Source organism: Paenibacillus jepli, assembly GCF_047238105.1.
In the GTDB taxonomy this organism is placed as follows: domain Bacteria; phylum Bacillota; class Bacilli; order Paenibacillales; family Paenibacillaceae; genus Paenibacillus_D.
Genome location: NZ_JBDFMD010000001.1, coordinates 4,187,402 through 4,418,087, shown reverse-complemented (window position 1 = coordinate 4,418,087; position 230,686 = coordinate 4,187,402). Strand labels below are relative to the sequence as shown.

The window sequence follows — 230,686 nt, the reverse complement described above, 5'->3', positions numbered from 1 at the left end:
GATGCCGTCCGAAGCGGTATCCCGGTAACGCCGTTCCAGGTTATGGACGATGCCTTCGAATGGCACGTAGGCCTCTTTGGTATGGCCAAAATCATTTTGATAACGGAACTTGACCCGCTCGCCGCCGGTTCCGTAGAGCAGCTTCTTGAGCTGCTCTGCGCTCAGCTCACGGACAGGCACATCCATCGCAATACCGTAATGCTTGCACACCGATGCGAGAAATTGCGGATAATAGTTGGATGTACTGCCTGCCCACGCCTCAAAGGCACCCTGCTCGATCGACTTGTCGGTGTCGGGGACGAGCAGATCCGGATCGACGATCATCTTGGAGCCGAGTCCGTCGCAGTCGGGACAGGCGCCGAACGGGCTGTTGAAGGAAAACATCCGTGGCGACAGCTCGTCGATGCTGAAGCCGCACTCCGGGCAGGCCAGGCTGGAGCTGAACAGCAGCTCTTCCTGTCCCATCACGTCTACCAGCACCTTGCCCTCGGCGATCTTGAGCGCCGTCTCCAGCGAGTCCGCCAGGCGGGTCTGGACATCGTCCTTGACGACGATCCGGTCGACGACCAGCTCGATCGTATGCTTCTTGTTCTTCTCCAGCGTGATCTCTTCACTGAGATCACGCAGTTCGCCGTCGACCCGCACCCTCACGAAGCCCTGCTTCTGCACATCGGCGAGCAGCTTGGTGTGCTCGCCCTTGCGTCCGGTAATAAGCGGCGCCAGAATCTGCAGACGGGTCCGCTCCGGATACTCCATGATCCGGTCGACCATCTGCTCGACAGTCTGAGAGGTTATCTCGATGCCGTGAGTCGGACAATGCGGCTTGCCGATGCGCGCATACAGCAGCCGCAGGTAATCGTAGATCTCTGTCACGGTACCTACAGTGGAGCGCGGATTGCGGCTGGTTGTCTTCTGGTCGATGGAGATCGCAGGCGAGAGCCCTTCGATCGAATCGACATCCGGCTTCTCCATCTGCCCGAGAAACTGCCGGGCATAGGCGGACAGCGATTCCACATAACGGCGCTGCCCTTCGGCATAGATCGTGTCGAAGGCAAGCGAAGATTTGCCGGAGCCGCTCAGTCCCGTCAGGACGACAAACTTGTCCCGGGGGATAACGACATCTACATTTTTAAGGTTATGAGCGCGGGCGCCCTTGATTTCTATACGGTCGATAGCCAAACGAATTCCCTCCCTGTTCCTGTCCAGCCCTGTGCAGCCCTACTGGCTTAACAACTTGAGAGAGCCGCGTCCGCTCAGGCGGACCGGCTCTTTCTCCCTTCTGAATCATGCTTCGGCTTTGAGTTCCAGCAGCGCATCCCGCAGCTCTGCGGCACGCTCGAACTGCAGATTCTTGGCCGCTGTCTTCATCTCGTCCTCCAGACGCTGGATCACCGCCTGGCGGTCCCGCTTGGACAGCTTGCCGACCTTGTCGCCGGTCAGATACTCGGCCTTCTGCTCGGCTACCTTGGTCGCTTCGATCACCTCGGCGACCCGCTTGCGGATCGTCGTCGGCGTAATGCCGTGCTCCTCGTTGTAGGCAATCTGGATGGCACGGCGCCGTTCCGTCTCTGAGATGGCCTTATCCATCGAGTCGGTCACCTTGTCGCCGTAGAGGATGACCCGGCCGTCACTGTTGCGGGCGGCCCGGCCGATCGTCTGGATGAGCGAGCGCTCCGAGCGCAAGAACCCTTCCTTATCGGCATCGAGGATCGCCACCAGCGATACTTCCGGCAAGTCGAGGCCTTCCCGCAGCAGGTTGATGCCGACCAGCACATGGAAGGTGCCGAGCCTCAGATCCCTCAGGATCGCCATCCGCTCCAGCGTCTTGATGTCCGAGTGCAGATAGCGGACCTTGATGCCGACTTCCTTGAGATAGTCCGTCAGATCCTCGGCCATCTTCTTCGTCAGCGTCGTCACGAGTACCCGCTCGTCCTTGGCGATCCGGTCGCGGATCTCGCCCAGCAGGTCGTCGATCTGTCCCTTCGTCGGACGCAGCTCGATGACCGGATCCAGCAGGCCGGTCGGCCGGATGATCTGCTGCACCATCTCCGGGCTGTGCTCCAGCTCATAAGGTCCAGGCGTCGCCGAGACATAGATCAGCTGCTTGCTCTTCTGCTCGAACTCTTCGAATCGCAGCGGCCGGTTGTCCATCGCCGACGGCAGACGAAAGCCGTGGTCGACCAGGACCTCCTTGCGGGCCCGGTCGCCATTGTACATCGCCCGGATCTGAGGCAGCGTGACATGCGACTCGTCGACGACGATCAGCATGTCGTCCGGGAAGAAATCCATCAGCGTATATGGCGTCGCGCCGCGCTCGCGGAAGGTGAGCGGTCCGGAGTAGTTCTCGATCCCCGAGCAGAAGCCCATCTCCTGCATCATCTCGATGTCGTAGCGCGTCCGCTGCTCCAGCCGCTGCGCCTCGAGCAGCTTGTTCTGCCCGCGCAGCTCCTCCAGCCGCTCCTCCAGCTCGCGCTCGATATTGACGATCGCCCGCTTCATCGTCTCCTCCTGGGTGACGAAGTGAGAAGCCGGGAAGATGGCGACATGGTCGCGCGTCCCGATGATCTCGCCGGTCAGCACGTCGATCTCCGTGATCCGCTCGATCTCGTCGCCGAACAGCTCGACCCGGATCGCCCGCTCGTTGTTGGCGACAGGGAAGATCTCGATGACATCGCCTCGTACCCGGAAGGTGCCGCGGACGAAGTTGATGTCATTGCGCTGGTACTGGATATCCACCAGCTTGTGGAGGATGTCGTTGCGCGAGCGCTCCATCCCGACCCGCAGCGAGAGGACGAGGTTCTTGTACTCCAGCGGCGAACCGAGACCGTAGATGCAGGACACGCTGGCCACGACGATGACGTCGCGACGCTCGAACAGCGAGCTCGTCGCCGAGTGGCGGAGCTTGTCGATCTCGTCGTTGATGCTGGAGTCTTTCTCGATGTAGGTATCCGAGGACGGGATGTAGGCTTCCGGTTGATAATAATCATAATAACTGACAAAGTAGGATACGGCGTTGTTGGGGAAAAACTGCTGGAATTCGCTGCACAGCTGAGCCGCCAGCGTCTTGTTGTGGGCGATGACGAGCGTCGGCCGGTTCAACTGGGCGATCGTGTTGGCGATGGTATAGGTCTTGCCGGTGCCCGTGGCACCCAGCAGCGTCTGATGCCGTTTGCCGGCATGGATGCCCTCGACGAGCTGGCGGATCGCCTCGGGCTGATCGCCCTGGGGCGTATAGTCAGACAGCAGCTCGAACCGTTTGCTTTGGGTCTCCAATGGACTCATAGCGCTCTCCTCTCAGATTCTCTCGAATATAGCATCTATCTGTAGTGTACCCCCGACTTCCAAACGTCAGACGGTAGATGATAAATTTTAAGAATGTGTGTTCCCATAGTATTATACATGGTTTAGAAACAGCTGGCAATCATTGCAGGTCGCCTAATACTGGTGGGAAGACAAAATACTGGCTTAACAAGCACCGCTGCGCGATACTACACTCTACCCGGCAGCAGGCCGGTTTAATCGGAAGCGGGCAGCCGCTGCGATCACTGGAGTCACTAGCGGACTTGCCGCATGCAAAAACGTCCTCGTTTGCCGCAGGACGGCAAACGAGGACGTTTCAATAAAGAAAAGCTTGATGCATACTTTTTGGAAGATATGCTGAAAGGTAATGAAAGCTAATGCCTGCGGTGCACGCCAGCTGCCTCCAAAGCGTTGCCGATAATCGTAAACGGTACATCGGCAGTCTTGACCACGCCATTGGCATATTCTACAGTGAAGCGTACTCGGTGAGGCCCCTTGGTCAGCCCTGAGGCGAGAGAGCCCCAACGCTCGTCGTACATCTCCGCCGCATATCGAGGGTGGACAGACGGCGAGAGCGGGACCGAAGTGAGCAGCCGGCCGCCGTCCATGCCTCTGCTGTCCAGCACCGCCGTTACGGAGCGCACTGGCGCGGCCGATGTCGTGGCACGCAGGACGAGGGTTTCTCCAGCATAGAAATCCTTGGGCGCAGATTCCGTCTCATGACCCGCTTCCCGATGCCGCTCCAGCCACAAAGGCGTATGATGGATCTCTGCTGCGATATCCAGCGGCAGCACCGTGATCACTTTGCTTGTAGAGGCGCTTTCCTTGCCGTCGGATACCGTGAGCGTGACGCGGTACTCGCCCGGCGCGACACCGGTCAACTCCGGTCTAGGCAGTGTCGAGGATGACGATGAGCCGTTCGGCCGCCGAATCTGCCACTGATGGGTCAGCGGATCGCCATCGGGATCCGAGGAGCGGTCGATCAACTGCAGCCGGTCCCCTTCATACACCGGCTTGGGCGACCAGTCGAAGTCCGCTGTCGGCGGCCGGTTGGTAATAATGCGGAAGAACTTGGGCGAGCTCCATTCTCCCCATACATTTCCATCATGCGCTCGCACTTCCACATACATATCTACTCGTTCTGGCAAATCGCCGGTTGCTACATGATTTTTAGCGCTGCTGCTAATTTCATTTGTAATTTGTTGCACGAGTCCCCCATATCGAGATACGCGCAGCTGATACCTTGTTTGCGGATCATCATCTACATCATGATAATTCCAAGTAAAGTTCGGTCGCAGCTCAGTAAGGATCGTCGGGCTATTTTGATTCGTACTTGAAGGATTCGTTATATTCGTCGTTGGCGGCGCATTAACGATATTAACAGTCCTTTGATGCGTTGCCCGAAGTCCTCCAGAATCTTCTACCACTTGCCGGACGTAGAAGCGACCTAGTGTGCTGAAGGTCTTGGTCCAGGTAGTTCGAGAGTTGCTTGAGAGCACCTCTACCGCGCCAGTCTGATCGTTCTGGATATAGTACCAGTGCTTCAGATTTTCCCTTGGACCGTCTTCAGCATCATAAGCCGTCGATTCAAAGGTGAGCTCCACACCCCGGAAGGTGTTCGTATGGCTCTGCGTGAATCCTGGGACTGGCGGTGTATTCGGCGGATCAGCATCCAGGAAAAGCTCCTGCTCGTACCAATCTGACCACGCGCCGTACTCGTCCCTTACACTCAAGCGCAGCGTGTACAATCCGGCATAGCTTGGGCGCCGCAGCTGTCCGTCGAACTTCTCTCCCTTCGGATCGATATACTCATACGTATAGCTTGTAATTCCCCGCGTCTGGCAATAGTTGATGCCCGTATCCTCCGTCGAACACCTACCATCAGGAAGATACCTGTCAGGATCGTAGCTTGTATCGGTGTAGGTCACCAGATAATCTGCCGCTTGCCTCACCGTAAACTTGGCGATCGGACGCCGGTGTATAGTAACAAACTGGGTATACTCATCTGCCTGTTGCACATACTCCGCAAAGGTCGGATCCGGATGCTCGTACCCTTCCGGCGTTGGATCGTCCTTTGCCGAGTAAGAGATGGAATAAACACCAACGCGATCCAGGCTTTCACGCGGGCTCGCATACGTCTTCTCATGATGTCTGGACATTCCAGACAGCCCATCCCCACTATCCAGGAATTTGTCAGGATCGGTATGGAGATACGTCCATTGATCCTCGCCCTCGATTCGTTCATCCTTCTCCAAATCATCGAAGGTAGTGGTATAGTTCAACTTTTCACCGACAAGTCCAACATTGTCCAATTCATTGCCTGTCTCTAGCGGCACACCAACGATCAGATTCCGGAAATTCGAACCATAGGCATTCATAAAGAATCCGTATGTCCCTTCATCAAAGGTACTGTCGGTCACTTCAAAGACAGGCATGCCTTTGTATCGGACCCGGATCTTATTGCCGCGAGCAGACACCTTTACCGTACTGAATTCTTCACTATTCAGTGTTATGGCTGCTGAACCGAGCTGCGTCCGCTGCCCGTTTTCGATTTTGGACACAGCCATCAACTTATCCGAAATCTCCAACCGGTACATATTTCTATGATCCTGCGCCCGGAAATTCAGCCCCGATGGATTACTCGCTGACGGATTCACCATCGTTTGTCTAACATCAAAGGTGAAATCGGCATTTTTTAAACGCGTATCTTTTTTAAGCACTTGTCCGATCTCGTTCGACCCGTAGGGCCGAGGAGGCATGCTTTTTTGGATCGTAAAGGTAATCGTATCGGAGTATGCTCCGGTAGTATCCCATCTCAACCCATTGATCGGATGAATATCCGGTCTCCATATATAATTATTTTCAACGAAAGAAACGACCAGTTTACCATCGCTCTCAAAGCCTACATCACGTATCCCATAACTTTTCTCAGTTGTATATCCGCTATTGCAATTATTTATGGACCTCGGCGTTTTGTTTAGTGTGGGAATCTCTTGCAGCTTCGTTCCATATTTGTCGAGCACATGAATCTTATTTAAGGATTCTACTGCATATACGACTCCATCATTGGACACGGCGTATAATACAGAAGTGTTGTCATATTCACTTCTCGTAGATCCGCCGTCCCACGGACTGCAATTATTCCCACTATATGATGTATAGGACTGTCTGTTTGTGTAAATGGGATATTGCTTCTCTTCGCCTGTTTGTTTATTTACAAACGAAAGGTGATAATCCAATGCCGTGTAATAGGAGCTGTACATCCACGCATCCGGTGGCTGGACGCTCTTATGAAAGGAGCGTATTTTCACGTCTTCATCTTCAAATAAAAGATTGATTTGGGTGTAGGGCACACTCATTGTCGGTTGCACCCAGGGCCGAATCACGCGATCTGCAGGAACGGGCTCCAGGGTCTCGATATCAAACCATTTGATCGAGTTTGAATAGCCCGGACGAGGATCCCACCGTTCACTAAAACCAATTTGTAAACCGTCTTCACTGATGAGAACGGGCTCAGACCCATTTTGATGCCTTCTGACTGTATACGGATTTTCGCGAGTCGTGCCTACAAATTTGTCTGTTAGGCTTTTATGTGTCCAGCTAACTTCTCCAAACTGATCGGTTCTGGTAACCTCACAGTTATAGTAATACTCGGAGTCTCCGTAATTATCACTCGTCCAGGATCCGGTGATACATCTATAGGCGTAGGATCCCCCTTTAATATCGTGTGCAAGATATGGACGTCTGCCGCTATCTTGTTCACTGGCTAACGTTACATCTCTCCAATATGCTCCTGCTCTTGGAACCATCCCCGATGCACCCCTTTGGCCGTAAATTTCTTGATAAGGAGCTGTTCCAACTATGAAGGGTGGGTTCTCCGTTCCAAATCGGCCTTCACGTAAGTACGCCGGGTTAGGATTAAAATATTTATTGCCCTCTTCCCGCACCGTATTTACACGCACAACCGCGTCTACTGAAGGGGCGATAAATGGATTGCGTCCCACGCCTGCGGTGAAGGATTGACGGAATGTGTTATAGGTCAGATTCAAATTTTTAAAGAGATCCAGGTTGGGCGAGGACAACGTAGATCCTTCCCAACTATCCCCAAGTACCATAAGCAGGGTGCTTTCATTGGTTATATCAAACTGAGGAGGCTCTGGATTCTCGCCCTTCAGAGAAAACCCAACTTCAGGCGCTTCATTGACGACTTCGAGATAGTAGGTCGTGCTGTGCTTCAGTCCCCAGTCTTCTTCAACCTCAATGTCAAAGCGATATTTCCCTACTTTAAGGGGTTTGAATATCCGTGTTTCGCCTACAGGTAAAACGAACGGTAATGCTGTCTCATTCGTAAAGCTGCCGTCATTATTGGCGTCGTAACGGTAGCGAAGGGTAGCTCGGATAATCTCATCCCCGTCTGGACTGTGTGAACTGTTCGTCATTTCGAAGCCTTCCCTGAAGGCTCGCTCGGGCAACTCCAATTGGGCAACGGGCGGCAAGTCGGGCATGACGTTTATATGTTTGATCGCCTTCATCTCTGGCAGGTTTCGCACCCCGTGGTTGTCTGTAACCTCCAACTCCACTTGTTCGACACCCACATTAGGATAAGAGTCTCGTTTATTCGTCCAGTGATAATCACGAACGGTTCTTCCAGGAGCAGCAAAACTCAGATCGCCGTTTATTCCATTTTCAGGAATCGGACGATTTTGAACGACCCGTGCTGGCACGGTTATGAGCGGCGTTGGTTCAGGCGACACCACATTCAATACAGCAGTCCGCGTTGCACTTGCCCCTCTGCTGTCTACAGCCATCGCCGTAATGGTATGGCTTCCGATCTCGGTCGTTAGCAAATTGGTGAAGCCCATTTGGTTCGGATCGAGCCCATATTCACCCGGTAAACCTTTAATCCATTCGCTCGGACTTTCCCCGAAATTCCAGTAGTAACTGATATCATCTCCGTCAGGATCGTATGGTGTCCCCCCGCCAAGTTCACGCGGCAGCGGATTAACGATGACGCGCAGATTCACCCGTTCGCCTCGTAACACGATAGATGCGTCAGGTTCCCAGCCGTACAGATTGCCTTGTTTAAACCAGCCTATATTGAAAATAGGTGGACGGTTTGTCGGATCACTGATGACTTGAACCGTTTTGGTGACTTTGCCACTTTGCCCGCAGGTATTACTTGCCTCCAATGTCACCACAATCGTGCCCAATCCCATGCCGTCATATGGAGGCGTCAGATAAAAGGGCTGTCTCATTCCGGGTTCCGGTCCATACGTTTTTGTGATGGTGCCTTGGCTGAATGTCCAATAATGATGTTGATACCGACATCCCGCACCAGAAACGCCTATGACTGGAGTAACCTTATTGCTGTCTCCAAAATACATCATTGGTTTTTCAATTTCAAAATCAACGGATAACCCTGGTGGGCCGGTATCCTCTTTGTCATAGAAGAAGGTGACATAGGCGGTTTGATTACTGGGAGCTGAAAGAGCGATTGGGAAATTTGATGCATTAGGTGTAAACGCGTTTTTGTTGTGTTCCTTGTAAGAATAGTTCCCCCCTCGCAAGCTGCCGTGCGTCAGCTTAGCCTGGACTTGCCTAGTCCCTGGCAGCGTGGCTACGAAGAAAGTCTCCTCTTCGACCAATACACTGCCTGAGCTTGGAGAGGTCCGCACCATGTGGTGGACAATGACTTTCCCTTGCCCGCTTCCAGGTCCGGGTGGCTTGCGGTCATAGAAGAAAGTGGCCCGATAATGATGGTTGCCATTAAAGGTAAATCGCGGGGGATCTGCCCCTGGAACAAAATTTGAATCATTTACAGCAGGTTCTACATTCGTAGAGTTTTTAGAGTGGCCATAGTATGTATAGTCCGGGTGGGATTGCCGCGTAAAGCTGTAGGATTGACCTTGTACCAATGCACTTGGCGGCGGATCTGGCATTTCCGGAATAACTTTACCATCTCTCGTTCTGTGCTTAATTGTTGCTGTGAATTGGTTTGGTACGGCAGCTTCGTAGTAGTAATTAACGAGATACTTTTCCATTTGACCGCTATACGTGAAGGTTTGTGCTGACCCAGGTGTTAGCGGTTGTGCCTGTAGCACATTGTAGTCTCCACTATCCGTTTTTTTGTGACCAACATACTTATAGTTAGCATTGGTTGGCGGTGCAGAGGGGTAACTTTGGCCTCTCACCATTTCATTGACGGAATTACCGAACACGGAATTCAGCGATTGGCCGTTAGTAGTCCAGTGTCCGATTTCGATTTTTGCGTCCAGTTCGAATTCGAAGAGTACTGGAAAGAAGTAGCGATAGCCTTCAACTAGGTTTCCACAGGTTCCACAATCTCCATTTCTTTTCCTAAGATCATAGGGTATACCAGAAACTGATCTTAATGTACCAGTAAGCTTAACATCGAGTTTAACGGTGGAGGTCCCTTGACCAATCACATTCTCTTTTGAAGGGGAACTGGCGTTCGTGCCTATTACACCTCTATAGTTATTAAAAGATTGATCTCCTATTCTAGACTTTTCGAAATAGTATTGATGTATAGGATTGTCTGGATTAAACATTCTTACCTGAACATCTTTAACTACCCTGCCTGGAAATGAGAACGTGTAAGGGTTTTTTATTTCTACTCCCGACTCGTTTGGGGAGTGGGTCGACCACGTTCCTAATGAATTACTCCAGATATCTATATAGGAGAAGCCAACCGCATATCTCTTCGTTGATTTCTCGTTTGGAGCGTAAGGATCTCTTGAATTACCGGTAGGCTTTGCTTCACGTGTCGGCTGAACACTGGCATTCCCCAAAACAGAGGCCTTTGCATCATTTTCTTCCCACCAGAAGAAGGTACTAATTGAACTGAATAATATCGCAGCAATTAGTACACATGACATCCCCTTGTTATAACGCTTCATGCAATTATGACCTCCACTTGTTTTTGAATAGAACTGCCCCTTCTATATCTTCAGGAATACTGAAATAATCTGTTTTGTTTAGATCAACCTTTGTTTTTCTATCATTAAGTGATACATATCTAATCCGCACTTTATTCTCCAAAGATTCAAGAAGGTACGAGGCTTCTTGTTGTACTTTAAATTCCCCCTTCTTCAAAAAGGGAACTGTTAGACCGAGTGAACCTGTTAAGGTTGTTGAAAATCTAATATATGAATCCCCTTTACTATCAAAAGCCTTGTCAATTCGATATATATAATAACTTCTAATTTTGATAGGCAAATCACTATCCTTCACAAGATGAACCTTGGTTCTCGTCTTACCATAGTTATTTTCCGAAAAAAATTCAAACCCCTTATAATAAGGCAAATAAGGCTCAAAATCCTCCGCTGGCACTGCATCATGAATGTCCGGAATGTCTTTATGCCCAATCCAAACAAACTGGTTCACACCATCCCACTCCACGGCCGTTCCTAGTCCTTCGCTCACTGCACGCAACGGTACCAGGGTACGGCCGTTCTCAACCATGGCCGGCTGAGCCAGCGTCACTGCCTTGCCATTAAACGAAGCGGATCTGGAGTTCATGGTCAGTTTCAGTGTCCGGTCGCCTTTGACGATCGTAATCTCTTTTCCATTCACCGCCAGCTGGCCGCCAAGCTTATCCGACACAAACCGGATTGGCACCAGAACACTGCCGCTGACCATTTTCGGCTTCACGTCAAATACGATTTTCCTCGCATCATACAAGACCTCAATAGGCATATCCGAACGGACTATTTTTGTTGCAGCTTCAACTTTAGCGGCGGACACACCAGCAGCTAGAAAGGTAACGGCAAGCACTGTCGCAATCCACTTTTTCATCATTGTTTAACCCCCATAATAATCAGTAAATTTATCTTCATGTACAGATCAGCTAACTAACAACCATCCTTATGTTCCTCCACGTCCCCCCGCCTTTGCACTAAGCGTTAACCGTATTCCCGATCTCTTCATACACCCCCAATACGTAAAAAAAGCACCCTGAACAGCAATTTCCGCTGCAGAAGGGTGCTTCCCGTCCATGTCGAACCATTTGTTAACAGTATAAACATTTATGGAAGAGATATCAAGAAGATTTTTGCGCTATGCCTGCCAACCAGAAAAAAGCCCCCAACCCGAAGGTTAGGAGCTTTGTGGGAACGGTTATTACAGTTTTACAACGTTCTCGGCTTGTGGACCACGGTTGCCTTGAACAACGTTGAACTCAACGCGTTGGCCTTCGTCGAGGGTTTTGAAACCTTCGCCAGTGATAGCGGAGAAGTGAACGAATACGTCGCTGCCGCCTTCAACTTCGATGAAACCAAAGCCTTTCTCTGCGTTGAACCATTTAACTGTACCTTGTTGCATAGTTATTACCTCCAAAATGTTTATTAACATGTTCATTTTTTGCCGATACAACAAAAATTCACATATTGAAAAAGGTATCATCGTAAAATGTTAACCCTTTTCAATATGCGAATCGGTGTTACACTTTTATCAACTGACCCTATATTACCACATTCGAATGTGAATTGCAAACATGGTTTTTTGAATTTTTTTGAAGCTGCCATACGCTTCATCGTAAGCCGCATCAACCACCATCTTCCTACCAGCTTGTCGAACTCTCTACCTTATATTAACCACTTTCGCCGGATCTAATCACCTTAGCCAAAAATTTTTTTCGCAGCGAGCGGCGGGTTTGGGAGCGCCCCCAAACCCATACCTCATCGCGCTAAAAGTGCTTTGCCTGAAGCCTACTCGCCCGAGGCCGTGCCCCGTGTCGCATGATGATACAAGTCGGCGTAATAGCCGTTGTTCTTCAGCAGCTCACCGTGAGACCCCTCTTCGACGATGCCGCCGCTGCGCATCACGATGATCCGATCGGCCTGCTGTACCGTCGACAGACGGTGGGCAATGACCAGCGTCGTCCTGCCGACGGACACGACACTCAGCGCCTGCTGGATCAGCCGCTCGGTATGCGAGTCGAGGTTGGCCGTCGCTTCGTCCAGGATCAGAATCCGCGGCTGGTAGACCAGGATGCGGGCAAAGGAGATCAGCTGCCGCTCACCGGCCGACAAGCCGCTGCCACGCTCCGTCAGCACCGTATCGTAGCCCTTCTTGAGCCGTTTGATCATCTGCTCGGCGCCGACCATGCGGCAAGCCTCGATGACCGCCTCGCGGCTGATCGTTTCATCGAACAGGCGGACATTATCGATGATCGAGCCCGAGTACAGATACGGCTCCTGCTGGACGAGCCCGACGATGCGGTGAAGCGACTCCAGCTTGAGCTGCCGGATATCGACGCCGTCGATTTTGACGCTGCCCTTGTTGACGTCATAGAAGCGCGCCAGCAGGTTGACCAGCGAGCTTTTGCCTGCTCCCGTCGTACCGACGATGCCGACGAATTCGCCCGGCTTGATATGCAGCTCCAGATCGCGCAGCACATCGCGGTCATCCGAGTATGCGAAGCGGATCCGGTTGAAATCGACCTGCCCCCGCACCCGCTCCATACCGAGCTCCCGGGTCTGCTCGGGCTGCGGATTGCGGACCTCGGGCTCGACCGAGAAGATGCGCCACAGCCGTTCGACGGACACCAGTGTCGACTGCAGCGTATTCCATTGCTGCGTGATCTGGTTGATCGGTTGGAAGAACTGCCGGATGTAGCTGATGAAGGCATACAATACGCCGAACTCCAGCGCACTATTGAACACAGCCATGCCGCCCAGATAGACGACGAAAGCGATCGACACATTGCCCAGAATATCAAACGAACGGTTGAAGATAACCGTTGCTCTGACCTCGCGCAGACTCTCCTTCAAATACTTGCGGTTGCGATCCGAGAATCGGGATACCTGCTCTTTCTCCTGATGGAAGCTCTGGATCAGACTCATCCCCGACAGATTCTCAGCCAGGAAGGCGATCAGCCGCGACAGCTGCGTCCGCGCCCGCTGGTACGAATTGCGGAGCATCGTCCGGAAGGCAACGGCAATCACCGCGATCAGCGGCAGCAGGATCAAGCAATACAGCGCCAACTGGACGTCGAGGAAAAACATCATGCCGATGATCATGATGAGCGACAGGCCGTCACGGACGATGCTCAGAAGCACCTGGGTGAAGAACTGGTTGATCGTCTCTGTATCGCTCGACTCATTGGTGACCAGCGATCCGATCGCATGACGGTCAAAAAACGACATCGACTGCTTGGCAATATGATGGAACAAATCCTTGCGCAGCGCCGCGACGATGCTCTGTCCGGCTCTTTGCAGCAAGTTGGCCTGCAGGTAGGTAAAGATCATACTGAGAATCGCCAGCAAGAAATAGAACAGACCGAGACCGATGATGCGGCCCGCTCCCTCTTCACTCCCCAGAAGATTGTCGTCGATGACGATCTTGACCAGATACGGCTGCAGCAGGTCCGCCGAGATCGCCAGCATCGCGCAGAAGAAGACGCCCAGGAAGACGAGCCGCTGCGGCTTCGCGTAGGCCAGCATCGCCCGGAACGCCTTGCGCCTGGTAAGCGCGTCCGTCTGATAGTTCGGATTAATCTCCTCTTCGTGATTGCCTGTATCGGGCTTAGCCATGAGACACACCTTCTTCCTGGATCGCATACAGGGCGGCGTAATGCCCCCGCAGGCGGATCAGCTCCTGATGGGTGCCCCGCTCGACGACCCGGCCCTCATCCATGACGACGATCTCGTCGGCATGCTTGACCGCACTGATCCGGTGAGCGATGATGATCGTCGTCTTGTCCTTGCGCACCGACCTGAGATTCGTCAGGATGGCCGTCTCCGTCAGGGCATCCACTGCACTGACACTGTCGTCGAGGATGAGGATCGGCGCATCCTTGATGATACCGCGCGCCAGGCTGGTGCGCTGCCGCTGGCCGCCGGAGAGCGTCAGACCGCGTTCGCCCAGCTTGGTCTCGAAGCGCATCTCGAAGCCCGCTATGTTGTCATACACTTCCGCCAGCTTGGCGGCCTGCTCGACATTGGCATCGCCGATATCCCGCTTGAAGAAGGCGATGTTGTCGCGGATCGTCGTGCTGAACAAGAAACCATCCTGCGGTACGTAAGCGATCTGGGTACGCAGACTCTCGAGCGTCAGCCGGCTGATATCCTCGCCCCCGATGAATACGCTTCCTTCGGGCGGGTCGTAGACCCTCAGCAGCAGCTTGACCAGGGTTGTCTTCCCGCTGCCGGTCTTGCCTATGATGCCCAGCGTATGTCCTTGCGGCACCTGAATATTGATGTCGCTCAGCGAAGGCTGACCGCTGTCAGGATAAGCAAAGGAAAGATGGCGGACCTGTACGTCGCCCGCCCCCGGAGCCAGCGGCTTGGCCTGCTCGTTCTCCTGGATGTCGGGCTTGATGGCCAGCAGCTTGTTCAGCCGCTCCAGCGACGCCCTTGCCCGCTGCATCGTATTGATGACATTGCCGATCTGCTGCAGCGGGTTCATGATCATCCGCAGATAGAACGTCAACTCGACGAAATGCCCGATCGTCAGCGCGCCGCCGATCGTCATATAGCCGCCATACGTGATGGCCACGACAAGCGACAATGCCCCCGCGAACGGGATGATCGCCTGGAACATCGAGGCCATCCGCACCAGCTTGAGCTGGTTTTCGCGGATCTGCTCGACCGTGCCGCCGAACCGTTTCTCCGCGATATCCTCGACCGCGAAGGTTTTGGTCACCCGGATGCCGCCGAACTGCTCCTCCGCCGACTCGGTCATCTCTGCCAGCGACTCCTGCACCCGTCTGGAACGGTCGCGGATCCGCGGGCCGAAGTAGACGACCAGGAAAGGGATCGAGAGGAGCGGCAGCACGCACACAAAAACAAGCTGAAGCGGCAGGCCGCTCAGCGACATCATGACGACAACCGAGACCAGCAGCACAGATGCATTGGTCAATTGGTTGGCGCCGTTGGCGATCGATTCCCTGACACTGGTCACGTCATTCATGACGTAACTGAGCAGCTTGCCGGTGCCGTTCTTGGAATAATACTGCTCACTCAGCCGAGTAAAGTGCCGGAACATCTGCTGCCTGGAGTTGAATTCGAAGCGTCTGCCCATCCGATGATTCAGATACTGGCCGAGGCCAAACAGCACCCCGTAAGCAATGCCGATAAAGAGAAGAATCAAGCTGTACCGCAAAATCGACTGCTGCGTCAGTCCATTCGCCTCATACTCGTTGGCGAACTGCCCCAGCACACTGGGGAAATAAGCAAAAATCACGTTGGCCGAAGCCAGTAACACAAAAGCGCCTGCATACACCCATCCGTACCTTCTGAAATGCGTTAACAGTAATCGTCGTCCGTCCAAGAGCCTTCTCACCCCGCATCATTATAGTCGAGCATGGTAGAAATCTCGTTCCTTACGTATGTTAATCCAATTCGTCAGATGTTTCAAGGGGGCGAACCACGCTTATATTTATGCAAAACCCCGTTTCGCCATCACTTAAAACCGGGTAATATTGAGTTAGGCTTAAATAATGGAGGGGGATTTGCAATGAACTTAACATCCCGAATCAACCAGTCAGGACGCACAGCTCTTGTCCTTTTCGTAATCGTTTCCATGCTTGCGTTGCCGCTCTATGCCAGCGCCCAGACCAGTACAGGCGAGCTGCAGACGCGGTTTGCGATTGACGGCGCACTTTATACCAGCCCACCTGGCGAACCCGCCCCGTATCTTAATGAAGATGGACGGACGATGGTGCCGGCCAGCTTCTTCGCAGCCGCGCTTGGCGTGCCCCCGCAGGGAATCCAATGGGATGCGGACACCAAGACAGCCACGATCAGCCATGAGGGGCAAGTGCTGCAACTGACACTGGGGCAGCCCTACCTGCTGGTGAACGGAGCGCAGCAGCCGATCGACACGACGATCGCGATCCGCGACGGCCGTATCTTCATCCCGGTTCGCTTCATCGCTGAGGGACTCGGCGTGCAGACCGCGTGGGACACCCACAGTCGTATCGTCCATCTGAGCACGGACGGCCCGGCGCTTAGTCCGGCCGAAGCCCGGGATGTAATCGCAGATCAGGCCGACGAGGTGATGCAATTGATCTCTGAGCTGGATCTGGACGGTCTCGCAGACCATGTGCACCCGGAGCGAGGCCTGCGCTTCTCTCCTTACTCCTATGTCGATGTGGAAGAACATGTCGTCCTGTATGCCGATGAGCTGGCCTCCAATCTGATCAACCCCGAGCTGCGGGAGTGGGGCTTCTTTGACGGCAGCGGCGAGACGATCCTGCTGGACTTCGAAGACTACTGGCTGCGGTTTGTGTACTCCCACGACTTCCGTCAGGCGCCCGAGGTAAGCTACAACGAACAGCTGTTCAGCGGCAATATGATCAACAATGCCCCGACCGTTTACGGGGGCTCGATTATCGTCGAATATCATTTCGATGGCATCGATGAACAATACGCGGGCATGGACTGGCGCAGCCTGCGGCTCGTCTTCCAGCCGTATGGCGAAGAGTGGCGGCTGACCGGCATCATCAACGACGAGTGGACGACGTAAGGAGCGCTTTTGATCACGAAGTAATTCAGAGAAGCGGTTTGGGCGGTGCTGAAAAGCGCTTAAGATCACGAAGTAAAAACACCTTCCACCCTCCGGTCGTGGCCGGAGGGTGGAGGTTTTTGTGTGGTCAGGAATAATAAATACGGGCTAAGCGCTCGCCCCGGAGCCTACCTCGCTGCTCTGCAGCTGGTACATCCGGTAGTAACGGCCTTCGCGGGCCATCAGTTCGTCGTGGCTGCCGCGCTCCACAATCTCGCCCCGGTGCAGGACGAGGATCGTGTCTGCTTCCTTGATCGTCGAGAGCCGGTGGGCGATGATAAACGTCGTCCGTCCTTCGCGGACGACATCCAGCGCCCGCTGGATGAGCGATTCCGTCTCGCTGTCGATGCTGGCCGTCGCTTCATCTAGGATCAGGATCGCAGGATCGTAGACGAGCGCCCGGGCAAATGAGATCAGCTGCCGCTCCCCGGCGGACAACGTGCCGCCGCGCTCCAGCACCGGCTCGTCCATGCCTTGCGGCAGCCGGCTCACGAAGCGGTCGGCCCCCACCTCCTGCAGCGCCTTCCAGATCTGCTCGTCGGTCAACCCCTCGTGATGCAGTGCGACATTGGATCGGATATCGCCGGAGAACAGGTACGGGTCCTGCAGGACGATACCCATATGCTTGCGCAAATTCTGCTTGGACATCGTCCGCACATCCTGACCGTCGATGCGGATCTCCCCTGCCGCCGGCTCATAGAAGCCCAGCAGCAGGTTCATGATCGAGCTTTTGCCCGAGCCGGTATGGCCTACCAATGCGATCGTCTCGCCACGCCTGGCGCTGAACGAGATGTTCTTCAATACGTAGCTGTCCGGCTGATAGCCGAAGCTGACGTCGTCGAACTCGACATGCCCCTGAGGCCGTTCTGCTGACGGAGCCGTGTCGACTTCCTGTCCTTCCTTGTCCATCAGCTCAAACACCCGCTCCGCCGAGACGACCGCCCGCTGGGCGTTCATCATCTGATCGAAGATGCCGATGATCGGCTCGAAGATCCGGCCCAGGTAATCGATGAAGAGATAGAACACCCCGAACGAGATGGCGCCCGTCAGCGACTGGCTGCCGAAGTACCAGATGATCATCGCCGTGAACAGGCGGCCTACGAAGTAGACGGCATTGCGGCCGGAGAAGGCAAAGATCCGGAACTGCATCAGCTGGTTGCGGTACCGGTCTTCATTGAGCACCTCGAATTCCTCGCGCGTCCGCTCCTCTCGCCGGAAGGCTTGCAGGATCGGCATCGTATGGATCGTCTCGTTCAAGGTCGCATTCATCTCCGCCAGTCTCGCCCGGATCGCCGCTACATAGCGGCGCGAGAACTTCAGATGCAGGATGATGATGAGCGTATAGATCGGCAGCAGGATCGCGCAGACGAGCGCCATCCGCCAGTCCAGGAACAACAGGGCTGCGAATACGCCCAGGATATTGAGCCCGCTGACGACGAAGGTGGCCATGAAGCTCATGTAGAGCTCTTTGATATTCTCCGTGTCGTTGGCAATCCTCGAGACGATCTGGCCGACCGGCGTATTGTCAAAGTAACGGATCGGGATCCGGTGCATGTTGCGGAAGACGTCCATCCGGATACGCTGGACGATCCGCTGCGCCGCAGTCTGCAGCATCAGGCTCTGGACGAAGTTGAGCACACTCGCCACGACGCCCAGCAGGATGATCGCCCCTACCAGCAAGAGGACGGGCTGCATGTCGTGCTGGTAGAAGTCCGTGACCTCGCCTGCAGTCAGCGGCACGCTGCCGTAAGTCGGACTCTCCAAGTACATGGTAAGTCCATCCTGGCTGATCCTGGCGGTTCCGGCATCCTGCGGCAGCTGGCCGGACTCGGCCCAGTCGCTGCGGACGTAAGCCATCTCGCGGTAAGGCACCGAGCGGACCTGCTCCGGCACAGCCGCCTGCGGCAGCTCCGTCCACGCCCACGTAATCGCCTGGATATGCTCGTCGATGATCTGTTTGGCCAGCAGCGGCCCCGCCAGCTGGGCCGCCAGCGCGATGATCAGGATGAGGATAGCGATGGCGACCTTGCGTTTGAACAGCAGCACATAACGGAATAAACGCTTAGCCGTACCGCCCCGGGAAGAGACGTCTTCACGACGGTTGTCTTGATCTGCAGTCTGACTCATTGTCCCCGCTCCTCCTTGTCGCTCTCCAGCAGGCTCTGCTCCAGCTGTTGCCGGTCATACTGCTGACGGTACCAGCCCTGCTGGGCCATCAGCTCGTCATGGGTGCCCCGCTCGGCAATCTCGCCATAGGCCATGACGATGATCTGCTGCGCATGCGTGACCGCAGTCAGACGGTGGGTGGCGATGAAGGTCGTCCGCCCCTGGCGGTCGCGGCGGATCGCATCCAGGATCGCGTGCTCCGTGCGGGCGTCGACCGCAGAGAGCGCATCGTCGAGGATCAGAATCTCCGGATCCAGGAGCAGCGCCCGGGCGATGCCTACCCGCTGCTTCTGCCCGCCGGAGAGCATGACGCCGTTCTCGCCGACGAGCGTGTCCAGCCCGTCGGGCATGGCGGCGATATCCCTGGCCAGATAAGCCATCTCCAGCGCCCGCTTGATCTCTTGATCTGTCGCCTCTGGCTTGCCCAGTGCGATATTGTCCCGCAGCGTCTTGGAGAGGAGCAGATGCTCCTGCGGCACATAGCCGATCCAGGACTTCAGCCGCTGCAGGGAGATCGTCTCGATCGGCACCCCGCTGACCGATAGCCGCTCCGGCTCGATCGGATACTGCCGCAGCAGCTGCTTCAGGAGCGTGCTCTTGCCGCTGCCGGTGCGGCCGACGATGCCGATCGTCGCGCCCCGCTCGACCTCGAGCCGGATCTCGCGCAGACTGTCGCTGCCCGCGCCCGGATAACGGAAGGTCAGCCCCTGGAAGCTGATCCGCTCAGGCACTGCCACCTCTACCGGCTGCTGCGGCTCCGTGACCTCCTCCCGCTGCTCCAGATTATCCTGGATACGGTTAACCGAGGCATTGCCGCGCTGCAGGATGTTGATGAACTCACCGAAGGCGATCATCGGCCAGATCAGCAGACCGAGGTAGATATTGAAGGTCACCAGCTCGCCCAGCGTGATCTCGTTCTGGAAGACGAGATAGGCGCCATAGCCGATGCCGATGGCAAAGCTGACGCCGACGATGAGCGAGACCGCAGGCTGGAACAGCGCATGGATGTATGCGACCCGGATATTTTTGTCCATCACATCTGTAGTGACCCGCTCAAAAGCCGCCACATCCTGCTCCTCCTGGACATACGAACGAAGCACGCGCATCCCCGAGATCGACTCCAGCACATGGTCGTTCATATGGCCAAACGATTGCTGGGCATCGAGGAAGCGGGATCGCATCGCCCGGCCCAGCCGGTTGATCGCCAGCGCCAGCAGCGGCAGCGGCAGGAGCGCGGCGACCATCAGCTTGAAGCTGACGAACACGATCATCGAGATGACGACGACTGTCGTGATGACAATCGTATTGACCAATGTCAGCACCCCGAAGCCGGCGGTATTGCTCACGGCCTGAATATCATTGGAGGCCAGCGCCATCAGCTCGCCGGAGCGGTTGCGCTGGAAGAAGGACGGCGTCATCCGCGTCCAGTGGCGGAACAGCCGTTCACGCAGCTGTTTGTCCAGCAGCACCGCGCTGCCGAACAGCAGGTTATTCCATATGTAGATGAAGATGTACATCGTCAGCGCGATGCCTAGCAGCAGCCAGACCGTCTGACGCAGCGTATCCCAGGTCAAGATGCCGTCACGGATCTGATCAACCGTATTGCCCACCAGCCGGGGGGCTACGCTGTTCAGATAACTTGTGCATGCCATCAGCAGTACGGTCAGCACATAGAATACCCATCGCTTTTTGAAAAACCAGCTCAGCTGGGTGACAAACTGCATGCCTCAAGCCTCCATTTCAAAATCCGTATTTTCCCATTGTACAATCTTGGACGGCCATTGAATACCCTTTCTTTTATAGCTGCTTCAGATTAGAAAAAAGCCGACATTTGACACCGCCCCGGGGGAACGGTATGTTTGCATTACAATGGTTAATCGACGCTGGCGAGCCCCCCTCTGCCAATCTGAAATGGAGGTTATTCACCCATGACCACACCTGCTCCGGATGCTGCCCTGCAGCAGCTCATCGCAGCGCTGCCCAAGGTCGATCTGCATCTGCATCTCGACGGCTGCATCCTGCCCCAGACCCTGCTGGAACTCGCCCGGGCCGAGCAGCACCCGCTGCCAGCGGATGACGCTGCCGCTCTGCTCCCCTACATGCAAGTAGACGGGGCGTGCGACAGCCTGAAGCAATACCTGGAGCGCTTCGATCTCGTGCTGCCGCTGCTGCAGACCGGCGAAGCGCTGGAGCGCGCCGCCTACGAGACCCTGCAGCAGAGCGCGGCTCATAACTGCATCTATATCGAAGTCCGGTTCGCCCCGCAGCTGCACACCGGGCGCGGCCTCAGTCCCGCTCAAGCGATCGGCCATGTGCTGGCGGGACTCCGCCGGGGCGAGCAGGACTTCGGCGTCCAGGCCCAGGCCATCGCCATCTGCATGCGCCACCATCCCGAGTCTCTCAACCGCGAGGTCATCGAAGCGGCGGCCGGCTATATGGGGCAAGGACTGGCCGCAGTCGACCTCGCCGGCGATGAAGCCGGCTATCCGCCGGAGCTGTTCCGCAGCGTATTCGGGCTGGCGGCAGAGCGCGGCTTGCCGGCGACGATCCATGCCGGAGAAGCGGGCGGCCCCGCCAATATCCGCGAAGCGATCCACGGCTTGGGCGCCGTTCGGATCGGCCATGGCGTACGGCTGCGCGAGGATCCGGAGCTGCTCGACGAGATCCGCAGACTTCAGGTGCCGCTGGAGTTGTGTCCGGTCAGCAACATCCAGACCAGGGCGGTGGCGGACTGGGCCGATTACCCGATCCGGGAGTATGTCGAGCAAGGCTTGTTCGTCACGGTCAACACCGACAACCCGACCGTCTCCGGCACCTCCATGACGCGGGAGTACGGCGAGCTGGCGGCCCGCTTCGGCTTCACCGCGCCAGAGATCGCCACGCTGATCCTCAGCAGCATCGAAGCCGCCTGGTTGGATCCCGCAGGCAAAGAAGCGCTGCGCCGGCAGCTGCTCTGCAGCTGTGCCGGTCTCGGCATCAGGCTGCATGGACATGCCTGAACATAGAGCAAAGCAGCACAATAATGAGAGTGAGTGATTGTCGTTGAATACCCTGCTAACCTTGCTGGGCGACCTGTGCTATCGATTCCGCAAGGTTGTCCTGGCCATCTGGATTATTGTCGTAATCGGGCTCTCCTTCTTTGCCTACCAGCTCCCTTCCCTTCTGAAGGGCAGCGGTTTTGTCATGGAAGGCTCCTTCGCCGAGGCCAACGTTATCCTCCGTGAAGACTTCGGCATCTATGAATCGACGCTGATGCTCGTCTTCGAGCAGCCTGGCGGCGTCACAGACGAGCAGTTTCAGCAGACTGTCACCGCTTCAGTGTCGCGTCTGCAGGCGCTGCCGCTCGAGTCGCTCGCCGATACGGCTTCGCCCTATCCTGCCGAAGGCGTCCGGGCCGACCCCGGGATGCTGCGGGAAGGCGTCGCCTATGCTTCCTTGAGCTTCGACATGCTGACGGTAGATATGGCGGACAACATCGCCCTCGTCCGCGAAGCTGTCGCTGAGCTGCAGGAAGAGAGCGTCCCGGTCGGGCTGACCGGGGCGCCGATCATCGAAGAGGATCTGAACAGAGCGAGTCAGGAGGACCTGACCCGTGCCGAGATGATCGGTCTGCCGGTGGCGATGCTTGTCCTGCTGTTTGCCTTTGGCGGGCTGGTCGCCGCTGCGTTGCCGCTCATCATCGGACTGATCAGCGTCGTCAGCACCCTCGGCGTGCTGTACTTCTTCGGCCTGCAGATGGAGCTATCGATCTTCCTGCTCAATGTCGTCGTCATGCTCGGGCTTGCGCTCGGCATCGACTTTGCACTGCTCTTCGTCAACCGGTTCCGGATGGAGCTGAAGCAGCATTCTGTCCACGAATCGGTGCGCATCTCCGTTCGCACGGCGGGCGAATCGATCATTTTCTCCGGCTTGTGCGTCTTCATCGGCTTGGCGGGGATGCTGTTCATCCAGATTGACCTCTTCAAAATTATCGCCCTGGGCGGGATGACGGTCGTCTTCTTCTCCATCCTCTCGGCCTTGACGCTGCTGCCTGCGCTGCTCTCGCTGCTGGGACCGCGGATCAACCGGCTCATGCTGCTCAAGGAGCGCCCGGAGAAGCGCAGCGCCTGGCTGAGCTTTGCGTCGTTTGTGATGCGCAGACCGGTCGTCATGGCGCTGGCAGCCTTCCTCGTGCTGCTCGCCAGCTCGATCCCGATCAAGGATATGGTGCTGCGCGTCCCTGCTGCGGATGCGCTGCCGGATGGCTACGAATCCAAAGCGGCCTATGATCTATATGAAGCAACGTTCCGCGACGGGCAGGTCTCCGAGGTCGTCATCCTGGCAGAGACGGCAGCCGAGGCGACCGATCCGGCTTCGCTGCAGGAGCTGCATATGCTGACGCAGCGGCTGAAGGCAGATCCGCAGGTCAATGCCGTGCAATCGTTGTTCTCGCTGGCCGGTGGTCTGGACGGGGAGCAGATGACAGCAATGCTTGCCAATCCCGAGGCATCCGCCCAGCTTGCACCGCTCGTGGATCAGTTCACTGCCGGCAACCGCATGCTGTTGCAGGTAGAGCTGGCGGGCGAGCCTTACTCGGATACGACGCAGGATTGGGTGCGGGACTGGGACCGCGTCGATAACGGCATTTCGCTGCTCGTCAGCGGCTACGCCAAGTTTAACCAGGAGATCTTCGACGAAATCTCGACCAAGATTGTTTATACGCTCTTATTTATTCTTAGCGCCACATATCTGATCCTGTTCATTGCCTTCCGCTCGGTACTGATCCCGCTCAAGGCGATTGTTATGAACGCACTCAGCTTATGCGCCACCTTCGGCATTATCGTCTGGATCTTCCAGAATGGCATGTTCGGGCTGACGGCGACGGATATCGCCCTCTTCATCCCGATCTTCATCTTCAGCATCGTGTTCGGGCTGAGTACGGACTATGAGGTGTTCCTCATCTCGCGTATCCAGGAGATCTACCGGGAGACGGGCAATAATAATGAGGCGACGCTGCAGGGTCTGGCGCTGACGAGCAAGATCATCACCTCGGCGGCAGCGATTATGATCGTCATCACCGGCGCCTTTGCCTTCACCGGCGTCATGCCCGTCAAGCAGCTCGGTGTCGGGATCGCCCTGGCCATCTTCATCGATGCGACGATCGTCCGGATGATCCTCGTGCCGTCGATGATGAAGCTGATGGGACGCTGGAACTGGTGGGCGCCGCGTTTCTTCCGGAGCCGCCGGGATCAGACGGATACCGGATAAGCATAGCGTCCCGGCCTCCCTTCCCGCGTCTTGCAGTTGCAGTTCGCGCCGGAGGGGAGCGCTGTGCTTGGTTCCATTTTCAGGGCGATGTCGTAATTTCGAAGTTTTTATTGCACAATGTCGGAATATGATCCGCGCCTGCATTATGGTACATTGAGAGGGACGTGTCAGTTGGAGAAACCGGCTGCCTAGCGGCGGTTCTGGAGGGCACATTTATCCGCCTCTGGTTCCGCAGTCTCATCCAATGCTTGACACCCTGCAGGCGCAAGCTTTACCTTTAAATTGCATCTGTAAACGTGTTCAACCCTATATTCCAGGAGGTATCTTTAATGAGCCAAGTATTGAAAGTCGCACTGATCGGCTGTGGCGGTATTGCTAACGGCAAGCATCTGCCAGCTCTGAGCCGCAACCAAAATGTCGTGCTGGTCGCTTTTTGCGATATTGTTGAAGACAGAGCCGTTCAAGCGGCTGAAAAATATGGCGTACCCGGCGCTAAAACGTACACCGACTACCGTGAGCTGTTGAAGGATCAGGAGATCGATGTCGTCCACGTTCTGACGCCAAACGACTCCCACGCTGAGATCTCGATCGCCGCGATGGAAGCGGACAAGCATGTTATGTGTGAGAAGCCGATGGCCAAAACGGCTGCCGAAGCGCGCGAGATGGTCGCTGCAGCTAAGCGCACCGGCAAAAAACTGTCGATCGGCTACAACAACCGTTTCCGCCCAGACAGCCAGTATCTGAAAAAAGTATGCGAGGAAGGCGAGCTTGGCGAGATCTACTATGCACGCGCTCATGCTGTTCGCAGACGTGCCGTACCGACATGGGGCGTGTTCCTCGACGAAGAGAAGCAAGGCGGCGGCCCGCTCATCGATATCGGCACGCATGCGCTTGACCTGACGCTCTGGATGATGGACAACTACAAGCCAGTGTCCGTTACCGGCTCGGTCTTCCACAAGCTCGGACAGAAGGAAAATGCAGCGAATGCTTGGGGACCATGGGATCCGGCCAAGTTCACTGTTGAAGACTCCGCAGTAGGCTTCATCAAGATGGAGAACGGCGCGACGATCACGCTGGAAGCGAGCTGGGCGCTGAATACGCTGGAAGTCGACGAAGCTAAATGTACCCTCTCCGGTACAGAAGGCGGCGCGGACATGAAAGGCGGCCTCCGCATCAACGGCGAGGAGAAAAGCCGTCTGTACGTGAAAGAGATCGACCTCAAAGGCGGCGGCGTAGCCTTCTACGAAGGCAGCGGCGGCGACAAGGACATCGATGTGGAGGCAGCAGCCTGGATCAACTCGATCCTGAGCGACACCGACCCCGTTGTCCTGCCGGAGCAGGCGCTCGTCGTGACCGAGATCCTCGAAGCGATCTACGAGTCCGCTCGTACTGGCAAGACCGTCTACCTGAACAGCTAGATAAGTGTAAGATAAGGGCGTCCCTCAGTCATCGCAGATGACTGAGGGACGCCCTTTTTCATTATTCAACGCTCCATTTTGTGGCCCTCCTCATCTACCTTCTTGACCGTAGCTCGACCTATCTGTTATACTACAAATATAACAGATAGCATAGGTGGTGAAGCAAATGATGATAAGGATCAATCTGGAATCCGACGTACCGCTCTACACCCAGTTGACGAATCAGATTATCGAAGGCATTGCCAGCGGAGCGCTCGCGCCGGGCGAGCCCTTGCCGTCAGTACGCTCACTGTCCTCCGATCTGGGGATCAATATGCATACCGTCAATAAAGCCTATGCCGCGTTGAAGCAGGATGGCTATGTCGAGATCCACCGTCAGAAGGGGGTCGTGGTTCAGAAAGATCTGCCTGAGGCGGATGATGCCTACTTCCGGGCATTGGAAGAGAAGCTCCGTCCGCTCATCAGCGAATCGATCTGCCGCAAGGTCAGCGAGGATGAACTGCTCCATCTCTGCCGCTCCATCTTCAGGCAGATCCGCTCCTAGACGCCTCTCTGGCTGAGCGACGACCATTCATATGTTAAAGGGGGTCTACACCATGGAAAATTGGACGGTTTGGCTGCTTCTGGCTACAATTTTGCTCCCGGTCAGCTTCATGCTGATTGCCGTTCCCTATCTTACCCGGCGTACCGAAAGCTTCGGCATTTCCATCACCGAAGAAGTGTACCGGCATCCTGATGTCCGGCAGATGAGAAGGCACTATGCGATCATCCTGATCACCATCAACCTCTTGATGGCTGCAGCGATTGTATTTTTCTTTCAGCTTGGCGATGCAGAGGAAATGACGACCGGATTGGCCGTTTACCTCGTCGGCATGTTTGCAGCGGGCTTCGCAGTGTACCTGCGCTACCATTACCTGATGAAGCGTATGAAACAGGAGCGCAACTGGGGAAGTCCCACGATACAGACCGCTGTCATCCACACTTCGTTCAGGCAGCAAAAGCTCGCAGCATCCAACTACTGGTTCATTCCGCATCTGCTGTTAACCTTGGCAACCTTGGCTGTAGTACTGCTGTTCTATGACCGCTTTCCTGATACGCTGGTTATGCAGTACGGCTTTGACGGTGAGGTGACGCGATCTGCGGCCAAATCCTACTCTGCCCTGCTCTGGCCGGTGGGCATACAGATGATGATGATTGCCTTGTTCATGCTGATCAACTTCAGCATCGTCATCAGCAAGCAGCAGATCGACGCTGCAGATCCGGAAGGCTCGATGAAGCGCAATATTATTTTCCGCCGCAGTTGGTCGGTATTCCTGGTTATCACTTCGTTTCTCATTATATTAATGCTCTCGTGGATGTCGATTTCCAACCTGCTCCGTATCGGTCCCAACACAACGCTCGTTGTCGTGGTACTGATGGTTGCCTCCATCATTGGGGGTTCGATCTGGCTGTCGGTGCGTCTGGGACAGGGCGGGAGCCGCATCCGCCAGCCAGCCGGCGGGCCGGGGGGTGTCGGCAGCGGACCCTCGGACAATGATAAGCACTGGAAGCTTGGCGTTATTTACTTCAACCCGTCCGATCCGGCGCTCTTCCTGGAGAAGCGCTTTGGCGTCGGCTGGACCATCAATATGGGCAGGCCGCTAGCCTGGCTGATTGCCGCCATTCCGATTGTGATCGTCATCCTCTCCCTCTGGTACGCTTAAGCTTGACCTATATCCATTAAGGAGGAACACCTTTCCATGAAAAAAATCACCGCATCCGCACTTGTTCTCGTGATGCTCTTGTCCGCTCTCCCTGCATCCGCCGCTGACGGCGGCATCAAGCTGATGATTGACGGGCAGCCCGTTGTCACGCAAGGGGGGGATCCGTATACCAACGGCAACGAAGTGATGCTGCCGCTGCGCAGCATCGCTGTTGAGCTGGGGCTCAAGGTGGATTATGAGCAAGCCGCCCAAACGGTCCGTCTGAGCGGTCCGCTCCTGGATACAAGCATCGTCATTGGCGGCCATACGGCTGTCATGGGGGAGCAGGAGATGAGCTTCGGCAGCGCCTCTGAGCTGCGCAATAACCGTGTTTATGTACCCTTGTCCTACTTCACCCAAATCCTGCGGTTAGCCGCCGATTACGATTCGGCAGCAGGAACGGTATCCATAGCCGCCCGGCAGGTGGCACCGGAGTTGCTGTCTGAGCACATTGTCCATCTGCTTGCCTCGGGCGATTATGGACAGCTCTGGCAGGATTACTTTGATCCGCAGGTCCAGCAAGCCGTCCCGCTCGCTGCACTCGGCTCGCTATGGCAACAGCTGGAGCAAGCCAGCGGCGCATTCACAGCGATCCGTACCATCGAAGCCGAGCAGAGCTCGCAAGGGGTTGATGTTACAGTCGTCCTTGCCTTCGAGCTGACGGATATGAAGCTGTCCCTGCAGGTCAACCCGGACAACCGGATCAGCGGCATCCTGTTCCAGCCGATATCCACAGTCATCGAGGCCCCGGAGGGCCTCATCGAGGAGCAGATTACGGTAGGCGCCGGTACGGATTACCCGCTGGAGGGTCTGCTGACACTGCCCGCGCAAGCCGATGGCCCGCTGCCTGCCGTCGTGCTGGTCCATGGCTCGGGTCCGAGCGACCGCAATGAAGCGGCCTTCGCCTATGCGCCGTTCCGCGATCTGGCATGGGGCCTTGCCGAGCAGGGCATCGCGGTGCTGCGTTATGACAAGCGGACTTACGTCCACGGACAAAGCTTTACGCCTGAGGAAGCAGCTCTGCTGACCGTAAAGGAAGAGACCGTTGACGATGCGATCGCCGCTGCCGAGCTGCTCAAGCAAGACCAGCGCATCGACGCTTCACAGGTGTATGTCATCGGGCACAGCCTTGGCGGCATGCTGGCTCCCCGGATCGATGCCGAGGGCGGCGATTTCGCCGGCTTGATCCTGCTCGCGGGCTCACCAAGACCGCTGTGGGAGATTATCTACGACCAGAATGCCGATCACATCTCCTCGCTCAGTGACAGCGACCCGGCCAAGGCAGCCAATGAAGCTTGGCTGGCAGCCGAGCTGCTGAGAGCGCAATCGATTGCCGAGATGTCGATGGAGGAAGCCCAAGCTGCGATCGTATTCGGCATGCCGGCCCACTATTTCAAGGAGATGGATCAACATAGTGCGGTACAGTATGTCGCCGAATTGACCAAGCCGGTATTGGTGCTGCAGGGGGAGGATGACTTCCAGGTGAAGCGAGACACGGATTACGAAGCTTGGAAAACCCTATTCGAGGGGAAAGCGAATGCTGCGTTCAAGCTGTATCCTGGTCTTAACCACTTCTTCATCGCTTACGACGGTCCCGCCAAAGGCACGCCGGAGGAATATAAAGTGCCGGGCAACGTCTCGGAGACCGTACTGGACGATATCGCGGAATGGATTCTGGATCTGCAATAACCCCCTGGACACCCAACAAGCAGCGGCTGTCGCCTTCTCTGAAGGCACAGTCGCTGCTTTTGTGACAGCTCGGTTTGGTGCCCCATCGGCGTCTGCAATGCTACTTCTTAGATCTACAGCTCCGTTTGGCGGCTGTCCTCGGCACCTCTCCGCCTCAGCACCAGCCCCCATTCCATCCCACAGCAAAAAAACACGCCCGCCGCAGAGTCATCCACCCACTCTGCGCGCAAGCGCGTCACTACGATCTTTATTGGCTTTTCTCCGCGTACTCTGTCACCCAGGCTGCGGTCAGGCCCTGCTGCTGCTCCGCACGGCCGATCGCATCGCTGACCTGGCCGCGGGCGGTGCCGCCATAGACGTCGCGGGCATCGACAACGGCTTCCGGCTGCAGAATCTCGAAGATCCGTTCGTCGAACAGCTCGGAGAATTGCTTGAACTCCTCCAGTGTCAGATCTAGCAAATACTTGTTCTGCTCGATGCAGTAGAGCACCGTCTTGCCGATGACTTCATGCGCCTGTCGGAACGGCAGCCCTTGGCCGACCAGGAAGTCCGCGATGTCCGTCGCGTTGGAGAAGTCCTGGTTGACCGCTTGGCGCATCCGCTCCTTGTTGACCTTCATCGTCGCGATCATCGGTGCGAACAGCTGCAGCGCACCTTGCATCGTACGTACCGTGTCGAACATGCCTTCCTTGTCTTCCTGCATATCCTTGTTGTACGCCAGCGGCAGCGACTTCAGCACCGTCAGCAGTCCCATCAGATTGCCGTAGACGCGTCCGGTCTTGCCGCGTACGAGCTCCGGCACGTCCGGGTTTTTCTTCTGCGGCATGATGCTGCTGCCCGTGCAGAACGCGTCGTCCAGCTCGACGAAGCGGAATTCTGTGCTCGACCACATGACCAGCTCCTCGCTCAGACGCGACAGATGCATCATGATGATCGAGGCGTCGGCGAGAAATTCCAGGATGAAGTCGCGGTCGCTGACGGCATCCAGGCTATTCTCATACAGGCGCTCAAAATTAAGCTGCGATGCGACGAAGTGACGGTCGATCGGGAACGTCGTCCCGGCCAGCGCCCCTGCGCCAAGCGGCAAGGTATTGATGCGTTTGTAGCTGTCCTGCAGTCGCTCGATATCCCGGCCGAACATCGACACATAAGCCATCATATGATGGGCGAACAAAATCGGCTGCGCGCGCTGCAGATGCGTGTAGCCGGGCACGATGGTGTCCAGATTGGCTTTGGCCTGCTCGGTCAGCGCCACCTGCAGCTTGTGCAGCAGCTCGACGAACTCCACGACCCGCTTGCGCAGATACAGATGCATATCGGTCGCCACCTGATCGTTGCGGCTCCGTCCGGTATGCAGCTTGCCGCCGACCCGGCCGATATCGTCGATCAGCGTCTTCTCGATATTCATATGGATGTCTTCGTCGCTGACGGAGAACTCGATGTCGCCCCGTTTCAGGCGCTGCAGCACCCGGTGCAGTCCGTCCTTGATCGTCTCCACGTCCTCATCCGGCAGGATGCCCTGCTTGCCCAGCATCGTCACATGGGCGAGACTGCCCTGGATGTCTTCCTCGGCCAGCTCCTTGTCGAAGTTGATCGAAGCGGTGTATTCCTCCACCAGCTTGTCCGTCTGCTTCGTAAAGCGGCCGCCCCACAATTTGCTCACTGCTCTTCACTCCCTTTATCGAATCCAAGCGACTTCAAGCGCACCGCGCCAGGGCGGGCCTTGAAGCCGATTGTCTTGTCGCCATCCTGTCAACTTCCCGCCAAGCGTGTCGTCTTGCATCGCTTCGCCGGAGCTGTCGATCATTACACCTGCATACTACCCGAAAAGACGGGCGCCCGGCGCCCGCCCCTTCTTATTTTCGGCTCTGCTCAACGCCTGAGGATACTTTGAGCCGCAGCGCTTGCAGACGGATGAAGCCAGTAGCGTCGCCTTGATCGTAGGCCTGTGATGGATCGGCCTCCATCGTCGCGATATCCGGATTGTACAGGCTGACCGGGCTCTGTACGCCGGCGCCGATGACATTGCCTTTGTACAGTCTGAGGCGGACGACGCCGTCGACGTTTTTCTGGCTCTCGGTGACCAGCGCCTGCATCGCGAGACGCTCCGGCGCGAACCAGAAGCCGTTGTATACAGTCGTGCTGTACTTGGCGATCAGCGAATCCCGCAGATGCATCACCTCGCGGTCCATCGTCAGCGATTCGATCTTGCGGTGCGCCGTGAACAGGATCGTGCCGCCCGGTGTCTCATAGACGCCGCGGCTCTTCATGCCGACGAACCGGTTCTCCACCATGTCGACCCGGCCGATGCCATGCTTGCCGCCCAGCTCATTGAGCTTATCCATAACGCCCAGCGGGCTCAGCTGCTCGCCATTGACGGCCACACAGTTGCCGGCCTGGAAGGTCAGCTCGACGAGCTCGGCCTCATCCGGTGCATCCTCTGGCGAGACGCTCAGTACGTACATGTCCTTGTTCTCCGGTGCGCTTGGATCGAACCACGGATCCTCCAGCATGCCGCTCTCGAAGCTGATATGCAGCAGGTTGCGGTCCATCGAATACGGCTTGGCAGCCGAAGCCTGAACCGGGATGTCATGCTGCTCCGCATAAGCGATCATCTCGGCACGGCCGGGGAATTGCTCGCGGAAGCTCTCCAGACGCCAGGGTGCGATACAAGCCAGATCCGGCGCCAGGGCAGCGGCGGTCAGCTCGAAGCGGATCTGGTCGTTGCCCTTGCCGGTAGCACCGTGCGCGATCGCCGTTGCGCCTTCGGCGCGGGCGATGTCGACCATCCGCTTGGCGATCAGCGGACGGGCGATCGATGTCCCGAGCAGGTATTGGCCTTCGTAGAGGGCGCCTGCCTGGAACATCGGATAGATGAAGTCCTTGGCAAACTCCTCGCGCAGATCGTCGATGTAGACCTTGGACGCGCCGGTCGCGAGCGCTTTTTCCTCCAGTCCGTCGAGCTCATCCTTCTGGCCGATATCCGCAGTAAATGCGATAATCTCGGCGTCGTAGGTTTCCTTCAGCCATTTCAGGATAACGGATGTATCCAGCCCGCCGGAATAGGCGAGTACGATTTTTTGCTTAGCCATGCGTATCGATTCGCTCCTTTATGATTGAGAGTGTTACTTTCTTTAAAGCGCTTCAGTTGCTCGCTGGGAAGCCGAACCGGCTCGTTCGCACGCTGTAACGCACTTTTCTTCCCTTACAGCAGCCGATCCGGCTCATACGCGTACTGTAACGCACTTTTCTTCCCTTACAGCGGCCGACTCGGCTCGTTCGCACGCTGTAACGCACTTTTCTTCCCTTACAGCGGCCGACTCGGCTCGTTCGCACGCTGTAACGCACTTTTGTTCCCTTACAGCGGCCGACCCGGCTCGTACGCACGCTGTAACGCACTTTTGTTCCCTTGCAGCAGCCGAACCGGGTCGTTCGCGTACTGCAACGCACTTTTGTTCCCTTGCAGCAGCCGAATCGGCTCGTTCGCGTACTGTAACGCACTTTTCTTCCCTTACAGCGGCCGACCCGGCTCGTACGCACGCTGTAACGCACTTTTCTTCCCTTACAGCGGCTCAGCCTCTGCAGTTCGCCGGATCTGCGCCTCGGCAGCTCAGCCGTCCGGCGGGTCGCCGGAGTATTGGGCTCGGCTGTCCAGTTACGCGCCCCGCCGCGACGCACTGCGCGCGTGCGCCGAGCGCGCGCCCTAACGCACGCAGCAACGTTGGCTGGACGCTACATGATAGCGGCCATGATGGCTTTTTGGGCATGCAGCCGATTCTCCGCCTGGTCGAAGACGATCGAGTGCTTGCCGTCGATGACGCCTTCGCTTACTTCCTCGCCGCGATGGGCAGGCAGACAGTGCAGGAACAGATAATCGCTCTTGGCATGCGCCACCAGTTTCTCGTCGACCTGGTAGTCGGCAAACGCCAGCTCCCGGTCCTTCTGCTCCGCCTCGAAGCCCATGCTGGCCCAGACGTCGGTATAGATGATATCCGCATCCTCCACCGCTTCCCGGGGGTCGCGGCAGATGTGCAGGCGCGAGCCGGTCTCGGCGGCATGCTCCTTCGTCTGGCGGACGACGTCCTCATCCGGCTCGTAGCCCTCGGGAGAGGCCACCGACATATGCATGCCGACCTTGGCGGCTCCCATCATGAGGGAATGAACCATATTGTTGCCGTCGCCGACGTAGGCAATCTTCAGACCTTCGAGCCGCCCCTTGTGCTCCAGGATCGTCTGATAATCCGCCAGCGCCTGGCACGGATGCGACAGATCGGTCAGACCATTGATGACAGGGATCGTCGCTCCCCGCGCCAGCTCGATCACCGTCCGGTGCGCGTAGGTACGGATCATGATGCCGTCCAGGTAACGCGACATCGTCTGCGCCGTATCCCAGATCGTCTCGCCACGGCCGATCTGCAGATCGTTGCGGCTGAGGAACAACGCATGGCCGCCCAATTGGTACATCCCCACCTCAAAAGATACGCGCGTACGCGTCGAAGACTTCTCGAAGATCATCCCGAGCGTCTTGCCCTTCAGCGGCTGATAGACCTCGCCGGCCTTCTGCTTCGCTTTGAGCTCGATCGCCAGATCGATCAGATATCGGACTTCCTCCGGCGTATAATCCACCAGCGCCAGGAAATCTCGGCCTTTCAAGCTTGACGCCATCTCTTCTTTTACTTGTGTCACGCGTTGCTCCCCCTTGTCGATACCGTCTGTTCAGCCAGCAGGCCGGCCAGGATGTCCACGGCCTGGTCAATCTCGGCACGGCTGACCAGCAGGTTCGGCAGCAGCCGGATGACCTGCGGTCCGGCCGTCACCACCAGCAGCCCGCGCGATCTCGCGGCTGTGATCAGGTCGCCCACCGCACCGTCGCACTCGATGCCGACGATGAGGCCGCGGCCTCTGATCTCCCGCACGAACGGATTGTCCGCCAGCTTCTCCTGCAGGCGTCCCAGCAGGTACTTGCCCGCATCCGCCGCCTGCTCCACCACACCCTCCGAGACATACGTCTCAAGCGTAGCCTTGACGACTGCGGCGGCGATCGGCGTGCCGCCGAAGGTCGAGCCGTGGCTGCCGGGTCCGAAGGCCTCGCGCAGCGGCGCCTTGGCGAGCATGGCGCCTACCGGGAAGCCGCTGCCGAGTCCTTTGGCCAGCGTGAAGATATCCGGCTCGATGCCGTAATGCTCATAAGAGAACAGCTTGCCCGTGCGTCCCATGCCGGTCTGGATCTCATCGACGATAAGCAGCAGGCCGTGCTCCTCGCACAGCTTGGCGACCCGGTGCATGAAGGCAGGCTCCACGAGATGGACGCCGCCCTCCGCCTGTACCGTCTCGATCATGATCGCTGCCGTCTGCTCGCCGATCGCAGCCTCCAGAGCGGCCACATCGTGCAGCGGCACCGTCTTGAACCCGGCAGGCAGCGGGTGGAAGCCTTCCTTGACCTTCTCCTGACCGGTCGCGGTCAGCGTCGCCAGCGTCCGTCCATGGAACGACTGGCTGAAGGTGATGATCTCGTAGCGGCCGTTCTGCAGCACCTGCTGGTGATACCGGCGGGCCAGCTTGATCGCAGCTTCGTTGGCCTCGGCGCCGGAGTTGCAGAAGAACACAGCGTCAGCACAGCTGCGATCCGTGAGCAGCTTGGCCGCTGCCTCCTGATCCGGGATATGGAACAGGTTGGACACATGCCACAGCTCATCCAGCTGTCGCACCAGCGCCTGCTTGACTTGCTCGGGCGCATGACCAAGGTTGGTCACCGCCAGCCCGCACATGAAATCCAGATATTTGTTGCCTTGGTCATCCCACAACCAGCTGCCTTCGCCTTTGACCAGCGCAAGCGGGAATCTCGCATAGGTAGGGAACAGAGAACTAGTTACTGTGCCATGTTCGCTCATACTGCCGCCGCCTCTCTTCATTTAAGATTGGATAATACGTGTGCCGATGCCGCCTTCCTTGACGACCCGGCTCAGCACCTGCGGCTCCTCGCCGCTGACGATCACAACCTCGCGCACCCGGCCCTGGATGCACTGCACCGCCGCCCTGACCTTGGGGATCATGCCGCCGTAGATCTCGCCGCTGGCGATCATCTCGTCGATCTCCGCCACCGTCACAGAAGACAGCACGCGCTTCTCCCCGTCCACGGTGCGCATGATGCCGGGCACGTCGGTGACGACGATCATCCGCTCCACGCCGAGCTTGGAAGCGACCGCCCCCGCCGCCGTATCCGCGTTGATATTGTAACGCTGCGCCGCCGCATCGATGCCGATCGGCGCGATGACCGGGATGTAGCCCATCCCCATGATACCCTCGATGATTTCGGCTTTGACATCGGTCACTTCGCCGACAAAGCCGATCTGGTCGCTGTTCGCCACCGGCCTGGTCTCCAGCAGCTGCCCGTCGACGCCGGACAGTCCGAGCGCACGGGCGCCGCTCGCCCCGATCTTGCGGACGATCTCCTTGTTGATCCGGCCGGCCAGCACCATCTCGACGACATCCAGCACCGCCTCCGTCGTGACGCGCAAGCCGTCGACAAAGCCGGTCTCGATGCCCAGCTTGCCCAGTGTCTCCGAGATTGCCGGACCGCCGCCATGGACGATCACCGGCCGCACGCCCTCCTCCTGCAGCGACCGCAGGTCGGAAAAGAAAGCCTCCGGCAGCGCCGCCAGCGTGCTGCCGCCGCATTTCATAACAAATCGTTGGTCGTTCTCGATCATGACTCGCTTACTCCCTTTCCTCTACGTCCGGTAAGCCGCATTGATCCGTACATAGTCGTACGTAAGGTCGCAGCCCCAGCCGACAGCCTCGCCTTCCCCATGGTGCAGGTCGATATGGATGACGATCGTGTCGCCCTTCAGATACTCCAGCGCCACCTCTTCATCGAAGAGGACGGGAGCCGACTGCTCCAGCGTCACGATATCGCCGAGTCGGATATCTACCGTATCCGGATTGACCGGTTCTCCAGCGCGCCCGACTGCGGCGATAATCCGCCCCCAGTTGGCGTCAGCGCCAAACACGGCCGATTTCACCAGTGACGAACCGATGACCGTCTTGACGATGCGCTGGGCGGAGGCGTCCGTGACCGCGCCTTTGACCTGCACCTCGACCAGCTTGGTCGCGCCTTCGCCGTCGCGGGCGATCGCCTGGGCGAGCACCTCGCAGACGTAGCGCAGCGCTTCGACGAAGGCCGCGTAGTCGGCGTGCTTGCGGCTGAGCGGATCATTGCCCGCCAGACCGCTGGCCATGGCGACGAGCATATCATTGGTGCTCGTATCGCCGTCCACCGTGATCATATTGAACGTCAGATCCGTCACCTCGCGCAGCGCCTGCTGCAGCGTCTCGCTGTCGATAGCTGCATCCGTCGTGACGAAGCCGAGCATCGTCGCCATGTTGGGATGGATCATCCCCGAGCCTTTGGCGGAGCCGGCCACATGCACGGTCTTACCGTCAATCTCTAGCGACACGCAGACCATCTTTTGCACCAGATCCGTCGTCAGGATCGCCTGGCAGAAATCATCGGCCCCGCGGCCCGTTGGCGTCAGACGCGACGGCAGCTCGCTGATCCCCTGGTGGACGCGGTCCATCTTGAGCAGCTCGCCGATCACGCCGGTGGACGCTACAGCTACATCTTCCTTGCCCACCCCGATCGCCTCGGCAAAAGCCGACCGCATCGCGTAGGCGTCCTCTTCCCCTTGCTGCCCTGTACAGGCATTGGCATTGCCGCTGTTCACCAGCACAGCGCGCAGCGTGCCGCCTGCTGCCACGCTCTCGCGCGTCACCTTGAGCGGCGCCGCCTGGAATACGTTCGTCGTATAGACGCCTGCCGCAGCGGCCGGCACCTCGCAGACGATCGCACCCAGGTCGTGGCGGGTCGTCTTCTTCAAGCCGCAATGCAGGCCTCCGGCCGTGAAGCCGCGGGGCGTCGTAATCGAGCCCTCAGGCTCGACCCGGTATGCAGCTGTCTTCGTCTCCTGTCCCATCACTTACTCGTCTCCTTTATCCCAGGTACTGTTACGGATAGACAGGGACGAAGTTCAATCCCAGTCCTTCATCCCAGCCCATCATCAGATTCAAGTTCTGGATCGCCTGTCCGGCGGCGCCCTTTACCAGGTTGTCGATGACCGACACGATCGTCACGCGGCCCGTGCGCTCATCGACGGCAAAGCCAATGTCGCAATAGTTGGAGCCGGAGACCTCCTTGGTCGCCGGCCAGCTGCCGGACGGGCGCACGCGTACGAAACGGCGTCCTTCATAGTACTTTTTGTAAAGATCGATGAAGTCCTGCTGACTGTGGCCCCCCGCAATCCGGGCATACATCGTGCTCATAATACCGCGTGTCATCGGCACCAGATGGGTCGTGAACGTCGTCACAACCGGACGACCCGCTACCCGTGTGAGCACCTGCTCGATCTCCGGGATATGCTGATGCTGATTGACCTTGTATGCCTTGAAATTCTCATTGAGCTCCGAATAATGCGTGCCGAGGCTTGCTCCGCGCCCCGCGCCCGAGACGCCGCTCTTGGCATCGATGATGATCGAATCCGGGTCGATCCAACCCTCGGCTACCGCCGGGATCAAGCCAAGCAGCGTCGCGGTCGGGTAACAGCCGGGATTGGAGAGTAGCTCCACCCCGCGCACTTCCTCCCCGAATACCTCGCATAGGCCATAGACCGCCTGCTCCAGATAGGCCTCCGGGGCGGCGGGCTTGTTGTACCACTGCTCATATACCGCTGCCGACTTCAACCGGTGATCGCCCGAGATGTCGACCACGCGCAGTCCCTGCTCCAGCAGCTCCGGCGTCAGCTTCGAGGCGATGCCCGCCGGCGTCGCCAGGAAGACGACCTCCGCCTTTGCCCGGATCTCTGCCGCGTCGATGCCGTCCAGCAGCTCTGTGCGGATCTCCGTCAGATGCGGGTATCCTTCTGCGATCGGCGACCCGGCGCTTGATGATGAGATGACGGACGTCACCTCCACCTGCGGATGCATCGCCAGCAATCTGATCAATTCCACACCGCCATATCCGGTCGATCCGATGATCGCCGCCCGTACCTTTGCCGTCATGTCCACTCGCTCCCATCCATGTTGATTCTAACTATATATTGTACACCAAAACGTCTGCAAATGGCCAAGCTATTCCAATCCATCTCAACAATATTGTATTATTATACATTCTGATTAATATAAATACAATCCTGTTTTCATGACATTTTCACGGGCTCATCCTCCCCTATTAAGATATCGAATTACCATCTCAAGCTCCTTCAACACGGACACAACAGACTCTATTCCATACATTAGTCTCCATACAGCTCTCTTTCGGACAGATGATCCGTTATTTGATGCAAAACAAAGGATTCAGACCACTTTTTCCGCGGATAGCGGATCGTCTGTCCGTTCTGCCTCTTTAACTCGCTCTTTTGCAAAAAAAGGCGCTATTGTGTCCGCTGGCAAGCTGCAATTTGGTAAGCTGGCCAGCCGGCAACGTAACCAAAAAGCCCCGGCAAACGCAAACGCCGGGGCTCCCTTAATGTGTTATATCGTTTAGATACATAATAGTACACTCCATTAACTCACCCAATCAAGCTGTACCTTCAACTCCTCCCCCTACCGCCTGAACCCTTCCCCCAGCACCTCTGCCGTATCGCTGATAATGACAAAGGCCCCAGCGTCCACCGATTGCACCAGCAGCTTGAGCCGCGTCACTTCATTTTGCCCGACGACGACCATCAGCACAGTCCGCGCTTCGCCAGTGTAGCCGCCAAGCGCCGACAGCTTCGTCAGACCCCGGTCGAGCTCGTGCAGGATCGCTTCGCTGATCGCCTCCGTCTTGCCCGAGATGATGAACGCCACCTTGGAGACGAGCAGCCCCGTCTGCACGATGTCGATCGTCTTGCTGGTGACGAACAGGCCGATCAGCGCATAGAGCGCATTCTCCGGCGAGATGATAAAGCCCGCAGCCGCGATCACCAGGCCGTCGAGACACGCGACTGCCAGCCCCAGCGGCAGTCCGGTGTAGCGGTGCAGCAGCTGGGCGGCCAGATCGAGGCCGCCGGTCGAGCTGCGGGCGCGGAACACCAGCCCCAGCCCGATACCGACGCCGATCCCGCCGTAGATCGCGGCGAGCAGCGGGTTGTTCGTCGGCGGCGGCCACTGCGCCGTGAGCAGCACGAAGAGCGGCAGCACCAGCGAGCCGAGGATCGTCTTCACTGCGAAGCGTCGTCCCAGCAGCCACAGCCCCAGCAGGAAGAGCGGGATATTGAGCGCCCACTGGGTGACCGCCGGCGTCAGCCCCAGCAGCCGCTCCACCAGGATGGAGACGCCGGTTACACCGCCGGAAGCGATGCCGCTCGGCAGCAGGAACAGATTGAAGCTGACGGCGATCGTAAACGCCCCGAGCAGCAGCAGCAGCATCGTCTGCACGTACGCCGACTGCCCGCCGTCACCGGATGCCCTCCGGTGACGGCGACGCTGGCGTCGGCCCGCCCCGGCTGCCCCTCTCCCCGCTGACGCTGCTGCGGATGCCTCTGCTCCCCGCTTCAACTCTGTGCTCGCGCTGCCCCCTTGCTCCATGCTCATCCCGCCCATCTGAATCTACTCCTCCCAGTATGAGCATATTCGGGCCGAGGCATACGAGTGACAACCGGGCGGCTGCCGGTCGCAGCCAGCCAGGATGACCGGCCTGACTGGGGCGAGAAAATTGAGGTTGAACGACAAAGCTGCCTCCAAAAAGGAGACAGCTCGCACAGGTATCGCGATTATTGGCGTGCAGCGGCGCGGCAGCCGAAGCTCGCCAGGACTATACCGCGTATCCCGTCTCCGACGGCGCCTTGGCGCCGCAGAAGGCGAGGACGTAGTCGCGTACATTCGTTACTGTCTCGTACTCGTACGTCAGTCTCGGCAACGTCGTCGTATTCTTCAGGTGCCGGTCGTCGCTGAAGGCGGCCAGCAGCCGTTCCTTGATTGCCGCCGCAAGCTCGGGATGGGCGCGGGCGATCCGGACCATCGCCATCGCGGCATGCGAGATGAGCTGGAAGTACAGCTCATTGAAGTTTTTGCTCGAATTCAGCTTGTAGCTGGGCTCTGTAATCTCATGATACAGTCCCTTCTCGATCTCCCGCTCGTCGCACAGAATATCTGTCAACAGCTGCACACTGTCCCGATCCGCCAGCTTGCCGAGCAAGTAGATCGCGATGGCGCTGCGGAACTGGTTGGTACGGCGGCAGTCTTTGAAGTACAGTGCATCCCGCCGCCGGACGATGTCCCGCAGCACCGGGGCAGCCGCTGCATCTCCTGTAATGCCGAGTGCGATGGCCGCGCCATAACGCAGCATCTCGTCGGACTCGCTCAGCCACGCCCTCAGCTCGGGGGCGATCCGGCTGCCCAGCAGCTTGCAGGAGTAGATCGCGACACCGGGCATCTCGGTGGCGAGCGCCGCACGGATCTCCGCCGGCTCTGTCATCCAGCGGATCGGCTCGCGGCGGAACGAGTCGTCGAACATGATGCCCCGGTCATGCTCTTCGGTCAGACAACCGCTGGCCGTCAGGATATCCCGCACCTCGCCATACGGCACCTCCGCCGCATCCACGCCATGCCGCGCTGCCAAGGCAGCCACGACGCCGGCACTCTCGCCGCATTTCTGCATATCCCGCTGCATCCGCAGCAGGCTCGAGACATCGTGATCCATGCCGATATGCCTGCCCGCAGCCAGCAGCCCCTTGATCCCCTTGGGGGTCATCGAGCGCAGCGTCACCGGCACCGCAAAACAGACGGTACTGAGATTGGCCGCCACGTACAGATCCTGCAGCTCTTCGCTCTCCAGCACGTTGTCCTTGCCGTGCTTGTCGAAGTCGCTGTATCCGTAGAACAGCGTCTCCGCCTCCCGCTTGCCTGCGACGACCTCTGCCATCGTAATCGTGTGCTCCGCTTCGATGAGACGCCCCTCGCGGATCCCGATGAACGGTGCGAAGAACAGCACCCGCTTGGCCTCGTCGCTGAACTCCTCCAGCGCTTGGCTGGCATGGGCTTGCAGGATCCCTTGCGACAACGCGAGCGGGTCATACTGATCGACATACCCGCTGTCGTGATTGGTCCGAGTGATCGTACCGCCCTTGGCCAGCCACACCTTCACGCTCGTGAACGGCCGCGTCTTGCCGTCGGAGCCCCGGCCGATATGCGTCTCACACCCGGCAAGCGCCGAGACGATCGCATCGGCAGTCGCATCGATCAGCGTATGGCAAGCGACATTCCACTGCCGGCCTAGCGAGAACAGCGCGACGCCCCGGACCGTGCTGCCTTCCATGAAGACGCCGGTAATCGTCGTCGCCAGCGACAAGCGGGCCCCATGCGCGGTGATGCGGTTCTCGAGGATGTATTTCTTGGGCTCCACCCGATCCAGGAAATGCTCCCGTCCCATCTGCTGCGCCTCTTCGTCGATCTCGACATGCAACCCTCCGGGCAGCCCGTAATAATAGCCGGACACATACCCCATCGTCCCCATGCCGCCGATCCCCGGCAGCCGATCGACGCCGAGCACGCTCGCCCCCTGGGCGGATGCGGCGACCACTGCGATCGCGCCGGCCGAGCCGACGCCCGCCACCAGCACATCGACCTGCTCCTCAAACTGTACCTGACCGGCATCCTGCCTGGCGACTTGACCATCTACCATCCGATGCAGCTTCATCATGATATCAGACTCCTTCCCAATTCGGCTCCCGCCGCGATACTCTCCTCCGGCCTGCTGAAGGAAGCAGCCGGCAGTACGGCGTAATGGCTGCCCTTCATTTGCCCCTCAGCAGATGTTCGCTCATCAAAACAGAACGCGATGGCCGCCATCCGCCAGCTCTGCAGCGTCTCCGGCCGCGAGAGCCATGCCTCGACGAGCCGGTGTCTCGCTTCGGCAACACGCCAGTCCGGCTCGCATTCGAACTTCAGGATTGCCGTCGTATACGCATGATCATGCGTCTCCGCTATCAGCTGCATGTCGGGCCACTCCAGCGCAGGCAGCGGCTCGCCCTGCTGCTGGATGACGACCGCGTTGAGCGTTTTGCCGCTCAGTCCCGCCTCCCGCTCCAGCGTCGTATCGACCAGCCGCGCCGCCTTCACCGTCCAGAAGCCATTCGGACCCAACAGCTCCAGCGTATAGCCGTCATCCTGTCCCCCTGCGACCGATACGACCTCTGTCCCCAGCAGCACATCGGCCTTCAGCTCACGGAACTGCTGGTTGTACGCTGCCCCCTGCGTGTACAGCCCTGGCTGCTTGTAGCTGTTGACGAAGTCATAGGCCACCATCTCTGTTGCGTTCACGATCAGCGTCTTCAGGCGGGATTGCACGGCCTGCGCCAACCCAAGGGCTGTCGTCGTTGCGCCGACGATGATCAGATCATAGCTCATTTGCTTCATATCCGGTTCCTCCCTTTCAAGGTTGCTCTACATTTGGCATGGTATGCTTTTTTGCAACCTGCTATAGTGTAGTTATGACTTCATCATAAGCAAGATCACAGGGTTACGCTTCTTCTCTTTTGTCGCAAGTATCTGCTTTTTTGCTATTGGGAGGTGCACACTCGGATGATAGACGTCAATCAGCCGGTTCGAATCTACCGCCACAGCTTTTATCCCGGGAGGATCAGCAAGCCTTTTGTCTCGCATCGCTTCAAGGTCGCATGGATCCGCAAGGGCTGGGGCGACTGGAACATGGGAGGTCAGGTGGAAGCGGTCGGTCCTCAGGATATTGTGCTGCTGAAAAACGGGGAAAAACGACACTTCGCCAGAATAGACGATCAGGCCGGTCTGGAGCTGCTCGCGCTGGAGCTGGAGCCGCGCTTCCTCTATGACACCGCCCTGCTGCACCTGTTCACCGGCCCGGAGAACACCACGCGCGTCCTCCATGCCGACAGCCACCTTGCCGGACTGCTCGCGCAGGTCGACCGGGAGGACAGCGATCCCGACGGCTACAGCCGGGTCGTCGTCGCCGCCTGCGCCGCCCAGATCCTGGCTGCCATCGCCCGTCGCCTCGGCCTGCCTGCCGGGCCGCGTCCCGTAATCCCGCCGATGATGACGGCCGTATTGTCCCATATCGACGAGCATTACGGCAGGCGGATCACACTTGACGAGCTGGCGGCCATCGCCCATATGAGCCCGACGGCGTTCTCCAAGGCGTTCACCAAGACGAACGGCATCGGACCGGCGCAGTACATCAAGCGCAGACGGATCGGCCAGGCGATCCGTCTGCTGGAGGAGACGGACCGGACCGTTATCGACATCGCGCTCGACTGCGGCTTTACCAACATCTCCAACTTCTACAAAGCCTTCCACAGCCTGACCGGCCAGGCGCCGGGCGATTACCGGGGCGGCCATGTGTAATCTGGTTTGCTACAGCCACGCCCTTGCAGCAGAAGGCTGGCTATGGCTCACGGAACGCTGACTTGGGGCCAGGCACATGACCGCTTAGCCAAAACCATTGCGCAGCGGGTGTAGATGCTGGCATAACAAAATAGCCCAAGCGTGTCCGGGTCTACCGGGCCGCTTGGGCTATTTTACATATGAAGCGATCAGCTCTCCGTATTAATCTGACTACGCAGATAGCCGTCGATGAAGGCGTCGAGATCGCCGTCCATGACCGCGCCGACGTTGCCGGTCTCGACCTGCGTCCGGTGATCCTTGATCATACTGTACGGATGGAACACATACGAGCGAATCTGACTGCCCCAGGCATTGTCCGCCACTTCGCCGCGGATCTCGGCCAGCTCCTTCTGCTGTTCCTCGATCTTGCGCTCGTAGAGCTTGGAGCGGAGCATCTTCATCGCCTGCTCGCGGTTCTTGATCTGCGAGCGCTGCGTCTGACAGGAGACGACGATGCCGGACGGCATATGCGTGATCCGGATCGCCGACTCCGTCTTGTTGATATGCTGGCCGCCGGCGCCGCTGGCGCGGTACGTATCGACCTTCAGATCCTCCGAACGGATCTCGATCTCGATATCGTCGTCGATCTCCGGCATCACGTCGCAGGAGGCAAATGACGTATGCCGCCGCCCCGAAGCGTCGAACGGCGAGATCCGCACCAGCCGGTGCACGCCTTTCTCCGCTTTCAGATAGCCGTACGCGTTGTACCCTTTGATGAGCATCGTCACACTCTTGATGCCCGCCTCGTCGCCATCCAGATAGTCCAGCACCTCGACCTTGAAGCCGCGCTTCTCCGCCCACCGGGTATACATCCGGTACAGCATCTCGCCCCAATCCTGGGACTCCGTGCCGCCCGCGCCGGGATGCAGCTCGACGATCGCATTCAGACGGTCGTACGGCTGATTAAGCAGCAGCTGCAGCTCAAAATCCTCGACCGCTTTGACCAGCGCTGTCGTGCTCTCGGCCAGCTCGCCCGCCATATCCTCGTCGTTCTCCGCCTCCACCAGCTCCAGCATCATCTGCAGGTCGTCATGATCGGCCTGGAGCTTCTCATACTTCTCCACGACCGACTTGACGCCATTCAGCTCGGCGATGAGGGCTTGCGCCTTCTCATTGTCATCCCAGAAGTCCGGGGCCGTCATCTTTTCTTCGTAGTTGTCGATCTGCTCGCGTTTGAGATCTAAGTCAAAGAGACCCCCTAAGGTTTTGGAGTTTCTTGGCCATCTCGCGCAGATCCTGCTTTATGGAACTATCGATCATCGTATCTTCCACCTCATCCGGAATATCTTATGCCCCGTGGCACTGTTTGTATTTCTTGCCGCTGCCGCATGGGCACGGATCGTTGCGGCCGACGCGCTCCTCGCGCTTCACCGGGCGCTTGGCGGCCGGCTCGGCCTTGTTGTCCACCGCTTGTCCCTCGGCGACGGCCTTGCGCTCGACCTTGCTCTCGACATGGGCCTTCATGATGTACTTGGTGACTTCTTCCTGGATGCTGTTGACCATCTCCTTGAACATCTCGAAGCCCTCAAACTGGTACTCGCGCAGCGGGTCCGTACCGCCGTATGCCCGCAGATGGATACCTTGACGGAGCTGGTCCATCGCGTCGATGTGGTCCATCCATTTGCTGTCGACCGCACGCAGCACGACGACCTTCTCGAACTCGCGCATCGTCTCGGCGCCCATCTCTTCCTCGCGCTGACTGTAGTGGGCATTCACCTTCTCCATGATGAACGTCCGCATCTCTTCCTGCTCTTTGCCCCATAGATCGTCCTTGGTCAGGGAGCCCTCAGGCAGCAGCGTGGCGTGCGCATAATCGACGACCGCCTGCAGATCCCAATCCTCCGGCACTTCCTCTGCCGGGCAGTGAGCAGCGACGATACGCTCGACGACCGGCTCGATCATCTCCTGCACGATCTGACGGATATCCTCGGCATTGAGCACCTCGCGGCGCTGCTTGTAGATGACCTCGCGCTGCTGGTTCATGACGTCGTCATACTGCAGGACGACCTTCCGCAGGTCGAAGTTGTTGCCCTCGACGCGCTTCTGCGCGGACTCGATGGCGCGGCTGATAAGGCGGCTCTCGATCGGCTGATCCTCTTCGAAGCCGATGCGCTCCATCATGCCCATGATATTCTCGGCGCCGAAGCGGCGCATCAGCTCATCCTCCAGCGAGAGGTAGAACTGCGAGGAGCCCGGGTCGCCCTGACGGCCGGCACGACCGCGCAGCTGGTTGTCGATCCGGCGGGACTCATGCCGCTCCGTACCGATGATGTGCAATCCGCCCAGATCGGCGACGCCGTCGCCAAGCAGGATATCCGTACCCCGGCCCGCCATATTGGTCGCGATCGTCACAGCGCCGCTCTGACCGGCACGGGAGATGATCTCCGCCTCTTCGGCATGGTATTTCGCATTGAGGACCTTGTGCGCGACGCCCTTCTTCTTGAGCAGCTCGGATAGGCGCTCCGAATTCTCGATCGAGACGGTACCGACCAGCACAGGCTGGCTCTTCTGGTGCCGGCTGACGATCTCCTCGACGACAGCCTTGAACTTGCTGGCTTCGGTCTTGTAGACGACATCGGCGATGTCGTTGCGGATCATCGTCCGGTTGGTCGGGATCTGGACGACGTCAAGGCCGTAGATCTTGCTGAACTCCTCCTGCTCCGTCTTCGCCGTACCGGTCATGCCGGCCAGCTTGCGGTACATCCGGAAGTAGTTCTGGAATGTGATCGTCGCCAGCGTCATGCTCTCGTTCTGGACCTTGATCTGCTCCTTGGCTTCGATCGCCTGGTGCAGCCCGTCGCTGTAGCGGCGGCCGGACATGAGACGTCCCGTGAATTCGTCGACGATGACGACTTCATCATCCTGGACGACGTAATCGACGTCGCGCTTCATGATGACATGCGCCTTGAGCGCCTGCTGGATATGGTGGTTGAGCAGCACGTTGGCATGGTCGAACAGGTTCTCGATGCCAAAGGCTTTCTCGGCTTTCTCAACACCACTCTCCGTCAGGGCGACCGTGCGGAGCTTCACGTCAACCGTGTAGTCCTCTTCGCTATTGAGCTTGCTCATGAAGCGGTCTGCCGAATGATACATCTCGGTCGACTTGGCCGCCTGGCCCGAGATGATCAGCGGTGTCCGCGCCTCATCGATCAGGATGGAGTCCACTTCGTCGATGATGGCAAAATAGAGCGGTCGCTGAACCATCTGTTCCTTGTACAGCACCATGTTGTCGCGCAGATAGTCGAAGCCGAACTCATTGTTCGTCCCGTACGTGATATCGCAAGCGTACGCCTGCTGCTTTTGCTCATGGCTGAGGCCGTGCAGGTTGCAGCCGACCGTCAAGCCGAGGAATTCATACAGCTGGCCCATCAGCTGACTATCGCGCTGAGCCAGATAATCATTGACCGTGATGACGTGTACGCCTTTGCCCAGGAGGGCATTGAGATAGACGGCCAGCGTCGCCACCAGCGTCTTACCTTCACCGGTCTTCATCTCCGAGATCTTGCCTTCGTGCAGCACCATGCCGCCCATCAGCTGAACGTCAAAATGCCGCATGCCGAGCGTCCGCTTGGACGCTTCGCGTGCGGTGGCAAATGCCTCGGGGAGGATCTTCTCCACCGTCTCGCCCTTCTCGATCCGAGCTTTGAACTCCTCGGTCTTGGCTCGCAGCTGTTCATCCGAGAGGCCGGTAAACTGCGGTTCCAGGCTGTTGATCTGTTCTACCGTACGCGTGAGCCGTTTGATCTCACGGTCATTGGCGTCTCCGAATAATTTCTTCACCAGTCCGAGCATTGTCTATGTTAAGCCCCTTTCGTGTTTCGACTCTATCAACTTACGCCGAGAGGTCTCCCACTTCCCCAAATGACGAGGTGAATCGGAGACTTCTTGCCTAACCCACAAAATGTTCTTTCCTTTTTTCCATTGCGACGGTATAATAAAAAAAGAACAAACGTTCTCATTTCGAAAGGAGGTTGGTGACCTCATGTCCGTGCCAACAGTTGAATATCGAACCTTTCAAGTGTGGATCAAGCCCGGGCATCGGTTATTTCCCTACCTCGATGAAACTTGCCGGCATGCTAATAATTTGTATAATACCGCTAACTTTTATATCCGGCAAGTGTTTACCTCCATGAGGCTTCCTGGGGCGTGCCAGCCGTTGCAACGGCAAGTAATGGACACGATCTGCGCGCATATGGATGCGATGAATGAACGTCGAAGCGCAAAGAATCCTTGCCATCCTTTTGTACTGCCTACCCCTGAACAACCCTTTGTATCCTATGCCTTCCTGGATGCCTTGTTCAAAGTGATGAACCAGCCAGATTACCGCGCGCTTCCTGCACAGAGCAGCCAGGGCGTCCTCAAGGTGGTGTTCCAGAACTGGGCCTCTTTTTTCGCCAGTATGAAGGCGTACCGTCAACATCCGGAGCGATTCACCGGTAAGCCAAAAATTCCAGGCTACGCTCGGAACAAGGTGAAGGAAGTGGTGTTCTCCAATCAGGAATGCGTCATCAAAGAGGGGAAGTTCCTCAAGTTTCCCCGAACCAAGATGCAACTGAACATCGGCAAGCTGGGTTGTAAGAACGGCAAGCTGATGCAGGTGCGTGGCGTACCTCGTTATGGGAACTATGTGGTCGAACTGATCTTCGCTTGTCCGCTGGAAGTGCCAAAACAGGTACCGGTCGCCGCTCCATCTGCATTACTCATGGCAATTGATTTGGGCGTGGACAATCTCGCAACCCTCGTTACGACAACCGGTGCGCAGCCGATGATCGTGAAGGGCGGGATCGTCAAATCGATCAATCAATACTACAATAAGTTGAAAGCACACTATACCGGTATTCTCCGCCAGGGCAAAAAATCTCAAGAAGGCCAGCATACGTCCAAACGATTGGAACGCCTGCACCTGCGTCGTCATCACCGAATCAAAGACCTGTTTCACAAAGCCAGTCATCACATCGTCAGGCTGGCCGTGGCGGCGCGCATCGGCACCATCGTGATCGGTCATAACGCAGGATGGAAGCAAGGACCCGGCATGGGACGGCGAAATAATCAGTCATTCTGTCACCTTCCCCACGGGCAACTCATTTCGATGATTCAGTACAAGGCAGCAGCGCAGAGGATCATGGTGATTGTAACCGAAGAAGCTTATACGTCAAAAGCTAGCTTCCTGGATTACGATCCGTTGCCCTGCTTGGGTGAGGCGGTCACCTGTACATTCTCCGGCAAGCGAATCCACCGTGGACTGTATGTGAGCCCGATTGGCATAATTCATGCCGATGTGAACGGAGCAGCTAATATCCTGCGCAAAGTATTCCCAAACGTACGAGCCAAACGCGCGGATGGGATAGAGGGGTTGGATGGTAACCAATCCGTCAACGTGTCAACCCCACAGGTGTTAAGCATCCTGAGGAAACCAGGCTGATACATCTGAAACCCCCACTTCAGCCGAGCGACAGCATCGGTAAGTGGCGGGAGTATTCATCCCTAAATTGTAACAGTTTGTCCAGTCTCCCGCAATCTAAGCGTGCCGATTTCCAACAATATAGACGTTCCGGGAAGGCCAACTGTTGCATCTTTGACACCAGTCAGGCAAACATGTGCGAAGCGCGAACCTTCAAAGGAGCCGTTCATATACAGAAAACCGGACCCCAAAGGTCCGGTTCCTCAGCGCTGATCTGGAGATCAGCCTTGTTCGATCAGTCCGTACTTGCCGTCGCCGCGTTTGTACACGACATTGACTTCCTGGGTGTCCACATTGGCGAACATGAAGAAGGTGTGTCCGACCAGGTTCATCTGGAGTATCGCCTCTTCAACATCCATGGGCTTGAGCGTGAATTTCTTGGTCCGGACAACTTCCAGCTCTTCGTCTTCCTCCAAAGCCACAGACACCGTACCGCTCTCCGCCTCATCCTTGAACAGCGACTTGATGCTGCCCTCCTGACGGAACTTCCGGTTCAGCTTGGTCTTGTGCTTGCGGATCTGGCGTTCCAGCTTGTCCACAACAAGGTCAACCGCCGCATACATATCGTCATTCTTGTCCTCAGCCCGGAGCATCAGCCCCGTCAGCGGGATCGTGACCTCGACGCTCTGCCGGTTGCGTGTCACCGATAAGGTCACAGTGGCTTCGGCGTTCAGCGGCTCCTCGAAGTAGCGGTCCAGCTTGCTCAGCTTCTTCTCCACATGATCGCGAAGGGCGTCAGTAACAGGAATGTTTTTGCCACGAATGTTGTACTGCATGGGCACTCCTCCTTTGATATTTACAATTGTAACACATTCCGACCCTTGCTTCAAAAGAAGAAAGTCACACCGGAATGTGTCTAAAAGCTGAGCGGAAGGCTCAGCTGTTATTGGTGTCTTTCAGACTGTTGAAAAATAAAGCCTCAAGGTAACGGATCGTTCTTCCGATCGCTGTTGTTCCCAGATTTCTTGAATTTTGGACCCCTTTTAAGGGGGGAAATCCGGGAACAAAGGCGAACGCTGCGCTTCTCCAGAATCGATTCCGCACCCATCGGCGCTTTTTCAACAAGCTGGTCTTTGTCATTAACCTCTCATCCGGGCAAATAATCATATCTGAGCAATTCTTCGCGAAATGCCGGTTTGCGGGGGTAAGCCTCCAACAGCCGCTGCACCATCTGTTGTGCCGCCAACGGCTCGCCCAGACCTCTCAACGTGATGATCAGACCTGCCACCTCCGCATAATCTCTACGTTTGGATGCACGGGCGGCCGCTCGTTCGATATAAGCCCCCATTAATCCAATCGTATCGGCTCTCGCATACCCGATGAGATGCCGGCAATAGCTCATGATCTGATCCGGGAATTGCTTCACGTGATCCAGCAATTCTCCCCATTGCGCCTCGTCCACAAGCAGTCTTGTATACACCCCGTATCTGCCATTCTTCGCCTGGGCCAACAGTCCCGGGACGACCCGCTTCCATTCATCGGCGAGATACGTCTGTTTCAATCCTTCATAGTAAGGAGAATAATGTCCGGCCAGCAACAGCCGCTCACCGATCTTCCGCTGCTTCGCCAGATCTTCCATGAGATAATAAACTTGATATTGCTGTTCCAGCCAGTGCGTCACTCGACCGGCAAAGCCCTCCTCCTCAGCCTGCCGCTCGCCTTCCTGCGCATAACGCAGCGCAGCTTCCAGGTCGCCTGCTTGGAGTGCCCGTTCAATGGCCATCTCGCGAAACTCTGTCAGATGAAGTCGGCTCTGAATGAAGCTAGCCTCGTCCTCCCCGTGCCCGCTGAGCGGCAACAACCGGAGCCGCAGCTGCTCCACAGCACTATGCCAATAGGTGCCGCTCCACATGCTTGTCGTCTTAGCTTCTCCCAACTTTTGCAAGAGTGCTTCAACCGCTTCTGCCTCCTGCGGAGTCCTGACCATCTCGACGATACTCTCCAGAAGGACCAGCTGCCATTCCGTCCAATCGTCATAGCCATCCTTGATGACCTCTTCCATGCAAAAGGCGAGGATTGTCTTGCGGTCATCTCCGCCATGGGGCGAATCATCAACCGACTCGGCAATTAAGACGATCTCTGCCAACGCTTCCTCTACCGGCCCGCCGACAACCCCATTGGAATCGTCTACATATTCCATCATGTCGATCGCTTCCTCAATACACAGCAGATCAAGCTTTGCCGCCCGCGTAAGCTCCCAATCCATCCGAAGCTCCCTGGCTTGACCCAACACTTCCTGGATCCCACTGATGGCATGCCCGGCTTGCCGCCAATCCACGTACCCGCGACGATCCTGCACATGCCGGACCGAGGAGCGGATGAGATTGCGTGCGATCTCCAGCTCTTGCGCATCCTCTGAACGTGCGAGCCGCAGCCGGATCACTTCACGGGTCTGTACGGATTCCTGAGCGAGGTACAGCAACAGCTCCTCCAGCTTCTCCTTGCTTTGCTGCCGCAGCAACTCCGCCAGGGTGTTTTTCGCTCCGTCATTCGATCGGTGGACAGGGCCTTCAAGGGCGGCTTGTCGCTCCTGCAGTTTGATGAGGACGGCTACGATATGCTTGCAGATGGGGCCGTAATCATAGGGACAATCGCAATAGGCATCTCTCACCTGACCGTTTTCCTTCAATTCGACAGTGACGTCATACCAATCGGTCCCCGCCACCTCTGCCTCATAATATCCATCCTCCACCCTCTCGATGGATGTCACAGCTCCTCCGGCTGCCAGATCCCTCCCCCGGGCTATCACCGCCGGATCAGCACCAGCCCAAAATCCTTCGATCATTAGTTTCATAGCGTATCCCCTCTAAGCTTCAAAAAGTGGCCTGCCTCCCTGGACTCGACCCTACTGCTGCCATAATACAAAAAAACCCCCGGGGTCGCCCCGAGGGTGTCATGTCCAGCAATTAGAACTCGCTAATGCCAGCTATTCTTGCAGCTTCTCAGCCGGAAGATTATGATTTGACTACGTTAGCAGCTTGTGGGCCACGAGCGCCTTCGACGATGTCAAATTCTACGGATTGACCTTCTTCGAGGGTTTTGAAACCTTCGGATTGGATCGCGGAGAAATGAACAAATACGTCGCCGCCCTCTTCAGTTTCGATAAAGCCATAGCCCTTCTCTGCGTTAAACCATTTTACTTTACCTTGCATTCAGAACATTCCCTTCATCTTCAAATAGCTGTGAGAGTTCATTTTATGAAGCCCACAAACAAAATATACCCCATCGACACAGGATTGTCAATTCTTATCTGAAAGCGTTTTATACCATAGTGTGTAAGGGTTCGCGGGTTCTGGGTTGAAGCCTTGGGGACTTTTGGAGGTTTTTGTCGCTTGACGTCGGAATGATGTATAAGAAAAGAAAATTCCCATCCTCTTCAGCGTGCGAGAGAATGGGGAAAACTCAGCGTTTCGTATCGAAGAAAAAGCTTTCCTGGTCCGCTGCGTAACTGTCTTCGTAAGTGCTTTTCGCAGTGCGGCCATTCGAGAGTTTATCCATCTCGGCTTGGGCTTCGCTCCGCAACACATGCATACGGGTGACGATTAATGCGTCCATCGCCAAAATCTGCTCTACTGCGGGACGCAGCTCCGCGGCTTCTGCCGGAGTCGGACGCATCTGCTGCAACTGGACGAAGATGGCGTCCCGCTCGCGCATATAATCTGTCATCTCATCCATCCCCACCGACGCCAGGCGGCTGACCAGGTTAGACGACAGTTGTGTGAGTAGAAGGATTGTAGCTTCCATACTGTGCTCCTGCCGGCGCTCCCTGCGCCTGATTGATAGCCTTGGCGGCCTGGATCCAGGTTTCTTTCATTTCGACTAGGTAACCCAGTACCTCTTCCGCTGGTTCGGCGGTTTTGGTTATGTTGGCCTCGGTAAGACGGGTCTTAAAATAATCATACAGCTGCATCAGGCTTGGTGCCATCGGCGAAGATTGGTCAAGAGTAATGATGAACTCATCGATAATGGCTTGGACTTTTTGCAGATGCGTGTTCGTCTCGGCGATTTGTCCAGCCCCAATCGCAGCTATTGCTGCACGGCAAGAGCGGATCGCTCCGTCATAGAGCATGATCAAGAGCTGAGCCGGGCTTGCGGTTTGTACCGTCGTCTCCAAATATTTGTTCCGTTGCTGTAGCTGCATCGTCAGTTACCCTCCTGTTGAAAATTGCTGTGCCAGCCACGCGCTCTGCGCGTTCATCCGGTTCAAATAGGTCTCCATTGCTGCAAATTGTTTATAATAGCGGGCTTCCAGATCTTCCAACCGGCGGGTCAAGCGGTCGATCCGTTCATCGTGGCGATTCATTTCCTTGCCCATCATGAATTGATCATTGACCATACCGGTTGCTCCAGCTTTGGCAGTTATATTGTCGAGAAGATTGCTAACCTGCTTATGAAGCTTAATAGCGATTCCGTCGTTTCCACCGGATTCCGAGTCTTCACCAGTATTACGGAACAACTGCAGTACTTCCTCAGGACGTTCTGTAAGTGCTTGTTTCAGCTTGGTCTCATCAATGTAAAGCTTGCCTTTATCAAGATAACTTCCTGATACCGATTTGCCTTGAACAATCGTGCTGGAAATACCAATCTGGGAGAGACTGTTCAATTGACCATCCATCAGTCCCGAGACTGTGCTGTACATAATTGCTCGAAGGTCACTAATCCCCTTTGAGAGTAGTGAATCGCTAGCCAGCATGCCACTCTTGGCACGCTCTTCCCAACGTTTTATATCGTCTTCGCTCATCTCTTTTCGCTGTTCATCGGTAAGTGGTGGAAAGTCACGATATTTCCGTTCCGAGATTTTACCATTAACTTCATCGATCATTTCGTTATACTTATCCACGAACGCTTTGATGTTGTTAAAAGCCGCTTCTACGTCGTGAGTGACAATGATGTCAATTGGTCCGGTATTCTCCTGTTTGGCAGTAAAGTTCATCCCTAAGATGGTGAATGTGTTGGACTCATATTCGGAGGGAATCCCATTGAACTTCACTTCAGCATTAGCTCCTCTGATGGATAGGGTAGAAGCCGTATCCGCCACCGGTATTGGAGTTGCATCCAATCCAAGCTTTTCCAAAACGCCATCGACCGGGAAGCTGCTAAAGTTTATATCCTTTCCTTGGGCATTATACATAACAAGCTTGCCATCTACCAGATCAGCCGAGATCCCTTCTTTGGACAGGGAAGCATTCACGGAGTTAATAAAATCACCAATTGTGGTGTTTTTAGTAATACCGAAATCATAGACTTTACTTGGCGAACCAACGGAGATAGAAAGCTTGTCCACTGAGTTTATAGTACTGTCGATAAGAGCAGTTTTTGAATCAAAATCAACATCGCCTTGCAAAATTTGTGCGTTACTACCTGTGGTATCAAATTTAAAAACTGAGGCTAGAAGGTCAGCTGTACTATCTGGGTCCGTACTTTCCATACGCAGCGTCACATTCGAATTCTGGCCGGTCTGGCTAGAAGTAAAGAACAATCTGTCCATATTCTCATCATAAGAAACTTTTACCCCGTTTTTAACCGATTCATTGTTAACCTGTCCAATCAGCTGTGCAATCGTCATATTAGGGGTAACAGTAATCTCGCTTGTTCCCTTGGCGCCGCCAATTTTAAGCTTAGCATCCTTTACCAGCCCTATGTCGATCAAGCGGGTATTCAGTCCTTGCTGTGCTCCCAATGGGTCATCCGAAGAGATGGAAGCCGCTGTTGCCAGTTTATTGATTTCGATTTGATATCGTCCGTCATTTGCCGTACCCGTACCCGTTACAGAAACGGCTGCCTCATTGGAGCTTGAAGCTTTCTTGACCATGTGGCTGCCCTCAAGACGCATGTTAAATGCCGCATCGCGAAACGCCATCAGCTTCACATTCAGATTCCGATAATCGTCACGCTTCCACTCCAGCAATTGCTTCTGCTGCTTCAGCTTGTCCATCGGTATACGACTTGCGCTCATCAGCTTGGCTACGATTTCATCCGTGTTCATGCCGGACGCAAGTCCGCTAATTCTCATTCCCACTTGCCATAACTCCTTTCGTGAAGCATACTATCGTTTCTCATCTACGAACAGTCCAGCCATCTCCCATAGATTGGCCACAAAATCAAGGATCTTCTCCGGTGGAATCTCACGAATCGTATCCCCGGTTTCCGCGTCCTTCACCTTGACATTGATCGCTTTTGTCTTCTCATGGATAGAAAACTCCAAGTTGGTCGCTTTGCCTTGCATCGCCTTGATCGCTCGCTCGATCCCTTTGACAATCTGCTCATCGCTTACTGTATACCGTTCTCCACGGAGCTCCGCACGTTTGAGGTCTGACATGTTGTTAATGGAGGATGGAATCGTGGCAATCGTATGGTCCGTGATGGACGGTTGCGATTTGGATTTTCCAATCAATTCGGCGGAACCATCAGTGATGATGGAATTGCCGCTGCCCGGCACCGACATATGACTACTCATTGAACACTCGCCCCTCTAACCGACATTTTTGACTACTCTTTATATCGGTCTCCCCTACAAAATTTGTTAGTCGGAAGCAAAAAAAGAGGTTCGTCACCTAAGGAACGACCTCTGCAAGAATAGTATAGTCTAAAATTTAAGTTACATTTGAAAATCACACCTTGATATCTATGCTAGAACCTAGATGAGGCTGTACAGACTGGGCCATTGCCTGCATCTGATTAAGCATATCTATTGTACCTTCTGCGTTGACATTGGCTGTATTCATCGCCATCTTCATCGTCGCTATCGTTGCGAACTGCTTGATGCTGGATTGATTCATTGCAATTGACAATGCTGCTATGTCCAACGTGAATTCACCTTCCTTTACATATGCGTTTTGTTGAGAAGAAAAAAGACTCTGGAAAACCCAGAGTCTTTTTTGTAAGCCATGCTTCCGGTATTAACGGAGCAATTGCAGTACGCCTTGCGGCTGTTGGTTCGCTTGAGCCAGCATCGCTTGCGCAGCTTGAGTAAGGATGTTGTTCTTGGTGAACTCCATCATTTCTTTCGCCATGTCAACGTCGCGGATCCGGGACTCAGCAGCAGTCAGGTTCTCGGAGGAAGTTCCCAGGTTGTTGATTGTGTGCTCCAGACGGTTTTGAACAGCACCCAGCTTGGAACGCTCGCTCGATACTTGACTGATTGCATTGTCAAATACCTGGATTGCATTAGCGGCACCAGCAGCAGTTGTGATATCAAGAGCAGCTTCTTTGACAGTGTTGTTAGTTCCATCTGTAACATTATTGGCTGCAGAGAAACCGGCTTGGCCAGCTGTTCCAGTGATACCCAGTGCATTAGCACGAACATCTTCGATACCAAGAGACATCGTTTGATTTTGGTTAGCGCCAATTTGGAACGTCAGAGACTGGTCAACAGTTGGTTGAGTAGTGACTGATTCTGTTTCCAGGGTGATAGGATTCAGAGTAAAATCATCCGCAGCATCATATGAAGCATTAATTTCAAACGAAATTCCATGCTCGTTATACTTAGTACCTGCTGCAATATCTTTAATGGTGTCTGTCGACAAAGCATTTCCGTCAGCATCTTTGATGACTACAGTAAGCTCAGCACCGGATACCGAAATTTCAACGGAGGCAGCACCTTCCAAAGCTTCGGCACCTGTGATCTTGAAGTTGTCAAATACGTTTGCCTTGTTAGTCAATGTAGTTACAGTATAGTCACTTTGAAGGCTAATAGCACCAGAAGTCGGCAGCGTCTCATCAGCAAGCTCTTTCAAGTTTACTTCAATATTGCTATCGTCTGCCATAGCATTAAAGTCTTCTTCAGAAATTTTAAAGCTCAGGCCGTGGGAATTGTATTCAAAGAAACCGTCTGTAAATGTTGGAGCAACTACATCTGCAGAATTAAGTTCATTAGTCCCATCAGTAACACCAGCAATAGTTACTGTGAGGTTGCCGTCCGAATCCTTGCCGATTGTAATTGTACCATCAGTAGCATCAGACCACTTGATTGGCGAGCCATCAACGTCTGTAAGATTGATTTGTCCAGCAGTCTCGCCGTTGTAAAGTACAGGAGCAGCTCCGGCACCATCAGTAGATGTAACACCTACTGCATAGTTAGGAGTAATATCAGCGTCTTTAACAGTTACTGTTGTAGTGGCTGCGCCACTTGCAACTGCAGAGGAAAGGTCGCCGTTAAGCAACTTTTTGGTATTGAACTCTGTAGTGTTACCAACGCGGTTGATCTCGGAAGTCAACTGGTTGATTTCTTTTTGGAGCTCTTGACGGTCGCTCAGCGTGTTCGTGTCGTTAGACGACTGAACAGCCAGCTCACGCATACGCTGCAGGATGCTGTGAACTTCGTTCATTGCACCTTCAGCAGTTTGGATCAGGGAGATGCTGTCTTGCGCGTTCTTTTGAGCCATGTCCAGACCGCGGATCTGGGCGCGCATTTTCTCGGAAATCGCGAGGCCAGCGGCGTCGTCACCTGCACGGTTGATACGAAGACCAGAAGACAGTTTCTCCAGCGCTTTGCTGGATTGAGCAGTGTTGTGCGACAATTGACGATGAGTATTCAGTGCCGCAATGTTGTGATTAATACGCATGATTAATTTCCTCCTTGAAATGGTCGAGTTCCCGCATCCTTGCGGAAGCTTATGAAAAATAGGTCGGCCGCCCTATTTCCCAAGCTACTATATTTATCGTCATTCCATTTAGAAAGTGAATAGCTCGATCAAAAATTTTTTTGTGAATTTTCTCTCTTCTATATGCCGTCAGTGACCGATATTAAGTAATAGAGTCTTTAGGTCTGAGAGGAGATTGCATCCATGAAACGCCGAAGTACCCCAATCACCCTTGTCCCTCATTACATGCAGCAATTTGCTTGCATCGGTTCTTCCTGTGAAGATAGCTGTTGTGTGGGCTGGAAAGTAACCATCGACGAAGATACGTACAAGAAATATAGACAGGTTCGCGATGCCGAGATGACATTTCAGCTGCAAAAACGGGTGACGCGTAACCGTTCAACACCCTCGCAACAAAATTTTGCCAAAATCAAAATGGAGAAAGACGGCAGTTGTCCAATGTTAAACGAAGAGAAGCTGTGCAGCATCCAGCTCAAGCTCGGTGAGGAATACCTTTCTAATACTTGCGCCACCTATCCCCGTACGACACAGAATGTCAATGGCGTATTGGAGCGCGCCGCTACCGTCTCCTGCCCGGAAATTGCAAGATTGGCTTTGCTTAATCCGAACGGCATCGATTTTGATGAGATTGTCGAGCCGTCGGGTACACGATATGGTAGAATTCCCTCGCTGGATACATCCGATAAGAGCTTGGATGCTTCGGCAAAGAAATATTTGTGGGAGCTTCGTATCTTCACGATTCAAGTGCTGCAAAACCGAAACTACAGTTTGAGCGACCGACTAATCCTGCTCGGTATGTTTTATCAAAAAGCAAGCAGTTTAGAGGAATCTAAGGCAGTGGATCAAATTCCCGGTATGATTACTTCTTATAGCAATATCATTGAAGAAGGTACGCTCCGTGATGATCTAGCGGCCGTTCCCGCCAAACAAACGATGCAGTTGGAGCTATTAAAAGAGATTGTAGACGCGAGGTTCAAAATCGGCATTTCAAACAAACGTTTCTTAGAAAGTTATGCAGAAATGATGAAAGGCCTCGGATATGTTACCGGTGAGGAGCTTTCAGGAGTACCAGAAAAATATAATGAAGCTTACAAAGCATACTTCAAGCCTTTTAACGAGGAACATGAGTATATCTTTGAAAATTATTTAGTTAATTACGTATTCAAAAATTTGTTTCCATTCGTGACTCCGACCAGTCTATATGATAACTATGTCATGATGGTCGTCCACTACTCCCTGATCAAACTCTTGCTCATTGGAGTAGGTGCCTTCCATAAGGAACTGACCACCGACCATGCTGTGAAAGTAATTCAGTCTTACTCCAAAATGTTTGAGCATAATCCATTGGTGCTGCGTCGCCTGCTCAGCTTGCTGAAGGACAGCGGCTACACCTCCACCCCATACATGGCCATCCTCATCAAAAACTAAAACAAGCGCTCTCCCCTTTGACGGGGGTGAGCGCTTATTTCTTTACTCTTTTGGAGATGAATCTCCCAACATTCCCTTCAATTGCTGCAATGTGATAGTCGCTGAAGCCGCTTCGCGGTTAGAGGCCTGAATCGTATCGTAGATTTCCTTGCGATAGATTTCCACGTCCCTCGGCGCCCGGATGCCCAGCTTGACCGTATCGCCCTCTGTCCCCAACACGATCAGCTCGATTTTGTTGCCAATCATGATCGACTCATTTAACTTGCGGGATAACACCAACATTCGCTTCGCCTCCTATTCTGCCGCGGCTTCGGCGGGCATCAGCGGTTGACGAGACGTGTAGTTGCCCTCCTGCAGGATATGCTGCTTGCCCAGTCGCTTCGACTGATTGATAAGGACCGGGGCCAACAGATTAATCGTCGAGTGCTTCAACTCTGACGCAACAGTAACAATCGACCAGACCTGCAGATCCGAGCTGCTCTCCAGTTCCAACTCCTCCTGCGCCGACGCCGGCAACGTCCATTCATAACTCTGATAGAATACAAATGGATCGCACACATAGAACGAAATATCCTTGTCCTCCAGCGATTGCATCAGCTTGAACGGCACGCCTTCACCGATATCGAGAAAAGCAAAGGTGTGAAGTTCTTCAAACCCGGGAATCCCTTGGGGAAAACAAACGGTGGCTTCTTCGGGAATTTCAACTTCTCCGATTTTTGATGTGGTTACTTTCACTTTGTGTACACCCTCTATCCTTCCGTGGTAGAAAAAGAAAAGCTATAGACCGGTATACTAATAGGTATACACCATCAGTCTATAGCTTGCAAGAATACCCATTATCCATGACTACAACTGAGCTTCAATTACAGGCGGCGTGATCTGCACGCTGCCGTATTGCTCCATATAAAGGTTCACTCGTCCGCGCTCATAGTTGTGCACCGGCGGATTGACACTGACCTTCAGATCAACCCGGCCATCTTGCACATCAATGGAGAAGTGGCCCGGTCGAAACACCATATCTACGTTCAGGACGGAAGCTTCACCGCGAAAATCAAACTCTGGAAACGTGCGCCGCCAATCCATAGCCAGCTCGGCAATAGCATTGCCGCCTCGGTGAATCGCAGCCATCTGGTTGCCCTTCTCTACGATTCTTGCCAAGCCCTGCATCGCCATGTTCGACGCCATGCCATAGATCTTGTTCATTGTCTGCAGGTTGTTGCCCAAAGCCAGCGCATCCCACGCCCGCTCCTGGTCGATCTCGAAATATCCCATCCGAGTCTGAATACTCAGCTCCGGACGAATCTGCTCCATCTCCATCGTTGCACGCGGCTGCTGCAGATCCTGTCTGCCTGGCTCAATGTCCATACCCAGCTTGGCGGGAATCTGTTGAATTTGGACTTGCGGGATGTTCATCGGTCAGCCCCTCTTTATCTCAGGAAGTCTACCAGGCTTGGCGTGATGAGCTTGGCGCCCGCTGACAGAGAAGCTTGGTATACATTCTCTTCCATCTTCAAGTTAGTAATAACCATGGCCAGATCCGCATCCTCGGTCTTGGACTTGATGGAAGTCAGGTTGACGCTGATATCCTCCAGACGGCCCTCTACCAGGGAGACGCGATTGCTGCGGGCGCCGATCTCGGCACGCTGCTCCAACAGCGTATTGATCCGACTGTCCATCTTGCCCAATAGCGATGATACTTCACTGGCATCCCCGCTGCCCAGAGCCTCCGAGACTTGCCGGAGTACATGGAACATGTTATCGCTCTCGGTGTCAGGTCCCGCGCTCTCATCGACAGGCAATCCGAAGACGTCATTACCCGTAATATTCACAGCCAATACCATGCCAGGGGCCAATTCGTATTTGATCTGTTGGTTATCGGTCGCGACCTGATAAGCCTTGACAGCATCTGGATCCGAGTTGCCCAGTGTCGTCGTCGGATACGGCGCAGTCTCGGTCTGCTCGCCGTTGAACACATACTTGCCATTGAACTTGCTGTTGCCGATCTCGACTAGCTGGTTGTACAACTCGTCGATCTCCAGCTTGATCGCATCGTATCCTGTCTGCGGCAACGAACCGTCGGCACCTTTAACCATCAACTCCCTGACGCGATGCAGCACGTCCCCTACCTGAGACAATGCCATATCCGTATAATTCAGACTCGACTTGGCGGAGTCGACGTTGCGGATGTACTGGTCGTTGGCCGAGATCTCGCTGCGGTAGCGCATGGCGAAGGTCAGACCGACCGGATCGTCCGACGGCGCGTTGATCCGCTTGCCGGTGGAGAGCTGGTTCTGCAGGGTATTCATACGGCCGAGGTTGTTGGAGACGTTGCGCAGGAGCTGCGCGCTCATCATCGATTGGGTTACGCGTAAGGACATTTATGATTCACTCCCCTAATGACTAACGACCTACAATACCCATGCCGTTAATAACTTTGTTTAACGTTTCATCGATCATCGTCATGTTCCGTGCAGCGGCATTGTACGCATGCTGGAATTTGATCAGATTGGCCATCTCTTCGTCGAGCGATACGCCGCTCACTGACTGCCTGCGAGAATCGACCTGGTCAACCAATGTCTTGGAGTTGGCCAGCTGACGATTGGCCTCTTGGGCCTGCACCCCGAGTTGGCCGACGACGGAGCGGAAATAAGAATCCACGGTCGCCAGATCCGGATCAGCCTCTGTACCGAAGTTGATCCGGGAGTCACGCGCCTGGGAAAAAAGCAACGCCAGGGAATTGTTTCCCCGCACTACCGTCTCCTCCCCATCCTGATCGACAATCCGCATCGACGTTGCAATCTTGGTCGGGTTATCCGATAGCTCACGGTTCAAAGTAATAGAGATCGCAGTGATATTCTCCGTACTGCCGTCGGCATTGGTGAAGAATGGCAAGCCTCCTGGCTCTGAAGAGAAGTTATAGCCCAGCTGATGCAGACCGTTAAGCCCCTTCACGGTGACTGTTGTGTCCTCAGCTAGGGTACGTGCCGCGCCTGCATAGACAACTCCATTCAGCGTCGTACCCTCAGGAAGGACAGAGCCTGCAGGAAGTGTGACTTCCATGTCGCCGTTAGCCAGCTTGTCCACAAGTGTGTTCAGATCATCAATATAGCCCTGGACATAATGATCACGCGAGTGAATCATCCCGTACACTTCGCCGCTATTCAGGTCACCAGATGCAAAGAATGCCTCCATCGCTGCCGGATCCAGCTCCTGCACAGCCTGACCGTTCACCAGCTCGACGCCGCCCATCATAATTTGATAGCCGTCCGCTCCCTCAGTAACCCGTACATTGATCATCTGCGACAGCTCATCTGTAATGAGGTCGCGTTGGTCACGCAGGTCATTAGCATTGTCGCCAAGCCCTTCAATCCGTTGGATTTCACCGTTGAGCTGGGCGACATTACGCAGGATCGAGTTGATCTGCTGCGTCTTAATGTTAACGTTCTCCGTCAGGTCGTCTTTCAGATCCTGCAGCGACTTGGCCGTATGATTAAACGCATCCGTCAGCGCAAGCGCCTGCTCTCGGACGATCTTGCGGCCATCGGCATTCTCTGGCGCCTTGCTAAGATCAGACCAGGAGTTGAAAAACGCTTCAATAACGGTGCGGATACCTGTATCCGAAGGCTCATTCACAATCTTCTCCAGCTTCTCCAGCGTATCCTGCTGGATTGCATAGTTGCCGAACGATTTGTTCTCGTTGCGGAACTGATCGTCGAGGAACTTCTCGCGGATCCGCGTGATCGAACTGAACTCGACGCCCATCCCGGTCTGGCCCGGGATCGTCGTCCGGTTCATCCCGAACGCTTCGATTGGCTTGGCGGCAACCATGTTCACCACTTGGCGGGTATAGCCGCGTGTGTTGGCATTGGCAATATTGTGCCCGGTCGTATTCAATGCAGCCTGCTGTGTAAACAGCGAGCGCTTGGCGACTTCAAGTCCATGGAAGGTAGATCTCACTTGTGCTGCACCTCTTCTCTATGCTCTTGTATCAAACTGACTGAACCGCTTGAAGCCCTCGGCCTGCAAGGAGCGATGGTAGGTCGCATCCTCCTCGGGCGGCCCGGCGATCAGGTCGATGGAATAGGAGACGTACTCCAGATTCAGCCGGATCATCTGCTGGTTGAACTCGTTGATCTCCTGAAGCTCGAGCAGCGCTTCATTCAGCTGAACGCAAGCCTCCCGGAGCGCTTGCTTCTCCTCCGCCTTGTACACCATCTGGATGAGCTGCTCCATCCGGAACGATCCCGTCGGCGCATAGCCTTGACGGGCGACATATTGACCAACCGCCAGCAGACGCTGCTTGTCCAGCTCCGTGATCTGCAGCAGCAGCCGGCTCTCGCGGCTGGCGACTGCGGCAACCGTGTCCGTATCCCCGCTGCCGAGCGCCTCGCGCTTGGTCTTGCCGAGCTCGGACAGCTGGCGGTGCAGACCGGTCAACTGTTGAAGCGTATCCATGACGACTTGGAGCGGTTCATTCATCGTGTTCTCTCTCCTCTGGGGGGCTTACTTCAGGTAAGGAAGCAGCTTCTCGGCGATCTTGCCGGCCTCGACATGATAAGTGCCAGAGGAGACGGCTTGCTTCAACTGACTCAGTTGCTCGGCCCGACCTGCCTGATTGATCCGATTCGATTCCAACAGCTCCTTCGCCTCCGAAGAAATGGTGACTTGATCCTTGCGCTTGACAGCTTCCGTCTGTTCCGTACGCTGTCCCCTGTTCGAGTTGTATTGTTGAAGCCCGGCGATGCGGTTAGGCTCATTGACTTTCATCGTACTTCACCTCTAATCCTATGACGTGGCCCGGCGGCCCAATTATTATGCCTATAAATAAACAGGGCCGATGATTACTATAGCAGTCCGAGTTCAAAAATGTCGAATCCGCTTCTTTGAATCACTTCGTGATCAAAAGCAGACTTTTTGAACAACCTCTATAAGTAATATCGGCAACCCTTGTGAGAAAGTTTATAGCTATGCCGCTTGGCAGACTATTCCTTGCGCGTCTTGTCGCTGATCTTGTAGGCGGCCTGATGTCTCTGCTGCTCGGCAGCCGATGCCGCAGCCTCACTGGCGGAGCCGAAATCTTTTATGAGCTTGGCGCGGCAATCGTTGCACATATGCCCCTCGCGGATGAAGCTGCCGCACATCTCGCAAGGATAAGCCAGGTTAGGCGCATCGATAAGCGAGATCCGTCCCTCGCGGATGAACTTGGTGATCTGCCGATAAGACACGCCGGTCTCTTCGGAGAGCTCCTGGATCCCGCAGCCGCGGTTCTCCCTCAAATAGCTCGCACAGCTTTCATACTCCTTGTCGATCTCTTTGATGCAGCTAGGGCAGACTTCACGAAAATTAACGGCATACAGTCTGCCGCAGCGAGGACAATTACCCAGATTCATGGCGCGATCTCCTTCCAGTCTCATCCAATCTTACCTACTAGTTTACCGGAAAGAGCGAGATTTTTCATCCATTTTTTCGGGGTAGTCACTCCACCTCGCCGGTACGCACCAGCAGCTTGCCGGTATTGCTGCCCTCGAACAGGCCGAGGAACGCCTGCGGCAGCTTCTCGAAGCCCTCCAGCACCGTCTCCGTGTAGCTGAGCTTGTCCGCTTGCAGCCAGCGGGCGAGCTGGACGACCGCCTCGGGGAACTGCTCGGCATAGTCGCCGACGATGAAGCCCTGGATAAGCGCCCGCTTCGTCAGCAGCTGCGGCTGGATGCGCGGCCCCTCATCAGGCTTCTCCAGATTGTACAGCGAGATCTGGCCGCAGAGCGGGATGCGGGCGCCCTTATTGAGCAGCGCGATAACCGCATCCGATACAGAACCGCCGACGTTGTCGAAGTAGACATCGACGCCATCCGGGCAAGCCTGCTTCAGCTCGGAGTCGAAGGCGTCCGACTTGTAGTTGACTACCGCATCGAAGCCCAGCTCATCCTTCAGATAGGCCAGCTTGTCCTGGCTTCCGGCGATCCCGACGACGCGGCAGCCTTTGAGCTTGGCGATCTGGCCGACGACCGAACCGACCGCGCCCGCTGCGCCAGAGACGACGACAGTCTCGCCGGGCTCCGGTCTGCCGATATCCAGAAGTCCAAAGTACGCCGTCAGACCAGGCATCCCCAGGATGCCCAGGGCGGTCGAGACCGGCGCCTGATCCGGATCAATCCGCTGCACATGCTCTGCAGATACGGCAGCGTATTCCTGCCACCCCCACATGCCGCTGACGATGTCGCCTTCGCGGAGTTTGCTGCTTCGCGAGGAGACCACTTGCCCGACGGCGCCGCCGCTGATGACACTGCCCACCTCGAAGGCAGCGGTATAAGACGGCCCCTCATTCATCCGGCCGCGCATATACGGATCAACCGAGATATACAGACTGCGGACGACGATTTCTTCTTCGGCGGCTGCCGGGATCGGTTCTTCGACGATGCGGAACTGTTCCTCCGTAGGCATGCCGTGCGGCCTGCTGGTCAGGATAAATTTTCGGTTCATGGTTGCAGACATATGTAATCGCTCCTTCTATTAGGGGATGGATCCGCTGCGGTTAGGCAGGCAGGAGAGACGCGAGCACCGATTGGTAAAAGAAACACATTAGTACTCTTACCCGCTTAAAGCTCGTTTCACACAGGTTACTCATGCAAAAAAAGTGTTGGAGCGTGCGGCATGGGCGGCCGGGGCGCTGTAAGGGAATAAAGGTTCGTTGGAGAAAAAACAGGCGCCCCGGTGATCCCCAGAACATACTGGAACCTACGGAACGCCTCGCTTACTCGCTCGTTCTAAAGCTGAACTACATTATACCCCTGCTCGCGCAGCAGCGGGACAATCCCGTCTGGACCGAGCATGTGAGCGGCACCCACGACGATAAAGTACGTGTTGCCGTCTTCGTCAGCCAGGTATTCTTTGATCTTGTCGACCATGCCGATATTGCGGTCCGTCAGCATCGCCTTGTTGTACTCTTCGCTATAGTTGAAGCCTTCTGTCAGTTCGCCCAGCAGCTCCTGATCACCATCGATCCACATCTGGATCATATGGTCGATCATGAACTGTGCATTCTCATCCGGGCCTTGGTTGTGAGCAGCGATCGCACCCTCCAGCAGGGCAAGCTGCAGCTCATCGGAGAAGTCGTTGAACATGTTCAGCTGCAGGGCGGCGCTCTCCAACTCAAGGATCGGCATGCCGTTCGCTTTGGCCTGGTTCAAGAAATACATATCGATGCCCATATCGCCATCATATCCGGCTTCGCCAATCTGCAGATATTCGATCGTCGTCGCGACCATCCAAGGCTTGAACATGTCGAACGCATCAGCCGGCAGACCTTGCTCCTCAAGGATCTCGCCAAGTGCGGCATACGTCTCGGCAGAGATATGATCCTTCAGCGTCGAACCGTCCGAGTACATGGCCAATTCCATGGTCAGCTGCTCCATCTCTTCGCTGTCCTCCATCGCGATATCCAGCTCCACACCCAGGAAGTCGGAAGCGGCGAACGCCTCTTCGATCTCGGAGCGCAGCGGATACATCGATTCATTGGCGACATGGATGGAACCCAGCAGGTAGACTGTGCTGTCAGTGTCCTCTACCTTCCAGAGGAAGCCTTGGCTGCCTTCGCCGGCTTCCGGTTCTTCCTCAGGCACAGGCGTCGGGGCCGGCTCGGAGCCGTCCAGGAGCTGGATCGTCCGCTGCTCCGCATTCCACAGGACACGATAACCGACAGCTTCGCCCAGTGCCCGCACCGGTACATACGTCACATTGTTCAGGCTGGTTGCCGCAACGGGCAGATTCACTGCAGCTCCGTTAACAGTTGCTTGGGCAGCCCCAAGCTGCAGGGAGATCGATACTGTGTCGCTTGCGCCAGAGACCGTCTTGGTGGCGGCATCCCAGGCCAGCTCCAGGTCCATTTGTTCGAAAAGCGCCTTGACAGGCACCAGAGTCGTGCCGTCTTGGATAACCGGCTGGCTCTCTCCCAGCTCAACCTGGGTCTCGCCATACCAGAGCGAGATCGGCCGCTCCTGCGCAGCTACCGCCCCCACCATCGAGAGTAGTAATACAAGGGACAAACATAGCAAAGTAAGTTTTTTCATGAATGCAGCAGTCTCCTTTACAACAGATGTATTTGTGAAGACATCCAGGCCTGAAAAGCACCGGGGTGCCGGTCAACCAAAACGGATACGGCTCACGTATTATGCACGGGGGTGGCTATACACAGGTAGGCTGTGAACGGCTATGTATGGGCGGCTAAATCTCCACGGTAAATTGGCGATCCTATCCTGACTTTCCATTCGGTACACTATTAACCGGGAGCGGACTTGCAGAATCAACATCTTGACCGATAGCAGACCATGACGCCAACTTCAGGAGCGGGCCCACGTCAGGGAAGCGATCTGCAGCGGCACCTCAGCGCAGCCGTGCAGTGCCGCCGCGCAGGCATGCATCGTACTGCCGGTCGTATAGATGTCATCCACCAGCAGGATCCGTACCGATGGTTTGCCGCCGGAAGCATGCAGATGCTGCAAGTAGCCTGCACAGCCTGCAACTGGTGCAAACAGGCCAGCCATCGCTTGCATGCGCGCTTGCCGATCCTTTTGGCTCTGCCTGCCGGAGTCTCGCGTCCGCACCAGCAGGGAAGCAAGCGGCAGCCGATACCGGCCCGCCAGACCGGCGGCCAGCCGCTGGGCTTGGTTGAAGCCGCGCTCTTCGAGCCGGGCCGCGCTTAGCGGCACATACGTCACGACGTCCCACGGGCTTGCAGCTGTGTTGCCGCGCTGCGCCTCCTGTGCAGCCAACAGCTCATACAGCGGCCAGAGCATGCTCTGCAGCAGCGGTTCCACCGTCTCCACTCCGCGATATTTGTAAGCGGCCAACCACTCCCGCATCACGGGCGTATACCGGACCGCGCTGCGGTTCCAGACGATCTGGCCATGCCGCCGCCCGGGACAATCCAGGCAGTGCTCCGCCCGGCCGCAAGCATGACAGCAGATCTCCTGCGGCTGGATCCATGCAGCTGCACGCAGGCAGCCCTGGCAGAGCTGTTCGCTCACCGGTCCCCGCACAGCAAGCGGTCCGTCAGCCCCGGCGGCGCCTGATCCCTTGTCTGCAGCCGGGAGCACCGGCCGGCCGCACGCCAGACAAGCGGGGTACTGCGGCGCCAGCAGCGACATCAGCTGTCTGAGTCCGCCGACTGCACGCTGGTGCAGACTTTTATGCCATAGCGACATTATATAACACTCCTCTCTACTACGAACAACAGCCTGCGCAGGTTGCACAATCAATCGCTGTCTCCCTCAGACAGCAGGTAGCCGCGGCGGCGCGCCGTCCGGTTCATATACCGGATCTGGCGGATGGCCGAGCCCTGGGCCCGGTTGCGGGCAGGACTGCAAAAGACGATGCGGCCGCGCGGATCGTCGCCCGATCGCCCCGCCCTTCCGGCCATCTGGATGAGCGAGGCATCGTCGAACAGCTTGCCGTCGGCATCGAGGATGATCACATCGCTGCGGGGCACCGTGACGCCGCGCTCGAGGATCGTCGTCGTGACGAGCAGCCGGATCGCGCAGCTGCGAAACCGCATCACCCGCTCCGTACGGTCGGGGTCCTTGGAGGAGGTGCCCTCGATCACCGTGCCGGGAAATGCCTGCCGGAGCAGCTCAACAAGCGGCTCGATATGCTGGATCTGCTGGACGAACACGAACAGCTGCGCGCCCCGGGTCAGCGAGCCGTTCATCGCCCGGAGCAGCACCACAGGAAGCTGCCGGCGCTTGATCAGCTCGGCCACGGATGGGACCCGCAGCAGCTGCGGCACCGGCAGCGGATGCCGGTGGTAACGGACCGGGACAGCGGCATGCGCCAGCTTGCCGCGTCTGGCCGCACGGCGGATCGGGGCAGGCGGGGTGGCGGACAGCAGCACCTGCACGCCCTGCGGCGCCCTCACCTTAGATGCTGCGTAGTAGAGCATCTCGTCTCCGTGGAAAGGAAACGCATCAATCTCGTCGATCACCACCAGGTCAAACGCTTCCGCGAACCGCATCAGCTGGTGTGTCGTCGCCAGCGTGATCTGCCCCTGCTCCCAGCGCTGCTCGCTGCCGCCGTACAGCGTCACCACCGACGCCTCCGGGAAGGCCCGGCGGATCCGGGGATCGAGCTCCAGCACGACATCGCGGCGCGGTGTCGCCACCAGCGCCCGGCCGCCCCGCTCCAGCACCGAATCGATCAGCGGGAAGATCATCTCGGTCTTGCCCGCGCCGGTCACCGCCCAGAGCAGGAAATTGCGCTCTGCAGCATGCGGCGAAGCCGGCGGCGGCTGCTCGATGTAGCGCAGCGCCTGCGTCGCCGCCGCCTGCTGCGCCGGGCTGAGCCCCCAGCGCTGCAGCCTCGCCGCAAGCGGCGCCTGCCATGCGGCGCCGCCACCCCGCTGCATCGGCGCGTGACCCCCGCGCACGAGCAGCTCGCACTCGCGTGCCTTCCCCATGGTCAGGCACGCTTCGCAGTACGCGCACATGCGGCCGCAGCTGCCGCATGGCGTGCGGCGCAGCCGCGCCTCCCCGCTGCCACAGCGCTGGCAGCGGGGCCGGCGCCGCAGGCGCCCCAGCGCCCACAGCCGCCGCGGGACGGTGTCCGCGGCGACGGCGCTGGAGAGGCGCAGCCGGCCCAGCAGGGCCGCCAGCTGGAGCGGCGCGCTCCAGCTGGCGGCCTCGGGCGAGGCCGCGCCTGCGCCTGCGAGCAGGTCGTGCGCTTCGCGGCGCAGCAGCGCACGACCCTGCAAGGCCCGTGCGGCGGCGCCAGCGGCCGCCGCGAGGGCATGGCCTTGCGCGCGCGCAGCTGCCGCCGCGCGCGGGGCGAGGGGGCGGACGCGCGTAAGCAGCGGCCCACTCTGCTCGCTGTCTCGCCCTCCTTTCCCGCTGCTCCGCCCCCATTTCTCGCTGTCTCGCCCTCCTCTCTCGCTGCTCCGCCCCCGTTTCTCGCTGTCTCGCCCTCCCCTCCCGATGCTCAGCGCCCTCTGCTCACCAGATTGTCCTGCTTGACCGCTCTCCCACGCTCCCCAACCGCTAGCTCGCTCCCTGTGCTCAGGACCTCGCACTCCCGTTCCACTATTGCCACTGGGCGGATCTCCCGCTCTGCCATCCCATAACCCTAGTCCACCCGCTACGGCTCCCGACTTGCCAGTCCCCACTTCTCCGGGATCACCTTCATATCTCCACAGATCCACCTCCCCGCCCGGAGCTTTCTTCTCCGTTCTCCCAATCACTCGCCGGACGCATGCGATCAGCCGTTGTCCCGCCTGCCGCTCATCCCCCTGCCACCCCTGATGGCTCCCGGCAAGTCGCCTCCTGCCTCCTTGCTGCCACTGCATTGCAGCTTCGAAGGCCTGACCTAGCGGCAGCGCAGCAGTCCAATACAGCAGGACATCAGCCGCCTCCTGCAGCACCCCCTCCCCCGCATCGGACACCCCTTCACGGAACCCGCCATCCAGCCAATAGCGGATATCGACCTCGATCTCGATACTTGCCTTGGCCTGCCAGCCCTGCGCTGATCGTATGATGTAGACCCATCCCTTCATCCATTGATCTCCCTTCGCCAAATTCGCATTCCCCGCCAGAACGACAAAAAAGCACACCCCGGCGCGACGAAACGCCGATCGGGTGTGCTTCACTCCGTCTTGATCTAGCTTTATCATAATTCATTGCTCAGCGGCGCGCAAGACGAACTGTCGTTGCAGGGCATCACGAAATGCCGTCCTCGCTCAAATCCTGCGCCGCAACCCCATCCGTCACCTTTCATACGAAGGCGCTTCAGCCCCGGCGCAGATCGATCAGAACCGTCCGCTCCTCAGGCTGTGCGACGCCGTGCGAGTGCAGGACCTCAAGGTAGCTCTCCGCATCGGCCTGACGGCCGCCCCACAGCAGCGGCCCCTCCTGTAAGCGCCCCCAATCTCCGGGAGGGGCTTCGCGCCCCGCCTGCTCCGGACTGTCCCCGTTGCTCTCTGCAGCTGGTCCCCGGCCCTCTCCCAAGCTGCCGGCCGTTTCACACCTCAGCACCCGCCACTCTCCCGTTGCAGCAACGCAGACGATCTGATCGTCCTGGCGGAGCAGCTTGCTCGCGATCAGACTGCTATGGCTGGCATCATCCTCATCGATGACCGTCATCCGCGCAGGGATGCCCGACCAGAACGAGCGCCAGCGAATGCGCCGGATCTGCCACTCCAGTCCTTGTTCCTCATGATTGCCGATCAGGATATAATGCTCTATCGTCAAAGCGCGCTTGCTCCGGAACCGTCCGTGAAGGTGGACCGCCAGCATCGCCGCCAGGTAGCAGGAAATTACCCAAATGAAAATAGCTGTCATCAGAGCCGCCTCCCTTGTTGAGACACTATATGCTCTGATGGGCGCAGCGGTGACATACGTCCATGTACGCACACACGTACCCGGGCAACCTCCAGCCGTCCGACTCCTGATGGATTAATTCCATTGCACGTCTTATGTTTCCAATATAAAAAAGGAGAGTGCGGCTAACACTCTCACGCATGGAAGTTTGGGCGGTTCATTCCTCCGGACTTGCTTATGAGAGGAAATGACCCGGGCCCTGGCCTCAACCTGGACGGGTCATTGCTTGTTCCTAAACGTCATTATTGCTATGACAAGCATCCCCCTTTCAGGAGGAAGCCGCCGCCCAAATTGTTCCATGCATTACTTCGATTTCAATACTCACCTTACGGCATCATCCAACTTGCTTCTCCACATCAGCCACCTTCCCATTCAACACGAATTTTCGAATTCATTTTACCGAGTTGTACCATTTCAACTTATCCAATATGAATTTTCGTACTCGTTGTGCTATTTCCATTGATTTTAGGCAAACGAATTTGAAAAATCACATTCGCAGCGCGCACATCCTGTTCATTACAATTAAATACAAAGGGACTGCACAAGCAGCCCCCAACATCACTAAAATATGTCGGTTTCCGTACTCACTCTTCTGCATCCTCAAACCCCGCTGCGCCGTGCACCTCCCAGCATCAGCTTCAACCCGCCGCCGAACAGCAGCAGCGTAATGACGCCGATCTGGACATAACGCTGCATCTCGCGCACCCAGAACTGGTTGCTGCCGAATAGATCGACCAGCCAGTGGTAGATGAATTGGTTAAACACGATATAACCGGCCAGCAGGATCATCCCTGCGCCCAGCCAGCGACGGCTGCCCGAGAGACCGGAGACGATCGGCACGTCCTCGATAAACCCTTCCATCCGCTCATAGCGGGCGCCGAGCTGCAGCGCGTCGAAGAACGCGAAGCACCAGATAACCGGCACCAGGAACATGAAGAATGTCAGATACAGCACATCCAGCAAGTAAAACGAGAGCAGGAACGCCCCCATCAGTTGGAGTCCGCGCTGTTGGGCGCCGAGATACATGTGGCCCGCACCCGGGATGACAGCGAGCAGCGTCGTCAGCAGCCGGCTGCGTCTGCCGCCCGCCCGCTGCGCATCCCAGTCCTCCAGGATCGACCGGTCCTGCAGCGGCTCTCCCAGCTGCTTGCGCTCCAGCTGCCGCACCGCATCGAACAGCCCGTACAGCCAGATGATCGGCAGCACGACCAGGAAGAGGATGAACCGCTCGCTCGCCATCGCGCTCATGAACAAGATGACGCTCGCGAGCCCGAAGAAGCCGAGCAGTAGCGTCAAGCCGCGCTGCATCAGTCCGAGCTGGAAATGCGCCAGTCCCGGCACAGCCGACAGCAGGATCGTGTAGAAGCGCTCGCTGGCATTGCGGCGGTTCGGATCGTATCCAGGAGCATAGGGCACGCTGCCGCCATAAGCCGCGCCTTCATAACCGCCTGCCGGACCATGGGCAGGGCCGTAAGCGGGACCGCTCTCCCGGTACATCCCGCCGCCAGGATGGGGGGGCACAGCTGCACCAGGGGACGGCCTGACCAACAGGTACCACATCATATCCAATATATTGATTGCCCAAATGCCAAACGCCACCAGGCCCATGAACAGGAACGGCTCACCGCTGCCCATCATGATCGACAGGACAAAGCCGATCCCCAGCCCCCCGATGACCAGAAACGGATACAAAAACGCCCGCACCCGCCGCTGAATCATATAATGTCCAAGCCCCGGTATGAGGGACATCAGCAATAACGCAATTCCGCTTAACTGCACACTTTTCACTCCTCCGCGCCGGCTGACGCTGCAGCCCCGCCTGATTTCTCCAACCGCTAACCTGTTAACTAATGAACTTACTGATGCATCCAACGCCTCGCGACTCGAGCCGCTGCAAACCTACTGCCATATAGCAGTTATTTCGGCGCTCCACCATACTTTGGGGCTCATTCGACTGCCATACGGCAGTTATTTCGGCGCTCCGCCCCGCTGCGGACTCATCCGACTTGCCCTTCGGCAGATATTTCGGCGCATTACCCGGCTACCGGGCACCTCAGCCCTCCGACCCCGGCTCCCTGGAGGCCATCCACTCATCCAATATCCTTGTCGTCCGCTCCATCAGGCGCTCCGTGATCGTCGGCTGCTTCTCGCCCGCCAGCTGTTCCTCGCCCCGTGGCGCCGTATCTGCCAGATAGTCCTGCAAAACCCCGCTCGAGAAGAAAAACAGTGTCAAACTGGCTGCGATCACATAGTGGATCAGGGCGCTCCTGCGCTCTCGGCTGGTCGACCGCCGTCTCCGGCGTCTGCCTGCCCACTGCACCTCTTGGTGCTCCCGCACCCTGATGAGCAGCGCTGTTGCCCCTTGCTCACTCAGGTCCGCTACAGCTTCCGCTTCCTCCAACACGCGCATGTACTGCGCCAAACAGTCCTCACAGCTGTACAGATGGTTCTCTGCCTCTTCCCGCTCTTGCGGCGACAGCTCCGAGGAAAAGGCATACTGCCGCCAAAACGCTTCACTCTGATGCTTCATTCCTGCTCCTCCCCTCGCTTCCAACGTTCCCGCATCCATTGTCTGGCACGGTACAGCCGTGACTCGATCGTCTTGGCGGCCACCCGCTCGCCTTTGGCGATCTCCTGCTGATTTTTGCCCTGCCAGTAAAACGCCTCGATCACCCGCCTGTAGCCTTCCGGCATCGTGCCGATGAAACGGCTCATCGTCTCCCGGCGTTCGGCCTCAAGCAGCCGCTCGGCCACCCGCCCATCTGCCTCATCTCCCTGTGGCGGCGGCTCCGCCCGCTCCGGCTGATCGGTCAGCACCGAACGCTGCCGCAGCCGCTGCTGCCTGCGCTTGTGGTCGATAGCCTTGTTGACGGCGATACGCGTCATCCAGGTTTTGAGTCCTTGCTGTCGATAGCCGGGAAGGGAGAGGTAGATCGCGACGAAGGTGTCCTGCAGCGCGTCTTCGGCATCTTTGGCGTGACGCAGCACGGCGTAGATGGCGGCGTACAGGTCTTGACGATACTTGCGAATCAACTGCTCGAAGGCTACTTCATCGCCCTCAAGCATTCGGGTTACCCACTCTTCATCACTGATTATCTCTCCTCCTCCCGCTTCGTTTTCACTCCTAATATCTAATTAGACGACGTTCAACCGCCTAACCCCTGCAAAGTGGACAAAAAAAAATTGCTCCGCCAAGCAGCAGTTCGAGCAGCTTACAGGTATGCCCAGCACCAAAAAACTCCGGAGCCGCACGGCTCCGGAGTTTTTATAACCCTCTTATGTTAGCTTACAACGTCACCCAGCCGTTTTTGATCGAGTTGATCACCGCTTGCGTGCGGTCGTCGACCTCCATTTTCTGGAGGATGCTGCTGACATGGTTTTTGACCGTCTTTTCACTGATATATAGGAACTCGCCGATATTTTTGTTGCTCTTGCCCTCGGCCATCAGACGCAGGACCTCCGCCTCCCGGCGGGTGAGCGGATTGTTCTCCCCGGCGACAAATTTCACGCCTGTCTCCTCGGAAGCCGCGGCGCCAGAACCCGCGCCGATCTCGTCAAGATATGTCATCCGGCGCAGCTGGTTGATCAGCTTGCCCGTCACTTTGGGATGGATGTAGGCATGACCGTTAACAACGGACCGGATCGCATTGACGAGCGCCTCCGCCTCCATGTCCTTCAGCAGGTAGCCCGTTGCGCCCTTGCGCAGCGTCTCAAACACATAGCTCTCGTCATCGTGGATCGAGAGGATGATGACTTTGACATCGGGGAAGATGTCGCGCAGCCGCTCAGTAGCGATGACCCCATTCTCGATGGGCATATTGATGTCCATCAGGACGACCTCGGGCTTTTGCCGGTTGCAGAACTCCAGGACCTGAATCCCGTTGCCGCACTCTCCGATCACTTCGAGGTCGTCTTCCATATTCAAGATGCGCTTCAGCCCCTCGCGAAACAGCTGGTGGTCATCCGCTATAAGTACTTTGATCGTCCGGTTCCCCGGTGCTTTCACGTCCATCGTCAATTACTCCTTCCTAGGCTCCGCATTAATGGGAATGTGTATTGTAATCTTGGTTCCCTGATTGATTGCTGACTCGATTTCCATCCTCCCCTCGAGCAGCTCGACTCTCTCGCGCATGCCGATCAGTCCGAAGCTGGAATTGTCCTTGGCCTTGGCCTCGGTCAGGTCAACGTGGAACCCGGTTCCATTGTCCTGAATGACAATCTTGACTATGTGCGCCTGATAGGTGATTCCGAGCGAAACGATGGAGGGACTGGCGTGCTTGAGCGCATTCGTATAGGCTTCCTGAACCAATCGATAGATCGCCGCTTCCATCGCGGAAGGCAATCTGATCTCCCGCCCGACTGTCTCAAACGTCGTCCTTATTCTCGCTTTTTCTTCAAAATCCTGCACATATTTCCGCAAGGTAGGTACTAAGCCCAAGTCATCCAAAGCCATCGGTCGCAGATTGAAAATAATTTTCCGGATTTCTTCAATACCCAGACGTACCTGACCCTTCAAATCTACTAATTCGTCCTGTACTAATCCAAATTCCTTCTTTTGCAGCATTCTTTCTGCAATTTCCGTCCTAAGGACTAGATGTGCCAATGATTGAGCGGGACCATCATGGATTTCTCTGGCAATCCGCTTACGTTCTTCCTCTTGCGCCAGGATGATTTTGAGACCAATGGCCTGCCTGTTCTTGGCTGACTCCAGGATTCTGGTCACCTGGTTTAGGTCTCCCGAGAGGTACTCCAGTACTACATTTACTTGTGAGCTGATCGTCTCAGCCCTTTCGATCGATTGTTCGACATTTTTTACGCGCTTCTGCAGGTCGTCTCTTCGCGCCTTCAGATAGGCTTCCTTCTCCCGGTACACCATTAGATCCAGCTGGATCTGCGTCGCTTTCTCATAAGCGGACTTGATGTCGGCCTCTTTGTACCTCACAAAATCCCGGCTGACCTCGGTCAGCCGGATCCGGGAACGGCGATAGTCCAGCTCGAGCCGATCGACCTTATCGATCGTCTCCGCTGTTTCCTTGAACACCGTCTCAAGCTCCTGCGTCATCAGCAGGAGCTCTTGGCGGGCAGATTCGCAGATCTCGAAGATCTGATATTTGCTGTCTTCCATCACATGGATGGCGTTTTTGATCACGCGGTCGATGTCATTGATTCGATAATTCAAGTGCGCCTCGGCTCGCTTTCTCATTGGAGGATGCTTCTACCATCATACCATATTCCGATGAAACAAGACCTATCTTATTGAATGGTAATAATCTTCTGGACTGCATCATAGTGGACCTTAAGTCCAAGCTGCTCGGAGACGAGCCTCACCGGGACCAGCGTCCTGTTGTTGCGGATGATTGGCGCCGCCAATGCTTCCTGCCGTTTGCCGTTGATCACATACGACTTCTGGTCCAGCCACAGCTCCAACAGCTTGTCGCCGCGCAGGAAGGTCGCCCGCTTCGCCTGATTGTCCCAGGCAACGTTGCCTTTGATCGCATCTGACACGAACTTCAGCGGCAGATACGTCACGCCGTTCAGCGCGACCGGCGCCACATCGAGCTTGGTCGCCGTACCGCCGATCGTCGCATCCGTCTTGCCGAGCGTCATCTTGATCGTCGGCGTGTTCGGCTGTACAGCCGATGCCGGGTAGTGGAAGCCGATATTGTCGATGGCGATCTGGCCGGTTGCCGCACGTTCGCTCTGGCCCTGCTCGGGGTTAGCTACATAGAGACGCTTCACCTTGACGGGGTACGTCATGCCCAGCTTGCTCAGATCGGCTTTGACCGTGCGCCAGCCTGTCCAGTCCAGCGGCCGGGCCAGGTCGACATAGTGCAGCTTGCCTGCTGCATCCGTCACCTCGGCGCGTACCCAGTTGCCGCTGCCGTCGCCGTAGATGTCCGCAGAGATCGCCAGCGGCGTGCCATCGACAGCCCGTCCGTCGCCGTTCAGCGCGGCATAGGCCGCCTTGGTGCCTGTCCCCGCCGTGAAGTCATAGTTGATGATCAGTCCTTTGGACTGCATGCCGCTCAGACTGTTCCCGATCGTGACGGAGCCTTTCGTCTCATTGGGCGTCGCCTGGAACGTGATCGGGTAGGCGACATTCTCGAAGTTCTCCCAGGTCCGCTCTGCGCTCGCATCGCCAGCCGCAAAATAGACGAGCGCGGAGTAGCCGTCATAACGGGCGATTGCCGTGCCGGAGGTCGCGCCCTGGTTCACCTGTCCCACATTGAGCACGCCATCCTTCACCTCGCCGGTGAAGCCGCTCAGCTCCCACCGCACCGACTCGGCAGGCAGCGTCATCTCGCGGCCGTCGGTCAGCTTGATACGTACGGGTACATTGATGGATGCGCCGGCTTGCAGCGATGCCGACGATGCGGCCACCGTCATCTCGCTGATCTGGCTGGCGCCGATGACCTCAACAGCCAGTTTATCGGATGCCGATCCCGACTTGACCGTCAGCGTCGTCTTGCCGGAGCGGCTTGGCGTAAATGTGCTGCCGTTCATGGCCCCGCCGCCTTCTACGCTCCACTGCGCCGTCATGCCTGTCGGCTCGATCGGATTGTAGTAAGTGTCATAGGCTTTCAATGAGTACCCTGCCGATTGTCCCAGGAAGACGATGCTCGGGCCGCTCGCCTTGATGCCTCTGACCTCGCCTTTGGGAGCCGATGTGTAGACGCCGATGCCGTTGATGACGCGGCGCTCCGTCGTACCGCCGCTGTTCTCGGTCGGATGGGCCAGCCCCACCTCGAACTCGCCGAGCGGCCGGGCAGCCATCGTCGTCGAGCCGCCGCCATCGAGATTGAGCCCTTTCCAGACGCCGAGCCGCACCATCACTTCCTGCAGCTCCTTCAGCGTCATGCCGGAGCTGTTGCCGTAGTCCTCGACCGTGACCATATATACCTTCTTGTTGTCCCGGGAGTAACCGACCGCAGTCCGCGAGCGGGCACTGTTGCCGCTGATGCTGCTGACGTCGCGCGAGAAGCTGGCCGCTTTGCCGTCATTGATCAGGATCGTATGGCCCCCTACCATCATCTGATAGGAGCCCGGGTCCTTCTTGGCCCCTGTAGAGAGCGAGGTCAGATTGTAGTTGGCGTTGACCGTCTGGCCGACCGTCAGATGCTGCTTGGCAAACTGGGCGGCCGTCCCGTGGGTACGCAGGATGTAGCCGTTGGCCGGCGGTTGCACAGGCAGCGTGCCGCCCTCTGCGACTTGCGTCACAACCCCGTTCTCCACGAGGATCTCGGTCGGCGTCGTGGCGCTGTTCTTCGTGTTGGGGCGCTCCGCCGCCGTCCAGGCGCTCGTATAGATGTACATCGCGTTGACGTGGCTATACGTCCCTGTCCCGCTCGCCGGCTCGGTCGTATAGGACGCCTGGTTGATGCCGGCGAGCGGGAAGCTGCCGCCGCTGGCCGTCGACACCGTCCCCTCGAAGCCGAACTGGTCGATCACAGGGATGCGATCATTAGAGATCGCGAATGCGTACATGCCTTTGAGCACGGACGGGCTCGACATCAGGGAGCCGCTGATGATCTGGGCTCCCATCGGCACGCCTTCCGCGCCCATGTTGAAATAGTCCGCGTTGACGCCGGCTACGGCGCCGGTTTCTTTGGCCATATTGGTTGTCGTATTGGTGTTGGTCAGGTTGTTGTTCTTGCCGCTCATCACGTTCAGCGAGACATGCGGATTGGTGAGGTCAATCTCAATAACATGCACATTGGCCTGCACCGATTTGCCGGACCGGGTACCGGTCCATATGTAATCGAGCCTTTTGGCCCCTGCCGTAATCATCGATTCGGTGGTCTGCTTGAAGCTGGTGGTCACGGCTGCAGCTGCGACCTGCGACCCTCCGAGCGTATGGCCCAGGAACGGGCTCGTCCCTGCCAGCGGCTGCAGCAGCAGCGTGCCGCCCAGGGCGATGATCAGCACCCGCTTCGCCAGCTTGTTGCTTCTGCTTCTTCTTGCGGCAGCCCGGTTGGCCTGCGCCTGGATCTCCTGCTGCATCCCGTCCCCTGTCGTCCCGCGCGACCGTCCCCGTCTGTCCACTTCCCGTTTACGCATAATCTGGCAACTCTCCCATCTTGAAATCTACTACTAATAGACTACTAAAGTTCGGAAAAAGTTACGCTAGATGAGAATATATTAATGTCGGCCGGAGCAACTTTTGGGTAGGGATGGGCGTTTAGGGGGGGTGATGTGGAATTAGATTCAATAATGAAGATCTTTTGGGTGTGGAATACCAGTCCGCCTCTCAATAAGAAGAAGCCCCGCGATGTGCGAAGCTCCTGCTTTTCATATGGTTTCACTTTCTTCTATACTAGCAAGTAAATACCATAAAGTGCTGTCGACCCTACGGTAGTTCTAGGACTCACTTCCATATAAAGTGTCGCTCCGGCTGGAACATAGACTGCGTAGAAATCATTATATCCACCAATTCCACCATCAGGTGCATATACTTTTGAAGAAAGCACCCCATTTGGATATCTAATTTGATACGCAAAAGCATAATTGTATGCATCTGGATTGATAAGCGTAAAATCAACAAACTCATCAATTCCAGTGTTATTCGTCCACGAAAACCAATCTACATCACTGGAGCTTGCAAGGGGAAGCCAGGTGGGGTTGCAGGCCCCTCCACCACTAATATTACATGGAGTCAAAGGAATAGCAGTTTCTCTAGTATCACCAATTCCAATAGCAGTAGGACTGACTTCGGTAGCAAAAGCCGCCTGCGAGAAAGTCAACATACAGAGTGCAATGATAAGTACAAATAGCTTCTTAATCTTCATCAATATCCCTCCAGCTAACTGTATTAAGATGCCGGCCAGCTATCTGTATCCAATTTTACACAAGATTCCAAATGTTGGGTATGGGACGAATCTACCAAAAAGTTACATAATCTCTTAACAAGCTTATCGCATCGTGTCAGTCTGTGTCAGTCTACACACATGCACACAAATACCCCGCCCCGCCGCGCTCATCCATGAGCGTCGGCGAGGCGGGGCAGCGCCCTGCTTCAGTATCGTATAGGTCTGTTATAGGTTGTGGGCGGTCTTCAGGTGCGACACTTCCGCAGCCGACAGACCGGTCAATGCGACGACAACCATGCTGTGCATGCGCTGCTTCAGCATCTTTACCGCCAAGCGCTCCTGCTCCCTGCGGTCGCTGTCATCCTGCAGCAGCGATTCATCCTCGCCGCAGCCGACCGGCTGGCTGGCATCCCAAGTCATGCTTACTCCTCCTCCGCATCCTTGCGTCTATACATCCATGAAGCCGATATGGCCGAGCATCCGTTTGATCATGACGACCGCCTGGGCGCGTGTTGCGTCCGAGCGCGGACTAACCGTATCGGCCGTCATGCCGTTGATGATGCCGGCATCGACCGCACGCGCCAGATCATCGCGGGCCCACGGCGCTACATTGCCGGAGTCCTTGAACCGCGACAGATACGTGCCGCTGCTCTGCGAGAGATCGATGCGGACACCGGCGGTTCCGGCGGCCCGGATCATCATCGCTGCCATCTCCTGACGGGTGATCGACTGCTCCGCCCGGAAGGTCCCGTCCGGCAGACCTTCGACGATCCCGGCCTTGCTGACGGCGCCGATGTAGGCGGCCATCGTCGAGCCTGTATTGACGTCGCTGAAGCGGCTCGCAGCCGCTTTGTCGCCGGAGAGACCGAGGCCTCTGGCGATGAAGACGGCAAACTCGCCCCGGGTCACCGCTCTGTTGGGATCGAAGGTCGTCACTGTACGTCCCTCGGCGACGAACTTGTTGGCCAGCATCAGGATATCGTTGCGTCCCCAGTGGTTGGCCAGATCGCTGTAGTCCTGCAGCCCATTGATCACGGCATAGGCGCTGTTGCCTTTGCGCATATAGCTGATCGTAGTGGCGCCGCCGCTGCTGGTTACCTTCGTCGGTACATAGGATAACGCGTTCGTCTCCGGGTCCAGCCAGACGGCTGCCGTCTTGCGCGGATCCAGCCCGACAGCGGTCCGTACCGTCCGGGTGATGTAGCCCGGGAAGCTCGTCACGGGCTTGTCGATGCCGCCTACCGAGGCGGACAATTCGAAGCTCATCGGACTGACCATCACCTGCGCTCTCGTGCGGCTGATCGCCGACATGAGCGCCCCTGATTCACTGGTCTGGTTGGGCTCCAGCTCGATCAGCAGCTGCCCTGACGCGCCTGCCAATTGCTCCAGCTCGCGGAAATCCAGCGAAGTCAGCGGGATCTCATAGGTCGTGTCCTTGTAGAGGACGGCAAACACGCTATCCGCCGCCAGATTCTTCGCATCCTCCAACTGGCGGAACGGCACCGCGACGATCGCCGCCATCTCGCTGCTTGGCACCGTAAACTGCACCCGCGGCTGCTGACTGCTGCCGCCGCTCCGGATCGTCTGATACGCCGATTGGATCTTGTCCGCTGCCAAGTTATAGCGCTGGACGACCCTTCCTGCCGGCGACATCGCCGAGTGCTTCGTGGCGACCGACGTTTTGATATTGATCCCGCCGCGATCCGAAGTCTCAAAATCCTCGGGCAGGATGACGCCGCCTCCACCTGAACCGCCGCCCTGGCCATTCGTCACCGGATAGTCGGTGAATGAAGCGATCGTCACACCGCCCGTGCTCTGCAGCTGCGTGCCTGATGCATTATACGTGACCGACACCGACTCGCCTGCATTGGCACTGCGGTACAGCTGCAGCGTCACTGTAGAGCCGTTGACGGATACGTTCGTGACCGTCTGGACGATGCCCTGCAGCCGGACATAGAACTGCGCCGTGCTCGGCACATAAGCCGGATTGAGCGTGTAAGGGAAGACGATCGTCAGCGTCTGTCCCTGCACATAGGCTGAGGTAATCTGCGAGTTATCGCCGCTGACGCTGCCCGCCGCCTGATTGGAGAACGGCGCCGCCGCATTGCCCGACAGATCCGTCAGCTGCGGATAGCCGCCCAGGTAGCTTACCTGTACCAGCTGACCGCTCGTCAAGGACGTGCTCAGGTTCAGGAAGACCTGTGAGCCGTTGATCTCCACGCTGCTCACCGTACGGGCTGTCCCGTCCGCCAGCACGGTGTAGTTGGCCGCAGTCGGCACAGCGCCCGGATTCAGCGCCTCATTGTACACCAGCGTCACTCTGGTTCCCGCTGCCGAGATATGCTGCAGCACTGGCGGCGTCGTATCCAGCGCATTGCGGACGCCGAAGCCGCTGAAGCTCTGAACGGCATTGCCCGAGACGTCGCGGAGCGGATAGGAGCCCACGCTATAATTGACCGTCACGGACTGCCCATCCGTGATCGGCGAGCTGAGGGTGATCAGCAGCTGCGTGCCGCTCGTCGAGACGGACGCGATGCTCCGGTACCCGCCGCCCGCATACACGGTGAACTGACCGGCGCCGCTGCTCGACAGAGAGGCAAGCCGCTCATTGAAGGTGATCTGAATCAGCGAGCCGCTGACGGTGCCGCTCGTCGGACGCGGCAGTGTCGTCGATTGGGTGTTGCTGACGACTGTACCGTTCAGACCGGCTGCCTGGTTCCCCGACAGATCCTGGATCGGTCTGGTCCCTTTCGTATAGGACACCTTCACCTCTTGTCCGAACACTACGCCGCTCTGCAGCGTCAGGGTCACTGTCGTCCCCTCCACGGCTACGGCCGTCACGGTGCGCGGCGTATTGCTGACCGTCACATGGAAGTTGGCCGGCGAGGGTACAGAAGCCGGGTCGAGCTCTTTGTTGTACGTCAGGATGATGCGCGTGCCGCCGGTCATCTCGGACTTGCTCAGCTGCGGCAGCGCCGTGTCGGAGCTGACGGTCCGGAAGGCCCAGCGGTATTCATTGAGGATGCCGCCAAAGTTATTGCCCGCGATATCCTGCACCGCGCCTTCCTCCATCTCGACATAATACGACGTATTGACCCGCATCGGATCATTGGCCGGTACCGTCAGGATGAGACGGCGGTTGTTGTCCGGGTCGATCTCCACCGCTGGCGTAATCGACGGCGCAACGTTGCTGCTGCCGGCGCCGCGGATGAGGATCCGCCCCGTGCCGAGCTGGATCGGTTCATTGAAGGTCGCCGTCAGCCTGCCTGTCCGCGGGACATTCGTCGCGCCATTGTCAGGGGACAGACTGGAGATCGCCGGCGGCGTCGTATCCTGAGTGACCGAGAACCGCCAGGTGGTCTGGTCGGTATCCGGAATACCCGCGTAATTGTTGCCTGCGGCATCGCGGAACGCCTGACCGCCGACCTGTACATAATAGGAGGTGTTATTGACGTACTGGACGTTCGGCGTGATCAGGATCTTGTCCGTGCCGCCACCGGTAACCTGGCTGGAGGTGACCGGTATGGATGTCAGAACGGCATGGTTCTGGCGGTTGCGGATGACGATATTGCCGCTGCCAGGATAGACCGGCTCACTGAATTTCATCTCCAGCCGGGTATTCAGTGCCGTCACGGTGCCGCTATTGTGCGCCGCAGAAGGCGACAGCTCGGTCACTCTCGGCGGGATCGTGTCCATGCCCGGGAACGTCGAGAAGTTCCACTGCGTCGCGTCCGTGATGCCCTGGAAGGCCACCGCAGGATTGCTGGCGCTGACGAATGCGCCCTGGTCCACAAGTACATAATAGGCTTGATTGATGGTGAGATTCGGGTTGGTCACCCGAACCACGCGGGAATCATTGACGTCGATAGAGACAAGATTGCTGGTCGCCACATTATATTCCCGTACCGTCGCATTATTGGAGACGTTCTTGATGACGATCGTCCCGGTCCCTTTGGCCACTGGCTGATCAAATGTCATCTGCAGTGCCGTCAGGGAGCTGACACCTGTCGCATCATCCGGAGGCGACAGTGCAGGCATCGCCATCGGCGGGCCGGATGTGCTGAAGGTCCAGTTACTAAGACCTGTATAGCTGTTGCCAGAAGCGTCTCTAAAAGCGCCGCTGCTGACCGATACGCGATAGCTGCTGCTGGGCGCAAGCGGTGTCGACGGCGTAATTGTGATCGTGCTGCTGCCGCTGCCTCGGATGTTGGTCGTCGTGACGCCGATCAGCTCCGTATCTACGACTGTGCCGTTCTGATTCAGACGCTGAATCGTCACATTGCCGCTGGAGGCATACACCGTCTCGTCAAACTCCAGCTGAAGGGAACCGCCCATCTCGATGATGCCGCTTTGCGCAGGGTACCGGTCGATTAGCACCGGCGCCCGGTTATCCACTGCAGTCACTGTGAAATTCCAGACGGTTGCATCAGAGATCCCGGCGTAGTTTTGCCCATTCGCATTACGAAAGGCGCCTGGATCAATAAGGATGTAATATTCTGTGTTCAATTGCAGCGTGCTCGAAGCAGGCCGGATTCGCACCTGCCGGTCCGATCCGATCGTTACGGCTGAGCTCGTCGCGACGACGAAGCTCTCCGCTATCGAGTTGTCCGCTACTCTGCGGATCGTCACAGCCGCCGACCCTGTGCCTCTGACGACATTCTCGTCAAATTGCAGCTGCAGCACCGCATTGGGCGATACATTCGTTGCATTGTCGTTTGGAGAGGTGGCAAACAATAACGGGCCGTTCGGCCCCGCTTGGGCGATTGATGTGGTAGAAGGCAGACCGGTTGATACAAGCTGTACGATCATGATGGCTGCCAGAAGGATGGATATCATTTTGCAAGTCCGCAACACTTCAGCTTCACTCCCCAAAATTGTCAGGTACATATATCTTCGGTCGATTCGGACGGGAAGTTTAGGGAATTGGCTAAAACAGGGGATTGTAAAATCTGCAGTGGATAACGCAGCCCTCGGGAAGTGGTATCAAGCGGAGCTGGATATGAAAAAAAGCCGCCCGTAAGCCGGGCGGCTCTGTGAACAGGGACTGGATTAGGCCAAAGCGTCAGCCTTGAGCTTGTCCGCTTTGTCGACGCGCTCCCAAGGGAGGTCGATGTCGGTGCGGCCAAAATGACCGTACGCAGCAGTCTGGCTGTAGATCGGGCGGCGCAGGTCCAGCATCTTGATGATGCCGGCAGGACGCAGGTCAAAGTTGTTGCGGATCACTTCAACCAGTGTTTCTTCGGCTACCTTACCGGTACCGTAAGTATCGACATTGATGGAGACAGGGTTGGCTACGCCGATCGCATAAGCCAGCTGGATCTCGCATTTGTCGGCCAGGCCGGCTGCGATGATGTTCTTGGCCACATAGCGGGCAGCGTAAGCGGCGGAACGGTCAACCTTTGTCGGATCCTTGCCGGAGAATGCGCCGCCGCCATGGCGGGCGTAGCCGCCGTACGTATCGACGATGATCTTGCGGCCTGTCAGACCGGCATCCCCTTGCGGACCGCCGATGACGAAGCGTCCTGTAGGATTGATATAGTACTTGGTGTCCGCATCCAGCCACTCTTCCGGTACGACAGGCTTGATGACGTGCTCGCGGATATCCTGCTGGATCTGCTCCAGCGTGACTTCCTCGGCATGCTGGGTCGAGACGACGATCGCATCGACGCGGACCGGCTTGCCGTCCTGGTATTCGATCGTCACTTGCGTCTTGCCGTCCGGACGCAGGTAGTCCAGCGTACCGTCTTTGCGCACCTCGGCGAGGCGGCGGGAGATGCGGTGCGACAGCGCGATCGGCAGCGGCATCAGCTCCGGCGTCTCGTTGGTGGCGAAGCCGAACATCAGGCCCTGGTCTCCAGCGCCGATATCTTCATTCTCCTCACGGATATTCTTGCCGTCCCGCGTCTCTATCGCCGCATTGACACCTTGCGCGATATCGGCAGACTGTTCATTGAGCGAAGTCAACACAGCACATGTGCTGTAGTCGAACCCGTACTTGGCACGCGTGTAGCCGATATCCTTCACCGTACGGCGTACGATCGCCGGGATATCGACATAATCCGCACGGCTGCTGATCTCGCCGATCACGAGCACCAGACCCGTAGCTACCGAGACTTCGCACGCTACGCGCGCATGCGGATCCACTTCCAGAAATGCATCGAGTACCGCATCGGAGATCTGGTCACAGATCTTGTCCGGGTGTCCCTCCGTTACCGACTCCGATGTGAACAAATGGCGTCCTTTAATTGACATCCGTATCAACCTCCTAAAACCTTCGTATAATAAGTCCATAGGTGCAGAATCTCTCGTCCCCTTGGACGAAGAAAAACCAAAAAATCTGCTTATTCAAAAAATGAACCTTTTCCATATAGGAAAAGGTTGTTATACAACACTTTCTAGGACAGTATGATACCGGATATGCCGCTAGATGTCAACGAGAACCCCTTAACACTTCCTCGGCTTGGGCGATCAGACGCCGCGTGATGCCGCCGCCTACCGCACCGGCTTCGCGGGTGGCCAGGTGGGACCAGGACTCCTTGGCATGATAGGCGCCTTGAGCGCTGCCGGCCTCGCCCAGATCTCCGGCAAATTCGGCATCCAGACCTTCGGCTCCAGTGGTCGGGCGGTAGCCGCTGCCGACCTGCAGGCCGAGTTCTACGGCGACTTCGTATTTCATCCGGTACAGCGCTTGTTTGCAGGCAGGGACGACAATTTTGTTACTGCGATTGGACATGATCTGCACCTCCATCGGTTGATGTAGATAGTATATGGAGACACAACTGCGGCCAAGCATATAACATGTTGTCAATCCCGGCAAAATGTACTACTTGATCGTATAGCCGCCCGTCACCAGGACGACCAGCTGGTTCTTGTTGACCGTAGGGTCCGGTACAATGCCCCGGCCATCGCGGGGGAACAGCAGCAAGTGGTTGCGCGGCACGGCTTGTCCGTTCTTGATGTCTTTGCCCTCCGTCACATCGGAGATGCCGTCGACATCCTGACTGTAAGCCAGGGCGTTGCCAGCCCGGACGACGAATTGCGCCCCTTGGTCGGCGATCAATGTCTTGCCGATCGGTACAGTGACGACTTCTACCTGGGAGCCGGTTTCTCCAGGTGTCGTCGGTGGAGGCGTCGTGCCTCCACCGCCTGAGCCGCCTTGTCCCAGCGCCGCAGCGATCTGTTGATCGACGTAGCTCTTCGTGACCACCGGATCCTGGGTTGAGCCCGGCTTCAAGGCATTGCCTTCAGCTTGCGTAGTTAATGTAGCACCTATGATAATTCCTACTCCTAAGGTCACTGTCCCCAAAACAATTTTAGTCTTCTTCATTTTTACTCCTTTCAACTATTTTATGGATTGTTTACAAACCATTTCATATCTCGAGAAGCCATAAGAAATTTCTGATTACCAGCTTTCAAGTAAATCTTCAAATTAAAATCGGTATATTTCTCAAGTTTACTTGTCAGATTTGTATCCATAAATAAAATTGATTTCTTAACTGCTAAACCTTCAACAATGTAATCGGCATCCTCTTTATCTGTCAAGAATATTTCTTTAGTAAATACACGATTGAGCTTATCTAAATTTTGAAACTCGAATACAAGTGACAAATCATCTGGCAGGTGTCGATAATCGATGGATTTTTCCAAATCATATTTCAAATCAAGATTTATACCATTTACACTGGAACCATCGGTATTGAGATAAGTTTGTAAATCGTAAATATTCATTGTGTGTCCTGCAAATAGAAGTTCTTTTAGTTCATTTTTAACTAGCAAAGGTTTAGTTGATGCTTTTAGCATTCGAACATTAACTACACCATCAGCAGATTCTTCACCGCTAATGATTTTGTTGTCCTTAACACCATAACCAATGAGTAATTTTAATTCCTTGTCAGCAACACCTTTTGGAACAGTTCCCCATGCATGCATAAGCATGCTATCTTTTGCCCCAAGTAGTGCTTTGGTTTTGCTCACAACCAAAGGAAAGACTTCATTCGATTCCGTTTGTACGTACATTATAAACTGGGGGGGTGCTAGTTCTCGCAATTCAGCAGAGTCGACTTTTACCTCTACGTAAATTCTATCTTGACCTTTACCCTCTTCTAACATAATCTGTCCAACTTCTGCTGTGCTTTTCAATCCTGCTAATTGAAAATTCAGTTTAGAACTGTTACTAGCTCCATATTGATTCCTAATAAGAGAGCTTAATTGCCCCACCAGTTTCTTTTGGTCACCGACCTTTTCGTAAATGACTGCTCTAATCTGTCCTAATTTTGTATTATATGGAACTTGAGTATATGCATAAATCGCACCGTTTTGATTAGATTGCAATTGAACATTTGGCTCAACAGCAAGGAAGGAAAGACTCTCATCCGTTAATTTTACGTTGTCTGAATACAGATCCATCACTAAATTAGGCTGCTTTACTGCTTTGCTTGACAGATTGGTCAATTGCAATTCAACAGCTAGAGAATCTTGTGATTGCCAAGGCAACCTTTGAACATTCCCAATTTGAAGATGAAGAGCATTATATTCAATAATATTTGATGCAGAGCTCAGTCTCTCAACAGTTGGTATTTTGTAAGTCCCTACCACCTTGGTAGAGGTTTCATCTTTATATTTAAATTGCATAGATAAATCTTTAATCGAGTCTAGTTTATCTAATTCAGTGGAAAGATTCAATACAGTATTTCCCTTAGCAGGAAGTGTGGTTAAATTTGACTCCTCAAGTTTTAGCACTTGGACATTTTTAGAATGTACTAGCTGATACTCTGTATTGGTAAGGTTAAATTCTTTATTGCTGTTGTTGTTTATGTCAAATGTCAAATAAAGTTTGCCTGAATTACCTTCCGGGATAATGATAGCAGAAGAAAGCAGCGTAGTTAATTCAGTTGAGTTGATGCTCACTTTATGTGATGCTTCATATTCCACAGTTTCTGCCACTGCCGCTACCTCTGGTTTTGCTGAGGGCATTTTAAAAGAAGCAAGTGGAACATTAATTTTATCTGTTTCCTCAAGCTGTGTTATCACTAGCCGTAAGTTATTATTATAAGCATTCACCGGTATAGAGCTTTTAATCGTGACAATTTGCCTTTCTTTAGACTGAATCTTAATGTCCTTAAGAGATTCATCATCTACTGAATACATGGCGTTGTTGTTGGATAAGATCATAAATTTCAAGCTATCCAGACTAATACTTCGATTTCCAACATTCTCTAATAAAAAGGAAAGACTTAAATGATAAAACCGTTCGTCTTTCGTATACGTGACCCCCTTGATAGCGGATTTCAACTTGGAATTATTAATTACAACATATTTTGGTTCAAATGGCGTAGCGCTATTGGTATAGGTACCTGGAATCTTTATTGATCCTATAAATCGTTCGTAGTTCGGTGCATCAAAGTCCCAACGGATCATTTGGATCTGAAAATCACTCAACTTCGCACCCTGCGTTACTTTTGAATAATATGTAAGTTCGACAGCTCCCTTAGCCGGTACATTATTTTTAGTTTTATCCTTTGTAACTAATTGTGTCTTAAGCACTTGTCCACTATTTGTTTTAAGTTTGACCCAGTAGTCAAGTAAAGACAAGGTTTTGCTGCTGTAATTATTGAAGATTAAGGTGTAAGTAAAGTAGGTTCCACTTTCTTCAGTTAGAATATCCACGTGACGAACAGACACATAGCTTCCATTTCCTATGTACAATGATTCAAGTTTTGTTGGAGAGGCCTCTACTAAAGATGAAGCCATTAAAGATGTAAATAAAGTCATGATAAGCGCTAGAACTATTCGGCTTTTTAAAATCTTGGTCATTAATCTCATACCTCCTAAGTTGTTCATTTTTGATATTAATTAGACGTTTTTCAGCGGGATTTGTTTCATTAAAACAAAAAAAAGATGGGCTTAAAAGCCCATCTTTTTTCACTAATATTTAGCTCGGTGCAACTACAGTAATTACCAACTGTACATTGTGTCCAGCGGAATCAACTGCATTGATGTAGACTTTAGTACCAACTTCAGGAGTTCCAGTGATAGTAACAACACCAGCGTTAGTGATACTAGTGGTCAACGATCCTTGATCATCACTGATCGAGTAAGCAGTAGGAATCAAAGATTTAACACCGTACTGATCGTTAACTACAAAGTACACAACTGGAATGTTAGCAGCAGCTCTTTCAGCAGTTACGGAAATGTTTGCACCGTCCAGGCTTGTCAGCTCAGCAGGTGTCAATGATACAGTGTGAGCAGCAAGTTCACGGTCTCCGTCAAATCCAGCAGCACCTTCAGATTTGAATGCTTTCAGAGAAGCAGCAGTTGGAGTTGCTTTTTGTACAGTAACTGTACCAGTAACAACTTGGAACGAACCGTTAGGATTTTGGACTGTAGCTTGCAGAGCTACTTCTTTAGTCTCTGCACTATCAGCCCAACGCTTACCGATTACTTTGTTTCCATCGATTAATACGTTACCCAGGTTAGATCCAGTAGCAACGATGGATTGTACGTAAGAGGAAGGAATAGCAACAGGGTTACCAGAAGCATCTGTAGCTACAATTTCAAGAGTCTTAGCAAAGCTTGAACCTGGCGTTTGAGCACCAAACGCTTGGGCAGTTGCAGCAGTTGCGTAATCATTTACGGATTCTTCAGCAGCTGCGTAAACAGTAAGGTCCTCTTTGAACTTGTAGTTAAACGTAGCAGTCGACTCAGCAACATAAATGTTAACTGTTCTCGTTTGAATCAGGTTACCATTGTTGCGCAGTTCGATTGTGATTGTAGCGGATCCGCCAGCAGTCACACCATTCAGTTTAACACCATCATTGATCAATTGCGATGGAGTTGGAGTTGGGTTAGAAACAGTTACTGCTGCGTTGTTGCTTGCAACAGAGAAAGTGTGGTTAGCAAATCTGTTCGAGTTATGAGCAATTTCGCCACCATATTGATCGGTTACTTTAGCTTTCAAAGTTGCTTCTTGACCTGCAACCAATACATTAGCAGTTACAGTTGTAGTGAATGCTGTAGGATTAGCAGCATCTTGAACATTGGCAACGAAAGTTGTCAATTTGCTCGAGTTGTTGTTAGTAATAGTGATTGTCGCAGTACCTCTAGTAATACCAGTAACTCTGAGAGACTTGCCATCAGCTGTGAAAGAAGCATTAGCTACAGAGTTATTAGAAGTACCCAGAGAGAATTGACCAATAGCATTTGCAAAACGTGCAGCTGGGATGACAGCGCCATATTGATCATAAACAGTAACCGGGATATCTACAGATGCACCAGCAGTCAGCGTTTGGGGTTGAGCTCCCAGTACGATGCTGTCAGTAGTGGATACGCCAGCGATAGAAATATCTTTAACAATTACTTTACTTACTGCAGACAGAGTAGCGATCAATTTAACATTGCCGGATTTGTTTGCAGCAATTTTAACAAACAACTTTCCGTCTTCGACTTTCAGACCAGTAATAACGTCTGCTTTATCGGTAGTGAAGTTCACACCGTTAACAGCAAATGCGCCTGGTGCTGCTTCAGCAGCGTTGTCGAAAGTAACTGTGTTTCCAGCGCCGTCTTTCAAAGTGTAAGGCAACTCATAGAAAACAGCAGTAGTTTTTTCATTCAACGCAGTTTCGTTAGCAGGAAGTACAATGTTTCCGAAAGTCAGTTCAGACATCGCAGCATCAGATACTACCAAGGTAGCCGAAACAACTACGCTAGCGTTATTAGTGTTAACGCCAGTTACAACCAATTGGTCACCAGTTCTAACAAGACCAGCATCATTAGTGTTAACTGTGAAACCACCAGCGTTAGCCACTGCAGGTACGTTAACACTCAAAGTTCTGTTGAATACAGTCCAGTTGAAGTTATTACCTTGAACAGTGCTCATAACTTCACCGTACTGGTTCAGACCTTCTACACGAACTTGTGCATTTGCAGTATTAGGCTTAACTGTTGTGTTAGCCAGACGTGCAGATGTCAGAGTCTCAGCAGTCACGGTCAGTTCAAAGCTAGTTTGGCTAATTTCGCTGATTCCAGCTACGTTAACAGTGTAAGTGCCAGCAACCAGGTTGTTGTTGCTAACAGTAGTCAGCGTAGCAACTTTTTTCTCATCATCCCAAGTTGTTGTAACAGGGATATTTTGCGAACCCAGAGTTACTGTGAATGTAGCAGTCTCAGTAATTGCTCTGTTGAATTTAACTTCGAATTTTTTAGCACCAGCCACCGAAGCTTCAACTTGTGCTTGAGTCAGTGTTACAGATACTACGAAGTCAACGCCTTTGTAAGGTACTGTTACGTTAGTAGCTTGGTTAGGAACCAGAGCAGTAGCCAGTTCAACTTCAACTACTTCTTCAGTTGTTCCGTCGGTGAATGTTACTTCGATGTTGTTCGCATCGATAACTTCAACGCCAGCAACTTCATTGTTTACCAGTACGTATACAGTATAAGCATTGTTTACAAGAACAGAACGCAGAGCGTTTGCTTTGTAGTTAGGACCTTCGATTGGCAGCCCAGCTCCGATAGCAGCAACGATGTAACCTTCTGCCCACGGGCTGTAAGTGCCTGTCAGGTTGCCAGTTTGCTCACCCAGTCCAAGTGCACGTGCCAGTACGATAGCCAGTTGTTCTACCGTTACTCTACCGTTAGGATCAAAACGGTTCAGGCCTACGCCTTCCATCAAGCCAGCAGCTGTTACAGCGCCGATGTACTCAGCAGCCCAGTGGGTTCCAGGTACGTCAGTGTAAGTATTCGCGGAAGGGTTAGAAGGCGCTTCAGTCAGCAGTGCGAGTACTTTGGAGAACTCTGCACGAGTCATTTCGCGGTTGAGGCCAGGATCATTATTTGGCGGGTAGCCTTCAAAGATGCCAGCTTCTCTCAGGATATCAAAGCGATCCTGAGGTGTTTCAGCTGCGGACGCTACGGCAGCAAACATGGAGAACACCATAGCGATGGCCAAAAGCAACGATAAACTTTTTTTCATAACCTTTTGTTCATCTCCTCTAAAATGTTTCGGTTGTTGAGAGTCTTGTCTTGCAATGTGATGGCTCGTATCCCTCATCGGCCGATTCACCCCCTTCCCAGAGTTGAGCGCGATATAGTAAAGAAAGTCTGCGTGGCATGCTCTAATACATTATGTAAGATCATGTCGCAGAAACTTGTAAACTAGCGTAGAAAAATATGGTAGAAACGCATGCCACTAGAACATTATACAATGGGCACTCCCTACCGTAAAGCACATTTTCTGAAATCGTGCTCCGGAGCCTCTTGCTTGCGACTCCATGTATATAAACGCACGGTTTTCGGAAAAGTTGCGAATCTCATAAAAAAAGTTTGAAGTTTTTTTAATCGTTCAAGCCGTGTTCAAAACTATGTAACAATTGGCTGGTTTCGCTACAGCTGGCAAGGTCTCACAATATGTATGCTGTCGAAACCTAGTATAGCTTGTTACCCGCATTTCGTCATTGAGAAACATTTACCAACGGATTAAAAATCCGCCAGTTGTGCCAATGCCTCAGAAACCGGATTAGAACTCTATTAGTCTCTTTCTAAGAGAGTCATTTGAGAGTTCTCATTTTTGCACACGGTTTTGTGATTATACCTCATTTTGACAGGTGAATGCAACAAGCGGCCATCCCCTGCGGGACAACCGCTTGCTGCAAGCCGGATTACTGCGTATACAGCCTTGGCAGCTTCTTCTGATCGGCCATGACCTTGGCGATGATGATCGCCGCGTCGCTGCGCAGCAGTCTCGCCTTCGGCTGGAACACATTGCCCCGGGACGGATCGTTGATGTCCACAGGCGCGCCCTGGATGAACGCCTTCTTCTGGATCGCAAGGACCGACGGAGCCGCATAGAAGTCCATCGCTCCCTCGTCCCGGAAGGCCTTCTGGAGGTCGCTGCGAACTTTGGACGCATTGGTCTCCAGCTTCAGGTTGAGCGCCTTGGCGAGCATCACAGCAGCGTCCTGGCGGACGATCGGCGACTCCGGATCGAAGGCGCGCGGACGGGTGCCGCGGACGAAGCCGGAACGCGCCGCTGTCTCGATATAGCGGTAATCCCAGATGGCATTCAGATTGATGGCATTGCCCATGTTCGGCACATCGTCGAAGTGGTTGTTGCCGTCATAGCTGAGCGGCATCTCCAGCGCCCGGACGATCATGCGGGCAAACTCGGCACGGGTCACGTACTGGTCGCCGCCGAACATCCCGCTCGGGTCGACCGCGTTCATGACGCCCTTGGTGAACACAGCCTCCATCGCCTCGCGGCCGTATGGATGGTCGGTGATGTCGTTGAAGCCATAACTGAGCTTGGCCACGGTATAGTAGCCGAATTTGTCGAACGGTACCGTGATCGTGTTCTTGCGGTCGTCGACGACGCCGCCGATGTTCTCCCACTGCTGGGTGAACGCATCGAACCGGAACACCGTTACCATCGTCCCTGCGCCCTGACGGATCGTAGGATCGTAGGCCAGCGTCAGTGTACCGCGCTTGGACGGTACCAGCTCACGGTCATTGGCGCGGGCGTAATAATACTGCTTCGAGACGCCTTGCTCCCTGGAGAACGGATACGGGTCCACACCTGTCGCGATCGGGTCGTAGACGTTTGGCGTCGTCGCATCATCTGCCTGTCCCGGATCGATCCAATACACCGGACTGGACTTGATATAGCGCTGCGGGAAGCTCGCGGCGAATAGAACCCGGCCCATCGACAGGTCGAGGTCATAGTTGGCCGGCACAGATTCGAAGTCGTGACGGTCGACTACGCCGTCCACCGGGTTGGCAATCGCGAACAGCAGGTTGTGGCCGCTGTACACCTGGCCTTTCAGGTTGTCCGGCACGTTGTAGTCTGTACGGATCAGATTGGTTCCGCGGTCAAAGCTGAGCGTCAGCCCGTTATCGAACAGCTTGTGCGAGTTTTTCATCTGTTCCATGATCTGATGCCCGGGGATCGACTCCGGTACGTATTTCACGTTGAAGTAATCCTTGATCTCGTCATTGCCCCGGCGGATGATCAGATCCATACGGGTGTCGCGACCTGCGCGAAGGCCGGTGACGACTACGCTGAACGCATCGATCAAGCGCGGCTGTCCGTCCTCCATGCGGCTGTAATCGCGGTAGACGATCTTGCGCGCTTCCTGTTTATTCACATTGAGGCTCTCTGCACCCGGCGAAGCAATGATCACCTCGACGAAGTTCTGATTCAGCACCCGCTTCTCCAGGACCGGCGCCAGGATGGTGTACGGGATCGTCGTCGGATTGATCTCCAGACGATACGTCGCTCGCGGTCCGGTCTCGCCGCTGTTGAAGACAGTGATGTTGTAGACCTTCGGACTCCCGTCCGTCGGCAGTTGCTGGTTCGGCAGGAGGAAAGAGAAGCTCTCGGTCTCCGTATGGTATTGCACCGTCAGCCCGGGCACATTTACCGCGCCGCTGACCGGCTCATTGTCTTCGTTCTGGTTGGGCGAGCGAACGATCAGCGTATTCTCCAGCGACCAGTTGATATCCGGTTCCCCGGCGGTACTGATGCGGAGCATGTAGTTTCTGCGGTCGGCTCCCATCGTGCTAAGCTTTGAGCTGATGTTAGTCAGCGTCTTGCCGAGATCGATGAAGTCAAACGTGCCGTAGATATTCATCTCCGCTTCCTTGGTCGTATAGATATTGCCCGACATCGGGAACTTCGGATCATTCGGCAGAGGGACATTCAGACCGATACTATACGGATAGACGCCGTCCGTATTGTTCGCCGGGATCTCCGGCAGATTGGTCGGCACCAGCGTCAGCTTCATGTTGCGCTCGTAGTTGTTTCTGGCCGTGCGGAACACAAAGCGGATGTTGTTGTCCCCGGATTTGAACAGCGCGTTAAATGCCTTCTCCTCTTCCCCCGTCTTCAATCTGAACTTGGCGCGGTTCGTACCGGCAGCCGCATCCTGCTGCAGCAGGATATGCGTATTGTTCACATAAAGGAACACGGTCTGCGGCTCGATCGGCGGCCCCGGTACCGTCTCATAGACGATATCATTGGGGTTCGGAACATTCAGCAGCTCGCCCCGGAAGTAATCCAGCAAGTTGGTGATGAGGGCTGCTTGACCGTCACTGTTCTGCAGCGTGGTGTCGTAGTATTCCGACATCGTATCCTGCAGCTTCGTGAAGCTGACATACGGTCCATATAGCAAAGTGATAGGTGCAGGATAGACCGCAGCCGATGTATTGGTTACATCAGCAGTGTTAAGCTTGAAGTTGATCGTCTGCTGTCCGGCAGACGGCAGCTTGCGGATCTCCAGAAACACCCGGAGGAACCGCTGTTCGACGCCGTCCACATTGCGTTGGGTGACGTAGCTGACATCCGGACGCTGCACATAGCTGAATGGCAGAGTCGTATTGATGTCGCCTGTGGGATCACCGTTCGTATGGTTCCTGCCTGCCGCATCCCTCACGCTGTCGATCCGCAGCAGATTGTTCGGCGGGGTGGCCCAGTTCTCGAAATTGCCGATCAGCACCTCTACACCCATCGGCAGCGAGAAGATATCGGCATTCTCAATATCGGAGCCCTGCATGCTCTCCAACTGACCGTTGGTGGTGCTGCTGGAATAGCCCGGCAGATAGTTGATGTCCTCGATATAGGCCAGCCCGCTGTCGCGCAGTGTAAAGGAGAAGATCTCGGACAGATCCGTCCCCGCAGGCACGCGGACCCGGTTCATCCCCTGGAACTGGATGGTGTGCCGTTTGTCGAACTCCAGAGCGGACGTCGAGAGATCGATCGAGTAGTTCAAGGTCATGAAGCGGTCGTTCGGCGTCAGCACATAGCCTGCCGGTTCGATGTCGATGGGAGCCGGAACCGCCGCGAACGCGCCGTTGTCCAGTCTGTATTGAAGCGCAGCCGATGCCAGATCCGTAGGACTCGGCGTATGCGTGCCTGTGGTCTGGTCATACACAACCGGCACGATGACCTTGCCTTCCAGCCTCAAGTTGGTATTAGGCACAGAGAAGTTTGGACCGTTCTCCACCGTAGCGGAGGATCCATTACTATGCTTCAGATTGAGGTCGAAGAACGTCACGGTGCCGTTATAGAACGCGATGTCTCTTGTCGTTTCAACCATATTGTTATTGTTGAACACGCGGATCGTGACTGTATTCTTGCCTTTGACGATGTTGACCGGCGCAGCTACGAAGTTCCAGTCGTTGATGCTGTTGACGGAATACGTATAGCTCCGGTTGTTGACGATGACGGTCACACGCTCCGCATTGGGCGCTTTGCCGCTGATGCTGATGTCGGCGCTTGCTCTGCCTTGGGATGGTGTCGAATGCACGACAGTCGTGCCTTCTTCCTTGATCTCGAACTGCTGACCGTCCAGGCTCGCCATCAGGTTGAACAGCGTCGGGCTGTTGCGGTACTCGATGTAGATCGAATCCGACACCTGCGTGCTGCCTTGCGTGCCTTTGAACGTGATCTGGTTCAGCCCCGGATACAGCTGGACGTTGTGGATCGAGATGCTGCTGCCGCTGAGCGAGATGTTGCTCGTCTGGTTCTCGTTCCTGTTCGTCGTATGGGGAACGCCGTTCACCATCTGGATCACGCTGTACGTGATTGTGCTGCCGATGACGTTGTTGATCGTGCCGTTCAGCGTGACCCGTTCATTGGTGGTCACTCTGGCATTGTTGGCTGCATACTGCTCATTGGGGAAGAAAAAGTTGCGTGACGTATTGGCTTCGGCCTGATTGCCGTAGATCGGCGCCATCGTGACCAATAGCGCCACGGCCAGCAGGACGGTAAGTGCTTTTCTAAACATGGGGTCCTCCTTAGAAAGTATGATATAAGAGCTAATCGTATCAGATGCGTGCGGATGCTCACGTCATATCCCGGATCGAGTCATTCGGTTCAACAACGGGTCGGAAAAGATCGTATCGCGTTCCCCCTCTGCCTGCTTCTCGCCTGGTTGCCCCGCGTACAGGTACTGTATCTATGTTTATCGGTTAAGGGTGGGTTGTTTTTTAGGATGGTGTGGAAAAAGAAATCGCTTAAGGTGAAACGGCTGTCGCCGTCCTTTGGCAGCGCAGCAAGTTTCATTCCGGAGAATGGTGCGACGCTGCAAGAGCAGACAACCACTTGCAGCGTCGCACCATTCTAAGCTGATATAGGAGTGAAACATATAATTTCTTATAATTCAAAGAAAGTCGTGCCTCCCCCTCTCCTCTGTAACCCCTATGCTCACAGAGAGCGGAATGGTCTTGCCGAGAAGAACGGCACGATATAAGAAAATGTCGCCGACTCCCCGGGCAGCCGATATGATCACTGGCACTCTTGTCGCTTCGAACCCGCAAAGAGGATAATGCAAAAGCCGTCCCGGTCAGGACCTCGACCGGGACGGCTTTTTTGTTGCCAACTTGGAACTATCGTGTCGTCTGAAGCAACTCGCGCGCCTGATCGGTTAGCTCATAATAGTGGTGTCTTCGTGTGCCGCTTCCCACGGGAAGAATCAGTTGCTTGTCCAGCATCGCACGAAGAACATCTCTGCTGCCCTTGGCACTGTACTTTAAGCATTCCGCAACATCTCTGTTACTGATTTTCCGATTCATTCGACTCATGTGACGCAGCAACTCCCGCTCCTGCACGCTGAGCGCCATGAAAGCTGCCGGAGCATTTGATCCGAGTTTGCCAAGCATGGTATAGAGGAATCTCTGACAAACCTCCGTGTTTTTCTCCAACTCATCGTATGTGAACGGGAGGTAGATATAACCTTTCAAAACCATACTCCGGATCCGCATCCGCTCAAAAGTAAAACGATCTCTGCTGATTATTTCTGCATGGACCACATATCCCTCGCACTCAAAGGCGATGCCTAGCGGCTCATAGAAGATATCAATAAAGATTCTCACATTGTTGATGCTCAATATTTCATACTCCAGATGAAATCCTTCAAACGATTTAAAGACACGCCAGATGATCTGCAACAATCGCTTCTCGCCCGGGCCTATCTTTTCGAGCCGCTCCCGTCTTGCCCCTGTTGCATTAAGCTTCTGCTGTTGTAAGAATTGTTCGTATGCCTGCTCAAACTGATCCATACCAATCCCCTCCTAAGCTTGAGTGCACAAAAAAAGCCGCAAGTCTCCGAAGAAACAAGCGGCGTGTGCTTCACGCGTATACGTTTATGATTTGATTCCATCTTACTAAATCTGCTGGTAATACTCAATCTATTTTTCAAGCAATTATTTCAAGCCACTCCGGGCTGTGTCCGCTCCAGCGAACCTTTTCTCCCTTACAGCACCTCCATCAGCCCCGCCGCACGCTCCAACGAACCTTTTCTCCCTTACAGCACCTCCACCAGCCTCGCCACACGCTCCAACGAACCTTTTCTCCCTTACAGCAACTCCACCAGCCCCGCCACACGCTCCAACGAACCTTTTCTCCCTTACAGCCTCTCCACCAGCCCTGCCACACGCTCCAACGAACCTTTTCTCCCTTACAGCACCTCCACCCGCCCCGCCGCACGCTCCAACGAACCTTTTCTCCCTTACAGCCTCTCCACCAGGCCCGCCCCATGCTCCAACGAACCTTTTCTCCCTTACAGCACCTCCACCAGCCTCGCCGCACGCTCCAGCGAACCTTTTCTCCCTTACAGCTCCTCTACCAGCCTCGCCGCACGCTCCAACGAACCTTTTCTCCCTTACAGCACCTCCACCAGCCTCGCCGCACCCCCTCGCTCCATCTCCGCATACGAAAAGGCCCCGACTCGCGCATACGAGTCGGGGCCGGAGGATAAGTGCGAGTTACTTGGTGGTGCGGGATTCGGGGCTCAGCTTCAGCAGCTTGCGCTGGATGAAGTCGATGACGGGCCGGCGCGTCTTGTCGACGATGCCGATCAGCTCGGCGCCGATCTGCAGCATGAACGTCAGCACGACGATGACCCCGAAGGTGATCCAGTTGGCCGCCGGCGACTGGACGAGCGTCGATTGGACGATCGCGCAGCAGCCGAAGAACGCAGCGATCCCGTAGATGATCAGCACTGTACGGCGGTGGCTGAAGCCCAGGTCGCGCAGACGGTGATGCAGATGACCCTTGTCCGGCGCGAAGATCGGCTTCTTGTTGATCCAGCGGCGGACGATCGCGAAGAACGTATCCGACAGCGGCACGCCGATGATCAGCAGCGGTGTCACGAACGAGACGATCGTCACCTGCTTGAAGCCGATCATCGACAGCGTCGCCAGGCAAAAGCCAAGGAATAACGAGCCCGAGTCGCCCATAAAGATCTTCGCCGGATGGAAGTTAAAGAACAGGAATCCGACAATCCCCCCGAGCAGCACGCAGCTGAGCAGGATGGTCGGCTCGAAGCCCATGACGAACGCCATGACGAGTATCGTCCCGATTGCGATGCCGGACACGCCAGCCGCCAGACCGTCCAGACCGTCGATCAGATTGATCGCGTTGGTCACGCCGACGATCCAGAAGATCGTCAGCGGGATACTGATCCAGTCGGCGATCGGCTGCATGTTGGCGCCGAACGGAATGTTCACCAGGTCGATCTTGACGCCGAAGCCGAAGACGACGACGCAGGCTGCAGCGATCTGGCCGAGCAGCTTGACCTTGGCAGACAGCTCGATGCGATCATCGAGGGCGCCCAGCAGGACGATGATCGTCCCGCCCGCCATCGTAGCGAAGATCAGATTCATATCGTAACGGCTCAGCATACCGTCCGGCACGAACGGCAGGACCGCCAGCACAGCGCCGATAAACGCCGCGTAGATGGCTAGTCCGCCCAGCCGGGGCATGATGCGCGTATGCACTTTGCGGTAATTCGGCTTATCGATCGCACCGATCTTAAAAGCAAACGTCTTGACGAGCGGCGTCAACGATAACGCCAATATGAGTGCGATGACAAAGCCCAAGATATAAATAACGCTCACAGACATCTCCAACTCCCCTTTTGTTTCTACCGGAATGAATTATACTCCGATTAAATAAGAAACTCCAACGCCATTTTTAACCGATTTTCAGCATTTTCACAGATTTTTCACGGAGTTGGATATTCTTTTGTCACGTTTTCTCGGTCACGCATCACTTTAAGCACGAATTTGGGCAGTGCCAGCATCCTGCCGATACGCGAGGGCTGGAGCATGAGCCGGTACAACCACTCGAGACCGAGACGCTGCATGAACAGCGGCGCCCGCTTCAGCTTGCCGGCGATAACGTCCAGGCTGCCGCCAATTCCCATCATGACCGGAACTCCGAGCGCCTGCTTGTGCTTGGCAATCCAGGGCTCCTGATTGTGCACCCCGCGGGCGACGAACAGCATGTCCGGATCGGCCTCGCGGATCTTTGCGATCACTTCCGCATCCTCATCATCTCCGAAGTAGCCGTGATGCGTACCGACGAACCGTACCAGCGGATACTGCTTCTGCAGACGCGCAGCAGCCTCGTCGATCACTTCCTGTGTCGTACCGAGCAGGTATACCGACCAGCGCTTCTGCTCGCCCACATGCAGCAGCTCGTGCAGCAGGTCGAACCCTGCGACCCGCTCAGCCACAGGCATGCCGACGTAGTTGGCCGCCCAGACCGCACCGGCGCCGTCTGGCACCAGCAGCTCCGCCTCGCGCATCGCTTTGTGGAATATCGGATTGTCCAGCGCTGTCATGATCATGATCGGGTTGCCCGTAATGACTTGCATCGTGCGCCGCTGCTCGATTGCCTTGGACAGATAACGCACGGTATCCTTCATATTCATTCGTGAGAAGTGCATTCCGTAGAGCGGCACCACAGGTACTTCAGCTGTCGAAGCCTCCTTGGCCGCTCCTTGCTGCTTCTCTTGGATTGGCAAACTCATGTATTGCTTTCACCTCTTCGATCCGATTGCAGCATACAACGCTCATTGTACCACGCCAATCTATTGACGCAACAGCCGCACGATTTGTTGCGCGGGCAGCAGCGCCTGACTGCGCAGGGCGCCGATCGCCTCGGCATGCTGCTGCCGCCAGGCCTCGCCATGGTCCAGCAGCTCTTCCGCTGCCGTCGCCAGCGCCTGGGGATCCAGCGCTTCGGTCGTACCGATCGCGCGCAGACCGAGCCGCCCCAGGAACTGGTCGATCTTGGGATCGTAGGACAATCCCAGCATCGGCACAGACTGGTTGGCAGCATAGATCAGCGCATGGAGCCTCATCCCGATCAGCAGTTCACAGCTGCTCACCGCCAGCAGCATCTGCTGCGGATCGTCGTCCAACGTGGCGAGCTCCGCCGTGCTGCTGCCGATGGCGCCCAGCCGTTCCATCACATACGACGATGCAGCCGCATCGTCCGGCGCATGGAACGGCAGGAAGCGCAGCCGCACCGCGCGGCTGCGGGCCAGGGCGGCCAGCGCCACCGCCGCCCGCTCCAGGTCGGCTTGATCCTTGCGCCAGAAGCGCAAGGACACGCCGACCACGGGCACGCGATCCGCGCCGACCAGCGGCTCGCTCGCCCCGACCGCTGCGGTCTCCGCCGGCAGCGGCAGAGCCATCACCGGATCGGGGACGACCTCGATCCGGGAGCGGTCCACCCCGATCCGCCCGAGCAGCTCGGCGGATTCCGGGTCCCGCACGCTCACGTAGGCGCTGCGCCGCATCACGCTACGGATCAGCGGATCCATCCAGCGCCGGCTCACCGGTCCGATGCCTTGCGAGTAGATAAAAGTCGGCTTGCCGAGCAGCTGCGCCAGCTTGAGCACGCCCGTATAATACGGGATCGTCTTCGCCCCGGTCGCATCCTGCAGCAGACTGCCGCCCCCGCTGATCAGACCGTCGCTCTCCCGGATCGCGCCCAGCACCTCGGCCGGACGCATCCGGTGCCGGGCCCGGACGCCGTACATCGCCTCTGTGGAGGCGGGATCGATAGAGAGCACGATCGGCTCGATCCGTACGCCAGCCTCCGCACCCGCAGATTCCAGCGCCAGCAGGATCGACTTCAGCACCGCTTCGTCGCCGCTGTTGCGGAAGCCATAATAACCGGAGACGACTAGACGGTACGTCTTCTTCGAGTGATCAGCGGGAATAGCCATCTGCGCCATACTCCTTCCGCAATCTGCCACGCTGCGATCATCGCCAGTCCGATCAGGGCGCCGAGTCCCAGACCAAGGACGACGCGGATGAACGAGATGTAGAGCGGGGTGTGAATATGTGCAAACGTATCTACAATAGAAAGTTGCCCAACTGCAGCTACAATTATTAGTACCCACGCCGCGCGGTATCGAAGCGCCAGGAACAGCCCGAGTAAAAATAAAGGATGGGCGAACATGAATTCTTTAAACCGCGGCCGAACGCCGAACGTCCCTTCGAGTACGCTGCGAATCGTCAATTCCAGACTGGTGACAGATCCGGCATTGCCCGTACGGGACAGGTAATACATCCCGACTACGCCCAGGACGCCTGCAATGGCAACCCATAGCACCGTAATCTGCATCCGCAGCAGCCGCCGCAGGTTGTCCACCGGCGATCCGGAGTACAGGAAGACATAGAGCCCGACCAGCGCGATCGGCGCCAGATGCAGCAGGCTGACCCCGCGGTACTGCTGCAGCACCAGGCTGTAGGTAATATTGTTGAGCAGGCCGAAGATCAGCGGCACACCGATCAGCGAGATGATCGCGGTCAGCACGTACAGTCCGACCGCCATCGTCAGCCGGCGGCCTATGCCCAGCTCCGGGAACACCCATTTGCCGGTGAACATGCCGCTGCCGCCCGGCTTGCCGCTCTCGTCCGTCCACTCGCCGCCGACGATGCGGCGGTCGCCCTCGGTATGCTTGCGGATCCGGCTGAACGCCCAGATCAGAGCGAGTGTAGGTGCCGCGATGCCCGCGCCGAGTGCCAGAGCCTGCTCCAGAACCGGCGGCGAGAGGTAATACAATCCAGCGCTGCCGATGAGGCCGAGCAGGAACACCGGGATTAACAGCACCGGGACGAACGCCCCGACCAGCAGAGCGATGATCGCGATCGCACCAAGCGCGACCACGCCTTTGAGGATCATCATCCATGAGCCTGATTCATACTTGTAGTCGAACGCTTCTGCCGTGCCGTTCGTGTAGCCGACATCCGCCAGCAGCTTTACCGCGCCCGGCGTATCCTCGTTGCCCGCGAGCGATTCATAGATATTGTCCAGTGAATGGACAATGCCGCCCCGGTCGGCGCTGCGCAGCGGTTGGCCGTTTATATAGAACATCCGGATATTGCGGTCTTTGCCCGCCAGCTGGAAGCGGTCGGCGATCGTCTCCGGCGACAGTCGTCCGGCATCCAGCGCCGACAGCGAATACAGCCGCACCACATTGTAATCGATATTGTAAGCCAGCGTCTGGAAGCCCTTCTGCATGGTGCGGAGATTCTCGATGGCGACGATGCCGATATCGTACTGCTTCAGCAGCTCGGCCATCGAGTCCAGACTCCTGTCCGTCGCATGGTCGCCGAAGCCTTTGACGGCATCGCCGTCAAAGAGGATCCGCTTGACGCCCAGGTCATGGAACCAGGACAGGATACTCTCCGTCAGCTCATGATCGTAAGGCTTCATCCGGTCCGATAGCCGGGGCAGCAGCTGGAAGCCGCGGTCATGCAGCTCCTGGATGGTCAGCGGATCGGGCAGCATCGTCTTCGCCGTCGCATCCTCCAGCGGCGTCTCGATGACGAGACCGCTGCGGCTTTCGTAGGCGAACGGACGGAATGGCTTCTCATCGGCGCCCATCGTCGCTTCGATCATCGGACCGAGCGCAGACTGCACCTCTTCATCGGCGAATAGGATATACGTGAAGTTCTCATTGAGCGGAGCCGGCTCGCCCTGCAGCTCGGCCATCTGGGCCGAATTGTACAGGGAGAGCCTGCCGTTCCAGCTAAGCTCCTCCAGCGTCGACTCGAAGATCGCCATCGTACCGATGCCCGCATCCTGCATCCGGCCGAGCTGCTCGTCTATGAAGTCCTGCGGTCTGGCCTGGAAGCTCGCGATCTGCACCAGATCGCGGTAGTTGTAGACGAACTCTACCTGCTTGGAGGTCTGCTCCATCTCATAACGCATATAGCCAAGCGGCAGAGCCGCCAGTAGTCCTGCGATCACAAGTCCCCATAACACGACGCGGGCCCTGCGGCTCCACAGTTGGATCGATTGCACAAAAGTCCACTCCTTAAGCTTGGTTGTCCACCCGGGCCATCACCTCAGACGTCAGCTTCGCGATCGCTGCGGCGGCCTCCTGCTGGGATGAGCCGCGAACGGCGAAATACACTTTGATCTTCGGTTCGGTGCCGGACGGCCGCAGGCAGAACCAGGAGCCGTCGGACAGGATAAATTTCAAGACGTTCTCCGGCGGCAGACCACTCAAGCCAGGCAGGTAGTCCTGCAGCTGCTCTACAGTCGCTCCGGCGATCGTCTGCGGCGCCCGGTGACGCCAATCCTCCATGATCGCAGCGATCTGCTGCACGCCGTCTACACCCTTGAGCGTACGGGATTCCAGATGCTCCTGGTAATAGCCGAACTGCTCGTAGAGCTCCTGCAGCACATCATACAAAGTCTTGCCTTGCGATTTGTAGTATGCGGCTGCCTCGCTGATCAGCAGCGCAGCAACGACGGCATCCTTATCCCGCGCATAAGTTCCTGTCAGGTAGCCGTAGCTTTCTTCGTAACCGAACAGGAAGCTCCGCTCACCGGTCCGCTCGTATTCGGTCATCTTCTCACCGATATACTTGAAGCCGGTCAGCGTGTTCACGACCTCCGCCCCGTAATGGCGGGCAATGTCCGCCCCCATCTCGCTGGTGACGATCGTCTTGACGACGACGCCGTTCTGCGGCAGCTTGCCCTGCTCCCGAAGCTGGCTGAGCAGATAGTGCACCATGATGGCGCCGGACTGGTTGCCGCTGAGCACGACATATTCGCCCTGGCTGTTCTTGACCACTGCTCCCATCCGGTCGCAGTCCGGGTCGGTGCCGATGATCAGGTCGGCCTGCTGCTGCTCTGCAAGCTTGATCGCCAGCGTAAATGCCTCGCGCTCCTCCGGGTTCGGCGATACGACAGTGCTGAAGTAGCCGTCCGGCTGCTCCTGCTCCTCGACGATGTGCACCTTGGTAAATCCGGCTTTGCGCAGGACGTCGCGGATCGGCAGATTGCCTGTGCCGTGCAGCGGCGTGAAGACGATGCTCACCTCGCCGCCAAGTCCTTCCTGCAGAAGCTTAAGATTGGGACTCTGGGCGACGACGATGTCGGTATATTGATCATCGGCCGACTCATCGAGCCAGCGGATCAGGCCTGCAGCTTCCGCTTCCTCCTGCGAGGTCCGCCGGATCTCGCCGAAGCCGCCGATCTGCTTGATCGAAGCGATGACCTGCTCGGCATCATGCGGCACGAGCTGGCAGCCGTCCGAGCCATATACTTTGTAGCCGTTGTATTCCGGCGGATTGTGACTGGCGGTGATGACGATGCCGCCCTGGGCTCCGAGCGCGCGCACCGCATACGAGAGCTGAGGCGTCGGACGCAGGGAACGGAACAGATAGGTCACGATACCGTTCCCGGCCAGTACTTGAGCCGCGTGCATCGTGAACTCCGGCGACTGGTTGCGCGAGTCGTGCGCGATCACGACCGAAGGCTTGTCCGACTGGCTCAGCAGCCAGTTGGCCAGCCCCTGCGTAGCTTTGCCGACGGTGTAGGCGTTCATCCGGTTGGTGCCCGCACCCATCACGCCGCGCAGACCGCCTGTGCCGAATTCCAGCTCGCGGTAGAACCGGTCTTCGATCTCCTTGGCATTGTCTGCTATCCCCTGGAGCTCTTCCTTCGTCACATGATCGATCAGCTCATCCTGCAACCAAGCCTCATATTGTGCTGCTGCCAGTTCGTTTTGCGTCATCCTCTCAACCTCTTTCCTTATATGTAGTCTTTACTCCCACAGACGATTTACCCTTTGCTCGAAAGGGCAAACATCAACTCGCCTTCGGCAACCACTTTATCGCCTACCTTGGCCGTGGCTTGCCCCTTGCCGATCGTTCCCTTGAGCCGGGTGATGACCACTTCGAGCGTCAGCGTGTCGCCGGGCGTGACCTGCCCCCGGAACCGGACGCCGTCGATGCCGGCGAAGAAAGCCAGCTTGCCGCGATTGGCCTCCATTTTGAGGATCGCCACAGCCCCGACCTGGGCCAGCGCCTCAACGATCAGCACCCCGGGCATGACGGGATGACCAGGGAAATGCCCCGTAAAGAATGGTTCGTTCATCGTGACATTTTTGAGACCGACAGCCCGTACGCCCTCCTCCAGCTCGAGGATCCGATCGACCAGCAAAAACGGCGGCCGGTGCGGTATAATCTCCTGAATTTGGTTAATATCCAGCATGCTGCATGCTCCTTTCCAGAATTCCCTTCATCCTATGTAATAAAAGTACGGAAATAAGCCAACACTAATGACATCCCTTCATGAACTGCAGTCGTGGAGGTTAAGATAAAGAGCCTGACTGCCTGGAGACCGGAAGCGCTCCGGCAGCCGGGCTCTTCTTCACGTCTCGTACGCTAGCCTGCGGCCTGGTTGTTCACCGAGCGGAAGCGAATTAAATACATGGTTGTCGTCACATAAGAAAATACGATCACTGCCCAAAGCATCAATTCACCAAAAGGAAGCTTGAAGAAAATCAACGTAATCGCTACATACAACAACACAGTCGTCAGCTTGCCCATCCAGTTGGAAGGCAGCGTCAGCTTGCCCCGGAAATGTACGTATGCCGAGACGACGATCATCCCCAGATCACGGAGCAGCAGCGCAATCGCCGCCCACCACGAGATCATCCCCGAGAGCACCAAGGAAACAAAGACAGTAATCAGCATCAGCTTGTCCGCCAGCGGGTCCAGCATCATCCCCAGCCGGGTCACCTCGCCGTTGCGACGCGCCAGATAGCCGTCCAGCACATCGGTCAAGCCGGCGCCCGCCATCACGAAAAAGGCTGTCGTCAGGTAACCGTTGGCAAACACCGCGATATAGACGGGTATCAGCATAAAACGAAGCAGCGTCAACGCATTCGGCAGATTCATCAGGGCGACCCCCTCGCTCTCTCTATTTCGTCTCTGCCTTGCAAGTTCCTACATTATTATACATCTCCGCTGCAAAACAAGCAAAAGCGACTTCCCCGCACCATTCCGTGCTTTTTCCAATCTTTTCTCCAGCTGCCCTTCATTTATAAGACCCCGATGCCGTTATAGTTCTTAGCGGTCATACCGCAAATATCAGCTAACGCTTGGAGGTTCATGATGATGCACGCGCAATACACACGCTGGACCGGACGGTCCTGGCTGGCCGTCTGGCTCGTCGTCACCCTGCTCTCATTCAGCATTCCCGTCCCTGCCGCGAATGCCTCAGAAGACAAGATAATCGGCATTTCTTTTGACTCCGTCCCTACACCTTACAAATTATATGTCGAAGACGACACCGAGCTGTTGAAGCTGTGGGCCGAAGTGGAAGGCAGCACTTCGCTGCGCGACGTCACGTCGGAGGCTTCCTGGACATCGTCCAAGACCGGCGTGATCAAAGTCGACAAAGGGCTGCTCACCGCAGTCTCCGCAGGCAGCTCGCAGATCACTGCCCGCTACAAGGGCTTCACTGCCCTGCTCACCATCAACGCGGAATACCTCTACGACAAAGTGGAGATCAGCCGCGGCGGATCATCGGGCGCGTTGCCCGACAAGCTGGATATCGAGCTCGGCGAAGAGCTGCAGCTTGACCTTGCCGCCGTCAAAGGAAGCACCAGCACCGATGTCACGTCCGACGCCGCCTGGAGCTCCTCCAGCACCAGCGTCGCTACGATAGATAGCGACGGCACTGTGACCCTGGTCAGCCCGGGCACGGCCAAGATTACAGGCAAGCACAAGGGACTGTCGGCTGCGGTCACGCTGACCGTCTCGTCCCCTTACAAATCGATCACCCTCAGTCCGGACCGGCTGCTCGAGTTCAAGGTCGGCGACAGCGACAAAGAGCTGACTGCGACCGCCGAGCGCAAGACCGGCGAGGTCATCGACATCACCGATGAGGCCGCCTGGAAAACCGGCAATAGTGCTGTGGCCACGGTCAAAGAAGGCGTCGTGACGCCAGTCGGCACCGGCACCACGACGGTGAGCGCCACGCATCTGGGCATCACCAAGACGGTTAACGTCGTCGTCCGGCCATCGCATCAGGCGATGACGCTCTCAGGCGAGAAGGAGCTGCACCTGCAGCTGGAGGATGCGCCGGTCCAGATCGAGGCCACGGTGGCGGATAACGCCGATCACAGCATCGATGTTACTTCCCAGGCCGAGTGGAGCTCATCCAATGTATTCGTAGCAACGGTCAGCAGCTCCGGCCTGATCAGCCCCAAGGCTCCAGGTACGGCTCGCATCACTGCCACATACAAAGGCTTGAGCCGGGATATCAACGTTACAGTTTATGGCGCGATGAAGGCGATCTCCGTCGAGAAGACCGTACTGGACGGCTTCGTCGGCGAGAGTCAGGCGCTGCCTGTCGTGACCGGCATCACCCTGGCTGGCGACAGCCAGAACATCTCCAAGCTGATCAGCTGGACATCCAGCGATGAGGACATCGTCACCATCGAAGACGGCAAATGGAAAGCGGTCAAGCTGGGAGAAGCGACGCTTACCGCCGCTCTGGGCAACCGTCAGGTCAAAGTGAAGGCTTCTGTCCATGACAAGCCGCTGGCGCTGCTCAGCGACGTAGAGACGCTCAGTGTCGTGACCGGCAAAGAGATAGCGATCCCGCAAGTAACTGTCATCTATGAGAACGGCGAAGAAGAAAACGTGACCGACCGTATCGATTGGAGCGTCTCGTCTCCGAACCTGCTCGTGCGGGACGGCAAGCTGAGAGGCTTGATCGCTTCCCGGGTCACGCTGACCGGTACGTACCTCGGCAAGAAGATCACCTTCCGGGTGACCATCGAGGAAGAGATCGTCAAGCTGACCGTCGATCCACAGGAAATCGAGCTCAATATCGGACGCTCCAAGTCCGTGAAAGTAACCGGCACTTATAAGAACGGCAAGACGGTCTCCCTGGCCAGCAAGATGAACTGGACGATGGGCAACGAGAAAGTCGCCACCCTCCGCAGCACCTCGGTGCGGGCCGTCGATGAAGGCGCGACCCTGCTCGTCGGCACCTACCAGGACAAGAGTGTCTCCGTTACGATCAACGTCGTACCGAAGCTCAAGAAACTGAGCATCTCCAGCTCGTCGCTGCGGGTCGGGATCGGCGTCACGGAGAAGGTGACCGTCCAAGCCGAGTATGACACCGGCAAAGTCGTCGACGTCACCTCTGCCGCCGTCTGGACCACCTCCAACAACAAGGTGGCCGAAGTAACCGGCGGCACCATCAAGACACTGAGCAAAGGCTCTTCCACCGTCCGCGCCCGCTTCGACGGCAAGACCGTGACCGTCCGGGTCACGGTGAGATAAAGTAACACTATTTAAGGCCTTCCGCCAGTAATGGCGGAAGGCCTTTTTAGCGGCGGCTGGGCACGCAATCGGCGGCTGCGCTCCATTGAGGCGAAGGGTGCTCCCCAATGCTACTTTTTAGATCTACAGCCGCGCTCGAGCCACTTTCCCACGCTCCAATGCTACTTTCTAGATCTAACAGCCGCGCTCGAGCCACCTTTCCACGCTCCAAGACTACTTTTTAGATCTACAGCCGCGCACGAGCCACTTTCCCACGCTCCAATACTACTTTCTAGATCTACAGCCACGCACGAGCCACCTTCCCACGCTCCAATGCTACTTTCTAGATCTACAGCCGCGCACTGAGCCACTTTCCCACGCTCCAATACTACTTTCTAGATCTACAGGTGCGCACTGAGCCACCTTCCCACGCTCCAATGCTACTTTCTAGATCTACAGCCGCGCACTGAGCCACCTTCCCACGCTCCAATGCTACTTTCTAGATCTACAGGTGCGCACTGAGCCACCTTCCCACGCTCCAAGCCGCAACTGCGATGACATCGCCCACCTCTGCCACTGCAACGACCCTTTCTGCCGCTACTGCGATGACATCGCCGACCTCTGCCACTGCAACGACCCTTTCTGCCGCTACTGCGGCGTCATCGCCGACCTCTGCCACTGCAACGACCCTTTCTGCCGCTACTGCGGCGTCATCGCCGACCTCTGCCACTGCAACGACCCTTTCTGCCGCTGCTGCGACGATTTCCCCCGACCTCTGCCATTGCAACGACCCTTTCTGCCGCTACTGCGATGACATCGCCGACCTCTGCCATTGCAACGACCCTTTCTGCCGCTACTACGATGACATCGCCCACCTCTGCCACTGCAACGACCCTTTCTGCCGCTACTGCGATGACATCGCCGACCTCTGCCACTGCAACGACCCTTTCTGCCGCTACTGCGGCGTCATCGCCGACCTCTGCCACTGCAACGACACTTTCTGCCGCTACTGCGGCGTCATCGCCGACCTCTGCCACTGCAACGACCCTTTCTGCCGCTGCTGCGACGACTTCCCCCGACCTCTGCCACTGCAACGACCCTTTCTGCCGCTACTGCGATGACATCGCCGACCTCTGCCACTGCAACGACCCTTTCTGCCGCTACTGCGGCGTCATCGCCGACCTCTGCCACTGCAACGACCCTTTCTGCCGCTACTGCGGCGTCATCGCCGACCTCTGCCACTGCAACGACCCTTTCTGCCGCTCCTGCGATGACTTCCCCCACCTCTGCCACTGCAACGACCTTTTCTGCCGCTGCTGCGACGACTTCCACCACCTCGACGACTGCAACGACCCTTTCAGCCGCTCCTGCGATGACTTCCCCTACCTCGACGACTGCAACGACCCTTTCTGCCGCTCCTACGATGACATCGCCGACCTCTGCCACTGCAACGACCCTTTCTGCCGCTGCTGCGACGACTTCCCCCACCCCGACGACTGCAACGACCCTTTCTGCCGCTGCTGCGACGATTTGCCCCACCTCGACGACTGCAACGACCCTTTCTGCCGCTGCTGCGATGACTTCCCCTACCTCGACGACTGCAACGACCCTTTCTGCCGCTCCTGCGATGACTTCCCCCACCTCTGCCACTGCAACGACCCTTTCTGCCGCTCCTGCGATGACTTCCCCCACCTCTGCCACTGCAACGACCTTTTCTGCCGCTCCTGCGGCGTCCACTCGGCGCAACAAAAGAGGACTCTCCCGCAGGTCAGTATGACCGCAGCGAGAAAGTCCTCTCTAGTAAAGATGAACGCAGGTTGAGCCTATTGCAGGTGACGACCGGCACAGGCCGGCATGACCGGTCCCTAGGAGTCCAAGAAAATCAGGTCGTAGAGGTGGCGCCACGTCTCCCATTTCCAGACGTCCGTGCTGTCGCCTTCGCCAAGCATCACATAGCCCAGAAAAGCGCCGCCGACCAAGGCCAGCAGCAGCAGCAGCGGAACGATGCTCTTGCGCAAAATCCAAAGCACGATGCGCACGATAAGAGGAAGCCGCTTGTGAGCTTTCTCCTCGGATGAGGATTGGCGGGCGGCCCCGGTCTCTTCCTGTTCTGCGGACAGCTCGCCAGCCGACTCGTCTCCGGGCCGCCGGCGTCTCAGCCGGTCCGCATCCTCCGGACGGCGCCCGGCATCAGCCGAGCTGCGCCGCCCTTCATGACTTTCCCTGTTCATCTAGTATCCTTCCCCATCTCATCAGGCACGCAGACTGTTGGCCAGTCCCATCATTGTATCGCTGGAAGTCAGCGCCCGCGCACTCATTTGATAGGCCCGCTGAACAATCATTAACTCCGACATCTCATGACTCAGGTTAACATTCGATTGCTCCAGAAATCCTTGCAGTAAGGCAATCCGGTTGATCTCATCCGGTACCACGGCGCGCACCACATCGTCGACGTCCAATCCGTCAGCGACGACGAACAGATTGTCCGCTGTGGGCGACAACACGCCAGGCTTCATGGGCTGCACTAATTTTACCTGTCCCAGCGGGATTGTGTCAAATCCGTCTGCCGAGACGCCCAGAACCCGGCCGTCTTCCTCGATCCGAATCTCATAGCCGTCAGGCACTTCAATCCGTTCTTCGACTATCGCACCATCGGCATTCACCCGCTGCACGACGAGCGGATAGCCTTCCTTGGTCGCCAGGATCGGCGTGCCGTCCTGGTCCAGCACCAGCTGGAAAGCGCCGTTGCGCGTATAGGCGCGAGTTCCCGCTTCGTCGGTGATCACCTCAAACAGCGCATCGCCCTGGATGGCGATATCGTAAGGGTTGTCCGACTTTTGGACCGGTCCTTGGGTCATGTCCGGCTGGATCATCGTCAGTCGCGAGCCCCAGCCCTGATTGAAGCCGAGCGGCGTCAGACGGACCGGCTGCTCGAACGCTTCGCCCTGCTGCTTGATATTGGTGAGCAGATCCTCGAATGTCGCATCTTTACGCTTGTAGCCCACCGTATTGACGTTGGCGATATTATCGGCCAGCAGATCCAGCTTCTGCTGCAAGCCGTTCATCGATACCATAGCATTAATCATTGAGCTGTTCATGTGCTACCTCCCTGATGGCTTGGTTCATAGCGGCGCAAACCTTGCGGTTATACCCGTCCTACTTCCGTCACGGCCTTCTCCAGACTGCGGTCATAATACTGCACGACCTTCTGATTGGCCTCGTAGGCGCGGAGCGCCCCCATGATGTCGACCATCGATTGGCCGGGATCGACGTTGGAGCGTTCGATGAAGCCCTGGCGGACTTCATAGCGATCGCCCGCTCCGATCGGCTGGGCCAGGGCAGGATCGCCATCCAGCCGGAACTTGCTGTTGCCTTCCCGGACGAGCTGGTTCGGATTCTCGATCCGAGTGATCAGCAGCTGGGCTCCGGTATCATCGCCGGTCAGCGAGTCGACGAAGCGCTGGTCGGCGGTCAGCGTCAGCTGATCGATCGACAGGTTCGGGCCGAACTGGATCGGCGCATTGCCCGCCCCCAGTACGAGGGAGCCGTCGCTGGACACCAGGAATCCCGCATCATTCAAGGTGAATTTGCCGTCGCGCGTGTAACGGAGCTCTCCGTTCGCATCCTGGAGCGTAAAGAACGCCTGCGGCTGGAACGTCACCTCGCCGTTCGGTCCGACGTACTTGCCGGAGGCGTCAAAAGCCATGCCCGGCACCGCCAGATCCGAGACGATCGCGAAGTCCGATGCCCGGTACGTCTCCGACATATCGCCCTGCAGATGAATCGAGAGACTCTCTTCGGCGAATACGCCGGTATTGATCGTGCCGATCTGCTTCGGCTGTTCCCCTTCGATGCCGGTCAGCGAGATCAGCATATCCGGGAACGAACGTCCGATGGCATTGACCTGCTTGAAGCCCGGCGTATTGATGTTGGAGATATTGTTCGTCACGGTATCATGACGGCGCTGCTGGGTCATCATCCCGGCAGCCGCCGTGTATAGTCCTCTTAACATGGGTTGCACCTCCGGCTTGTCCACTCTTGCCCGTGCAAACCGCACAGACACTACTCCCTATTGTATCGGCATCTGCATGGCAAAAGATTAGCCCAGGGTTTATTTGTTCTAACAGCATGGATCCGGCAAGCATGCCTTGATGTACATTGGGTAGAGCAGGCACCTACTGCTGGAGCTCAATCGTATGGCTCCAAGCCTCGGCTCACCACGGCTCACTACCCCCACAAGTGCAAAAGTCAGACTGCAGACCGGAGAGCGGCGTGGCCCAGCGGCGCAGGCGCAGCAAACAGGAGAAGCACTCCCAAGCATGCCGAAGGAAACCATTATCCGACTGCATGCAAGATTCGATGTCGAGTTCAATTCTAAGGAGTTGCTTCGTGGTCAAAAGCGGACTTTGAACTTCCTTAGCCCAGTTTTTTGGCTACGCGGTCGAGGTTGTCCAGCATGATCCCCGACCCCTTCACCACGCAGTGGATCGGGTCGTCGGCGACCAGCACCGGCACCTTCAGCTCCTCGGCGAGCAGCGTGTCCAGGCCGCGCAGCAGCGCACCGCCGCCGGTGAGGATCACCCCGCGGTCGATGATGTCGGCCGACAGCTCGGGCGGCGTCTGCTCCAGCACCGACTTGGCCGTCTGGACGATCGACGTGACCGAGTCCCACAGCGCTTCTCTGACCTCATCCGAGTGGATCGTCACCGTCAGCGGCAGTCCCGAGACCATATCGCGTCCGCGGATATCGATCTCGTCCTTCTGGCCGTCATTGTATACTTTGCCGATCTTCATCTTGATGTCTTCGCTTGTCCGCTCGCCGATCATCAGTTTGTACTTCGACTTGATGAACTTCATGATCGCTTCGTCGAACTTGTCCCCTGCGATCTTGATCGAAGAGGCGGTGACGACGTCGCCCATCGAGAGCACAGCGACATCTGTCGTCCCGCCGCCGATATCGACGACCATGTTGCCACTGGGCTGGAAGATATCCATTCCAGCCCCGATGGCAGCAGCCTTCGCTTCCTCCTCCAGATAGACGTCTCTCGCCCCGCTGCGTTCGGCTGCCTGTCGTATCGCCTTCTGCTCCACGGAAGTGATATTGGTCGGCGCGCAGATGAGGATGCGGGGACGGCTATACCAGGTCCGTCCGCCGATCCGTTCGATGAACGCTTTCAGCATAATCTCAGTAATTTCAAAATCGGCAATAACCCCGTCTTTCATCGGACGGATCGCGATGATATTGCCGGGCGTTCGGCCAACCATCCGGCGCGCTTCTTCACCTACTGCGAGCACCCGTTTTGTATCGCTTTCGATCGCGACGACCGAAGGCTCATCCAGGACAACGCCTCTCCCTTTGACGTGAATCGATACATTCGCAGTGCCCAGGTCAATTCCAATATCCTTGCTAAACATAAGGCTTAAGTCCCCCACCATCTTAAGATTCGGTCAATTGGGCATGTTATCCCATCCTGGAAGTTATTTCGATGCCAAGAGGCGAAAATCCTCTATTTTTGTTGAAAATCGATCAGATTTTTGCAGCAGCCATTACTTCCCTCTTTTTGCCGGTCGTTTTCTTGTATTTGATCTTCGTTGCTTCCCCTCCCCTCAAGTGACGGATGGACTTGTGATATTCGAGAATGTGCTTGACTTGATCGGCCAGGTCCGGATTTATCTCTGGCAGCCGCTCGGTCAGATCCTTATGCACCGTGCTTTTGGAAACCCCGAATTCCTTGGCGATCGTCCGTACCGTATGCTTGGTTTCCACGATGCAGCGGCCGATTTTTATCGTTCTTTCCTTGATGTAATCGTGCACGTTCCCGCCTCCCCTACTCGAGATAGTTTGGTACAGTATATGAGGGGAGCGGGTAGATATTCTCTATAGCCAAGCCTGACAAGCTAATTCGTACAATTATTTTCATTTTCACGCCTTCCGGGCGGCTCCAAAAGCCTTGCAGCAGGAGGTGGACAGGCTGCAGCTAGGGGCGGACGCAAGCAAGCGGCAGAGGCTGAGCCTCTGCCGCTTGCTTTGCTGTGCGTCGTCTTTATTCGGGCATCAGGATCTGGGGATTGATCGCTTCGCCGTTCTGGCGGATCTCGAAATGGAGATGGTTGCCCAGATCCTTCTCAAGCTCGTTGCGACCCGATTTGGCGATAATCGTTCCCTGCTTTACTTCATCGCCCGTTTTGACATTCACGTCGCTCAGTCCCTGATAGATCGTCACGATGCTCTCGGGATGCGAGATTTCGACGACAAAGCCGTTTGTCGGATGCTGCTCGACATGGCTGACCTTGCCGCTCATCGCGGCCAGCACCTCGAAAGGCTGCTCGTCCGGACTTGTGAAGTCGATGCCCATATGGGCGGTGAATGTGTTGCCGACCTGTACGACTGCCGCCTGACGCTCTTCATTGGAAGCGTCTGCTTCATAGAAAGGCGTCGCAATGACCAACTCTTCCATATTGAGTACAGGCCATTGCATCGTTTCATTGCCAGCCAGCACTTCGAGCGTCTCTTCGTCGATCTGTCCCGGCTGCTCTGCGATCTCGCTGCCTTCTGTGATCTCTTGGCCAGGCTCGGTGCTGTCTGTTACCTCTAGTTGTCCCGTCCCCTGGTAGAGCCACATTAAGGTTACGATGATTGCTGCCGCCGCCATGAAAGCTGCTGGGGAAAACCATTTTTTCGCAAGCAGCCGCCTCCACGAAGTTGCGCTGGCAGTCGAACCTCCCGGTGTCGTTTTGGGAGATTCCTGATCCTTTGGATTGGTTTTGTTTTCTTCATTCATCTTCCATCACCTCACTAGCCATTGTTGCCAGAAGCTAGCCGTTTATACGTGAGGCGATTGCTAATTTTATAGATTCTCCGGCGTCAGAATTCCGCTGGTAGCTTTGAAGCTTGCTCGATAGTGACGCCGGTATAGTAGTGTCGCAGGATATCCTGGGCTTGCGAGCCCGCCTTGGCCATCCCGTTGGCGCCCCATTGACTCATGCCGACACCGTGCCCATAACCATAAGTCGTGAAATGAATCTCGCCGTTCTCTACCGTCCATGTGAACTGGCTGGAGGCCAGTCCCAGACGCTCTCTCACCTGGCGCCCGGAGAACGTCTGGCCGCCGATCGCGATCGACTTGATCCGGTTGCCGTCGCTATGCTCGAGCACCTGCATCGTCTGCTCCGCACCCTTCTTCACACCGAGCTTGCTGCGAAATTCCTTCAAAGATAGAGTTACAGACTGCTCGAAACGGGGCGAGAGCGCCTCGTCCCAAGGACTCGGAACGCTGCGCAGGTAGGGGAGACTGAGCGTCCAGTAGTCTTCTGAATTCTCGGTATAACCATTGCTGGTAGAGAAAAATGACGCTTCGATCGGCTTGCCTTTGTAAGTCATGATGAGTCCCCGCGTCTCCTCCACCGCTCTTGTGAGCCTGGCCAGCGCCTGGGCCGACTCTTCCTCCGGCCAGCGCCCGCTCAGCTTGGTGAGCGGGACATAGACCTGATGGGCGACCGTATCGCTCACATCGCCGCCCCCTGCTCCCTTGGCCCCGCCTGCGGCCAATTGCTTGATGATATACGTGCGGGCCGCGATCGCCTGCGCCTTGAGCGCCTCCAGCTCAAAGTCCGCCGGCATCTCCCCTGCCAATACTCCGCGTACATACAGCTCCAACGGCACCTTCTCCATCCGCGACTCTTCCTGCAAAAAGACCTGGACCTGCAGCTGGTCCAGCACCCCGCTCTGCTGCGCCAAGGCGGCCTCGGCTTCCGCCAGCTCCGCTGCCGGGTCCCCTCCCGGATCCACTGTCGCAGGCGGGGGCGGCTCCATGTTCGTCTGCGACATCTGCCCCTCTACCACTGGGCCCTCCCCGTGGACCGCATTCGTCGGCGCGGAAGGCCGCAGAGCCAATCCCAGGACCAGCACCAGCAGCGCCGTGACGGCTGCCGCTCCCGCCGACCATCTGCCTAATCTCGAACCTAGTAGAATACGCATGCCCTTCTCCCTTCCTTATTCGGAAGACAACGAAGCAGCGCTGCAGCCGCTCGGGCTGGCGCTTGCGCTCAGGTTGTCCATACTCCAGTCTATGGACAGGGTTGCTAGATTAGAACGAGGAATCAGGAGCGGCGAGGCTGGTGCGGCTGCTGTAAGGGAGAAAAGGTTCGTTGCAGCGGGCGGCGGGGCTGGCGGAATAAAAATGCGGCAGGCCTGTTCGTCTCAGGCCCGCCGCTAGACAGTTAACTATGTAAGGGCGACTCAAGCCGCTCTTCAAAACGCCCGTGAAGCGATGGAGAGAACCGGAGTACGCAAGCTTCCATCTTCTCAACGCTGAACGCAGTCTTTCTCGTGCTTTAAGCCCAGGTAGCCTGCGCTTTGAGCATGGCCACTTCCTTCTCGCGTTTGCTGTTGTCGGCCGTTTTGGCAGAAGCGGCAATCACAGGCTTCTTGTCGGCATCGCTGCTGATGTCGCTGAGGATGTTGGCGACCGCTTCTTCCATCACATCCGTCTCAGGCTCTGCTCCGATACGGTTGATATCGGCACCAAGGCCGGCCAGCTTCTCGGTCAGCTTGACATAGCCGCGATCGACGTGATGGATGCCTGTCACCTCAGATTCGCCTTCCGCCCGGAGAGCGGCGCAGATCAGTGCAGCGCCTGCCCGCAAGTCGGTCGCGCACACCTTGGCACCTACCAGCTGTGTACCGCCGCTGACGATGGCCGTCCGGCCCTCGACCTTGATCTGGGCCTGCAGCTTGGTGAACTCCTCGACATGCATGAAGCGGTTCTCGAATACCGTCTCCGTCACCACACTGGTCCCCTCGGATACCATCAGGAGCGCCATCATCTGCGACTGCATGTCGGTCGGGAAGCCCGGGTAAGGCAACGTCTTGACATCCACCGACTTGAGCGGATGCTCGGCACGGACGCGGACTCCGTTCTCATCTTCGAGGATCGTCACGCCCATCTCTTGCATCTTGGAGATCACCGGCGCCAGATGGTCGGCGATCGCGCCCTCGACATAGACGTCGCCGCCGGTGATGGCAGCTGCGATCATGTAGGTGCCGGCTTCGACACGGTCGGGAATGACCGTATGATCCGCGCCATGGAGCTCCTGCACACCTTCGATCCGGATCATGCCGGTACCGGCGCCGCGCACGATCGCGCCCATGCTGTTCAGATAGTTGGCCAGATCGACAATCTCCGGCTCCTTGGCCGCGTTCTCGATCGTCGTCGTCCCTTCGGCCAGAGCAGCTGCCATCATGATATTCTGGGTAGCGCCGACGCTGGCCACATCCAGATAGATCTTGGCCCCGCGCAGCCTGCCTTCGGTCCTGGCTTCGATGTAGCCGTGACCGAGGTTAATATCCGCCCCCATCGCTTCGAAGCCTTTGAGATGCTGGTCGATCGGTCTAGTACCGATGGCACAGCCCCCCGGCAGCGAGATGCGTGCACAGCCCTTGCGGGCCAGCAGCGGGCCCATGACGAGGAATGAGGCGCGCATCTTGCGGACAAGCTCGTAAGGCGCTTCGTGGGAGCTCAGCTCCCGGGCATCGATATGCATCGTTTCGGATTCATTATGATAAGTCAGGTTTGCGCCCAGACAAGCAAGCACCTTGTGTATATTCATGACATCATCCAGCAGCGGTACGTCACGGATCACGCTTTCTCCCTTGGCGGCCAGCAAAGAGGCGGCCAGGATCGGCAGTACAGAATTTTTTGCGCCGCTTACTTTTACGGTTCCTGATAGTCTATGCCCACCGCGGACGACTATTTTACTCATTGATTATTCCCCCCGCGCGCTGTCAAAGCAAAATTCACACAACAAACTCAATCATACCATTTCTTAACTCAGGTCGACAAGCGCTTTTTAGTTTGTACAAGCCCTGCTTCATTTCGACATCGTTCGACAGGTCCTGCAATCGTTCTAGTCTTTTCTGAAAGGCCGTTCTGCCTGTTCCGTCATGTATTACCCATTGTTGACCTTTTTAACGCATGTTATTCGACAATCCACCGCAGCATCCGGGTCCACTCCATATAGTCGACGATGAAACGGGCAAGCCCGTGACCGAGCACCACAGCAAGCAGCAATTGCAGCATGCGAGCTTGTGGACCGCGAGGGTACTTGACCCATTTGTCGAGGTTGATGCCCTGGACGACATACCAGGCGAATGTAATGCTGAGCAGTGCGATCGTCAGCGACAACAATCCGTCAAATCCCACCGAAGTTGAGTTCATGGCAGAGATCCTCCGATTTTCTTATATAGTTGGCCGACCTCAGTTATGAAGATAGGGTTCGATGAAGCAAGGCTGCAAACTCGGCCCTGCTGGCTGGTTGCTGCGGATGGAACGTGTCCCCCGGAAATCCGGTAATCCAGCCGGCCTGCTTGAGTGCCGTCAAGGTCGGAGCCGACCAGTGACCGGCCTCCACATCTGTGAACGGTCGGTTCGCAGAATGAACGGCCTGCAGCCCCAGCGCTGCCCGGAGCATCGCCGCCATCTCTGATCGGGTTACCGGCTGCTCGGGGCGAAACGTACCGCCGGGATATCCGGATACCCAGCCGCCGCCGGCTGCCGAGACGATCGCCGTATATGCCCAATGACTGCCGGTGACATCGGCAAATGCCACCGGCTTCTTGCCGTCGGAAGGCTTGTACGCCCGCACCAGCATAGCTACCGCTTCGGCTCGGCTTACGCGCTCTGAAGGGTTGAACCGATCGTCTCCGTAGCCGCTGACGATCCCCCGCTCACGAAGCGAGACGATGGCGGATGCGGCCCAGTGATCCTTGATGTCGCGGAACCCGCCGATCAATTCGTCCTGTTCTGCTCTGAATCGGTAATATTGATGATTGAATGCGGCATCTGCAGAAATTTTAATGTAATACTGTCCGGCTTGCAGCTTCTGCTCCATGGTCAGCGACTGCCGCTGCTCCCCGGACTGCGAGCTGGCGATCAGCTGCTGCGTCCGGTCATACACATCCATCCGCATGGAGCGGCTGGCCGGGATATCCTCCAGCCTCAGCTGCAGGATGCTGTCCGCCGCCAGCCGGACCTGGAACCAGTCCTCGTCCGCTGCCTTGTGGATCACGCCCACGTAATCCGTACCCGGACGGATCGTCGTCGCCTCATAGGCCCGATTATTGGGTTCGTTGGGATCGTCGTACTCCGTCAGATAGTCGAAGGTCAGCGTGTATGTCCCGACGACCGGACTCGCCTCGGCCGCGGCCGCGTTATTGATCCGGAAATAATATTTGCCGGGCGTAATCGTCAGTGACGGCGACTGTTCGTCCTGTCCGTCGCCGTGCTCGTCGATCACCAGCAGCGGATCCCCCGCCCGCTGGATGGCCAGCCGCGGATCGATGCGTACCGTATCCGTGGAGACGCCCAGCTTCAGCTTGCCCCCCTGGGTGAAGGTGACCGCAAACCAGTCATTGTCTCCCGTCTGATGGAAGTTGCCGGTGAGAATCTGGCTTTGCGGCACCAGCGTATAAGCCTGATAGCTTTTGTCGTTCACTTCGTAGGCGTCCGGATTCATCCGGAATCCCGCAGTAATCAGGTAAGGCAGCTTCCGGGAAGAGCCGCCGTCCTCCAGCCTCAGCTGTATATAGTTTTTCCCTTTTCGAGCAGGAAATTCGACACTTTTGGTACCAATCTTGATCCGTTCGTCGCCTTGCAGTCTCTCGCCGTCGTGATGGCTCACGGCAACCGGCGCGATCGGCTCGTCAGGTGAGTTCAGCCCCTGGAACAAGATCGACAGCTTGCCGTCATAAGGGGCTTCGACGACATACCAGTCCCGGTCGGCGCCAGTATCCAGGACCCCGCTGAGCTGCGTGTGCAGCGGGAAGCGATAGGCTTGGGACTGGTTGTCATTGGGCTCGGCAGGATCGGCGTTATAACGGATCGTCATCGCCCGGTCCGCCTGCAGCAGCCCGTAGCCGGTTGCCTGGTCCCAGCCCGGGGGGCCGATATCCTTGGCCGACTGGCGGAGCAGCAGCCGCAGCTGGTACGGCTTCAGCTCGGGATATTTGGCCCAGAGCAAGGCCGCCACTCCCGCTGCCTGCGGAGCGGCCAGCGAGGTACCTTCATCATGCTTGTAGCTGCCGCCCAGCTTGGTCGTGTAGACCCGCCACGGCGCCGCGATATCGATCTCGGGTCCGGGATTGGACCGGCGCTCTGCCTGGTTCTCAGGTGTCGCTCCGCCCACCGCCAGCACGGTCGGATAGGCGGCTGGATACTTGACCTCGGCCTTCTCGCCGAGGATAAGCCCGTCATTGCCAGCCGCGCCAACCAACAGCACGCCTTGTCTCTCGGCATAAGAGACGATATCGCTCATATACGGCGAGTACCGGTACAGACCGACGGACAGCACGACGATCTTGGCGCCATGGCGCACAGCGTGCAGGATCCCTTCGCCGAGCCGGTCCTCTTCGCTATAGCCTTCGTAATCCAACGCCTTGATCGGCATGATACGGGCCTGGTGCAGGATGCCGGCGATGCCTTCGCCGTTCTGGCCCGACGCCGCCAACACACCCGCCACGCCGGTTCCGTGGCCGTTATCATCCTGGGGCGGCGCCCCCGGCTTGATGAGGTTGATCCCTTCCGTCAGGTTGCCGACCAGATCGGGATGCTGCAGATCAACGCCTGTGTCGACGATCGCTATCGTCAGATCCGAGCGCGTATACCCGCTTTCCCAGACCGGCTTGATCCGGATCTGATCGAGATAGAGCTGTTTCGACAGCTCGGGATCGCTGGCAGCCGGCACCGCCAATGTGCGCACCCGTCCATTGGGGTGCACATACTCCACTTCCGGCAGTGCGCGCAGCTCCTCCAGCCACTGCTCCAGGTCCGCCCCCGGTTCAGGGCGGACCACATCGACCGCCGCCTCGTGCTGGCGGCGGATCCGCTCGGTCCCGCGCAGCTCGATAGCGCGCGCGGGATCACGCCATTTGAGGAGCCAGCTGTCCGGCTCCTCGGCAGCGTAGCCGTCCGCGAGACTGCGGACGGCGACTTCGGCAGCCGGCGCCCCTGCAGGCAGATGCAGGGGCAGGCCGAGCAGCAGCGCCGCGAGCGCGCACAGCAGCATGCGGCGCCACAGGCGCAGCCTGGCCGCGCTGCGGCCGGGCTGCGCAGCGGTCGCGCCGAGCGGCCCGACCGAGCCGCGGGAGCCGGCCGTGTCGGCCCGTTCGGCCGGGTCATGGGAGCCGGTCGCGTCGGCATTCGTTATGCTGGCCGCCTCCCCGGGCGGCTGTTTGCGTTCCTTTATCAGTATGGTCATAGATTCGTTAAACCCTTTATGTATTTTTGATTCGCATCGTACGGGTAGTCAGACGACTGTTCCATGGTATCGTGTGGCCGGTGCAGCAGGGCAACTTGACATAAGTGAGCGGCAACGACTTACTATGACGGTTGTCCATATCTATAAAATGGGGAGTTGTTCCGGTGATCAGTATATAGATTTCGTCAAGATATAAATATTTCTATACCCATGCTGAATTTTCCTTTTTATCGACAAAGATTGGGACTTATTGCCTATGAATAACGTCGAAAATTCAACCTTCCGATACTGGCATCGCTTACAATTTGCCAACCACCCAACCTCTTCCCCATATGTGAAGACACGCTTGCATCTAGGGTTAGCTCCCAAATGTACGCCGAATATCGGGCTCGTAACATCAAAAGTACAATTATCCAAGCTTCAATCCCCTTTTATATCCAATTATCTGCAATATTAACTGCACTTTCAGGCTGCCCTCAATACCCGTCCTGGCGATCAAGGTGACTCGGCTTCGCCTATGATTTTTGCAAAGCAAAACAGGCTTCATAAGCACACGGCGCATTTAGTTTCATGCCGGAGAAATACAAGCCGAAGTAGATAGGAGAAGCATATACTTGTATTCCAAGAGAAGAGCGCTCTAAGCATCAAAATGGTGCATGCAGCCTTGCCCCGAACATCGGCTGACCGCTCTAAGTACCAAAATGGAGCTTACAGCACCGACCCGAGTCCTCTAAGCACCAAAATGGCGCTTGGAGCGGCGCTCCGGGCGCTGGCCAACCGGTCTAAGCACTAAAATGGAGCTTACAGCCCCTCTTCGCACGCCGTTCGACCTTTTTAAGGCCCGTACCTCGCAGCTCCACCAGCCTCGCCGCACGCTCCAACGAACCTTTTCTCCCTTACAGCAACTCCACCAGCTTCGCCGCACGCTCCAACGAACCTTTTCTCCCTTACAGCAACTCCACCAACCTCGCCGCACGCTCCAACGAACCTTTTCTCCCTTACAGCAACTCCACCAGCCTCGCCGCACGCTCCAACGAACCTTTTCTCCCTTACAGCAACTACACCAGCTTCGTTTAGCTCTGCGGACACCAGATCCGTTGTGTCGGTTTTGGACCTCCGTCCGATAACGGTTCCTCTGTCCGTAATTAAGATGCAATTTTGCAAGGTGAAACGGCTGTCGCCGTCTTTTGGCGGCGCAGTTAGTTTCATTCCGGAGAAATACAAGCCAAGTAGATAGGAGAATCATATACTTTCTAGTATTTTAAGGTGAAACGGCTATCGCCGTCCTTGGCGGCGTAGCGCGTTTCATTCCGGAGATTGGTGCGACGCTGCAAGCAAGTATAACGCTTGCAGCGTCGCACCTTTATAAGCTGATTTATAGATGAAACATACGCTTAGAATTAAAAAAAGACCGCCGCAGCGGTCTTCTCCCTAATGTTAGCCCAGTGTTGCCTTGAGCATCCAGATGGTCTTCTCGATCGATTCCGTGCGGCCGATCAGCATGTCGGCAGTCGGCTCATCGCCGGCTTCCTCCGCCAGCTCCGCCCCGGACTTGCACTCTTCCGCCAGCACAGTATAGTCATCGATGATCGCCTGGACCATCGCATTGGCATCTTTTTCACGGCCGGTAGCTTCTTTGATGGAGGAAAGCGACAGCTGTTCCTTCAAGGTAGACACCGGTTTGCCGCCGATCGTCAGGACACGCTCAGCCAGCTCGTCCATAATCAGCGTAGCCTCATCGTAGAGTTCTTCGAATTTGGCATGCAGGGAGAAGAAGTTCGGTCCTTTGACATACCAGTGAAAATGATGGAGCTTCATGTACATGACACTCCAGTTGGCCACCTGCTTGTTCAGATGATCGATCACTTCCGAAGCTTGTGATTTCTTGGTCGGTGCTTTCGTTGCCATTCCAATCGCTCTCCTTTATCCTTCTGTATTGACAAGTACAGGTGCTGTTCCTTATCTATCGGAATATTACCCCTGCACACAACTGCTCAAACAGTCACGACTAGGATGCGGAAACGGCGCCCGCTTTATGCATACTGTCTAATGGACAAGGGCTTCATCCAGCTAGCTGAAGCATCTGCCCGCTCACCCTTTACGCGCTTGATAGATCTTCTGGCTGGCGTCCAGCTCACGGTAATTCTGGCGGTGATGCGAGAGCATCAGCGACTCTTTGCTGCCGAGCGCCAGGATCCCCTCAGGGGCCAACGACTCGAAGAACAGATCGTGAACCCGCGACTGCAGCTCCAGATCAAAATAGATCATCACATTGCGGCAAATAATGACATGGAACTCATTAAATGATCGGTCCGTTACCAGGTTGTGATAGACGAACAGGGTATTGCTGACAAGCTCCGGGTTGAAATGGGCATTCACCTGATCGCTGTCATAATAGGAAGAGAACTCGCGCATGCCGCCCGAACGAATATAATTGGTCGTATACGCTTGCATCCGATTGAGCGGAAAGGCCCCGATCCGCGCACGCTCGAGCATCGTCTCATTAATATCCGTAGCATAGATCTGCGTCTTGGCGAGCAGCCCCTCTTCTTCGAGGAGAATCGCCATCGAATAGACCTCCTCCCCGCTGGAGCAGCCGGCATGCCAGATGCGGACCTCAGGGAGCCGTCTCAACTGCGGGATGACCTTGGCACGGAACGAGTGGAAAAATAATGGGTCCCGGAACATCTCGGTCACCGGAATCGAAAAATCATGGATCAGCCGCTGCGCCGTCTCCGGATCGTGCAGCGCCCGCTCGAGCAGCGCCGAAATCGTCGGCAGCCGCTCGGCACTGAGTCTGATCTTGACGCGGCGGGCGACAGAGCTGCGGACATAATTGCGATAATCATAGCCGTACATCCGGTACAAGCCTTCCAACAGCAGGTCGAGCTCCAGCTGCTCCAGTCTGGTGCTGCCAGATTCGCCCGGCGGCGGCTGGACAGGAGGCTTCCGATCGTTCATCGGCCGGCCTGCTTGGACAACCAGACTCGGATCATCGACATCAGTCGTCTGAGATCGACCGGCTTGCTGATATAATCGGAGGCTCCCGCCTCCAGACAACGGTCGCGGTCCTCCTTCATCGCTTTGGCGGTCAGGGCAATGACCGGCAGCTTCGCGTGCTCAGGCATGCTGCGGATGCGGCGAATCGCGGTGTAACCGTCCATCACCGGCATCATAATGTCCATCAGCACAAGTGCGATGCCACTCTCCTGCTCCAGGACCTCCAATGCCTCTTCGCCGTTGCGGGCGGCATGAATCTGCAGTCCTTCCCGTTCCAGCGAATTGGTCAAGGCAAAGATGTTGCGTTCGTCATCGTCCACGATCAGCACTTGAAGTCCTTGGATCGCCGGCGGTTCGGCTTCCGTCTCGGCCGACTCCGCCTCGGCAGTCTGCTGGTGCGGAAGGTTGTCCTCGTCATCGCTGTTGCCTTGTCTTGCCGCTGCAGCATTCGACTGAGCCGATACCAACTGATCGCCCGCATTCGGCCGGTACCCCTCAAAGCCCGGTTCCATGCTAGGTATATATACAGTGAAGACACTGCCTACCCCTTGCTCGCTCTCGAGCGTCAGGCTGCCGCCGAGCAAGCCTGTCAACTCCCGACAGATTGAGAGTCCCAGGCCCGTGCCGCCGAACTTGCGGCTGGTCGTGCCATCGGCCTGCTGGAAAGCCTCGAAGATCATCGCCTGCTTGTCCTTCGGAATACCGATACCGGTATCGGCAACGCTAAGCGCCAGCACATTCGCTTCCGTCCGCGACGGGACATGCTCCCGGATCTCCGCTTCGGAGGCCTTGCGGGCGGCGAAGGTGACGGAGCCCTGCTCGGTGAACTTGAAGGCATTGGACAACAGATTCTTCATAATCTGATGCAGCCGCTTACTATCCGTATAGAAGATATCGTCCGTGTCCGGGGACACTTCGATATGGAAGTCCAGCCCCTTCTGCTCCGAGGTCTTCTCGAACTGGTGCATCAGGAGCGAGGTCAGCTCCGTCACACTCATCTCTTCCATCACGATATCCAGCTTCCCGGCTTCGACTTTGGAGAGATCGAGAATGTCATTGATCAGGTTGAGCAGATCCTCGCCTGCGGAATGGATCACCCCGGCGTATTTCTGCTCATCTGAATCGAGATTCCCTTGTTGATTCTCCGCCAGGATCTGGGAAAGGATGAGCATGCTGTTGAGCGGCGTCCTCAGCTCATGCGAGATATTGGCCAGAAACTCGGATTTGTAGCGGGAGCTCTGCCTTAGCTGCTCTGCATTTTCTTCGAGAGCTTGGCTGATCTTCTCCAGCTCCTCTGACTTGAGCTCGGCGAGCCGGTTCTGCTCCTCCAGCTGCTCGTTGGTTACTCGCATCTCCTCCTGCTGCGCCTGGAGCTCCTCTGACTGGGACTGCAGCTCTTCGGTCAGCGTCTGCGAGTCCTGCAGCAGCTCTTCGATCTCCTGGCGGCTGGCCGCGCTGTTGATGATGGCGCCGAACGACTCCATCGTCTTGACGAGCAGCTCGCGCTCCTGATCGCTGAACGGGACGAAGGAAGCCAGCTCGACGACAGCGACTACCTCGTTCTCGAAGCTCGACGGCACGACGATCAGATGCTGCGGCTGCGATTCACCCAGACCGGAGCTGATATGATAATAATGAGAAGGAACATCGCTCATCTGGAAGACCCGGTTGTCCTGGGCTGACTGGCCGACCAGCCCCTCGCCGAGTGTGAAGGAGAGATGCTCATTGGTCCCCGCAGGGATCGCATATGAAGCCTGTCGGACCATCCTTTCTTCGCCGTGCTTGTTGCGCTTGCGCAAATATAACACGCCGTAAGCTGCATCCAGTAGCTCCGCGAGCCGGTTCACGAACGATCGCGATAGTCCGCCGATATCCGTCTCGCTCTGATGCTCGCTGATCAGCTCCGTGATCTTCGTCTGCAGCCATTGCGATTGCTCCACGGTATCCAGCAGCGTATTCGTAGAATTAGCCAGCTCGTAGATCTCATCTCTCGTCTTGACGGTGATGCGCTGGCTCATGTCGCCTTCAGGCGAGGCCATCAGCCGAATCGCGCTGTTGATATCGCGGACGGCGCGGACGATGCTGCCAGACACGGTGAACGCGATCGACAGCGCGATACCCGCTACCAGTAACAGTGAGCTATACAGAATGATCTGCAGCCACATATTCTGCTGCTTTAGACTTTCCGTCCGCTCAGTTGTGAGAGCTCGCTCTTCCGCCCGGAAACTGCTGAATTTCTCGCGTGACTGATCGACGATCCGTTTGCCGGGATCCGTGATGAAGAAGCTTGCCACACCTTCTTCATTGCGCTGCTCCTTCATCGCAATACTGGGATCGCCGACAGTACTGATCCACTCGATGAACGCCGCTCTGATCGCTTCCAGCGTGATCTGCTGCTTCTCGTTGTCTCCTACGAGTGAATGCAGCAGGTTGTAGTCCTGCTCCCAGTTGGATTTGGAACGGTTATAAGGCTCCAGATAGCTGATCCTGCCGGTTATTATATACCCGCGCTGTCCGGTTTCGAGATTGAGCAAATGCCGCTCCAGCCGATTAGTCAGGTCATGGACCTCGATATCATGATCGGCGACGAACTCGATCTCCTTTTGCAGAGCGGTCAACTGCCCGCCGACGACGAGTATGGCGATCGTCAGGAACAGGATGACCACGGTATAGCCCATTATTATTTTTGAACGGATACCCCATTTCATTCTCTTGAACATGTGTCTTTTTACCGTCCTTTACAAGGTGAAATGGCTTCGCCGTCCTTTAGCGGCTCAGCAAAAATTCGCTTGGATAATATAAAAAAACCACCTCTTCTAGCTTATCTTTTATCCAAACGATAGGCAACCCTTCCATATAAAAAGTCGAGCCGCGCAATAGCTTGCCGCAGGCTCGACTAACAAGAACAGGCGCGCTCAGCGTCTCCTGGCTTCAGTCAGCTGGAACTGACTCACCAGCTGCTGCAAAAACGCCGTAATCGCCTCCACATGATGCGAGGTATGCCTCACCCCGTCGAACTCCTGGATCAGCTCCTGCACTTTGCCCTCTACTTCTGTTGAAATGGTCCGGTTTTCCATACTGACCGCAGCGATCTTTTCCATCAGTCTGACGACTTCGTCGATCACTTGGTTCTTTTGCAGATCTTCTTCCTTGGCGCTGTTCAGCAGATCCGAAGCAGCGGCGACGAGTGCCGTCCCTTCGCTAACCACGAGCGTCCCTTCCTCCATCGAAGTGAATGCCTGCTGGGCATTGGCATGGATGTTCTGGACGATGCCATGCACTTCCTCCGTCGACTCCCGCGTCATATCCGCGAGCTTGCGGATCTCCGAAGCAACGACGGCAAAGCCGCGGCCATGCTCTCCTACCCGGGCAGCTTCGATCGATGCATTGAGCGCCAGCAGATGGGTCTGCGCAGAGATCTGTTCGATGACGCTGAGCACGCTGCGAATTTCCTGCGTTGTATCCATAAATGCCCGGATCGTACCGTTGGTTTCCTCGACCTTGGCAGAGATCTGCTGCATCTTGCCGCCGATCCGGTCCACCTCGCCCTGGGCTACTGCAATCTGCTCCGACGCCTGGTGCTCGAGCTCGCGCAGCGTCTCCCGCATCTGGGCTGCAGCGTCCTTGGCGTGATCGATATCTCTCAGCTGGCGCCGGATGCTCCGGATCATATCATGGACACGGGTACTCACCCGCTCGGTCGATTCAGCCGTCGTACCTGTCGATTCATTGAGCTCATGCTGGCTGGACATGACATCCTTGGCCGCCAGCTTAACCTGAAGCATGATGCCTTCGAGGGAGTCGATCATATTATTGATCCATTTGGCGAGCTCGCGGATCTCGTCATTGTCGAAATCCTTGGTCGAGAGCCGCTGCGTCAGATCGCCCTGACCTTCCGCATTGATCCGGATGAACCGGTTGATCTGCTGCAGATGACGGACGACACGTCCGCTGCCTCTGGACTGGATCACGGGTATGCCGATCCCTCCGGCCAGCAGCATCACAGCAGCCGTAGCCGCAGCCAGCCAGCCTGCAGGGAGCAGCGAAGAGAGGAACAACACCAGGAGCCCACTGAGCAGACTCAGTCCGAGCAGCAAGCCCATGTTCATCTTGAATTGCTGCCAATCAATGCCTCGCAGCCGGTAGACCTCCTCCAGATCGCCTTCGCACATCATGCCCCACACATCGGGACAATGAGGCAACTGGAAGGTGACCCCCTTCCCGATGACCGGGATATGACGATAATCGGAATAACCGGGGAACTCAACGAACAGGTTGCTGCCGTTTTTAATCGTATTGGCCACACCGGGATGAAGCTCTCCAGTCGCCGGGTCGGTGAACAGAATCTCCAGCTCCGTATGTTCCTTCACCGATACGACGCCCCAATCCGTCGTTACGCCGTCTTTGAGGTTCTCGCCATGGGTAAAGGTATGGTCCTCAAAGCGGCTGCGGGAGAGCGCGGTACCCGGTACGATATGAGTGTTCAACTGAGGTCTGGCCATAAAAATGTAATTGTCGCCGGAGTCGGGATAGACATGTCCGGATTCGCGCTGGATGAGATCGCCCAGTACGTCGTTGGGAACGCGTCCGCAGATCGCCCCGCGGCATGCCCCCTCCTCCACCAGGGGAAGAATAAACTGCAGCGTCATCTTGTCATGGAAAGCGGAGGAGCGCGCGCCGATCGTCTCCGTCAATGGATCCGGATAGGGCCCGAACAGACATTTGCGGCCGCCGCGTTCCTTTGCATATGCCAGCCCCCTAGCAATGGGACTGGCATCACCGTGTATTTGACCGATATGCTCGGCATACGTGGAGCTGACCACACGTCCCGCAGGATCGAGCACAAATATCTCGGTGAAATCGGCGGCTCGGGTGTAGGTCGTGAGGAGTTGTTGAAGAAAAGATGACGACTCCGCTGTGTGCAGCTTGTCTTTCAGTTGATAGCCGAGGCGATCCAAGTGCCCCCAGTATTCTTCCGTCCAGGAGATCAACAGGTTTTTACGCGTATCCGCGAAGCCCTCGAACACATTCTCAACATCTGCTTTGCTGTGGCGGTTTAATCGGTAGGACCACCAGAGCGGAAGCCCCTTCTTGAACCCTAACCAGTCGAACATCTGCATCCCCACCCTTAATCATTGTGTTATCTCTATGTTCGTTAATATAACACAATTAATAGGAACATGGGACTATAAAACCAGATATTTTGGGTAAAAAGCCGAAAGTTCTAACTTTTATACGCAATCATTTCCATATTTATATCGCATTCCGAACTATTATGATCATTCTAGGTCTCGGGAACCAGCGTCATCGACAAAGAAACAGGCCCGCCGCTCAAGGCGGGAGCCTGTTTCTCCATGAATTCTAGAATCCCTTTTTGACTTCGAGACGATTGATCGCACGTTGCAGCGACAACTCGGCGCGCTTGCGGTCGACATCGCTGCCTTTGCCGGTCAGACGCTGCTCGGCGCGCTGCCTGGCCGCCTGCGCCCGTTCAGGATCGATATCGCCAGAGAGCTCAGCGCTCTCAGCCAGCACGACAACCTTATCCTTGCGCACCTCGACGAAGCCGCCGTTGACTGCGACGACAGTCTCTTCGTTGCCCTTCTTGATCCGCAGCGGACCAATCTGGAGCGGCGTGACGAGCGGGATGTGACCTGGCATGATGCCCAGCTCTCCCTGCAGTCCGCGTACGATAACCATATTGACATCCTGGGCATATACCTTGCGCTCAGGCGTTACGATTTCCAATAGAAAGGTACTCATGTGAAATCCCCCTGCCTTTTCGCTTTACAGAACTGCCTCTTACAGCGTTTTGGCTTTTTCCACGGCCTCTTCGATTGTGCCTACATACATGAACGCTGCTTCAGGCAGCTCATCATGCTTGCCGTCGAGGATCTCCTTGAAGCTGCGAACCGTATCTTGGACAGCTACATATTTGCCTTTGATGCCTGTGAACTGCTCCGCAACGTGGAATGGCTGGGACAGGAAGCGCTGAATCTTACGTGCACGCGAAACTGTCACTTTATCTTCCTCGGACAGCTCGTCCATACCCAGGATGGCGATGATATCCTGAAGCTCTTTGTAGCGCTGCAGCAGACGCTTCACGCCTTGCGCTACATCGTAGTGCTCTTGGCCGATAACTTCAGGTGCCAGAATCCGGGAAGAAGATGCCAGCGGGTCAACCGCAGGGAAGATCCCCATCTCGGAAATTTTACGCTCCAGGTTCGTCGTTGCGTCCAAGTGGGCAAACGTTGTTGCAGGAGCCGGATCCGTATAGTCATCCGCAGGCACGTAGATCGCCTGGATCGATGTAACGGAGCCTTTTTTGGTTGAAGTGATCCGCTCTTGCAGCTGACCCATCTCGGTGGCCAGCGTCGGCTGGTAACCTACCGCAGACGGCATACGGCCGAGCAATGCGGATACTTCGGAGCCCGCTTGCGTGAAGCGGAAGATGTTGTCGACGAACAGCAGTACGTCGCGGCCTTCTTCGTCGCGGAAGTATTCTGCCATGGTCAGACCTGTCAGGGCTACCCGCTGACGCGCGCCCGGCGGCTCGTTCATCTGACCGAATACCATCGCGGTCTTCGGCAATACGCCGGCGTCTTTCATCTCATGGTACAAGTCGTTGCCTTCACGTGTGCGCTCGCCTACGCCAGCGAATACGGAGATCCCGCCATGCTCCTGGGCGATGTTGTTGATCAGTTCCTGGATCGTTACGGTCTTGCCTACGCCCGCACCGCCGAACAGACCGATCTTGCCGCCCTTGGCATAAGGAGCCAGCAGGTCGATAACCTTGATGCCGGTCTCGAGAATCTCTGCTTGGGTGGACAATTCGTCAAATGCCGGGGCCGGACGGTGGATCGGCAGATTGATCTCCGATACCGCTTCACCCGCTTGGTCGATGGGCTCGCCCAATACGTTAAAGATACGGCCCAATGTAGGCGCGCCTACTGGTACAGTAATAGGCGCACCGGTGTCGATAACTTCAGAGCCGCGGACCAGTCCGTCCGTGGAGCTCATCGCAACCGCTCTGACCATGTTATCGCCGAGGTGGACCGCCACTTCGAGCGTCAGGTCGATGTCTTTACCGGTAGCACCGCCGTCATATTTGATCTTGATGGCATTCAAGATCTCAGGCAGTTGTCCGCGTTCGAATGCCACGTCGACAACAGGACCCATGACGGATACAACGCGTCCTTTTTTCATGTTTTTCCCTCCTGGTTCCTTCTATGTTCAATCCGTTTCCTAGGATTGGGCGTTTGCACCAGCCACAATCTCGGAGATTTCTTGCGTGATCGAAGCCTGACGCGCACGGTTGTACGTGAGTGTCAGTCCGGAGATCATCTTCGATGCGTTCGTGGACGCACTGCCCATCGCCGTCATCTTCGCGCCGAACTCACTTGCCTTGCCGTCAAGCAGCGCACTGAAGATCAGTGTCTCTGCATACTTGGGCAGCAGCACCTCAAGCACACCTTCCGGCGAAGGCTCATATTCGTAGCTGGCCACAGTTGCTTCTCCGCCTACATCCTCCAGCGGCAGCAAGCGTTTCTCAGTCGGAACCTGTGACATCGCATTGACGAATTGGTTGTAGAACAGGTTCAGCTCGTCATAGACGCCATCCTCGTACTTCTTGACCGCCGTATAAGCGATCGACTTGATGTCCGCAAATGTCGGCATATCCGGCAATCCGGTAATCTCCTCCATCACTCGCATATTGCGTCTGCGGAAGTAATCCCGGCCTTTGCGTCCGATGACGAACAGCTCATACTCATCCTGCGACTTATGCCGCGCCAGGATCGTCTGCGTCACCTTGCGAAGAACGTTCGCATTGTAGCCGCCGGCCAGTCCCTTATCCGAGGTGATAACCAGATAGCCGACTTTTTTGATCGGACGCGTCTCCAGCATCGGATGCTTGACATCCTTGGTACCGGCTGCGATGCTGGCGACCACTTCTTTCAGCTTATCCGCATAAGGACGAGCCGCTTCGGCAGCCTCCTGCGCACGTCTCAGTTTGGCAGCAGCCACCATTTCCATCGCCTTGGTGATCTGCTTCATGTTCTGTACGCTTTTGATCTGGCGCTTGATATCGCGCATGCCTTTAGCCAATCGTTTCACCCGCCTTTGTTGCTATAGAGCGCCCCGTTGCCTGAAGGTTCGAGACCTTCAAGGCGAAGGTGCTCCTAAGCCTGGTGTTGGTTCTTGTATAGGGAGCCCTCCTCCGGCCGCGCCGGGGAGGGGAAGCTGTATCGTCTGTAATACTGGTTAACCGAAGCTGCGCTTGAATTTGTTGATCGCATCCACCAGAGCCGTCTCGTTATCGGACGTAATCTCCTTGGTGTCGCGGATCGAGGTCAGCACTTCCGGCTGATTGGATTCGAGATAGGCGTGGAACTCGCTCTCGAAGCGCAGGATCGCATCGACAGCGATGTCGTCAAGATGACCCTTGACGGCAGCAAAGATACTGACGACCTGCTTCTCTACCGGCATCGGCTGGTTGACGCCTTGCTTGAGGATCTCGAGCGTGCGCGCACCGCGGTTCAGACGAGCGACGGTGGACTTGTCCAGGTCGGAGCCGAACTGGGAGAATGCCGCCAGCTCGCGGTAAGCCGCTAGGTCCAGACGCAGGGTGCCGGCAACCTTCTTCATCGCTTTGATCTGTGCAGAGCCGCCTACCCGGGATACCGAGATACCGACGTTAACCGCTGGACGCTGACCGGAGTTGAAGAGATCCGACTCCAGGAAGATCTGGCCATCGGTGATGGAGATGACGTTGGTCGGAATATAAGCCGATACGTCGGATGCCTGCGTCTCAATAAACGGCAGAGCCGTCAGGGAGCCGCCGCCCATCGCATCACTCAGCTTGGCAGCGCGCTCCAGCAAGCGGGAGTGCAGGTAGAAGACGTCGCCCGGATATGCCTCGCGGCCCGGAGGACGACGCAGGAGCAAGGAAAGCTCGCGGTATGCGGAAGCTTGCTTGGTCAAGTCATCATAGATAACGAGTACATGCTCGCCTTTGTACATGAAGTATTCACCCATCGCACAACCGGCGTAAGGCGCCAGGAAGAGGAGCGGGGATGGTTCGGAAGCAGCAGCGGTAACGACGATCGTATAATCCATTGCGCCATGACGACGCAGGGTTTCTACTACATTGGCTACCGTAGATTGCTTCTGACCGATGGCAACATAGATACATTTCATGCCGTTGCCTTTTTGGTTGATGATCGTATCGATAGCGATCGCTGTCTTACCCGTCTGACGGTCACCGATGATAAGCTCGCGCTGACCGCGGCCGATCGGCACCATCGCGTCGATCGCCTTGATCCCGGTCTGCATCGGCTCGTGAACCGACTTACGGTCGATAACGCCGGGAGCCGGAGATTCGATCGGGCGCGTAGCCGTGGTTACGATCTCGCCTTTGCCGTCCAGCGGCTGGCCGAGCGGGTTGACAACGCGCCCCAGCAGCGCCTCGCCTACGGGCACTTCCATGATGCGTCCTGTACGCTTGACCTGGTCTCCTTCACGAATGTCGGTATATGGACCAAGGATTACGACACCGACGTTGTTCTCCTCCAGGTTGAGCGCCATGCCCACCACGCCGTTGGCGAACTCGAGCAGTTCTCCGGCCATCGCGTTCTCGAGGCCATGCACACGGGCGATCCCGTCACCGACGTTGATGACCGTACCGACATCAACGACTTGGATATCGGATTTATATTGTTCGATCTGCTGTTTAATCAGCGTACTGATTTCATCAGGTCTGATACTCAATTCGTTCACCCCTATCTACAATGCTTTAGTTTTCAACGTTTTCTCAAGACGGGCCAGCTTGCCGGACAGACTGCCGTCGTACAGACGGTCGCCGATCCGCACCTGGATGCCGCCCAGCAGATTCGGCTGCACCACTTGCTCCGCCCGTACCACCTTGGCGAGCAATGCGCCGAATTGGGCTTCGACAGCTTTCAGTTCAACCTCGGACAGCTCCTGCGCCGTATAGATCGTCGCACGGGCTTGTCCCAGCTCATCTGCTGCAACACGAGTATAAGCTTCATACACTTCGCCCAGCAGTCCTTGGCGTCGGCGGGCGATCAAGAGCGCCAGCATATCCAGGACCAGCTCCGACACGTGGCTGCCCAGCGCCTGCTTCAAGAGCGCCAGCTTCTTGCCGCTCTCGATATTGGGGCTGGCCAGGAACTTGCCGATCTCCGCATCGCTCTGCACAGCTTCGACGATGAGCTTCAGCTGGTCTTCAACGGCTGCCACCGACTCTGTCCCTGTGCCAGCTCGAACAGCGCCTTGGCGTAACGTTTGGCGACGACGGACTCGCGGCTCATGAGCGGCCTCCTACCTCTTTGAGGTATTGGTTAACCAATTGCTCTTGCGATTTGCTGTCGACTTGCTTCTCGATAATCTTCGAAGCGATCTTCACGGACAATTCGCCCACTTCGCCGCGCAGCGTCGCGATCGCTTTGTTCTTCTCGCTCTCGATATCCTTCACCGCATCTTCTTTCAGACGGGTTGCTTCTGCTTTGGCTGTATTGACGATCTCAGTTGCCTGCTTGGCGCTTGTCATCTTCGATTGTTCGATGATTTCATAGGCATCCTTGCGCGCCTGATCAAGCTGTTGCTTCTGCTCGGCGAGCAGTTGCTCGGCCTGTGAGCGGTTATTCTCCGCAGTTGCGATCTGCTCCTGGATCAACTCTCTTCGTTTCTCCATTACATTCATAAGAGGTCCGAATGCGTATCTGCTTAGCAGCCAATACAACAGCGCGAACGCCAAGATCATAATGACTGTATTTGTCCATACAAAATCCACGGATGACACTCCTTTCGCTCAGGTGATTTCCTTTGGGCGGAATAGCCCGAATCATAACGAAGGCGTGGAGGCTGACGCTTCCCCGCCTGGATATGATTGATTCGATTATTAAGTGAAGAAAATAAGGAAACCAAGAACGACACCGATAATCGGCACAACCTCGACGATACCGACACCGATAAACATTGTTGTTTGCAGTGCGGATTTGGCTTCGGGCTGTCTAGCAATACCTTCTACTGTTTTGCTGACGATCATACCGTTACCAAAACCAGCGCCGACTGCACCTAGACCGATTACGATTGCTGCATCCAAAAACTCCATCTTTAAATATCCTCCTTAAGGGATTGCTTGTTTTATTTTGGTTTGACTGTGTATCATGTTCCCGGGATAGGACGCTCATGCGACGTTTACCGGGTTCATTTCATGGTTAATGTTCTTCATGAACGATCGATTCGGCGATATACACCATCGTCAAGATTGTAAATAGGAAAGCTTGAATAGCGCCGACGAAAATACTGAAGCCTTGCCACACCGCCAGGAGCGGCAATCCAACCCAGCTCAACATCAAAATCGTCGAGATCAGCACTTCCCCTGCGAAGATGTTCGCATAGAGACGCAAAGCAAGCGTTAACGGCTTGGTGAAGGTCTTCAGCACGTTTAGCGGGAAGAAAATCGGAAACGGCTCCAGATAGTGCTTAAAGTAATGCTTCGTATTCATTCGGATGCCTAGATAGTGAATGAGAAAGAAGACGATAAGCGCCAGCCCGGATGTGACGGCAATGTCAGCAGTCGGCGATTTCCACCATGCGACCGCGAGATGCTTGTGCTCTGCGTGCGCCTCTTCCACTTCTTCTGCAGAGATGATCTCCATCCCAAGGAACTCGACAGCTCCATGATGTTCTTCCTTCACTTCGCTGATGAAGCCTAATGGCAGACCAAGGATGTTCGAAACAAAGATAAACATAATCAGCGTAGCGCCGAGTATGACGAACTGCTTGGCCTTCTTCAGCGGCATCGTGCTTGCAATCGTGCTGTGCACAAAATCAATTGCCCATTCCATAAAGTTCTGCATCTTGGAGGGGTTGTGCACCGATAAATTGCTGACTGCGACACGGGCAAGCGCGAACACAATAACGCAAGAGATAAGAATGGACGCAATAGCCGACAAGTCGAATCGCAACCCTGCGAGCTCAACGATCGGAAATAAATGCATGCAGTGATTTCACCCCTTTCCTCTGGATTCTCGCAAGTTATGCAGAAATGCTGCTACCAAAACTGCGAACTGAACATAAAAACTCGCAAACAATGCGGCTGGCAAATTCAATTGCTCCGGAAAACGCAACGCAAGCATTACGACAATGAGAACCATAGCAAAGCGGGCACCCATGCCGATCCCCAAACGCTTGCGGGGACGTTCCTCGCTCATCGCGTGCTCCAGGAACAAAATGCGCCGCTTCAGCATAAGCGCATTCATAATGCTCGCCAACACGCCAAGTATCAGACCCGCCGCAACCGTCCTGCCTTCTGGCACAACGATCCAGGCTAACAAACACCCTGACGCAAAAAAAAGAGCGGAGCGGATTGCACGCCTCAAAAGTTCATCCATCGGTGTCCCCCAATACTCTCTTGACCAGCAGTACGCAGGTGTACAGACCGACTGCCAGACCAACAAGCACGCCCGTAATGACGGACCCCAGCTTGTCCCCGACAACATAACCCAAGCAAATGCAAATCGCGACATCAAGTCCCATCGCGCCGACCAGGCCGGCCGCGCGCCACGGACTATCCAGATTGCTCTTCTTCGTCATGGCTTATACCCCTGTCAATCCTCATATATTTTATCGAAGCGACGCAAGGTTTGTCAATCAATATAAATTCAAACATTTAGTGAACGGAAAACCGAAAACCCTTGATAATACTGGATTCTCGCGCCAACACAACCATACAGTACCACTGTACGCTGTATGTTTTTGCACAGGACTTCGTTCTTCATTGCGCCATCGGTACGGTGGGAATGCTAGGAAAAGCCTTGCAAGCGCTCTATTCCAAGCTTTGTCGACGCCGTAGAAAACATTTTCACAGGCAGATCTGCGGGCGATAGTTCCGCAAGAGCCGAAGCAGCTGGAGCAGTTAGTCGGCGGCAATCTGTACGTGTAGATATAGAAACTATATTTACAACTCAAAAATTGCTCTGCGCTCCGCTGTAGATATAGATTCTATACTTAGAGTCGCAGGAACCGACTAAAATTGGGGCCGCGGGCCCCAATTAATAGTCAGGATTGCGCCGAGAAAGCTTCCGGACGATCGGCAGCTCTGCCGAAATGATGCAGGATGGCCTGCACGATCCGCTCGGATGCCCGGCCGTCACCGTACGGATTGGCTGCCCGGCTCATCGCCTCGTAAGCCTGCACGTCCGTCAGCAGCTCCTTGGCCGAGGAATACACAACCTCCTCGTCCGTGCCGACGAGCCGCAGCGTACCCGCATCGATGCCTTCCGGACGCTCTGTCGTATCGCGCAGCACCAGCACCGGCACGCCATAGGACGGCGCCTCTTCCTGCAAGCCGCCCGAATCGGTGAGGATCAGGTGGGCATGCGGATAAAAGTTATGCAGCTCGACGACATCCATCGGCTCGATCAGCTTGATCCGCGGATGGCCGCCCAGAATCTCCTCCGCCGGCTCCTTCACCGCTGGACTAAGATGTACCGGGTACACGATGGCGACATCCTCGAACTCATCGGCGATCCGCTTCACGGCGCGGAAGATCTGGCGGTGCGGCTCGCCCTGCGCCTCACGGCGGTGCGCCGTCATCAGGATGAGCCGCTTGCCTTGCGCCCACTCCAGTACCGGGTGAGTGAAGTCCTCCTTCACCGTGTAGCGGAACACGTCGATAACCGTATTGCCGGTTACGTAGATATCTTCCTCGCGCTTGTTCTCCTTGCGCAGGTTGTCCGCCGACAGCGAAGTCGGCGAGAAGTGCAGATCGGCCAGCACGCCGGTAAGCTGGCGGTTCATCTCCTCCGGATATGGCGACTGCTTGTTCCAGGTGCGCAGGCCTGCCTCGACATGCCCGACCTTGATCTGCTGCATGAATGCCGCATAGCTGGCCAGGAACGTCGTCAGCGTGTCGCCGTGCACCAGTACGATATCCGGCTGGGCCTCGCGCAGTACCGGCTCCAGCCCCTGCAGGACACGGACCGTGATCTCCTGCAGCGTCTGCCGGTCCTTCATGACATCCAGATCATAATCGGGTTGGATACGGAACACCTCGAGCACCTGGTCCAGCATCCGGCGGTGCTGCGCGGTCACGCACACGATCGACTCGATGTGTTCGGGGTGACGCTGCAGCTCCAGGATGAGCGGCGCCATCTTGATCGCTTCCGGGCGCACGCCGAAAATCGTCATTATTTTTAGTTTGCTCATGCGGGTATCACTCCTATTCCGGGATCTTGCTGAGATGCCAGATGACTTACTTGGTTCCGAAGATGCGGTCTCCCGCATCGCCCAGGCCGGGCACGATATACCCGTGTTCGTCGAGCTTCTCGTCGAGGGCCGCGATATGAATCTCAATATCGGGATGGGCCTCCTGCACCGCGCGGACACCCTCAGGCGCAGCGATCAGGCACATCAGGCGGATCTGGGTGCAGCTCTGCTTCTTGAGCGAGTCGATCGCCTTGATCGCCGTATTGCCGGTAGCCAGCATCGGATCAATAACGATCAGCATCCGGTCTTTGGCATCGGTCGGCAGATTGATATAGTATTCTACTGCATCGAGCGTGTCAGGATTGCGGAACAAGCCGATATGCCCAACCTTGGCTGACGGAATCAGCTTCAGCATGCCTTCGACCATGCCGAGTCCCGCCCGGAGGATCGGCACCAGGCCGATCATGCGGCCCGAGATAACCTTGGAGGTGGCCGTCGCCACCGGCGTTTCTACCTCGATCTCTTCCAGCGGCAGATCGCGCGTGATCTCATAGGCCATCAGCGTGGCCACTTCATCGACCAATTCACGAAAATCCTTCGTATTGGTATGTTTGTCTCGAATAAAAGTCAGCTTGTGTTGAATCAGGGGATGGTCGCAGACCACCAGTTTACTCATCGGGGGATCCTCCTAGCCGAGTCATGGCAATAGTTTGGCGGGGTAAGCAAGACTTAAGATGCTTAGAATTGAAAAAGCGGGCTTATCTCTTTTCGGACTCGAAGCCTTGTATATTATAGCACTGTAAAGCACGAACTGCACAACAAGCTTGTCACAGTGTTACGAAGATCCGCATCCGCCAGAGCAAGAGCTGCACGAAGTATCTCCGCCACCGCCATCACCGGAGGATTCGTCGCTGCCGTCGTTATCTCGCTCTGTCCCGCCACCCGCGGCGCCGCCACAGCTGCTCGTGGAGCCAGGCTGCCGCTGCTGGTGTCCGAGGACCTCGTCCATTGTCGCCGCCAGGTCGTCAGGCGCGGTGAGCGAAGCCAGCATCAGCGTGCCGCCCAGCAGCGACCAGCTTGCCGTATCGGACGCGGCACGGTCCAAGTGGCGTTCGCCGCGCGCTGCTTGTTCGTGTGCGGCTGCCATCTGGGCCCGGGCCTGCGTCAGCAGGTTTTCACGCGCCTGTATCAGCTCGGGGATGCTGTCATCCAGCTCCGCATGGAACAGCTCGCGTCGCACCTTATCTTCATCCGGCAGGCCTAACAGCTCCAGCAGCCCGGGCGACATCGGCGTCCGGTACATCCCGCCCCACAGCCGCGCCCCCGGATTCTCAGGTCCGAATAGCTCGCCGTATACCCAGTCGAACCATGCCCGCTCGGCCGATGGCACCAGCTGCTGTGCCGCTCCCGCAACCAGGGGCGTCCCGCTGTGCGGAGCATGATGGATCATCCGGCCGCAGAACCTCTCGCACATCTTCTGATACTCCATTGTGAACATCAGCATCTCATGCCATACCTCATCGACTTGTGCGCTGTACATCTCCACCCGGCGCAGCAGTGCGGCCATGAGCAGGAAACGCTTCTGTTCATGCCATCTCCACTGCCATTCGGTATCGCTCAGCTCCGGTTGCCGCTGCTGCAGCCTCTCCTTGACTCGCAGCTCATAATCAGCGGGAATCGACTGCTCCAGCCGGACCGCAGCTTCATAGGCCGGGTTCCCGGGATAGATGCCGAGCGTCTGGGGCGGCCGGTGGGCGGGATAGCCGATCCGGCCGGCCGCTGAGGCACGCTGACTCCGTTTCCATAATGAATAGGAGAGTACGATCACCAGCCCTGCGATCGCACCGCCTGCGATAAGCTGCTCCACAGCACCCGCTCCTTTACTACGTAGGTTGTTTAAAAAAGTCCGCTGTTGATTAAGCATATACTGCTCTCACTGTACCATATCAAAAGCCGCCCGACACCCTTATATCGCATTCCCGTACCGTCCAGCAGCCCCCTTCCGTTGAGGCGGTGCGTCGTTTGTTTAAGCGCCGCATCAACGGGTAATTCTAATAAACACCGTCAGCAAGCTTGGTTGACCATTATCCAGGAGGAGGAATAATCGATGAAAAGACGAATGTTGATGTCCGCACTCGGCATGGGAGCCGCTTACTTGCTCCGCAACAAGCAGGCCCGCCAGAAGCTCATGGATACCTTCCAATCCATCACAGGCAAGTCGAGACGGCGGGTTAAATAAGCAGACCCAGAGCCAGTCGGATTAATTGTACAGCAATCAACAGAACAAAGACTCCAGCGCCGCTTGCAGCGGCATTGGAGTCTTTGTTGGATCTGGCCCTGCCAGTGGAATTAATATTGCAGCCCAGGGTAAAGCGGGTATTGCGCGGTCAGCTCGCGTACCCGTGCTTCCGCTTTGGCCAATACGTCGCTGTCCTCAGGATTTTTGAGCGTCATTGCGATGACCTCGGCGATGACCTTCATCGCAGCCTCGTCCATGCCCCGGGAGGTAGCGGCAGGCGTACCGATCCGGATGCCGCTGGTAATGAACGGCGAAGTCGGGTCGAACGGAATCGCGTTTTTGTTGACAGTGATGCCGACTTGATCCAGCAGATGCTCGGCTTGCTTGCCTGTGATGTTCAGGCCGCGCGTATCGACCAGCATCAGATGATTGTCTGTGCCGCCGGAGACGATGTTCAGCCCCTCGCCGGCCAGTGCGTCTGCCAGTACGCGAGCGTTGTTCACAACCTTCTGGGCGTATTCCTTAAAGGACGGCTGCAGCGCTTCGCCGAAGGCGACCGCCTTGGCAGCGATGATATGCATGAGCGGACCGCCCTGCGAGCCAGGGAACACCGCTTTGTCGATCGCTGCTGCCCACGGCTTGCGGCACAGGATCAGACCGCCGCGCGGACCGCGCAGCGTCTTATGTGTTGTCGTCGTCACGAAATGCGCGTGCGGTACCGGACTCGGATGCAGACCTGCCGCCACGAGACCGGCGATATGCGCCATGTCGACCATGAACAGCGCGCCCACGTCGTTTGCGATCTGGCCCAGTTTCTCAAAGTCGATGATCCGCGGATAAGCACTTGCGCCGGCCACGATCATCTTGGGGCGATGCTTGAACGCGGCCTTGCGGACTTCGTCGTAATTGATCGTAAAGGTATCCTCTTCGACGCCGTATGCGACGAAGTTGTAGAGCAGACCGGAAGCGTTGACCGGGCTGCCGTGCGTCAGGTGACCGCCATGCGCCAGGTTCATGCCCAGCACGGTGTCGCCAGGATTGAGCGTTGCCAGATAGACTGCCATATTGGCTTGCGCGCCGGAGTGCGGCTGTACGTTGGCATGCTCGGCGCCGAACAGCTCCTTGGCGCGGTTGCGGGCGATGTCCTCGGCGATGTCGACGTGCTCGCAGCCGCCGTAGAAACGCTTGCCCGGATAGCCCTCGGCATACTTGTTGGTCAGCACAGAGCCCATGGCTTCGAGCACGGCCTCACTGACGATATTCTCCGATGCGATCAACTCGATGTTGTCGCGCTGACGCTTCAGCTCCAGGCCAAGCGCCGCGAGCAATTCGGGATCCTGTTTGCGCAGATGTTCCATAAGTAATAATATCCTCCCTGGATGCCGGCTCCGCCCGGCCCTGGCCGGTCTGTCCGGTGCGGGCCGCGGCGCGCGGGCATCAAATATAGTAATGGATTGAATCTCTAATCACATGTGCCGCCCCGCTGCTCGGGGGCGGACTCGGCCTCCCCCAGCACCGGCTGGCCGTCCAGCGTATATACTGCCCTTGCACCACCGATCAGCCGCGGCCGCGTCGTCGCCATCGTGACGTGAGCTGCTCCGATGCTGCGGATCGCAGGACGCAGCGGGACCGCAACACGGCGCAGATGCATGCCGATCAGCGTATCGCCGATATCGATGCCGGCATCGGCTTGTACGGCATCGACCAGCACCGGATCATTTAGCATCCGGTACGAGTAGGCCGCCATCGAGCCGCCTGCGCCCGGGATCGGTACGGCTGCTACTTCCTCCAGCCGGTAACGTTCCGCTGCCTCGCGCGTCAGCACGAGCGCCCGGTTGAGATGCTCGCAGCACTGGTAGACGGGGTAGAAGCCCCGTTCCCGGCGCACCGCCTCGATGCCTTCATAGATCGCCTGCGCGATCTCCTGCGTCCCTGAGGTGCCGATCCGCCGACCGGCCACTTCGCTTGTACTGACGCCGATAACCAGCAGCTGGCCGCTGCGCAGCCCCGCCGCTTCGGCCAGCTCGCGCACCGTCGCTGTCGTATCGGCTGTTATCGCCTGCAGTTCCGTATTCATTCAGCATGCCTCCCGTTTAAGGATGCGAGGAATATTTGTCTTCGAGCGCCTTGACCTTACCTACGCGGCCGATATGCCGCTCACCTTCGGAGAACGGCGTCTCCAGCCAGATCCTGATGATCTCCTGGGCTACGCCAGGTCCGATGACGCGCTCGCCGAGAGCCAGCACATTGGTGTCATTGTGCTCGCGGGTCGCTTTGGCGGAGAACAGATCATGCGTCAGGGCGCAGCGGATGCCGGGAATCTTGTTGGCGGCGATGGACATCCCGATACCGGTCCCGCAGATCAGAATCCCGCGCTCGGCTGTCCCTTCGATCACCTGGTTGCATACTTCGAGAGCATAGTCGGGATAATCGACCGATTGCTCGCAGCTGCAGCCGAAATCCTGCACCTCGTGCCCCAGCGACTCCAGGAAAGGAATCACGACATCCTTCAAGCGGTACCCCGCATGGTCAGCGCCGATTGCAATTTTCATACGAACCCTCCTAAAAGTTTTCCGAAGGAAAACTCACTTCGGAAGCGTGTGCTTAAGTTTTGCGAAGCAAAACTGCTTCGAAAGCATATGCTTAGTTTTCCGAAGGAAAACTCACTTCGGAAGCGTGTGCTTATGTTTTGCTCTCCCCATTATACCCGAATCACCCTCAAAAGACGAAAAAGAGCATGACGTGCAATGCACGCTGCTCTTTGCCCAGGCGACCGGCCCTATGTTCCGATGCTCCCCCGTGGTTGCCCACTTCCGTCGCCAGTTACACCGGATCCTTGATTGTTACCCTAACTATATAGCAACCCTATCCAAAAATCAAGCGGCTACTTCAGCTTGCGCAGCAGCTTCTGGACCGCTTCGGCAATCTCCTCCGCCGTCATCTCGTACTGCGCCAGACTGCCGCCGAACGGATCACCGATATCGAAGCTCGGGATCCGCGCTTCCAGCTCCAGCAGACGCGCCCGCTCCTGCTCCGTAAGCTGTCCCCCAAGCGCCTGCTTCATATGCAGATCCGTGTAGAGACGCTCCAGCTCTTCAATATCGGACAGCACCGCTTCCTCGCGGGCTACATATTCCTTCAGCGTGTGGCTCTTCTCCACGGCTTGCGGATACCGCTCCAGCAGGTGGCGCTTGTGGCCGGCCGTCATCGTCAAGATCAGATCCGCCCAATTAACCGCCTCGGCAGTCAGCGCGTGCGAGCTCTTATTGTGACTAATCTGACGGTGCCGCAGCGTCTCGGAGGCATGCGCGGATATCGGCAGCCCGTCTACCGTCGACACTCCCGCCGACCGCACCTCGACCGCGATTCCTTCCCGCTCCGCCATATCGCGCAGCAAAGCTTCCGCCATCGGGCTGCGGCAGGTGTTGCCGGTACATACGAATAAAATGCGTTTCAACGGCACAACTCTCCTTTCTGCCGGCGCAGACACAGATGTGTTCAATGTATAATACTAGTTCTCCATTATCACCAGTGTACCCTTTATTTTCACCAGATCCGGATCAGAATAAAAACATCAGACCGAATACAAGCAGGATAATACCGCCGCACGCTTCGCCATAGTCTCCCAAACTGCCCCCCGCCCGGCGGCCGATCAACAGTCCAATGATCGACATCAGACCGCCGAACAAGCCGAACATCAGCACGGTCAGCAGCATGTTCGCCGAGAACATCCCCAGTGACACGCCGACCGAAAAAGAATCCACACTCACCGTAAGACCCAGCAGCAGCGTCCCCCAAAGCGACCGGTGATCGATGCTGCTCTCCGAGCCGGGACGCAGCGAATGATACACCATATGCGCGCCCAGCAAGAATAGCAGAACCCCCGCTGCTGTAGTCGCCACTTGACCGAGCAAGCCGCTCATAAAATTTCCCGTCAGAATGCCCAGCAGGGGCATCGCCACATGAAACAAGGCGATCACGCAGCTGAGCCTCAGCACGTGACGCAGCCGGATCCCCTTCAGGCCGATCCCGATCCCCAGCGAGAAGGCATCCATCCCAAGCGCCACGGCCATCAACACTATCGTCATCAGCTGCCCTGCCGGTACGGTAGCTTCACCCATCATGGATGGCAGTCCTCCCCACGTCCAATCCGTCATTTGTTATCCAGCATATGCGGACAAGACGGCAAACATGACCAAGCCCTGTGTGAGGAACGGGGAGGGTCGGTAAAGGAAGAATACCGTTTACTGAGTTGGCGGCAATGGAGACACAGAGCCGTTTACGGAAGCCTCGCTTGGGGCATATAGCCTGTTAGCGTTATGCAGAGCTGGACGGCAAGACTGTCGCCTTATCAGCTCTGTACGGGGGCTCACGAGATCTGCACTAGGACTGACAGGATCAGGAACAGACTAGCTGCGGCATGCGGGAAAATTTCTCGTCCACGCATCTTCTGGCTTGCGCTATACTTCCACAACGCGGTGGCCTGCGGCTTTGACCAGACGGTTCATCAATGCGTCGCCGATCCCGCCAGCCGGACACGCCTCCGCCCAGATGCGCTCCACGCCGCTGCTGTCCATCTCCCGCAGCGCGGCATACAGGCCCTGCGCTGCCGTCTCCAGCTCTACTAGCGAACCGATCGCCAGGACGACGTCGGCGCGGTAATCCGCAGCATGCTCCGCATACGTAAGCACGCCGGTGACAGTTCCCCGCGCCCGGGCCGCGTCGATCGCGGACTGGATATACTCCTGCATCCGGACAGCCGCACCCTGCACGAGCTGCATCTCGCCCCTCGGCGCATAATGAGCATACTTCATGCCGGGAGAACGGGGCGCCTCCGGCTCGACTGCGGCGGATGACGCGGTCTCGCGCTGAGGGACTGCGAGACCCCCGGCAGTGACGTCCGCCGAGCCCGTCGCGGGCCGCTGCGGCGCACTCCCGTCAGACGAGCCGGTTACGGGCAGCTGGGGCGCACGCCTGTCAGGCGTCCGGCTCACCTCGGCGAAGCGGCTGAGCGCTTCGGCAGTGACCCCACCGGGCCGGAGGATGACGATCCGGCCGTCGACCACCTGGATGACGGTCGATTCCAATCCGATGCCCGTCGGCCCGCCGTCGACGAGCCCGTCGATCCGCCCGCCCAGATCCTCCGCCACGTGATCGGCCCGGGTCGGACTGGGCCGCCCGGACCGGTTGGCGCTGGGAGCCGCGACCGGACATCCCGCCGCGGCGATGAGCCGGAGCGCCACCGGGTGGTCCGGCATCCGCACGGCCACTGTATCCAGACCTGCGGTCACGAGCGGCGAGAGCGCTCCGGGACGGACAGGCAGGACCAGGGTGAGCGGCCCCGGCCAGAACGCCCCCATAAGTTCAGCCTCCAGGTCGCTGCAAGACTCTGTCAGCTGCGCCATCTGCTCCCGCTCGGCGATATGGACGATCAGCGGATTATCGGCAGGCCTGCCCTTGGCCTCGAAGATACGGGCTACCGCCTTGTCATTGGAGGCATCAGCCCCCAGACCGTAGACCGTCTCCGTCGGAAAAGCGATCAGGAAGCCGCGGCGCAGCAGCGCCGCCGCTTCCTGCAGTCCCGATTCGGCGGAGATCGACGTTTGGTCCTTCGCCAGGGTGTCAGCGCTCCCGAACATCGAAGATGATTCCGAGGCGCCATCTATTGCATTCTTATATTCAGTCGAATATACATGCCATCGTTTGGTCACATGATTCATTCCTTCAGCACTTGTCGAATCGGCATCAGCCGCATCCATTATACCATATCATGTTGTGTCGCAGTGATGTTAGCAGCTGCCGAGCACAGGAGACGCCCGCCCCCTGCATACGGACAGACGATCCGTTATTCGTCATCAGAAGTGCCCATCAGCATCCATCATACCCGCCTTTCGAGCGGATTCAAGTAACGTTTTACCCCTGGTTGAGCTTTGGTCGCCTTATGCAGCATTATCAATATATGTGCAACTACTCTGTCCGCAGCGGCATCGGAAAGGCTTTATCTCAGCTGAACAGCCCGCGGAAGAATTCGATGATCGACTGGATCAGATCCCAGAGGAAGAACCGAACCTCCGGCGCTTCACCAAGCTCCGGCAGCTCTGCCGGACTATCACCCGCTGTAGCTTCGGCGACCGTCGGCTCTGCTGCCACTGCTTCACCGCTAATTCCGTCTACGAAGCACAGCGGCGGAAACAGCACACACCACCAGTTCTGCCCCATACCTGCTCCGAGCGTCACCCGCACCGCTTCATAATCGCCCGCCGGATATACCTGGCTGCCGTACATTTTGGTAGGGAAAGGCACCGTCCCCAGCTCGACCTCGAAGCCGTAGTTAAACCCGCGGCTCTCCAGCACCTCGGCAATCCGGGCTTCCAGCACATCCATGTTCGTCAGGATGGTTGCGCGCGCCTCATTAATAGACTGCGGGCCACTCGCCCATGCCTCCATCTCAGCGACAATGGCGTCTCGGACATGGCGTTTGATCGCCTGATCCTGGGGAGCATCGGAGTTGGCCAGGATACGCAGGCGGATCGATTCCTCGGGGATCGAGCCCTGCACCACAGCTGCGTCCATACGCTGGCCTTCCCAGCTCATGATAAGTACCATCAGAACAACAAACAGATAACCGTACGATACGCGATAAGAAAAACGGGTATGATTGCGGATAACCATGTCACACAAGCCCCTCTCGTACGCATCCGTCGATGCGTCAGCTTGCGTTCCGGAACGTCTATGCTCCTCAGTATGTCCGGCCTATCCACTCTCTAAACCTATTAATCTCTGATTCAAGTAAATGGCAGGTCGAATCTAGCAGAGAACGGGCGGAGCACAGGTTCGTTGGAGCGGGCGGAGCTGCTGTAAGGGAGAAAAGGTTCGCTGGAGCGTGTGGCGGGTCTGGCGGAGCTGCTGTAAGGGAGAAAAGGTGCGTTGGAGCGGGCGGCGGGGCTGTGGAGGTGCTGTAAGGGAGAAAAGGTTCGTTGGAGCATGGGGCGGGGCTGGGGGAGCTGCTGTAAGGGAGAAAAGGTGCGTTGGAGCATGGGGCGAGTCTGGCGGAGCTGCTGTAAGGGAGAAAAGGTTCGTTGGAGCATGAGGCGGGGCGGATGGAGCTGCACGAAGAAGACGGCTCCATCCGCTAATCGTCCAACCCCTTTTATTTTAGCGCAAGCACATGCCGCTCAATGCCCGCATAATCCTCGATGATCCGTACCTCGCGCCAGGTGAAGGCTTCCTCCAGCAACCGGGCGACCTCCCGCGCCTGGCCCATTCCAAGCTCAAACGCCACGATGCGCGGCAGCCGGGACATTCCCTTCAGCTGCCCTATCATCCGGCGGTAGGGGTCCAGTCCGTCATCGCCGCCGACCAGCGCCAGATGCGGCTCAAAGTCTCGCACCTCCCGCTGCAGCTCCAGCAGATCGCCAGCGGGAATATATGGCGGGTTCGAGACGACGATATCTGCTGTCAGACCGGCCAACGCCGGAGATAACCCCTCCGCCGCGCCACCCTGCATGAACGGCGCCAGCAGGTCGCCCTGGACGAACGTCACCTGCTCCTCCACACCCAGCGATGCCGCATTGACTCCGGCGACTGCCAACGCATCCGCCGACAGATCGGATGCGTACAACCGCCAAGCCGGTCGCTCGGCTGCCAGCGTCAGCGCGATCGCCCCGCTGCCGGTACCGATATCCAGCACGGTCAGCGCACGTGGGTCTGCGTCCGCTCCGAAGCGCGGCTCTGTGCCGTTGAGAGTACTGTCATCGATTCGTCCGCTTCCGGCTTCATCCGTGCCCTGCGCTCCCGGTGCCCCGCCGCACAAACCGCCGACTCCGCCCGAAGCTGCATCTCCCGCACCGGTCAGAGCTGCGCCGCTGCTGCCGCTCGATGCCGGCCACAGCCGGTCGGCCGCCTCCAGCACGGCCTCGACGAGCAGCTCCGTCTCCGGCCGCGGGATCAGCACCGCCGGCGTCACCGCAAAGGCACGGCCATAGAACCAGCCCTCGCCGATAATATACTGCACCGGCTCGCCAGCCGCCTTGCGGGCGATCAGCTGCCGCCACGTCTCCCAGTGCTCCAGCGGCATCGGCTCCCGCCAGTCGCGCATCAGCTGCGCCCGCTCGATGCCGAGCACGTGCAGCAGCAGAAGCTCCGCATTGGCCCGCGGCTCTGTCACGCCTGCCGCCTCCAAAAGAGAAGAAGCCTGCAAGCAGGCTTCTCTTAAGGTCAGTTCGGCGGAATGGACGAGCTCAGAAACATCAGCTCGATCGTCTTGCATACCTTCCCCTCCAAACCTAAATATTTAATACGCTAAAAGATTCATATGCTTAAGCCAGGTTCTCCTGCTCCAGCAGCTCCGCTTGCTCGGCGATCGTCAGCGCGTTGACGATCTCATCCATATCCCCATTCAAGACAGTATCCAGCTTGTGCAGGGTCAGGCCGATGCGGTGATCGGTAACACGGCTCTGCGGGTAGTTGTAGGTCCGAATCCGCTCACTCCGGTCGCCGGTGCCAACTTTGCTCTTGCGCTCGCCCGCATACTTGGCCTCTTCCTCCTGGCGTCTGATATCATAGATACGGGCACGCAGCACCTGCAACGCCTTGGCTTTGTTCTCGTTCTGCGACTTGCCGTCCTGACAGGTCGCCATGATGCCGGTCGGCACATGGAGCACGCGGACAGCGGATTTGGTCGTATTGACCGACTGACCGCCAGCGCCGCTCGAGCAGAACGTATCGATCCGGATGTCCTTATCCAGGATCTCGACCTCGACATCCTCGACCTCCGGCATGACCGCAACAGTCGAAGTCGAGGTATGGATACGTCCGCCCGACTCGGTTACGGGGATCCGCTGGACGCGGTGCGCGCCGCTCTCGAATTTCAGCTTCGAGTAGGCGCCCTTGCCGTTAATCATGAAGATGATCTCCTTGTAGCCGCCCAGATCGCTCTCGCTCGCCTCCAGCACCTCGACGCGCCAGCCTTGCGAATCAGCGAATTTGCTGTACATCCGGTACAGGTCGGAAGCGAACAACGCCGCCTCGTCGCCGCCGGCCGCGCCGCGCACCTCGACGATGACGTTTTTGTCATCGTTGGGGTCCTTGGGCAGCAGCAGCACGCGGATCCGTTCCTCCAGCTCCTGCATCCGCTGGCCCTGCTCCTCCAGCTCAAGCTTGACCATCTCGCGCATCTCGTCGTCGAGCTTTTCCTCGAGCATCAGTTTGGCATCGTTATACTGCTCTGACGCCTCTTTGTACTCCATATAGGCATTATACGGCTCCTGCAGATCGGATTGCTCTTTGGAGTAATCCCGCAGCTTCTTGGTGTCGCTGGCGACATCCGGATCACACAGCAGCTCGCTCAGTTTGTCATACCGGTCCGCCAGCGCTTGCAAACGGTCCAAATTCATAATGGTTCACACACTCCCGGGCGCTGACGAAAGCTTCGTCCCGCCAATTAGTCTCGTCGGCAGTCCGAGGATGATCTCCCGCCTGCCTCCCTATAGTATATCACATTACGCAAGTAGTGGAGCATCTGTCACTGCGCCAAGCCTACCGCCGGACACATCCCTCGGTGCCCACGCCGAAAGGCCCCACCCAGTGGGGCCTTTGCCCGGCCGCAAACGCGGCGGGGAGCAGCTATACGTTGAAGCGGAAGTGCATGACATCGCCGTCCTTGACGACGTACTCCTTGCCCTCCAGCCGCAGCTGTCCGCGTTCCTTGGCAGCATTCATCGTCCCGGCCGCGACGAGATCATCATAGGAGACGACCTCCGCCCGGATGAAGCCGCGTTCGAAATCCGTATGGATGACGCCCGCCGCCTGTGGCGCCTTCATCCCTTTGCGGATCGTCCACGCACGTACCTCTTGCACGCCCGCAGTGAAATAAGTGTACAGACCGAGCAGCTTGTAAGCCGCCTTGATCAGACGGTTCAGGCCGGACTCTTCCAGTCCGAGCTCCTCGAGGAACATGTCCTTGTCCTCGCCTTCGAGCTCGGCGATCTCCGCTTCCACCTTGGCGCTGATCGGTACGACCTCGGCATTCTCGGCAGCGGCGAATTCACGAACCTGTTTCAGATACGGGTTGTTGTCGCTGTCTGCCACTTCACCTTCGCTGACATTGGCCGCATACAGGACCGGCTTGATCGTCAGCAGGTGCAGATCGCGGATCAGCAGACGCTCGTCGTCTGTAAGCTCCATGCTGCGCACCGGTTTATCCTCGTACAGGGCTTCCTTGATGCGCTCGAGCAGCTCGACTTCCTGAGCGTACTTCTTGTCGCCGCCCTTCATATTCTTGCGGGAACGCTCGATCCGCTTTTCGACGGAGTCGACGTCCGCCAGGATCAGCTCCAGATTGATCGTCTGAATATCGCTTAGCGGGTCGACCTTGCCGTCCACATGCGTAATATTCTCGTCCTGGAAGCAACGCACCACGTGGACGATCGCATCGACCTCACGGATGTGCGCCAGGAATTTATTGCCCAGACCTTCGCCCTTGCTCGCACCTTTGACGATGCCGGCGATATCGATAAACTCAAAGGCTGTCGGTACCGTTTTGTTGGGTACGACCAGCTCCGTCAATTTGTCCAAACGCTCATCCGGCACCTCGACGATGCCGACATTCGGATCTATGGTACAGAACGGGTAATTGGCCGACTCGGCCCCTGCTTGTGTAATGGCGTTAAATAATGTCGATTTCCCTACGTTAGGAAGGCCGACGATCCCGCAGGAAAGTGGCATGCTGAACAACTCCTATCTCCATTTCATCTTTCGTCATTATACCCGATGGGCCAGGACATTAAAAGACAAAAGAGAGCTGCCGTCCAGCCGGCCGCCAATCCCACCGGACTATCCCGATTAAAAGAAGGCCTGGCGCCCCGGAATCCCCCCGCCAAGGCCGACCGTCAAGACGTTGCCGGTCCCGTTTCACTCCGCATTGGAAAGGTCTGTCCGGAGCGCTACCGGTCCCGCTTGACGCCGCCCTGGAACGCCGTCTCGTCCTGCTTCATGTCCGCCTCCGTGAGCCCCGAAGCTGCCAGCAGCTCAGCCGCATCGTCCTGGGGACGATAGCCGATCAGCCCGGCGAGATAGCCGATATCGTAGTAGTTGTCCGTGTTGGCCGAAGTGCCGTACAGGGAGAGAAAGCGATGCGAGTTGTCCGCCTCCACGCAGCAAGCCGCCAGCTTCACCAGATCCCGTTCGGAGATCCAGATATGCAGGGAGCGCTCGGAATGCGGCCGGTCATCGCCGGGGAAGTTGCCGATCCGGATGTTGATTGAAGATACATCGTACTTGTCGGAATAGTAACGGCCCAGCAGCTCGATATAACATTTGCTGAGTCCATAGAGACTGTCGGGACGATAGGGAGCGTCTGCCTCCGCCTCCTCGCCCACCCGATAGAAGCCCATCGCATGATTGGAGCTGGCGAAGATGACGCGCCGGACCCCGTTGATCCGCGCTGCCTCGTAGAGATGATAGGCGCCTGTAACGTTGACCGGCAGCACCATGCCGAGGAAGTCCTCGTTGTCCTTAGCCCAGCTATTATGGATCACCGTGTCCACGCCCCGGGTAAGCTCCCGCCAGCGGTCCGCATCCGTCACGTCCAGCGCCTCGATCCCCTCCTGCTCGTCCGCCTGGAGGTCGGTCCCGATGATGTCATAACGGTCCATCTCCCTAAGCCCCGCCGCGATAGCTCCGCCGACTCTTCCGGCTGCGCCGGTAACCAGCACCTTGCGTCTCTCCATTGTCCGTGGCACCTCATCTTCTTGTGATTTGACTGCTCTTTAACAGTATTAACCAACAGAAGACGATTTGATTACGAAAAGAATACGCACGCTGCCGTGTCCTACACCAGAGCGCACGCTCCGCTCCTCCTCACAGCTCGCAGACGATGTTCTCCAGCCGCGAGCGGTCGGCGGCAAAGCCGATGCGGTGGCCGTCGATGGACATCGCCAGCGACGTCGAAGAGATCGACGGCGTTTGGCCGCGCAGCACCTGCACGAAGTCCTCGACCAGCCGCATGTCGCCGCCGCCGTGACTGTCATCTGAGACATCGACAACCACCTCGCGCTCGGCATAGTGACGGTCTGCAGACATATCCGGTGTGCGGACGACGAACCGCCCTTCCTCCAGGGTGCCCTGGATCTCGCCCCGGGTGCCTACGATATGCAGCAGCCGGGCCGGACGTGCTGTCGCGCCGACGAGATTATGCGAGGCGGTCAGACCGCTATCGAACTCGACGATGACAGACTGGTGATCGACTACATCATTGTCGCAGCGCCAGACGCAGCGGCCGTAAGGGTTATCCGTCTCCAGCGACCGGATCTTCTCCGCTTCGGTCCACGGCTGGCCCAGATGTTCGTTCTCCCACACGTAGAAGCCCCACATCCCCTTGTCCAGGTAATGCTTGCGCGCCGAATACATGCACTCCGGCTCGATCTTGCAATCCGTGAGACATCGGGTACCCGCACCCGCAGGCGCGCGCTCCGGCCGGAACTGCATCAGGCTGCCAAAGCTGCTCACCCGCACCGGCCGCGTCCGGCCCGCCAGCCAGGTCAGCAGGTCGAGGTCATGGCAGCACTTCGCCATCAGCATCGACGACTTGCCGCTCGCCAGCGAGCTCCACTTGCCTCGGATGAAGGAAACGGCCATATGATGGTAGCTGACGTGCTCTGCCGTCTGGATGTTGACGATCTCGCCGATCTCGCCCGCGGCGATCGTCTCCTTGACCGCCCGGTAGAACGGCGCATACCGCAGCACATGGCAGATCATCACGGTCCGGACGTGCTGCTCCGCCGCCTCCTGCAGCCGCTCCACCTCCGCTTCGGAGATGCCGATCGGCTTCTCCAGCAGCAAGTCGTAGCCGGCAGCCAGCAGCGGCAGGCTGGTCGGCAGATGCAGCTCGTCCATCGTGCCGTTGATGGCGCAGTCCGCCAGGCGGGGGCCGGATACCAGCTCCCCGACACTGGCAAAGCAGGCTGCCGGACCAAGTCCGAAACGCTCGCCAGTCAGCCGCCGGCGCTCCGCATCCGGCTCGACGACGCCAGTGATCCGCAGCTGCTCCGGCTGCCGCTCCGCATAGGAAGCGTAGATCAGGCTGCGGTGACCTGCGCCGATGATCACCGCCGTGACCGGGCGCTGATCCGAGGTCGTTGAATCCATAAACGTTACACCTCTTCCTCGATAAGTTCCAGTACATCATACAGCTTATCATAGTCCTCCGCCGCGAGGCTGTACAGACTGCCGGCGTCATCCTGCAGATCAGCGGACACAGCGTTCCCTTCCGTCTCGAAGCGGAAGACGCCCTCCAGCAGCCGCCGGACCGCATCCGCACGCCCCTCCGCCTTCAGCTGCTGCAGCAGCTCGAAATCGCGGATGCCGCGCTGCAGCCACTTGTAGCGCAGCGAGAGGAGCGGCCGGCCCAGCTTGCCCGGATAGACAAAATTGGTCTCGCCAGCCGGCCAGTGCGACGGCCGGTAGGCGATCCGCTCCAGCGGCCGGTCGGGCCATACCGTATAGTTCCAGCGGAGAAACCCGTCCAGGCCCAGCCTCTCGACCAGCCACGGGATCGTCCGCGACTCGATGGCCGGCGACCGCAAGAACGTATTGGGACGGGCCGGACTGTTGCACACATAATACAGCAAGCGGCCCGGCAGCGACGGACGGGCTGCCTGCAGAGCACTCCAGTCCCGCAGCGCGCAGTCCAGCTTCGGCACGCAATCGTACATCCCCTCCACAGGATGCTGCAGGAACTCCGCATGATTGATGGCGATTTTGTACCGGAAGTCGGGCACCAGGTCCCGCAACGCCTCCAGACGGGCATGGAACAGAGATAGATCGGACGGCTCGTCGGCCATGATCCGCACCTTCTCCATCCATCCCCGCTCCCGCAGATGCTCGGCCAGCCGCAGGATGTACCGCTCGATGCCCGCCCGGTCGCGCACGAAGCGGTACGTGCCGCTGGCTTCATCGTAATACCGCAGCCGGATTCCGTCAGGGTAGTCCGAGGCGACCGGACCGTATACGCCATCCGGCGTCTGCCAGATGCCGAGCAGGCCGAACAGCTCGATCTCCGCATCGATGCCGTGGCGGCTTGCCATAGCGATGTAACGGTCCATAACCGTATAGTCGTCCCTGAATACGCCGTCTCTCCCCCGCCGCAGACCGATCATGCTGTACTCGAACAGGTCCGACGGCTCCGCGTCGATATGCGAGGACTGGCCGGACCACGGAATCTCCGACACGATGACCGTTGCGGCCTTTTGCCCCAGCTGACCGAGACTGCAGAGATAGGTGTCCATCACAGCAAAGTGCGCCTCCGACCACAGCTCCACCTCATACTTGCGTGCGAGGTTGGCATTGTGCTGCCACAGGTCAAGATAGAAACGGTTGGAGGCCGCTGGCGGCAGCGTGCGGGAGAGCACCTTGAGCGTAAAGGTCAGCTCCGCGACTTTCCGCTCATCCTCGAACACGGTCCGGCTGCAGAGCGTAATCCGGCCCTTGTACATCCCCGGCGGCGCTTCCGCCGCCACAGGCAGCTCGATCCACACTTGCTGCAGCCGGCGGGGCTCCACATGCACATAGCTCTCATCCAGCAGCAGGTCCGCTTTGCGGCGGCCATCGTCATCCGCCATCAGGCCGATCAGCCGCAGCTCCGGACCGATCCCGCACGGTCCATCCCAATCCACCGATACCCGGACGACCGGCAGCGGGCCGCCCTTCCAGAACAGCGCATCGCCGCTGACAGTCAGCAGGAAGGGAGACAGGGCGCCGGCGACGAGCTGCAGCGCCGCCGATTCGCCCCGGCAGCAGATCAGATCGAGATGGCGGGAAGTACAGTCCTGCTCCATCTGATCCCAGAAGTTGACGCCATGGCTGTACTTGTAGAACATCGGCTGCAGCCCCGCTTGCAGTCCGAACGCTTGCTCATCTGCGCCTGCAAGCTCCTCTTTATTCATCAGCGTATCGACTCCCTTGAACAGATTCATCCTTTGACGGCGCCGATCATGACGCCTTTGACAAAGTACTTCTGCAGGAACGGGTACAGGAACAGGATCGGCAGCGTAGCCACGATAATCGTCGCATACTTGATCGTCTCCGCCACCGGCATCCGGTCGCCCCCGCCCACGCCCGTCATCATGCTCTCCGTATCATTCTGGATCAGGATCTCCCGCAGGATGAGCTGGAGCGGGAACAGCTCGCGGTCGCGCAGATAGATCAGCGCATCGAACCACTTGTTCCAATGCCAGACGCCGTAGAACAGCACCATAACCGCGATGACCGGCAGCGACAGCGGGATGATGACCCGCATCAGGATCGTCAGATCATTTGCCCCGTCGATCCTCGCCGACTCCTCCAGCGCAGGCGGCACGGCCTGGAAGGAGGTGCGCATGATGATCAGATTCCACGTCGTCATGGCGCTCGGGATGATGAGCGCCCACCGGGTGTCGAGCAGGCCCAGGTTGAGCATCAGGATATACTTGGGGATCAGCCCGCCGTCAAAAAACATCGTCAGGACGATCAGCAGCATGATCGTCGTCCCCCACATCACGTTGCGCCGGGACAGGCCGTACGCGCCCAGAGCCGTCATGACGAGATTGAGCGTCGTGCCTACCAGCACATAGAATATCGTGTTGACATAGCCGGTGATGATATTGGGGTTCTGGAACACCATCTTGTAGGATTCCAGCGAGAAGCCCTTGGGCCACAGCAGAATCCCCCGGTGCTGCACAAAGGCGCCGGAGTCGCTGACCGAGGCGAAGAGCACATAGATAAACGGATACAGCGTAACAACCGAAAGCAGAATCAGAATAAGGATGTTGGAGACGTCGAACAGCCGCTCGGCGACCGATTTGTGATAATGCATCTACTCTTCCCTCCTACAGCAGCCTGGTGTCGCTGAAACGCCGGCTCAGATAATTGGCTGCGAAGAGCAGCGCGCAGTTGATGACCGAGTTGAACAGACCGACGGCGGCACTGAAGCTGTAATTGGCCTCCAGGATGCCTTTCCGGTATACATAGGTGCCGATCACGTCAGCCGTCTCGTAAGTCATCGGATTGTACATGAGCAGGATCTTCTCGTCCTGCAGCGCCATCAGGGCGCCGATCCGCAGGATGAAGAGGATGATGATCGTCGGCATGATGCCCGGCAGCGTGATGCTGAGCACCTGGCGGAGACGGCCGGCGCCATCGACGCGGGCGGCCTCATAGAGCGACTGGTCGATGTTCGACATTGCCGCCAGATAGATGATCGAGCCCCAGCCGATGCCCTGCCAGACTGCCGATGAGGTGTACAGGAACCGGAACCAGTCCGGCAGTCTCAGAAACGAGAGCGGCTGGCCGCCAAAATAAACGATCAGTTGGTTGATCAGCCCGTCCATGGACAAGAAGTCCACCATCATGCCGACGACGACCACGACCGAGATGAAGTGCGGCAGATAGGTAATCGACTGGACCGTCCGCTTGAAGATGCGATTGCGCACTTCATTGAGCAGCAGCGCCAGCACGATGGAGGCCGGGAAGACGAAGATCAGATCGTACAAGCCGAGCAGCACTGTGTTGACGATCACCCGCTCGAAGAAGAAGCTGGAGAAGAACGCCTGGAAATGATCCAGCCCCGTCCAGGGACTGCCAGCGATGCCGAGACCGGCGGAGAAGTTCTTGAATGCCATCTGGATCCCGTACATCGGTCCGTAATGGAACACGGCGTAAAAGGCGACCACCGGCAGCAGCATCAGATAAATCAGCTTGTTTCTGCGGAAGTCCCGGACGACCCGGCTGCCAAAAGACGGCTCGCGGCGGGCTTCCGACCGGGTGGATGATGGGGTCTGCACCGAACAGCCCTCCTTTTGGATTGATATGCAAACGTGCCAAGCAGAAGCTCCGCCCGGCACGCTGCTGGCAAGGTACTATTCGCGGCTGTTGAAACGGTCGAGCCCGGCCTGCTGGATCTGGATTGCCTCTTCGATGCCCATGCCGCGGAGCGTATCCGCGAATTTGTCGAAGTTGTCCAGCGGCTCTACGCCCATGATGAATTTGTTGACCATCTCGTCGTAATACGTCTTCACATCGTTCATGATCGACGCATAACGGGAGCTCTCCTCGGCGGTCGGCGACAAGGTCGGCATCCACCGCTCATTGTCCGCCTCCATCCAGGTCGTGATCGCCTCCTGCTGCGCCGGGAGCGCAGAATATTGCTCCATGTAACGGCGGTCCTGGACGAATGGCCCCGAGTAGTTGGCCAGCATATACTTGGCCATCGCCTGCGTGATCGGCAGCTCCGGGTTGTTCATGACCTCGTCCGTGTAGGTCGGATAACCGTCGACGAGCTCATAGCTGACGCCTTCGATTCCGAAGTTGAACAGCATATGCCCTTCCTCGCCGTAGTTGTAGTCCAGCCATTTGACCGTCGCTTCCGGGTTCGGATTGCTGGCGGTGATCGCCGCACCGATGCCGCTGAACGGCGCTTCCTTCTGTCCGAGCAGCGGGCGGTCGCCCTTGTTCAGCACAACATTGGGAGCCCCTGTGAGTGCGAATTCGGGGTGGCTATCCTTCATCAGATCGGCATAGCGTCCGATGCTGCTGCCCGTATAGCCGACGAATGCCCCCAACTGATTATTGGTTACTTTGGCATCCTTCAGCTTGCCGTCGGTAGCCGCGTAGTCCGCGTCGATCAGCCCTTCCGCATACCACTTGTTCATCGTTGCCAGGTATTCCTTGAACTCCGGCTGGGTCGGTCCGTAATGAACCTCGCCGTCCACTTGGTAGAACGTATCCGTGATGCCCCATGCTCCGACAAACGCCTGGTTCAGCGCCGTCATGCCGACATCGATCAGGAGCGGGATCTCATCCGGCTGCCCGTTGCCGTTGGGATCGCCGGTCTTGATCGCCTGGAGGACCTCGTACCATTCGTCGATCGTCTCCGGTACGCTCAGCTGCAGGCTGTCCAGCCAGTCCTGGCGCAGGATCAGTCCGTTATAGGTCAACAGATAATCGTCGCCGCGGATGAACGGGAAGACATAGATGTTGCCGTCATCCGTCGTCACCAGCTTGCGGTATTCGGGATGCTCGTCCAGCAGCTTGCTCAGGTTCGGCGCGTGCGCTTCGATCAGCTCGTTGAGCCGGATGATCGTTCCGTCCGCAATCGCTTTGTCCGGGCCGCCGGCGACCCCGGACCAGTTGTGCTGGATGACATCCGGCAGATTGCCCGAGGAGACCATCAGGTTGAAAGCGTCGGCTTCCTGGCCTTGCGGCGGATGCTGGAAGCTGACCTTCGTGCCGGTCGCCTTCTCGATCTCCTGGTAGGCGGCGATCTCGGCAGCGCTTTTCATCGTAGCCGAGACGTTGGCGTTGAGCGGCACCCAATACGTCAGCTCGCCGGGGTAGCCGATCTCGGCGGTGGTCCCGGTGTTGTCCGGACCCGGACTCGCCGGCTCATTGGCTCCGGCCGGCTCATTGGTAGCGTTGCCCGAGCAAGCCGAGAGCAGCAACGCCATAACGCCGGTCAGGATGATGCTTGTCTTGCTTTTCGCGTACAGTGTTTTCAATTTCGTGACGCCTCCTTTAATGCTGTCTGTGGATTCGCATCGACCGCAGGCCCCGCCGGATGCAGCCGGCAGGTCCGCTGTCCTGTTGCCAGTGTAGCCCCTGCCCTGCCAGCCGGTATATCGACCAATGACAAGATGGATAGACCGGATTTAAGATCGGCCATAGACGATTTTTATGATCGATGCAGCTCTTTATATTTGCCGGGCGTGATGCCCTCGTATTTTTTGAACATCCGGATGAAACCGATATTGCTCGCATAGCCGACCTCGGCGGCGATCGCCGTGATCGTGTGCTCCTGTCCCTCCAGCAGCCGCTTGGCGTGCGCCAGCCGGATCTGCGCCAGATAGTCCGTCAGATTGATCCCGGCCTGCTTCTTGAAGAACGAGGACAAGTACTGCGGCGTGATATGGAAATGCTCGGCGATCGACACCAGGCTCAGCATTGGATCGGTATAATGTTGTCTGATAAATTGCTGCATCCGCTCCAGCATTACTGTCGCGGGGTCCTCTCGCTGGTCGCTGACATGGCGGCAGACCTGCTCGTAGAGACTGACGACCTCGCGGTGGAGCTCCTCGACCGTACCCGCTTCCAGGGTCCGCGCCAGCGGCGCTTGCGAATCTCCGAAGACCGTCTCGTAATCCAGTCCCAGCGTATTAAGCAGCTTGAACAGCGTGCTCAGCAGGTTGGAGAAGAGCAGCTTGCCGAGCTCGGGCGTCGTCTGCCGGCTCTCGAAATTGTTGCGGTACAGCTCGCCGATCACCTCGACCGCCTTGGCCGCATTGCCGCTTTTCGTGGCATTAATCAGTTGCACCTCGGTTTCCAGCGGGAAATCATAGACGATACCGGAGGTGCGCTTCACCTGCTCATAGAGCAGCGGACCCGTCGTGCGGGAGAAGATGGAGTAATCCAGTGCTTTGAGACTTTCCTGATAGCCTGTTCCGATGGCAGCCAAGCCGCTATGCAGCTCGCTGACGCCGACGCTGGTCACGGTCTTGAAACGTGTCCCGATCACCTGCATCAGGTCTTCCGCCCAGGCATAATACTGCTCCTTGGTCGTCGTCTTGGGCAGATTGAGGATGACGGCGATCCGGTCCTTGTCCATCTCCACCGAATAGGAGACGGTGGTTGTCATCTCCTCCGCCACCTTGCCGACTACGAACCGCACGAGCGCCCACTCGCTCTCGGTGTCGTCCCGCATGAAGCCGCTGGCGTCGGTAAGCCGGATCATCAGGATACCGAACAGGGGATGCTCGAAATGAATGCCCATAAAGGCAAGGGTGTCGGCATCCAGCTCCTCCGGATCGATATGTCCCTTGAGCAGCCGGGAGAGAAAGTTGGAGCGGATCACCGGCGTCTGCTTCACCAGTTGGCCCTCAAGCTCCACCTGCTTGTCAAAAGAGTGCATGACCGACGACTTGATATAATCGTATTCGTCGAGATACTGCCGCTCCGCCTCCGGCCGCCGGCTGCCGATCGAGGCGATGATCTCCTTGATCGGCCGGTAAGCGCGGTAGCTCATAAGGCTGCAGACGACGCCTCCCGCGATCAGACAGATCAGCAGCATCTGCAGCGCCTTCACCTTGACGAGGTTAACCTTCTCCCAGAACACCTCTGCCGGGACGACGGAGACGTACTCCCACCCGCTCTGGGCCGAGACGGCCGAGACCGTGATCATCCCCGCCTCGTGCGCCATATCCTCGGTAACCGCGCTGCGTGCATCGCCGCTGCTCATCAGCACCTGGCCCTGCGCATCCTTGATGAAGAGAGAGCCGTTGTTCACCTTGATGATCTCGGCCATCATCTGCTGGATCTGGCCCTCGCGGATCAGGATGACGAGGGCGCCGGACGGGTCATCCCGCTCGCCGGCCGGCAGCGACTGGACATAGGAGAGGACGCGCTCCTCCGTGTAGCCGCCGGCAAGCCGATCCGCAGGCAGATAATAACCGGCATGACGACGCTCCAGCACCTCCCCGCGCCAGGTATCGTAGGACATGTTCGCGTAGCCGTAGATATCCGAGTAGAACAAGCCGCTATTGGTGCTCATGGTGGGCGTCAGCACCGTATCGCTCTCCTTGAAGTACACATAGAAGTCATGAATAAACGTATTGACATTGCGGTACCGCTCCAGCTCTTTCTTGAAGGCTACGAACGCATACGATTCCGCCCCGCTGAGCGGGCGCTCCTGTCGCAGCAGGGAGGGCAGCTGCGGGTGCGTGTAGATATGTCTCGACAACTGGCCCATCTCCTCCAAGCGGCTGTCGACAACCTGCTTCACCTGCTCGATCAACGCCTTGTTGGCGCTGGTCGCGTTGTCCATCATGATCGTCTCGATCTGGTTGTACAGCCCGAGGGCAATCCCCACGGGCAGCAGCAGCACCATGACATAAGAAAACATCAGCGTGGCGAAGACCCCCATACGATTGAAAAAACGGACTCGCTTGCGTTTGACCGGACGCATCTTTCTCTCTCCCCTTTCGTAAGACTGAACCTGCCGCAATGGGACGTTAGTAAAGGAGAGTAATTCCTCTTAGAGGCCGTTATATCCTCTGGCGGATCGACTAAAAACAGGGATTTCTTAAATTAAATTAACCGACCTTTAATTTGGACTATGGCATGAAATCCAGACAGGGCCTGGCTTTGCGCTTCCAGCCGGGCTTCCGGCCGATGATATGCTCCGGGGGAGGCTGCGGACAAGGCACAGGACTGGACAAGCTTAAAATCGGTATATGCGCCACGAGAACCGATACTGGGCCGGGGGACTGGCAGGTTCTATAATGGGAGGGCAATCGATCCACATCATGCGTTAGGGGAGATGACTCAATGATGCAATGGAAACGTTTTATTGCCGGCCTGCTGGCAACGTTCATGCTGGCCGGACTGCTGCCGGGCATGGGAGAAGTACAGGCCCAGACGGCTGGAGGGAATCTGCTGGTTAACGGCGGATTCGAGCAGACGGGCGACGGCGACGGCTGGCTGAACCGGCTCGCGCCGGCCGCCACGAGCGTATGGCGGGCCAGCGGCAATCCGCAGTTCGCGCTCGACGAAGCCGTCTCGCACACCGGTACATATGCTGCGCGGATCCACGGCGAGACCGTCAGCCGGGGCGCCGTCATCCAGGAGACGAACGCGATGGCGATCGGCCAGCCGTATCTCGTCAGCGGCTGGATCAAGACGGAGGATGTAGCGAACCTCGCGCTCGTCCGCATCCAGTACCGCCGCTCCGGCACGAGCATCAATGTCGAGGCGGCACGGCAGAACGGCACCCGGGACTGGACCTACTTCAGCCGGGTCATCGTGCTGCCGGAGACGACGGACAATCCGGACGCCCCGCTCGTCAAGCTGGAGGCCTTCCTGGAGAGCTCTACGGGGACGGTCTGGTTCGACGACCTGGCCATCGAGCCGCATATCCCGCTGGAGAGTATCGCTCTGTCGCCTGAGCAGCTGGAGCTCTCCTCCGGCGACAGCAGGCAGCTGGACGTGTCCTTCACGCCGCCGGATGCCACGAGCAGGGCACTGCTCTGGAGCTCCTCCGACGAGACTGTCGCCCGCGTGGACAGCTCCGGGCGGATCGATGCCGCCGCTGCCGGGTGGGCCCGGATCTCCGCGCAGGCCGTGGAGACCGGCCAGGTGAGGACGGCGCTCGTCAGCGTCGATCCGGCGCTGACGCTATCCGTACACCCTTACGCTGGCGACGTCGCAGAAAACGGCGAGCTTCAGGGCCAGCTGCTGGCCGAAGACAGCGACGGCGCAGCGCCAGCCTTTGCGGTGGCGCAGGAGCCGGGACACGGCACGCTCACCCTGCAGCCGAACGGCGCCTTTACTTACTATCCGGCGCGCGGCTTTGCCGGCCCGGACACCTTCGTCTTCGCGGCACATATCGGCACCGGCGGGCCACGCTTCGGTACCGCCCGCATCGAGGTCCATCCGGACGAACGGGCGCCTGTACTGGACCTGCTCTGGTATTCGACGGACAAGGACACACCGCTCCACGAGACGCTCGGCCATGTACTCGAGCCGGAGGCGGAGGCGCTCCAGTGGGAGACCCTTCGCGAGCCGGAGGGCAGCCTGTCGCTGCAGCCGGATGGCGCTTTCACTTATACGCCCCGTCCGGGGGCTGTCGGCTATGACAGCTTCGATGTGATCGCCCGCACAGGTAGCGGACAGGCCAGCGAAGGCACCGTGCGCCTGTTCGTCGTCCCGGCAGCCGACGATTTCACAGACCGTCTGGCCGCTGAAGCAACCGGCCATCCACGCTTGCTCGCGGACGCGGACGATTTTGCGGCGCTGCGCGGGCTGATCGGCGAAGACCGGTACGTCACGGAGTGGCTGGAGCTGCTGCGGTCGCGGACCGAGCCGCTCATGACGCTGCCGCCTTATCCCTATGTCGCGAACGGCGGCAACTCCGGACGCATCCGGGAGCTGCTCACCCAGACCGCTCTCCTGTACCAGCTGACCGGCGAGCAGCGCTACGCCGAGCGGGCGATCGCGGAGCTGACCTCCGTCGCCGATTTTGCCGACTGGGGCGGCCGGCACAACAATATGCTGTCGCTGGTCGATACGACGTTCGGCGTAGCGATCGCCTATGACTGGCTGTATGAGGTCATGACGCCCGGCCTGCGCGCGACCGTGGAGGACGCCATCCTGACCCGCTCCTTCAGCCATGCCCAGGCCTGGTACGACGGCGAGTTCCGTCACAACGGCGAATACAACAACATCAACCTTGTCGACAACGGGATCTTCTCGGTAGCCGCGCTTGCGCTCCTGGGCGAGAACGAGACCGTGACGGCAGCTGCGGCCGGCGTGCTGCAGGGCGCCTACCACAAGCTGCAGCAGACGCTCCGTTTTTACGGGGACGACGGCTCATGGCCGGAGGGGCCGCATTACTGGCATTTCGGCGCGCAATATCTGACCTTCATGAAAGCTTCGATGCACAAAGCGCTGGGGACCGACTACGGACTCGCGGCGCTGCCGGGCATCCGGGCATCGGGCGCTTATCCGCAGTATCTGCTGGGACCGGGCGGCTTCTTCAATTTCTACGACGGCGATATCAATATGGCGCAGCCCCAATCGCTCTGGCTGGCCGACCATTACGGCGAACCCGACTATGGCTGGCATATCGGCGAGCTGTACCGGAGGGAGGGCGTATTCGCGCCGATGTACCTGCCGCTGTACAAGCCCGGCATGCTCGATACGCAGCCGGCGGGCGACCTGGATCGCGCCTTCCCCGATGTCGCCGCCTTCACGATGCGCAGCGCCTGGGGCGATCCGCTCGCTTCGTATGCAGCGATGAAGGGCTTTAACGACACGATGGTCAGCCACGTCGATATGGATGCCGGCACCTTCGTATTGGACGGCCTGGGCCAGCGGTGGGCGCTCGATCTCGGCAACGAGAGCTACAACCTGCCGGGCTTCTGGGATAATGCTCATACCCGGTGGACCTATTACCGCAAAGGGGCGCAGGGGCATAATCTGATGGTGATCAACCCTGCACGCAATCCGGTTCATATGCAGGACTACCGGGCCACCGCGCCGATCGTGCGCAGCGAGTCCAAGCCGCGCGGTTCGCTGGGCATCCTCGATCTGACCGCCCGCTATCCGATGGATGCCGTCTCCTACAAGCGGGGCATGATGCTGACGGGCGATCGCGACCAGTTCATCCTCCAGGATGAGCTGCAGCTCAAGCTGCCTTCGGAGCTGTACTGGTTCATGCATACACGGGCTTCCATCTCGATTATCGAGGATGGACAGGCTGCCCTGCTGGAGCAGGAGGACAAGAAGCTGTACGTCAAGCTGCTGGAGGCTCCTGCGGGCGCCGCATTTTCCGTCATGGCGGCAGAGTCGCTGCCAGGCACGCCCAATCCGCCGGGGCAGACGGCCAATCACGGCGTTCGCAAATTGGCCGTGCATATGGACGGCGTGCAGGAAGGCAGCCTGGCGGTCTGGATGGTGCCGCTGCATGCGGAGGAGCCGCTGCCGGAGACCCCCCCTGCCTATGTGCCGCTGGACCAGTGGCAGCTCCCGGACGGCGAACCGGCGCCGCAGCCTGCGCGGGCGCTGCTTGCATCGATCCGCATCGATGGCGAGCCGCTGGCAGGCTTCGATCCGGACCGCACCTATTATGAGGTCGCCGTACCTTACGAAGACACCGCAGTCCCTCGGGTGGAGGCGGACGCCGCCTACGACGTCACCGTCACGGACGCTGCCGGGGTTCCCGGCCGCGCGACAGTTCGCGTAAGCGACCCTGGACGCCCGGGCAGCGAGAACGTCTACACGATCCTGTTCACACGCGCCCCGTATATCGGCGACCTGCCGGAGATCAACCGCTTGGCGGTCGCTGACGTCACCGCCAGCGCCGTGCCGGAGGCGGCGCAGGGCAACACGCCGGACAAGACGCTCGATCGCGATCTGGCTACCCGGTGGGCTGCCGAGGGCTCGCAGTGGATCCAGTACGATCTGGGCGAGTCCCGCGAGATCGGGTCCGTCTCCGTGGCCCTGTTCAACGGCCATACGCGATCGACCTACTTTGCCATCGAAGTATCCGATGATGGGCAGCAATGGCAGACGGCACGCGCCGATATCGTCAGCTCTGGGCTGACGAGCGAGCCGGAGCTGTATGCCTTCGAACCGGTTGCCGCCCGGTATGTCAGACTCCAGATGCGCGGCAACACGGCCAACAACTGGAACAGCGTGACCGAGGTCGGCCTCTTCCGGCCGTCGCCGCTGCTGCTGCGGCTCGAAGCCCCGGCTCGGCTCTCTGCGGGTGAGCGCCGGACGCTGAGCGCCGTATGGCATTATGCCGACGGCCGCACCGAGACAGCCGGGCAGGTCACTTACAGCAGCAGTGAACCGGAGGTGCTGAGCGTGACGGCGGAAGGCGCGGTTCACGCCCGCAAGCCCGGTACGGCAGAGATTCGGGGCGCAGACGCCGTCTATGGATTGGAGCATGCGGCGAGCGTCGGTGTCGAGGCAGGCTCGCCCCCGGGCAATCCATGGCTTCCTGTCCCTGATCCGCCTGCCGGCCCACCCGCTGCTTCGCCGGGCGAAGAGCCTGCGGAGCATAGCCGCCTCACGATTGCCAGCGACCAGCTGCAGGCAGCTGACGGGAGGCTGGCGGTGCAGGCAGCGGGCCATACCCGAGTGGATTTCACGGCAGACACGTTCGCGCAGCTCGCAGGTGCGTCCGGCTTGCAGCTGCAAGATGAGGGGTACCGGCTGCTGATCCCCGCCGCTGTATGGCAGGAACTGCTGGCGCTGCTTCCTCAAGATGCCGATCCCCAGACCGCGCTGCTGACCGTGATCATGGAACCGCTGGCTGCCGACCTGGCATCCGCTTGGCTTGCGGCTGCCGGCGAACGCCATCATGCCAGCCTGACGAACGCCGGACCGCTCTGGCGGATCAGCCTGCAGGCATCAGTCGGTGATGAGGTTTACCCGCTCACCGAGTCGCCCGAGCCGCTGCAGCTGAGTCTGCCGGAAGCCGCCTCGTCGGCCCTGACCGGCCTATACTACACAGATGCCCGCGGCGAGCTGCACTATGCAGGCGGACTCGCCGCCGGGGGCTGGTGGTCCGCCGAGCTGAGGCAGCTCTTCACGGCACGCGACAACGGCCCCGGCGGCTACGGGCTGCTGACCTATGACAAGCAGTTCGCGGATCTGCCGGCTGCCCACTGGGCCAGCGATGCCGTGAAGCAGCTGGCGGCGCGCCACATCATCACCGGCACCTCGCCGGCCGCCTTCGAGCCGGGGCGACCGGTATCCCGCGCCGAATACACGGCGATGCTCGTCCGGGCACTCGGCCTGGAGCCGAGGAGCGACGGGACGACCGCATTTGAAGACGTCCCGAGCTCCGACTGGTACGCCGCACCGGTGGCTGCCGCGGTCGAGGCCGGGCTTGTGCAGGGCGTGCAGCCGGGCGCCTTTGCCCCGCACGCGCCGATCACCCGCGAGCAAGCGGCCGTCATCGCCGTGCGCGCCTATGATCGGTTGGCAGGCGCTAGCTCGTCCAGTACGGCAATAGAGGGGCAGGATGAACCTGGCGGGTTTGGCGGGCTCGATGGGCTCGATGGGCTTGATGGGCTTGATGGGCTTGATGGGCTTGATGGGCTTGATGGGCTTGATGGGCTTGATGGGCTTGATGGGCTTGATGGGCTTGATGGGCTTGATGGGCTTGATGGGCTTGGCAGGCTGAACAGCCTGCCGGTCGGCGATAGTACGTCTACGCAATATACCGATGCGGCGGCGATCTCGCCTTGGGCGGTATACAGCGTCGGACGCGCCGCCGAGCTCGGGCTGATGTTGGGCAAGAACGGCGGGCGGTTCGCCCCCGGGGAGGAGCTCACGCGCGCCGAAGCCGCGCAGCTTCTGGTGCGGCTAGGCGAAGCGTTCGCTTGGCAACTTTCTTAAAACTCCCTTTTAGAAATGCTCAGAAAGCCAACTTGACGGAAACAGCCCGGGGAGACTACTAGCAGATTGTTGGGGGAGGCTGCCCTGTTTGCTAAGTGCTGCTCGCCGTAGCTCTCCTCCCTACAACGGGGTGATAAGGGCAATAATACATCTATTTCGTGCCGAGCATCCGACATTCATATCCGCAAGTGCAAAAGTACATTTAACACCTTTGATATTTCCAGTTTAATTCCAAATTCACATGAATCAGTTGCACTATTCAGGCTGTTGAAAAAAGAAAGCCTACAGTCACGGATCGATCTTCCAATCGCTGTTGTCCCCAGATTTCTTGATTTTATACCCCTTTTAGGGGTGAAATCCGGGGACTCACACGCTTTCTGCAAGAAAGCGACTTCGTAAGCATAAGCTTCGCTTCTCCAGATTCGATTCCGTGCCTCTCCGGCCATTTTTCAACAGCCTGACTTTTGCCCTTATTCTCGCTTATCAGACTGATATTTATATTAGCAAGTGTATTTCTGCCCTTGTTGAGGGTACGCCGCTGGGTGCGGAATCGATTTAGTTTTCAACAGTCCGGTTGCGCTTACCGTGGTGGAAAGCTGACTTGATGTCATACGACGATAGTGGGATGCATGAACCCGGCGTTCTGCAGGGGGTTGTCCGAACCTGATACTCCTTTAACCGCCTATAAGAAACGGCCCTGCAGGTTGTCCGACCTGCAGGGCCGTTTGCTGTGGAGAACCGATAGCTGCTTCACAGGGCGAGAATCATTCGTCGTTCATTACCGGCAGCACGCTGATATCCTCCGGCAGCTCAACCATGTACAGATTGGCATAGCCGTTCTTGTCGCTAGTGAAGAGGATCCGCTTTCCGTCAGGGAAGAAAAACTCGTGCCCGGTCTTTGCGGCAGGCTCCAGCCGCTCGCGGATCTTCCACGCCATGCCATGCCTTCCCTGAGGTCCAATCCCCAGATCCGGCGATCGACCAGATGCCACGGGCCTTCGTGACAGAAGGTGATCAGCCACGGCACTGCCGGGGAGGCATTAATATGCGTTATGAAGCAGTGCGCCTTGTAACAGGTCATCACATAGCGCCCGTCTGACGTGCAGCTCATATTGCCGATGCCGAAGCCTTCGGGGGCAGAGGTATGACGCGTTCGGATCATAAAAAAAGGGATTGCAGATAAACTAAAAAGAAATATTACCTCCGGCGATAAGTTCAATAAAAAGTTCTGTGCACCCTCCAATTAACTTTTTGCCCACCGAATAGTTGTAGTGTTGCACAAAGTAAATATGACACGGAGGTAGTAAAATGAAAAAATCTGTATTTTTGGCAGGTTTGATTTCCCTGAGTCTAATGGCTTCCACTGCTTTTGCCGCACCTGAAATTCAAGGCAAAAACGAACCACCACCTGTTGAAGTAGAAGCAGAAGGTACTACTGAGAGCAATTCCGTTAAGGAAGACGAAAAGAACAATGGCTCTAAAGGTCTTCAAAATGCATATGAAAACGTCAAGGATAAACCCGCAGGCGTACGCATTGCAGAGTTGCTAAAAACAAAATATAACATTGATGTAAACGCTGACACTAATTTAGCTACACTTGCTACTACATTGGAAAAGGAAGGCGAACTAGAAGCCGCAGCAGAAGTGCAAGCTGAAGTTGTCTCGCAGGATCCTGCCAATATTGAAGAATATAAGAAACTTAGCAAAATCAAAATAAAGCTTGGCGATAAAAAAGTGAAGGTTTATGTAAATGGCAAAGCGCTCGGTACTGAAGTATCTCCCGTTATTGAGAGTGGACGCACGCTAGTTCCGTTCCGCGCAATCTCCGAGTCGCTGGACGCCGTAGTCACTTATGATAATGTTTCAAAAACGGTGATCGTTACGCGTGATGGTGTCGTGGTCACGCTTACGCTAGGCAGCAATATCGCTACCATTAATGGGAAAACCGTTACACTTGACGTGGCCGGGAAGGTTAAAAACAATAGAGTATTCGTACCATTACGTTTTCTGAGCGAAGCACTGAACACCAATGTAACATGGGATACAGATACCACCAGCGCTATTATCATCGATAAAAACACAGAAGCTTGATTATCTGAGTATGTTAACTGATTTTAAAAAAACAGCCATCTATATTCTCATGAATAGGGATGGCTGTTTTTGCATTTGATTTCCCGGTTTAGTACAGAAAGGCGGATTTGACGCGGTTTTTGAGTTGGGGAATCGACAGCTTTTTAAAATGCTACACCTCGCTGGTCGAGCCCCTCGATAAGGTCGAGCCGGTCGATACGGTCGAGTCACTCCATAAGGTCGAGCCGGTCGATACGGTCGGCATCGGCTCGGCGGGCAGCCGGGAAGCCAGCATATGACTGGCCGGGTAAGGGCGTCCCGCCTTCTCCTGGATGTAAGAAGCAGCCGCCAGCAGCTGCTCCAGATCGACGCCCGTGGTCACCCCCATCGCGTGCAGGCAGTGCACGAGGTCTTCGCTGGCAAGGTTGCCGCTCGCTCCCGGCGCATAGGGACAGCCGCCCAGCCCGCCTGCCGCGGCATCAAAGCGGGTGATGCCCATCTCCATCGAGACAAGCACATTGGCCAGCGCCATCCCCCGCGTATTGTGGAAATGTAGCGCCAGTACGTCTGCTGGATAACGCGCCAGCAAGTAAGCCAGCACCGTCTCCACCTGCCTGGGGTTGGCCACGCCGATCGTATCGCCGAGCGAGATCTCGCTCACCCCCATCTCTAGATAAGCCTCGATGATACGGCAGACGTCGCTCAGCGAGACAGGTCCCTCGAAGGGACAGCCGAACACCGTCGAGATGTAGCCGCGAACCGTGCGCCCGGCCTGCAGTGCGCCCTCCGCCACTGCTCGCAGCTGGGGCAGCGTCTGGGCGACCGACTTGTTGACATTGCTGCGGTTATGCGTCTCGCTGACGGAGAGGAAGACGGCCGCTTCGTCGATGCCCGCTGCCAGCGCATATTGTAGCCCCTTCGTATTGGGGACGAGCGCCGCGTACGTGACGCCCGGCCTGCGAGCGATGCCGCTCATCACTGCCGCGGCATCGGATAGCTGCGGGATCCATCTCGGACTGACGAATGACGTCGCCTCGATATACGTATGGCCTGCCGCCGCCAGCTGATCGATCCAGCCGATCTTGTCGGCGGTCGGGACGGGCTTGGCTTCATTCTGGAGGCCATCGCGGGGACCGACCTCTCGTAGTTGGATCTGTGTCGGCAGCTTCATCTTGTCGGCACGCTCCCTGCTCTCTCCTCGGCCTTATCCAGCGCGCGCACCACGCCGCGAGCGACCAGCTCCTCGATCGCCTGCTCCGTCCGGCCCAGTCTGCGCAGGATCGCTCGCGTATGCTCCCCGAGCATCGGCGGCGGGCTCTGCACCTGCACCTCGCTATCCGAATACGTGATCGGCGTGCGGATGACCGGAAGCTCGCCGAACACGGCATGCTCCACCTTCTGGATCAACTCATGATCGCGGACCAGATCGCTGTTCACCAGGGTGCCCACATCCCAGATCGGACCATGCAGCACCTGATGGCGCTCCAGCACCTCGCACCAGTATGCCGTCGGGTGACAGCGGAAGACGTCATCGAGCCGGGCGGTCAGCGCCTCCCGATGAGCCAGGCGGAGCGAGCGTGTCCGGTAATCGGGATGATCGGCCAGCTCGCGCTCGCCGATCGCCTCGCAGAACACCGCCCACGCCTGATCGGTCTGGGCGCCGGCCATCAGCCAGCCGTCTGCGGTCGGGAATGCCTGATAAGGCACCACCTCGGCATGCTGGCTCCCCATCGAGGTCGGCGATTCGCCGGAGGCGACGTACTGGCCGAAGCGGGTCGAGAGATTAAACACCATCGTATCGATCAGATTGAGCTGGACGCGCTCGCCCTGTCCCGTCCGCTCTCGCTTGTACAAGGCGGCGCAGATCGCGCCAAAAGCCATATATGCAGTCGAATTGTCCGCGACCGGAATGCCGGCCAGCACCGGCGCGCCGCCCGGCTCGCCAGTCATGCTCATAACGCCGCCCATGCCCTGGATGATCGGGTCCATGCCCGGTCGCCGCACATAGGCAGGCGTATCGCCAAAGGCCGAGATCGAGCAATAGATGAGTCTTGGGTTGAGCCGCTTCAACGCCTCATAGCCCAGACCCAGCCTGTCGCAAGTACCCGGCCGGTAATTCTCGATCAGGACATCCGCATCCGCGCACAGCTCGAGCGCCAGCGCGAGACCGTCCTCGTCCTTCAGATTAAGCGCTATCGATTGCTTACCGTGATTGTAGGCGGCGAACAGATAGCTCTCGCCGTCCTTGAAGCTGTTGCCGGAGCTCCGTACCTGGTCGCCCTCGAGCGGTTCGAGCTTGACGACCTCGGCGCCGAGGTCGGACAGCATATTGCCACAGTATGGAGCGACGAGCCAGTGCGCGATTTCGATGACTTTGATTCCGGTTAGCGGTCCCATACCAACACCTCCTGAAAGTTTTCCGAAGGAAAACTCGCTTCGTAAGCATTCGCTTGCATTGTAAGATCAGTCAACAGACTATGCCTCATCCCCAGCTTAATTATAGTTAAGAACAAAGTAAAATATCGATTATCGATGTTATAATAGGCATAGACTATACAGCGTGAAATCAAAGGAGGCCCGTATGAGAATCGAACAGCTTCGTTACTTCGTCGCGATAGCGCAGCTCCAATCGTTTTCGCTGGCGGCCGCCCAGCTCCACATCTCCCAGCCGAGCATCAGCCAGTCGATCAGCAATCTCGAGGAGGAGCTCGGCGTCAAATTGTTCGAGCGCTCGCGCTATGGCGCACACTTGACCAAGACGGGGGAGCAACTGGTCAAAAAAGCGCGCAATGCGCTCAATATGATCCAGGACATCTATGATGAGGCGCGAGCGGAATCCGAGTCGCTAACGGGAAGCCTGCGGATCGCCTCCATTCCGAGCATCTGCAACGCTTTTTTTAGCGAGGCGCTCTACCATTTCAAAAAACGGCATCCGCAGGTCCATATCGAGGTCAATGAGGACGGCACCCGGCAGATCATCAAGGATGTCGCTGGCGAACACGCCCATCTGGGGATCATCTCCAAGCACCCGAATGAGGAGGTGGACGGCAAGCTGGAGTTCCAGCGGATGCTTAGCGGCACCTATGTGGCCTGCATCGGCAAGCGCTCCTCCGTCCCGCTGTACAATCCGATGCCCGCAGAGATCATCGCCGGCGAACCGATCGTCACCTTCAAGTCCAACTATCGTCAGGAGGAGTATCTGCGCCAGCTGCTGAAGGTGGACAAGCTCAACGTGCTGCTCATGACCGGCTATACGGAGGCAGCCAAAAAGCTGGTCGCCGACGGCATCGCCATCGGCTTCTATCCGGACTTCTCGGTGCACAAGGACCCGTACGTGCGCTCCGGCGAGATTATCCCGGTGGAGATCGAGCACAACGATCTGATGCTCTCCTTTGGCTGGATCCGCCTCAAGAGCGCCAAGCTGACCAAGCCTGCCCAGGAGTTCGTCAAAATCCTGAAGGCCGTCATCGACGATACGCTGCCCGTCCGCGACGAATAGCTCGCCGCTGCCCCCCATAGCAGAGGGGGCGGTCCAGAAAGTCCGAGGAACATAGGCAAAGACGCTTTCATCCCCACAGCTATCGTGGTTTTGAAGGCGTCTTTGCGCAGGATTGGGGATGGACTCGGATGATCATGTAACGGTCACAGCGCTAGCCGCGCTCAAGCGGGATCCATTTGAGCACATCCTGGATCGTCTTGTCCCAGTAGGCCCAATCATGCACGCCTTCTTCCTCGTCGTAGGTGAAATCCAGCGCAGAGGCGGCGAAGGCGTCCCGCAGCGCCTTATTTTCCTCATAGAGGAAATCCCCTGTCCCGCAGCACTGGTAAAACTTCGGCTTGGGCGTCGTCCCTTCGTCGCAGCGGCGGATCAGATGGTACAGGTCATTGTCGGTGTTCTCAGCGCTCTCGTCTCCGAACACGTAGCGCAGGAATGGCGCGCCGCCGAGTTTCTCGCGGAACGCCGCCGTCGAGAAGTTCGCCGTCGACAGACCGGCGGCCGCAGCGAATTGGTCCGGCCTGGACAGCGCCCAACGGAAGGCGCCGTAGCCGCCCATGGACAGCCCCGCCACAAAGTTGTCCTCGCGAGCGTCGGAGAGCGGGAAGAAGGAGCGGGCGACGCGCGGCAGCTCCTCCGTCAGGAAGGCACCGTACCGTCCGCCGTACGCCATATCGGTGTAGAAGCTCAGCTGTACCTGCGGCATAACAACAGCCAGCCCCAGCTCGGAGACGTAACGCTCAATCGAGGTTCTCCGTGTCCAGATCGTATCGTCATCGGAGCCGCCATGCAGCAGCCAGAGCGTCGGGTGACGATCCTTGCGAGCCACGCCCGTCATGCCGACCTGGCTTTGGGTGTGCTGCGGCAGGATGACGGTCATCGCTGTACTCATGCCGAGCGACTCGGAGAAAAAATGACAATGGATTAATGCCATGTCGTACTTGCTCCTCTCCATTCATTTGAGTGCTTGCTACAATCGGTTATTGATTGGCTGCGAGGAAGGCATCCAGCTGTTTTTGCTTTTCTGCGATGATCCGCTCGATGCCCGCTTTTTTCTGCTTGTCGACGAACTCGTCGATCGTGCCGGGGTCCAGGCTCCCGGACTCCAGTCCGGCCTTGTACTGGTTGACGACATTGGTGACCGCCGCGATCTCGGTCTTGACCGGCGAGGCGTCAAAGGAAAAGCCAAGCGCTGGCGAATAGATGCCGGAGCGGTTAAATTCCTTGAGACGTTCCCATTGGTCTGGGCTCGCTCCCTCCCATGTATACGTCAGCGAGTTGTTGCCGACCTCCCACTGGTTGAAGCTGTAGCCGCTCGCGCCGCCTTCCGGTGGCTTGATCTGACCGTTGTCTCCCATCACATAATGCTTGCCTTCAATACCATGGACGAGGAGATTCATCACATCTGCGTCGGTGTACAGCAGGTTCATGAGCTGCATCGCTTTTTCCGGCGTTTTGCTATTGCGAGCGATCGATAGCATGAACGCGCTAGGGCCGGTCGAACCGCCCACCGGCTCGGTCAGGCGAACCGCCTCCATCTCGTATCCCATCAGACTGTTCTCCTGCTCCTCGAAGCCGGGCTTCATATTCGAGAAGTAGCCGAAGCCTTTGTTGGCCTTCATCAACGAAGTATTGCTCTCCTGCGTTGTCGAGGCGTCCGGCATAATATACCCGGCCTCGTACCAGGCCCGCGCCTGCTCGACCGCCTGCCTGTATTCGTCGGTCTCGTACAGGTTGACCACCTCCGTACTGCCCCCTGCCATCTTCAGCACGCCGAGCCCGTCGCCCAGCGAATCGAATTGGCTCGCCAGGAGCTCTGTGGCTACCGCGTTTGTCGTCGAGCGCTGGACGATCGGGGAGATGCCCGGCTCCTTTTCCTTGATGATGCTGAATACGCTCTCAAGATCGGCATAAGACTTCACCTGACTCAGATCGATCCCGTGCTTGTCGAGCAGATCCTTGCGCGCGATAAAGCCGTAATCGGCGACCAACTCGCGGAAGCTGGAGACGCCATAGACCTTGCCGTTAATCTTGGTGCCGTTGAAGGTGATCGGATCGGTCGCTTCGATGACCCCTTGGCCGTGCTCCTCCAGCAGTTCGTCCAGTTCGATCAGCTGTCCCCTGGACACTTGCGTGCTGTAATTGAACAGCGAGGAAGTGACGAGCAGATCGAGCGGCTCCGATCCTGTCAACAGCAAGTTGACCTGCTGCTGCCAAGCGGACACATCGATCGGCACGAGCTTGACGGTGGCGTTGATCTTCTCTAGGGTAATCTCGTTGATCGCCTGCTGCACCTCCTCGATGTCGGTGAAGGTGCCGATGCCGATAAAGGCCATCGTTATATGCGTCGCCTGCACGCCCTCGCCTTGCGCGTCGCCAGGCTTGGGGGCGACCTCGCCGCCGGTGCCGCTGCTGCACGCCGATGCCAGCAACAGGATGACAAGCACAAAAGCCAGGTACGTCTGCTTCTTGAATCTTCGCACGGAATAGCCCCCTGTCGATTATGAAATCCCTTACATCCTTATCATAATCATAGACCGAATCCATGTAAAATACTCAAAAACAATCGAAGCATAGGCAATGGCTATACTACTAACGAGCCTTCCGAAGACAACAGCGATCGGAAGCCCGCTCCTCATAACGCAGATCGGAACGTGATTTCAGGAACGAACTATTAAATGCCGAGCGACGCTCGGAACCGCCCCGCGATCTCCAGCATGCAGTCCTCCGCCTGCGGATACAGCCCGCTTTTGTCCATAAATGCGTGGTCAGTACCGTTGTACTGGATCAGCATCACAGGGACGCCGCTGCGCGCGAGCTTGCGGGCATAGGCTTCATTCTCCACCTTCAGGAAATCGTACTGCGCGGTAATGATGAGCGCCTCCGGCAGCCCTTGCAGCTCTCCCAGCAGAGGGGCGACATACGGGTCGGAGGGCTCGGCCCGGCCTTGCAGGTACAGCTTCAGCAGCGGATTGTCGCCAGCACTGCGCAAGCCTTGCACCATCCCCCGGATCATCTCCTCATGGTTGCGGATATCATACGCGTCGAGAGACCAGGTCATATCCTCCACCGGCAGCAAGCCCATATTGACCGACGGATAGATAAGCGCCTGGAAGGCGATCATGCCGCTTCCGGCATCCCTGTCCTTGAGCGCGCATACCGCAGCGAGGTTGCCGCCGGCGCTGTCGCCTGCCACCGCCAGCTGTCCGGGGGCGATGCCCAGCTCCTCGGCATGCTGGGCAGCCCACCGCACCACATCATAACAGTCGGTCACGCCTGCCGGATACGGATGCTCTGGCGCCAGCCGATAATCGACGGAGATGACGACGGCATCCGCATGCATGGCCAGACATTTGCACGGATTCTCGACGACATCCACAGAGCCTGCCGCGAAGCCGCCGCCATGGAAAAAGACGACCGCAGGTCGCACGCCCTCCACCGGCGGCCGATAGATCCGCACCGGGATCTGCGCCTCGGAGCCCTCCACCGTCCGGCGCTCGGTCAGGATGATGCCGCCCGTGACGTCGTCATTTTGCCAGCCAAAAAACTGCCGCATCGCCTGTACGAGCGCGTCTGTATCGGTGGCGAACGGCGCGTCCCCCCTCTCCTTGAACTTGGCCATCGTCTCGAGACTGACCTTGTATACGCGCGGGTCCAGCTCGCCCTCCGCCTCCGAATCCGGTATCGGCTTGACGATGAAGGTGTAGCCGTCCCGCTCCTCTTGCCGCATTTGCTCCTGCAGCGCAGTCAACAACCGTGGATAATTGTTGTCCATCCCGTCTCCCTCGCTTTCTGTAGCGTATTCTTCCCCTTATACCGACGGCTCTGCCGCTCCTGTTATGCGGACGCAAGCCCTCGCAGGTCGATCCCGCGAGAGCTTGGTCTCCTTGGTCTGGCTAGTGAAGCTCAGACGATCACTTGCCGTTAAACTCCGCGAGCATGCTATCCAGCAGCTCATTGGACAACTGACCGCCGCTGAACGAGACGAGCGCGCGCAGCGGCATATTGTTGGCGAGCGCCTGCATCATGCCTCCATGATCATCCTCACCATCGGGCATAGCCGGGAACGGCCAGCTCTTCATCAGCTCGGCGACAAGGGAGGCGGCCGCCGGGTCGGCGAGCAGATCGCCGATCGTCGAGTTGCGGTGATACGTCTTCGGCAGCACGGTCGTGGAGTTCACGGACAGTGGCAACCGCAGCCGGATGTCCTGCGAGGAGGCGCCGCACAGCAGCTCGAATGTCCCGCTCTCGACGCGCCAGTCGGCTAGCTCCACATCGTAGAAGGCAAAGGCCCGCTTGTCGAGCGTAAAAGTCGCCTCCCGCTCCTCGCCCGGCTGCAGCTCCAGCTTGGCGAAGCCCTTCAGCTCCTTGACCGGACGGATGACCGTGCTCTCCGTATCGCGCACATAGAGCTGGACGATCTCCTTGCCTGCGCGGGAGCCGACATTCCTGACCTTCACCCGGACTGTCACGGTGTCGGTATCGTCGAGCTCAGTCCGGTCGGCCTGCAGATCGCTGTATTCAAATCGGGTATAGCTGAGGCCGTGTCCAAACGGGAACAGCGGCGCGATCCGCTTGACGTCGTAGTAGCGGTAGCCGACGAAGATCCCTTCGGTGTAGCGGACCGTATCGCCCTCGCCCGGGAAGCTCAGCTGCGAAGGGTTATGCTCCAGCGCGACCGGGAATGTCTCCGCGAGCTTGCCTGACGGGTTGGCCTCGCCGTACAGCAGGTCGGCGATCGCGCCGCCGAGCGCCTGGCCGCCCAGATACGCCTCCAGCACCGCCTTGGTCTGTCCCAGCCAAGGCATCTCGATCGGCGCGCCGTTGCTCAACACGACGACGAGACGTGGCTGCACGGCCGAGATCGCCGCGATCAGCGCCTCCTGGTTGGCCGGCATCCGCAGATGCGTCCGGTCGAAGCCCTCCGACTCGTAGCGATCCGGCAGCCCGGCGAAGATAACGGCGACCTCCGCTTCGCTGGCGGCACGCTTCGCTTCCTCGACGAGCGTCTCGTCGATGTTGTCCGAATCGATGTGATAGCCCTGCGCATAGGTCAGCCCTGCCTCGGAGCCAGCGACTGCCGCCAGCTCCTCGCGGATCGACTCCAGCCGGGTAGGCTTCACATGCGAGCTGCCGCCGCCCTGGTAGCGGGACTTGACGGCCATCTCGCCGATGACGGCGATGCGGCTGCTGCGAGCAAGCGGCAGCAGCTCGTCTTCATTTTTGAGCAGCACCATACATTCACTAGCGACCTCGCGCGCCAGCGCATGATGCGCCTCCGCATCGTAGGTGGCATCCGGCCGGCGGGCGTCGACGGCCTGGAAGACGACCCGCAGCACGCGCTCCACGGCTTGATCGAGCTGCTCCTCGGAGAGCTCGCCGCTGCGCACCGCTGCGACGATCTTGCCGTCGCCGGCGCCATGACTGGACGGCATCTCCAGCTCCAGCCCGGCTGCCAGCGAGGCTGCTCGCTCATTGACCGCGCCCCAGTCGGAGACGACGAAGCCCTCGAAGCCCCATTGCTCGCGCAGGATATCAGAGAGCAGTACCGGGTGCTCGGACGCATACGTGCCGTTCACCTTGTTGTAGGAGCTCATGACCGTCCACGGCTGGCTCTGCTTGACTGCGCCCTCGAAGCTCGCCAGATAGATCTCGCGCAGCGTGCGCTCGTCGACGACGGAGTCGCTCGTCATCCGTCTGTGCTCCTGATTGTTGGCGGCGAAATGCTTGAGCGAGGTGCCGACGCCTTCGCTCTGGACGCCGCGGATATGCGCCGCAGCCATCTCCGACGCCAGATAAGGGTCCTCGGAGAAGTACTCGAAGTTGCGTCCGCAGAGCGGCGAGCGCTTGATGTTGACGCCCGGTCCGAGCAGCACCGCGACCTCCTCTGCCTGACATTCCTTGCCCAGGGCGCTCCCCACCCGGCCGATCAGCTCGCGGTTCCAGGAGCTGGCCAGCCCGGCCGCAGACGGGAAGCAGGTCGCCGGCACGCTGTCGAACAAGCCGACATGATCGGCTCCTGTTTTTTGCTTGCGCAGGCCGTGCGGCCCGTCCGTCATCATCACCGAGGGGATGCCGAGTCTCTCGATCCCCTTCGTATGCCAGAAGTCGAGACCCGAGCATAGCCCGGCCTTCTCCTCGAGTGTCATTTGCGAGATCAATGCCTTCAGATCGCGTGTCATTACATTCGCTCCTTTTTCATTCAATATCGCTCCGCCTGCCCTCAAGGGGGAGCCTACGGTCACGGGATCGATCTTCCGATCGCTGTTGTCCCCAGATTTCTTTGTTTCTAACCGCATTAGCGGTTGAAATCCGGGGACAAAGGCGACCATTTCATTTCTACAGATTCGATCCCGTGCCTCTTCGGCCATTTTGAGGACAGGCTAATCTCTATTAGCCTTTAACCGCTCCAATGGTCAGACCCTTGACGAAGTACTTCTGGAAGAACGGATAGACGCACAGCATCGGGATGATGCCGATGACCGCCATCGCCATCCGCACCGAGTTCATCGGGATCGAGGCAGACGCCTGCGAGGCGTTGCCGCCCAGGTTGTTCTGCTGCAGGAACTGGATATTGCTCAGCATCCGGTTGAGCAGATTCTGGATGCTGTAGAGCTTGGGCTCGGTCAGGTAGACAAGGCCGTTGAACCAGTCGTTCCAATAGCCGATCGACAGCATCAGACCGATCGTCGCCAGGATCGGCAGTGACAGCGGCATGACAATGGAGTAGAAAATCTTGAACTCGGACGCGCCGTCGATGTACGCCGACTCGATGATCGGCACCGGGATCGAGGTCATAAAAAACGAGCGGATCAGCAGGATGAAAAATCCGTTGGTCAGCAAGCCGGGAATCATAAGCGCCATCAGCGTGTTTTTCATATGGAACAGCTCGGTATAGATTAGGTAGGTCGGCACCAGACCGCCGTTGAACAGCAGCGTGAAAAAGACGATAAAGGCCAGCACGCTGCGGAACGGCAGCTCTCTGCGGGACAACGGATATGCCAGCAGCGCCGAGATGAGCAAGCCGACCGCTGTGCCGACTACGGTGACGAGCACGGTAATGCCATACGCGCGGGAGACCGCGCCCGCCTGATTCCACAGATACTTATAAGCCTCCATGCTGAACTCGCTTGGCCACAGCGAATAGCCCCTGGTGACGATCGCTTGCTCGGAAGTAAAGGAGGCCATGAACAGCAGGACGAACGGAAATAAGGAGGCGGCGGACATCAGGAGCAATATGCCATGGACCACCTTTTGATTCATATCATTGGTTCTCATGCTTTATCCCTCCTGTAGGTCTAGAACAATGCCCGGTCGCGATCCTTGCGGGCGACCATATAATTGGAGAACAACACCAGTATGAATCCGACCAACGCCTGGTACAGGCCGGCAGCGGAGGACATGCCGTAGTCGGCAAGCGTCATCAGCCCGCGGTACACATAGGTGTCGATAACATCGGTCGTCGGCTGCAACGGCCCCGAGTTCAGCGGCACCTGATAGAACAAGCCGAAGTCCGAGTAGAAAATCCGGCCTATGGCAAGAAGCGTCAGGACGATAATCGTCGGCATGATGAGCGGTACGGTAATGTTGCGGATCTGCTGCCATTTGCTCGCCCCGTCGATCGTCGCCGCTTCGTAGTATTCATGGTCAATACCGATAATGGAGGCCAGATAGATGATGCAGAGATAGCCGATATTTTTCCACAGATTGACGATGGTGAGGATGTAAGGCCAGTACTTCGATTCGTTGTACCAGCTGACCGAGTCGATGCCGAACATCGGCAGGATCGTTTTGTTCATGAAACCGTTCTCTACATTGAGCAGCGACAACACCAGATAGCCGACGATGACCATCGAGATCAGGTAGGGGAGCAGCACGAGGCTCTGGTAAAAACGGCTGGCCAGCTTGTTGCGCACTTCATTGAGTAGGATCGCCAGACCAATCGCCACGACTGAATTGATGACGATAAAGGCCGCATTATAGAACAGCGTGTTGCGGGTAATGATCCAGGCATCGTTCGTTTTGAACAAATACTCGAAATTTTTCAGCCCGACCCAGTCGCTATTGAAGACGAGGCTGAGCAAGCCGCGATTGGCAAAGTCGAGATCCTTGAAGGCGATCACAACGCCGAACATCGGCAAGTAGTTATTGATGAACAGATAAGCAAGTCCGGGGACGAGCATCAGCAACAGCGCCCGATATCGCTTGATTCGTTTGAAGATGTCGCTACGGCTACTCTCTTTCATGGCGGATTCCTCATTTCCTATGAATCTGTTCGCTTCGAGGGCCTTGGAGCGAATAAAGGCGCCGGAGGGCGCCTTTACTCCTGCCTGCTGCCGCGGTTGCTATTACTTGGCTGCCAGCCATGCATCCAGTTGTTTCTGTTTCTCGGCGACGATCTTCTCGAGTCCGGAGGCCTTCAGCTTGGCGACATACTCGTCGAGAACCGCCGGATCCAGGCTGCCGGACTCCAGGCCGACCCTGTATTGGTTGGCGACGTTCGTGACCGCTGCAACCTCCGTCTTGACTGGGTTAGAGTCAAAGGAGAAGCCCAGCGCCGGCGAGAAGGTCGCCGATTGATTGAACTCGCGCATCTGATCCCAGATATCGAGGTCCGTGCCTTCCCAAGTATGAGCCAGCGCATTGTTGCCGACCTGCCATTGATTGAATACCCAGTTGCTGGTGACGCCTTCCGGCACCCGGATATGACCGCTGTCGGTTTTTTCGTAGTGCGTGCCTTCGATGCCGTTAGCCAGAAGATTGACAATGCCCGGATCGGTATACCAGAGGTGCATCAGCTGCATCGAGCGTTCCGGATCTTGGGCGTTGCGCGGGATCGAGAGCATAAAGCTGTTCGCCGAGGTGGACATGGAGACCGGCTTTGTAATTCTTACCGCTTCCATCTCGTAGCCGTTCAGACCGTTCTCCTGATTTTCGAAGCCCGGCTTCATGTTGGAGAAGTAGCCGAACGCTTTGCCAGCTTTGATGAGCGCGTTATTGCCCTCCTGCGTCGTCGCGGCGTCCTGCATAATATAGCCCTTCTGATACCAGCTTCTGGTGAGCGCCAGCGCATCCTTATATGCTTGCGTCTCTTGCTGGGCTACGACTTTGGTATCCCCATTATCAACCATCAGGACGCCAAAGCCATCGCCCAATGCATCGACCCGGCTAGCCAGCAGCTCGGAGACAATCGTTGTTGTCTGACTCCGTTGCACGAGCGGCACGATACCCGGCTCGTTGTCCAGGATCGTCTGGAAGATCGGGTCCAGATCCTCGAAGGTTTTGACCTGACTCAGATCGATGTTATGCTTCTCTACCAGGTCCTTGCGAGCGATGAAGCCATAGTCGGCAGCGGTGTCCCGCACGCTCGGCACGCCATAGATCTTTCCGTCGATTTTCGTGCCGTTGTAGATGTCCTCCACCATCGTCGCCTTGATGTCCGCTTCGTAAGGCTGCAGCAGCTCGTCCAGCGGCAGCAGCTGGTTTTTGGCGACCTGCGCGCTGTAGTTGAGCAGAGAGGAGCTGACCATCAGATCAAGCGGCTCCGAGCCGGCGAGCAGCAGGTTCGTCTGCTGCGTCCAGGCGGAGATGTCGATCGGCATCAGCTTCACATGGACATTGATTTTCTCCTTCGTAATTTTGCTGATCTCGTCCTGCACAGCCTGTACATCCGTCATCGTCCCGATGCCGAGGAAGGCTACCGTCAGCGTCAATGTCTTGTCGTTGTTGCCCGGTGAGGCGGTGCCCCCTTCGGCGGGCTCATTTGATCCGCCGCTGCATGCCGCGAGCAGCAGCGCGAGGATGAGCAGCAGGGATAGGACCGTCGTACCCTTTTTTGTTTTGGTTATCATTCGAGCGACCTCCAGTTAGTAGGATGAACTTTTTGTATGCGTTTTCATTGCTGTAATCCTATTGTAGCCGGACCGCACACTTCACGCTCACCACGAATACGACTTTCTGTTTTTGATTTTCTGACCTTCTTGAACATGACAACAGGGAGCGTCAGATCGCTCCCTGCTGTTTTTTGCGATAATCGGCCGGGGTGAGTCCGGCTACTTTTTTGAAGAGGGTGGAGAAGTAGGAGATGTTGGAGTAACCGGCGGCGATCGCGATCTCGCCTACAGACTGATCGGTATTCTCCAACAACCCTTTGGCGTACTTGATCCGCTGCTGCTGAAGGTAATCGGAGATGGAGATGCCGGTTTCTTTTTTGAACAGGCGCGTCAGATAGTCGGGGTTAAGGTACACATAGTTGGCGATCTCCTCGCGGGAGAGCCCCAGCTCGCCCAGATTCTCGTCGATATATTGCTTGACCCGGTCGACGATCGACGGGTTGTTCTCCTCCGGATGCAACCGGCTCATCACCGTGCCGATCAGGTATTGGATCCACTCGCGGAACGTATGGATGGATCTTAGCGCCGCATTGGGCTTGTCGGTGAGCAGACGCTCCGAGAAGACGTCGCTCGCCTGCAGTCCCTTGAGCTGCAGCACATAGAAGATCATCTGCAATATATCCTGGTAAACCTGGTACAGCCGCTCCAGATCAAACTCGCCGACCTCGTTGAAGTACCGTTCGACATCGGCGAGCAGACGCTTCTTGCAGCCCTGCTTCATCCATTCCGCCCACTCCTTCACCGGAGGCGGGCTGATCGACGCGCCGACGCCGGGAATCTCGCCCAGCAGCAGCGCTTCGTTGGTGGACGTCACGTTGCGGCGCTCGCTCTGCTGCAGCTTGTCCAGCACCGCGGCCATCTGGTGCACAGCGGCTGGCGGCCCGATATAGACGATCAGATCGCAATAGAAGTACCGATGACAGGAAGCGATATAGTCGCGGGCGCACGCCAGCCGATCGGCTGCCCGCTCGCCCGCCTGGCTCGGCGCGATGGCGAGCCAGGCGTCCTCCCCAACAGGCACGATGGCGCTTTCGGGATCGTTGCCAGCCAGCCTTTCCCCCGCCGCGTTTTGCAGCGCATATTCCAGCATCTTTTGCTCGCGTTCCGTGAGCGGCTTGTTCCACCGCTGCACGCGGATATAGACCGGCATGAACCGGCTGTCTGCCCGGTAAGGCAGATTGTGGCGCGCCGCATGCTCCTTGATCGTCTCCGACGTCGTCCGCACCCGCTGCTCCAGGATGTCCCGCCAGAACCGCTCTTGTCGAAGCGGACGATGCGCCTCCCACAGCATCGCGCTATGCTGCAGCGTCTCCTGGAACTGCTGCCGCTCTTGATCCAGACTGATCTTCTCGAGGGCATGGGAGATCACCGTCTCCAGCTCGGTATAGTCGACCGGCTTGAGCAAGTAGTCAAAGCTGTTCATCTTGAACGCCTGCTTGGTATACAGAAAGTCCGAGTGGCAGGTGAGGAAGATCGTCTCCGTCTCCGGATGCTTCTCTCTGACCCAAGCCGCCAGCTCCAGCCCTGTCCCCTGAGGCATCTCGATGTCGCAGACCATCAGATCGATCCGCTGCTGACCGAACATCTCCTGTGCCTGTCTCATACTGTGTGCCGTATAGACGCGATTTATTCCCAACGCTCCCCATACGACGCCTGCCTGCAGCCCTCGGACCGCGTGCACTTCATCATCGACCAGCAATACGCTGTACATCGCCGCACCTCCTCAGTTGTCCAGTCTCGGGATTCTCACTTCCACCACAGCTCCGCCGCTCGGCTCGTTGCGGAATGCGATGTCCGCTCTCAGCTTATACAGCAGCCTCAGTCTGCGCTTGATATTCCAGATGCCGACGCTCTCTCCGCTGCCGCTGATCGCTTCCTCATCGCCCTGCAATGCAGACAGCACCTCCGGCGCGAAGCCCGGCCCGGAATCCTTGATCGTAATGATCATCCGATCCGTCTCGGCTGCCGCCTGACCCTTCTCCTCGCGAGTAATCGCGATATCGATGCGCAGCACGCTGTCCATCGTCACGCCGTATTTGATCGAATTCTCCACGATCGTCTGGATGATGAGCGGCGGGATGCCGCAGCTCAGCACGCTATCGTCGGCCTCGATCCGATAGGTCAGGTGCTCCGGGAAGCGCAGCTCCTGGATGCGCAGGTAGTTGCGCGTATGGTCGAGCTCCTCCTTCAACGTCACCATATACGTATTGCTTCGGAACATGAACCGGAAGTACCCGACCAGACATTTGGTCATCTCCTGGATGACGGCAAAGTCGCGCACCGTCGCGAGATTGTAAATGATATTGAGCGAGTTCAAGAAAAAATGAGGATTGATCTGCAGCTGCAAATGCTTGAGCTCCGCCTGCTGATGATTAAGCTTTTCTTCGTAGACGTTGATCTTCAGGTTGCGAATCTCGGTAATCATCTCGTTGAACGTCTGATTGAGGACAGAGAACTCGGTGGACGACGCATGCGGGTTCAGATACGATTGCCAGTGCTCGTCGCGCAGCTTGCGCATCGCTGATATGATGCGCTGCAACGGCAATAGAAATACCTTCCTCATAATGAGCAGGAGCAGGACCAGAAACACGACCGCGCCAATCGTCAAGAGCGATGAAATCCGCTGCAGCGCCGGCAGCTTCTGCAGAATAGCGCTCTCGGGCACCAGCGCCAGCAAGCTGAAATCCCCCTTCTCGGACGCTTCGCCCATGATTAGATACGATTGCTTGTGGCCGGTCGTCTGAAAGGACTCCTCATCGTAATGAAGATCAATGCCCTCGGAGGTCACTTTATCGGCAAATTGCATCGGCTGAAGGTCGTTCGTCGCCAGGAGCGCGCCTCCTTCCTTGCCGAAATCCATCAGATCAAACGGCCGCATCAGCTTGTCTGCCCGCACCCATGCGCCGACCAGCACCGAGTTGCTGCGCACCAGATGGTAGATGTAATAGCTGCCGTTGCCCGCCTTCCACACCTGCCATTTCTCAAAGCTGCCCTGTCCGCTGCTGCTCTGCAGCAGCTTGCGGATCTCGTCCTGGACCGCTGCCCGCTCCTGGAAGCTGCTGCCGTAATCGGAGCTCCCCGCCATCAGGAAATCATCATTGGGCTCCGAGTAGATGAACAACACATCCATCATTTTATAGTATTCGATCTCGTTTTTCAGATCATGGAACAGGCGCAGCCGCGCCAGCAAGTATTGGGTCGAATCGTCCGGGGTGGGCGCATCGAGCAGCAACAGGTCCGTGTTGCGCTCGGATAGATTGTACAGATAGGCATCGACCTCGACCAGGTAGGCATCGGTCTGATTCATGTACAAGCTGAGCAGATTCTTGTTGGACTGGGCCACCTGGTTGCGGATGACGTAGGACGAATAGACGTCCTTGACCTGCATGATGACGATCAGGGGCACCATCAGCAGCAGGATCGACACGAACAGCTTGAACCGCAAGGAATGGAGAAACGGGCGAATGGGCTTCATCGGCGGTCTATCCTCCTGTCTGAGACTGTCCCCTCATCTTAACATCTAAGATCGAATAAGACACCCTGTTAACTGCTGGTACAGGGTGTCTCGCGTTACTTTACTTACTTGGATTCGGCGTATGCTGCGGTGCGGTGGTCGCGGATGATACCGGACCAGCTCAGGCCGTAACCGAAGTCGTAGCTATGCTGCTCGGTATCGACATGGACGCGCATATCGCGCGGCACATCCTCGCGCTGCTCCTCGACTGTCCGCATATCCGCAGGCAGCTGCATCGGCAGCAAGCCGGACGGCTCGCGCTCGCCGGTCAAGATCGCCAGCAACGCCTGGTCCTGCACGCCGAAGTGGGTAATAATCGCGTCGGCCAGCGGCTCGAATTCGCGGCAGACCGTAGGCTTGGTCAAGGCCAGCACGACGATGACCGGCTTGTCGCCCATCGCCTGGCGCGTATCGATGACGAGCTGCAGATCGGCGCTATTCTTGGCGGTCACCGTCTTGCCGCGGTACGAGCGATTGGCCACATCGCTCGCGCGGCTGTCGCCGGCGATGCTCTCAGCGCGTGCATCGACGGCCGTGTAAGGCGCGTACTGCAGGCTGATCGGCACATAGCCGGTACCGCCAGCCTCCACGTCTGCGGGATCGTAGCCGGTGCCGGAGTCGGCGCCACGGATCGCCACCAGCGCGAAGTCGGCTTCCTCCGGCGTGTCGACGAGCTCGAACGATTTGGCGACGATCGCCGGGTTGACCGGATACTCCAGCTTCTCGGGGTACGGATTGCCGAACCAGTCCTCGCCTGCCGGCGTATAGCGCTGCGGCAGATACACTTTTTGGCGCGTCTGCAGCGGCAGGACGCCGTTCCTGTTCTTCAGCAGGACGATCGACTTCAGCTGCGCCTCGTACCCGTCTGCCATATAGGCCGGCTGGCCGACGATCTGCTCGCTCACCTCCGGCTTCAAGTACGGATTCTCGAACAAGCCGACCCGGAACAGATTCATCAACAGCCGCGCCGCCGACTGCTCCATGCGCTCGCGCATGACGGCCTCGCCGTGGGCCTCTACGCCGATACGGTACGCCGCGAGGATCGGTCCCGCCTCACTGTTGCCGCCGAACTGATCGACGCCGGCCATCAGGATCTTGTAATGCCTTTGCGCTACCGTATACCCCTCTTCGACGCCCCAGCTGCGTCCGCCCGGAAACAGACGCTCGCGGCACTGCGGCTCATCCTCGGTAATGGCCCAGTCCGTACAGACAACTCCTTCATAGCCATACTCCCCGCGCAGCAGGTCGCGGATCAGATACTCGCTGTAAGAGTTCCCCACATTCTCGCCGTTCTTGCGGTCCTGCCCGTAGGAGATCGTATAGTACGGCATCACTGCGGAGGCCTGGCCGGTGCCTCCCTTCAGCCGGAAGGCGCCCTCGGTAAACGGGATCAGATGCTGCTCGAAATTGCCGCCGGGATAGACGGCATACTTGCCGTAGCCGAAGTGCGCGTCGCGGCCGCCTTCGCCGGAGCCGCCGCCGGGCCAGTGCTTTACCATCGCATTGACGCTGTCCGCGCCCCAGCCCTGGTCCGGACCTGCGCCGTGGGCGGTCGTCTGGAACCCGTCGATATACGCCTGCCCCATCGCAGCAGACAGCTGCGGGTCCTCGCCAAAGGTGCCGATGAACCGGCTCCAGCGCGGATCAGTGGCGATATCCACCTGCGGCGACAAAGCTGTGGCGATCCCCAGCGCCCGATACTCCAGCGATGCCACCTCTCCGAATCGCCGGGCAACCTCGGGTTCGAAGGTCGCCGCCAGTCCGAGCGACTCCGGCCACATCGAGATCGCGCCGCCGGCTCCAGCATTGTACTCGACACTGGCATCTGTGCCATGACGCGGATCGCTGCTAATATTGACCGGGATGCCCAGCGGCGACGATTCGGCCAGACGCTGCAGCTCATTGTTCCAACGGGCAGCCGTCTGCGGGCTGCTCACCGAGGTGAGCAGGATGTGCCGCACCTGCTCGTCCGCCAGCAGCGCCCGCTGCTGGTCGGTCAGGGCATGCGGCTCGGCGCCGCTCTCGGCGAAGGACGCGCCCCCATAAGTGCCCGCAAAAAAGCCGCCCGCCGCCGGCACCTGCTGATGGGGGCTGTACAGCATCAGACCGGCGATCTGCTCTATACTCATAAGCGATGCCAGGTCTCTGGCTCGCTCTGCGGCCGGCAGACGCCAATCCTCGTACGGGTGGAGCTCGCCGTCGCGGCTCAGGTCCTTGAACAGCAAGCCGTCGATCTCCAGGATTCGCACGCCTGACTCCGTGGTGTAGCCGAGCGTCGGGCCGTTCACATTCTCAATGTATCGAATCATCGCTCACTTCTCCTTATCCAGTGGTATGTCCGCTCTCGGCGATCAGTCGACCCGGATCAGCCGGACCGCCATGTACTCCCGACCCGGCAGCTCGATACGGAAGCTGCCCTCGTACTCGCCTGGCTGCCGCTCGATCGTCATGTTCCAGGTATCGATCACGTCTACGGTGCAGCGTACGCCCGGCTTCAGCGTGAAGACGCGGAAGCTTGGGCGATTAAAGCCGAAGTAATAGAGCAGGTAGTTGTCGGCGACGCCGCCGATCGGCACGTCCCAGTCCATGACGCTCTTGGGCAGCGGTCCGATGCCTGGCTCCGGCCCCTCCTCCAGGATGCGGCGCAGGAAGCCGATCCTCGCCGGCGAGGTGCCGTGCAACTCGCCGCCTTTGGACCACCAGAGGATGTCCTCAGGGTGAAGATACGTCTCGCCATGGCCGACATAGCCGCCGCGCACCGCGCCTTCCCAGCACCGCCGGGTCATCTCCTCGCCGCTGATATTGCCCCAGCCCGTCTCGACATTGCCCTCGTAGGCGCATTCGTCGATGACGATCGGCTTGCCCCAGCGCTGCCGCCACTCGTCGGTATACTCTGCGGTCCGGTATACATCCTGACGCTGTACGCTGCAGTGGGTAATCCAGGGCCGCGAATAGTCGTAGAACGGGTTGCAGTTATGGATCGAGATCAGATGCCCGTAAGGGTCGGCGCCTGTGACGATGCCTGCCATCCGCTCCCAATCCTCGGTCTCCTTGTTCCACATCAGGTCGTATTCGTTGGCCATGGACCACCAGACGTGGCGATAAGCGGACAGCCGGGCTGTCACATAACGCACATAGCGATCGTCCGCAGCCGCGCCCATCTCCGAGAAGCCCCACCGATCATACGCATGGAACAGGATAAGATCGGTCTCGATCCCGAGCTCGCCGAGCTGCGCGATCCGCTGCTCGAGATGGCGGAAGAATGCCGGCTGGAAGCGCGTAAAGTCCCAGCCCTCCTCCAGCGAACCCTCGTATGGATAACGTGGCGGTTCGTTGGCGTTGTAGAGGTAGGCTTTGGGGAACACGCACATCCGCAGCTTATTGAAGGGAGAGGACGCCAGCGTCGCCAAGGTCTGCTCCTCCAGCGCTTCCTTCTGATGGGTCCAGGCGTAGCAGGTCGTGCCGACCGGGATGTAACGCGTCCCGTCCGCGTACGCAAAATGGAACCCGTCCTTGACGCGAACCGGCCCGTGATTGCCTGCAGCTGGGGCGGTGACGATGAAGGCGCCGCGCAAGTCATCGAGCGACCGCGCGTTGCTGCGCGTGCGGAACGTCCACTCGCCCTCGTGCTCCGGCATGAAGCGCACATAGTATCGGCCATCCCCGTCATAGAAGCCGTGGGCGGTCGTCGCGGCCCCCCCATCGTGCGTGAACTCTGCCGCGAGCGCGACGTCGACATACGGACTGCCGTGATCCGGCCCGTCCAGCGACAGCTCGGTCAGGTCCATCCTCGTCGTAATCGGCTCTGGGCTTCTGCGTCGCCGGCTCGCTCTGCTCCCGGAGCGGCGCCAGCTCACGCAGGATCGCGGTGCGGGCCGGCTCCGGCAGAGATGCCGTATAGTCGCCCAGTGTCATCATCTTTTTGAATTGCAGCACATAATCTTGGCCCTCAAGCGCAGGATCATGCCGGAATAATACGGAACGGGCTTCACGATGTTTCAGCACATGGCCCAGCTTGGTCTGATCGTCAAAAATCACACGCTTGTCCTCCCCGCGTTCGTCATGAATGCGTTACCATAATGTAAGTGTAAGCCATCGCGGAACGTTTGCCCGCCACTAAGACGACTTTCGACTATCACTATTCCGACTTTTTGAGGACAGATCCCCCTGCCCGGCGAGGACATTGCGGCTACTCTCCAATAGAACAACGTCACCCTGTCGGGCGACGCCTAACCCATCGGAGGCGCTGCCGTGATGGGCCGTCATGTGGCGTGATGGGCCAGATGTGAAAAGGACGCCTGCGCCCTCTCGCTGTGCGAGCAAGGTGCCAAGGCGTCCGAAACGATTAATTGCGTGCCTGCTGCGCCAGCCATTGCAGCAGCGATACTTCCTTGCCGCCCACGATGACCGGCTTGCCGTCGTAATCGAGGCGGCAGTCGTCATTGAGCATGTAGATCCAGGAGAAATGTCCATGGTAGACGTAGGAGTCACCCTGCTCCTCCGTAAACAAGCCGTGCAGGTCGAGCACCTCGTCGAACAAGGAGAAGTGCACATCGCTCGCACCCTCACGCAGCAGCCGCTCGTACGTCGGGATCGCCGTCTCCTCCGGCTTGACGACGTTATTGGCCCGTGCATGGGTGAACCAGATCGGCACATGCTTGATCGCCTCGATGTCAGCGTCGCTGATCGTCTCGTCGAACAACGCCTCGAATACCGGATAGGCGGCTCAGCAAGCGGCGAGATGACATCGAATGGCCGCAGCTTCATCTCCAGCGTCACATATTCGCCTCGCGGCAGACGCTCCCCGCTCTGCGTGGAAGGGTATGCGTTCTTGACGTCACCGTAGCCTCTGCTGGCGACCCGGATATGCTGCTCTTCCCAGCTCTTCGGCAGCAAGAGCGTATCGCCATTGTTGGCTCTGCGTTCCACATATACATTAAAGGCGTCCGCGCTTACGTGCTCCGACTCTACCTCTGCGCCCATCGCCAGTACAAGCTTCGTATGGAACGGTACCATATCGGTAACGGTCGTAATCGTGTAATGAATACTCCCGCCACTTGCCGATGCTGACGCTTGGCTGAAGTGGGGGTTTCAGATGTCTCAACCTGACTTTCTCAGGATGCTTAACACCTGTGGAGTTGACACGTTGACGGACTGGTTACCATCCAACCCCTCTATCCCATCTGTACCCTTAGCGGATACGTTTGGGAATACTTTGCGCAGGATGTTGGCCGCTCCATTCACATCGGCATGAATCATGCCGAGCGGGCTCACATACAGCCCACGGTGGACCCGCTTGCCGGAGAAGGTACAGGTCACCGCCTCATCAAAGCGCGGTAACGGATCGTGATCCAGGAAGCTTGCTTTGGACGTATACGCTTCTTCGGTCACGATCACCGTGATGCCTTGCTCTGCTGCCTTATACTGGATCATCCCCATGAGCAGCCCGTGCGGGAGGTGACAGAATGACTGATTGTTGCGCCGTCCCATGCCGGTGCCTTGCTTCCATCCTGTGTTTTGACCGATCACGATGGTGCCGATACGCGCCTCTACGGCCTGCCTGACCACGTGATGACTGACCTTGTGAAACAGGTCCTTGATTCGGCGTTGGCGCTGCAGGTGCAAGCGTTCCAGTCGTTTCGACGTATGCAGGCCTTCTCGCGGGTCCTTGCCGTGGCGAAGAATACGCGAGTAGTGCGCTTGCATCTTGTTGTAGTATTGATTGATCGCTTTGACGATCCCGCCCTTCACGAGCATCGGCTGCGCGCCGGTTGTCGTGACCATGGTTGCGAGATTGTCCACGCCGAGATCAATCGCCATGCAACATGCAGATGGAGCAGCGTCCGCTACCGGTTTCGGCACTTTCAGAGGGCAAGCGAAGATCAGTTCGACAACATAGTGCCCATGACGAGGGACGACGCGCACTTGCTTAAGCTTGCCGTCCTTACAGCCCAGCTTGCCGATGTTCAGTTGCCGTGTGGTTCGGGGGAGTTTAAGATACTTCCCTTCTTTGATGACGCAGTCCTGATTTGAGAACACTACTTCCTTCACCTTGCTTCGAGCATAGCCCGGAATCTTCGGCTTGCCCGTGAATCGCTCCGGATGCTGGCGGTACGACTTCATACTGGCGAAAAAGGAAGCCCAGTTCTGAAAAGCCACCTTCAGGATGCCTTGGCTGCTCTGTGCAGGAAGCGCACGGTAATCCGGCTGGTTCATCACTTTGAACAAGGCATCCAGGAAGGCATACGAGAGGAAGGGCCGCTCCGGCGAAGGCAACACAAAGGGACGATTCGCGCTTCTTCGCTCGTTCATCGCATCCAGATGCGCGGAGAGGGTATCCATCACTTGCCGTTGCAACGGCTGGCAAGCAGCAGACTGCCCCCTGGCGGTAAACACTTGCCGGACATAAAAGGTAGCCGTATTATACAGATTTTTAGCATGTTGGCACGTTTCATCGAGGTAAGAAAATAACGGATGTCCTGGCTTGATCCACACTTGAAACGTTCGATATTCGGATTTTGGCACGGACATGAGGTCACCTCCTTCCTCACTCAATAAGCGAATGTATGTTCCTATTAATTATACCGTCGCAAAGGAGAAAAGGAAAGAAGATTTTGTGGGCTAGACAAGCAGTCGCCGATTCACCTCACCACTTGAAGAAGTGGGAGTCCTCTCGGCGAAAGTTGATAGATGTTCCCCATCGCGTATACGTATACCTCCTCTTATCCTTGCATTAGCCTCGCAACGCCCGCAGTTCGGCGTCGATCCGGTCATACTGGGCTCTGGAGATCCCGCCGCCCATCGGATGCTCTACGCTGGAGCCCAGCGTCATCCCGGCAAAGGCGCCTAGCCCGGCGATCCAGCCTGGCGCATGGCGCTCGATGATCTGCCTAGCCGCCTCCCACTGGATCAGCTCGCCCAGCTTCGTCTCCTCATGATAGAGACGATACGACAGCAGCGGCCGCTCATAGCTGAAGCTGTAGGTGCCGGAACCCGCCTCGAAGGCTACGCAGTCCGTCTCCTGACGGACTGCGAGGATGCCCTCCGCATCTGGCAGAGGAGCCTCGCCGCAGCGCACCTGCTCGACCTTGGCGCCGCGCAGCCGGAAGGACGCCGTCGTATTGGCCGGGATCGTCGCCCGCAGTTCCAGCATATCGCCGTGGAAGGCCCATGCCGATTCAATCCTACCATACATCGACTCGTAAGCGGCACGGGCATGGCTCAGTCTGCCGCCGGTATAATCAGGAGCGATGTGCAGGTGACGGTAGCCTGGCCGCTCGGCATTTGGCGCCAGCCCGGCGACCCGGCGATACAGCCAATTGCCGATCGCGCCGTAGGCGTAGTGGTTAAATGAATTCATATCGGCGCTCCAGAACGAGCCATCCGGCTTGATGCCGTCCCAATGCTCCCAGATCGTCGTCGCGCCTTTGGATACCGAGTACAGCCACGATGGATAGGTGTCCTGCAGCAGCAGCTTGACCGCCGTCTCGTGATAGCCGTTGTCCGAGAGGGCAAAGCAGAGGAACGGCGTACCGACGAACCCGGCTGTCAGGTGGTAGTTGTTGCTCACGATCATCTCGTGCAGATCGCGCGCGATCCGCTCGCGATCGCGCGGCTGGACCAGCTCGAAGACAAGCGCCAGGATATGGGCGGTCTGCGTCTGGGCGGCGACACGGCCATTAGGCGTGATGAACTCATCGCGATACGCTGCTGCGATACGCTCGGCCAGCGCGCCGTACAGTCGGGCATCCTCCTCATACCCGAGCAGCCGCGCCGCATCCCGGACGATCCGCGTGGAGAGGGCATAATAGGCCGCCGTGACCATATGATTCGGCGTCGCGCCCATATACGAGCCCTCCTTGGCGTCGAGCGCCAGCCAGTCGCCGAAGTGAAAGCCGGTATTCCAGACCTCCTCCTGCTCGCCTTGGCCGCGGATGTAGTCGACCCAGCCCTTCATGCTCTCATATTGCTCCTCCAGCACGCGCCGATCGCCGACGACAGTGTACACTGCCCACGGCACCACCGTCGCCGCATCGCTCCAGGCTGCCGCATTGTAGCCTTGCAGGATGTTGGGCACGACGAAGGGCACGCTGCCGTCCGGGAGCTGATCCGCCTTCAGATCGCGCAGCCACTTGGCGAAGAACGGAGCCGCGTTGTAGTTGAAGAGCGCCGTCTCCGCGAATACCTGGGCATCGCCTGTCCAGCCGAGCCGCTCATCGCGCTGCGGACAGTCGGTCGGCACATCGAGGAAGTTGCCCCGCAGCCCCCAGACGATGTTGCGCTGCAACTGGTTCACCCGCTCATCGGAACATTCGAAGTCGCCGGTGCGCTGCATATCCGAATGCATCACCTCGCCGACGAAGGTGTCCAGGGGCAGCTCGCGCTCCTGTCCCGGCATCCCTTCGACCTTGACATAGCGGAAGCCCTGGAACGAGAAGTGCGGCGCGTACGTCTCGACACCTTCGCCCTTGGCGATATAGCGTATCAGTTGCCGGGCGGTGCGGATATTGTCGCGGTAAAAATTGCCGGCGCTATCCAGCACCTCGGCGTGGGTCAGGCAAATCTCGGTCCCAGCCTCGGCCTCGACCGAGAAGCGGAGACGGCCGACCATGTTCTGCCCCATATCCAGCACGGTATCGCCCTCAGGCGTCCGCAGGATGGCTATCGGCCGCAACGTCTGCGTCACGCGGACAGGCTCGTTCTGCTGAGCGACCAGATGGCTGTAAGGCAGATCCAGCCTCTCCGCAGCACTCCAGTCGGCGTCATCGAAGGCAGGCTCGCTCCAACCCGGCCATTCGCGGCGGGCATCGTAGGTCTCCCCGTCGTACCACTCGGACAGCAGGATCGGTCCGGTCGCCGCCCGCCACGTCTCGTCGGATACGACGACCGACTCCCGGCCATCGCGATAGCGGATATGGAGCTGGACGAGCAGCGCCCGGCGGTCACCGTAGTGCTTGGACTTGTTTTCCCAGCCGAGCCGTCCCTTGTACCAGCCGTTCGCGACCATCGCCCCCAGCGCGTTGGCGCCTTGTTTTACGAGAGCGGTGACGTCATAGGTCTGGTATTGCAGCCTGTGGGTGTAGCTCGTCCAACCGGGGGCAAACGCCTCGTCGCCGACCTTGACGCCATTCAGATACAGGCTGTAGACACCTGCAGCCGTCGCATAGATGCGGACCGACTCGATGTCCGCCGGCTCCGCCTCGAATGACCGTCGCAGCAGGAAGGCCGCCTCGGCATCCGGATCGATCGCTTCAGCGGCGGGCGTGATCCAGCTCGCGGACCATTCCTGCTCGGACAGCAAGGCGGTCTCCCACCACGCCAGCTGGCTCCACTCCGTCTCCTCGCCATACTGATTCCAAGCTTTGACCCGGTACGTATACCGCATCCGCGAGGAGAGCGGCGGCCCCTCGTACGGGATCAGGACAGAGGCATCCGAAGCGACACAGCCGCTGTCCCATACAGGAACCTCCGTATTATCGCTGAACACCTGGATCTGATAAGCCGTCTGCAGCACATGTCTGCGCTCCGACGCCAGCCTCCAGCTGAGCCTCGGATAAGCCACATCTGTTCCCAGCAGCTTCGGTTGATACTCCGCACTCAAATCGCATACCGCGAACAAGGTCATATGGCAACCTTCCTTTCTTGTCGCTTCTTTAAGTAATCATTATACAGAGACTAACGGTGAAACGCTTTCATTTTTCCGGCTTTTATTTTGGTTTTGACGACTTTTTGCGGGAGGCTCAAGGTACAGTAGCGCATCGCTCTGCGATCCGCCACAGCTTGCCCGAGCCCCCGTTAGCCAGGTAGAACCCTTCTCTATCCTTCGGCATTTTGGCTCGCAGCCACCTCTACCACAATAGCTCCATCGGCATATACGATGTCCGAGATGACATCCGATCCCGTTATGTCAAAGTCCACAAAGCTCCTGAAATTGGAAATCATCGCTCTCCGCAAAGAGAGACGGCCATCCGGAGTAGCATCGAGCATCATGTCCTCATGCAGGTGGGTATACTCCAGCAGCTCCACTCGCTTGGCAGTCGGATCATAGTAGGCAGCATGGGATCGATGCATGCCCGAACCCCAGGAGTAGGTGAAATATAGCTCAGGTTCCCCGTCTTTGTCCAAATCCGCCAAAGCCATACTGGTCAAACCCATGCCGCCGAACCATTCGCCCAGCGGATACACTTCGTCATCATGAAGCAAAAAAGTGGCGGAAGACGCCGCATATTTGAAGATGCGGTAATCCGAACCGGACGCCATGGCTTCCGGTGTAATGTTGTAAGGGGAATCGCCGCCATAGCCCGAATCAAACGCGCCTTGCGCAGCCAAGAAATCATCGATATCGTCCGATGAACCTCTTACCATGCTCGTTACCGGCATCGTATCGTCAAGCTTAACAATTCTAAAGATGCTCCAGATCCCGCTGGCGCTTTCTTGGGGCAAAGCCGACTTGCGGGTCTGCGCCAGCCATATCTCATCATCGAGGAGGTAGAGGTGGTACCCTGGACTGTCATCGGCTTCCGTCAGAACATACCGGTATCGCTCCTTATAACCGGAGATATCCGGAATGCCGATCCCGCTCGCTGCCGGACTGAAGCTGGCCCCGAAAATGTGCTCATCGACGGTCTCCCTTGCATAAGCGACTGCCATCGTCCGCTGCTGACCGGCGGCACCGGTTATGATCAGCGAGTGTTCAGCAAGTGTGTAGGTTTCTTCATAATCCTCCCCGGCGTAGAAGGAGCTGAGCGGATTCATATACACTTGGCGATCGAAGCTGTAGCTTCCGTATAGGTTAGCGTCTACACTCTCTGTGGCGGGGTCGCCCGACAGAGGGTTTGTGGCGCAAGCTGCAGAGACAAAGAGACAAACCGAGGCGCAGATGAACACTGCAGATCTGCCCGGCTTCCGGTAACGCAGGACATTCCTTACCCGCTCTCGTATCCCGGATTCCCCAAAAGCGAGCGGGCTCGCCGTTGGCAGACGGCGATTCGTCGCAAAAGCGAGCAGAGTCGTGCAATAGTCTTTTGCCATTGCGGAACCGCCCTTTGCCAAAACCTGTTCGTCACAGCTCATCTCCATATCTCTCGCCATCCGGCTGAAAGCGACCCACACCAGTGGATTAAACCAATGCAGTGCCAGCACCGCAAAAGCAACAGGTTTGATCAGGTGATCCTTCCGCTTAAGATGATACGCTTCATGCATCAATATGTACTCGCGCTCCAACGTGCCCAATCCAAAGGGGATGTAGATGCGAGGTCGAATGAACCCCAGAATAAACGGCGACCCGATCCGGTCCGATTCGTAGACCCCCTCGCCCAATCTTACGGCGGTAGCCATGCGTTTTTTCAGCCTTAAGTAACTCACCAGCCCATATCCGAGAAGAAGCACCGTTCCCGCGGCCCACACCATTGATACAAGCGCCAGTACGACCTGCATCGGATTGACGCTTGCGGCTGGATTGCCAGGCGGCAGACTCTCATTGATCACTGCGTTCATCTGCGGGATTCCCACGGTCATCGACGGCGTCTCAGCTTCTCCGATCCCCTGGGGAACATAGCTCAGAGCCGAGGCGCTCTCCCGTTGCGCGACCGACATATCCAACGAAGGCACGTTGAACAAGCTAAGCTCGGAGCTGATCGACACCGGGCATACAAGACGGAACAGAACGACAGCCCATAGCAGATAAGCATATTTCTTGGGCGCCCGCTTCAGCAGCAGACGAATGAGCAGCACTGCAGCGATGACATAGGAGGCGGTCACACTCATATTGACGATACCCAGAAATAACGTCTGCATGCCTACTCCTCCTTGTGCTCGTCGATCAGGCGCTTGAGCTCTTCCGCTTCTTTCTGTGAAAGTCTCTTGTTGCCGAAAAACGAGGCAAGAAACTGAGGCAAGGACCCGCCGAAGGTCCGCTCGAGGAAATATTCGCTCTCATACGCTTGCACCTGTTCCTTGGGCACAAGCGCGCTTACGATGGTATCTACATTCTGCACCAGACCCTTTTCGCACAGCTTCCTCAGCACGGTATAGGTTGTCGGCTTCTTCCAACCCAGTCGGTCAGCGCATAGGGCGACTAACTGCCCCGACGGCAGCGGTTCACTCTCCCACACGACAAGCATGAAGCGATAGTCGCTCTCGCACAGCTTCAAATGATTCACCTTGATCTCCCCCAGTCGGTCTACAACCATAAACCCGCGCTTGTAGTTTATAGCTATAAACCTCACTTGTCAACGTGGTTCCTCGTGTCTTGCCAAAGGGCATCGCCAGCCGTTTCACCTCAGATTGTATTTACCGTGAGCGGTTGCGGGTGGATAAAGGCAAAAATCAGGGTGTTGAAAAAAGAAAGCCTACAGTCACGGATCGATCTTCCGATCGCTGTTGTCCCCAGATTTCTTTGATTTTTACCCCTTTTAGGGGTGAAATCCGGGGACTCACACGCTTTCTGCAAGAAAGCGACTTCGTAAGCATAAGCTGCGCTTCTCCAGATTCGATTCCGTGCCTCTCCGGCCATTTTTCAACAGCCTGAAAAATACATCTATTTCATGCTGAGCACCCAACATTCATATCCGCAAGTGCAAAAGTGCATTTAACACCGGAACCAATTCTAATTTAATTCCAAATTCACATGCATCAGTTGCACTTTTCAGGGTGTTGAAAAATTCGTCCTGGCGATAAAGAAGGGGCACTCTAAGCATCAAAATAGTGCTTACACCCCCTCGTCGGTCCTTTAATCGCATACAAGAAACGGCCCTGCAGGTTATTAGGCCTGCGGGGCCGTGTGCTGTAGAGAACCAATTGCAGTTTAGGACGAGCATCAAACGTTGTTCATTACCGGCAGCGTGCTGATATCATCCGGCAGCTCGACCATGTACAGATTGGCATAGCCGTTCTTGTCGCTGGTGAACAGAATCCGCTCCCCCGTCCGGTTGAAGCGCGGGTGGGCGTGCACCTTCTGCGAGTGGAAGCTGCAGCGCAGCTCGCAGAGTACGCGTGGCGGTCCGAAATCGCCGGACTCGTCACGCCGCCACATCACCAGCGTCTTCACCGTTCCTTTGCCATCGACGACCGCCTGATCCTTCCCATCTGCATGGGCATGCCACGTGTCAAAGGGGAAGTCATGCTCTTCCATCTCCGTATTGTCGTAACGGATGCTGCCGAAGTAGTTGGTGCCGTCCAGCCGGAAGCCGTGATAGCCGATCCGCTCGCCGTCCGGGAAGAAAAATTCATGCCCTGTCTTCTCAGCAGGCTCCAGCCGCTCGCGGATCTTCCACGCCTTGCCCTCCCGGAGGTCCAGGCCCCAGATCCGGTGATCGACCAGATGCCACGGACCTTCGTGACAGAAGGTGATCAGCCATGGCACTGTCGGGGAAGCGTTGATATGCGTGATGAAGCAGTGCGCCTCGTAGCAGACCTTCACTTCGTCAGTATCAACATCGATGCTGACGACCCGGCTAATCGGTTTGGCTTCCATAAGCTCGCGATGGCCGACATACCCGTGCCCCAGATCCAGATCCAACCGGTGCGACAAGTCCTCCTGGATGCAGGTCATCACATAGCGCCCGTCTGCCGTACAGCTCATATTGCCGATGCCGAAGCCTTCGGGGCAAGAATAGACGACGCGTTCCTCCAGCGTAGCCATGTCCAGCTCGACGATCTGACCGTTCACCCGGACATAGACGATGCGTTCGTCGGGATGGATGCAGGCCTCCAGATTGCTGTTGTCCGGATAATCCGTCAGTTGGGTCATCTCGCCGCTCTCCAGATGAAGGGAGAACAGGTTCGTGCTGTTGCCCCGGTCAGAGAAAAACAGCACCCGGCGCTCCTCGTCATACCAGCCGCTCTCCGTAAAGTAAAAATGATGGCTATGCGTCTTATAATCCGTCAACTGCCGCACGGATACTCCCGTTACCCGATCCTTGTGCACCTTCGCTTCCGAGGGCCATATCTTGCCTTTCATAGCGATCGCTCCTTTGTCTAGTCCTTTGTCCTAGCCTTACGGGCATTGCACGATACTAGCCCCTGGCGCCTACCTGCGTAACAGCCCGCTTACAGCCATGGCTTTAGCCCCTCCCAGCGGACGGCCCAGCCGTCCTGCGGGAAGCCGGGACCGCCTTGACACGCCGCCCCCTGCGCCGCGGCTTGATTGACCGCAGCCTTACTCTCGCGAGCTCCTGCAGAGCCGCCTGTGCCTGTACTATCGGGCCTGGCCGCCTCGCCGGGCTCCACCCAGCCGGCGGCCATCATCGCCACCGCGGCCAGCAGCCCGCCGTTGCCGGGGAGATAGGCCGACAGGCCAGGACGCTGATAGTTGTGCCCATTAGGCAGGTAGGTGTTCTTCTTGGCGTCCAGCAGCAGGAAGTCCACGGCCAGCTCCGGCTCACCGAGGCGGGCTGCCGTCATCGCGCACATCGGGAAGTCCCAGCCCCAGGCCGAGTCCCATTCCCAACAGTCCTTCACCTTGAGCAGCGTGTTCTTCATCACGGTCTTATCCACCAGCGATCCCGGCAGCAGTCCGAGCGCCCCGACCATGGACGGATGATCGTGATTCTTCTCCGTATACGTATCCGCACAGCGCTCATGGGCCAGATAGACGCCGTCCGCCTGCGGCAGCGCAGACATCCTCCCTGCAACCTCCCGCCACCGCGGATCGACGGCGCGGCCTACCCGCTCCGCCCAGCGGATGGCGATCTCCAGGCCGTACTTCCAATACTCGAGCTCATACGGAGGATTGATGCTCTCCTCCAGCGCGTGGCACTCCTGCGCCGGGATGAGCGGCGGACCGAGCACATAGGCGCCGCGCTCCTCCTCATATTGCGCGTAAGAAACCATGAAGTCAGCAGCCTCGAAGACAATCGGAGCGAAGCGCTCCAACAGCTCATCCGTCGGATCAGCCAGATAGCACAGCTCGGCCAGCGCCATCGGATGCGGCTGCTGCCAGATCAGTCCGGGGGCGACCGGCGATGGCGTCTGCGTGCCGTCAGGCCCCACCATCTTGGGCCAGCGTGCGCCCTCGTAGCCTTGCGAAGCCGCCAGCGCCCGCGCCTTTGGCAGGATATCCAGATACCAGTCCATGCTCCGCATCAACAGCTCCGCGCGGCCCCACAGCGGGAAGTGCACGGCATGCCACCAGTGCATCTCCAGATGCATCTTGCCAAACCAGCTGTTGTACATCAGCCCCGTCTCCTGCGGCGGCATCGAGCCGCTGCTGTGGATCGCGCACAGATACTGGGACAGCACGACCCGGCGCTCCAGCTCGGCGGCCCGCGGATCGGCGCTGCCTGCAAAATCGATCGCCGCGCCGCTCAGCCAGAAACGCTCCCAATCGTCTCCGCTTGCCCGCACCACCGCTTCCGGGGCAGCCGGCCGGTGCGCAGCGCTTCCAAAGGCCAGGACGCTCTCCACGCTGGCGGCCCCTGCCGCCGGGACGAGCGTAAACTCATGCGTCCCGGTCCGGGCCAGCGAACCGCTGTCCCACTGCCACCGCACCTGGTAGGCATCCTCGTCCATCGTCCGCTGCAGCAGCGCTCCCCGCTCTGCCGTCTCGAGCAACTCGCTGCGGTGACGCTCATCGTGCTCCCAGTCGGCTTCGACCGACTGGGACCAGCTGCGGTGCAGCATATCCGGAGCCGGGAAACGCAGGTACAGCTGCAGCCGTCCCTGAGCCACCAGTGGCGAGACGACCCGCACCGCCAGCGTGTCCTCCGACGGATGACAAGCGGTCGTCACCTCGACCTCTACTTCGCCAGCCAGGAAACGGCTGTGCAGCACACCCGTCCACAAGTCCAGCTCCTGATGGAGCGGCCGCACCTCTTCCGACGCCAACTCTCCGCCGCCACTGCCCAGCAGCCGCAGCGAGAGACGCCCCAGCTGCAGACGATGCGGATTTTGGCGCAGCCAATGATAAGCCTCCTCTTTGGCGCCCGGCCTCATCGGATACCCGACCTGGCGGCCATAAGTTTCGAAGGACTGGTACTCGATATCGTCGTCGTCGTACTTCCGGTGTCCGCCTGTGTAGTGCCAGCCCCAATTGGACTGGGTGCCCAGCGGCACCTCGTAGCGCTCCGGGTACGACTGCAATCCGGTAAAATCCGCGCTGAATGCAAACTCGCCGTTGCCGACCGAAAGCGGCGACATGGGCTCCAGCCGCGTGAGCACCGGATGGTTGCGCGTGATGATCGTTCGTCTGTTCATGCGATAGTCTGCCTCCTCAGATTCGCCCGCTCGGACGAGCACAGGGATGTCTGCTCTGGGCGATCCCGGCCGCACGGAAACGGCGGGACGCTGACAAAGGCTGCGGTTGCACTCTCCCTGCCAAGCTGCTCAGGGCGGCTGGCCCGCGCCCTGCCGCTCGTCGCTCGTTGCGCCACTCCGTGGACGCTGTCCGGGTCCGTGACCTGCCTTACTCCGCCAATCCCTCCTTGCGGGCGCGCATCATCTCCCGGTACTTGCCGGGCGTGATGTCTTTATACTTGCGATAGACGCGGATAAAGCTGTTCTCATGCTGATAGCCGACCATGGAGGCGATCTCCGATATTTTGCAATCCGTCTTCAGCAGCAGCTCACTGGCCCGCTCCATCCGAAGCTTCGTGAAGCAGCCGTGGATCGTTTCGTTCATCTCCTGCTTGAACAGCTGGCTCGCCAGACTGCTGCTGATCCCCGTATGGTCGGCAATTTCCTGAACCCCGATAGGGGCACCGACATGCTGCTTCATAAAACTGATCATCTGCTGACACAGCACATATTCCTTGCTCTGGATGATCGAACCGAAACGCCCGGTGAGCTCGCTCGTCCGCAGCCGCAGCCGCGTCAGGATCGTCTCCAGCGTCAGTGAATGCAGATCTCCGAGCGCAGCCGTCTCTTCCGTCCCCGGCTTCTCCTCACCGAGCTGCTCCAGCTTGTCTGCGACCTGCTGCAGCAGCGGCAGCGCGGCCGAAGGATACCAGTACTCCTCGCGGATCCCGGAGCCGATCCGGTCGATGATGCGCAGCGCAGCATCCTCTTGCCCGGCATGGATCGCATCCGTCAAGTCAGAGACCACTGTCTCCTCCTGCAGACGGGACTCCGTCATCTCGTGATCGGCGACCTCCTCGTATGCAATCACTGCGCCGCGGCCGCGATGCAGCCGGTAGCCAAGCGCATTCTCCGCCTCGAACATCGCCTGCCGCAGCTTGCCGGCATCCTCCTGGGATTCGCTGACCCCCGCGGAGACACTGAACTTCAACAGCCGTGCGATGACGGCCGCCGCCTCGCGCATCCGTGCCGTGACCGCGCTGGCACGTCCCACCCGCCGTCTCTCCTGCTCGTATCCACCCTCTTCCTCGGACGCGTACTCAGCCTGTCTGCCGGCGTCGCCGCTTGTCCATCCACCCTGCTCCTGCCGCTCGTCAGGCAGAGATACATCCCCGCTTGAGCGGCGCAGCCCGCCGGCAGCATCCGCTACCGGCTGCAGCAGCAGAGCGATCCGGTTGCGGCCGAGATCCGCAGAAGAAACCCGCCACTCCCCCGCCATCACCTCGGAGACTACATTGGTGATGGCGAACTTGAGCAGCGAACGATCAGCATGCGAGAACTGCCGGCTCCAGGCATCGTAGTCGTCGATCGAGATCATCACGACCGTCAGCTTCGCCGCAGACCATCCTTCATAGTAGCTCCGCCATTTCTCCAATAGCTCGCGGCGGCCATTCATATTGCCCGTGTAGATATCCACAAGCAGCTTGGAAGCCGCCTCGGGCATCGTCTGCCGGATCATCCGCGAGAGCTGCGCATGGTCGGTCAGCAGCTCGCCGGTGATCTTCTCCAGATTGATCAGATCCGCGCCTTCCTCATCCCGCTCATAGCGGCTGAGCAGCTGCCGCATCCGGCGCACCGGCTTGAAGGCGCGGTTATTGAAGTAGATAATCGTCCCTGCGCCCAGCGCCAGTGCAGCGAGCGAGACGGCCATCGCCACGTTGCGGATCTGCTGGGTGCTCGCCAGCAAGCTGTCCTGTGAGACGACCGACACATACCGCCAACCGGTCACTTCGGATAACATCTGCGAAGCGAGCAGACGCTTGCCTCCTGAGCGGAACTCCCCGGCATCGCGGCCCTCCAATTGCGAGATCGCGGCTTCCACCGTCCCCTGCTCGAATGAATGCTCCCCAATCTCGTAGACCAGATTGCCTTGACTGTCCAAAATATAGCGGCGGCTGGCGAGATCGGAAACGCTCGGCGGCAGCATATGCGCGAACAGGGCATCATTGCGGAAATTCACCGCGATCATCCCCCGGGGCTCGCCCTGGATCATAATCTTGCGGAACAGCGAGACCTCGGTCGCGGTTCCCCCCAGCCGCAAGGGCACAGTACGCTTCTTCACGAGCATCGAACGGTCGCCGAATTCTCGGGACACATCCAGCCAGGATGCATCGACGAATGTGATGGCGCTGGAGCTGTACCCTTGCGGAAACGCCATAAAGCTCTCCCGTCCGCTGTCATAAATGTATACGCTTTTAATATAAGGGACACCGCTTACCGCCGCCTCCAAAAACTGATACAACTCGGTTATATTGGAGTAAGAGACCTGCTCCTCGCCGGTCAAAAATTGATACACACTGTTGTTGAGCGCGACTTTGATGGCCAGTTGATTGGTCTCTTGGATGTAGCTGTCGATAAAATTCATGCTGATCCGCAGCATCTGATGCTGCGGCTCGCTTAGTTCCTCCTGGAGCACCGCCGTCGACGAGTAGTACGTGCTGGCGCCAACAGCGATGATCAGGACCAGGATCGCTCCTGTCAGGATCAGCACCAAGCGGTTCTGGGTCTGCGACAGGCTGTATTTGAGCCAGCGAAGCCGTGGATGTGTCATGTGATCTCCCACCTTGCCTGCAGTATGCCCCCATTATACTGCGTAAGCCGGTCGCAGGCGAATCGGGGCGCATCATGACCGGCAGCAAGCGCATCGCCGCGCGCCGATACCGGCACACGGCTTGTTGTCATTTGGCCAGATTATTGTTTCACCTTCTCATACCATTCCTGTACGCGCTCGGTCACGGTGTCGCCGCCCGAGGCTCTCCACTGCGCGACGTAGTCGTCGAATGCCTCGATCGGCCGCTCGCCGATGATGATGCGCGTCAGCGTCTCCTGGAACAGCTTGTGTGACTGGATATCCGGGAAGCCTTGGTAAACCGATGCCGGCAGACCGTCCCCGGCGATCCGTCTTGCATCCTGCTCTACGACCTCATACATATCTTTGACCATCTGCCAGTCCTCTTCAGGGAACGTCTCCTCGATGCGCAGCTCCATGTCCTCGGAGGTCGTGAGATTGCGCATGCCCAGCGCCAGCGGCCGGCTGTCCTCCGGCGGCAGGATCACCTTGCGGCCGTCCTCGCCAACCTCATGGTGCATGCCCTCGATCCCATAGCGGCCAAACTCGTTATGCTCCGGATTGTAGAAGAAATCCAACAGTCTCAGGGCAGCTGCCGCATTGGCCTCGGCCGCTTTGGGGATCATCCATTCTGGCTCGCCCATGCTCTTCACGGTTACAAAGCCCTCATAACCTTCCGCTTTGGGCAGCGGCATCGCAGCGATATAGGCATCCGGCGCTTGCGTGCGCATCGCCGCCAGACGATCCCGTACGTTGGCAGGCATGTGATACCAGCTGCCGACGAGATTGTTGTTGATCTTGGCCTGCCATACGTCACCTTTGTTCAGGAACGTTTCGTTATCGAGCAGCTTCTCTTCGTAGAGCATGCGCATGAACTCGATCGCGGCTCTCATATTATCGGTGATCCCGGCATACTGAATCTCTCCGTCATAGATATCCCATTCGGGATAGCCTTCCCACATCGCTACGCCATACATCGCGAACAAATGGTCCATCCAGCGGCCGAACTCACGGCCGGTGGTCGGCAATTCGTCAGCCTGGCCGTTGCCGTTGGGATCCTCGTCGCGGAACGCCTTGAGCAGCTCGACATAATCGTCGACTGTCTCCGGCATGTCATGTCCGACCGCCTCTACCCAGTCTTGACGGATCAATGGCGAGCGCTCCGGGATCAGGAACACTTTGGGCACATAATAGATCTTGCCATCCTCCGAGGAAGAACGGACGACATCCCAAGCTTCGTCCGGCACTCTCTCCCAGACATTGGGCGCATGCTCCGGCAACAGATCGTCTAGCGGCAGCGCCCCGCCTTGCTGGATCAGCGTCTGCTCGACGCCGCCGATCGGCCGCAGGATGTCAGGCAGCTCATCGGAGGCGATCATCAGGTTGATGTACTCGGCGGGCTCCGAACCCGGCGGCGGCGTGATCAGCTCATATTCGACACCGGTATGCTCCGCTACATACTGGACATGCGGATTGTCGCTGCCCGGGATCGTGCCGACGCCCATATGACTCTTGAACACCTTAATCTTGGTCAGCCCCTCGGACTCGGCGCCTTCCTCGCCTCCGGTCCCGGAGCCGCCGCCGCTGTTGCCGCTGCAGCCCGCAGCGATCAGGAGCACAGCCAGCATAAGCAGCATCCATCGTTTGTTCATAAATGTTTTCATTTGTATTCCTCCCCTTTTATTAAAAAATGATTGTAAAAAATGTTCCGTAGCGGTCAAAATGACACTGGAGAAGCGTAGCGCCCGCCTCTTTCTCCCGGATTTCCACCCCTGAAAGGGGTCCATAATCAAGAAATCCGGGAGGAACAGCGGTCGGAAGTGCATTTTGGTTGCGAGGATTTATTTTTTACTCTTTAAGCGACCCGAGCAGAGCACCCTTGACGAAGTACTTCTGCAAGTAAGGGTACACAAGGATGATCGGCACGGTCGCGAAAATAATCGTTGCGGCCTTGAGCGTCGTCGTATTGAAATCATAATCGCCCAGGAACATGTTGACGGCCGCCAGCTCCTCGGGACTGACCAGGTAAGAGCGCAGCTTCATCTGGAGCGGCCACAGATCCGGATTGCGGATGAACAGCACTGCCCGCTGGAACGTATTCCAGTAGCCTACAGCGTAGAACAGGCTGACCGTGGCCATGACAGCCTTGGAGAGCGGCAGATAGATCTGGAACAGGATGCGGAAGTCATTGCACCCATCGATGCGGGCCGAGTCGTCCAGCTCCTTGGGCAAGCCCATAAAGAAGGTGCGGATGATGACGAGATTGAACGTCCCGATCAGCCCTGGAATGATCAGCGCCCACAGCGAGTTCATCATGCCCAGCTCGCGCACGGTCAGGAAGAACGGAATCATCGGCGCATTGAAGATCATCGTCAGGACGATACAGAACATGACCTGCTTGCGGATCAGGAAGTCTGCCCGGGAGAGCGGGTATGCCGTCAAAATGGAAAACAGCATGCTGAGCGCCGTACCGACAACTGTGATATACACGGTGATGCCGAAGGAGCGCCACAGACCGGCATTTTGCAGCACATGCGTCCATGCACCCGTCGTGAACTCCACCGGCCACAAGAACACTTCCTTGGAGTCGGCCGCGATCGGCGAGCTAAAGGACATGGCCAGCAGATGCAGCAGCGGCATCAGCATCGTCGCAGCAGCGATCATCAGGATGAGATAGTTGAACGCCTGAAACGTCTTTTCGCCCAAGGTTGGTTTCATATTACCACAGCCCCTGTTCCGTTTTTCTGGCCATCCGGTTGAAGATCCATAGCAGTGTGAACCCGATGACCGACTGGAAGACGCCGATGGCTGTCGTCACGCTGTATTGCCCCTGCAGCACACCTGCCCGGTACACATAGGTTTCGATAATGTCCCCTACCGAATATGTCATCGGCGTAAGCAGGTTGAACATCTGGTCAAAGCCAAGCTCCAGGAAGTTGCCGATGTTGAGCAGGAACAGGATCAGGATCGTCGGGAACAGCGCAGGCAGCGTAATATAGATGACCTGCTTCCATTTGTTCGCGCCGTCGACGACGGCCGCCTCGTACTGGCTCGGATCGATGCTGCTGATCGCCGCCAGATAGATGATGGTGCCCCAGCCGACTTCCTTCCAGATCGCCGAGATGACGACGATGGTCCGGAAGAACCGGGATTCCTGCATATAGAGGATCGGGCTATAGCCGAACCACTCGCGTATCGCATTGATGAAGCCCTGGCTGGACAGCAGCTCGAACACGACCCCGCCCACCACCACCCAGGAGAGGAAATGCGGGAGGTAGAACAGGCTTTGCAGCGTCCGCTTGGCGATCATCAGCCGCACCTCGTTGAACAGGAGGGCGAGGATGATCGGCGCCGGGAAACCAAACACCAGTTGGTAAAGCGCTATCAAAGCCGTGTTGCGCAGCACGTTGTAGAAATCGTCATAAGAAAATATAAATTTGAAATTGTCGAGTCCCACCCATGGACTGCCGAAAATGCCGTTGAAGATCTGGAAGTTCTGGAAGGCGATCACGCTGCCGGCGAGCGGGATATACTTGAATATAATATAGAACAAAACACCGGGCAGGATCATGAGGTAGAGCATCCAGTGCTTGCGGACGTTTTCGATATACCGGTTGCCCCGTTTGCGCGGGGCCGGAATCTGCGTTTGCGGCTTCGCATCCGGCGCGGCAGTGGATGGCGGATCAGCCGACAGTTCAGCCATTGGGACGTCCTCCTTTGCGATTGACTTGTTGTCTTGCCCCTATCTTACGGACCGGCCGGCTTGAGAACAATTCGGCAATCGGCCAGCGGATGAGCATTTTGGCAGATCCGGCCCCTGCTGCAGGATCGGTTCATCGGCTGGAGGATCGGTTAGGTATGGCGAAAGCGCAGGCGCGGCGCGGGTTGCAGGGGATTCGGAGCCGTTTGAACAAGCCAAACAAGCCCCGGTCTGGTCAAGGCCAGCGCCGGGGCTTGTTTGGTGAATGATTAGGAAACTTACAGGGCCGGAGCTCCTCCGGCAGCCGCTTCAGGCTCCTCTTCAGGATTCCCGATGTCAGTATCCGTTTCCGTCTCCGGATCGACAGGCACTTCATTCTCTGGCGCCGTGCCGCTTTCCTCCTCCTGTCTCAGCCGATCCAGCTCCTCCTGGAGCTGGCGCTCCATCTCTTCCCATTCTTCGAGCTCTTCGGCACTCGGCATCTCAATCTCAGGCGCATCGACAGCTTCCTCAGGCACACTGACCGGCTCTGTCGCGTCCCAGTCCCGGTAGGAGACAGCAAAGGTCTGGTCGATATCGACCGGATAGTCGGCCTCAAAGGCGATCGAGAACACCGATGCAGCCTCGATCTCCACAGGCAGTCCTGTCTGGGCATCCAGGGCAATCCGGTACTCGAGCGAATCGATCACTACGCTATCCTTGACCTCCTGCGGCAGCTGCGCGCCGTTGAGCGTGCTGTCCAGCAGATCTTCCATGAGCGCCGTCGTCTCTCTGTCGTCTCCGCTGCCCTGATAAGACAGGATACGAACTCCCCCTTCTTCGTTCACGGTCAGACTGCCGCCGACGGCCGCCTTGAGACGCTCCAGCTGGGCTGCGGGATTGACCTGGTAGTCGGAGAGCGTCTCCGTCAGCGCCGGGATCTCGTCTTGCGGATACTGCCGCCACCCCTCATCGAAGGTATGGTCATACACATAGTACCCCTCCGGAGTCAGGATTGTCTGGAGACGGGTCGGTTCATCGTCGTCGCCGGACTCGATCATCTGCTCCACGGCCAGCGGCTCGAGCTCGACCTTGCCTTCCGAGGTCATAGCGAACTGCTCGCTGTCCTGCCCCTCGTTGTGGGAGAGGTCTTGGTCCAATCGCATCGTGAGTGCGAATCGTTCTTTGGTCTGCACCTCGCGGATCGCTTCATCCAGGATCGTTATCGCTTCGGAGTCTGCGGGAGACTCCGTATTCTCTGCAGCTTGGGTACATCCCGATACAACCAGCGCCAGCACCAGCAGCAGGGATGTTTGTTTCACTTTTTTCACATCTGTCGCCTCCTTGTTGATCCTACTAGTTTGCGACAAAATGTCTCGTTTGGCAAGTTTCTGGAAACCTTCACCGCTGAAGCAACAGGGATGCCCCTACGCTAGCTCTTGGTTACCCATGCATCCTTGGCGTATCCGCGTACGATCCAGTAGCCGTCGTGATCGCCGTCGATCAGCTCGATCCGATTGAGCCACTTGACCGACTTGTAGGCATACATCTGCGGCACGATCAGCTTGACCGGGCCGCCCAGATCGCTGGGGATCGGCTTACCGTCATGCATCACTGCCACAAGGACGTCATCCATCTCCTCCACTTGCTCCAAGGTCAGCGAGTCTGTATACACTCCGTCACCCGAGTAAAATTTGACCGTCCGCGCCTGGTCACTCACGCCAGCTTCCGCCAGCAGCGTCTTGAGCGGAATGCCCTCCCAGGTGTTGCTGTACACCGACCAGCCGGTAACGCAGTGAAAGTCGCTCACCTCCGCCACCCGCGGCATCGCTACGAACCGCTCCCAATCGTAGTGAAGCTTGTTCTCCACTAGCCCGTCGATCGTAAAGGACCAGTCGGCATTGGAAAACTGGGGAATCGGCGTCACCGTATACACCCGGAAGCGGCCCTGACTGCCCCCGCCGATCGGCGGCGCGGAAGCGGGCAGCGGCTGGGGCGGCGGGACCATCCGGTTGGCGTCATTCTCGATCAACTGCTCCAGATTGCCAGTGCCGCCCCCGAGGGACCGCCCGAGCCATTGGAGAAAAGACGGGCCCAGCGTGACTGCCAGCCCCGCGCCGATCGTCCATTTGATGAAGGCCCGTCTTGTATAGACCGCCTGAGGATTGGCCGCAGGGTGCAAGGTTTCCTCCTCCTGCGGTGCTTTGACGGATAGCCGCTGCGGCTGCTTGAGCCATTTGAGCCGGGTAATGGAATGATAGATGATATAGGGCAACCCTACCCAGGTGAGCGCATCATGCACGAAAAGTGCGATGTTGCTATTTGCCGGGCCGAAGGCTTTGAACTGCCAGAGTACGATACCGGAGCCAAACCAGCCCAGCAGCAAGCCCAGGATAACAAGCACGTTGAAGCGCTGCCATGGTTTGCCGCGCAGCTGTTTCCAATGCTTGGCCGCCAGCAGCAGATAATACACGACCGGGACGATCGAGATGATGCCGACGACGATGTGCGCCCACTTGATCCATACCCGCACCTCGCCCAGCACGCCCCGCCACAGGCCGCTGATCAGGATCAGCCCTGTCAGTGCCAGGATCAGGACGATCCAACCGTTCCAGGTGTGCAGCGATACCAGCTTGCGGCCGTAGCCTTTGCGGAGCCCTTTGAGCCACTCCATCTTCGCAGCGCCTCCCCTGCTTCTATAAGTTGGTTATAGTATAACCTCCCGCAACACGCTCTGACCAGCAGCTGCAACTTCCCCCGGATCCAAGTACCTTTTTCCCTCTTATCGCGCGCACCACGCCGGCCCACCATCCTTCCGTGCACACCAAAAAGCGGCGCGGAGGTCAGCCCCCGCACCGCGGCCATGCAAAAAAGTTAGTTGCGCAGAGGCGCCTCCTGCAGATCGGCTCTGGCCTGGAGGAACCGGAAAAACGCTGTCGCCGATTCGGCGCGCGTCACCAGACGATCCGGATTGAAATTGCCCTTGTCATCCGGATTCATGATCTTCAGCCCGGCGACGATCGCCGCCTGTCCCTTGTTCTCCAGGGATGCCGCATCGTTGAACGGGATGTTGAACAGGCCTTCGTACTTGGCCAACGAGTTGTAGCCGAGCGCCCGGACGATCAGCTCCGCCATCTCTTCGCGGTCCACCTGGCCGTCCGGATCGAAGGAGCCATCGCCGCGATCGATCAGATTGGCTGCGACTGCGCTCTCCACGTATACGAAGTACTCCGAATCGGCCGTCACGTCTTTGAAGGAAGCAGAGGCAGCTTCGCCGTTCGCCATGCTCAGCGGCCGGTAGCCGCTGTTCATCGACAGGACGAGCATCTTGATCATCTCGCCACGGGTGACGACGGCCTGCGGACGCACCTGGCCGTCCTCCAGGTCAAGCGCCTTGTACGCGACCATGATCGACAGCTCCCGCTCAGCCCAGTGACCGGCGATATCTGTAGCGGTCTGCTTGACCAGACTCGTCACTTCGCCATTCTGATGGTCCCGCCACTCGCCGGTCTGGGCGTCCAGGAATACCTGGCCGTCCATCGGACGCGGCACCAGACGATAGACGAGCTTGGCCTCTCCGCCGTCGCCGCTGCCAGGCATGATCTCGCCGGCCGCCACCATCACATTGTATTTCTCCAGCGGGATCGGTTCGCCGTTGTACTGATGTGTCTGGACGTACGTCAGCTCCAGATTGTAATAATCCATGTACGCCTCGACCGCCTGATCCGGAGTGATCGTCTGCGGCTTCTGCGCCGGATAGCTGAAGCTGCTCAGCTCGGCGCTATAGGTGCGAACCTCGTTGCTGATCGCGTTGATGCTCACATGGACGCCTTCATACATCGTTCTCGCTCCGTGAACCTGGCGCTGGAAGCGGAAGTTGTAGTCGCGGATATCGCCTGGGACAACAGCTCGATCAGCCAACTCTTTGTCCGTTTCCTGCAGATAGAGCTCGTGAGCGTAGCCCGGCAGTAGCTTTTTGACCGTCTCGACCGCCTTGGCTTTGGCCTCTTCATACGTGATGATCTTCACGGTGTCGCCGCCTTGGAGCTCAGCGCTGCTGTAAGCATAGAAGGTTGTAATCTCGCCAGTCCGGCTGTTCACGCTCGCCCAGACCGACCCTGTATCTTTGCCATCCTCCTGCACGGTCCAGTTGAGCTGCCACGCTGCGGTGGATATGCCGGTGCGCTCATCGGCATACTCATGGTAGCTGCTGTCCGTCAGCTTGCTGCCTGCAGGCAGCTTGAATGCGTCCTCAACAACCTTTACCGCCTGTTCGCTGGTCAGGTTCTTGTTCGCTGCCGGCTTGGAGCCCAGCGCGGAAGGCGCTACCGGATCAGTCGTATTGGGCTTGGTCGGTGCAGCGAACGGCTGGTACCGCTCACCGCTCAACGCATCGATCATGATCGCTTCCATCTCGTAGCTCAGGAACGGTCTGACTGGCGCTTTCATGTCATAAGGGAGCGTATATACCAGTTGTGGCTCCTCCAGCTCGCGGATCTTGACCCCGGCTTCTTCCAGCGTGATGGACGGCTGCCCTTCGGGGAAGGACACCGTATCGTCCCACCGCACTTGATACCCCATCACATGGCCTTCGCCGTCGACTTCGACGTCAATGTAATTGTCCATAAAAGGAATGTCGCCGACCAGCCGGTTGAACCGGAGCTGGTACCTGACCTCGCCGTTCAGCGGCGGACGGAACTGGATGCCGTAATCGGCATTAAAGCGCAGCTGGTCCGCATACTTGGCGCCCACCTGAGCGATAAAAGCTTCCGCCAGCGCCTGCGCCTGCTCCCTGTCTACCTTCGGCGGATAGACCGGTTTGCGGGTCGGGTCATTCAGATAAGTACTGTAACTGAGCAGTTCGCCGCTGCCGGCATGGATGCGCGCCTGGATGCTGCCGACATGCTTGTTGTTGTCTCGCTTGGTGAAGTTCAGATTCCAGGCGCTGCGCGTGCCGTTCGCCAGCCGGTCCGTATTGTACGAAGCGCTCTGCAGCGTGTAATCTGCCGGGATCTTCACAATCTGGCGCGCCAGCTCGATGGCCCGGTCTCTGGAGACCGCCACGTCGGCAGGCGCCTCCTCCGCTCCTGCACCAGGCGTTCCCGGAGCACTGTCTACCGTGCTTGCCGGAATGGGCAAGTCCGCTCTCATCGCAACCTCCCCGTAGGCTCCTGCAGGCACTGCGGCGAGTGCTACCGCAGCAGCCAAAGTAACGATCAGCTGCTTTTTGGATGTTGCTTTTTTCTGCTTCTTTTTCACCTTGCTACCTCCCTTAATAAATAGATAAAATAAGGTCCTGACCATAATGACGCTCGCGTAATGGAATATGTTGCAAAGAAGTGAAAAAAATTCTGACCCTGCAAAACCGGTGCCGGAGAAGACGGGCCGCGTACGGGGCGACCTGATATTCTAGCCTTAAGGAGGCGAAGCACAGTGAATCCGCTGCAAGCGATGAATGAGGCGATTGCGTATATCGAACGCCACCTGCAGGAGGAGCCCGATCTTGATGAAGCTGCGCGCAGAGCATGCTGCTCTGTGTACCATTTCAAGCGCATGTTTTCCTTTCTGGCAGGCATCCCGCTCTCCGATTATATCCGGCGCAGGCGGCTGACCTTGGCGGCACTGGAGCTGCGGGAGCGCGGGGCCAAAGTGATCGATGTCGCGATGGCCTACGGGTACAGCTCGCCTGACGCCTTTGCCCGGGCTTTTCACCACATGCATGGCATCAGTCCGTCCCAGGCCCGGGAGGACGGGCGGCAGCTGAAGGCTTATCCCCGGATGAGCTTTCAGCTAACGATACGAGGAGGCGATGAGATGAATTATCGTATGGAAGAACAACCGGCCTTCGGCATCGTCGGACTAAAGCGGCGGGTGCCCATCCAGTTCGAGGGCGTCAATCCGGCGATCGCTGAGATGTGGCAGGAGCTTGGGGCCAACGGTGCAGAGCAGCTGAAACAGCTCTCGGATGTCGAGCCGCGCGGCATGATCAGCGCGTCAACCGAATTCTCGGAGGGCCGCATGGAGGAGAAAGGCGAGCTGGACCATTACATCGGCGTGGCTACGACGCAGCCTGCCCCGGCTCCTTATGTCCGGCTGGAAGTGCCTGCCCTGACGTGGGCGGTCTTCACCGCTGTCGGCCCGTTTCCTGCCGCGCTGCAGGATGTGTGGGGGCGCATCTATTCGGAGTGGTTCCCATCGTCGGGGTATGAGTCGGTCCAGGGACCGGAGCTGCTGTGGAATGAACATGGCGACACGGCTTCGGAAGCCTACCGCAGCGAGATCTGGATCCCGGTCAAACGGGTGATAGGAGCGGATTAAGGACGCAGCCGTCTATCTGCTTAGCGCTCGCCCGGTTCATTACGCGGAGGGTCCCAGTCAACGCAAAACAGGCCTGCGCCCGTCAGTCGGGTAGCAAGCCTGTTTGGCATTGGCAGATCAATGATTAGATCTGGCCAAGAATTTTATTTTTGAGCGAGTCCTTGCTCTGCAGGCCGACCATCTTGTCAACCGGCTGGCCGTCCTTGAAGACGATCAGCGTGGGGATGCTCATGACGCCGAACTGGGAAGCAATCTCAGGCTCTTCATCGACGTTGACCTTGGCAATTACAGCCTGGCCTTCCATCTCGGCCGACAGCTCCTCGACGATCGGAAGCTGCATTTTGCAAGGCCCGCACCAAGGTGCCCAGAAGTCTACTACAGAAACGCCGCTTTCAATGGTCGATTTGAAATTATCTTTCGTTAATGCTACTGCCATCGTCATCATCCTCCTAATAATATGCATTTCTAAAGCAAGATCAACCTGCAGAGCTCCGGTAGACCGGCCGCATCAGCGGTCCCTGCAAGCATGAATCCGGTTCAGTACGTCCTGGATGGTAATCCCGGAGAAGTACGCTTCCAACTGCCTGTCGGCGGTAGAGAAGATCTCGCACATCACGTCCTCCATGTTCGAGCCTACTACGCAATCCATATCCGGATCGCCGGAGCACCAGCTCGGCATGAGAGAGCCGATGGCCATCGCCCGGTAGATATCGCCGAGCGTCGCCGTCTGCGGATCAATCGTCAGCCGGTAGCCGCCGCGCGTGCCCTCGCGCGTCTCTACGAAACCTCCGCGTCTGAGACAGCCCATCACCTTGCGGATGCGGGCCGGGTTCGTCTGCACATTGTCGGCGATCGCATCGCTGGAGGCCATGCGTTCCGGCAGGTTGGCCAGGAGAACCAGACTATGGACGGCTATCGTAAATTCGCTGTTCATAACTGATGGCACCCCGCTTTGTACTGTAATGTTATCAGTTACAGTTGATCTTGTCAATAAGGGCCTTTCAGTTATTTTGTACAGCGATGCAAAGGTTATACTGCACGCGGCGCGTCACTGCAGATTTGACCACCCGGTACGTATAGTTTACCACCTGCCTCCCTCCTCAAACCAGCCCTGCAACTTTCAGAACAGCTCCATCTGTTCGAGCCCGTCATCCGGCGGCCGCGGCATCTCGAAGGAGCCGCGCGGCGGTACTTGGCCGAGCATCCGCATGAGCTGCAGCGCATTATCCGCCGCATCGCCTCCCGAGTTGTTGTTGAACACGACGACGACGCGCTCGCTCTGCTCTTCCAGTCGCCGCAGCCGCTCCGCCCATTCTGCCAGCTCTTCCTCGCTGTAACGGTACAGATACCTGACTTCCCGCCAGTTCGGCTGCCCGCTCGCATGCCACCCCGCCGCATGCCGCCCGTGAAACCGGACCAGCGTCATCCCCGTGTCTGTTGCGGCTTCCACGATCGGTACACTGCCTACACCGGCCTGCGGTTCGTCGCAGACGCTGTGGATCCAGCCCTCCTCGCGCATGAAGCTCAGCGTGCGCTCGCGCATCCCCTCCGCGAACCAGCTCTGATGGCGGAATTCCAGCGCGCAGGGGATCTCCCCCATCCGGCGCTTGTCCTCACGCAGCTTGGCCACGTTCTCGCGTGTACAGTCGAACCAGGGCGGGTACTGGAACAACACAGCTCCCAGCTTGCCCGCCTCGCAGAAAGAGGTGAGCGACAGGCGGAACGCCTCTACCATCGCGTCCTCGTCCGCAAACGGAATTTTGCCCCGCGTATGTCCAGTCATCCCTTGGTAAGCTTTGACGATAAAGCGGAAGTCCGGCGGCGTCTCGCGCGTCCACTTGTCCATATTGCGCTGCGACTGCACAGCATAAAACGAGCTGTCCACCTCCACCGTTAGGAACCATTCGCTATAGATCTGCAGCTTTGGCTTGGCCGCCGCAGCACCCGGATAGAGCGTATCATGGTCGCCCCAGCCCGTAAGTCCGATGATGATCATCTGCCCGCTCCTCCTCTCTCGGGTAGCTGTCGTCCGCCACACCTGACCAAGGGCCAATGACGAACGATATACATCTGTATATCTGCTATCGTACCGCAAAATCCGTTGTCATGGAAATCGCGTGCAGGTAATACATATGTACGGATAGCCTCACTAGCAAGTCATCCTGCCAATAAAGGTGGTGCAGCTTCTATGGAAGTTGTGTGGATCATCGTCGCAGCTGTCATCGTCATCGGCCTCATCGTCCTCGGCGTGCGCTCCTCCAAACGCTGGATACCGATTCGCTCGGAAGGCGCCTCCCGCGTCCATCAGATCGACCGGTTGAAGGAGTATCTGAAGACGCAAGGGATCAAGTCCAAAGTCGCTTCCGGCGCGGCCGGCACAGTCCAGCTGAAGGTGCTGAAAACAGAAGAGGACAAAGCGCGGTCACTGATGGAATCGTTTGATAACGAGCAGTAAGTTTGCAGGTACCGCTCCCTCTAACAGACCGAGTGACCGATAGTACGCTCGCCCCGGCGGGGATGCCGCCACACGGGGCGGGCGCCCTTGCTGTGCGGCAACGCGGCATGAATTGTGCTTTCCCTTCAGATACGGCATACTAGTAGCATCAGAGAAACAAAGGAGCTGCTGCGAGTTATGCATATCGATATTTACCAGGATTTCGTCTGCCCGTGGTGCCGGATCGGCAAAAAAAATCTGACAGATGCCCTGGAGCAATGGCAGCCTTCGTATGACGGGGAAGTGACTGCCAATTACCGTGCGTTTCAACTGAATCCCGAGCTGCCGCCTGAAGGCGCGGACTTCCAGGAAGTGATGGCGCCCAAGCTCGGCGGCGTCGCCAATATCGCCCAGGCGACTGGCCAGGTGACCAAAGCCGGCGAAGCGGCCGGTCTGACCTTCCGCTTCGACCGCATCACCCGGATGCCCAACACCCGTCTGGCCCATCAGCTTGCGGCGATCGCCCCCCGCGATCGGCAGACGGCGCTGGTAGACGCCCTCTACCAGGCGTATTTCCAGGAAGGGCAGGACCTCTCCGACCGCGCCGTCCTGTCGGCCGTACTCACGCAAGCCGGCCTGGATGCCACTCGCTGCTGAACAGAGCTGCCAGTGGCGAGGGTGCAGCAGCCGTCGACGACGACCTAAGACAGGCCCGGGATATCGGGGTGCGCGGCGTGCCGTTCTTCGTCTTCAATCACAAGTACGCGATCTCCGGCGCTTACCCGGCCGCCGAGCTCGTCCGGCTGCTGGACAAGGCGGCAGGCAAGCAGGAGGAATTGTAACCAAGGTAAAACGGCTGTCGCTAAGAGTTTTGCGGAGCAAACTCTCCTGTGTTCCGTTAAACTCCATTGGATATAAACGCACGCAAGCCGCCAGCCCCGTCCGGGACTGGCGGCTTGCCCATGTTACAGCCAAACCTTACTCCGCACCGACGCCGATGATGCTCTGCACCCGCTCCGGATAGTCGGTAATGATGCCGTCGATCTTGTACTTGAGCACTTCACGGATGTTGCGCTCGACATTGACTGTCCACAGCCACACCTCGCGGCCATTGCGGTGGGCGTGGTCGATGAAGCGCTGCGAGAGCATGCTCTGTTCGATCGTATAGAAGTCGACATCGATCGTCAGCAGATTGCCTGCCGCCAGGAAGAGGATCTGCCCCAGCTTGATGTCGGGATTGAGCGCACGGACGGTTCGCAGCAGCGAATAGTCAAAAGATTGGATATAACAGCTGTCGACGAGGTCATACCGCTCGACCAGTTCGACAACCTTGGCGGCCATCTCGCTGCCGTCTCCGTAAGGCTTCATCTCGATGATCAGCTTGACCTGGCCCTGCGTCTCGATGAGCACCTCTTCGAGTGTGGGGATCCTCTCGCCAGCAAACACGCTGGAGAATCGGCGCCCGATATCAAGCAGCGCCAGATCGGCATAGTTCATGTTATGCACGGATTCCGGCACCCCGGCTACGCGATTCAGCGTATAGTCGTGATTGAGCACGATGATCCCGTCTTTGGTCATCTGTACATCGATCTCTACCGCATCGATATTTTTCTCCATCGCCGAACGGATGCTGCTCATCGAATTCTCCGGCGCGCTGTGAAGGTCGCCGCGATGACCGGCGATCTGCACATTCCATTTCAGATACAGGAGATTGTCGTTGACATAATAGTTGATCCCCAGGGAGATCAGCAGATACAGCGGGATTCCGATCACGATCAGCAGCTTGCGCTTGCGCGTCCGGAACAACCGGGCAATCCGCACCTCCAGCACACGCAGCCAGCGCATCCGGTATACATGCAGATGATCTTCGGGAGACTTGCCGACCTTCGTCTGCAGCCGGTAGAACATCCGGGTCATATAGATCATATTGATCGGGATCAGCAACAGCGCCGCCATATAACCGAGGAAACCCGAGATCGTCAGCATATAATCGTTGATGAAGAAGCTGAGCGGACTGTTCGGGATCAGCGTGGCCATATAGTTGACCAAAGAGACGAGCCCGATGCCGGCCAGCACCACCAGAGCGTTGAACAACAGCAGCTGCAGCAGGATCCGGATCCGGTTGCCCCGGGTCAGCTCCAGCGAGCTGCGGATCGCCTGGCGGGTCGACTGCCCTTCCAGGATGATGAAGTGAAGGGAGAACAGCCAGCGCAGGATAAAGTAGATAATTGCGATCAGCAGCAGCACATACAGACCCAGCAGAATATACGACCCGTTACTGAGCTTGGTCGTAAAGTAAATCTGCAGATTGACTTTCGTGAGCACCGACGCCGAGATCGGCGATTCGATAAAAGGCAGCAGAAACAGCAAATACAACATCAGTTGGATCGTACCAAAGCTGAAGAGCGTAGGCAATCGGCGGAGCGTCGTGATGAAAGCGTCGGCGATCAGAATATCTTTGCGGAAATAAATCTTCTGGGCAATGACGAGCACCACGCCCAGCTGCAGGAACAGGACCAGCACAGCCACCAGCAAGATGGCTACGAGCGCCCCGATGCCCTGATAGCTGAGCGCGATCCGGTACACTTCGCCGTTGAGCAGCGAGCCGGTGCTGATCGCGCGCATCATACGGTTAAAGATATAGGAGATGAGCGGGATAAATAGATAACTCGTCATCACCAGGAACAATAATGCAAACGTCACATGCTTCTTATAGGAACGCCTGAAATCGGTCAGGCTGTATCGCAAATCGGTCATGACCATTCATCCTGTTCTACCCTCGGGGTGTTATGTTGCCAGCATTTATCATAACACAATTCGGGCCAATTTAGTGCCCTCCGCCGACAACTCTCTGCCTGCCGATCCTAGAGGATCGCAATAGCGATGAAAGCTAAGAAAAACCGCCATTTGGTCGGATTCAAGTAACTTTTTACCCCTGGTTGTGGAGCCGGCATCCAAACCAGCTGGGAGCACAACTATCCATGTAGATGTGTGAAAACATATACGCTAATATTTCAAGGTAAAACGACTATCGCCGTCTTCTTGCAGCGTCTCAGATGTGAAAAAAACTGTTCCCCACGGCGCCTTGCCCGGGAAACAGTTTTTTTGTGTGACAACGACTCACCTGCCTGCGCCGCTTCTACAACACTCTGCGCGCAGTCACATAGGTTTTGTCCCATGAGCTGCCCGAGAACTTGGTTACAGTGACGCCGATGCCCACACGGTACGTGTGCAGCAGCTGGTTGTTGCCGATATAGATGCTCACATGATTGATTACGCCGTTGCGGTTGGTGTCGGAGAAGACCAGATCGCCTGGCTTCAGCTGCGATTTGGCGACATATCGTCCGCTCTTCGCCTGCTGTCTCGACGAACGCGGCAGGTTGACGCCGTGCTTGCCGAAGACATATTGCGTGAAGGACGAACAGTCGAAGGCCCGCGTGCTTCCCGAGCTGGCTCCGAACACATACTTGGTGCCGCTAAACTGCTTACCCGTCCGGATAATCGCATCGGCCTTGGTCGATGCCGCAGCCTCTACTTTCGGCGGCAAGGCAGCCAGGCTCCCGGTTCCGACGACGGAGAGGCTGAGACTGACGGCAAGCAGCAGTTTACCGATCGAACGGCGCTTCTTCATGATGTTCATAGTTGTCCTCCTGTAGCGCTTGGTTGGGAATGATGCCTAGACCAACATAACACATGGCTCGTCCCCACCAATTACCAAGGAGAAGGCAACAGCTTATCTATCCAAGCCTCGCCAAGATGAATTAGAAATGGATGAAAAAAATCTAATCTCCGCTGTCTTGACACCTTCTCTTATTGCGTCAGGATGCGTTCCGTCTCGCGGGTGAAGGTCGCAAGCGTGGCTGGAATATCCTGACTGTCGTACATGATCGCCTCGATCGCCGAGAAGAACTCGTGCATGACCTCGGGCCAGGCCACATGCATATTGGTATCTGTCGCATATTGCAGCTGCTCGTATGCGACCTTGCGGTTCGGCTCCTCCTGCCAGAGCTGCTGCATCTGCTCCGACTCGACCATGGCGTTGGTGAAGGGCAGGTACCCCGACTTCAGGATGAAGTCCAGCGCGCCGTCGTCCTCCGTCATGATCCAGCGGACAAACTCCCAGGCCGCTTCTTTGTTGTCCGAGCCTTCGAGCAGCGAGATGTTGGCGCCCCCGGTCGGATTGGCGTATTGCTCATCCTGCGGCAGGAAAGCCGTCACATAATCGAAGTCGACCGATTCCATCAAACCGCCGATCGAGCCGGTCGACTGGTACATCATGCCGACCTTGCCGCTGACGAACATCTGGTTGACGATGTTGCCCGAATCCTGCGCCGGCGGATAGAACAGCGCGCCCGTGCTCTGCAGCTCTTTCAGGAAGCTGAATACCTTCTCCCCTGCTCCGTTGTCCACGAAGCCGACCGAGCTCTTATCTTCATTAAAGAACGTCCCGCCGGCCTGCGAGATCATCGCAATCGGATACCACGTATCATATGGCATCGTGACCCCGTAGCGCTCATACTCGCCATTCTCCTCTACCACCAGGGCATTCGCTGTTTCCTTCAGCTCCTGCCAGTTGGTCGGCACCGACAATCCCGCTTCATCCAGTATCGATTTGTTCACATGCAGGATCGGCGTCGAGCGATTGAGCGGCAGTGAAACCAGTTGATCATGGAAGACCGAGTGACCCATCAGCCCCTCCGTAAAATCGTCCTGGCTCATCCCTGAGCCTTCCAGGAACGGCGTCAGGTCGGCCAGCACCTCCGCATCCGCGAACATCTCGACATACGCCCGTTCGATCATCGCCAGATCGGGAGCCGATCCCGACGCGATCGCCTGCTGCAGCTTGGTGACCGTCTCGGCATACCCGCCCTGCTGCGTGGCGACGACCTCGATCTCGTCCTGAGCTGCGTTGAAGTTGCCGACCAGGGTGTCGATGTACTCGCCGTTCTTGCCGCCCAGCGAGTGCCAGAACTCCACGGTCTGCTTGGCGCCTCCCGTACTGCCGCCCTCGGCCGTTGTTACCGGATCAGGTGTATTGCCGCTCCCCGTACCGGCGTTATTGCCGCTGCAGGCGGACAGCAGTCCAGCCACCAATACTGTACCCGTCATGACTTTCAGCGTTTTCTTCATTTGAACCTCAACCTCCATTGCATTCTCAAAATGTGTATATCATCGGATAGCAGCCCGTTATTTGATGCCGGAGTAGACGAAGGCCCGGACGATCTGCCGCGAGCAGAACAGATAGACGATCAGGATCGGCACGACGAGCACGACATTGCCCGCCATGATGATATGCCAATTGCTGATGCCCTCGGTCTCACGGAGCTTGGCGATGCCCAGCGTCAGCGGCCGGAGCGACGCGGTGTCGGTCATGATGAGCGGCCAGAAATAATCATTCCAGTGGCTGACGAAGCTGAACAGGGCGATCGTCGCCAGCGCAGGCGTCGCCATCGGGATCATCAGACTGGTGATGATGCGGAACTCGCTGGCGTTGTCCAGCCGGGCCGACTCGATCACCTCCTCCTGGATCTGCATGAAGTACTGGCGCAGCAGGAAGATCCCGAAGGCATTGGTCATAAAGGGGATGATCTGCGGCAGCAGCGTCCGGATGATGCCCCACTCCGCGAGCATCAGATAGACCGGGATGAAGGTGACCTGGCCGGGAATCATGAAAGCCAGCAGCACCAGCGCGAACAAAGGACCTTTGCCGACAAAGCGGTATTTGGCGAACGCATAGGCCGCCGGGATCATCACCAGCATCTGGATCGCCAGGATCGACAAGGTCACTACGACGGAGTTGCGGGCATAGGTCAGGAACGGCCCGGCTTGCATGGCCGTGACGAAATTATTCCATTGCGGCACGGCAGGGATCCAGGTCGGCGGGAAGGCCAGCGTCTCCCGGAACGTCTGCAGCGAGGTCGAGATCATCCATAGAAAAGGGAAGATAAAGACGAGCACGACCGCTACCTTGAGCAGCAAGCCTGCAGCCATGCGGACGATCGGCCAGACTCGGGCAGGCGACACTTGCATCTGCTTTTCCTCCTTCCGGCTTGGCTGCACCTGCAGCTTGGCCCTTGCCTGTACCGGTTTCATTGGTAATGCACCTTCTTTGCCAGCAGCCGGAAGTAGATGAAGGTCAGCAGCCCGATCACGGCCATCAGCACGACGCCGGACGCCGCCGAATAGCCGAGATTGGTCGTACGGTACGTGTAGATGTAATAGACCAGCGTGTTGGTCGCATTATTGGGCCCGCCGCCGGTCATCACCTGCACCGTATCAAACACCTTGAAGGAGCCGATCGTCATGATGACGAGGATGAAGAAGAGCTGCGGCGAGATGATCGGCAGCGTGATCCGGGTCAGCACCTTCCACTTGCTCGCATTATCCAGCGCTGCCGCTTCGTAGATCGAAGGCGGGATGCTATGGATCGCCGCCACGATGATCAGCACATAATAGCCGATGGCTCCCCATACCGAGACGATGATGATCGACATCATCGCTGTGTCCGAGCTCTGCAGCCAGGCCAGCGGCGGCAAGCCGATGGCCTTGAGGACATAGTTGAGAAAGCCGAGATTCGGCTCCATCATCCATAACCAGACGAGCGAGATCGAGACGATCGAGACGATGTGGGGCGTGAAGATGCCGGCCTGGACGATGCTGTTGATCTTGCTCTTCTTGCTCAGCCAGAGCGCGATCAGCAGCGAGATGAGCATCGTCAGCACGACGACGCAGACGGTATAGATCAGCGTGTTCGTCAGCGATTTGTAGAAATCGGCGCGGGTGAACAGCTGGGTGAAATTGTCCAGACCGATAAACGTGCTCTTGGCCCGGTTCATCAGATTATACTTGTACATGCTCAGATAGATCAGGTAACCAACCGGATAGATGACGAACACCAGGATGCCCAGCATCGCCGGAGCGATCATCACGTAGGGACGGAGCAGCGGCCACATACGCTCTCTAACCATATCGCAGCCTCCGGGCCGCCTCCAGGCAGCTGCGGAACCGGTCGTCGCGTTCATCGATGCGTCCGCCCTGCTCGTCGAAGAAGAACAGATGCTTGCTCGCAACACGGATCCGCACCTGCTGGTCGACGGCATAGCGGTCCTCGGTGCACTTGATCATGAATGCCCCGTGCTCGCCCCTCACCTGGTACAACGTCTCCGAGCCGAGCATCTCCCTCGTCACGATGGTGCCCTGCATCACATAATCTCCTGCCGGCGGCTCCTGCTCGCTGAGCACTGCCCGCTCCGGCCGGAAGCCGAAGCTGAGCTCGCCCGGACCGAGCGGCGCGACATTCATCGGCGGCACACCGATGAACTGGGCTGTGAACAGATTGGCCGGCTCGCGGTACATCACCTCGGGAGCAGCCTCCTGCTGGATCTCGCCCTTATTCATCAGCACGATCCGATCCGCCATCGACATCGCCTCCACCTGGTCGTGCGTCACATAGACGAAGGTTGCGCCCAACTGCTTGTGCAGCTCGATCAGCTCCAGCCGCATCTGTGCCCGCAGCTTGGCATCGAGATTGGACAGCGGCTCGTCCATCAGGAACACGGCGGGCTTCTTGACCATCGCCCGGGCGAGCGCCACCCGCTGCCGCTGACCGCCCGACAGTGTCGACGGCTTGCGGTCCAGATAATCATAGAGGCCCACCGTCCGGCTGATCGTCTCGATGAGCTGCTCCCGCTCGGCCCGGGGCACCTTGTTGTTCTTCAGACCGAATTCGATGTTGCCGCGCACCGTCATCGTCGGATAGATCGCATAGTTTTGGAACACCATCGCCACGCCGCGCTTGCCCGGCGCCGTCCGGCTCACGTCGCGCCCGCCGATCCGTACCGCGCCCGACGTCTGCGGATCGAGCCCGGCGATCATGCGCAGCAGCGTCGTCTTGCCGCAGCCGGACGGCCCGACCAGCACGGTGAACTTGCCGTCCTCGATCGTCAGATTCAGATCCTCGATGACCGTATGGCCGGCGAAGCTCTTGGTCACTTGCTCGAATTGTATAGAAGCCACTTGCAGCCCTCCTTGTCATGGATGAATGCCGAGTTCACACCGCGTACACCGTGACGCCGCGCTCACGGAACGACTGGAGCATCGGCTCCGGCGCCTCCTTGCCCGTAATCAACGCATGGATGGCATGGGTCGGCGCGACGCTATGCAGCGACAAGCGGCCGAGCTTGCTGTCATCGGTGACGACGATGATCTCCAGCGCCGCCCGGATCATCGCCTGCTTGGCCGGCACCAGCGCCGCCTCCGGATGCATCAGTCCATGCTCGGGATGGAGCGCCGGCGTGCCGATGAAGGCTTTGACCGCGCGGAGCGAGCCCAGGACATAGTCCGTGAACATGCCGTTGAGCATGTAGCTGGACGGGTAGAGCTCCCCGCCGGTCAGGATAACCTTCACGCCTGCGGCGTCGCGCAGCTCGGCGGCGACGTTCATGTCGTTGGTGACGACGGTAATGCCGGTGCGGTGCACGAGATTGCGGGCGATATGCTGGGTCGTCGTCCCGGAATCGATAATGATGTGATCCCCTTCCTCGACCAGACTGGCAGCCTGATAGCCGATCCGCTGCTTCTGCTCGAGATTGTGGGGCGAGCGCTCCTGGAACGTCCCCTCCCCGCGGGTCCACTGCTCCGAGACGACGCCGCCATGCGTCCGCTTGAGCAAGCCCTCCCGTTCGATACTGGCGAGATCGCGCCGGATCGTCGCTTCATGGACCTGGAATTCCTTGGCCAGCACGCTGACCGTCGCGCTCCGGTGCTGCCGGACATACTCGGCGATGCGCAGCTTGCGCTCAGCGCCCATCATCATTTTGGATTCGCTCCTTCATATTGCTTTCGTTATATAACCGCAGCAGCGTCGCCCGCTCCGGGCGGATCAGATGCGCCTCGCGCAGGCTAGCTTGGATCAGCCCATTCTCCAGCCCCAGCTCGCTTGGCGCGGCCGGGGCGCCAACTTGCCGCAGCAACTCCTGCAAGCCCGCTGGCTCCGGGATGGCTCGGACGGCTCGGCCGATCTCCGGCCGATGCCGCTGCAGCTCCGGCCGTCCCGTTGATGCGTCATCGTACCAGCCGTCCTCGATCAGCCGGCGGTACAGCCTGCTGATCTCAACGGTCGCCGCGCCCACCTTGGCGCCGTGCAGCAGCTGGCGCTTGCCGGCCCGCAGATGCGCCAGCTCCCAGTAATGAGACAGATGATGCTCTGCCCCGGAAGCCGGATGAGACTGGCCGAACAGCCGCATCGCCAGCCCCGATTCCACCAGCGAGCGCATGAGCATAGCGATCCCGGTCTCGTCCCGTCTCCGGATCGCCTCCGTATGCCGGATGCAATCCTCCAGTGCCTGGCGCGTCAGCTCCGCAGCGGGGGCCAGATAGGCTTCCCCTGATGTCCAGGAGCCGAAGCGCCAGTCAAACAACGACGTATACTTGCCCAGCATATCGCCGAAGCCGGCGGCTGCGAGCTCCTGTGGAGCCCGGGTCAGGATATCCAGATCAGCGAACAGCGCGACAGGACGCGCAGCCGGGATCGTCAGCTTATGTCCCCGAATCAGCAGCGGCGCGCCCAGCGATGTGAAGCCGTCGACCGACGCTGCAGTGGGTATGGATAGGAACGGGACATGGGTGGTATATGCAACATAGCGCACTAGATCATGGATCGTGCCGCCGCCCACGGCGAGGATCAGCTCCGCCTGCGACCGCTGCGCCTCCAGCAGCAGCTGGACGACAGACGTTTCATCTGCGACCACATCCCCCGTGGCGAGCGGCCGGATGGCACACAGCGCAGGGGCTGTCCCCGCTGCCGCCAGCAACTGTTCGAGACGCCTGCCCGCAGCTTCGTACGTTCGATCATCTACCGCCAGCAGGACCGTACGGCAGCCTCGTTCCTTGACATACTGCGCCGCCTGCGTCAGCGCGCCCGCCTCGATGCGGATCGTCATCGCGAGGCTTTGTTTATCTGACTGGGTGAGCCCCAGCTGGTCCAGCCGCATGGTGATATCGTCGTCATGGGTCATAGGTTATGTCCTCCCTCCTGCTAGTCTGGGGACGGAGGCCGCCCTCAATAAGAGATGTGCAAGGCGCAGGCCGATGCAGTCAGCTGCGGCGACCCTTTCTGCCGCCGAGGCGGTGAAATCGAATCGTCGACGTCCCTGCTTGCTGCGACCCTTCTGTTGTTATTGCGAGGAATCGCCGGCCCACTCTGCTGCAAACACCCTTTGCCGTTGCTATGGCGAATACTCTGAAAAAAGCGCC

The 230,686-nt window shown here is 57.5% G+C and carries 171 protein-coding genes, 1 pseudogene and 1 riboswitch (1 of these 173 only partly in view); of the genes and pseudogenes, 18 read left to right on the top strand and 154 right to left on the bottom strand.

Translation table 11 applies throughout. The features are described 5' to 3' along the window. From uvrA to ABC336_RS19040, 7 genes are all read right to left on the bottom strand, one after another. Window positions 1–1,179 carry the start of an excinuclease ABC subunit UvrA gene (gene uvrA, locus ABC336_RS19070; RefSeq protein ID WP_413240147.1) on the bottom strand. 1,710 nt of this gene lie to the left of the window's left edge, so only the first 1,179 of its 2,889 coding nucleotides appear in the window; the start codon lies at window positions 1,177–1,179; the stop codon falls past the left edge of the window. Window positions 1,180–1,284: 105 nt separating this feature from the next. Continuing rightward, window positions 1,285–3,282 (bottom strand): excinuclease ABC subunit UvrB, encoded by a 1,998-nt coding sequence (gene uvrB / locus ABC336_RS19065; protein ID WP_413240146.1) that lies wholly within the window; start codon window positions 3,280–3,282, stop codon window positions 1,285–1,287. A 392-nt stretch (window positions 3,283–3,674) separates the two neighbouring features. Continuing rightward, window positions 3,675–10,217 (bottom strand): PKD domain-containing protein, encoded by a 6,543-nt coding sequence (locus ABC336_RS19060; RefSeq protein WP_413240145.1) that lies wholly within the window; start codon window positions 10,215–10,217, stop codon window positions 3,675–3,677. A 4-nt stretch (window positions 10,218–10,221) separates the two neighbouring features. After that, on the bottom strand, window positions 10,222–11,118 hold the full coding sequence (locus tag ABC336_RS19055) for a copper amine oxidase N-terminal domain-containing protein (RefSeq protein ID WP_413240144.1): 897 nt from the start codon (window positions 11,116–11,118) through the stop codon (window positions 10,222–10,224). Window positions 11,119–11,439: 321 nt separating this feature from the next. Further along, on the bottom strand, window positions 11,440–11,640 hold the full coding sequence (locus ABC336_RS19050; protein ID WP_020619567.1) for a cold-shock protein: 201 nt from the start codon (window positions 11,638–11,640) through the stop codon (window positions 11,440–11,442). Between the two features lie 386 nt (window positions 11,641–12,026). Further along, window positions 12,027–13,853 carry an ABC transporter ATP-binding protein gene (locus tag ABC336_RS19045; RefSeq protein ID WP_413240143.1) on the bottom strand — a complete coding sequence of 609 codons (1,827 nt, stop codon included), beginning with the start codon at window positions 13,851–13,853 and terminating at the stop codon, window positions 12,027–12,029. Then, entirely contained in the window at window positions 13,846–15,591 is a 1,746-nt protein-coding gene (locus ABC336_RS19040; protein ID WP_413240142.1) for an ABC transporter ATP-binding protein, read from the bottom strand. The genes ABC336_RS19045 and ABC336_RS19040 overlap by 8 nt, the downstream gene beginning before the upstream one ends. A 186-nt stretch (window positions 15,592–15,777) precedes the next feature. On the opposite strand from ABC336_RS19040, the gene ABC336_RS19035 reads away from it, so the two are divergent. Next, window positions 15,778–16,788 carry a copper amine oxidase N-terminal domain-containing protein gene (locus ABC336_RS19035; protein ID WP_413240141.1) on the top strand — a complete coding sequence of 337 codons (1,011 nt, stop codon included), beginning with the start codon at window positions 15,778–15,780 and terminating at the stop codon, window positions 16,786–16,788. A gap of 147 nt (window positions 16,789–16,935) precedes the next feature. On the opposite strand, the gene ABC336_RS19030 is transcribed toward ABC336_RS19035, so the two are convergent. Both ABC336_RS19030 and ABC336_RS19025 read right to left on the bottom strand, forming a co-directional pair. Continuing rightward, the gene (locus ABC336_RS19030; protein WP_413240140.1) at window positions 16,936–18,954 is read right to left on the bottom strand and encodes an ABC transporter ATP-binding protein; all 2,019 of its coding nucleotides are present in this window, start codon (window positions 18,952–18,954) and stop codon (window positions 16,936–16,938) included. Further along, window positions 18,951–20,717: an ABC transporter ATP-binding protein gene (locus tag ABC336_RS19025; RefSeq protein ID WP_413240139.1), complete on the bottom strand. Its 1,767-nt coding sequence runs from the start codon at window positions 20,715–20,717 to the stop codon at window positions 18,951–18,953. The genes ABC336_RS19030 and ABC336_RS19025 overlap by 4 nt, the downstream gene beginning before the upstream one ends. A gap of 204 nt (window positions 20,718–20,921) precedes the next feature. Between ABC336_RS19025 and add the strand changes: the two genes are divergently transcribed. The 6 genes from add (at window position 20,922) to ABC336_RS18995 (ending at window position 29,089) form a co-directional block, all read left to right on the top strand. Next, window positions 20,922–21,992, top strand: coding sequence for an adenosine deaminase (gene add / locus ABC336_RS19020; protein ID WP_413240138.1), 1,071 nt, complete (start codon window positions 20,922–20,924; stop codon window positions 21,990–21,992). A gap of 37 nt (window positions 21,993–22,029) precedes the next feature. Next, window positions 22,030–24,240, top strand: a complete 2,211-nt coding sequence (locus tag ABC336_RS19015) for an MMPL family transporter (RefSeq protein ID WP_413240137.1) — start codon at window positions 22,030–22,032, stop codon at window positions 24,238–24,240. A gap of 329 nt (window positions 24,241–24,569) precedes the next feature. Further along, a complete protein-coding gene (locus tag ABC336_RS19010) occupies window positions 24,570–25,658 on the top strand; it encodes a Gfo/Idh/MocA family protein (protein WP_413240136.1) in 1,089 nt (362 codons plus the stop codon). 166 nt (window positions 25,659–25,824) lie between these two features. Beyond that, window positions 25,825–26,202 (top strand): GntR family transcriptional regulator, encoded by a 378-nt coding sequence (locus ABC336_RS19005; RefSeq protein WP_413240135.1) that lies wholly within the window; start codon window positions 25,825–25,827, stop codon window positions 26,200–26,202. Between the two features lie 52 nt (window positions 26,203–26,254). Further along, window positions 26,255–27,361: a DUF1648 domain-containing protein gene (locus ABC336_RS19000; RefSeq protein WP_413240134.1), complete on the top strand. Its 1,107-nt coding sequence runs from the start codon at window positions 26,255–26,257 to the stop codon at window positions 27,359–27,361. A 36-nt stretch (window positions 27,362–27,397) separates the two neighbouring features. Then, complete coding sequence (locus tag ABC336_RS18995; RefSeq protein ID WP_413240133.1) at window positions 27,398–29,089, top strand: alpha/beta fold hydrolase; 1,692 nt, start codon at window positions 27,398–27,400, stop codon at window positions 29,087–29,089. A 247-nt stretch (window positions 29,090–29,336) separates the two neighbouring features. On the opposite strand, the gene argH is transcribed toward ABC336_RS18995, so the two are convergent. The 10 genes from argH to ABC336_RS18945 all read right to left on the bottom strand — a co-directional run bounded on the left by argH (window position 29,337) and on the right by ABC336_RS18945 (window position 42,481). Then, window positions 29,337–30,752, bottom strand: a complete 1,416-nt coding sequence (gene argH / locus ABC336_RS18990; protein ID WP_413240132.1) for an argininosuccinate lyase — start codon at window positions 30,750–30,752, stop codon at window positions 29,337–29,339. Window positions 30,753–30,945: 193 nt separating this feature from the next. Further along, a complete protein-coding gene (locus tag ABC336_RS18985) occupies window positions 30,946–32,181 on the bottom strand; it encodes an argininosuccinate synthase (protein WP_413240131.1) in 1,236 nt (411 codons plus the stop codon). 640 nt (window positions 32,182–32,821) lie between these two features. After that, the gene (gene argF / locus ABC336_RS18980) at window positions 32,822–33,754 is read right to left on the bottom strand and encodes an ornithine carbamoyltransferase (RefSeq protein WP_413242561.1); all 933 of its coding nucleotides are present in this window, start codon (window positions 33,752–33,754) and stop codon (window positions 32,822–32,824) included. Between the two features lie 17 nt (window positions 33,755–33,771). Continuing rightward, a complete protein-coding gene (gene argD / locus ABC336_RS18975; RefSeq protein WP_413240130.1) occupies window positions 33,772–34,980 on the bottom strand; it encodes an acetylornithine transaminase in 1,209 nt (402 codons plus the stop codon). Window positions 34,981–35,001: 21 nt separating this feature from the next. After that, on the bottom strand, window positions 35,002–35,799 hold the full coding sequence (gene argB, locus ABC336_RS18970) for an acetylglutamate kinase (RefSeq protein ID WP_413240129.1): 798 nt from the start codon (window positions 35,797–35,799) through the stop codon (window positions 35,002–35,004). A 21-nt stretch (window positions 35,800–35,820) separates the two neighbouring features. Beyond that, window positions 35,821–37,062, bottom strand: coding sequence for a bifunctional glutamate N-acetyltransferase/amino-acid acetyltransferase ArgJ (gene argJ, locus ABC336_RS18965; protein WP_413240128.1), 1,242 nt, complete (start codon window positions 37,060–37,062; stop codon window positions 35,821–35,823). A 31-nt stretch (window positions 37,063–37,093) separates the two neighbouring features. Further along, window positions 37,094–38,143 carry an N-acetyl-gamma-glutamyl-phosphate reductase gene (argC, locus tag ABC336_RS18960; protein ID WP_413240127.1) on the bottom strand — a complete coding sequence of 350 codons (1,050 nt, stop codon included), beginning with the start codon at window positions 38,141–38,143 and terminating at the stop codon, window positions 37,094–37,096. Between the two features lie 543 nt (window positions 38,144–38,686). Continuing rightward, window positions 38,687–39,667, bottom strand: coding sequence for a YitT family protein (locus tag ABC336_RS18955; RefSeq protein WP_413240126.1), 981 nt, complete (start codon window positions 39,665–39,667; stop codon window positions 38,687–38,689). Between the two features lie 211 nt (window positions 39,668–39,878). Continuing rightward, window positions 39,879–41,765 carry an FAD-dependent oxidoreductase gene (locus ABC336_RS18950; RefSeq protein ID WP_413240125.1) on the bottom strand — a complete coding sequence of 629 codons (1,887 nt, stop codon included), beginning with the start codon at window positions 41,763–41,765 and terminating at the stop codon, window positions 39,879–39,881. Next, entirely contained in the window at window positions 41,762–42,481 is a 720-nt protein-coding gene (locus tag ABC336_RS18945; RefSeq protein ID WP_413240124.1) for a hypothetical protein, read from the bottom strand. Before ABC336_RS18945 ends, ABC336_RS18950 begins: the two co-directional genes overlap by 4 nt. Window positions 42,482–42,646: 165 nt before the next feature. On the opposite strand from ABC336_RS18945, the gene ABC336_RS18940 reads away from it, so the two are divergent. Continuing rightward, a complete protein-coding gene (locus tag ABC336_RS18940) occupies window positions 42,647–43,441 on the top strand; it encodes a helix-turn-helix transcriptional regulator (RefSeq protein WP_413240123.1) in 795 nt (264 codons plus the stop codon). Window positions 43,442–43,629: 188 nt separating this feature from the next. On the opposite strand, the gene prfB is transcribed toward ABC336_RS18940, so the two are convergent. Then, a protein-coding gene (gene prfB, locus ABC336_RS18935) for a peptide chain release factor 2 (protein WP_413240122.1) occupies window positions 43,630–44,740 on the bottom strand; the annotation gives its coding sequence in 2 pieces (ribosomal slippage) (window positions 43,630–44,667 and window positions 44,669–44,740; 1,110 coding nt in all). Window positions 44,741–44,767: 27 nt separating this feature from the next. Further along, a complete protein-coding gene (secA, locus tag ABC336_RS18930) occupies window positions 44,768–47,272 on the bottom strand; it encodes a preprotein translocase subunit SecA (RefSeq protein ID WP_413240121.1) in 2,505 nt (834 codons plus the stop codon). Between the two features lie 190 nt (window positions 47,273–47,462). Between secA and ABC336_RS18925 the strand changes: the two genes are divergently transcribed. Then, window positions 47,463–48,902 (top strand): RNA-guided endonuclease InsQ/TnpB family protein, encoded by a 1,440-nt coding sequence (locus ABC336_RS18925; RefSeq protein WP_413240120.1) that lies wholly within the window; start codon window positions 47,463–47,465, stop codon window positions 48,900–48,902. Window positions 48,903–49,162: 260 nt separating this feature from the next. Here ABC336_RS18925 and hpf read toward each other — a convergent pair whose 3' ends face one another. The 9 genes from hpf to ABC336_RS18880 form a co-directional block, all read right to left on the bottom strand. Then, window positions 49,163–49,717 carry a ribosome hibernation-promoting factor, HPF/YfiA family gene (gene hpf, locus ABC336_RS18920; protein WP_413240119.1) on the bottom strand — a complete coding sequence of 185 codons (555 nt, stop codon included), beginning with the start codon at window positions 49,715–49,717 and terminating at the stop codon, window positions 49,163–49,165. 311 nt (window positions 49,718–50,028) lie between these two features. Continuing rightward, window positions 50,029–51,735: an SWIM zinc finger family protein gene (locus ABC336_RS18915; protein WP_413240118.1), complete on the bottom strand. Its 1,707-nt coding sequence runs from the start codon at window positions 51,733–51,735 to the stop codon at window positions 50,029–50,031. A gap of 160 nt (window positions 51,736–51,895) precedes the next feature. Continuing rightward, entirely contained in the window at window positions 51,896–52,093 is a 198-nt protein-coding gene (locus ABC336_RS18910) for a cold shock domain-containing protein (protein WP_413240117.1), read from the bottom strand. Between the two features lie 250 nt (window positions 52,094–52,343). Beyond that, complete coding sequence (locus ABC336_RS18905) at window positions 52,344–52,685, bottom strand: flagellar protein FliT (RefSeq protein ID WP_413240116.1); 342 nt, start codon at window positions 52,683–52,685, stop codon at window positions 52,344–52,346. Beyond that, window positions 52,645–53,082 (bottom strand): flagellar export chaperone FliS, encoded by a 438-nt coding sequence (gene fliS, locus ABC336_RS18900; RefSeq protein ID WP_413240115.1) that lies wholly within the window; start codon window positions 53,080–53,082, stop codon window positions 52,645–52,647. The genes ABC336_RS18905 and fliS overlap by 41 nt, the downstream gene beginning before the upstream one ends. Before the next feature lie 6 nt (window positions 53,083–53,088). Continuing rightward, window positions 53,089–54,954 carry a flagellar filament capping protein FliD gene (gene fliD, locus ABC336_RS18895; RefSeq protein WP_413242560.1) on the bottom strand — a complete coding sequence of 622 codons (1,866 nt, stop codon included), beginning with the start codon at window positions 54,952–54,954 and terminating at the stop codon, window positions 53,089–53,091. A 33-nt stretch (window positions 54,955–54,987) separates the two neighbouring features. Next, window positions 54,988–55,398 (bottom strand): flagellar protein FlaG, encoded by a 411-nt coding sequence (locus ABC336_RS18890; protein WP_413240114.1) that lies wholly within the window; start codon window positions 55,396–55,398, stop codon window positions 54,988–54,990. A gap of 154 nt (window positions 55,399–55,552) precedes the next feature. Beyond that, window positions 55,553–55,747 (bottom strand): YjfB family protein, encoded by a 195-nt coding sequence (locus ABC336_RS18885; protein ID WP_413240113.1) that lies wholly within the window; start codon window positions 55,745–55,747, stop codon window positions 55,553–55,555. A 93-nt stretch (window positions 55,748–55,840) separates the two neighbouring features. Further along, window positions 55,841–57,505: a flagellin N-terminal helical domain-containing protein gene (locus ABC336_RS18880; protein ID WP_413240112.1), complete on the bottom strand. Its 1,665-nt coding sequence runs from the start codon at window positions 57,503–57,505 to the stop codon at window positions 55,841–55,843. A gap of 222 nt (window positions 57,506–57,727) precedes the next feature. On the opposite strand from ABC336_RS18880, the gene fliB reads away from it, so the two are divergent. Beyond that, a complete protein-coding gene (gene fliB, locus ABC336_RS18875) occupies window positions 57,728–58,972 on the top strand; it encodes a flagellin lysine-N-methylase (protein ID WP_413240111.1) in 1,245 nt (414 codons plus the stop codon). 42 nt (window positions 58,973–59,014) lie between these two features. Here fliB and csrA read toward each other — a convergent pair whose 3' ends face one another. From csrA to ABC336_RS18695, 36 genes are all read right to left on the bottom strand, one after another. Further along, window positions 59,015–59,254 (bottom strand): carbon storage regulator CsrA, encoded by a 240-nt coding sequence (gene csrA / locus ABC336_RS18870; RefSeq protein WP_413240110.1) that lies wholly within the window; start codon window positions 59,252–59,254, stop codon window positions 59,015–59,017. Between the two features lie 12 nt (window positions 59,255–59,266). Next, the gene (gene fliW / locus ABC336_RS18865) at window positions 59,267–59,707 is read right to left on the bottom strand and encodes a flagellar assembly protein FliW (RefSeq protein WP_413240109.1); all 441 of its coding nucleotides are present in this window, start codon (window positions 59,705–59,707) and stop codon (window positions 59,267–59,269) included. Window positions 59,708–59,818: 111 nt separating this feature from the next. Then, window positions 59,819–60,385: a DUF6470 family protein gene (locus ABC336_RS18860; protein WP_413240108.1), complete on the bottom strand. Its 567-nt coding sequence runs from the start codon at window positions 60,383–60,385 to the stop codon at window positions 59,819–59,821. Between the two features lie 14 nt (window positions 60,386–60,399). After that, the gene (gene flgL, locus ABC336_RS18855; RefSeq protein WP_413240107.1) at window positions 60,400–61,350 is read right to left on the bottom strand and encodes a flagellar hook-associated protein FlgL; all 951 of its coding nucleotides are present in this window, start codon (window positions 61,348–61,350) and stop codon (window positions 60,400–60,402) included. Window positions 61,351–61,372: 22 nt separating this feature from the next. Beyond that, window positions 61,373–62,929, bottom strand: coding sequence for a flagellar hook-associated protein FlgK (gene flgK / locus ABC336_RS18850; protein WP_413240106.1), 1,557 nt, complete (start codon window positions 62,927–62,929; stop codon window positions 61,373–61,375). 18 nt (window positions 62,930–62,947) lie between these two features. Then, window positions 62,948–63,451, bottom strand: coding sequence for a flagellar protein FlgN (locus tag ABC336_RS18845; RefSeq protein WP_413240105.1), 504 nt, complete (start codon window positions 63,449–63,451; stop codon window positions 62,948–62,950). Between the two features lie 24 nt (window positions 63,452–63,475). Next, window positions 63,476–63,739 carry a flagellar biosynthesis anti-sigma factor FlgM gene (gene flgM, locus ABC336_RS18840; RefSeq protein ID WP_413240104.1) on the bottom strand — a complete coding sequence of 88 codons (264 nt, stop codon included), beginning with the start codon at window positions 63,737–63,739 and terminating at the stop codon, window positions 63,476–63,478. Window positions 63,740–63,954: 215 nt separating this feature from the next. Continuing rightward, window positions 63,955–64,362, bottom strand: coding sequence for a TIGR03826 family flagellar region protein (locus tag ABC336_RS18835; RefSeq protein WP_413240103.1), 408 nt, complete (start codon window positions 64,360–64,362; stop codon window positions 63,955–63,957). 85 nt (window positions 64,363–64,447) lie between these two features. Beyond that, a complete protein-coding gene (locus ABC336_RS18830) occupies window positions 64,448–65,464 on the bottom strand; it encodes an NADP-dependent oxidoreductase (RefSeq protein WP_413240102.1) in 1,017 nt (338 codons plus the stop codon). Between the two features lie 272 nt (window positions 65,465–65,736). Beyond that, window positions 65,737–67,038 carry a TraB/GumN family protein gene (locus ABC336_RS18825; RefSeq protein WP_413240101.1) on the bottom strand — a complete coding sequence of 434 codons (1,302 nt, stop codon included), beginning with the start codon at window positions 67,036–67,038 and terminating at the stop codon, window positions 65,737–65,739. A 270-nt stretch (window positions 67,039–67,308) separates the two neighbouring features. After that, a complete protein-coding gene (locus ABC336_RS18820; protein ID WP_413240100.1) occupies window positions 67,309–68,172 on the bottom strand; it encodes a ComF family protein in 864 nt (287 codons plus the stop codon). 50 nt (window positions 68,173–68,222) lie between these two features. Beyond that, window positions 68,223–70,508 carry an ATP-dependent helicase ComFA gene (locus ABC336_RS18815; protein WP_413240099.1) on the bottom strand — a complete coding sequence of 762 codons (2,286 nt, stop codon included), beginning with the start codon at window positions 70,506–70,508 and terminating at the stop codon, window positions 68,223–68,225. 232 nt (window positions 70,509–70,740) lie between these two features. Then, window positions 70,741–71,292 carry a hypothetical protein gene (locus ABC336_RS18810; RefSeq protein WP_413240098.1) on the bottom strand — a complete coding sequence of 184 codons (552 nt, stop codon included), beginning with the start codon at window positions 71,290–71,292 and terminating at the stop codon, window positions 70,741–70,743. Between the two features lie 639 nt (window positions 71,293–71,931). Then, window positions 71,932–73,110, bottom strand: a complete 1,179-nt coding sequence (locus ABC336_RS18805; RefSeq protein WP_413240097.1) for a hypothetical protein — start codon at window positions 73,108–73,110, stop codon at window positions 71,932–71,934. A 274-nt stretch (window positions 73,111–73,384) separates the two neighbouring features. Then, on the bottom strand, window positions 73,385–73,861 hold the full coding sequence (locus tag ABC336_RS18800) for an anti-sigma factor (protein WP_413240096.1): 477 nt from the start codon (window positions 73,859–73,861) through the stop codon (window positions 73,385–73,387). Continuing rightward, on the bottom strand, window positions 73,858–74,424 hold the full coding sequence (locus ABC336_RS18795; RefSeq protein ID WP_413242559.1) for an RNA polymerase sigma factor: 567 nt from the start codon (window positions 74,422–74,424) through the stop codon (window positions 73,858–73,860). The genes ABC336_RS18800 and ABC336_RS18795 overlap by 4 nt, the downstream gene beginning before the upstream one ends. A gap of 193 nt (window positions 74,425–74,617) precedes the next feature. Beyond that, window positions 74,618–75,343 (bottom strand): response regulator, encoded by a 726-nt coding sequence (locus ABC336_RS18790; RefSeq protein ID WP_413240095.1) that lies wholly within the window; start codon window positions 75,341–75,343, stop codon window positions 74,618–74,620. Between the two features lie 6 nt (window positions 75,344–75,349). Beyond that, on the bottom strand, window positions 75,350–76,534 hold the full coding sequence (locus ABC336_RS18785) for a sensor histidine kinase (protein ID WP_413240094.1): 1,185 nt from the start codon (window positions 76,532–76,534) through the stop codon (window positions 75,350–75,352). 50 nt (window positions 76,535–76,584) lie between these two features. Further along, a complete protein-coding gene (locus tag ABC336_RS18780) occupies window positions 76,585–79,389 on the bottom strand; it encodes a stalk domain-containing protein (protein ID WP_413240093.1) in 2,805 nt (934 codons plus the stop codon). Between the two features lie 251 nt (window positions 79,390–79,640). Next, entirely contained in the window at window positions 79,641–80,117 is a 477-nt protein-coding gene (locus ABC336_RS18775; protein WP_413240092.1) for a hypothetical protein, read from the bottom strand. Window positions 80,118–80,363: 246 nt separating this feature from the next. Continuing rightward, window positions 80,364–80,558: a hypothetical protein gene (locus tag ABC336_RS18770; RefSeq protein WP_413240091.1), complete on the bottom strand. Its 195-nt coding sequence runs from the start codon at window positions 80,556–80,558 to the stop codon at window positions 80,364–80,366. A 27-nt stretch (window positions 80,559–80,585) separates the two neighbouring features. Next, window positions 80,586–84,992, bottom strand: coding sequence for an Ig-like domain-containing protein (locus ABC336_RS18765; RefSeq protein ID WP_413240090.1), 4,407 nt, complete (start codon window positions 84,990–84,992; stop codon window positions 80,586–80,588). A 195-nt stretch (window positions 84,993–85,187) separates the two neighbouring features. Continuing rightward, on the bottom strand, window positions 85,188–86,390 hold the full coding sequence (gene metK, locus ABC336_RS18760; protein WP_413240089.1) for a methionine adenosyltransferase: 1,203 nt from the start codon (window positions 86,388–86,390) through the stop codon (window positions 85,188–85,190). A gap of 178 nt (window positions 86,391–86,568) precedes the next feature. Next, window positions 86,569–86,871 (bottom strand): alpha/beta-type small acid-soluble spore protein, encoded by a 303-nt coding sequence (locus ABC336_RS18755; RefSeq protein ID WP_413240088.1) that lies wholly within the window; start codon window positions 86,869–86,871, stop codon window positions 86,569–86,571. Between the two features lie 90 nt (window positions 86,872–86,961). Beyond that, entirely contained in the window at window positions 86,962–87,465 is a 504-nt protein-coding gene (locus tag ABC336_RS18750; RefSeq protein WP_413240087.1) for a hypothetical protein, read from the bottom strand. Between the two features lie 20 nt (window positions 87,466–87,485). Then, window positions 87,486–89,951: a hypothetical protein gene (locus tag ABC336_RS18745; protein ID WP_413240086.1), complete on the bottom strand. Its 2,466-nt coding sequence runs from the start codon at window positions 89,949–89,951 to the stop codon at window positions 87,486–87,488. A gap of 118 nt (window positions 89,952–90,069) precedes the next feature. Beyond that, window positions 90,070–93,183 carry an S-layer homology domain-containing protein gene (locus ABC336_RS18740; RefSeq protein ID WP_413240085.1) on the bottom strand — a complete coding sequence of 1,038 codons (3,114 nt, stop codon included), beginning with the start codon at window positions 93,181–93,183 and terminating at the stop codon, window positions 90,070–90,072. A gap of 607 nt (window positions 93,184–93,790) precedes the next feature. After that, window positions 93,791–97,912, bottom strand: a complete 4,122-nt coding sequence (locus tag ABC336_RS18735) for an S-layer homology domain-containing protein (RefSeq protein ID WP_413240084.1) — start codon at window positions 97,910–97,912, stop codon at window positions 93,791–93,793. A gap of 601 nt (window positions 97,913–98,513) precedes the next feature. Then, window positions 98,514–99,185, bottom strand: a complete 672-nt coding sequence (locus ABC336_RS18730; RefSeq protein ID WP_413240083.1) for a hypothetical protein — start codon at window positions 99,183–99,185, stop codon at window positions 98,514–98,516. Window positions 99,186–99,890: 705 nt separating this feature from the next. Continuing rightward, window positions 99,891–101,030, bottom strand: a complete 1,140-nt coding sequence (locus ABC336_RS18725) for a glycosyltransferase family 4 protein (protein WP_413240082.1) — start codon at window positions 101,028–101,030, stop codon at window positions 99,891–99,893. A gap of 101 nt (window positions 101,031–101,131) precedes the next feature. Beyond that, entirely contained in the window at window positions 101,132–101,941 is an 810-nt protein-coding gene (locus ABC336_RS18720; RefSeq protein WP_413240081.1) for a WecB/TagA/CpsF family glycosyltransferase, read from the bottom strand. Window positions 101,942–102,001: 60 nt separating this feature from the next. After that, a complete protein-coding gene (gene csaB / locus ABC336_RS18715; protein ID WP_413240080.1) occupies window positions 102,002–103,147 on the bottom strand; it encodes a polysaccharide pyruvyl transferase CsaB in 1,146 nt (381 codons plus the stop codon). Beyond that, the gene (locus tag ABC336_RS18710) at window positions 103,105–105,234 is read right to left on the bottom strand and encodes a DUF5693 family protein (protein WP_413240079.1); all 2,130 of its coding nucleotides are present in this window, start codon (window positions 105,232–105,234) and stop codon (window positions 103,105–103,107) included. The genes csaB and ABC336_RS18710 overlap by 43 nt, the downstream gene beginning before the upstream one ends. Window positions 105,235–105,247: 13 nt before the next feature. Next, window positions 105,248–106,957: a phospho-sugar mutase gene (locus ABC336_RS18705; protein ID WP_413240078.1), complete on the bottom strand. Its 1,710-nt coding sequence runs from the start codon at window positions 106,955–106,957 to the stop codon at window positions 105,248–105,250. A gap of 47 nt (window positions 106,958–107,004) precedes the next feature. Next, complete coding sequence (gene fabZ / locus ABC336_RS18700) at window positions 107,005–107,436, bottom strand: 3-hydroxyacyl-ACP dehydratase FabZ (RefSeq protein WP_413240077.1); 432 nt, start codon at window positions 107,434–107,436, stop codon at window positions 107,005–107,007. A gap of 173 nt (window positions 107,437–107,609) precedes the next feature. After that, window positions 107,610–108,125 carry a CDP-alcohol phosphatidyltransferase family protein gene (locus ABC336_RS18695; protein ID WP_413240076.1) on the bottom strand — a complete coding sequence of 172 codons (516 nt, stop codon included), beginning with the start codon at window positions 108,123–108,125 and terminating at the stop codon, window positions 107,610–107,612. A gap of 213 nt (window positions 108,126–108,338) precedes the next feature. On the opposite strand from ABC336_RS18695, the gene ABC336_RS18690 reads away from it, so the two are divergent. Further along, complete coding sequence (locus tag ABC336_RS18690) at window positions 108,339–110,525, top strand: Ig-like domain-containing protein (protein ID WP_413240075.1); 2,187 nt, start codon at window positions 108,339–108,341, stop codon at window positions 110,523–110,525. 484 nt (window positions 110,526–111,009) lie between these two features. Here ABC336_RS18690 and ABC336_RS18685 read toward each other — a convergent pair whose 3' ends face one another. The 30 genes from ABC336_RS18685 to ABC336_RS18540 form a co-directional block, all read right to left on the bottom strand. Continuing rightward, the gene (locus ABC336_RS18685) at window positions 111,010–111,234 is read right to left on the bottom strand and encodes a hypothetical protein (protein WP_413240074.1); all 225 of its coding nucleotides are present in this window, start codon (window positions 111,232–111,234) and stop codon (window positions 111,010–111,012) included. After that, window positions 111,215–111,541 (bottom strand): hypothetical protein, encoded by a 327-nt coding sequence (locus ABC336_RS18680; RefSeq protein WP_413240073.1) that lies wholly within the window; start codon window positions 111,539–111,541, stop codon window positions 111,215–111,217. The genes ABC336_RS18685 and ABC336_RS18680 overlap by 20 nt, the downstream gene beginning before the upstream one ends. Continuing rightward, window positions 111,522–112,253: a hypothetical protein gene (locus ABC336_RS18675; protein WP_413240072.1), complete on the bottom strand. Its 732-nt coding sequence runs from the start codon at window positions 112,251–112,253 to the stop codon at window positions 111,522–111,524. Before ABC336_RS18675 ends, ABC336_RS18680 begins: the two co-directional genes overlap by 20 nt. 116 nt (window positions 112,254–112,369) lie before the next feature. Beyond that, window positions 112,370–112,735 carry a DNA-directed RNA polymerase subunit beta gene (locus tag ABC336_RS18670; protein WP_413240071.1) on the bottom strand — a complete coding sequence of 122 codons (366 nt, stop codon included), beginning with the start codon at window positions 112,733–112,735 and terminating at the stop codon, window positions 112,370–112,372. 21 nt (window positions 112,736–112,756) lie between these two features. Beyond that, complete coding sequence (locus tag ABC336_RS18665; protein ID WP_413240070.1) at window positions 112,757–113,602, bottom strand: flagellar hook-basal body protein; 846 nt, start codon at window positions 113,600–113,602, stop codon at window positions 112,757–112,759. 47 nt (window positions 113,603–113,649) lie between these two features. Next, entirely contained in the window at window positions 113,650–114,516 is an 867-nt protein-coding gene (locus ABC336_RS18660; RefSeq protein WP_413240069.1) for a flagellar hook-basal body protein, read from the bottom strand. Window positions 114,517–114,920: 404 nt separating this feature from the next. Then, window positions 114,921–115,919 carry a rod shape-determining protein gene (mreB, locus tag ABC336_RS18655; protein WP_413240068.1) on the bottom strand — a complete coding sequence of 333 codons (999 nt, stop codon included), beginning with the start codon at window positions 115,917–115,919 and terminating at the stop codon, window positions 114,921–114,923. Window positions 115,920–116,031: 112 nt separating this feature from the next. After that, on the bottom strand, window positions 116,032–116,319 hold the full coding sequence (spoIIID, locus tag ABC336_RS18650) for a sporulation transcriptional regulator SpoIIID (protein WP_413240067.1): 288 nt from the start codon (window positions 116,317–116,319) through the stop codon (window positions 116,032–116,034). A 229-nt stretch (window positions 116,320–116,548) separates the two neighbouring features. Continuing rightward, window positions 116,549–117,286: a peptidoglycan DD-metalloendopeptidase family protein gene (locus ABC336_RS18645; RefSeq protein WP_413240066.1), complete on the bottom strand. Its 738-nt coding sequence runs from the start codon at window positions 117,284–117,286 to the stop codon at window positions 116,549–116,551. Between the two features lie 83 nt (window positions 117,287–117,369). Beyond that, window positions 117,370–118,482 carry a stage II sporulation protein D gene (gene spoIID, locus ABC336_RS18640; protein ID WP_413240065.1) on the bottom strand — a complete coding sequence of 371 codons (1,113 nt, stop codon included), beginning with the start codon at window positions 118,480–118,482 and terminating at the stop codon, window positions 117,370–117,372. Window positions 118,483–118,838: 356 nt separating this feature from the next. Then, complete coding sequence (murA, locus tag ABC336_RS18635) at window positions 118,839–120,266, bottom strand: UDP-N-acetylglucosamine 1-carboxyvinyltransferase (RefSeq protein ID WP_413240064.1); 1,428 nt, start codon at window positions 120,264–120,266, stop codon at window positions 118,839–118,841. A 215-nt stretch (window positions 120,267–120,481) separates the two neighbouring features. Then, a complete protein-coding gene (locus ABC336_RS18630) occupies window positions 120,482–120,721 on the bottom strand; it encodes a DUF1146 domain-containing protein (protein ID WP_413240063.1) in 240 nt (79 codons plus the stop codon). A 43-nt stretch (window positions 120,722–120,764) separates the two neighbouring features. Continuing rightward, complete coding sequence (locus ABC336_RS18625) at window positions 120,765–123,758, bottom strand: S8 family serine peptidase (protein WP_413240062.1); 2,994 nt, start codon at window positions 123,756–123,758, stop codon at window positions 120,765–120,767. Window positions 123,759–125,195: 1,437 nt separating this feature from the next. Next, window positions 125,196–125,666 (bottom strand): Dps family protein, encoded by a 471-nt coding sequence (locus ABC336_RS18620; RefSeq protein WP_413240061.1) that lies wholly within the window; start codon window positions 125,664–125,666, stop codon window positions 125,196–125,198. A gap of 183 nt (window positions 125,667–125,849) precedes the next feature. Then, window positions 125,850–126,719 (bottom strand): CheR family methyltransferase, encoded by an 870-nt coding sequence (locus tag ABC336_RS18615; protein ID WP_413240060.1) that lies wholly within the window; start codon window positions 126,717–126,719, stop codon window positions 125,850–125,852. Next, window positions 126,716–129,478: a CHASE3 domain-containing protein gene (locus ABC336_RS18610; RefSeq protein WP_413240059.1), complete on the bottom strand. Its 2,763-nt coding sequence runs from the start codon at window positions 129,476–129,478 to the stop codon at window positions 126,716–126,718. Before ABC336_RS18610 ends, ABC336_RS18615 begins: the two co-directional genes overlap by 4 nt. Before the next feature lie 195 nt (window positions 129,479–129,673). After that, complete coding sequence (locus ABC336_RS18605; protein ID WP_413240058.1) at window positions 129,674–131,872, bottom strand: methyl-accepting chemotaxis protein; 2,199 nt, start codon at window positions 131,870–131,872, stop codon at window positions 129,674–129,676. Window positions 131,873–132,119: 247 nt separating this feature from the next. Next, window positions 132,120–132,521 carry a F0F1 ATP synthase subunit epsilon gene (locus tag ABC336_RS18600; RefSeq protein WP_413240057.1) on the bottom strand — a complete coding sequence of 134 codons (402 nt, stop codon included), beginning with the start codon at window positions 132,519–132,521 and terminating at the stop codon, window positions 132,120–132,122. Window positions 132,522–132,560: 39 nt separating this feature from the next. Beyond that, window positions 132,561–133,964, bottom strand: coding sequence for a F0F1 ATP synthase subunit beta (gene atpD / locus ABC336_RS18595; protein WP_413240056.1), 1,404 nt, complete (start codon window positions 133,962–133,964; stop codon window positions 132,561–132,563). A 39-nt stretch (window positions 133,965–134,003) separates the two neighbouring features. Continuing rightward, window positions 134,004–134,864: an ATP synthase F1 subunit gamma gene (gene atpG, locus ABC336_RS18590; protein WP_413240055.1), complete on the bottom strand. Its 861-nt coding sequence runs from the start codon at window positions 134,862–134,864 to the stop codon at window positions 134,004–134,006. A gap of 156 nt (window positions 134,865–135,020) precedes the next feature. Further along, on the bottom strand, window positions 135,021–136,526 hold the full coding sequence (gene atpA / locus ABC336_RS18585; RefSeq protein WP_413240054.1) for a F0F1 ATP synthase subunit alpha: 1,506 nt from the start codon (window positions 136,524–136,526) through the stop codon (window positions 135,021–135,023). A 15-nt stretch (window positions 136,527–136,541) separates the two neighbouring features. Next, window positions 136,542–137,018, bottom strand: a complete 477-nt coding sequence (atpH, locus tag ABC336_RS18580) for an ATP synthase F1 subunit delta (RefSeq protein ID WP_413240053.1) — start codon at window positions 137,016–137,018, stop codon at window positions 136,542–136,544. A 67-nt stretch (window positions 137,019–137,085) separates the two neighbouring features. Further along, a complete protein-coding gene (atpF, locus tag ABC336_RS18575) occupies window positions 137,086–137,571 on the bottom strand; it encodes a F0F1 ATP synthase subunit B (protein ID WP_413240052.1) in 486 nt (161 codons plus the stop codon). A gap of 108 nt (window positions 137,572–137,679) precedes the next feature. After that, complete coding sequence (gene atpE, locus ABC336_RS18570) at window positions 137,680–137,892, bottom strand: F0F1 ATP synthase subunit C (RefSeq protein ID WP_128657627.1); 213 nt, start codon at window positions 137,890–137,892, stop codon at window positions 137,680–137,682. A 106-nt stretch (window positions 137,893–137,998) separates the two neighbouring features. Next, window positions 137,999–138,784 carry a F0F1 ATP synthase subunit A gene (gene atpB / locus ABC336_RS18565; RefSeq protein WP_413240051.1) on the bottom strand — a complete coding sequence of 262 codons (786 nt, stop codon included), beginning with the start codon at window positions 138,782–138,784 and terminating at the stop codon, window positions 137,999–138,001. Window positions 138,785–138,793: 9 nt separating this feature from the next. Next, window positions 138,794–139,177, bottom strand: coding sequence for an ATP synthase subunit I (locus ABC336_RS18560; protein WP_413240050.1), 384 nt, complete (start codon window positions 139,175–139,177; stop codon window positions 138,794–138,796). After that, window positions 139,170–139,379 carry a hypothetical protein gene (locus tag ABC336_RS18555; RefSeq protein ID WP_128657624.1) on the bottom strand — a complete coding sequence of 70 codons (210 nt, stop codon included), beginning with the start codon at window positions 139,377–139,379 and terminating at the stop codon, window positions 139,170–139,172. The genes ABC336_RS18560 and ABC336_RS18555 overlap by 8 nt, the downstream gene beginning before the upstream one ends. A gap of 465 nt (window positions 139,380–139,844) precedes the next feature. Then, complete coding sequence (gene wecB / locus ABC336_RS18550; protein ID WP_413240049.1) at window positions 139,845–140,993, bottom strand: non-hydrolyzing UDP-N-acetylglucosamine 2-epimerase; 1,149 nt, start codon at window positions 140,991–140,993, stop codon at window positions 139,845–139,847. Window positions 140,994–141,039: 46 nt separating this feature from the next. Then, window positions 141,040–141,669, bottom strand: coding sequence for a uracil phosphoribosyltransferase (gene upp / locus ABC336_RS18545; RefSeq protein WP_413240048.1), 630 nt, complete (start codon window positions 141,667–141,669; stop codon window positions 141,040–141,042). 159 nt (window positions 141,670–141,828) lie between these two features. After that, window positions 141,829–142,860, bottom strand: a complete 1,032-nt coding sequence (locus tag ABC336_RS18540) for a glycine-rich domain-containing protein (RefSeq protein WP_413240047.1) — start codon at window positions 142,858–142,860, stop codon at window positions 141,829–141,831. A gap of 240 nt (window positions 142,861–143,100) precedes the next feature. Here ABC336_RS18540 and ABC336_RS18535 point away from each other — a divergent pair, with 240 nt between their 5' ends. Continuing rightward, on the top strand, window positions 143,101–143,232 hold the full coding sequence (locus tag ABC336_RS18535; protein ID WP_413240046.1) for a hypothetical protein: 132 nt from the start codon (window positions 143,101–143,103) through the stop codon (window positions 143,230–143,232). Window positions 143,233–143,342: 110 nt separating this feature from the next. Here ABC336_RS18535 and ABC336_RS18530 read toward each other — a convergent pair whose 3' ends face one another. The 17 genes from ABC336_RS18530 to ABC336_RS18450 form a co-directional block, all read right to left on the bottom strand. Then, window positions 143,343–144,590: a serine hydroxymethyltransferase gene (locus ABC336_RS18530; protein ID WP_413240045.1), complete on the bottom strand. Its 1,248-nt coding sequence runs from the start codon at window positions 144,588–144,590 to the stop codon at window positions 143,343–143,345. 104 nt (window positions 144,591–144,694) lie between these two features. Next, window positions 144,695–145,309, bottom strand: a complete 615-nt coding sequence (locus ABC336_RS18525) for a TIGR01440 family protein (RefSeq protein ID WP_413240044.1) — start codon at window positions 145,307–145,309, stop codon at window positions 144,695–144,697. Between the two features lie 16 nt (window positions 145,310–145,325). Continuing rightward, on the bottom strand, window positions 145,326–145,784 hold the full coding sequence (gene rpiB, locus ABC336_RS18520) for a ribose 5-phosphate isomerase B (RefSeq protein WP_413240043.1): 459 nt from the start codon (window positions 145,782–145,784) through the stop codon (window positions 145,326–145,328). Window positions 145,785–145,988: 204 nt separating this feature from the next. Next, window positions 145,989–146,069: riboswitch (ZMP/ZTP riboswitch) on the bottom strand. Window positions 146,070–146,116: 47 nt separating this feature from the next. After that, entirely contained in the window at window positions 146,117–146,689 is a 573-nt protein-coding gene (locus ABC336_RS18515; RefSeq protein WP_413240042.1) for a low molecular weight protein arginine phosphatase, read from the bottom strand. A 103-nt stretch (window positions 146,690–146,792) separates the two neighbouring features. After that, window positions 146,793–147,353, bottom strand: a complete 561-nt coding sequence (locus ABC336_RS18510) for a manganese efflux pump MntP (RefSeq protein ID WP_413242558.1) — start codon at window positions 147,351–147,353, stop codon at window positions 146,793–146,795. A 339-nt stretch (window positions 147,354–147,692) separates the two neighbouring features. Continuing rightward, window positions 147,693–148,871, bottom strand: coding sequence for an L-threonylcarbamoyladenylate synthase (locus ABC336_RS18505; protein WP_413242557.1), 1,179 nt, complete (start codon window positions 148,869–148,871; stop codon window positions 147,693–147,695). 364 nt (window positions 148,872–149,235) lie between these two features. After that, a complete protein-coding gene (gene spoIIR / locus ABC336_RS18500; protein ID WP_413240041.1) occupies window positions 149,236–149,904 on the bottom strand; it encodes a stage II sporulation protein R in 669 nt (222 codons plus the stop codon). Window positions 149,905–150,382: 478 nt separating this feature from the next. After that, on the bottom strand, window positions 150,383–151,501 hold the full coding sequence (locus ABC336_RS18495) for a N5-glutamine methyltransferase family protein (RefSeq protein WP_413240040.1): 1,119 nt from the start codon (window positions 151,499–151,501) through the stop codon (window positions 150,383–150,385). A gap of 49 nt (window positions 151,502–151,550) precedes the next feature. Then, window positions 151,551–152,627, bottom strand: coding sequence for a peptide chain release factor 1 (gene prfA / locus ABC336_RS18490; protein WP_413240039.1), 1,077 nt, complete (start codon window positions 152,625–152,627; stop codon window positions 151,551–151,553). Between the two features lie 229 nt (window positions 152,628–152,856). After that, on the bottom strand, window positions 152,857–153,957 hold the full coding sequence (ychF, locus tag ABC336_RS18485; protein WP_413240038.1) for a redox-regulated ATPase YchF: 1,101 nt from the start codon (window positions 153,955–153,957) through the stop codon (window positions 152,857–152,859). Between the two features lie 218 nt (window positions 153,958–154,175). Next, the gene (locus ABC336_RS18480; RefSeq protein WP_413240037.1) at window positions 154,176–154,961 is read right to left on the bottom strand and encodes an NAD-dependent epimerase/dehydratase family protein; all 786 of its coding nucleotides are present in this window, start codon (window positions 154,959–154,961) and stop codon (window positions 154,176–154,178) included. Window positions 154,962–155,091: 130 nt separating this feature from the next. Continuing rightward, window positions 155,092–156,378 (bottom strand): Gfo/Idh/MocA family protein, encoded by a 1,287-nt coding sequence (locus tag ABC336_RS18475; protein ID WP_413240036.1) that lies wholly within the window; start codon window positions 156,376–156,378, stop codon window positions 155,092–155,094. Window positions 156,379–156,383: 5 nt separating this feature from the next. Continuing rightward, window positions 156,384–158,204, bottom strand: a complete 1,821-nt coding sequence (locus tag ABC336_RS18470; RefSeq protein WP_413240035.1) for a DUF4091 domain-containing protein — start codon at window positions 158,202–158,204, stop codon at window positions 156,384–156,386. Continuing rightward, window positions 158,201–159,082: a carbohydrate ABC transporter permease gene (locus ABC336_RS18465; protein ID WP_413240034.1), complete on the bottom strand. Its 882-nt coding sequence runs from the start codon at window positions 159,080–159,082 to the stop codon at window positions 158,201–158,203. The genes ABC336_RS18470 and ABC336_RS18465 overlap by 4 nt, the downstream gene beginning before the upstream one ends. 13 nt (window positions 159,083–159,095) lie before the next feature. After that, window positions 159,096–160,049: an ABC transporter permease gene (locus ABC336_RS18460; protein WP_413240033.1), complete on the bottom strand. Its 954-nt coding sequence runs from the start codon at window positions 160,047–160,049 to the stop codon at window positions 159,096–159,098. A 75-nt stretch (window positions 160,050–160,124) separates the two neighbouring features. Next, window positions 160,125–161,711, bottom strand: coding sequence for an extracellular solute-binding protein (locus tag ABC336_RS18455; RefSeq protein ID WP_413242556.1), 1,587 nt, complete (start codon window positions 161,709–161,711; stop codon window positions 160,125–160,127). A gap of 224 nt (window positions 161,712–161,935) precedes the next feature. Beyond that, the gene (locus tag ABC336_RS18450) at window positions 161,936–164,221 is read right to left on the bottom strand and encodes a helix-turn-helix domain-containing protein (protein ID WP_413240032.1); all 2,286 of its coding nucleotides are present in this window, start codon (window positions 164,219–164,221) and stop codon (window positions 161,936–161,938) included. A gap of 362 nt (window positions 164,222–164,583) precedes the next feature. Between ABC336_RS18450 and ABC336_RS18445 the strand changes: the two genes are divergently transcribed. Then, entirely contained in the window at window positions 164,584–170,166 is a 5,583-nt protein-coding gene (locus ABC336_RS18445; protein ID WP_413240031.1) for an S-layer homology domain-containing protein, read from the top strand. Window positions 170,167–170,930: 764 nt separating this feature from the next. Here the strand turns inward: ABC336_RS18445 and ABC336_RS18440 are convergent. Then, the gene (locus tag ABC336_RS18440; protein ID WP_413240030.1) at window positions 170,931–171,104 is read right to left on the bottom strand and encodes a hypothetical protein; all 174 of its coding nucleotides are present in this window, start codon (window positions 171,102–171,104) and stop codon (window positions 170,931–170,933) included. A gap of 370 nt (window positions 171,105–171,474) precedes the next feature. Between ABC336_RS18440 and ABC336_RS18435 the strand changes: the two genes are divergently transcribed. Then, on the top strand, window positions 171,475–172,257 hold the full coding sequence (locus tag ABC336_RS18435; RefSeq protein WP_413240029.1) for a copper amine oxidase N-terminal domain-containing protein: 783 nt from the start codon (window positions 171,475–171,477) through the stop codon (window positions 172,255–172,257). A 151-nt stretch (window positions 172,258–172,408) separates the two neighbouring features. Here the strand turns inward: ABC336_RS18435 and ABC336_RS18430 are convergent, their stop codons facing one another. Both ABC336_RS18430 and ABC336_RS18425 read right to left on the bottom strand, forming a co-directional pair. Then, window positions 172,409–173,407, bottom strand: coding sequence for a hydroxymethylglutaryl-CoA lyase (locus ABC336_RS18430; protein ID WP_413240028.1), 999 nt, complete (start codon window positions 173,405–173,407; stop codon window positions 172,409–172,411). Beyond that, on the bottom strand, window positions 173,404–174,633 hold the full coding sequence (locus ABC336_RS18425) for a CaiB/BaiF CoA transferase family protein (protein WP_413240027.1): 1,230 nt from the start codon (window positions 174,631–174,633) through the stop codon (window positions 173,404–173,406). Before ABC336_RS18425 ends, ABC336_RS18430 begins: the two co-directional genes overlap by 4 nt. A gap of 184 nt (window positions 174,634–174,817) precedes the next feature. Here ABC336_RS18425 and ABC336_RS18420 point away from each other — a divergent pair, with 184 nt between their 5' ends. Next, entirely contained in the window at window positions 174,818–175,735 is a 918-nt protein-coding gene (locus ABC336_RS18420) for a LysR family transcriptional regulator (RefSeq protein ID WP_413240026.1), read from the top strand. 151 nt (window positions 175,736–175,886) lie between these two features. Here the strand turns inward: ABC336_RS18420 and ABC336_RS18415 are convergent, their stop codons facing one another. The 27 genes and pseudogenes from ABC336_RS18415 to ABC336_RS18285 form a co-directional block, all read right to left on the bottom strand. Continuing rightward, a complete protein-coding gene (locus tag ABC336_RS18415; protein WP_413240025.1) occupies window positions 175,887–176,666 on the bottom strand; it encodes an alpha/beta hydrolase in 780 nt (259 codons plus the stop codon). Window positions 176,667–176,712: 46 nt separating this feature from the next. Then, on the bottom strand, window positions 176,713–178,215 hold the full coding sequence (locus ABC336_RS18410) for an ABC transporter substrate-binding protein (RefSeq protein ID WP_413240024.1): 1,503 nt from the start codon (window positions 178,213–178,215) through the stop codon (window positions 176,713–176,715). A 191-nt stretch (window positions 178,216–178,406) separates the two neighbouring features. After that, window positions 178,407–179,507 carry an alpha/beta hydrolase gene (locus ABC336_RS18405; protein ID WP_413240023.1) on the bottom strand — a complete coding sequence of 367 codons (1,101 nt, stop codon included), beginning with the start codon at window positions 179,505–179,507 and terminating at the stop codon, window positions 178,407–178,409. Between the two features lie 139 nt (window positions 179,508–179,646). Then, window positions 179,647–181,914 (bottom strand): glycoside hydrolase family 3 C-terminal domain-containing protein, encoded by a 2,268-nt coding sequence (locus ABC336_RS18400; protein WP_413240022.1) that lies wholly within the window; start codon window positions 181,912–181,914, stop codon window positions 179,647–179,649. A 211-nt stretch (window positions 181,915–182,125) separates the two neighbouring features. Continuing rightward, the gene (locus tag ABC336_RS18395; RefSeq protein ID WP_413240021.1) at window positions 182,126–183,010 is read right to left on the bottom strand and encodes a carbohydrate ABC transporter permease; all 885 of its coding nucleotides are present in this window, start codon (window positions 183,008–183,010) and stop codon (window positions 182,126–182,128) included. Between the two features lie 20 nt (window positions 183,011–183,030). Beyond that, a complete protein-coding gene (locus ABC336_RS18390) occupies window positions 183,031–183,978 on the bottom strand; it encodes an ABC transporter permease (RefSeq protein ID WP_413240020.1) in 948 nt (315 codons plus the stop codon). A 102-nt stretch (window positions 183,979–184,080) separates the two neighbouring features. Next, complete coding sequence (locus tag ABC336_RS18385) at window positions 184,081–185,583, bottom strand: ABC transporter substrate-binding protein (protein ID WP_413240019.1); 1,503 nt, start codon at window positions 185,581–185,583, stop codon at window positions 184,081–184,083. A 151-nt stretch (window positions 185,584–185,734) separates the two neighbouring features. Then, window positions 185,735–187,336: a helix-turn-helix domain-containing protein gene (locus tag ABC336_RS18380; protein WP_413240018.1), complete on the bottom strand. Its 1,602-nt coding sequence runs from the start codon at window positions 187,334–187,336 to the stop codon at window positions 185,735–185,737. 12 nt (window positions 187,337–187,348) lie between these two features. After that, window positions 187,349–189,100, bottom strand: coding sequence for a sensor histidine kinase (locus tag ABC336_RS18375; protein WP_413240017.1), 1,752 nt, complete (start codon window positions 189,098–189,100; stop codon window positions 187,349–187,351). Between the two features lie 104 nt (window positions 189,101–189,204). Then, a complete protein-coding gene (locus tag ABC336_RS18370) occupies window positions 189,205–191,448 on the bottom strand; it encodes a glycoside hydrolase family 3 protein (protein WP_413240016.1) in 2,244 nt (747 codons plus the stop codon). Between the two features lie 42 nt (window positions 191,449–191,490). Next, window positions 191,491–192,921 (bottom strand): DUF5605 domain-containing protein, encoded by a 1,431-nt coding sequence (locus tag ABC336_RS18365; protein WP_413242555.1) that lies wholly within the window; start codon window positions 192,919–192,921, stop codon window positions 191,491–191,493. Then, a complete protein-coding gene (locus ABC336_RS18360) occupies window positions 192,806–193,177 on the bottom strand; it encodes a hypothetical protein (protein WP_413240015.1) in 372 nt (123 codons plus the stop codon). Before ABC336_RS18360 ends, ABC336_RS18365 begins: the two co-directional genes overlap by 116 nt. A gap of 307 nt (window positions 193,178–193,484) precedes the next feature. Further along, window positions 193,485–193,841, bottom strand: a complete 357-nt coding sequence (locus ABC336_RS18355; protein ID WP_413242664.1) for a hypothetical protein — start codon at window positions 193,839–193,841, stop codon at window positions 193,485–193,487. An 86-nt stretch (window positions 193,842–193,927) separates the two neighbouring features. Beyond that, window positions 193,928–194,122: pseudogene (locus ABC336_RS18350) on the bottom strand (prolyl oligopeptidase family serine peptidase); the annotation flags it as partial. Window positions 194,123–194,239: 117 nt separating this feature from the next. Continuing rightward, window positions 194,240–195,670, bottom strand: coding sequence for an RNA-guided endonuclease InsQ/TnpB family protein (locus ABC336_RS18345; RefSeq protein ID WP_413240014.1), 1,431 nt, complete (start codon window positions 195,668–195,670; stop codon window positions 194,240–194,242). Between the two features lie 202 nt (window positions 195,671–195,872). Beyond that, on the bottom strand, window positions 195,873–198,764 hold the full coding sequence (locus ABC336_RS18340) for a family 78 glycoside hydrolase catalytic domain (RefSeq protein ID WP_413240013.1): 2,892 nt from the start codon (window positions 198,762–198,764) through the stop codon (window positions 195,873–195,875). 191 nt (window positions 198,765–198,955) lie between these two features. Further along, window positions 198,956–200,935 carry a M56 family metallopeptidase gene (locus ABC336_RS18335; protein WP_413240012.1) on the bottom strand — a complete coding sequence of 660 codons (1,980 nt, stop codon included), beginning with the start codon at window positions 200,933–200,935 and terminating at the stop codon, window positions 198,956–198,958. Window positions 200,936–200,937: 2 nt separating this feature from the next. Next, window positions 200,938–201,300, bottom strand: a complete 363-nt coding sequence (locus ABC336_RS18330; protein WP_413240011.1) for a BlaI/MecI/CopY family transcriptional regulator — start codon at window positions 201,298–201,300, stop codon at window positions 200,938–200,940. Between the two features lie 656 nt (window positions 201,301–201,956). Then, window positions 201,957–203,099 (bottom strand): oligogalacturonate lyase family protein, encoded by a 1,143-nt coding sequence (locus ABC336_RS18325; protein WP_413240010.1) that lies wholly within the window; start codon window positions 203,097–203,099, stop codon window positions 201,957–201,959. A gap of 89 nt (window positions 203,100–203,188) precedes the next feature. After that, entirely contained in the window at window positions 203,189–205,333 is a 2,145-nt protein-coding gene (locus tag ABC336_RS18320; RefSeq protein ID WP_413240009.1) for a glycoside hydrolase family 65, read from the bottom strand. 208 nt (window positions 205,334–205,541) lie between these two features. Beyond that, window positions 205,542–207,983 carry a helix-turn-helix domain-containing protein gene (locus ABC336_RS18315; RefSeq protein WP_413240008.1) on the bottom strand — a complete coding sequence of 814 codons (2,442 nt, stop codon included), beginning with the start codon at window positions 207,981–207,983 and terminating at the stop codon, window positions 205,542–205,544. A 140-nt stretch (window positions 207,984–208,123) separates the two neighbouring features. Beyond that, window positions 208,124–209,665 carry an extracellular solute-binding protein gene (locus ABC336_RS18310; RefSeq protein WP_413240007.1) on the bottom strand — a complete coding sequence of 514 codons (1,542 nt, stop codon included), beginning with the start codon at window positions 209,663–209,665 and terminating at the stop codon, window positions 208,124–208,126. Window positions 209,666–209,849: 184 nt separating this feature from the next. Further along, the gene (locus ABC336_RS18305) at window positions 209,850–210,719 is read right to left on the bottom strand and encodes a carbohydrate ABC transporter permease (protein ID WP_413240006.1); all 870 of its coding nucleotides are present in this window, start codon (window positions 210,717–210,719) and stop codon (window positions 209,850–209,852) included. 1 nt (window position 210,720) lies between these two features. Beyond that, the gene (locus ABC336_RS18300; RefSeq protein WP_413240005.1) at window positions 210,721–211,704 is read right to left on the bottom strand and encodes an ABC transporter permease; all 984 of its coding nucleotides are present in this window, start codon (window positions 211,702–211,704) and stop codon (window positions 210,721–210,723) included. Window positions 211,705–211,979: 275 nt separating this feature from the next. Then, window positions 211,980–213,011, bottom strand: coding sequence for a DUF6612 family protein (locus ABC336_RS18295; RefSeq protein WP_413240004.1), 1,032 nt, complete (start codon window positions 213,009–213,011; stop codon window positions 211,980–211,982). Window positions 213,012–213,112: 101 nt separating this feature from the next. After that, window positions 213,113–214,354, bottom strand: a complete 1,242-nt coding sequence (locus ABC336_RS18290) for a molybdopterin-dependent oxidoreductase (protein WP_413240003.1) — start codon at window positions 214,352–214,354, stop codon at window positions 213,113–213,115. Window positions 214,355–214,554: 200 nt separating this feature from the next. Next, complete coding sequence (locus ABC336_RS18285; protein ID WP_413240002.1) at window positions 214,555–216,939, bottom strand: S-layer homology domain-containing protein; 2,385 nt, start codon at window positions 216,937–216,939, stop codon at window positions 214,555–214,557. 174 nt (window positions 216,940–217,113) lie between these two features. Between ABC336_RS18285 and ABC336_RS18280 the strand changes: the two genes are divergently transcribed. After that, on the top strand, window positions 217,114–217,998 hold the full coding sequence (locus tag ABC336_RS18280) for an AraC family transcriptional regulator (protein ID WP_413240001.1): 885 nt from the start codon (window positions 217,114–217,116) through the stop codon (window positions 217,996–217,998). Between the two features lie 124 nt (window positions 217,999–218,122). Here the strand turns inward: ABC336_RS18280 and trxA are convergent, their stop codons facing one another. The 3 genes from trxA to ABC336_RS18265 form a co-directional block, all read right to left on the bottom strand. After that, window positions 218,123–218,434 (bottom strand): thioredoxin, encoded by a 312-nt coding sequence (gene trxA / locus ABC336_RS18275; RefSeq protein WP_413240000.1) that lies wholly within the window; start codon window positions 218,432–218,434, stop codon window positions 218,123–218,125. Window positions 218,435–218,506: 72 nt separating this feature from the next. Further along, window positions 218,507–218,932 (bottom strand): RrF2 family transcriptional regulator, encoded by a 426-nt coding sequence (locus ABC336_RS18270; protein ID WP_413239999.1) that lies wholly within the window; start codon window positions 218,930–218,932, stop codon window positions 218,507–218,509. A gap of 186 nt (window positions 218,933–219,118) precedes the next feature. After that, window positions 219,119–219,994, bottom strand: a complete 876-nt coding sequence (locus tag ABC336_RS18265; protein ID WP_413239998.1) for a DUF72 domain-containing protein — start codon at window positions 219,992–219,994, stop codon at window positions 219,119–219,121. A gap of 192 nt (window positions 219,995–220,186) precedes the next feature. Here ABC336_RS18265 and ABC336_RS18260 point away from each other — a divergent pair, with 192 nt between their 5' ends. Both ABC336_RS18260 and ABC336_RS18255 read left to right on the top strand, forming a co-directional pair. Then, window positions 220,187–220,453 carry a hypothetical protein gene (locus ABC336_RS18260; protein ID WP_413239997.1) on the top strand — a complete coding sequence of 89 codons (267 nt, stop codon included), beginning with the start codon at window positions 220,187–220,189 and terminating at the stop codon, window positions 220,451–220,453. Window positions 220,454–220,630: 177 nt separating this feature from the next. Then, window positions 220,631–221,089: a DsbA family oxidoreductase gene (locus tag ABC336_RS18255; protein ID WP_413239996.1), complete on the top strand. Its 459-nt coding sequence runs from the start codon at window positions 220,631–220,633 to the stop codon at window positions 221,087–221,089. 321 nt (window positions 221,090–221,410) lie between these two features. Here ABC336_RS18255 and ABC336_RS18250 read toward each other — a convergent pair whose 3' ends face one another. The 8 genes from ABC336_RS18250 to ABC336_RS18215 all read right to left on the bottom strand — a co-directional run bounded on the left by ABC336_RS18250 (window position 221,411) and on the right by ABC336_RS18215 (window position 230,448). Continuing rightward, entirely contained in the window at window positions 221,411–223,189 is a 1,779-nt protein-coding gene (locus ABC336_RS18250) for a glycerophosphoryl diester phosphodiesterase membrane domain-containing protein (RefSeq protein ID WP_413239995.1), read from the bottom strand. Between the two features lie 382 nt (window positions 223,190–223,571). Then, the gene (locus tag ABC336_RS18245) at window positions 223,572–224,072 is read right to left on the bottom strand and encodes a C40 family peptidase (protein WP_413239994.1); all 501 of its coding nucleotides are present in this window, start codon (window positions 224,070–224,072) and stop codon (window positions 223,572–223,574) included. A 170-nt stretch (window positions 224,073–224,242) separates the two neighbouring features. After that, a complete protein-coding gene (locus tag ABC336_RS18240; protein ID WP_413239993.1) occupies window positions 224,243–225,562 on the bottom strand; it encodes an ABC transporter substrate-binding protein in 1,320 nt (439 codons plus the stop codon). Window positions 225,563–225,619: 57 nt separating this feature from the next. Continuing rightward, window positions 225,620–226,423 (bottom strand): carbohydrate ABC transporter permease, encoded by an 804-nt coding sequence (locus ABC336_RS18235; protein WP_413242554.1) that lies wholly within the window; start codon window positions 226,421–226,423, stop codon window positions 225,620–225,622. Window positions 226,424–226,521: 98 nt separating this feature from the next. Beyond that, the gene (locus ABC336_RS18230; RefSeq protein WP_413239992.1) at window positions 226,522–227,400 is read right to left on the bottom strand and encodes a carbohydrate ABC transporter permease; all 879 of its coding nucleotides are present in this window, start codon (window positions 227,398–227,400) and stop codon (window positions 226,522–226,524) included. Continuing rightward, window positions 227,393–228,448: an ABC transporter ATP-binding protein gene (locus tag ABC336_RS18225; protein ID WP_413239991.1), complete on the bottom strand. Its 1,056-nt coding sequence runs from the start codon at window positions 228,446–228,448 to the stop codon at window positions 227,393–227,395. The genes ABC336_RS18230 and ABC336_RS18225 overlap by 8 nt, the downstream gene beginning before the upstream one ends. Window positions 228,449–228,482: 34 nt before the next feature. After that, on the bottom strand, window positions 228,483–229,244 hold the full coding sequence (locus ABC336_RS18220; RefSeq protein WP_413242553.1) for a DeoR/GlpR family DNA-binding transcription regulator: 762 nt from the start codon (window positions 229,242–229,244) through the stop codon (window positions 228,483–228,485). Continuing rightward, window positions 229,231–230,448 (bottom strand): sn-glycerol-1-phosphate dehydrogenase, encoded by a 1,218-nt coding sequence (locus tag ABC336_RS18215; protein WP_413239990.1) that lies wholly within the window; start codon window positions 230,446–230,448, stop codon window positions 229,231–229,233. The genes ABC336_RS18220 and ABC336_RS18215 overlap by 14 nt, the downstream gene beginning before the upstream one ends. Between the last annotated feature and the right edge of the window lie 238 nt (window positions 230,449–230,686).

Bases quoted from the DNA above. Each gene is read 5' to 3' on its own strand.
- ABC336_RS18425 (WP_413240027.1), bottom strand. From the start codon at position 174,633: ATGGGACCGCTAACCGGAATCAAAGTCATCGAAATCGCGCACTGGCTC.
- ABC336_RS18735 (WP_413240084.1), bottom strand. From the start codon at position 97,912: ATGTTTAGAAAAGCACTTACCGTCCTGCTGGCCGTGGCGCTATTGGTC.
- ABC336_RS18660 (WP_413240069.1), bottom strand. From the start codon at position 114,516: ATGTTAAGAGGACTATACACGGCGGCTGCCGGGATGATGACCCAGCAG.
- ABC336_RS18775 (WP_413240092.1), bottom strand. From the start codon at position 80,117: ATGAAGATTAAGAAGCTATTTGTACTTATCATTGCACTCTGTATGTTG.
- ABC336_RS18670 (WP_413240071.1), bottom strand. From the start codon at position 112,735: ATGAACAGGGAAAGTCATGAAGGGCGGCGCAGCTCGGCTGATGCCGGG.
- ABC336_RS18525 (WP_413240044.1), bottom strand. From the start codon at position 145,309: ATGAATACGGAACTGCAGGCGATAACAGCCGATACGACAGCGACGGTG.
- ABC336_RS18615 (WP_413240060.1), bottom strand. From the start codon at position 126,719: ATGAACGATCGGAAGCCTCCTGTCCAGCCGCCGCCGGGCGAATCTGGC.
- ABC336_RS18260 (WP_413239997.1), top strand. From the start codon at position 220,187: ATGGAAGTTGTGTGGATCATCGTCGCAGCTGTCATCGTCATCGGCCTC.
- ABC336_RS18690 (WP_413240075.1), top strand. From the start codon at position 108,339: ATGATGATGCACGCGCAATACACACGCTGGACCGGACGGTCCTGGCTG.
- argF (WP_413242561.1), bottom strand. From the start codon at position 33,754: ATGGCGTCAAGCTTGAAAGGCCGAGATTTCCTGGCGCTGGTGGATTAT.
- ABC336_RS18465 (WP_413240034.1), bottom strand. From the start codon at position 159,082: ATGCATTATCACAAATCGGTCGCCGAGCGGCTGTTCGACGTCTCCAAC.
- ychF (WP_413240038.1), bottom strand. From the start codon at position 153,957: ATGCCACTTTCCTGCGGGATCGTCGGCCTTCCTAACGTAGGGAAATCG.
- ABC336_RS18405 (WP_413240023.1), bottom strand. From the start codon at position 179,507: ATGGACAACAATTATCCACGGTTGTTGACTGCGCTGCAGGAGCAAATG.
- ABC336_RS18510 (WP_413242558.1), bottom strand. From the start codon at position 147,353: ATGGGTGAAGCTACCGTACCGGCAGGGCAGCTGATGACGATAGTGTTG.
- rpiB (WP_413240043.1), bottom strand. From the start codon at position 145,784: ATGAAAATTGCAATCGGCGCTGACCATGCGGGGTACCGCTTGAAGGAT.
- ABC336_RS18785 (WP_413240094.1), bottom strand. From the start codon at position 76,534: ATGAGAAAGCGAGCCGAGGCGCACTTGAATTATCGAATCAATGACATC.
- ABC336_RS18630 (WP_413240063.1), bottom strand. From the start codon at position 120,721: ATGAACTCAACTTCGGTGGGATTTGACGGATTGTTGTCGCTGACGATC.
- fliS (WP_413240115.1), bottom strand. From the start codon at position 53,082: ATGCAGCTACAGCAACGGAACAAATATTTGGAGACGACGGTACAAACC.
- ABC336_RS18790 (WP_413240095.1), bottom strand. From the start codon at position 75,343: ATGGACGTGAAAGCACCGGGGAACCGGACGATCAAAGTACTTATAGCG.
- ABC336_RS18880 (WP_413240112.1), bottom strand. From the start codon at position 57,505: ATGCGTATTAATCACAACATTGCGGCACTGAATACTCATCGTCAATTG.
- ABC336_RS18470 (WP_413240035.1), bottom strand. From the start codon at position 158,204: ATGAATCTGTTCAAGGGAGTCGATACGCTGATGAATAAAGAGGAGCTT.
- ABC336_RS18475 (WP_413240036.1), bottom strand. From the start codon at position 156,378: ATGGATTCAACGACCTCGGATCAGCGCCCGGTCACGGCGGTGATCATC.
- ABC336_RS19030 (WP_413240140.1), bottom strand. From the start codon at position 18,954: ATGAGTCAGACTGCAGATCAAGACAACCGTCGTGAAGACGTCTCTTCC.
- ABC336_RS18505 (WP_413242557.1), bottom strand. From the start codon at position 148,871: ATGTTCGGGAGCGCTGACACCCTGGCGAAGGACCAAACGTCGATCTCC.
- prfA (WP_413240039.1), bottom strand. From the start codon at position 152,627: ATGAATTTGGACCGTTTGCAAGCGCTGGCGGACCGGTATGACAAACTG.
- wecB (WP_413240049.1), bottom strand. From the start codon at position 140,993: ATGAGCAAACTAAAAATAATGACGATTTTCGGCGTGCGCCCGGAAGCG.
- ABC336_RS19035 (WP_413240141.1), top strand. From the start codon at position 15,778: ATGAACTTAACATCCCGAATCAACCAGTCAGGACGCACAGCTCTTGTC.
- ABC336_RS18555 (WP_128657624.1), bottom strand. From the start codon at position 139,379: ATGACGAAGAAGAGCAATCTGGATAGTCCGTGGCGCGCGGCCGGCCTG.
- trxA (WP_413240000.1), bottom strand. From the start codon at position 218,434: ATGGCAGTAGCATTAACGAAAGATAATTTCAAATCGACCATTGAAAGC.
- ABC336_RS18845 (WP_413240105.1), bottom strand. From the start codon at position 63,451: ATGAATGAACCGCTCCAAGTCGTCATGGATACGCTTCAACAGTTGACC.
- ABC336_RS18750 (WP_413240087.1), bottom strand. From the start codon at position 87,465: ATGAAGAAGACTAAAATTGTTTTGGGGACAGTGACCTTAGGAGTAGGA.
- ABC336_RS19025 (WP_413240139.1), bottom strand. From the start codon at position 20,717: ATGCAGTTTGTCACCCAGCTGAGCTGGTTTTTCAAAAAGCGATGGGTA.
- atpB (WP_413240051.1), bottom strand. From the start codon at position 138,784: ATGCATTTATTTCCGATCGTTGAGCTCGCAGGGTTGCGATTCGACTTG.
- upp (WP_413240048.1), bottom strand. From the start codon at position 141,669: ATGAGTAAACTGGTGGTCTGCGACCATCCCCTGATTCAACACAAGCTG.
- add (WP_413240138.1), top strand. From the start codon at position 20,922: ATGACCACACCTGCTCCGGATGCTGCCCTGCAGCAGCTCATCGCAGCG.
- ABC336_RS18435 (WP_413240029.1), top strand. From the start codon at position 171,475: ATGAAAAAATCTGTATTTTTGGCAGGTTTGATTTCCCTGAGTCTAATG.
- ABC336_RS18415 (WP_413240025.1), bottom strand. From the start codon at position 176,666: ATGGCATTAATCCATTGTCATTTTTTCTCCGAGTCGCTCGGCATGAGT.
- ABC336_RS18535 (WP_413240046.1), top strand. From the start codon at position 143,101: ATGAAAAGACGAATGTTGATGTCCGCACTCGGCATGGGAGCCGCTTAC.
- fabZ (WP_413240077.1), bottom strand. From the start codon at position 107,436: ATGCTGGATATTAACCAAATTCAGGAGATTATACCGCACCGGCCGCCG.
- ABC336_RS18235 (WP_413242554.1), bottom strand. From the start codon at position 226,423: ATGGCTGCAGGCTTGCTGCTCAAGGTAGCGGTCGTGCTCGTCTTTATC.
- uvrB (WP_413240146.1), bottom strand. From the start codon at position 3,282: ATGAGTCCATTGGAGACCCAAAGCAAACGGTTCGAGCTGCTGTCTGAC.
- argC (WP_413240127.1), bottom strand. From the start codon at position 38,143: ATGACGGCAAAGGTACGGGCGGCGATCATCGGATCGACCGGATATGGC.
- argB (WP_413240129.1), bottom strand. From the start codon at position 35,799: ATGATCGAGAACGACCAACGATTTGTTATGAAATGCGGCGGCAGCACG.
- ABC336_RS18955 (WP_413240126.1), bottom strand. From the start codon at position 39,667: ATGGGCGGGATGAGCATGGAGCAAGGGGGCAGCGCGAGCACAGAGTTG.
- hpf (WP_413240119.1), bottom strand. From the start codon at position 49,717: ATGCAGTACAACATTCGTGGCAAAAACATTCCTGTTACTGACGCCCTT.
- ABC336_RS18605 (WP_413240058.1), bottom strand. From the start codon at position 131,872: ATGTTCGACTGGTTAGGGTTCAAGAAGGGGCTTCCGCTCTGGTGGTCC.
- ABC336_RS18325 (WP_413240010.1), bottom strand. From the start codon at position 203,099: ATGAAAGGCAAGATATGGCCCTCGGAAGCGAAGGTGCACAAGGATCGG.
- ABC336_RS18455 (WP_413242556.1), bottom strand. From the start codon at position 161,711: ATGGCGTTGCTGCTCTCGGCTTGCTCGGGCAACGCTACCAATGAGCCG.
- ABC336_RS19010 (WP_413240136.1), top strand. From the start codon at position 24,570: ATGAGCCAAGTATTGAAAGTCGCACTGATCGGCTGTGGCGGTATTGCT.
- ABC336_RS18740 (WP_413240085.1), bottom strand. From the start codon at position 93,183: ATGAGGGATACGAGCCATCACATTGCAAGACAAGACTCTCAACAACCG.
- spoIID (WP_413240065.1), bottom strand. From the start codon at position 118,482: ATGCGTATTCTACTAGGTTCGAGATTAGGCAGATGGTCGGCGGGAGCG.
- csrA (WP_413240110.1), bottom strand. From the start codon at position 59,254: ATGTTGGTGTTATCCCGCAAGTTAAATGAGTCGATCATGATTGGCAAC.
- ABC336_RS18430 (WP_413240028.1), bottom strand. From the start codon at position 173,407: ATGAAGCTGCCGACACAGATCCAACTACGAGAGGTCGGTCCCCGCGAT.
- csaB (WP_413240080.1), bottom strand. From the start codon at position 103,147: ATGGCTATTCCCGCTGATCACTCGAAGAAGACGTACCGTCTAGTCGTC.
- ABC336_RS18305 (WP_413240006.1), bottom strand. From the start codon at position 210,719: ATGAAACCAACCTTGGGCGAAAAGACGTTTCAGGCGTTCAACTATCTC.
- ABC336_RS18620 (WP_413240061.1), bottom strand. From the start codon at position 125,666: ATGGCAACGAAAGCACCGACCAAGAAATCACAAGCTTCGGAAGTGATC.
- ABC336_RS18395 (WP_413240021.1), bottom strand. From the start codon at position 183,010: ATGAGAACCAATGATATGAATCAAAAGGTGGTCCATGGCATATTGCTC.
- secA (WP_413240121.1), bottom strand. From the start codon at position 47,272: ATGCTCGGACTGGTGAAGAAATTATTCGGAGACGCCAATGACCGTGAG.
- ABC336_RS18560 (WP_413240050.1), bottom strand. From the start codon at position 139,177: ATGGATGAACTTTTGAGGCGTGCAATCCGCTCCGCTCTTTTTTTTGCG.
- ABC336_RS18440 (WP_413240030.1), bottom strand. From the start codon at position 171,104: ATGGCGTGGAAGATCCGCGAGCGGCTGGAGCCTGCCGCAAAGACCGGG.
- ABC336_RS18340 (WP_413240013.1), bottom strand. From the start codon at position 198,764: ATGACCTTGTTCGCGGTATGCGATTTGAGTGCGGAGTATCAACCGAAG.
- atpE (WP_128657627.1), bottom strand. From the start codon at position 137,892: ATGGAGTTTTTGGATGCAGCAATCGTAATCGGTCTAGGTGCAGTCGGC.
- ABC336_RS18745 (WP_413240086.1), bottom strand. From the start codon at position 89,951: ATGACCAAGATTTTAAAAAGCCGAATAGTTCTAGCGCTTATCATGACT.
- ABC336_RS18315 (WP_413240008.1), bottom strand. From the start codon at position 207,983: ATGACACATCCACGGCTTCGCTGGCTCAAATACAGCCTGTCGCAGACC.
- ABC336_RS18780 (WP_413240093.1), bottom strand. From the start codon at position 79,389: ATGCGTAAACGGGAAGTGGACAGACGGGGACGGTCGCGCGGGACGACA.
- ABC336_RS19045 (WP_413240143.1), bottom strand. From the start codon at position 13,853: ATGGCTAAGCCCGATACAGGCAATCACGAAGAGGAGATTAATCCGAAC.
- ABC336_RS18420 (WP_413240026.1), top strand. From the start codon at position 174,818: ATGAGAATCGAACAGCTTCGTTACTTCGTCGCGATAGCGCAGCTCCAA.
- ABC336_RS18810 (WP_413240098.1), bottom strand. From the start codon at position 71,292: ATGACAGCTATTTTCATTTGGGTAATTTCCTGCTACCTGGCGGCGATG.
- ABC336_RS18770 (WP_413240091.1), bottom strand. From the start codon at position 80,558: ATGACTTGGGATGCCAGCCAGCCGGTCGGCTGCGGCGAGGATGAATCG.
- ABC336_RS18755 (WP_413240088.1), bottom strand. From the start codon at position 86,871: ATGTCCAATCGCAGTAACAAAATTGTCGTCCCTGCCTGCAAACAAGCG.
- ABC336_RS18825 (WP_413240101.1), bottom strand. From the start codon at position 67,038: ATGAAAAAACTTACTTTGCTATGTTTGTCCCTTGTATTACTACTCTCG.
- ABC336_RS18665 (WP_413240070.1), bottom strand. From the start codon at position 113,602: ATGAACAGCTCAATGATTAATGCTATGGTATCGATGAACGGCTTGCAG.
- metK (WP_413240089.1), bottom strand. From the start codon at position 86,390: ATGTCAATTAAAGGACGCCATTTGTTCACATCGGAGTCGGTAACGGAG.
- ABC336_RS18800 (WP_413240096.1), bottom strand. From the start codon at position 73,861: ATGAAGCATCAGAGTGAAGCGTTTTGGCGGCAGTATGCCTTTTCCTCG.
- ABC336_RS18695 (WP_413240076.1), bottom strand. From the start codon at position 108,125: ATGAATCTGCCGAATGCGTTGACGCTGCTTCGTTTTATGCTGATACCC.
- ABC336_RS18830 (WP_413240102.1), bottom strand. From the start codon at position 65,464: ATGTCTGCAACCATGAACCGAAAATTTATCCTGACCAGCAGGCCGCAC.
- ABC336_RS19055 (WP_413240144.1), bottom strand. From the start codon at position 11,118: ATGATGAAAAAGTGGATTGCGACAGTGCTTGCCGTTACCTTTCTAGCT.
- ABC336_RS18385 (WP_413240019.1), bottom strand. From the start codon at position 185,583: ATGATAACCAAAACAAAAAAGGGTACGACGGTCCTATCCCTGCTGCTC.
- ABC336_RS18270 (WP_413239999.1), bottom strand. From the start codon at position 218,932: ATGAACAGCGAATTTACGATAGCCGTCCATAGTCTGGTTCTCCTGGCC.
- ABC336_RS18985 (WP_413240131.1), bottom strand. From the start codon at position 32,181: ATGGCTAAGCAAAAAATCGTACTCGCCTATTCCGGCGGGCTGGATACA.
- flgL (WP_413240107.1), bottom strand. From the start codon at position 61,350: ATGTCCTTACGCGTAACCCAATCGATGATGAGCGCGCAGCTCCTGCGC.
- ABC336_RS18265 (WP_413239998.1), bottom strand. From the start codon at position 219,994: ATGATCATCATCGGACTTACGGGCTGGGGCGACCATGATACGCTCTAT.
- ABC336_RS18300 (WP_413240005.1), bottom strand. From the start codon at position 211,704: ATGGCTGAACTGTCGGCTGATCCGCCATCCACTGCCGCGCCGGATGCG.
- ABC336_RS18925 (WP_413240120.1), top strand. From the start codon at position 47,463: ATGTCCGTGCCAACAGTTGAATATCGAACCTTTCAAGTGTGGATCAAG.
- ABC336_RS18375 (WP_413240017.1), bottom strand. From the start codon at position 189,100: ATGAAGCCCATTCGCCCGTTTCTCCATTCCTTGCGGTTCAAGCTGTTC.
- ABC336_RS18530 (WP_413240045.1), bottom strand. From the start codon at position 144,590: ATGGAACATCTGCGCAAACAGGATCCCGAATTGCTCGCGGCGCTTGGC.
- ABC336_RS18250 (WP_413239995.1), bottom strand. From the start codon at position 223,189: ATGACCGATTTGCGATACAGCCTGACCGATTTCAGGCGTTCCTATAAG.
- ABC336_RS18400 (WP_413240022.1), bottom strand. From the start codon at position 181,914: ATGACACGCGATCTGAAGGCATTGATCTCGCAAATGACACTCGAGGAG.
- ABC336_RS18815 (WP_413240099.1), bottom strand. From the start codon at position 70,508: ATGAAGGGATGGGTCTACATCATACGATCAGCGCAGGGCTGGCAGGCC.
- ABC336_RS18310 (WP_413240007.1), bottom strand. From the start codon at position 209,665: ATGAAAACATTTATGAACAAACGATGGATGCTGCTTATGCTGGCTGTG.
- ABC336_RS18290 (WP_413240003.1), bottom strand. From the start codon at position 214,354: ATGGAGTGGCTCAAAGGGCTCCGCAAAGGCTACGGCCGCAAGCTGGTA.
- ABC336_RS18245 (WP_413239994.1), bottom strand. From the start codon at position 224,072: ATGAACATCATGAAGAAGCGCCGTTCGATCGGTAAACTGCTGCTTGCC.
- ABC336_RS18215 (WP_413239990.1), bottom strand. From the start codon at position 230,448: ATGACCCATGACGACGATATCACCATGCGGCTGGACCAGCTGGGGCTC.
- ABC336_RS18950 (WP_413240125.1), bottom strand. From the start codon at position 41,765: ATGATGAAGCTGCATCGGATGGTAGATGGTCAAGTCGCCAGGCAGGAT.
- ABC336_RS18445 (WP_413240031.1), top strand. From the start codon at position 164,584: ATGATGCAATGGAAACGTTTTATTGCCGGCCTGCTGGCAACGTTCATG.
- ABC336_RS18600 (WP_413240057.1), bottom strand. From the start codon at position 132,521: ATGAGTACCTTTCTATTGGAAATCGTAACGCCTGAGCGCAAGGTATAT.
- ABC336_RS18390 (WP_413240020.1), bottom strand. From the start codon at position 183,978: ATGAAAGAGAGTAGCCGTAGCGACATCTTCAAACGAATCAAGCGATAT.
- ABC336_RS19050 (WP_020619567.1), bottom strand. From the start codon at position 11,640: ATGCAACAAGGTACAGTTAAATGGTTCAACGCAGAGAAAGGCTTTGGT.
- ABC336_RS18835 (WP_413240103.1), bottom strand. From the start codon at position 64,362: ATGAATCTGGGTAATTGTCCTCGCTGCGGCAGACTGTATGCCGTTAAT.
- ABC336_RS19060 (WP_413240145.1), bottom strand. From the start codon at position 10,217: ATGAAGCGTTATAACAAGGGGATGTCATGTGTACTAATTGCTGCGATA.
- ABC336_RS18940 (WP_413240123.1), top strand. From the start codon at position 42,647: ATGATAGACGTCAATCAGCCGGTTCGAATCTACCGCCACAGCTTTTAT.
- ABC336_RS18625 (WP_413240062.1), bottom strand. From the start codon at position 123,758: ATGACCATACTGATAAAGGAACGCAAACAGCCGCCCGGGGAGGCGGCC.
- ABC336_RS18380 (WP_413240018.1), bottom strand. From the start codon at position 187,336: ATGTACAGCGTATTGCTGGTCGATGATGAAGTGCACGCGGTCCGAGGG.
- ABC336_RS18860 (WP_413240108.1), bottom strand. From the start codon at position 60,385: ATGAACATCCCGCAAGTCCAAATTCAACAGATTCCCGCCAAGCTGGGT.
- ABC336_RS18915 (WP_413240118.1), bottom strand. From the start codon at position 51,735: ATGAAACTAATGATCGAAGGATTTTGGGCTGGTGCTGATCCGGCGGTG.
- fliB (WP_413240111.1), top strand. From the start codon at position 57,728: ATGAAACGCCGAAGTACCCCAATCACCCTTGTCCCTCATTACATGCAG.
- ABC336_RS19005 (WP_413240135.1), top strand. From the start codon at position 25,825: ATGATGATAAGGATCAATCTGGAATCCGACGTACCGCTCTACACCCAG.
- ABC336_RS18320 (WP_413240009.1), bottom strand. From the start codon at position 205,333: ATGAACAGACGAACGATCATCACGCGCAACCATCCGGTGCTCACGCGG.
- fliD (WP_413242560.1), bottom strand. From the start codon at position 54,954: ATGAGAATTAGCGGACTTGCGTCCGGCATGAACACGGATGAAATCGTA.
- ABC336_RS18255 (WP_413239996.1), top strand. From the start codon at position 220,631: ATGCATATCGATATTTACCAGGATTTCGTCTGCCCGTGGTGCCGGATC.
- ABC336_RS18905 (WP_413240116.1), bottom strand. From the start codon at position 52,685: ATGGAAGCTACAATCCTTCTACTCACACAACTGTCGTCTAACCTGGTC.
- ABC336_RS18910 (WP_413240117.1), bottom strand. From the start codon at position 52,093: ATGCAAGGTAAAGTAAAATGGTTTAACGCAGAGAAGGGCTATGGCTTT.
- argD (WP_413240130.1), bottom strand. From the start codon at position 34,980: ATGAGCGAACATGGCACAGTAACTAGTTCTCTGTTCCCTACCTATGCG.
- ABC336_RS18240 (WP_413239993.1), bottom strand. From the start codon at position 225,562: ATGAAGAAAACGCTGAAAGTCATGACGGGTACAGTATTGGTGGCTGGA.
- ABC336_RS18945 (WP_413240124.1), bottom strand. From the start codon at position 42,481: ATGAAGCAAATGAGCTATGATCTGATCATCGTCGGCGCAACGACGACA.
- atpD (WP_413240056.1), bottom strand. From the start codon at position 133,964: ATGAAAAAAGGACGCGTTGTATCCGTCATGGGTCCTGTTGTCGACGTG.
- flgM (WP_413240104.1), bottom strand. From the start codon at position 63,739: ATGAAAGTCAATGAGCCTAACCGCATCGCCGGGCTTCAACAATACAAC.
- ABC336_RS18890 (WP_413240114.1), bottom strand. From the start codon at position 55,398: ATGAGTAGTCATATGTCGGTGCCGGGCAGCGGCAATTCCATCATCACT.
- ABC336_RS18370 (WP_413240016.1), bottom strand. From the start codon at position 191,448: ATGATTCGATACATTGAGAATGTGAACGGCCCGACGCTCGGCTACACC.
- murA (WP_413240064.1), bottom strand. From the start codon at position 120,266: ATGAGTAAAATAGTCGTCCGCGGTGGGCATAGACTATCAGGAACCGTA.
- ABC336_RS18335 (WP_413240012.1), bottom strand. From the start codon at position 200,935: ATGCAGACGTTATTTCTGGGTATCGTCAATATGAGTGTGACCGCCTCC.
- ABC336_RS18610 (WP_413240059.1), bottom strand. From the start codon at position 129,478: ATGTTCAAGAGAATGAAATGGGGTATCCGTTCAAAAATAATAATGGGC.
- ABC336_RS18220 (WP_413242553.1), bottom strand. From the start codon at position 229,244: ATGATGGGCGCTGAGCGCAAGCTGCGCATCGCCGAGTATGTCCGGCAG.
- ABC336_RS18450 (WP_413240032.1), bottom strand. From the start codon at position 164,221: ATGCGTCCGGTCAAACGCAAGCGAGTCCGTTTTTTCAATCGTATGGGG.
- ABC336_RS18345 (WP_413240014.1), bottom strand. From the start codon at position 195,670: ATGTCCGTGCCAAAATCCGAATATCGAACGTTTCAAGTGTGGATCAAG.
- ABC336_RS19000 (WP_413240134.1), top strand. From the start codon at position 26,255: ATGGAAAATTGGACGGTTTGGCTGCTTCTGGCTACAATTTTGCTCCCG.
- ABC336_RS18705 (WP_413240078.1), bottom strand. From the start codon at position 106,957: ATGACGCAAAACGAACTGGCAGCAGCACAATATGAGGCTTGGTTGCAG.
- ABC336_RS18725 (WP_413240082.1), bottom strand. From the start codon at position 101,030: ATGTCTGTGAGCGTTATTTATATCTTGGGCTTTGTCATCGCACTCATA.
- ABC336_RS18995 (WP_413240133.1), top strand. From the start codon at position 27,398: ATGAAAAAAATCACCGCATCCGCACTTGTTCTCGTGATGCTCTTGTCC.
- ABC336_RS18480 (WP_413240037.1), bottom strand. From the start codon at position 154,961: ATGGAGAGACGCAAGGTGCTGGTTACCGGCGCAGCCGGAAGAGTCGGC.
- ABC336_RS18820 (WP_413240100.1), bottom strand. From the start codon at position 68,172: ATGTCGCTATGGCATAAAAGTCTGCACCAGCGTGCAGTCGGCGGACTC.
- ABC336_RS18495 (WP_413240040.1), bottom strand. From the start codon at position 151,501: ATGCAAGACGATCGAGCTGATGTTTCTGAGCTCGTCCATTCCGCCGAA.
- argJ (WP_413240128.1), bottom strand. From the start codon at position 37,062: ATGGGACAGGAGACGAAGACAGCTGCATACCGGGTCGAGCCTGAGGGC.
- ABC336_RS18720 (WP_413240081.1), bottom strand. From the start codon at position 101,941: ATGAGTTTGCCAATCCAAGAGAAGCAGCAAGGAGCGGCCAAGGAGGCT.
- ABC336_RS18230 (WP_413239992.1), bottom strand. From the start codon at position 227,400: ATGGTTAGAGAGCGTATGTGGCCGCTGCTCCGTCCCTACGTGATGATC.
- mreB (WP_413240068.1), bottom strand. From the start codon at position 115,919: ATGTTTAGCAAGGATATTGGAATTGACCTGGGCACTGCGAATGTATCG.
- ABC336_RS18730 (WP_413240083.1), bottom strand. From the start codon at position 99,185: ATGGATCAGTTTGAGCAGGCATACGAACAATTCTTACAACAGCAGAAG.
- spoIIR (WP_413240041.1), bottom strand. From the start codon at position 149,904: ATGGTTATCCGCAATCATACCCGTTTTTCTTATCGCGTATCGTACGGT.
- ABC336_RS18645 (WP_413240066.1), bottom strand. From the start codon at position 117,286: ATGAATGAAGAAAACAAAACCAATCCAAAGGATCAGGAATCTCCCAAA.